The sequence below is a fragment of the Acinetobacter sp. NyZ410 genome (assembly GCF_022828975.1).
GTDB classification, from domain to species: Bacteria; Pseudomonadota; Gammaproteobacteria; order Pseudomonadales; family Moraxellaceae; genus Acinetobacter; species Acinetobacter guillouiae.
Genome location: NZ_CP094620.1, coordinates 3,976,060 through 4,206,745, shown reverse-complemented (window position 1 = coordinate 4,206,745; position 230,686 = coordinate 3,976,060). Strand labels below are relative to the sequence as shown.

At 38.7% G+C, this 230,686-nt stretch carries 207 protein-coding genes, 14 tRNA genes and 3 rRNA genes (1 of these 224 cut by a window edge); 155 read left to right on the top strand and 69 right to left on the bottom strand.

Going from position 1 to position 230,686, the window contains the following annotated elements; translation table 11 throughout:
- The 4 genes from MTO68_RS19845 to MTO68_RS19830 all read left to right on the top strand — a co-directional run.
- Nucleotides 1–703, top strand: the 3' portion of a protein-coding gene (locus MTO68_RS19845; protein WP_244014077.1) for an acyl-CoA dehydrogenase family protein. It extends 455 nt beyond the left edge of the window; only the last 703 of its 1,158 coding nucleotides appear in the window; the start codon falls outside the window, past its left edge; the stop codon is at nt 701–703.
- Between the two features lie 14 nt (nt 704–717).
- Nucleotides 718–1,551, top strand: a complete 834-nt coding sequence (locus MTO68_RS19840) for an enoyl-CoA hydratase-related protein (protein WP_244014075.1) — start codon at nt 718–720, stop codon at nt 1,549–1,551.
- Between the two features lie 94 nt (nt 1,552–1,645).
- Nucleotides 1,646–3,586 (top strand): acetyl/propionyl/methylcrotonyl-CoA carboxylase subunit alpha, encoded by a 1,941-nt coding sequence (locus MTO68_RS19835; protein WP_244014073.1) that lies wholly within the window; start codon nt 1,646–1,648, stop codon nt 3,584–3,586.
- Between the two features lie 157 nt (nt 3,587–3,743).
- A complete protein-coding gene (locus tag MTO68_RS19830; RefSeq protein ID WP_004724105.1) occupies nt 3,744–4,409 on the top strand; it encodes an RluA family pseudouridine synthase in 666 nt (221 codons plus the stop codon).
- A 57-nt stretch (nt 4,410–4,466) separates the two neighbouring features.
- Here MTO68_RS19830 and MTO68_RS19825 read toward each other — a convergent pair whose 3' ends face one another.
- Together MTO68_RS19825 and MTO68_RS19820 are read right to left on the bottom strand one after the other, a co-directional pair.
- Entirely contained in the window at nt 4,467–5,777 is a 1,311-nt protein-coding gene (locus tag MTO68_RS19825; protein WP_004817867.1) for an MFS transporter, read from the bottom strand.
- 137 nt (nt 5,778–5,914) lie between these two features.
- Nucleotides 5,915–6,559, bottom strand: coding sequence for a hemolysin III family protein (locus MTO68_RS19820; RefSeq protein WP_004817865.1), 645 nt, complete (start codon nt 6,557–6,559; stop codon nt 5,915–5,917).
- Between the two features lie 101 nt (nt 6,560–6,660).
- Here MTO68_RS19820 and MTO68_RS19815 point away from each other — a divergent pair, with 101 nt between their 5' ends.
- Entirely contained in the window at nt 6,661–7,911 is a 1,251-nt protein-coding gene (locus tag MTO68_RS19815; protein WP_034617071.1) for an SAM-dependent methyltransferase, read from the top strand.
- Nucleotides 7,912–7,976: 65 nt separating this feature from the next.
- On the opposite strand, the gene MTO68_RS19810 is transcribed toward MTO68_RS19815, so the two are convergent.
- Complete coding sequence (locus MTO68_RS19810; protein WP_244014071.1) at nt 7,977–8,663, bottom strand: hypothetical protein; 687 nt, start codon at nt 8,661–8,663, stop codon at nt 7,977–7,979.
- Between the two features lie 114 nt (nt 8,664–8,777).
- Between MTO68_RS19810 and MTO68_RS19805 the strand changes: the two genes are divergently transcribed.
- From MTO68_RS19805 to MTO68_RS19785, 5 genes are all read left to right on the top strand, one after another.
- Nucleotides 8,778–9,209: a GNAT family N-acetyltransferase gene (locus tag MTO68_RS19805; protein WP_244014069.1), complete on the top strand. Its 432-nt coding sequence runs from the start codon at nt 8,778–8,780 to the stop codon at nt 9,207–9,209.
- A 63-nt stretch (nt 9,210–9,272) separates the two neighbouring features.
- A complete protein-coding gene (locus MTO68_RS19800) occupies nt 9,273–10,181 on the top strand; it encodes a pyridoxal-phosphate dependent enzyme (protein ID WP_244014067.1) in 909 nt (302 codons plus the stop codon).
- Between the two features lie 76 nt (nt 10,182–10,257).
- Complete coding sequence (locus MTO68_RS19795) at nt 10,258–10,917, top strand: HAD family hydrolase (RefSeq protein WP_244014065.1); 660 nt, start codon at nt 10,258–10,260, stop codon at nt 10,915–10,917.
- Nucleotides 10,914–11,597 (top strand): hypothetical protein, encoded by a 684-nt coding sequence (locus MTO68_RS19790; RefSeq protein WP_244014063.1) that lies wholly within the window; start codon nt 10,914–10,916, stop codon nt 11,595–11,597. The genes MTO68_RS19795 and MTO68_RS19790 overlap by 4 nt, the downstream gene beginning before the upstream one ends.
- Entirely contained in the window at nt 11,598–11,975 is a 378-nt protein-coding gene (locus MTO68_RS19785; protein ID WP_004817850.1) for a hypothetical protein, read from the top strand.
- 19 nt (nt 11,976–11,994) lie between these two features.
- On the opposite strand, the gene MTO68_RS19780 is transcribed toward MTO68_RS19785, so the two are convergent.
- On the bottom strand, nt 11,995–12,858 hold the full coding sequence (locus MTO68_RS19780; protein WP_244016005.1) for a patatin family protein: 864 nt from the start codon (nt 12,856–12,858) through the stop codon (nt 11,995–11,997).
- A 7-nt stretch (nt 12,859–12,865) separates the two neighbouring features.
- The gene (locus MTO68_RS19775; RefSeq protein WP_004724087.1) at nt 12,866–13,132 is read right to left on the bottom strand and encodes a hypothetical protein; all 267 of its coding nucleotides are present in this window, start codon (nt 13,130–13,132) and stop codon (nt 12,866–12,868) included.
- Nucleotides 13,133–13,557: 425 nt separating this feature from the next.
- On the opposite strand from MTO68_RS19775, the gene MTO68_RS19770 reads away from it, so the two are divergent.
- The 8 genes from MTO68_RS19770 (at nt 13,558) to MTO68_RS19735 (ending at nt 21,590) form a co-directional block, all read left to right on the top strand.
- Complete coding sequence (locus tag MTO68_RS19770; protein WP_244014061.1) at nt 13,558–16,197, top strand: type VI secretion system Vgr family protein; 2,640 nt, start codon at nt 13,558–13,560, stop codon at nt 16,195–16,197.
- 1 nt (nt 16,198) lies between these two features.
- Nucleotides 16,199–16,747 carry a DUF4123 domain-containing protein gene (locus MTO68_RS19765; protein ID WP_244014059.1) on the top strand — a complete coding sequence of 183 codons (549 nt, stop codon included), beginning with the start codon at nt 16,199–16,201 and terminating at the stop codon, nt 16,745–16,747.
- Nucleotides 16,747–17,352, top strand: a complete 606-nt coding sequence (locus MTO68_RS19760; protein ID WP_034615742.1) for a hypothetical protein — start codon at nt 16,747–16,749, stop codon at nt 17,350–17,352. The genes MTO68_RS19765 and MTO68_RS19760 overlap by 1 nt, the downstream gene beginning before the upstream one ends.
- Nucleotide 17,353: 1 nt before the next feature.
- Nucleotides 17,354–18,796: a zinc-dependent metalloprotease gene (locus MTO68_RS19755; RefSeq protein ID WP_244014057.1), complete on the top strand. Its 1,443-nt coding sequence runs from the start codon at nt 17,354–17,356 to the stop codon at nt 18,794–18,796.
- On the top strand, nt 18,789–19,487 hold the full coding sequence (locus tag MTO68_RS19750; RefSeq protein WP_227504259.1) for a hypothetical protein: 699 nt from the start codon (nt 18,789–18,791) through the stop codon (nt 19,485–19,487). The genes MTO68_RS19755 and MTO68_RS19750 overlap by 8 nt, the downstream gene beginning before the upstream one ends.
- Nucleotides 19,488–19,553: 66 nt before the next feature.
- Nucleotides 19,554–20,261 carry a hypothetical protein gene (locus MTO68_RS19745; RefSeq protein ID WP_004817829.1) on the top strand — a complete coding sequence of 236 codons (708 nt, stop codon included), beginning with the start codon at nt 19,554–19,556 and terminating at the stop codon, nt 20,259–20,261.
- Entirely contained in the window at nt 20,239–20,946 is a 708-nt protein-coding gene (locus tag MTO68_RS19740; RefSeq protein WP_244014055.1) for a hypothetical protein, read from the top strand. Before MTO68_RS19745 ends, MTO68_RS19740 begins: the two co-directional genes overlap by 23 nt.
- A 284-nt stretch (nt 20,947–21,230) precedes the next feature.
- Nucleotides 21,231–21,590: an SseB family protein gene (locus MTO68_RS19735; RefSeq protein WP_239044897.1), complete on the top strand. Its 360-nt coding sequence runs from the start codon at nt 21,231–21,233 to the stop codon at nt 21,588–21,590.
- On the opposite strand, the gene MTO68_RS19730 is transcribed toward MTO68_RS19735, so the two are convergent.
- Complete coding sequence (locus tag MTO68_RS19730; protein ID WP_205622318.1) at nt 21,587–22,522, bottom strand: tRNA-dihydrouridine synthase; 936 nt, start codon at nt 22,520–22,522, stop codon at nt 21,587–21,589. The two genes, MTO68_RS19735 and MTO68_RS19730, sit on opposite strands and share 4 nt — an antisense overlap.
- Nucleotides 22,523–22,834: 312 nt before the next feature.
- Between MTO68_RS19730 and MTO68_RS19725 the strand changes: the two genes are divergently transcribed.
- The gene (locus MTO68_RS19725; RefSeq protein ID WP_227504258.1) at nt 22,835–23,524 is read left to right on the top strand and encodes a hypothetical protein; all 690 of its coding nucleotides are present in this window, start codon (nt 22,835–22,837) and stop codon (nt 23,522–23,524) included.
- A gap of 1 nt (nt 23,525) precedes the next feature.
- Nucleotides 23,526–23,726, top strand: a complete 201-nt coding sequence (locus MTO68_RS19720; RefSeq protein WP_034615735.1) for a hypothetical protein — start codon at nt 23,526–23,528, stop codon at nt 23,724–23,726.
- A 106-nt stretch (nt 23,727–23,832) separates the two neighbouring features.
- Here the strand turns inward: MTO68_RS19720 and ccsA are convergent, their stop codons facing one another.
- Nucleotides 23,833–24,642 carry a cytochrome c biogenesis protein CcsA gene (gene ccsA / locus MTO68_RS19715; RefSeq protein WP_004724062.1) on the bottom strand — a complete coding sequence of 270 codons (810 nt, stop codon included), beginning with the start codon at nt 24,640–24,642 and terminating at the stop codon, nt 23,833–23,835.
- A 144-nt stretch (nt 24,643–24,786) separates the two neighbouring features.
- Between ccsA and ffh the strand changes: the two genes are divergently transcribed.
- Complete coding sequence (ffh, locus tag MTO68_RS19710) at nt 24,787–26,193, top strand: signal recognition particle protein (protein WP_004817818.1); 1,407 nt, start codon at nt 24,787–24,789, stop codon at nt 26,191–26,193.
- Nucleotides 26,194–26,329: 136 nt separating this feature from the next.
- On the top strand, nt 26,330–26,935 hold the full coding sequence (locus MTO68_RS19705) for an alpha/beta hydrolase (RefSeq protein WP_004817816.1): 606 nt from the start codon (nt 26,330–26,332) through the stop codon (nt 26,933–26,935).
- Between the two features lie 7 nt (nt 26,936–26,942).
- Here the strand turns inward: MTO68_RS19705 and MTO68_RS19700 are convergent, their stop codons facing one another.
- The 3 genes from MTO68_RS19700 to MTO68_RS19690 form a co-directional block, all read right to left on the bottom strand.
- Nucleotides 26,943–27,614, bottom strand: coding sequence for a membrane-binding protein (locus MTO68_RS19700; protein WP_239044898.1), 672 nt, complete (start codon nt 27,612–27,614; stop codon nt 26,943–26,945).
- 86 nt (nt 27,615–27,700) lie between these two features.
- Nucleotides 27,701–28,432 (bottom strand): type III pantothenate kinase, encoded by a 732-nt coding sequence (locus MTO68_RS19695; protein ID WP_004724053.1) that lies wholly within the window; start codon nt 28,430–28,432, stop codon nt 27,701–27,703.
- Nucleotides 28,433–29,002: 570 nt separating this feature from the next.
- Entirely contained in the window at nt 29,003–29,758 is a 756-nt protein-coding gene (locus MTO68_RS19690; RefSeq protein WP_239044900.1) for a biotin--[acetyl-CoA-carboxylase] ligase, read from the bottom strand.
- Nucleotides 29,759–29,788: 30 nt separating this feature from the next.
- On the opposite strand from MTO68_RS19690, the gene MTO68_RS19685 reads away from it, so the two are divergent.
- The 6 genes from MTO68_RS19685 (at nt 29,789) to MTO68_RS19660 (ending at nt 40,511) form a co-directional block, all read left to right on the top strand.
- Nucleotides 29,789–30,592: a sulfite exporter TauE/SafE family protein gene (locus MTO68_RS19685; RefSeq protein ID WP_004724050.1), complete on the top strand. Its 804-nt coding sequence runs from the start codon at nt 29,789–29,791 to the stop codon at nt 30,590–30,592.
- Nucleotides 30,593–30,752: 160 nt separating this feature from the next.
- On the top strand, nt 30,753–31,448 hold the full coding sequence (locus MTO68_RS19680; protein ID WP_244014053.1) for a GntR family transcriptional regulator: 696 nt from the start codon (nt 30,753–30,755) through the stop codon (nt 31,446–31,448).
- Between the two features lie 13 nt (nt 31,449–31,461).
- Nucleotides 31,462–34,914, top strand: coding sequence for a chromosome segregation protein SMC (smc, locus tag MTO68_RS19675; RefSeq protein WP_244014051.1), 3,453 nt, complete (start codon nt 31,462–31,464; stop codon nt 34,912–34,914).
- Between the two features lies 1 nt (nt 34,915).
- A complete protein-coding gene (locus tag MTO68_RS19670) occupies nt 34,916–35,932 on the top strand; it encodes a cell division protein ZipA C-terminal FtsZ-binding domain-containing protein (RefSeq protein ID WP_244014049.1) in 1,017 nt (338 codons plus the stop codon).
- Between the two features lie 78 nt (nt 35,933–36,010).
- Entirely contained in the window at nt 36,011–38,041 is a 2,031-nt protein-coding gene (gene ligA, locus MTO68_RS19665; protein ID WP_035370689.1) for an NAD-dependent DNA ligase LigA, read from the top strand.
- A 322-nt stretch (nt 38,042–38,363) separates the two neighbouring features.
- Nucleotides 38,364–40,511 (top strand): TonB-dependent siderophore receptor, encoded by a 2,148-nt coding sequence (locus MTO68_RS19660; protein WP_244014047.1) that lies wholly within the window; start codon nt 38,364–38,366, stop codon nt 40,509–40,511.
- Nucleotides 40,512–40,600: 89 nt separating this feature from the next.
- On the opposite strand, the gene MTO68_RS19655 is transcribed toward MTO68_RS19660, so the two are convergent.
- Nucleotides 40,601–41,665: an aldehyde reductase gene (locus tag MTO68_RS19655; protein ID WP_244014045.1), complete on the bottom strand. Its 1,065-nt coding sequence runs from the start codon at nt 41,663–41,665 to the stop codon at nt 40,601–40,603.
- 387 nt (nt 41,666–42,052) lie between these two features.
- Here MTO68_RS19655 and bfr point away from each other — a divergent pair, with 387 nt between their 5' ends.
- Entirely contained in the window at nt 42,053–42,517 is a 465-nt protein-coding gene (gene bfr, locus MTO68_RS19650) for a bacterioferritin (RefSeq protein WP_004724037.1), read from the top strand.
- 90 nt (nt 42,518–42,607) lie between these two features.
- Here the strand turns inward: bfr and MTO68_RS19645 are convergent, their stop codons facing one another.
- Nucleotides 42,608–43,180 (bottom strand): peroxiredoxin, encoded by a 573-nt coding sequence (locus MTO68_RS19645; RefSeq protein WP_096735106.1) that lies wholly within the window; start codon nt 43,178–43,180, stop codon nt 42,608–42,610.
- A gap of 134 nt (nt 43,181–43,314) precedes the next feature.
- Here MTO68_RS19645 and MTO68_RS19640 point away from each other — a divergent pair, with 134 nt between their 5' ends.
- The 11 genes from MTO68_RS19640 to MTO68_RS19590 all read left to right on the top strand — a co-directional run bounded on the left by MTO68_RS19640 (nt 43,315) and on the right by MTO68_RS19590 (nt 52,599).
- On the top strand, nt 43,315–43,638 hold the full coding sequence (locus MTO68_RS19640) for a DUF6176 family protein (RefSeq protein WP_034614586.1): 324 nt from the start codon (nt 43,315–43,317) through the stop codon (nt 43,636–43,638).
- Nucleotides 43,639–43,711: 73 nt separating this feature from the next.
- On the top strand, nt 43,712–44,431 hold the full coding sequence (locus MTO68_RS19635) for a YqiA/YcfP family alpha/beta fold hydrolase (RefSeq protein ID WP_244014043.1): 720 nt from the start codon (nt 43,712–43,714) through the stop codon (nt 44,429–44,431).
- A 104-nt stretch (nt 44,432–44,535) separates the two neighbouring features.
- Complete coding sequence (bioA, locus tag MTO68_RS19630) at nt 44,536–45,870, top strand: adenosylmethionine--8-amino-7-oxononanoate transaminase (protein WP_244014042.1); 1,335 nt, start codon at nt 44,536–44,538, stop codon at nt 45,868–45,870.
- Complete coding sequence (locus MTO68_RS19625; protein ID WP_244014040.1) at nt 45,867–47,036, top strand: 8-amino-7-oxononanoate synthase; 1,170 nt, start codon at nt 45,867–45,869, stop codon at nt 47,034–47,036. Before bioA ends, MTO68_RS19625 begins: the two co-directional genes overlap by 4 nt.
- 7 nt (nt 47,037–47,043) lie before the next feature.
- Nucleotides 47,044–47,820, top strand: coding sequence for a malonyl-ACP O-methyltransferase BioC (bioC, locus tag MTO68_RS19620; protein WP_004817790.1), 777 nt, complete (start codon nt 47,044–47,046; stop codon nt 47,818–47,820).
- The gene (gene bioD / locus MTO68_RS19615) at nt 47,817–48,461 is read left to right on the top strand and encodes a dethiobiotin synthase (protein ID WP_244014038.1); all 645 of its coding nucleotides are present in this window, start codon (nt 47,817–47,819) and stop codon (nt 48,459–48,461) included. The genes bioC and bioD overlap by 4 nt, the downstream gene beginning before the upstream one ends.
- A gap of 121 nt (nt 48,462–48,582) precedes the next feature.
- Complete coding sequence (locus MTO68_RS19610; RefSeq protein WP_004817787.1) at nt 48,583–49,041, top strand: hypothetical protein; 459 nt, start codon at nt 48,583–48,585, stop codon at nt 49,039–49,041.
- Between the two features lie 254 nt (nt 49,042–49,295).
- Nucleotides 49,296–49,637: a YegP family protein gene (locus tag MTO68_RS19605; RefSeq protein ID WP_004817785.1), complete on the top strand. Its 342-nt coding sequence runs from the start codon at nt 49,296–49,298 to the stop codon at nt 49,635–49,637.
- A gap of 723 nt (nt 49,638–50,360) precedes the next feature.
- Entirely contained in the window at nt 50,361–50,825 is a 465-nt protein-coding gene (locus tag MTO68_RS19600) for a nuclear transport factor 2 family protein (RefSeq protein WP_004724016.1), read from the top strand.
- A 177-nt stretch (nt 50,826–51,002) separates the two neighbouring features.
- A complete protein-coding gene (locus tag MTO68_RS19595) occupies nt 51,003–52,172 on the top strand; it encodes a low temperature requirement protein A (protein ID WP_244014037.1) in 1,170 nt (389 codons plus the stop codon).
- Between the two features lie 22 nt (nt 52,173–52,194).
- Nucleotides 52,195–52,599, top strand: coding sequence for an NUDIX domain-containing protein (locus tag MTO68_RS19590; protein WP_004817781.1), 405 nt, complete (start codon nt 52,195–52,197; stop codon nt 52,597–52,599).
- Nucleotides 52,600–52,761: 162 nt separating this feature from the next.
- Here the strand turns inward: MTO68_RS19590 and MTO68_RS19585 are convergent, their stop codons facing one another.
- The 3 genes from MTO68_RS19585 to MTO68_RS19575 form a co-directional block, all read right to left on the bottom strand.
- Complete coding sequence (locus MTO68_RS19585) at nt 52,762–55,149, bottom strand: glucose/quinate/shikimate family membrane-bound PQQ-dependent dehydrogenase (protein WP_004817779.1); 2,388 nt, start codon at nt 55,147–55,149, stop codon at nt 52,762–52,764.
- Nucleotides 55,150–55,302: 153 nt separating this feature from the next.
- On the bottom strand, nt 55,303–56,556 hold the full coding sequence (locus tag MTO68_RS19580; RefSeq protein ID WP_239044905.1) for a carbohydrate porin: 1,254 nt from the start codon (nt 56,554–56,556) through the stop codon (nt 55,303–55,305).
- Nucleotides 56,557–56,934: 378 nt separating this feature from the next.
- Nucleotides 56,935–58,053, bottom strand: a complete 1,119-nt coding sequence (locus MTO68_RS19575) for a CaiB/BaiF CoA-transferase family protein (protein ID WP_034614632.1) — start codon at nt 58,051–58,053, stop codon at nt 56,935–56,937.
- 211 nt (nt 58,054–58,264) lie between these two features.
- Here MTO68_RS19575 and MTO68_RS19570 point away from each other — a divergent pair, with 211 nt between their 5' ends.
- From MTO68_RS19570 to MTO68_RS19545, 6 genes are all read left to right on the top strand, one after another.
- A complete protein-coding gene (locus tag MTO68_RS19570) occupies nt 58,265–59,275 on the top strand; it encodes an AraC family transcriptional regulator (protein ID WP_004724010.1) in 1,011 nt (336 codons plus the stop codon).
- A gap of 229 nt (nt 59,276–59,504) precedes the next feature.
- Nucleotides 59,505–60,011, top strand: coding sequence for a GNAT family N-acetyltransferase (locus MTO68_RS19565; protein WP_244014035.1), 507 nt, complete (start codon nt 59,505–59,507; stop codon nt 60,009–60,011).
- Between the two features lie 153 nt (nt 60,012–60,164).
- On the top strand, nt 60,165–61,370 hold the full coding sequence (locus MTO68_RS19560; protein WP_004817769.1) for an acetyl-CoA C-acetyltransferase: 1,206 nt from the start codon (nt 60,165–60,167) through the stop codon (nt 61,368–61,370).
- 11 nt (nt 61,371–61,381) lie between these two features.
- Entirely contained in the window at nt 61,382–63,514 is a 2,133-nt protein-coding gene (locus MTO68_RS19555; protein ID WP_244014033.1) for a 3-hydroxyacyl-CoA dehydrogenase NAD-binding domain-containing protein, read from the top strand.
- Between the two features lie 219 nt (nt 63,515–63,733).
- Nucleotides 63,734–64,111 carry a DUF805 domain-containing protein gene (locus MTO68_RS19550; protein ID WP_244014031.1) on the top strand — a complete coding sequence of 126 codons (378 nt, stop codon included), beginning with the start codon at nt 63,734–63,736 and terminating at the stop codon, nt 64,109–64,111.
- A gap of 214 nt (nt 64,112–64,325) precedes the next feature.
- A complete protein-coding gene (locus tag MTO68_RS19545; protein ID WP_244014029.1) occupies nt 64,326–65,321 on the top strand; it encodes a DUF2804 domain-containing protein in 996 nt (331 codons plus the stop codon).
- A gap of 28 nt (nt 65,322–65,349) precedes the next feature.
- On the opposite strand, the gene MTO68_RS19540 is transcribed toward MTO68_RS19545, so the two are convergent.
- Nucleotides 65,350–66,225: a metal-dependent hydrolase gene (locus tag MTO68_RS19540; RefSeq protein WP_056514002.1), complete on the bottom strand. Its 876-nt coding sequence runs from the start codon at nt 66,223–66,225 to the stop codon at nt 65,350–65,352.
- A gap of 71 nt (nt 66,226–66,296) precedes the next feature.
- Nucleotides 66,297–67,172, bottom strand: coding sequence for a metal-dependent hydrolase (locus MTO68_RS19535; protein ID WP_244014027.1), 876 nt, complete (start codon nt 67,170–67,172; stop codon nt 66,297–66,299).
- A gap of 154 nt (nt 67,173–67,326) precedes the next feature.
- Between MTO68_RS19535 and MTO68_RS19530 the strand changes: the two genes are divergently transcribed.
- Nucleotides 67,327–68,361 carry an AraC family transcriptional regulator gene (locus MTO68_RS19530; RefSeq protein WP_244014025.1) on the top strand — a complete coding sequence of 345 codons (1,035 nt, stop codon included), beginning with the start codon at nt 67,327–67,329 and terminating at the stop codon, nt 68,359–68,361.
- Between the two features lie 158 nt (nt 68,362–68,519).
- Here MTO68_RS19530 and MTO68_RS19525 read toward each other — a convergent pair whose 3' ends face one another.
- Nucleotides 68,520–69,851, bottom strand: coding sequence for a Na+/H+ antiporter NhaC family protein (locus MTO68_RS19525; protein ID WP_244014023.1), 1,332 nt, complete (start codon nt 69,849–69,851; stop codon nt 68,520–68,522).
- Between the two features lie 421 nt (nt 69,852–70,272).
- On the opposite strand from MTO68_RS19525, the gene trpA reads away from it, so the two are divergent.
- From trpA to MTO68_RS19505, 4 genes are read left to right on the top strand one after another with little or no spacing between them, the layout of a single operon-like run.
- Nucleotides 70,273–71,076, top strand: coding sequence for a tryptophan synthase subunit alpha (gene trpA / locus MTO68_RS19520; RefSeq protein WP_004723986.1), 804 nt, complete (start codon nt 70,273–70,275; stop codon nt 71,074–71,076).
- Nucleotides 71,073–71,969 (top strand): acetyl-CoA carboxylase, carboxyltransferase subunit beta, encoded by an 897-nt coding sequence (gene accD / locus MTO68_RS19515; protein WP_004723984.1) that lies wholly within the window; start codon nt 71,073–71,075, stop codon nt 71,967–71,969. Before trpA ends, accD begins: the two co-directional genes overlap by 4 nt.
- Nucleotides 71,966–73,255: a bifunctional tetrahydrofolate synthase/dihydrofolate synthase gene (gene folC, locus MTO68_RS19510; RefSeq protein ID WP_244014021.1), complete on the top strand. Its 1,290-nt coding sequence runs from the start codon at nt 71,966–71,968 to the stop codon at nt 73,253–73,255. The genes accD and folC overlap by 4 nt, the downstream gene beginning before the upstream one ends.
- Nucleotides 73,246–74,256 (top strand): SPOR domain-containing protein, encoded by a 1,011-nt coding sequence (locus tag MTO68_RS19505; protein ID WP_244014019.1) that lies wholly within the window; start codon nt 73,246–73,248, stop codon nt 74,254–74,256. Before folC ends, MTO68_RS19505 begins: the two co-directional genes overlap by 10 nt.
- Before the next feature lie 10 nt (nt 74,257–74,266).
- Here MTO68_RS19505 and MTO68_RS19500 read toward each other — a convergent pair whose 3' ends face one another.
- From MTO68_RS19500 to MTO68_RS19475, 6 genes are all read right to left on the bottom strand, one after another.
- Nucleotides 74,267–74,872: a dual specificity protein phosphatase family protein gene (locus tag MTO68_RS19500; RefSeq protein ID WP_244014017.1), complete on the bottom strand. Its 606-nt coding sequence runs from the start codon at nt 74,870–74,872 to the stop codon at nt 74,267–74,269.
- Nucleotides 74,865–75,683, bottom strand: coding sequence for an MBL fold metallo-hydrolase (locus tag MTO68_RS19495; RefSeq protein ID WP_244014015.1), 819 nt, complete (start codon nt 75,681–75,683; stop codon nt 74,865–74,867). Before MTO68_RS19495 ends, MTO68_RS19500 begins: the two co-directional genes overlap by 8 nt.
- A gap of 107 nt (nt 75,684–75,790) precedes the next feature.
- Complete coding sequence (locus MTO68_RS19490; RefSeq protein WP_244014014.1) at nt 75,791–76,246, bottom strand: hypothetical protein; 456 nt, start codon at nt 76,244–76,246, stop codon at nt 75,791–75,793.
- A gap of 23 nt (nt 76,247–76,269) precedes the next feature.
- Nucleotides 76,270–76,536, bottom strand: coding sequence for a hypothetical protein (locus MTO68_RS19485; protein WP_004817744.1), 267 nt, complete (start codon nt 76,534–76,536; stop codon nt 76,270–76,272).
- A 66-nt stretch (nt 76,537–76,602) separates the two neighbouring features.
- Nucleotides 76,603–77,220 carry an L-threonylcarbamoyladenylate synthase gene (locus MTO68_RS19480; protein ID WP_004817743.1) on the bottom strand — a complete coding sequence of 206 codons (618 nt, stop codon included), beginning with the start codon at nt 77,218–77,220 and terminating at the stop codon, nt 76,603–76,605.
- An 84-nt stretch (nt 77,221–77,304) separates the two neighbouring features.
- A complete protein-coding gene (locus tag MTO68_RS19475; RefSeq protein ID WP_244014012.1) occupies nt 77,305–77,967 on the bottom strand; it encodes an elongation factor P hydroxylase in 663 nt (220 codons plus the stop codon).
- Nucleotides 77,968–78,064: 97 nt separating this feature from the next.
- Between MTO68_RS19475 and MTO68_RS19470 the strand changes: the two genes are divergently transcribed.
- The 6 genes from MTO68_RS19470 (at nt 78,065) to lysM (ending at nt 81,869) form a co-directional block, all read left to right on the top strand.
- Nucleotides 78,065–78,628 (top strand): YceD family protein, encoded by a 564-nt coding sequence (locus MTO68_RS19470; RefSeq protein WP_004723966.1) that lies wholly within the window; start codon nt 78,065–78,067, stop codon nt 78,626–78,628.
- 74 nt (nt 78,629–78,702) lie between these two features.
- The gene (gene rpmF, locus MTO68_RS19465) at nt 78,703–78,888 is read left to right on the top strand and encodes a 50S ribosomal protein L32 (RefSeq protein WP_004723964.1); all 186 of its coding nucleotides are present in this window, start codon (nt 78,703–78,705) and stop codon (nt 78,886–78,888) included.
- Between the two features lie 166 nt (nt 78,889–79,054).
- Entirely contained in the window at nt 79,055–80,041 is a 987-nt protein-coding gene (gene fabD, locus MTO68_RS19460; protein ID WP_004723962.1) for an ACP S-malonyltransferase, read from the top strand.
- Nucleotides 80,038–80,772, top strand: coding sequence for a 3-oxoacyl-ACP reductase FabG (gene fabG, locus MTO68_RS19455; protein WP_244014010.1), 735 nt, complete (start codon nt 80,038–80,040; stop codon nt 80,770–80,772). The genes fabD and fabG overlap by 4 nt, the downstream gene beginning before the upstream one ends.
- Before the next feature lie 86 nt (nt 80,773–80,858).
- The gene (acpP, locus tag MTO68_RS19450) at nt 80,859–81,095 is read left to right on the top strand and encodes an acyl carrier protein (RefSeq protein ID WP_004723957.1); all 237 of its coding nucleotides are present in this window, start codon (nt 80,859–80,861) and stop codon (nt 81,093–81,095) included.
- A 300-nt stretch (nt 81,096–81,395) separates the two neighbouring features.
- Nucleotides 81,396–81,869, top strand: coding sequence for a peptidoglycan-binding protein LysM (lysM, locus tag MTO68_RS19445; RefSeq protein ID WP_004817740.1), 474 nt, complete (start codon nt 81,396–81,398; stop codon nt 81,867–81,869).
- Nucleotides 81,870–82,083: 214 nt separating this feature from the next.
- Here the strand turns inward: lysM and MTO68_RS19440 are convergent, their stop codons facing one another.
- Nucleotides 82,084–82,722, bottom strand: a complete 639-nt coding sequence (locus MTO68_RS19440) for a peroxiredoxin (RefSeq protein ID WP_096735080.1) — start codon at nt 82,720–82,722, stop codon at nt 82,084–82,086.
- Between the two features lie 336 nt (nt 82,723–83,058).
- Between MTO68_RS19440 and secA the strand changes: the two genes are divergently transcribed.
- The 8 genes from secA (at nt 83,059) to MTO68_RS19400 (ending at nt 89,463) form a co-directional block, all read left to right on the top strand.
- The gene (gene secA / locus MTO68_RS19435; RefSeq protein WP_004817738.1) at nt 83,059–85,776 is read left to right on the top strand and encodes a preprotein translocase subunit SecA; all 2,718 of its coding nucleotides are present in this window, start codon (nt 83,059–83,061) and stop codon (nt 85,774–85,776) included.
- 149 nt (nt 85,777–85,925) lie between these two features.
- A complete protein-coding gene (locus tag MTO68_RS19430) occupies nt 85,926–86,288 on the top strand; it encodes a hypothetical protein (protein WP_004817737.1) in 363 nt (120 codons plus the stop codon).
- 169 nt (nt 86,289–86,457) lie between these two features.
- Nucleotides 86,458–87,678 (top strand): bifunctional glutamate N-acetyltransferase/amino-acid acetyltransferase ArgJ, encoded by a 1,221-nt coding sequence (argJ, locus tag MTO68_RS19425; RefSeq protein ID WP_034614626.1) that lies wholly within the window; start codon nt 86,458–86,460, stop codon nt 87,676–87,678.
- Nucleotides 87,679–87,827: 149 nt separating this feature from the next.
- Entirely contained in the window at nt 87,828–88,895 is a 1,068-nt protein-coding gene (nadA, locus tag MTO68_RS19420; RefSeq protein ID WP_105714422.1) for a quinolinate synthase NadA, read from the top strand.
- 152 nt (nt 88,896–89,047) lie between these two features.
- Nucleotides 89,048–89,124 (top strand) — tRNA-Pro (locus tag MTO68_RS19415).
- 45 nt (nt 89,125–89,169) lie between these two features.
- Nucleotides 89,170–89,246, top strand: a tRNA-Arg gene (locus MTO68_RS19410).
- 41 nt (nt 89,247–89,287) lie between these two features.
- A tRNA-His gene (locus tag MTO68_RS19405) sits at nt 89,288–89,363 on the top strand.
- A 23-nt stretch (nt 89,364–89,386) separates the two neighbouring features.
- Nucleotides 89,387–89,463: transfer RNA gene (locus MTO68_RS19400), tRNA-Pro, on the top strand.
- Between the two features lie 144 nt (nt 89,464–89,607).
- On the opposite strand, the gene MTO68_RS19395 is transcribed toward MTO68_RS19400, so the two are convergent.
- The 3 genes from MTO68_RS19395 to MTO68_RS19385 are packed head-to-tail and all read right to left on the bottom strand — an operon-like array spanning nt 89,608 to nt 91,732.
- A complete protein-coding gene (locus tag MTO68_RS19395) occupies nt 89,608–90,087 on the bottom strand; it encodes an OmpA family protein (protein ID WP_004723848.1) in 480 nt (159 codons plus the stop codon).
- Nucleotides 90,088–90,102: 15 nt separating this feature from the next.
- Entirely contained in the window at nt 90,103–91,320 is a 1,218-nt protein-coding gene (locus MTO68_RS19390) for a sensor domain-containing diguanylate cyclase (protein WP_004723846.1), read from the bottom strand.
- Nucleotides 91,321–91,324: 4 nt separating this feature from the next.
- Nucleotides 91,325–91,732, bottom strand: coding sequence for a YfiR family protein (locus tag MTO68_RS19385; RefSeq protein ID WP_227504303.1), 408 nt, complete (start codon nt 91,730–91,732; stop codon nt 91,325–91,327).
- Between the two features lie 690 nt (nt 91,733–92,422).
- On the opposite strand from MTO68_RS19385, the gene MTO68_RS19380 reads away from it, so the two are divergent.
- The 5 genes from MTO68_RS19380 to rrf all read left to right on the top strand — a co-directional run bounded on the left by MTO68_RS19380 (nt 92,423) and on the right by rrf (nt 97,742).
- Nucleotides 92,423–93,961: ribosomal RNA gene (locus MTO68_RS19380) — 16S ribosomal RNA — on the top strand.
- Between the two features lie 59 nt (nt 93,962–94,020).
- Nucleotides 94,021–94,097 (top strand) — tRNA-Ile (locus tag MTO68_RS19375).
- Nucleotides 94,098–94,141: 44 nt separating this feature from the next.
- A tRNA-Ala gene (locus MTO68_RS19370) sits at nt 94,142–94,217 on the top strand.
- 337 nt (nt 94,218–94,554) lie between these two features.
- Nucleotides 94,555–97,445, top strand: a 23S ribosomal RNA gene (locus tag MTO68_RS19365).
- Nucleotides 97,446–97,627: 182 nt separating this feature from the next.
- Nucleotides 97,628–97,742, top strand: a 5S ribosomal RNA gene (gene rrf, locus MTO68_RS19360).
- The 16S, 23S and 5S rRNA genes sit together here with 2 tRNA genes alongside, the layout of an rRNA operon.
- Nucleotides 97,743–97,903: 161 nt before the next feature.
- Here rrf and MTO68_RS19355 read toward each other — a convergent pair.
- From MTO68_RS19355 to metG, 3 genes are all read right to left on the bottom strand, one after another.
- On the bottom strand, nt 97,904–98,881 hold the full coding sequence (locus MTO68_RS19355) for an MBL fold metallo-hydrolase (RefSeq protein WP_244014008.1): 978 nt from the start codon (nt 98,879–98,881) through the stop codon (nt 97,904–97,906).
- Nucleotides 98,882–99,023: 142 nt separating this feature from the next.
- The gene (locus MTO68_RS19350; RefSeq protein WP_244014006.1) at nt 99,024–99,497 is read right to left on the bottom strand and encodes a hypothetical protein; all 474 of its coding nucleotides are present in this window, start codon (nt 99,495–99,497) and stop codon (nt 99,024–99,026) included.
- Between the two features lie 123 nt (nt 99,498–99,620).
- Nucleotides 99,621–101,675, bottom strand: a complete 2,055-nt coding sequence (gene metG, locus MTO68_RS19345; protein ID WP_239044961.1) for a methionine--tRNA ligase — start codon at nt 101,673–101,675, stop codon at nt 99,621–99,623.
- Nucleotides 101,676–101,855: 180 nt separating this feature from the next.
- Between metG and MTO68_RS19340 the strand changes: the two genes are divergently transcribed.
- From MTO68_RS19340 to MTO68_RS19330, 3 genes are all read left to right on the top strand, one after another.
- Nucleotides 101,856–102,656 (top strand): hypothetical protein, encoded by an 801-nt coding sequence (locus MTO68_RS19340; RefSeq protein WP_244014004.1) that lies wholly within the window; start codon nt 101,856–101,858, stop codon nt 102,654–102,656.
- 102 nt (nt 102,657–102,758) lie between these two features.
- On the top strand, nt 102,759–103,253 hold the full coding sequence (locus MTO68_RS19335) for a hypothetical protein (RefSeq protein ID WP_034616005.1): 495 nt from the start codon (nt 102,759–102,761) through the stop codon (nt 103,251–103,253).
- 50 nt (nt 103,254–103,303) lie between these two features.
- Nucleotides 103,304–103,606, top strand: a complete 303-nt coding sequence (locus MTO68_RS19330; protein ID WP_056515254.1) for a putative quinol monooxygenase — start codon at nt 103,304–103,306, stop codon at nt 103,604–103,606.
- A gap of 4 nt (nt 103,607–103,610) precedes the next feature.
- On the opposite strand, the gene MTO68_RS19325 is transcribed toward MTO68_RS19330, so the two are convergent.
- Complete coding sequence (locus MTO68_RS19325; protein WP_004723831.1) at nt 103,611–103,829, bottom strand: DUF6500 family protein; 219 nt, start codon at nt 103,827–103,829, stop codon at nt 103,611–103,613.
- 193 nt (nt 103,830–104,022) lie between these two features.
- Between MTO68_RS19325 and MTO68_RS19320 the strand changes: the two genes are divergently transcribed.
- A complete protein-coding gene (locus MTO68_RS19320; protein ID WP_004723829.1) occupies nt 104,023–104,211 on the top strand; it encodes a hypothetical protein in 189 nt (62 codons plus the stop codon).
- 48 nt (nt 104,212–104,259) lie between these two features.
- Here the strand turns inward: MTO68_RS19320 and MTO68_RS19315 are convergent, their stop codons facing one another.
- On the bottom strand, nt 104,260–104,559 hold the full coding sequence (locus MTO68_RS19315) for a hypothetical protein (protein ID WP_244014002.1): 300 nt from the start codon (nt 104,557–104,559) through the stop codon (nt 104,260–104,262).
- A gap of 320 nt (nt 104,560–104,879) precedes the next feature.
- Between MTO68_RS19315 and apbC the strand changes: the two genes are divergently transcribed.
- The 3 genes from apbC (at nt 104,880) to MTO68_RS19300 (ending at nt 107,553) form a co-directional block, all read left to right on the top strand.
- The gene (gene apbC / locus MTO68_RS19310) at nt 104,880–106,130 is read left to right on the top strand and encodes an iron-sulfur cluster carrier protein ApbC (RefSeq protein ID WP_244014000.1); all 1,251 of its coding nucleotides are present in this window, start codon (nt 104,880–104,882) and stop codon (nt 106,128–106,130) included.
- 72 nt (nt 106,131–106,202) lie between these two features.
- A complete protein-coding gene (locus MTO68_RS19305) occupies nt 106,203–106,574 on the top strand; it encodes a hypothetical protein (protein WP_244013998.1) in 372 nt (123 codons plus the stop codon).
- 100 nt (nt 106,575–106,674) lie between these two features.
- A complete protein-coding gene (locus tag MTO68_RS19300; RefSeq protein WP_244013997.1) occupies nt 106,675–107,553 on the top strand; it encodes a 5'-methylthioadenosine/S-adenosylhomocysteine nucleosidase in 879 nt (292 codons plus the stop codon).
- Nucleotides 107,554–107,581: 28 nt separating this feature from the next.
- On the opposite strand, the gene MTO68_RS19295 is transcribed toward MTO68_RS19300, so the two are convergent.
- On the bottom strand, nt 107,582–108,133 hold the full coding sequence (locus MTO68_RS19295) for a DUF2062 domain-containing protein (RefSeq protein WP_056515239.1): 552 nt from the start codon (nt 108,131–108,133) through the stop codon (nt 107,582–107,584).
- Between the two features lie 456 nt (nt 108,134–108,589).
- Between MTO68_RS19295 and MTO68_RS19290 the strand changes: the two genes are divergently transcribed.
- The 3 genes from MTO68_RS19290 (at nt 108,590) to MTO68_RS19280 (ending at nt 111,595) form a co-directional block, all read left to right on the top strand.
- Entirely contained in the window at nt 108,590–109,183 is a 594-nt protein-coding gene (locus MTO68_RS19290) for a LysE family translocator (RefSeq protein WP_004723817.1), read from the top strand.
- A gap of 139 nt (nt 109,184–109,322) precedes the next feature.
- On the top strand, nt 109,323–109,892 hold the full coding sequence (gene dcd, locus MTO68_RS19285) for a dCTP deaminase (RefSeq protein WP_004723815.1): 570 nt from the start codon (nt 109,323–109,325) through the stop codon (nt 109,890–109,892).
- A gap of 335 nt (nt 109,893–110,227) precedes the next feature.
- Nucleotides 110,228–111,595, top strand: coding sequence for a hypothetical protein (locus MTO68_RS19280; RefSeq protein WP_035370681.1), 1,368 nt, complete (start codon nt 110,228–110,230; stop codon nt 111,593–111,595).
- Between the two features lie 104 nt (nt 111,596–111,699).
- On the opposite strand, the gene MTO68_RS19275 is transcribed toward MTO68_RS19280, so the two are convergent.
- A complete protein-coding gene (locus MTO68_RS19275) occupies nt 111,700–112,509 on the bottom strand; it encodes a DUF4882 family protein (RefSeq protein ID WP_244013995.1) in 810 nt (269 codons plus the stop codon).
- Nucleotides 112,510–112,971: 462 nt separating this feature from the next.
- On the opposite strand from MTO68_RS19275, the gene MTO68_RS19270 reads away from it, so the two are divergent.
- The 5 genes from MTO68_RS19270 (at nt 112,972) to MTO68_RS19250 (ending at nt 120,513) form a co-directional block, all read left to right on the top strand.
- Nucleotides 112,972–114,360 carry a hypothetical protein gene (locus MTO68_RS19270; RefSeq protein WP_244013993.1) on the top strand — a complete coding sequence of 463 codons (1,389 nt, stop codon included), beginning with the start codon at nt 112,972–112,974 and terminating at the stop codon, nt 114,358–114,360.
- Nucleotides 114,361–114,621: 261 nt separating this feature from the next.
- Complete coding sequence (locus MTO68_RS19265) at nt 114,622–116,178, top strand: hypothetical protein (protein ID WP_244013991.1); 1,557 nt, start codon at nt 114,622–114,624, stop codon at nt 116,176–116,178.
- Nucleotides 116,179–116,194: 16 nt separating this feature from the next.
- A complete protein-coding gene (locus MTO68_RS19260) occupies nt 116,195–116,947 on the top strand; it encodes a DUF6160 family protein (RefSeq protein WP_151801535.1) in 753 nt (250 codons plus the stop codon).
- 21 nt (nt 116,948–116,968) lie between these two features.
- The gene (locus tag MTO68_RS19255; RefSeq protein ID WP_244013989.1) at nt 116,969–119,458 is read left to right on the top strand and encodes a DUF6160 family protein; all 2,490 of its coding nucleotides are present in this window, start codon (nt 116,969–116,971) and stop codon (nt 119,456–119,458) included.
- A gap of 95 nt (nt 119,459–119,553) precedes the next feature.
- A complete protein-coding gene (locus MTO68_RS19250) occupies nt 119,554–120,513 on the top strand; it encodes a DUF6160 family protein (protein WP_004723806.1) in 960 nt (319 codons plus the stop codon).
- A gap of 97 nt (nt 120,514–120,610) precedes the next feature.
- Here the strand turns inward: MTO68_RS19250 and MTO68_RS19245 are convergent, their stop codons facing one another.
- Nucleotides 120,611–122,326 (bottom strand): proline--tRNA ligase, encoded by a 1,716-nt coding sequence (locus MTO68_RS19245; RefSeq protein ID WP_244013987.1) that lies wholly within the window; start codon nt 122,324–122,326, stop codon nt 120,611–120,613.
- 249 nt (nt 122,327–122,575) lie between these two features.
- Nucleotides 122,576–123,217: a hypothetical protein gene (locus MTO68_RS19240; protein ID WP_244013986.1), complete on the bottom strand. Its 642-nt coding sequence runs from the start codon at nt 123,215–123,217 to the stop codon at nt 122,576–122,578.
- A 284-nt stretch (nt 123,218–123,501) separates the two neighbouring features.
- On the opposite strand from MTO68_RS19240, the gene pilG reads away from it, so the two are divergent.
- The 6 genes from pilG to MTO68_RS19210 all read left to right on the top strand — a co-directional run bounded on the left by pilG (nt 123,502) and on the right by MTO68_RS19210 (nt 132,076).
- The gene (gene pilG, locus MTO68_RS19235; protein WP_004723803.1) at nt 123,502–123,885 is read left to right on the top strand and encodes a twitching motility response regulator PilG; all 384 of its coding nucleotides are present in this window, start codon (nt 123,502–123,504) and stop codon (nt 123,883–123,885) included.
- 25 nt (nt 123,886–123,910) lie between these two features.
- The gene (locus MTO68_RS19230; protein WP_004723801.1) at nt 123,911–124,279 is read left to right on the top strand and encodes a response regulator; all 369 of its coding nucleotides are present in this window, start codon (nt 123,911–123,913) and stop codon (nt 124,277–124,279) included.
- A gap of 3 nt (nt 124,280–124,282) precedes the next feature.
- Nucleotides 124,283–124,819 (top strand): chemotaxis protein CheW, encoded by a 537-nt coding sequence (locus MTO68_RS19225; RefSeq protein ID WP_004723799.1) that lies wholly within the window; start codon nt 124,283–124,285, stop codon nt 124,817–124,819.
- A 42-nt stretch (nt 124,820–124,861) separates the two neighbouring features.
- Nucleotides 124,862–126,931, top strand: a complete 2,070-nt coding sequence (locus tag MTO68_RS19220) for a methyl-accepting chemotaxis protein (protein WP_004817697.1) — start codon at nt 124,862–124,864, stop codon at nt 126,929–126,931.
- Between the two features lie 145 nt (nt 126,932–127,076).
- Nucleotides 127,077–131,603: an Hpt domain-containing protein gene (locus tag MTO68_RS19215; protein WP_244013984.1), complete on the top strand. Its 4,527-nt coding sequence runs from the start codon at nt 127,077–127,079 to the stop codon at nt 131,601–131,603.
- Between the two features lie 8 nt (nt 131,604–131,611).
- Complete coding sequence (locus MTO68_RS19210) at nt 131,612–132,076, top strand: hypothetical protein (protein ID WP_004723795.1); 465 nt, start codon at nt 131,612–131,614, stop codon at nt 132,074–132,076.
- A 76-nt stretch (nt 132,077–132,152) separates the two neighbouring features.
- Here the strand turns inward: MTO68_RS19210 and dapE are convergent, their stop codons facing one another.
- The 3 genes from dapE to MTO68_RS19195 form a co-directional block, all read right to left on the bottom strand.
- Complete coding sequence (gene dapE, locus MTO68_RS19205; RefSeq protein WP_004723792.1) at nt 132,153–133,286, bottom strand: succinyl-diaminopimelate desuccinylase; 1,134 nt, start codon at nt 133,284–133,286, stop codon at nt 132,153–132,155.
- Between the two features lie 156 nt (nt 133,287–133,442).
- Nucleotides 133,443–133,583, bottom strand: coding sequence for an entericidin A/B family lipoprotein (locus MTO68_RS19200; RefSeq protein WP_004723791.1), 141 nt, complete (start codon nt 133,581–133,583; stop codon nt 133,443–133,445).
- Nucleotides 133,584–133,698: 115 nt separating this feature from the next.
- Nucleotides 133,699–134,544: a DUF1853 family protein gene (locus MTO68_RS19195; RefSeq protein WP_244013982.1), complete on the bottom strand. Its 846-nt coding sequence runs from the start codon at nt 134,542–134,544 to the stop codon at nt 133,699–133,701.
- Nucleotides 134,545–134,771: 227 nt separating this feature from the next.
- On the opposite strand from MTO68_RS19195, the gene MTO68_RS19190 reads away from it, so the two are divergent.
- The 10 genes from MTO68_RS19190 to MTO68_RS19145 all read left to right on the top strand — a co-directional run bounded on the left by MTO68_RS19190 (nt 134,772) and on the right by MTO68_RS19145 (nt 137,320).
- On the top strand, nt 134,772–135,146 hold the full coding sequence (locus MTO68_RS19190; protein ID WP_244013980.1) for a YbaN family protein: 375 nt from the start codon (nt 134,772–134,774) through the stop codon (nt 135,144–135,146).
- Nucleotides 135,147–135,719: 573 nt separating this feature from the next.
- Nucleotides 135,720–135,795 (top strand) — tRNA-Val (locus tag MTO68_RS19185).
- Nucleotides 135,796–135,818: 23 nt separating this feature from the next.
- Nucleotides 135,819–135,895 (top strand) — tRNA-Asp (locus tag MTO68_RS19180).
- A 44-nt stretch (nt 135,896–135,939) separates the two neighbouring features.
- Nucleotides 135,940–136,016, top strand: a tRNA-Asp gene (locus MTO68_RS19175).
- A 72-nt stretch (nt 136,017–136,088) separates the two neighbouring features.
- Nucleotides 136,089–136,164, top strand: a tRNA-Val gene (locus tag MTO68_RS19170).
- Between the two features lie 8 nt (nt 136,165–136,172).
- A tRNA-Asp gene (locus MTO68_RS19165) sits at nt 136,173–136,249 on the top strand.
- A gap of 107 nt (nt 136,250–136,356) precedes the next feature.
- Nucleotides 136,357–136,432 (top strand) — tRNA-Val (locus MTO68_RS19160).
- Between the two features lie 8 nt (nt 136,433–136,440).
- A tRNA-Asp gene (locus MTO68_RS19155) sits at nt 136,441–136,517 on the top strand.
- A 184-nt stretch (nt 136,518–136,701) separates the two neighbouring features.
- Nucleotides 136,702–136,777 (top strand) — tRNA-Val (locus MTO68_RS19150).
- A gap of 75 nt (nt 136,778–136,852) precedes the next feature.
- Entirely contained in the window at nt 136,853–137,320 is a 468-nt protein-coding gene (locus MTO68_RS19145; protein ID WP_034613763.1) for a DUF2750 domain-containing protein, read from the top strand.
- A 33-nt stretch (nt 137,321–137,353) separates the two neighbouring features.
- On the opposite strand, the gene MTO68_RS19140 is transcribed toward MTO68_RS19145, so the two are convergent.
- The 4 genes from MTO68_RS19140 to yccS form a co-directional block, all read right to left on the bottom strand.
- Nucleotides 137,354–138,139: a YdcF family protein gene (locus MTO68_RS19140; RefSeq protein WP_244013978.1), complete on the bottom strand. Its 786-nt coding sequence runs from the start codon at nt 138,137–138,139 to the stop codon at nt 137,354–137,356.
- A gap of 124 nt (nt 138,140–138,263) precedes the next feature.
- Nucleotides 138,264–140,909, bottom strand: coding sequence for a PepSY domain-containing protein (locus MTO68_RS19135; RefSeq protein WP_244013976.1), 2,646 nt, complete (start codon nt 140,907–140,909; stop codon nt 138,264–138,266).
- Nucleotides 140,910–141,068: 159 nt separating this feature from the next.
- Nucleotides 141,069–141,629, bottom strand: a complete 561-nt coding sequence (locus MTO68_RS19130; RefSeq protein WP_004817689.1) for a YcxB family protein — start codon at nt 141,627–141,629, stop codon at nt 141,069–141,071.
- 99 nt (nt 141,630–141,728) lie between these two features.
- Entirely contained in the window at nt 141,729–143,903 is a 2,175-nt protein-coding gene (gene yccS, locus MTO68_RS19125; protein WP_081401510.1) for a YccS family putative transporter, read from the bottom strand.
- Nucleotides 143,904–144,049: 146 nt separating this feature from the next.
- On the opposite strand from yccS, the gene MTO68_RS19120 reads away from it, so the two are divergent.
- Together MTO68_RS19120 and MTO68_RS19115 are read left to right on the top strand one after the other, a co-directional pair.
- Nucleotides 144,050–145,261 (top strand): multidrug effflux MFS transporter, encoded by a 1,212-nt coding sequence (locus MTO68_RS19120; protein WP_004817686.1) that lies wholly within the window; start codon nt 144,050–144,052, stop codon nt 145,259–145,261.
- A gap of 478 nt (nt 145,262–145,739) precedes the next feature.
- On the top strand, nt 145,740–146,189 hold the full coding sequence (locus MTO68_RS19115; RefSeq protein WP_105714347.1) for an ABZJ_00895 family protein: 450 nt from the start codon (nt 145,740–145,742) through the stop codon (nt 146,187–146,189).
- Nucleotides 146,190–146,298: 109 nt separating this feature from the next.
- Here the strand turns inward: MTO68_RS19115 and MTO68_RS19110 are convergent, their stop codons facing one another.
- A complete protein-coding gene (locus MTO68_RS19110) occupies nt 146,299–146,721 on the bottom strand; it encodes a hypothetical protein (protein ID WP_004817681.1) in 423 nt (140 codons plus the stop codon).
- Between the two features lie 534 nt (nt 146,722–147,255).
- Here MTO68_RS19110 and MTO68_RS19100 point away from each other — a divergent pair.
- The 3 genes from MTO68_RS19100 to MTO68_RS19090 all read left to right on the top strand — a co-directional run bounded on the left by MTO68_RS19100 (nt 147,256) and on the right by MTO68_RS19090 (nt 149,424).
- Nucleotides 147,256–148,878 carry a mechanosensitive ion channel gene (locus MTO68_RS19100; protein ID WP_244013974.1) on the top strand — a complete coding sequence of 541 codons (1,623 nt, stop codon included), beginning with the start codon at nt 147,256–147,258 and terminating at the stop codon, nt 148,876–148,878.
- Nucleotides 148,879–148,961: 83 nt separating this feature from the next.
- Nucleotides 148,962–149,126, top strand: a complete 165-nt coding sequence (locus MTO68_RS19095) for a hypothetical protein (RefSeq protein ID WP_004723765.1) — start codon at nt 148,962–148,964, stop codon at nt 149,124–149,126.
- A gap of 145 nt (nt 149,127–149,271) precedes the next feature.
- Entirely contained in the window at nt 149,272–149,424 is a 153-nt protein-coding gene (locus MTO68_RS19090; protein WP_004723764.1) for a hypothetical protein, read from the top strand.
- A gap of 26 nt (nt 149,425–149,450) precedes the next feature.
- Here MTO68_RS19090 and MTO68_RS19085 read toward each other — a convergent pair whose 3' ends face one another.
- The 5 genes from MTO68_RS19085 to MTO68_RS19065 all read right to left on the bottom strand — a co-directional run bounded on the left by MTO68_RS19085 (nt 149,451) and on the right by MTO68_RS19065 (nt 155,171).
- On the bottom strand, nt 149,451–150,650 hold the full coding sequence (locus tag MTO68_RS19085) for an NAD(P)/FAD-dependent oxidoreductase (RefSeq protein WP_239044981.1): 1,200 nt from the start codon (nt 150,648–150,650) through the stop codon (nt 149,451–149,453).
- Between the two features lie 80 nt (nt 150,651–150,730).
- Nucleotides 150,731–151,594 (bottom strand): pyridoxal-phosphate dependent enzyme, encoded by an 864-nt coding sequence (locus tag MTO68_RS19080; protein ID WP_239044982.1) that lies wholly within the window; start codon nt 151,592–151,594, stop codon nt 150,731–150,733.
- A 161-nt stretch (nt 151,595–151,755) separates the two neighbouring features.
- Entirely contained in the window at nt 151,756–152,883 is a 1,128-nt protein-coding gene (locus tag MTO68_RS19075; protein ID WP_239044983.1) for an HlyD family secretion protein, read from the bottom strand.
- Nucleotides 152,884–152,958: 75 nt separating this feature from the next.
- Nucleotides 152,959–154,611: an MFS transporter gene (locus MTO68_RS19070; protein WP_244013972.1), complete on the bottom strand. Its 1,653-nt coding sequence runs from the start codon at nt 154,609–154,611 to the stop codon at nt 152,959–152,961.
- Between the two features lie 11 nt (nt 154,612–154,622).
- Nucleotides 154,623–155,171, bottom strand: a complete 549-nt coding sequence (locus MTO68_RS19065) for a TetR/AcrR family transcriptional regulator (protein WP_244013970.1) — start codon at nt 155,169–155,171, stop codon at nt 154,623–154,625.
- Nucleotides 155,172–155,380: 209 nt separating this feature from the next.
- Between MTO68_RS19065 and MTO68_RS19060 the strand changes: the two genes are divergently transcribed.
- The 5 genes from MTO68_RS19060 to MTO68_RS19040 all read left to right on the top strand — a co-directional run bounded on the left by MTO68_RS19060 (nt 155,381) and on the right by MTO68_RS19040 (nt 158,526).
- Nucleotides 155,381–156,052 carry a D-Ala-D-Ala carboxypeptidase family metallohydrolase gene (locus MTO68_RS19060; protein ID WP_244013968.1) on the top strand — a complete coding sequence of 224 codons (672 nt, stop codon included), beginning with the start codon at nt 155,381–155,383 and terminating at the stop codon, nt 156,050–156,052.
- A 70-nt stretch (nt 156,053–156,122) separates the two neighbouring features.
- Nucleotides 156,123–156,767, top strand: a complete 645-nt coding sequence (locus MTO68_RS19055; protein ID WP_056515159.1) for a hypothetical protein — start codon at nt 156,123–156,125, stop codon at nt 156,765–156,767.
- 99 nt (nt 156,768–156,866) lie between these two features.
- Complete coding sequence (locus tag MTO68_RS19050) at nt 156,867–157,628, top strand: class I SAM-dependent methyltransferase (protein WP_004817661.1); 762 nt, start codon at nt 156,867–156,869, stop codon at nt 157,626–157,628.
- A gap of 56 nt (nt 157,629–157,684) precedes the next feature.
- Nucleotides 157,685–158,248, top strand: coding sequence for a hypothetical protein (locus MTO68_RS19045; protein WP_347814815.1), 564 nt, complete (start codon nt 157,685–157,687; stop codon nt 158,246–158,248).
- Nucleotides 158,249–158,352: 104 nt separating this feature from the next.
- Entirely contained in the window at nt 158,353–158,526 is a 174-nt protein-coding gene (locus MTO68_RS19040) for an NF038215 family lipoprotein (RefSeq protein WP_004817658.1), read from the top strand.
- An 89-nt stretch (nt 158,527–158,615) separates the two neighbouring features.
- Here MTO68_RS19040 and MTO68_RS19035 read toward each other — a convergent pair whose 3' ends face one another.
- Nucleotides 158,616–160,235 carry an oleate hydratase gene (locus tag MTO68_RS19035; protein ID WP_244013964.1) on the bottom strand — a complete coding sequence of 540 codons (1,620 nt, stop codon included), beginning with the start codon at nt 160,233–160,235 and terminating at the stop codon, nt 158,616–158,618.
- A gap of 398 nt (nt 160,236–160,633) precedes the next feature.
- On the opposite strand from MTO68_RS19035, the gene MTO68_RS19030 reads away from it, so the two are divergent.
- The 4 genes from MTO68_RS19030 to MTO68_RS19015 all read left to right on the top strand — a co-directional run bounded on the left by MTO68_RS19030 (nt 160,634) and on the right by MTO68_RS19015 (nt 163,120).
- Nucleotides 160,634–161,257, top strand: coding sequence for a LysE family translocator (locus MTO68_RS19030; protein ID WP_034613803.1), 624 nt, complete (start codon nt 160,634–160,636; stop codon nt 161,255–161,257).
- 132 nt (nt 161,258–161,389) lie between these two features.
- Nucleotides 161,390–162,061, top strand: a complete 672-nt coding sequence (locus MTO68_RS19025) for a CsgG/HfaB family protein (RefSeq protein ID WP_244013962.1) — start codon at nt 161,390–161,392, stop codon at nt 162,059–162,061.
- Between the two features lie 10 nt (nt 162,062–162,071).
- Nucleotides 162,072–162,449 carry a DUF4810 domain-containing protein gene (locus MTO68_RS19020; protein ID WP_244013960.1) on the top strand — a complete coding sequence of 126 codons (378 nt, stop codon included), beginning with the start codon at nt 162,072–162,074 and terminating at the stop codon, nt 162,447–162,449.
- On the top strand, nt 162,446–163,120 hold the full coding sequence (locus MTO68_RS19015) for a DUF799 domain-containing protein (RefSeq protein ID WP_004817651.1): 675 nt from the start codon (nt 162,446–162,448) through the stop codon (nt 163,118–163,120). The genes MTO68_RS19020 and MTO68_RS19015 overlap by 4 nt, the downstream gene beginning before the upstream one ends.
- A gap of 79 nt (nt 163,121–163,199) precedes the next feature.
- Here MTO68_RS19015 and MTO68_RS19010 read toward each other — a convergent pair whose 3' ends face one another.
- The 4 genes from MTO68_RS19010 to MTO68_RS18995 all read right to left on the bottom strand — a co-directional run bounded on the left by MTO68_RS19010 (nt 163,200) and on the right by MTO68_RS18995 (nt 166,482).
- Complete coding sequence (locus tag MTO68_RS19010) at nt 163,200–163,943, bottom strand: amino acid ABC transporter ATP-binding protein (protein ID WP_004723740.1); 744 nt, start codon at nt 163,941–163,943, stop codon at nt 163,200–163,202.
- 13 nt (nt 163,944–163,956) lie between these two features.
- Complete coding sequence (locus MTO68_RS19005) at nt 163,957–164,634, bottom strand: amino acid ABC transporter permease (RefSeq protein ID WP_244013958.1); 678 nt, start codon at nt 164,632–164,634, stop codon at nt 163,957–163,959.
- Nucleotides 164,635–164,636: 2 nt separating this feature from the next.
- Nucleotides 164,637–165,479: an amino acid ABC transporter permease gene (locus MTO68_RS19000; protein ID WP_004817649.1), complete on the bottom strand. Its 843-nt coding sequence runs from the start codon at nt 165,477–165,479 to the stop codon at nt 164,637–164,639.
- Between the two features lie 91 nt (nt 165,480–165,570).
- On the bottom strand, nt 165,571–166,482 hold the full coding sequence (locus MTO68_RS18995; RefSeq protein WP_239044990.1) for an amino acid ABC transporter substrate-binding protein: 912 nt from the start codon (nt 166,480–166,482) through the stop codon (nt 165,571–165,573).
- Between the two features lie 523 nt (nt 166,483–167,005).
- On the opposite strand from MTO68_RS18995, the gene MTO68_RS18990 reads away from it, so the two are divergent.
- The 8 genes from MTO68_RS18990 to hisC all read left to right on the top strand — a co-directional run bounded on the left by MTO68_RS18990 (nt 167,006) and on the right by hisC (nt 174,795).
- Nucleotides 167,006–168,454, top strand: a complete 1,449-nt coding sequence (locus tag MTO68_RS18990; protein WP_244013956.1) for an RNA polymerase factor sigma-54 — start codon at nt 167,006–167,008, stop codon at nt 168,452–168,454.
- Between the two features lie 179 nt (nt 168,455–168,633).
- Entirely contained in the window at nt 168,634–168,975 is a 342-nt protein-coding gene (raiA, locus tag MTO68_RS18985) for a ribosome-associated translation inhibitor RaiA (RefSeq protein WP_004817646.1), read from the top strand.
- A gap of 135 nt (nt 168,976–169,110) precedes the next feature.
- A complete protein-coding gene (ibaG, locus tag MTO68_RS18980) occupies nt 169,111–169,362 on the top strand; it encodes a BolA family iron metabolism protein IbaG (protein WP_004723729.1) in 252 nt (83 codons plus the stop codon).
- Between the two features lie 6 nt (nt 169,363–169,368).
- Nucleotides 169,369–170,628, top strand: coding sequence for a UDP-N-acetylglucosamine 1-carboxyvinyltransferase (murA, locus tag MTO68_RS18975; protein ID WP_004817645.1), 1,260 nt, complete (start codon nt 169,369–169,371; stop codon nt 170,626–170,628).
- A 4-nt stretch (nt 170,629–170,632) separates the two neighbouring features.
- Entirely contained in the window at nt 170,633–171,328 is a 696-nt protein-coding gene (gene hisG / locus MTO68_RS18970; protein ID WP_056515646.1) for an ATP phosphoribosyltransferase, read from the top strand.
- 101 nt (nt 171,329–171,429) lie between these two features.
- Complete coding sequence (locus tag MTO68_RS18965; protein ID WP_244013955.1) at nt 171,430–172,092, top strand: DUF4272 domain-containing protein; 663 nt, start codon at nt 171,430–171,432, stop codon at nt 172,090–172,092.
- A gap of 128 nt (nt 172,093–172,220) precedes the next feature.
- On the top strand, nt 172,221–173,522 hold the full coding sequence (gene hisD, locus MTO68_RS18960; RefSeq protein ID WP_244013953.1) for a histidinol dehydrogenase: 1,302 nt from the start codon (nt 172,221–172,223) through the stop codon (nt 173,520–173,522).
- A gap of 175 nt (nt 173,523–173,697) precedes the next feature.
- Nucleotides 173,698–174,795: a histidinol-phosphate transaminase gene (gene hisC / locus MTO68_RS18955; protein ID WP_244013951.1), complete on the top strand. Its 1,098-nt coding sequence runs from the start codon at nt 173,698–173,700 to the stop codon at nt 174,793–174,795.
- On the opposite strand, the gene MTO68_RS18950 is transcribed toward hisC, so the two are convergent.
- The gene (locus MTO68_RS18950; protein ID WP_244013949.1) at nt 174,792–176,135 is read right to left on the bottom strand and encodes an anthranilate synthase component I family protein; all 1,344 of its coding nucleotides are present in this window, start codon (nt 176,133–176,135) and stop codon (nt 174,792–174,794) included. The genes hisC and MTO68_RS18950 overlap by 4 nt on opposite strands.
- A gap of 264 nt (nt 176,136–176,399) precedes the next feature.
- Between MTO68_RS18950 and MTO68_RS18945 the strand changes: the two genes are divergently transcribed.
- The 6 genes from MTO68_RS18945 to MTO68_RS18920 all read left to right on the top strand — a co-directional run bounded on the left by MTO68_RS18945 (nt 176,400) and on the right by MTO68_RS18920 (nt 184,574).
- Complete coding sequence (locus MTO68_RS18945; protein ID WP_244013947.1) at nt 176,400–177,326, top strand: DUF6160 family protein; 927 nt, start codon at nt 176,400–176,402, stop codon at nt 177,324–177,326.
- Between the two features lie 209 nt (nt 177,327–177,535).
- Nucleotides 177,536–178,369, top strand: a complete 834-nt coding sequence (locus MTO68_RS18940) for a C39 family peptidase (protein ID WP_034613839.1) — start codon at nt 177,536–177,538, stop codon at nt 178,367–178,369.
- Nucleotides 178,370–178,423: 54 nt separating this feature from the next.
- A complete protein-coding gene (locus MTO68_RS18935) occupies nt 178,424–179,650 on the top strand; it encodes a hypothetical protein (RefSeq protein ID WP_004723711.1) in 1,227 nt (408 codons plus the stop codon).
- Nucleotides 179,651–179,663: 13 nt separating this feature from the next.
- The gene (locus MTO68_RS18930; RefSeq protein WP_004817633.1) at nt 179,664–181,328 is read left to right on the top strand and encodes an outer membrane protein transport protein; all 1,665 of its coding nucleotides are present in this window, start codon (nt 179,664–179,666) and stop codon (nt 181,326–181,328) included.
- A complete protein-coding gene (gene filE / locus MTO68_RS18925; RefSeq protein ID WP_244013945.1) occupies nt 181,328–182,617 on the top strand; it encodes a putative pilus assembly protein FilE in 1,290 nt (429 codons plus the stop codon). Before MTO68_RS18930 ends, filE begins: the two co-directional genes overlap by 1 nt.
- Before the next feature lie 10 nt (nt 182,618–182,627).
- Nucleotides 182,628–184,574: a hypothetical protein gene (locus tag MTO68_RS18920; protein WP_244013944.1), complete on the top strand. Its 1,947-nt coding sequence runs from the start codon at nt 182,628–182,630 to the stop codon at nt 184,572–184,574.
- Nucleotides 184,575–184,680: 106 nt separating this feature from the next.
- On the opposite strand, the gene MTO68_RS18915 is transcribed toward MTO68_RS18920, so the two are convergent.
- Nucleotides 184,681–185,229: an NUDIX hydrolase gene (locus tag MTO68_RS18915; RefSeq protein ID WP_034613876.1), complete on the bottom strand. Its 549-nt coding sequence runs from the start codon at nt 185,227–185,229 to the stop codon at nt 184,681–184,683.
- A gap of 125 nt (nt 185,230–185,354) precedes the next feature.
- Between MTO68_RS18915 and MTO68_RS18910 the strand changes: the two genes are divergently transcribed.
- The 13 genes from MTO68_RS18910 to MTO68_RS18850 all read left to right on the top strand — a co-directional run bounded on the left by MTO68_RS18910 (nt 185,355) and on the right by MTO68_RS18850 (nt 198,822).
- Nucleotides 185,355–185,969, top strand: a complete 615-nt coding sequence (locus MTO68_RS18910; protein ID WP_004817626.1) for a CoA pyrophosphatase — start codon at nt 185,355–185,357, stop codon at nt 185,967–185,969.
- A 59-nt stretch (nt 185,970–186,028) separates the two neighbouring features.
- Nucleotides 186,029–186,562: a gamma carbonic anhydrase family protein gene (locus MTO68_RS18905; RefSeq protein ID WP_244013942.1), complete on the top strand. Its 534-nt coding sequence runs from the start codon at nt 186,029–186,031 to the stop codon at nt 186,560–186,562.
- 168 nt (nt 186,563–186,730) lie between these two features.
- Complete coding sequence (gene tsaB, locus MTO68_RS18900; protein ID WP_004817620.1) at nt 186,731–187,396, top strand: tRNA (adenosine(37)-N6)-threonylcarbamoyltransferase complex dimerization subunit type 1 TsaB; 666 nt, start codon at nt 186,731–186,733, stop codon at nt 187,394–187,396.
- A gap of 32 nt (nt 187,397–187,428) precedes the next feature.
- Complete coding sequence (locus MTO68_RS18895) at nt 187,429–188,253, top strand: undecaprenyl-diphosphate phosphatase (RefSeq protein ID WP_004817618.1); 825 nt, start codon at nt 187,429–187,431, stop codon at nt 188,251–188,253.
- 5 nt (nt 188,254–188,258) lie between these two features.
- Nucleotides 188,259–189,065 carry a class I SAM-dependent methyltransferase gene (locus MTO68_RS18890; protein WP_244016004.1) on the top strand — a complete coding sequence of 269 codons (807 nt, stop codon included), beginning with the start codon at nt 188,259–188,261 and terminating at the stop codon, nt 189,063–189,065.
- A 121-nt stretch (nt 189,066–189,186) separates the two neighbouring features.
- The gene (locus MTO68_RS18885; protein ID WP_244013940.1) at nt 189,187–190,605 is read left to right on the top strand and encodes a C13 family peptidase; all 1,419 of its coding nucleotides are present in this window, start codon (nt 189,187–189,189) and stop codon (nt 190,603–190,605) included.
- A 122-nt stretch (nt 190,606–190,727) separates the two neighbouring features.
- Nucleotides 190,728–191,564 carry an S-formylglutathione hydrolase gene (gene fghA, locus MTO68_RS18880; protein ID WP_244013939.1) on the top strand — a complete coding sequence of 279 codons (837 nt, stop codon included), beginning with the start codon at nt 190,728–190,730 and terminating at the stop codon, nt 191,562–191,564.
- A 159-nt stretch (nt 191,565–191,723) separates the two neighbouring features.
- Nucleotides 191,724–192,830, top strand: coding sequence for a YjgN family protein (locus MTO68_RS18875; protein WP_244013937.1), 1,107 nt, complete (start codon nt 191,724–191,726; stop codon nt 192,828–192,830).
- 20 nt (nt 192,831–192,850) lie between these two features.
- Complete coding sequence (locus tag MTO68_RS18870; RefSeq protein ID WP_034613855.1) at nt 192,851–193,975, top strand: M48 family metallopeptidase; 1,125 nt, start codon at nt 192,851–192,853, stop codon at nt 193,973–193,975.
- Nucleotides 193,976–194,250: 275 nt separating this feature from the next.
- On the top strand, nt 194,251–194,937 hold the full coding sequence (gene rpe / locus MTO68_RS18865) for a ribulose-phosphate 3-epimerase (protein WP_034613857.1): 687 nt from the start codon (nt 194,251–194,253) through the stop codon (nt 194,935–194,937).
- Nucleotides 194,938–195,346: 409 nt separating this feature from the next.
- On the top strand, nt 195,347–195,757 hold the full coding sequence (locus MTO68_RS18860) for a hypothetical protein (RefSeq protein ID WP_227504239.1): 411 nt from the start codon (nt 195,347–195,349) through the stop codon (nt 195,755–195,757).
- Between the two features lie 55 nt (nt 195,758–195,812).
- Entirely contained in the window at nt 195,813–197,909 is a 2,097-nt protein-coding gene (locus tag MTO68_RS18855; RefSeq protein ID WP_244013936.1) for a multicopper oxidase domain-containing protein, read from the top strand.
- On the top strand, nt 197,896–198,822 hold the full coding sequence (locus tag MTO68_RS18850) for a copper resistance protein B (RefSeq protein WP_034617604.1): 927 nt from the start codon (nt 197,896–197,898) through the stop codon (nt 198,820–198,822). The genes MTO68_RS18855 and MTO68_RS18850 overlap by 14 nt, the downstream gene beginning before the upstream one ends.
- A 50-nt stretch (nt 198,823–198,872) precedes the next feature.
- Here MTO68_RS18850 and MTO68_RS18845 read toward each other — a convergent pair whose 3' ends face one another.
- Nucleotides 198,873–199,364, bottom strand: a complete 492-nt coding sequence (locus MTO68_RS18845) for a hypothetical protein (protein ID WP_034617607.1) — start codon at nt 199,362–199,364, stop codon at nt 198,873–198,875.
- 218 nt (nt 199,365–199,582) lie between these two features.
- On the opposite strand from MTO68_RS18845, the gene MTO68_RS18840 reads away from it, so the two are divergent.
- The 4 genes from MTO68_RS18840 to MTO68_RS18825 all read left to right on the top strand — a co-directional run bounded on the left by MTO68_RS18840 (nt 199,583) and on the right by MTO68_RS18825 (nt 201,538).
- Nucleotides 199,583–199,900, top strand: a complete 318-nt coding sequence (locus MTO68_RS18840; RefSeq protein WP_004723678.1) for a multidrug efflux SMR transporter — start codon at nt 199,583–199,585, stop codon at nt 199,898–199,900.
- Between the two features lie 109 nt (nt 199,901–200,009).
- On the top strand, nt 200,010–200,327 hold the full coding sequence (gene sugE, locus MTO68_RS18835) for a quaternary ammonium compound efflux SMR transporter SugE (protein WP_034617609.1): 318 nt from the start codon (nt 200,010–200,012) through the stop codon (nt 200,325–200,327).
- A gap of 36 nt (nt 200,328–200,363) precedes the next feature.
- Nucleotides 200,364–200,846, top strand: a complete 483-nt coding sequence (locus MTO68_RS18830) for a methylated-DNA--[protein]-cysteine S-methyltransferase (protein ID WP_244013934.1) — start codon at nt 200,364–200,366, stop codon at nt 200,844–200,846.
- A gap of 35 nt (nt 200,847–200,881) precedes the next feature.
- A complete protein-coding gene (locus tag MTO68_RS18825) occupies nt 200,882–201,538 on the top strand; it encodes a nuclease-related domain-containing protein (protein ID WP_244013932.1) in 657 nt (218 codons plus the stop codon).
- A gap of 108 nt (nt 201,539–201,646) precedes the next feature.
- Here MTO68_RS18825 and MTO68_RS18820 read toward each other — a convergent pair whose 3' ends face one another.
- The gene (locus MTO68_RS18820; protein ID WP_244013930.1) at nt 201,647–202,192 is read right to left on the bottom strand and encodes a hypothetical protein; all 546 of its coding nucleotides are present in this window, start codon (nt 202,190–202,192) and stop codon (nt 201,647–201,649) included.
- A gap of 105 nt (nt 202,193–202,297) precedes the next feature.
- Complete coding sequence (locus tag MTO68_RS18815) at nt 202,298–203,065, bottom strand: hydroxymethylpyrimidine/phosphomethylpyrimidine kinase (RefSeq protein ID WP_244013928.1); 768 nt, start codon at nt 203,063–203,065, stop codon at nt 202,298–202,300.
- Nucleotides 203,066–203,170: 105 nt separating this feature from the next.
- On the opposite strand from MTO68_RS18815, the gene MTO68_RS18810 reads away from it, so the two are divergent.
- Nucleotides 203,171–203,815 (top strand): HAD-IA family hydrolase, encoded by a 645-nt coding sequence (locus MTO68_RS18810; protein WP_244013926.1) that lies wholly within the window; start codon nt 203,171–203,173, stop codon nt 203,813–203,815.
- 328 nt (nt 203,816–204,143) lie between these two features.
- On the opposite strand, the gene MTO68_RS18805 is transcribed toward MTO68_RS18810, so the two are convergent.
- Nucleotides 204,144–204,608 carry an Lrp/AsnC ligand binding domain-containing protein gene (locus tag MTO68_RS18805; RefSeq protein ID WP_004723670.1) on the bottom strand — a complete coding sequence of 155 codons (465 nt, stop codon included), beginning with the start codon at nt 204,606–204,608 and terminating at the stop codon, nt 204,144–204,146.
- Between the two features lie 139 nt (nt 204,609–204,747).
- Here MTO68_RS18805 and MTO68_RS18800 point away from each other — a divergent pair, with 139 nt between their 5' ends.
- The 6 genes from MTO68_RS18800 to MTO68_RS18775 all read left to right on the top strand — a co-directional run bounded on the left by MTO68_RS18800 (nt 204,748) and on the right by MTO68_RS18775 (nt 211,103).
- Nucleotides 204,748–206,007: a D-amino acid dehydrogenase gene (locus MTO68_RS18800; protein ID WP_004723669.1), complete on the top strand. Its 1,260-nt coding sequence runs from the start codon at nt 204,748–204,750 to the stop codon at nt 206,005–206,007.
- Nucleotides 206,008–206,091: 84 nt separating this feature from the next.
- The gene (alr, locus tag MTO68_RS18795) at nt 206,092–207,216 is read left to right on the top strand and encodes an alanine racemase (protein WP_244013925.1); all 1,125 of its coding nucleotides are present in this window, start codon (nt 206,092–206,094) and stop codon (nt 207,214–207,216) included.
- Between the two features lie 10 nt (nt 207,217–207,226).
- A complete protein-coding gene (locus MTO68_RS18790; RefSeq protein ID WP_004723667.1) occupies nt 207,227–207,598 on the top strand; it encodes a RidA family protein in 372 nt (123 codons plus the stop codon).
- Between the two features lie 185 nt (nt 207,599–207,783).
- A complete protein-coding gene (locus MTO68_RS18785; RefSeq protein ID WP_004723666.1) occupies nt 207,784–209,214 on the top strand; it encodes an amino acid permease in 1,431 nt (476 codons plus the stop codon).
- 252 nt (nt 209,215–209,466) lie between these two features.
- Nucleotides 209,467–210,576: an acyltransferase gene (locus MTO68_RS18780; protein ID WP_244013923.1), complete on the top strand. Its 1,110-nt coding sequence runs from the start codon at nt 209,467–209,469 to the stop codon at nt 210,574–210,576.
- 5 nt (nt 210,577–210,581) lie between these two features.
- The gene (locus MTO68_RS18775) at nt 210,582–211,103 is read left to right on the top strand and encodes an SMI1/KNR4 family protein (RefSeq protein ID WP_244013921.1); all 522 of its coding nucleotides are present in this window, start codon (nt 210,582–210,584) and stop codon (nt 211,101–211,103) included.
- Between the two features lie 34 nt (nt 211,104–211,137).
- Here MTO68_RS18775 and hemJ read toward each other — a convergent pair whose 3' ends face one another.
- The 8 genes from hemJ to MTO68_RS18735 all read right to left on the bottom strand — a co-directional run bounded on the left by hemJ (nt 211,138) and on the right by MTO68_RS18735 (nt 228,354).
- Complete coding sequence (gene hemJ, locus MTO68_RS18770; protein ID WP_004723664.1) at nt 211,138–211,590, bottom strand: protoporphyrinogen oxidase HemJ; 453 nt, start codon at nt 211,588–211,590, stop codon at nt 211,138–211,140.
- Nucleotides 211,591–211,671: 81 nt separating this feature from the next.
- On the bottom strand, nt 211,672–212,904 hold the full coding sequence (locus MTO68_RS18765) for a beta-ketoacyl synthase N-terminal-like domain-containing protein (RefSeq protein ID WP_004723663.1): 1,233 nt from the start codon (nt 212,902–212,904) through the stop codon (nt 211,672–211,674).
- 448 nt (nt 212,905–213,352) lie between these two features.
- The gene (locus MTO68_RS18760; protein WP_244013919.1) at nt 213,353–217,096 is read right to left on the bottom strand and encodes a DUF4132 domain-containing protein; all 3,744 of its coding nucleotides are present in this window, start codon (nt 217,094–217,096) and stop codon (nt 213,353–213,355) included.
- 209 nt (nt 217,097–217,305) lie between these two features.
- Nucleotides 217,306–221,148, bottom strand: a complete 3,843-nt coding sequence (locus MTO68_RS18755) for a DUF4132 domain-containing protein (protein ID WP_244013917.1) — start codon at nt 221,146–221,148, stop codon at nt 217,306–217,308.
- A 129-nt stretch (nt 221,149–221,277) separates the two neighbouring features.
- On the bottom strand, nt 221,278–223,431 hold the full coding sequence (locus tag MTO68_RS18750) for a hypothetical protein (RefSeq protein WP_244013915.1): 2,154 nt from the start codon (nt 223,429–223,431) through the stop codon (nt 221,278–221,280).
- Entirely contained in the window at nt 223,428–224,612 is a 1,185-nt protein-coding gene (locus MTO68_RS18745) for a VWA domain-containing protein (RefSeq protein ID WP_244013913.1), read from the bottom strand. Before MTO68_RS18745 ends, MTO68_RS18750 begins: the two co-directional genes overlap by 4 nt.
- Entirely contained in the window at nt 224,609–227,260 is a 2,652-nt protein-coding gene (locus MTO68_RS18740) for a DUF5682 family protein (RefSeq protein WP_244013911.1), read from the bottom strand. The genes MTO68_RS18745 and MTO68_RS18740 overlap by 4 nt, the downstream gene beginning before the upstream one ends.
- Nucleotides 227,261–227,262: 2 nt before the next feature.
- Nucleotides 227,263–228,354 carry an AAA family ATPase gene (locus MTO68_RS18735; protein ID WP_244013910.1) on the bottom strand — a complete coding sequence of 364 codons (1,092 nt, stop codon included), beginning with the start codon at nt 228,352–228,354 and terminating at the stop codon, nt 227,263–227,265.
- A gap of 313 nt (nt 228,355–228,667) precedes the next feature.
- Between MTO68_RS18735 and MTO68_RS18730 the strand changes: the two genes are divergently transcribed.
- Nucleotides 228,668–230,149 (top strand): EcsC family protein, encoded by a 1,482-nt coding sequence (locus MTO68_RS18730; RefSeq protein ID WP_244013908.1) that lies wholly within the window; start codon nt 228,668–228,670, stop codon nt 230,147–230,149.
- A gap of 147 nt (nt 230,150–230,296) precedes the next feature.
- Nucleotides 230,297–230,671, top strand: a complete 375-nt coding sequence (gene rpsL / locus MTO68_RS18725; protein WP_004648013.1) for a 30S ribosomal protein S12 — start codon at nt 230,297–230,299, stop codon at nt 230,669–230,671.
- Nucleotides 230,672–230,686: the final 15 nt, after the last annotated feature.

Sequence of the window (230,686 nt, the reverse complement as noted above, 5' to 3'; positions counted from 1 at the left end):
CAGCAAAATGTGGATTACCAACTCACTTCAAGCTGACTTTTTTTGCTTATTGGCCAATACCTCTGATGATAAACCGCATGTCAATAAGTCCATGATTATTGTTCCTGCAAAATCCGCTGGCATCTCTTTCTCTGAACCGCTTAATAAATTGGGAATGCGTTCAACCACGACAGCAGAAGTCTATTTTGACAATGTTCGTGTACCACAACGCTACTTGGTGGGTGCAGAAGGTATGGGCTTTATGATGCAAATGATGCAGTTCCAAGAAGAACGAATGTGGGCGGCTGCCAATGCAATTGGTGGTTTGGAAAATGTGATTCATCAAACCATTCAATATACCAAAGAACGAAGCACCTTTGGACAACCATTGATTAACAACCAATATGTACATTTTCGTTTTGCGGAGTTGATGACCGAAGTGGAAGCTTTACGTGCCTTAACCTATCGTGCTTGTGAAATCCACATTGACGGCGGAAACGCAACAGAAATTGCCTCTATGGCAAAACTTAAAGCAGGTCGTTTGACGCGAGAAGTTGCAGACAGTTGCTTACAGTTCTGGGGTGGAAATGGTTTTATGTGGGATAACCCCGCTTCTCAGCTGTACCGTGATGGCCGTTTAGGTTCGATTGGTGGCGGTGCAGATGAAATTATGCTTGGAATTATTTGTAAGTTGATGGATATTCTTCCATCTAAACGTCAATAACAAGGAGAATAAATATGGCACTTTCGCAATCTCTAACAATACAACAATTTGATCGCAGTATTGAGCTTGAGCAAGAGGGCAGCATTTTAACCCTATGGCTCAATCGACCTGAGAGTCGCAATGCCATGAGTTTGAATATGGTCAAAGCGATTCAACAGGTGTTTAAAACGATTCAAGATGACATCTCCATTCGTGCAGTCATTTTACGTGGCAAAGATGGACATTTTTGTGCAGGCGGTGACATTAAAGATATGGCCCAACTACGTGGCGAGGCTACCAGTGTTGGTTCTAATCAGCCTTATGTTGATTTCAATCGTCAATTTGGACATATGCTGGAGCAAGTGGATCAAGCGCCACAAACCGTTGTCGCTGTTTTAGAAGGTGCGGTATTGGGTGGTGGTTTTGGCTTGGCCTGTGTTTCAGATATTGCAATTAGTCTTGCCGATGCCAAATTTGGTTTACCTGAAACAGGATTAGGGGTTATTCCCGCCCAGATTGCCCCATTTGTGGTAAAGCGAATTGGCTTAACTCAAGCGCGCCGTTTGGCTTTACTTGGCGCACGTTTTGAGGGGCATACCGCATTGAAGGTTGGTGTTGTACATGAAGTGGTTGAGAATGAAAAAGCACTGGAAGTTTTATTGATCGAAACCATTCAGCAGATTAAACGTACTGCCCCACAAGCATCTCGTGTGACCAAAGCTTTATTGCACCGTACTTTAAATGAAGCTTTGACGCCTTTATTGGATGATGCCGCACAGCAATTTGCCAATGCTGTGGGGGGCGAAGAAGGCATAGAAGGCACAATGGCCTTTATCCAAAAGCGTCATCCAAATTGGTTTGATGTATAAGTTTGACAATGCGGATCACTGATCTTGATTGAGATTGGTGTGATTCAACCAAGATAATCAAGTGAATATAAAACCAAAAATAGGGAAAACGAGAATGGCATTTTCAAAAATATTGGTGGCGAATCGTGGTGAAATTGCTGTTCGCGTGATGAAAACAGCAAAAGCAATGGGCTATCAGACCGTGGCTGTCTATTCAGATGCAGATCGTTATGCACGTCATGTACAGCTTGCAGATGAGGCTGTATATATTGGTGCTTCAAAAGTTTCAGCATCCTATTTATCTATTCAAAATATTATCGACGCATGTAAAAAAACGGGGGCTGATGCTGTTCATCCCGGTTATGGTTTCCTTTCTGAAAATACCGATTTTGCAGCAGCTTGTGCGAAAAATGGAATTACCTTTATTGGCCCACCTGCACCCGCAATTGAATTGATGGGCAGTAAACGCCTGTCAAAAATTGCCATGATTCAGGCGGGTGTACCATGTGTGCCGGGCTATGAAGGTGATCAGCAAGATATAGATTATTTAGAACAACAAGCCAATAAAATTGGTTATCCACTGATGGTCAAAGCTTCAGCAGGTGGTGGTGGGCGCGGTATGCGTTTGGTACAGCAATCTGCTGAAATTGTTGAAGCCTTAAAAACAGCGCGTTCTGAAGCAGAAAATGCCTTTGGTTCAGGTGAGCTGATTCTTGAAAAAGCCGTGATTGCTCCACGCCATGTTGAGATACAGGTATTTGGCGATACCCACGGCAATTATGTGTATTTATTTGAGCGTGATTGTTCGATTCAGCGTCGTCATCAAAAAGTGGTTGAGGAAGCTCCATGCCCAGTAATGACTGAAAGCTTACGCCAACAAATGGGTGAGGCTGCTGTTGCAGCAGCAAAATCATGTGATTATGTCGGTGCAGGAACGGTTGAGTTTTTATTGGATCAATCAGGTGAGTTTTATTTCCTTGAAATGAATACACGTTTGCAAGTTGAGCATCCAGTAACAGAGCTGATCACGGGTTTAGACCTAGTGGAATGGCAACTGCGTGTGGCCAATGGTGAAACCTTGCCCTTACAACAATCTGAATTGACCTTGTCAGGGCATGCGATAGAAGTTCGCTTATATGCAGAAGACCCACGCCAAGACTTCTTGCCACAGACAGGTCAAATACAGCGCTGGCAAGCTGCTGATTTACCCAATGTTCGAATTGATCATGGTTTGTTGCAACAGGATGAAATTAGTCCGTTTTACGACCCAATGGTGGCAAAAGTCATTGCATATGGTCAAACCCGTCAGGATGCCATTCGGCTCTTGGCGCGTGCTGTAGATGATTGCGTATTGTTGGGGGTGAATAGTAATAAGCAGTTTTTAGTGAATTTGCTTAGACACCCTATTATTGTCAAAGGCGACACCAATACCGCTTTTATTCAGGAACATTTCCAAACAGATGCCAGTTTACATAAACAGGCTTTGGGCTTAGAACACCTAGCTGTTGCTGCGGCACTGTTGACCAATGCTTCCAGTCAAAGCAGTTGGAATACCGGAATTGCGTTATCTTTACCTTTAAAACTCAAACATGATGATCAGTTATTACAGCTTTTAGTGAAACGTGATCAAAACCAAGTGAGCGTTGAAATTTGTGGGCAGACACTTGGGATCAGCATTATTGAACAGCAAGCAGAAAAATTCATTTATGAGGTGGATGGTGTACGCCGTTCGATTGACTATGTCTTAGATGGAAATCAGCTGTATTTAGATGCGGTAAATGGCAATATCAGCATTGAAAATATCACCTATGCAGCACCTGAAACTTCCGATGTCGCAGGCGATGGTCACATTCGTGCACCAATGGATGGTGCGATTATCAATATCTTGGTAAATGCGGGTGATACGGTGACTAAAGGTCAAACTTTGTTGATTTTAGAAGCGATGAAGATTCAGCAACAGATTAAGTCTGATGTTGATGGAGTCGTGAATGAGATTATTGGGCAAGTTGGACAACAGGTAAAGAAACGTCAGTTGGTATTGAATATTCAGGCTTGATTGATCAGATTAAGCGTATTGTATAGGGACTTAAAAACTTCAATATTCTCGTGTATTGGAGTTTTTTTGATTGCTGAAAATAATAAAGCATGTACATGCTTGACAGCTTTTTAGTCTATTGTTATTTTTCGGCAATTCTTCTCAATATGCGATCCACATGCCGATTGATGATGGCTTTGTTTATCAGCCTCCTTTAGATCCACTTGACATTATTTTTGAAGATAATGACTTTGTTGCCATCAATAAACCCGCAGGGTTACTTTCAGTTCCGGGGCGTTTACCTGAACATCACGACAGCGCTTATTTTCGAGTATTAGCAATATATCCAAATGCCAAGATTACCCATCGTTTGGATATGGCAACCTCGGGCATTCTGTTGTTCGCCAAACATCGCGATGCAGAAGTTGCTGCAAGTAAAATGTTTCAGGCGAGAACTGTTAAAAAAAATTATATTGCTTTGGTGCAAGGGCAAATTAATAGCAATGGTCGTGTGGATGTGCCTTTGATTACCGATTGGGAAAATCGTCCACGCCAGATCGTGCATTTTGAGTTAGGCAAACCCGCTCAAACTTTATTTGAATCTGTAAGCTATGATGCTGAAAAGGATGTAAGTCGGGTGCTACTTACACCGATTACAGGACGTTCTCATCAATTACGGGTGCATATGCAATATATCGGGCATCCGATTATGCGCGATAAGCTTTATCATCCTACGCCGTTTAACACCGATTTAGCGCGTATGGCATTGCATGCAAGCTATTTGTCTTTTATGCAGCCTTTTAATAATTTACTGGTTGAGATTGTATCTGAGCCTGAGTTTTAGCATTTGGCTAAATCAAAAAAGCCTGCAAAATTGCAGGCTTTGCTCATAGAGAGGGGATTAAACTTGGTTGTTAACATCATCATGTTTTGTTTCACGAATGGCCAAGAATGCCAACAGTGAAAGAATGGATGCTGCTGTCAAGTAGTAACCCACCGCTTGTAAGCCATATTTGGTTGCAAGTTCAGTTGCGATCAGAGGTGCAAAAGATGCGCCCAAAATACCTGCCAAGTTAAAGGTTAATGCAGAGCCTGTATAACGCACAGAAATCGGGAAAATTTCAGACAAAACTGTACCAATTGGACCATATGTCATTCCCATCAATGCTAAACCTACACATAAGAACAAGAACACAATCACTGTGCTACCTGACTCAAGCATACTGGCAAATACTAAACCAAAAAGTGCAGAGGCAATACATACCCCAATAGAGGTTGCTTTACGCCCAAACTTCTCAGCAAATACAGCAGAAAGCGGAATAAAAGCAGCAAAACACAGTGTTGCGACCAGTTGCATCTCTAAGAATTCTGCACGTGAGTAACCCAGTTGTTTGGTTCCCCAGTTGAGTGCAAATACTGTTGTGAGATAGAACACCACGAATGTACATACCGCAGCAATTGTGCCGAGGAAGAGCATTTTATAATGTTTGGTCACAACTTCTTTAAATGGAACATTAACTTCTTTTTGTTTGTCTAATACTTTTTGGAACGCTGGGGTTTCATGCAATTTTAAGCGAATATATAAACCCACAATCACCAATGCAGCACTTGCAAGGAATGGAATACGCCAGCCCCATTGCATAAAGTCTGCTTCAGACATCAATGCGCCAAGACCAAGGAATGAACCTGTTGCCAAGATAAAACCGATCGGTGCGCCCAGTTGCGGGAACATCCCATACCAAGCACGTTTGCCTTCAGGCGCATTTTCAGTTGCAAGCAAGACTGCACCAGACCATTCACCACCGAGACCTAAGCCTTGACCTAAACGACAAAGTGCAAGTAATAGCGGTGCAACGATACCAATCTGTGCATAGGTTGGAAGTAGACCAATACATACTGTTGAAACACCCATGGTCAATAAAGCCGCGACGAGAGTTGCTTTACGACCAATACGATCACCTAAGTGACCAAAGATTGCTGCGCCAATAGGGCGGGCAATAAATGCGATGGCAAATGTTGCGAGTGATTGAATTGTTGCCGTCATCGGATCTGTACTTGCTGGGAAGAACAGATGTGGAAAAATGAGGACTGCAGCAGTTGCATAGATATAAAAATCGAAGAATTCGATTGTTGTACCTACAAGACTTGCGAAAAGAACACGAGTCTTTGAATTTGTTTGAATTTCTGGAGTAGCAGTAGATAATGACGCCATGGTGAACCTTACACTTTTAAAAGTAAAACGAGTCTTTAAAGCGTAATCTTTTTAAAAAAGGCGTAATTTCTTAAAAAAACAACGAGATCAACCCAAATTCACTCCATCAGGGTCACTGAATTTTGAGTGTCTATGAATTAAATGACGTAAAGATAGATTGCAAGGAAATGTGATCCTGCACCGACCAAAACAAATATATGCCAAATAGCATGAGTGTATCTTACTCTTTTTAAGGCATAAAACAATGCGCCTATTGTATATGCTAAACCACCAATGACCAATAATTTTAATGCTTCTGGTTTTAAAAACTGTTGCATATCATCCATTACAAGCACGGCAAGCCAACCCATGACCAAATAAGCAATCAGTGAAATTTTTTCAAAACGATGAATGAATATTAACTTGAATAGTGTTCCAATGGCTGCGATGACCCAAAGTGCAATCAATAAATAATGTGCTTTTGCTGTTGGGATGGCAATTGCCAAAAAGGGCGTATAGGTTCCCGCAATTAAATAATAAATCGCGGTATGATCCAGCTTCTTATACCATTGGCGTTTCTTTTCATCGACAGAAAAATGATAAATTGCTGAACTGGAAAACAGTAAAATCATGCTTAGACCATAGACAAGCAATCCAAAAAATTGCCATCCATGTAGATAGTTGCCTTTAATCAGCATCAAAACAGTCGCTATAGCAGCCAAAATTGCACCGAATGCATGACTCAACGCATTAATACGTTCTTCTTGTGGTGCATAGATGTGAATCAATTTATCTGTCGACATTGGATCTTATTATCCTAAAAATACAAATGTATAGTAATGGAGTTTTACCTTTAAAGTAAGACGTCTTAAAATAGGTAACTTAATTAATACGAGTTTTGATTATGTCCAATGTGGCAAGCTTATCTGTTCAGGAACAACAATTTTTTGATAGCGTACAGCAAGCTATTGATAATCAAAGCTTAGATCGTTTGATTTTAAGTCAGTATAAAGGAGAATTGGTTGATTTAGAGAAAATGACCTTTCGCGTCATTCAGCTACAGAATGAAACCGTTCTAAGCTGTCTATATCGTTATAAAACCAATGATATTACTAAAAACTATCCACTTACCCATGCTTTAACCACGATTCAGGGGCTGGCAGAGGATTGTAAACAAGCCAATTTATTTACCCATGAGGCCGAGACGCAGCTGAAGAAAAATAAAAAGAAAGCCTTGCTGACCGTCAGTAAAAATAAGCTGGATAAAACCACTAAAAACCAACAACAAGGGCATGATCGTACAAAACATCGTTTTGTCGACCAAGAAAGTTATTTTCTCCAACCGCTCGGCATTACCGATGCCAATGCACAGATTATTCCAAGCATGGCACGTAAGTGGAAGCAGATTAACAAATTTGTTGAAATCTTTTCAGGTGCTTTGGTGCATATTCAACAGCCAGAGATTTTAGCGCATGATGGAAAAACCAAAGAGCAGGCTTTAAAAATTGTCGATTTTGGTTCAGGAAAAGGCTATTTAACGTTTGCTTTATATGATTATTTGGCAAAACAACATCAAACTCCATTTGTAACGGGTGTTGAGCTGAATGACAAAATGGTGAAATTTTGCCAAGAGGTTGCGCAAAAGTCTGATTTTAATCAATTGGATTTTTTCCAAGGTGATGTGAGAACGTATCATCCATCCCATTTGGATATTATGATCGCCTTACATGCGTGTGATGTTGCAACAGATTTTGCGATACATACTGGTATTCGTTTAAACGCTCAAATGATTATGTGTGCACCTTGTTGCCATAAAGAATTACGCCCACAATTGAACAGTCCACAAGTGTTACAACCGATGTTGCAATTCGGTATTCATGCAGGACAACAAGCTGAAATGCTGACAGATACCATTCGAGCTCTGTTGCTGAAAGCGTATGGTTATGAAACCAAAGTCTTTGAATTTGTGGCATTAGAACATACCAGTAAAAACAAAATGATTTTGGCAACCAAGCGTAAAGATTTCACTGCACCTGATCAAACAGTCTTGGATCAAATTCGTGCTTTAAAAGAGATGTATGGGATTCAAAAACAATCCTTAGAATTATTATTGAATGATCAGTGGGACCAGCAAGACATTGGCGCTAAGTGCTAGCGCGTTGTGAGGAGAGAACGCAGGTTTAACTGCTTTCTCTCTTGCTACTATTTAGATAAATTATTTTATTGCTGATTCATTTCATCAAGCTCAGCTTCGCTTGAGCCCGTGGTTTTTTGAGAGATCGTATCTGGAAAATATTGAGGATCATCCATTTCTGGAATCAATTGTTCACCCATTTTATGAATCAAGATACTGGTTTTTAATGTTTCTGTTGGGGCTTTAATCAGTAGTTCTGTCAGAAAGTCTGTTGCTTTAGCTGCAAATTGCGCATCACTTTCTTTGTTACCACGTTCAGGCATTTGAACATTGTCTAAATTAAGCACAGGGACTTTACAGGTTAACGGTACTTGAAAACTTTGACTATTTTCAATAATTTTACCATCCTGTTTACAGCTCTGATATGCAGCACTTTGAGCTTTCATTTGGCGTTCAAATGCTGGCGCAACAATTTTAAAATCGTTGGCATTAAATTGTTCTTTAAGTATTTCCTTCATCTTTTCAGATGCAGTGGCTTGTTTTTCGCCACTTTCATCGCGGTTTTTTTTAGCTTCAGCTTCTGAGATACCTGCAATTGCGGCACTCATTTTTAAATTAAGCTGATCTTGATTTGGGTCTTGAGAAAATAATCCAATCATGCTTTTTGAGATAATGTTCACACGATCTAGCTCGGATGTTTTTGCATAAATACTTTGAGTCGTCAGTAAAATTGCGCTATAAATAAATACTTTAAATTTATGATTTAGAAACATAATTATTCTACAAGTTTAGTTAAGTTGGTGAAAGTGAACGCATTGTCACTGTGCATTACATTAGCATAATTGCAAGAATGAAGGATCAATTTCTCAACCATTAGGATTTAAATAATGAGCCAATTTGTCATTCAATCTGGGCCGTGGAGTCAGCTTCAACATGATGCGAAATTGATTCGAAGCATGGTTTTTATTGAAGAACAACACATCAGTGAAGCAGATGAATGGGATGAGCAGGATGCCATTTCATTACATTTTGTTGTATATGCGCAAGATCAACCCATTGCTACAGCGCGGTTATTGGAAAATAACAGTATTGGTCGAGTTGCTGTGTTGCAACAATATCGAGGTGAGGGGATAGGTAAACTGCTCATGGAACATATTATTCAAGTTGCAAAACAGCAAAATAGAGCATTTCTTCAATTATCCGCTCAAGTTTATGCAACGCGCTTCTATGAAAACTTAGGCTTTCAGGTAAAGGGTGAAGAATATTTAGATTGTGAGATTCCACATATCGATATGGGGTTAAGTTTAAAAAATGAATGAATTGAAATAAACCCACATTGAAATAAGCCAAGATTGAAATAAACCAAGAGAATCGATTTGCCCATGCTCAGTATAAAAACCCCGTTAATTCAATCTTTAGTTTTAAGCCAACTGAATCAATGTCAGGTGTGGTTAAAAATGGAAGCCTTACAACCGTCGGCATCATTTAAACAACGAGGTATTAGCCATGCCTGTCAAAAATATTTTGAGCAGGGTGCCCAGCGTTTTATCAGTTCATCAGGTGGCAATGCAGGTTTAGCTGTTGCTTATACAGGTCGACAACTGGGTGTTCCTGTGACCGTCGTGGTTCCAGAAACCACAGCACAACGCGCGAGAGAATTAATTGCCCAGCAAGGTGCAGAAGTTATTGTACATGGCGCTTCATGGACCGAAGCCAATGCTTTAGCGCAGTCCTTATTAACACAGCACGATGTATTTATTCATCCTTTTGATCATCCACTGTTATGGGAAGGCATTATCCCGATGATTGATGAAGTCATTGCAGATGGCGTTACTCCAGATGCGGTGGTCTTATCTGTGGGTGGCGGAAGTTTACTTTCAGGTGTTGCAGCAGGATTAAAAAAACATGGTTTAGCCCATATTCCAATTTATGCGATTGAAACCCAAGGTACAGCATCCTTACATGCTTCGATTGTGGCTCAACAACATGTTGAATTGGATCAAGTCAGTGGTATAGCAACAACACTTGCAGCAAAAAAAGTCTGTCAAAATGCATTTGAAGTGAGCCAAGCATTTGAGGTTCGTAGTTTGGTGGTTTCAGATCAAGACACTGTAGATGCCTGTTTAAAATTTATAGATGATCATCGTATTTTGGTTGAGCCAGCATGTGGTGCAACATTATCAGTGCTTTATGATCAGGCGATTCAATTTAAACCCACTGATCAGGTCTTGGTGATTGTATGTGGTGGCGCAGGGATTACCCTAGAAACACTACAAGCATTCAATGGATAGATCGGATTGAATAGACAATTAATGATCATAATCTATTGATCCTTTAGCAAGTCTTTTCGATTTAGAGGATGGTGAGATGATTCAAGTTGTACTTTTTGATTTAGATCAAACCTTACTTGATCGCACCTCCTCCCTAAAGGCTTTTTTAAATTGGCAGGTAAATTTCTTCGAGCTGGTTACGATTCAACAGAAACCACAATTTATTCAGCGTTTTATTGAGTTGGATAACAATGGTTCTGTATGGAAAGATCAGATATATGCTCAACTTATTCAAGAGTTTCAAATATCCAGCTATTCGACACAAGCGCTATTAAAGAATTATATTCAAGACTTTAATAAATTTTGTCGGAGCTTTAGCGATGTTGATCTGGTTATTTATAGCTTGTTTAAGGCAAATTTTTCTCTTGGATTAATCTCTAATGGAAAGACGCCTTTTCAGGAAGATAATTTTAAAGCCTTAGGTTTAAGTGAGTATTTTTCGAGTGTGATTGTTTCAGAAGCTGTTGGACTGCGAAAGCCTCATCCAGAAGTTTTCCAATTGGCATGTCAGCAGCTCGGTGTTATTCCTCAGCACTGCGTTTTTGTTGGCGATCATGAGATAGCAGACATTCGCGGTGCAAAAGCGTTGGGCATGAAAACGATCTTATTTGACCCTCAACAAAAAGTAACATCGACACAGGCCGATCATCGTGTAAAGTCTTTTCAAGACATACTTAGTATTTTAAAAATAAAATGAAAAGATTATATAAGCACGGTAGGGTACAATTTCAGGTTTTATTTTTATTTGGAGTTGTATCTCAATTCAGTGTATTTGCACAAGCCGAAACAGATAAACAACAACCGTTAGCCTATGAGCTGCAGGTGGAAACAAAGCCAAAAACTTATGATCCAGCGACACAGTCACGGATTCGGGTCTATCGAAAGGGTGCGACAAAAACTTTAATTCAACATTCATTTGATTGCGCAGGAAGAAAAGCTGGGATACGGGATTACTTAAGTGGAAATGGTGCATTATCTGCGCTAAAAGCGTATGCCAGAATTACCTTTAATATCGAAGAAGGGATGCCTCGTAGTGCGATTCAGAAAGAAGCTGAAAGCAATGCTATGCGAACTTACCAACTGATCTCTTATAAAGAGTTTATTTTAAATGCCGACCAACCTGTGAATTTATATGGTTTTGTATTTGGAGCAACAGATCCATCTCGGACAAAAGCACAAGTGATTGATCAATGTGTGGATGCTGTGGCTTCGTTCAGACCACAGGCTGGACACGATTATGAAATTTTAGGTAAATATCAAAATAACCAATGCCAATTTCAAGTATTTGATCTCAAAACCAATGATCAAATCCCTGTTTCTGACAAGCTTTATACTTGCCCTGAAAAGTCATGGAAGTTTTGGAAAAAGGATCAGTAAATGAAACGTGCAATACTCGGTATTTTTTTGATGATGGGGCTTATTGTACCCAATTTGACTTGGGCATCTTATGTCAATAAATGTCTCTTAACGGTTAAAGTCTTAGAAGAAACTTCAACCATGACGATGGCAATCAATGGGCCACAAGGTGAGTTTGAAAAAAGTAAATTGACGATGTATATCAAAATATTAAAAGCTGAAAAAAATGGAAGAGCTGATAGTGGATGTCAATCACTGGTCAATCAACGCATGCGAATTACGATTGAACAGCCACCTTTGACCAGTTTAGTCAAAGGGCAAGTTGTACAGGTAGAAAGCATCACTCAGGATGCTTTTCCACAAGAAGGATATGTCACGCAATACAAGTTAAAAAATTAGTCTGTTGGGAACTTCGCTTTTAGCCTTTGTGTGTGTTGCTCCAGTCTTCTATGGCTTTTTGTCCGCTTTCTAAGCCAACTTCATAGGTATATTGCAATTTGCGTTTATCTTTACATAAACGGCCTGCTAATTTTTTATTGTCAGGTGGGCAGACTTCCAAAATGCTTTGTTGCGTATTTTGGCGGATAAAATCGACAGTTTGGTTATAACGAGTACAACGCTTTTTAAGGCTATCTGCAAAGCCAGTATGTTGATTAAGCAAATATTTTGCCAAGAATTGATCGGCTTTACTGCTGGCTTTAAAGTAGTTTTGTGTACGGGTACGAATCACCAAGAGATTTTGAATATTTGCTTGTTGCGCTGCCCATTGAACAGGGAGGGCATCTGCGACACCGCCATCAAAATAAGGCTCTCCAAAAATTTCTACAGCCTGTCGTGTTAGATAGGGAATAGAACTAGAAGCACGTAATCCATCGATAATATTGTCTTTCCCAGCACGTAAATATTCAGGATAACCTGTACGAGCATGAGTCAACACCATATAAAAGTCAGGATTTTGACTAAATAAAGCTTGTTGATCTAGAGGATTCTCTTTCTCGACAATATCCCACATCCATTGCATATCCAGTAAATCCCCACCTTTAAAAAAGCGAGCATAACGAATAAATTCAGGTCGAAGTGAGTGGTCTAAATAGAGTTCGATATTACGACCTTGTTGTCGAGCAAGGTAATTGGCGAGGTTTGTTGAACCAGAAGACACTCCCACAAAAAGATCAAAAGGGTTAAAATTTTGTTGTAGGAAAGCGTCAAGTACACCGCAGGTAAAAGCCCCACGCATACCGCCACCTTCTACGACAAGCGCATTACGTGAATCATTGATCATAGATTGTTTAGTTTGCATGTTCTGGCTGAGCTGAGTTGTGTGGCATGTTTTTCATTTCATCATTCGACATTTGCTGCGTGTCATGTGGAGGTGCTGTATCGGTATTCTCCGTCTGAGGCGTCGCTATCTGCTTATTTTGCTGACTCGGCATATAATCTGGTTCATTGGTTACAGCCATATAGAAGAATACAAGGAATAAACAGCTAAAGATTGTTGCGAAAATTACTGCTTTAGATTTCCACAACGGTTTTTTGGGAGAGTTAACATCGTTCATAGGAAAATTCCTAAAAGAATGAAATGTGTAGCTATTTTATAACATAAAGCAGTAGTAAAGTTGGCATTGCTATAAAAGACATAAATTAAATGAGGCTTATGTATATAAACCCAACATGAATTGATCAGTATTGAATACATATCAGACATAACAAGCAGGCTGAGATTAAAATTGAAATCAAGCATATAAACAAGATTATTTTGAGCTTTATTTTAGATATTTGTGGAAATGAATAATGTTGATTTATTAGAAATATATGAATATTTAAACTACATTTTTAGTGAGATTATTTATTTAATTTTTCAACAATTAATCAAAAAATCTATTTGAATTTAAGTGTTTTTAGTAATGAAATTGTTTTTTTAAATAGAAAAATTTTAGAATTAATTTATAATAGAGGCAATTAAAACGAATAAATTATTAAAATGAACAGCTTAGTAAATAGCATTTATAAAATATTGGATCAGCTTGGACTAAACGCACAAAAACGAGCTTTGCATATCCAATTTAGCAATACAGACTTAAACAACCAAGTCTTCTTACAACGTATCGATGGACAACATGGTCTAAACCAAGGTGTGTCTATTGAACTGATTTGCCTTGCCACTTCGGCTGTGATTCCACTTAAACAATTTATCGGTAGCCAAGTGGCGATTGATCAAGTCACAGATCAGGGACAACTGTTTCGTAGCACAGGGGTGATTACTGAGGCTGCACAAGGGCAAAGTGATGGCGCACTAACGCTATATAAACTCAAACTCGAAGATGCCACTTCACTGTGGCATAAACGCCGTAACAGCCGAGTGTTTATGAATAAGTCGGTTGTGCAAGTCATAGAAACGCTGTTTAAAGAATGGCAAGACAAAAGCCCACTGTTTGCATCGAGTCTAAGTCTCGATAAAAGTGGTCTTAAAAAAGATTACGATATCCGACCATTTATCATGCAGAGTAATGAAAGCGACTATGCATTTTTAACCCGCTTGATGCGCAGTGAAGGGATCAACTGGTTGATTGATGAAGCGCAATTGATTGTGCCTAGTTCTGCGACTCAAATTCAGCCACAAAAACTGCGTTTGGTGGATGATAACAGTGAATACAAAGCACTAGAACGAAGAAAGATCCGCTTCCATCGTAGCAGTGCCACAGAACAACAAGACAGCATCACCAGCTTTATCGGGCAACGTAGCTTACAACCCACTGCTGTCCACGTACAACGCTGGCAAGCAGATGTGTTAGAACAAGAAGAGGGGGCAGGCAGTGTTCAAAGCAAACACCAACATAGTCAAAACCAAAACAATGCCAGTCTCGGTTTAGAACAAGCTTGGCATATTAGCCCAGCTTGGATTCAAGACCTGAATGGTGAAGATCAAGCAACTGCTTCAAATAACAATCAGATTGAAAAGATCAACCAAAACCTCAGCCATTATTACGATGCTCAATCCAAGCAATTTATAGCCAACTCCACTGTACGTGATGCACAAGTAGGTTACTGGTTTGAATTAAACGAACACCCAGAAATAGACCAACACAGTGGCTCAGACAAAGAATTTCTGATCACCTCAAAGACATTCTATAACCAGAACAACTTACCCAAAGATCTGAATGAACAAATCAATCGCTTGCTCCAACAGAGCAATTGGGTAAACGAAAATAAAGCAGATTCAAATAACCCAGAACGCCAAGCCAATCAATTGGTACTACAACGCCGTAATATCACCACTGTTCCTGAATACCACCCACTACAACATCGTCCAAGTACCCATCCACAACGTGCCAAAGTGGTTGGGCCAAGTGGAGAAGAAATTCATGTCGATGAATGGGGACGTATCAAAGTTCGCTTCCTGTTTACCCGCAATGAAGACCACAGTCATGATGGTGGTGCAGGGAGCAATGACAACGACACTGATTCTGCTTGGGTGGATGTACTGACCCCGTGGGCAGGTGAAGGATATGGTGCACGGTTCTTACCGAGGATTGGTCAGATTGTCGTGATAGATTTCTTTGATGGCAATATCGATCGACCATTTGTGGTGGGACGTATCCATGAAGCACAACGTAGCCCAACGAAATTTGATGACAAAGGCCAATTGCCTGATACCAAAAAACTGGCGGGGATCAAAAGTCGAGAAGTTAAAGGCAGTGGCTATGGCCAACTGAGATTTGACGATACCACAGAGCAAATCAGCAGCCAGCTACAAAGTAGTCACGGTGCGAGTCAACTTAACCTCGGTAACCTGAGCCATCCTAAAGAAACCGAGACCAGTGAAGGACGAGGCGAAGGTTTTGAACTAAGAACAGACCAATGGGGAGCGTTACGAGCAGGGCAAGGTCTATTGTTGAGTACCTATGCTCAAGACTCAGCTTCAGGTAACCATCTCGATGCAACCGCTGCGAAAAGTCAGTTAGAAAGCAGCCTAAATAATTCCAAAGCCTTAAGTGAAGTTGCTAAGAATCAGCAAACTGATCCACTGGATGTATTGGAAAATCTCAAGCAATTTCTTGATCAAATCGAAAAAGGTGAAAAGGACAAAGCGGATGCATTTAAACAAGCTTTGATGATTTTAGCTGCACCGAATTCAATCGCATTGGCAAGCAATGAAGACTTACATCTTTCTGCGGATAAACAAATCAGTTATACAGCAGGTGACAGTATCAACCTGAGTACGCAAAAGAATTTAGTTGCACATGCACAATCAAAGATTAGTCTTTTTGCGGCACAAGAAGGGGCAAGGTTATTTGCAGGGAAAGGTAAGGTTGAAATCCAAGCACAAGGCGATGGTGCTGATTTGATTGCGCGTAAAGGTATTCAAATCATTTCGACTGAGGAGATGATTGAGCTAAAGAGTCTCAAAGAAATTATTATCACCTCTGGTGGCTCTCAATTAAAGATTAATGGTTCAGGTGTATTTGTGACTACGGCTGCTAAGTTCGAAGTGAAGGCAGGGCAACATAGTTTTATTGGTGGAGCAAAAGTCGATTATTCACTTCCATCATTCTATGAAAATATTTGTAAGCCTTGTTTGTTGGATGCAGCAAAGTTTGGAATGGCATTTGTTGATAAATAAAATGAAAAGAGAAATTGTTCCATTTAAAAATATAAAAAGCTGTATCGAAGATGATCGACATGATTTGAACATGTATTTAATCTTGGATGCGGCGCAAGTTTCAGATCAAACTTTGCACTTTATCAATACATGGCGAAATGACGCAAGGCTAGAGTTTTATTCATTATTCTCAGGCACAACGGAGGGCAATGCACCTTTTGAAGTTGCCCCTGTACTCGTCTTAATCAATGATTTAGAGGTGCTCGAAGAAAAAGGATTTAGCTTTATTCATCAAACATGGAAAGATCAACAGGCTTTAAATCTGGTATTCAGTTCATTGGATTTGGCTCAGTTTGTTAAAAAAATGAAACGCTATCTCACAGTAGAATTTCCTGATGGTACACAAAAATTATTTAGATGGTTTGATCCAAGAATTGTCAAAAAAATTCATAAAATACTGACAGATCAACAAGAAGATGAGTTTTTTGAGGATATTACAAAATGGATCATTTCAATTCGAAATTATCAGGATGTAGATTCTAATCAATTAATGGTATTGGAGAATGCATAATGTTCATACTCAGCCAAGAAAAATTATATGAATTAGATGTTGAGCAAAATAAAGAATTTTTATATGACCTTGTCTATGAAATTATAAAAGAAAACCCAGCCCTTAAACTGAATGGGCAATTTGATCAGCTATTAGAACCGGTCCAAAGCCTGATCAATCTATATATTGAAAAAGGCATCAATCAAATTTATACACTCAAATATATGGTGAAGAGCCATGTTTATTTGGGAATAGATTATGCAAATGATCCGCAATATCTTTGGCTCCAAAATGAAATGCAGCATTACAATATTGCGGAGCAAGTGTCCTATGTAGATGCTTTTTATAAACTTTTGGAAAGCTATAAAAGTGTGGTTTTAGGGCATGATTTTAAATTTGTTTTTAAAGCAATAGACCAGTTAAATCAGAGTTTTAGTCATTCCAATCTTCAAGAAAATCTTTCAATTATTTATCCAGAAAAAATAGAGTTTTTAAAACAAAAAGATTTATTGGGTTCACTTCAAGAAAATTATTCCAATGATATCCAATCATATAAAGAGTATGTATTGGGAAAAGAATTTCATCATAACGTTTTTATAAAAAATTTGATTAATTTGGAGGTTTAAGATGGGTGTTGGTGGTGCAAGTCCTGCAGCGGGCACTTCATGTGCAACGTGTTTAAGGAAGTTTACGGTTCATTTTCGGAGACCCTATAATTTTCAAAAAAGAACAAAAGAATATAAGGGAGAGTTTGGGTTTGATTGGTTAAGAGATGAGTACATATTTCCTGTTTTTGAAATAAATAGAAAAATGCAGCCTGCGTTAATTAATAAAAATTACATTAGTGGTTTAAAGAAAGTATATATAGATGGTACACGGAAAATAACCCCTTGGGGTATAGAGTACATCCCATCTCATTTAGCAATTTTTGCAACTAAGGTAAAAGATAAAAATGCAAGTTCTAAAATTAATGTAGATGGTGCACTATTATCTATTGAACTTCACCAAGTTGTCGGGGATGATGAAGTACCTCTACAAGATGATGGTACAAAAATAATATTTGAAACTAATGAAAAATGTATAAAAATTTCTACATCAACTGGTAATGAAAAAAGTAATCGTCTGGAGTTACCAATTTCTTTTTTCATAAAAAATAGGAAAAAAACAGATTTGGTAGATCAGTCTAGGTGGAGTTACAGTACTAAAAATGCAATTAGAATATCTTGTGAAGGAGCAACAACTAAAGGTGCTCTAATTAGTGTAAAAGCAATAAAAGGGAATAATATTTTTGAAGTTGGGCAAATGAGCGTTTTTGCAAATGATAAAGTTCCAATAGCTAAAATATGCTTTGTTGATGTTAGTTTTAATCAAAATAAAGTTCAACGGCCTACAGGTACAGGATTGGAATATAGTTTAAAATATGAATCTTTTAATCAAGCACTTATACGACCTAAAATAGTAAGAGATACAATTTTTAATATAAAGGACATGTTAGATAAAAATAAAACATGGGACTTGGAAGGATTTTATAATAAATATTATGTAAATCAAACGAAAAACAGTTTAGGTAATAGTATAATTAGCAATACTTTAGATGATGAATTTAAGCACGATTTAATCTTTTTATTTCAGAAATATGCAAAAGTTAATGGTTTAATAAATTCTGATTCTAATGATGTTACATATGTTTTTTTTACAAATACACAATGTTCATATACCAAAAATGGTCAAATTTTTAATAGAAAAGGTAGTGCTATTTTTGCACCTGAAGCAGGATCTAATTGGAAAAAAGTATGGGGGAACTCAGTTGTTATTTATCATCATGGAGCAACTGAATTGGAGACTGTCGTCCATGAAATAGTTCATAGCTTTGGGTTATCCCATGTATTTCAAAATGAGAAAGATATACCATATTGTTTTCATAAAGGTTTTACCGATAATTTTATGGATTATGAGGATACTGATGAAGATCCACCTAAAAAATCGCTTTATAAAGGTAATCAAATAGCTTTATTTAGGCATCAATGGTTACTTATGCGTAACGATAGAAGCTTAGATTACAATGGATAAAGATATTATGAAATTTTTGATTTTATTAGTAGTAATTTTAAGTCTGTCTGCTTGCTCATTTGACTCAAATAAGGACAATTGTAGTTTAAAAAATAGTGAAAATATAAAAAATGAAAATGGCTATGATGTTCGAGTAGCTAGAGATATATCATCATTTGTTGAAAATAATAAAATTTATTTAAATTATGATCAAAATGAAATTATTAAAAGATATTTTGAGTTAAATAGTCAATATTTAGTATTGAAAGTTCTAGATAGTCTTTCTCCTGAAGTAGGTTTTAGTGATGGTACTGTTAATAATAATGTGAAGAAGAATTTTGATTACATTTCCCGTCTTTCAGCTAATAGTAATTTAAAGGGTAATCATATGTTTTTTAGTAGTGATAACTATGTTCCTTATAGTGAGCAATTAGAAGAAGAAATTGTATCTATGGTTAAAGATCAGATTTATGTGGTAAGTGGTGATAAAGTGGGTGGGGTAGATTTGAATAGTAAAGTTAGTACTTTTATAAAAAAACTAAAATGTAGTAATTCAAATGAGCCTGAAGTAGAAGAATGGAATGTAAATGATATGCACATTGTTTTGGAAGCTGATGGAAAACAAATTAAAAATAGGAAATATAATAGTTTGAATTTTTTTATTTATTTTACAAAGAAAACGGATAAAAAATATGAGACATCAATATATTAGTGTTTTACATCTATGATATTGAAAATCATATAAAAATTTTATATCTTTGATAAGGCTTAATGAGTTATGAGGAAAATTTTAACTATTTTTATATATTCTTTTTTTCTATTTGCATGTGCTCCTAATGAGCCATTAGATCATCTATGCCAGATAAATAAAAAAACTAAGAAAAGCGATACTCAAAGTGACTTAAAGGACATGTCGAGAGATATTAATTTATTTGTTGTTAATCATGATTTGTATTTGGACTATAATTTTAAAAAAATATATAGCAAATATAAGGAAATGAATTCAAATTATTTGAAGTTAAAAGTTATAGATCGATTATCTGCTACTCAAGGTTTTGATAATGGAATAGTTCACAATGAAAATTTTGAAGATAATTATCATCATATGTCTACATTAGAAGTACGAACTACAGGACAAGGTCCAAATACAAATTATTATGCTAGTGATAATTTCGTTCCATTTGATGAAAATATCCATAAAAATATCTATCTATCAATTTATGATCAAATTTTTTTAATAAATTCAGCAGCTTTAGATAAAAGTAGTCTTGATAACTTCATAGAAAATTTTTTAACTAAAGGGCGATGTCAAGGTGGGGATCAGTACGGAAAGGTTATTTCTGAAAAGAATTTTAATGGTGTACATATTATCTTGGAATCTGAACCTGAATGGTTTGTAGGGAAAGGCCAAGTCAATAGTTTTGCTTATACTGTATACTATACAAAAATGACAGATAAAAATTATGAAAAATCATTATATTATTAAACTTAAAACTGTATTCCTGATAAGTTTTTCTATGACATCCTATAGCTTTGGAGCGAATGTAGAAAATCGAATTTTTAATTTTGAAGATAAAGAAATATCGGCTTTATCTTCTGAAATAAATTATTCAAGATTTGCACCAGTAAACCAGCTTAATTTAAAAGCAATGTCTGTAGATTTAGGTGAAATAATAAAGAACCTTGAAAAAAAAGGTTATATCAATAGGGATACAGTCTCGAATAGTAAACGCTATGAAGTGTTAGCCTATGGATTGACGACCAAGAAAATTTATTTTTTTAATAATAGCAGTCGAACACCTGATCTCTTTTCTGAGATTTATGCAGCGAACTCTAAATTTAATCAACTCAAAAGTATTCGTCTAGGGTTAAGTGTTGAATACAATGGGAAAAGATTTAAAAAAATGAATACAGATCCGATTGTTCCCACAAGTTTTATTTCTGCTTTGAATGTGATTGATGAGAGGAAATCAAAAGAGGTGTATGTTTCACTCATGAAGCAACATATTTTAAATATAAAAAATAATGTGAATGAATATTGTGAATTTTTAGTGACGACGAGAGTAAATGTTAAGGATTATTGGTTAGAATTAAATACTGAACTCACAAAGAATAATACTTATTTCAATATTTACCAAAGCAAAGGAATTCCTCAAAAATGCAATTTGTGAAATTCTTTGTTTGGATTTTTTGCTTAGTCCCTTTTCCGGCATTCTGTGGTGATTATAGAAAAACTAATGGTGATGTTGATTTCGTATCCCCTCAGCAGTAGATGCTTTATGAATATAGTTTCCTAAACGAGATTAAAGCTTTTATAATAATTTAAATTCAATAACTTAAATCTTGATAATTTAAAATTCGAGGCTTTAGGATATCCAATTGAGCACTCAGATCAATTCCATATCTACCATGAATAAGCTATATTAATGGTACCAAAAAATAGACAATCAACAACATGCAAAATTTACAACAACTCTTTATCAACACTCAAGAAAACTATGAATTGATCCCTGATTTTATCGATCTGCTTTTAGCATCGGATATTTATTGTTTAGGAGCACAAGATCAGCATAAAAAAATTCAATTCCGTATTTTAGAAACACCAGAAGGTGATCAAGCAATACCATTCTTCATAGAACTAGAAACCATTCAAAATGATATTGGAGTCGATGCTGAATATATCACTTTAAATACACGGCAGTTTTTTGAAATGACTCAGGGGGCAACATTGGTATTGAATCCAACTTCTGAATTATCAAAAGAATTTCAACCTGAAGAAATTAAAGCAATTTTAGAGATTGATGAAGCAATTTAAAAATGTGCAGGATTCAATTTCTCCAGCACTTCATCAATTTTTTTTAATCGTTTGATTTCATCCCATAAGGCTTTGGCTTCAGGGTAATGCTTAGACATCATCCCAATCCATTGTTTATAACGGCCGACCATGTTCAGCTCTTTTTTATATGGGCCATTTAAAAAACGAATTTGTAAATTTAATAGTTCAGACCAAGTGATAAGTGGTTCATCCGTATTTTTACGAATGCACTGTGTGAGATCTGGTGTAGTCACAGCACCACGACCAATCATCAAATCTTGACAGCCTGATTCAAGTTGGCATTGCTTCGCATCAGCATTGGTCCAGATTTCACCATTGGCAATCACATTGATCTTGAGTGCTTCACGAATCGGCTGTAGCTGATCCCAAAATGCTGGTGGGGTGTACCCATCAGCTTTGGTCCGAGCATGGACTGTGACCCAAGCTGCGCCAGCATCTTCAATGGCATGCGCATTTTCAAGGGTAAAATTTCGATCCATATAACCTAAACGCATTTTTGCAGATACAGGGATGTGATTGGGTACAGCATCACGTACAGCCTTGACCAACTCATGTACAACCTCAGGCTCATCGAGAAGTACTGAACCGCCTCTATGACGGTTTACTGTTTTGGCAGGGCAACCAAAATTCATATCGATTGCAGGAGCACCTAATTCAGCAGCGCGTACCGCATTGGCTGCGAGCATTTCAGGATTATTTCCTAAAAACTGAACATGTACTGGTGTGCCAGCAGCTGTCTTGCCTTGATTGTTTAATTCTGGACAATAACTATGATAAACATGGTCAGGTAAGACCGAATCCGTTACACGGATAAACTCAGTCACGCACCAGTCAAAGCTACCGACATGTGTGAGAACGTCACGCATGATAGGGTCGGTTAAGCCTTCCATTGGGGCGAGTATAAGTTTCACAGTTGTTACCTGATGAAGTAAAAAAAGCGTTATACGGTTTTTTTAATTAGATGTCTAGTAAATTAATTAAAGTATAATGGATTAAGTTAATGAAAAATATTTTTTTCTACATTTAGAACTTGTTCGCTATAAATAAGAAAATACTATAATAGTAAAGTTTTTTGAAATTTTTTGTTAAAAATAACTTTATTTTTAATGTTTATATTTAAAAAATAAATTTTAAAATGTAATTAAATAATAAAAAAGGAGGTCAGTAGTTAAAATAATTTTTAAAAGCGTATTTATATAATGAAGTAATAAGAAGGGATTATTATGAAGTATTTAATATATTTATGTGGATTTTTTTTTCTAACAGGATGTACTAACTTAGTGACTCAAAAAAGAGCTTTAGTTGTAACTGATACAAAGAATCCTAATGTTAAAACGATGAGTATTCCGATAGATATACGTTTGTCACGTAGTATTACAGCTTCAGACGGAAAAATTTATACTTGTGACCAGCCTATGCCAGATGTCGCTAGATCAGATTCTTTTGGGTCAAAAGGAAATCTAACTGCAAAGCTGGCTGATTCAGGAGGAGTATTGAAACAAGATATAGGAGGAGAAGGTAACATTAATTCATCAACAGCTGTTCTACAATTGAATGGCCGATCTTCCGCAGTGTTATTAGCTCGCGATTTAATGTATCAAGTATGTTTAAGTTCAGCAAATGGTACTTTTACTGCTCAGGAAGAATTTTTTAAAGGCATTTTAAATATTGTGGATAAGGTCGCCGATAAGGAGAAAGCAACAGCAGAAGCAAATCAGTTAGCAACTCAGGCCTTAGTTTTGAGACCAGAAATTGTTGAAAATAATAGAAAATCTTTACTTGGAGTAAGCTTAGTTGGTATAGCAAAAAACTATCATACATGTTCAGTTGATGCGGAGAAAAATAAAGATCAGCCGAATAATTGTGATAATGAGTTAAATAAGGAAATTAAGCTAAAAATAGAGGGGAAATAAAATGAAAGCAGAAGCCTTAACAAATGAACTGTTAGATTATTTAATGACGCCTCCAAAAACTTTTTTATATTGGCGTATTAAAGATACCTATCTAATTGTTGCAATTATTGAAGAATGGGATAAAACGACAATCACATTAAAAACTGAAGAAGGAATGGTTTCTAAAGAAAAACGTGTAGATGTTAAAATAATGGTTCCTTAACACTTATGCCTTATTTTCTTTATAATAAAAGAAAATAAGGCTGATTTTATTCAAGTTACTTATTACAAATAAATTTAGAAAGCATTCAGTAAAATTAGTAAATAATTTAGCGATGTAAAATCATTTCCAAAACAAATTTAGAGCCAATAAAGCCAACTGCCAATAAAAAGAATCCAATCATGGTAAAGCGAATGGCTTTTTGACCACGCCAGCCAAACTTATAGTGACCAATTAACAACGCACCGTAAACAAACCAAGACACAATACTAAACACGGTCTTATGTGCTAGGTGCTGTGCAAAGAAGTCATCAATGGTAAAGAAACCAAAACATAGGGCGACAGTTAATAAAACAAAACCAGTAATGAGCATATCAAAAAGTAAGGATTCCATGGCTTGATATGACGGTAAGAAGTTGACCCAAATACGTTTTTTTTGTTTCTTTTTGAGTTCGCGGTTTTGAAACCAAATCAAAACAGCTTGTATGGTTGCCATGAGTAAAACGGCATAAGCAGATAAAGACAGAATGATATGGATGTCTAAACCGATAGAATGCTGTTCAATAAATTGATCTGGTTTACTAAAACAAAAACCGAGAATCAAACCAAAGGCGGCAACAGGAATTCCAATCAAATTTAGTGAAAGAACAGGACGATAGGTACTGTAAAGCATACTTAGAACCAACATTAACGCAGAGGTAAAAGACATCAAGTTAAAGACGTCGTAATTAATCCCTAGTGGTGTAAGTATGTCGTTATGCAGTACACTTGCATGTAATATCAGCCCTAAACCTGACATGATGCCAATAAACCAAGGGTTTGCGGAACGTTTAGCCATTAAGTGCATGAACAAATACCAAAATGAAGAGGTATAGGCAATTAATGCTAAAATCGTATAAACCAAGGGTAGGCTAATCATGTCAAACCTTTTTCAGGATGATGAATATTCATGTTATAAGATATAAATTCCATGTGAACTACAGTATCCTATAGCATCTTGAGCATAAATTTTCTATTTTAAGAAAGATTTTTTTGCTACTAGCTATTTTAAGCGGATTTTGCAATGTTTGATACCTTAACAGAACGACTCACGCAGAGTCTCAGAAATGTTACTGGCTCTGGGCAGCTAACCGAAGATAATATTAAAGATACCTTACGTGAAGTGCGTATGGCACTTCTTGAAGCCGATGTTGCTTTGCCTGTAACTCGTGAGTTTATTGCGAAAGTTAAGGAAGAAGCATTGGGTCAAGAAGTCATGACTCAGCTTTCACCAGGTCAAGCTTTCGTTAAAATTGTGTATGACGAACTCACCAAAATGATGGGTGAGGCAAACGAAAGCCTAGACTTAGCTGCAAAACCACCTGTTGTGATTCTTCTCGCAGGTTTACAAGGTGCCGGTAAAACCACGACAGCTGCAAAACTTGGACGTTTCTTAAAAGAACGTCAAAAGAAAAAAGTGGCGATGGTTTCTGCCGATGTTTACCGTCCAGCTGCGATCAAGCAACTACAAACAGTTGCTGCTGAAGTGGGTGTTGATTTTATTGAATCGGACGCTTCTGAAGATCCGATTAAAATTGCACAACGTGCAATTGGTCAAGCCAAAATTAACTTTAACGATGTCTTGATTGTCGATACGGCAGGTCGTTTGCATGTCGATGATGACATGATGGACGAAATTAAAGCATTACACGCTGCAATTGGCCCAACAGAAACCCTATTTGTCGTTGATGCAATGACAGGTCAGGATGCGGCAAATACTGCCAAAGCTTTCAATGATGCATTACCATTAACGGGTGTTATCCTCACCAAAACCGATGGTGATGCACGTGGTGGTGCGGCGCTTTCGGTACGTGCGATTACTGGTAAGCCAATTAAATTCTTAGGTATGGGTGAAAAACTCGATGCCTTAGAGCCATTCCATCCTGAGCGTGTTGCACAACGTATCTTAGGTATGGGTGACGTACTTTCTTTAGTCGAAGAAGTTGAACGTAAAATCGACAAAGAAAAAGCCGAAAAAATGGCGAAAAAATTGCAGAAAGGCGGGAGCTTCAACTTTGAAGACATGCTGATGCAATTTGAACAGATGAACAAAATGGGCGGTATGATGGGCTTCTTGGATAAGTTGCCTGGCATGAGCAATTCAGGCATTCAAGATGCGATTGCACAAGCAAATCCTGAAAAGCAAGTGAAAAAGATGGAAGCGATTATTCAATCGATGACCATTAAAGAACGTCGTAACCCAGACTTAATGAATCCGAGCCGTAAAAAGCGTATTGCAGCAGGCTGTGGTATGGATGTGGTTGAAGTCAATAAACTGATCAAACAACATGCGCAAATGGCGAAAATGATGAAGAAGTTTGCTAATCCATCGGGTATGGCAAAAATGATGCGCTCATTGGGCGGAATGCAAAAACAGTTTGGCGGTGGTGGCGGTATGGGACCATTGTTTGGTAATAATGATAAAAAATAAGTCTCATTTTTTTTATAAAAAGCGCCTTAGGGCGCTTTTTTGTTAAATAAAAATAACATACTTTTGTTGGCTGTTTAGATATTCTGAGCCCATTATTTGAATATGATTTAAACAATAATTGATAAGAAGTTGATTTATGAAAAAAGTATTTATCGTACACGGTTATAAAGACTCCCCTGAACATCATTGGTATCCGTGGCTAAAGCAACAAGTATTGTCTACAGGGCATGCATGTGAAGTGATTGATCTAGAACATCCAGAGCAGCCCCAATATGAGCTGTGGAAGCATAATATTACGCAGCAAATTAAGTCACTCAATGACGATACCATCATTGTGGCACATGGCTTAGGAGGGATTGCCAGTCTGGATTTTCTTTCAAGTGAATTATTGGGGCGAAAATTAGGTGCTTTGTTTTTGGTTGCGGGATTCAGTAAAAACTTAGCCGTTTTACCTGAACTTAATTTATTTTTACAACACGCTCGGGTCGATGATGCGCTGCTCAGAATGAATATTCTGAATCGCTTTATCTTTTTCTCCAACAATGATCCTTTTGTGCCAGCGCCTGTCAGTATTCAATTGGGTTATTCGCTGAATTCACAAATGATTGAAGTGAAAGGTGCAGGGCATTTTATGGCAACAGAGGGCTATACCAGCTTAACTGTACTTTGGGAAAAGTTAGCAGTTTTATTACAACCTGAATCTCAAACTGGTACTCAGGCTGCATATTCGATTTTATCGTGATGCTGTTTTATTGATTGAGCTTTTGATAAAGCTCGTCAAGAATCTCCTGAGCGTGTTGCTCATCTTGAATCAAATTGCCTTGTTGATCCCAAACTTTACTGTCCAGAATCGAATAATCTTCACTTGGGCTTAATTTTAGTTCAGCTGCAGGTTTGCCATCTTCATACCATACCTTTTGAACGATGGGCTGATCATCTGAATATTCTTCCTGTAGCCCAAGTTGACCATTTGAATAGTATGTTTCAGTTTTTCCAACTGATCTCTGGTCTTGGCTGGTCGATTTAAAGCTGACTTTTCCATTTTCAAAATAGCCCACAACTTCACCGTCGACATATTTACTATCAAAGCTATTTAAGCCTTGAGGGGCTTTAATCCAAAATGGGTCAGATTGTTTTTTACGACTATTTTGATAGAAGTCCTGAACTAAGAAACGGCCATCTTTATCACGACCTAATAATTTTCTGAAATATCCATTTTCTACAGGTGTGAGTGAATAACCCTGATCCATGACTAAGCCGCACCCACAGGCTTCTTCACCTGCATCTGGAGCAAAGTAAGCAATAACAGGTTCAGTTGTTGCCATGGTTGTTGAAGGTGAGTGCGTGGTTTGTAAACTGGTACAACCCACCATTGTGAAGCTCATTAAACAGGCACTAAGCAGTAAGGGTATCGTTTTCATAATGATTGCTCTTTTATCGTGTTTATGGTTGTGTTTATTTATTAAAAATGGAAGATTGCTGATCTTCCATTAAATTGTATTTAGGTTTAAGCGGTTTGTCGATCTATATAGAACTGTAAGCCTTTGAGTAATAAATCTGATTCAATTCTTGGTTGATATTTCTCTAGAAATTGTGCAAATAGATTGGCATCACCACCTGTTAAAATAAGCTTGCGTGGTTGTTGCTCAAGCACTTTTTCAATGGTGCTTAACAGACCCAAGAAAATGCCATGATGTACTGCATCTATGGTGTTCCGACCAGGACTTAGCTCTGAAAAAGCCGCATCTGGAATTTTAATACCTTTGGTTTTTTGAATTAAAGAATCACGTTGTAAATAGAGGTTAGGCAGAATATAACCGCCTAAATGTTGTAAACCTTGGGTTAAATCAATTGTTAAAGCTGTGCCGCAGCTAATCACACACAAGTCATCATCAGCTTTCGCCACTGCCAAAACTTGTAACCAACGATCGATCCCAAGTTGTTCTATATGGTCATAGCCACAACGTAATCCTGCATATTCAGCATGCACTTTGGCAAAAGTTACCGGAATATCGAGTAATTTTAAAATCTGGACAATGCGTTCGTTGTTCTTTTTATCTTGGACTGAGGAAATTCCAATTTTGTCTAAGCCTAAACCACGGAAATGTTGAATTAAACCCAGTAGCAGATCCGCAGGGGATTGGAGATGTAATTCTGCTGCCTGTTGGATAATTTGATTATTTTCAGTAATCCAATATTTTAGACGGGTATTTCCAATATCTAACCAAAGTGCTTTCATGATTTTGCCTAATTGAAACTGAACACAATCTGCATAATTATTTTATTTGAAAATATTGAACGACTTAGAGAACATCTCAATCTGATCAATCAAATAGGGCAAATAACCTGCGGTTCATTTTGCTGAACGTTGTTCCGTACTGTTAGTAACTGTTTGCTATGATCTTTGGATCAATACGATTACTGCGCAATATATAGCGAAATGTATAGCGAAAAAAGCCCTGTTTTAAATAGGGTCTGTTGATAATTCGTCTATGTTTGCGACTACGTGTGTTTTTTAGGCGATACTAGGCGCGAAATACGAAATTTAGTTATTCTAAATCAGTAGTTCGTAACAACGTAGCGGCAAAAAACACGCTAGTCCCGAAGGGTTGTGGCTAAAATTATCTCAGCCTACGTTATGAAACTCGAAAATAGTCTCGCTATTCTCTTCGTTTCATGCCTTGCCTGCTCAATTTTAACCTACAACGCAAGCCATTTATGAAATGTCAACAGCCCCTAATTGCCGATCACTTTTTCACGATACATCTGATCAATCCATCTCATTTTAGACAATAGATCACATCGTTATTTATGCTTCAGCTAAGCGTAAACGCCCTTGATAGACATTGACTAAGCCTTGAGCTGTCAATAAATTCAGTGCGCCATCATCAGAAATTCCTTTGAAAATACCTTCAATTGAATTTTGAATTTGTTCAAAATGAACCTGTTGATCCATAAAGGCAGCATAGTGATTAAATCGTGCTGCAAGGTTATAACAACCATGATCAAACCATTGTCCAGCTTGTTGAATTGCCAAATACATTTCTGCAATGATTTGGATTCGATTTGGAAATTGTAGGCCTAATTGCATTACTGAGGTGGCTTGTTGGGTCACATTTTCTTTGGGGATCGGAAATAAGTTGATCCCGATTCCAACAATGGCTTGATGTGGTGAAATGGGCTCAACCAAAATTCCGCCCCACTTTCCTTGAGGGCTATATAGGTCATTGGGCCATTTAATTTGTAATGCTGGTAAATTCTTAAGTGTTGGCATTTGTAAGATATTTAAAGCAATTTCCAATGCTAAACGCCCATCTAAGGCTGTTCGAGTTTCAAGCAATGTGCTTAAATAAATGTTACCAATTGGCGAAACCCATTCCCGTTGGTGCTGACCTCGTCCTTGAGTCTGAGTTTCACTACAGACCAAAACTGTCTTGACGCCGCTGAGCGCAATTTCACGCACATCATCATTGGTCGATGCTGTCGTCTGCTTTAAAAGCAGCACTTCAGGGAGTTCATTTGCTTGTGTAAGAAGTTGTCTAAGATGACGAGTCTCTAAATCCATGTTGAATCTGAGAAGAGTGAAGGAACATTTATGGAGTTAATCATATATTTAGGTATTGGTGCAATCGCAGGATTTGCTGCTGGGCTATTTGGTGTTGGTGGTGGCTTAATTATTGTACCAATTCTCTATGTGGTCTTTACCAAAATGGGCTATGATCCTTCGGTCATTATGCACATGGCATTGGGAACTTCACTTGCAACAATTATTGTAACTTCAATTAGTTCCGTAACAGCGCATCATAAAAAAGGTGCAGTACTTTGGAATGTTTTTAAAAACTTAGCCCCAGGTTTGGTGATTGGCTCATTTATTGGTGCTGGCATTGCAGATATTTTATCAGGTCAGCATTTACAGCTGATTATTGGTGCTTTTGCAATTTGGGTGGCATTTAAAATGTTTAAGGGAGCCAATGTCAAAGTCGATGAATCTAAACAATTACCAACTGCACCTATGCAAATGCTGGCTGGTGGGGGAATTGGAGTTGCATCGGCAATTTTTGGTATTGGTGGCGGAAGTCTGACCGTTCCCTATCTCAACAAAAATGGTGTGGTGATGCAAAAAGCCGTTGCAACATCAGCAGCTTGTGGTCTACCGATCGCAATTGCGGGTGCGCTCGGTTTTATGTTCTTTGGTGCACAAGAACCAACCGAAATTAAAAATTCAATTGGTTATGTGCATATCTATGCCTTTATTGGGATCAGTGTAATGAGTTTTATCACTGCCAAATTTGGCGCAAAGGTGGCGCACGCACTTTCTCCAGCGATGTTGAAAAAATGCTTTGCATGCTTACTTACAGTGGTCGGTCTTTATTTTATTTATCAAGGTATTACTAAGTAGATTCCGATCAATGGTACTTTTTCTAAACACTGAGTTGACTTAAAATACATTAAAATTGTCGGACAATGTCATGGTTTCAATTGAATTAAATCAGGTACAACTAAAATAATGACAATTGACATTGTCCAAGTAAAGAATAATAAACCAAGATAGGAATTATATGCATTCGGAAGAAGTGGATAGCCTTTCAGAACAGATTGCCAAACATATTAGTGAACAAATTATTAGTGGCGAGTTGGTTGAAGGGGAAAGAATACAAGAACTACGTATTGCCAAAGAACTGGATGTCAGTCGTGGCTCGGTACGTGAAGCCCTTTTGCTTTTAGAAAGAACCCATCTGATTGAAATTTATCCTCGTCGTGGTGCAATTGTCTCAGAAATGTCAGCACAACAAGTCCGTGCATTGTTCGATACCAGCGCATTGTTATTAGGTCAAATCGTGCAACGTATGAGTGAAACATGGCGCAATCATGAAGCTGAAGCGATTCAGCAGATGATGAATCATTTGGTTGAGCAGGTGAAGCAAGGCAATACTGAAAAGTTTTATGATGGCATATTTCAATTTTTATCAGCGCAACAGGACATGGTTGGGAATCCCTACCTGATGAAATTTTATAAAGAGTTGTTACCATCCCTACGAAGAAGTTATTTTTTAACCTTAAATACTTCAAGACGCGAGCTTCAAGAAGCTTTAGAATTGCTTAAGTTGGTGATTGACGCAATTTTAATCCGAAAATCACAACAAGCTACTTTATTTATGGAAGATTTTTGTCGACACTTACGTAATCTGGTGTTGGAATCTCTGACACGGATGAAACAAATCGAACTCGCTTGGGCGCGGAGATCGCGTCGGTAATTACTAGGACATTATGCGTTTAAGCAGCTTAAAACTTTCAGGCTTCAAATCTTTTGCCGATAGTACAACACTACAATTCAAAGATAACCGTACAGCGGTGGTAGGTCCTAATGGTTGTGGTAAATCCAATGTGATTGACGCGATCCGTTGGGTGATGGGGGAATCCAGTGCGCGCCAGCTCCGTGGTGGCAGTATGCAGGATGTTATTTTTACAGGAACGGCAAAACGTAAACCTGTAGGTATGGCAAGTGTAGAACTGCGCTTTGAGAACACCTATGGCAAATTAGGTGGGGCTTATAACGCGTATACTGAACTTGCTGTTCGCCGTCAGGTGAATCGTGATGGAAAATCTGAATACTTTCTCAATGGGACGAAGTGCCGACGTCGTGATATTACTGACATTTTCTTGGGTACAGGTTTAGGTCCTCGTTCCTATGCAATCATCGAACAGGGAATGATTAACCGCTTGGTTGATGCCAAACCTGAAGAAATGCGTATTTTTCTTGAAGAGGCTGCTGGAGTTTCTCGTTATCAGGCTCGTCGTCGTGAAACACTACAACACTTAGAACATACCACGCAGAACTTAGACCGTCTCGAAGATATTGCTTCAGAACTCAAATCACAGCTTAAAACTTTAAAACGCCAGTCTGAAACTGCGGTTCAATATAAGACTTTAGAAACTGAAATTCGTACGTTAAAGATTGAAATTCTATCTTTCCAGTGTGATCGTAGTTCTCGTTTACAAGAACAATATACGGTTGAAATGAACGAATTGGGAGAGCACTTCAAACTGGTGCGCTCTGACATGAGTACTTTGGAACATGATCTGACTTCAACCAATGAGTTGTTCCAACGTTTGATTCAACAGTCCACGCCTTTGCAAAATGAGTGGCAACAAGCTGAGAAAAAACTCTCTGAGTTGAAAATGACTTTGGAACAGAAACAAAGTTTATTTCAACAGAACTCAGAAGCTTTGGGAAATTTTGAACAGCAAAAAGCTCAAACCAAAGAAAAGATTCAGTTGATGGAATTGCAATTGGAAACCTTGCACGGTCAATTGGAGCAGCAGACTGAACATTTACAACACGCTGAGTCTGAAACACAACAACGTAGCCAGGCCTTTACCGATTTAAAAGCGCAGCAATTGCAAGCACAACAACAGTATGAACAGGTCAAAGTTCAAGTTGAAAAGCAACAGCAGCAAAAAGCACAAATGCAGGCGCAAATTGAACAACTTGCAAAAAATGTAGCGCGTATTGAACAGCAGAAAGACACCTTAAAAACCCAAGCTGTTCAGGTTCAAAGTCAATTTCAAACTGAAGATGTTCAACAACTTGAGCAAGATAAAATAGCAATCCAAGCTGCGATTGTTGAATTAGAACAAAAAATTAATCAAGCAAAGCAGCAGTTTGAACAACTACAGGAAAGCATTAATCAGCAAAAAACTCAGATTTCAGCTTTAAAATCTGATGTACAAGTGTTGCAATCTGAACAGAAAAACCTCACCCAATTAATGGCGAAAAGTGCTGTAAATAGCAAGGCTGATACGGTGCAATTGATGCAGGTATTAACGCTGAATGCACAAGGCAAAGCACATGCACCGCTGGTTGAAAAGTTTTTAGCCAAATGGTTGTCAGCCCATATTGTTGATCAAGATGCTGATTTTGCTGAAAGTGTGGCACGCCAGCTTAAAGCAACAAGCTCGCAAGATAAAATTCAATTGAATGGATTGGCATGTTTAGCAGATTGGATTGAATCTCCACAGTATTCATTGTGGAATCAAGTCGCTGTAATTGAAAACCTCGCTCAAGCTTTAGCGGTACAAGCACAGTTAAAAGCAGGACAAAGCATATTGACGCTGGATGGTTATCATGTTGGTCAAGATTGGGTGATTGGTCTATTCTTTGATGAGTCGAGCCAAGCCGCACAGGGTGCACTCAGTCATCGTATTCGCCTTGAAGAAATTGAAACACAACTTGCACAGCTACAACCACAGTTGATTGAAGCTGAAACTGTATTGCCAAATTTAAATCAGCAATTGCTGGACCTGCAAAAACAGATCCAAACAGAGCAAGACACGTTAAAACATCAGCAAAAACAGCTACAACAGTTTGATGTGCAAATTGCTAAGCAACAAAGTGCTTCACAAGCATTTGAGTTACAGAAAGTTCAGCTGAATAGTCAATTGCAACAGTTAGATGAGCAACTTGAAGAAGATGCAATGCAGAAAGATGATCTTGAAATCGATATGCACTCAGTCATCCTCAAGCTTGAACAAAATCTTCCTGAATTTAAAACCTTGCAATTCAAGTTGGATGAGCTCAATGAGCAGGTTGAAGAACAGCAACAGCAATTACAGCTTAAGCAGCAAGATTCTGAAACTACACGTCGTCTAGCTGAACAAAATAAACAGCAAATTGAATTATTAGACAAAGACCTATCCTTTTCTAAAACGCAATATCAACAAATTATTGCGCAAATGGAGCAAGCCAAGAAGTTTGTAGATCCAATTCAATTGGAATTACCAAGTCTAGAATCGCAATATGCTGAGCAGGCACAACAAACTGAAAAACTGCAAAAAACTTGGAGTGAGTGGCAAGTTGAATTGAATAATATTCAATCCAAACAGCAACAACTTACAGAAATGCGCCATTTGCATCAGCAAAATGATGAGCAATTGCGTACAAAACTAGAAGAGCGACGTTTGGCTTGGCAATCGGCAAAATCAGATTTACAGCATTATTCCGATCAACTTAAAGAGATGAATGCTGAAGTTAAGCAAGGCGTGTTGATTGATTTACCTGTACATCAAGAAAAATTTGAGAAAGCACAGCGTCAGTTTGAAAAATTAGGCGCGGTCAATTTAGCCGCTTCAGCAGAATATGAAGAAGTTTCTAAGCGCTTTGAAGATCTAACCCATCAAATGCAAGACTTGGAAAATACGGTTGGGCAATTGAAAGATGCCATGAAGACCATTGACCAAGAAACTAAAAAATTATTTATGGGGACTTTTGATCAGGTTAATGCTGAATTAAAAGTATTATTTCCAAAAGTCTTTAATGGTGGTGAAGCCAGTTTAAGTCTTGAAGATGACTGGCAGTCTGGCGTGAAGCTGATGGCACGCCCACCCGGCAAGAAAAATAGTTCATTGGCTTTGTTATCTGGTGGTGAAAAAGCATTAACGGCATTGGCTTTGGTATTTGCTATTTTCCGTTTGAATCCTGCACCTTTCTGTGTTTTGGATGAAGTTGATGCACCTTTAGACGATGCTAACGTTGGTCGTTTTTGTAATTTAGTAAAAGAGCTTTCTGATCAAGTCCAATTCATTTACATTACACATAATAAAGTTGCAATGACGATGGCAACCGATTTGCTGGGTGTGACGATGCCTGAACCAGGCACATCAAAGCTCGTCACTGTGAATTTGGAAGAGGCAAGAGAATACGGTTTAGCCGCGGAGTCGTAGTATGGAAGTCACCACAATTATTGGAATTGTTGTTGCAGTAATCATCATTCTGGTGGGTTTAAGGATGGTGCTACGAAAGCCCAATGATGCCGCACCTTCTTTAGAGTCTGAATTGCATATCAATGAAGACTGTAAACAACCGGTAATTCCTCGTCATGTACGAGATCAATTGCGAACAGACCGTGAGTCTCAAGAGCAAGTGCGTGTTGAACCGAATTTAACTGCTTTAGACTCGGTCGAAGTTGCAGATGAAAAACAGCAAAAGATTGAGGATGTAGCAGCGGAGTCGAATGTTGTTCAGTCAACTGAGCTTGAGCATGCCGCAATTACACAACAAACTGAAAAGACGGAAACAGTGGCAAGCACTGAATCCGCAACAGAGTCTGTAAAAGCACTTGATGTGCAAACACAACCGACGACTCAAACTAACGATTCTGCCAAAGCCGTAGTCAGTCAGGACAAAGAGGAAGCGTTTCAGTTTAATGCCAATGTTGAAACAGCTGAAATCAAAGAGTTTGATGAGGAAAGTAGTATTTTAGATGTTCATTTAAATGAGCAACAAAAATATGATGATGAAAGCGTATTGTCTACGGCTGAAACCATTATTGCGCTGAATGTTTATCCGAATCCACGTAAAGCACTTTCTGGGGATAAAACCTTAAAAATGTTGCTCAAATATGGTTTACGTTTTGGTGAACTCTCTTGCTTCCATCGTTATGAGAATCCAGAGGAAGAAAGCCATTTACTGTTTTCTGTATTACGTGTCACCGACAATGGTCCAGATGGTTTTGATTTAGAAACCTTATCGACTGAACAAGTTCAAGGTTTGGCTTTCTTCTTGGCACTTCCTCATTCAGATGTGCAAAAAGGCTTTGATACCATGGTCAGTATTGCTGGCTTAATTGCCCGTGAAATAGACGGTACGGTCTATGATGAAAACAATCTTGAATTTACCCCACAACTGAAAGAGCATTGGCGCCATAAAGCGATCGATTATCGTTCAGGACATGACGCTTAGCATAACGTCATATTTACTTTATAATTGGTATTCAGAATTTTAGGCGGAGTATTCCGCCTTTTTATGGTGAAAAAATTTATGGAAAATAATCCTGTCGTGACGCAAATGCGTCAATTGATTCAACTCATTGCAAAACATAATCACGCTTATTATGTGATGGATCAGCCGAGTATTGAAGACAGTGAATATGATCAGTTATTTCACCAACTCAAAGCTCTAGAGCAACAGCACCCAGAATTGGTTCAGGCAGATAGTCCAATCAATAAAGTAGGTGGAAAACCACTGTCTAAATTTGAAACCATTACCCATACTGTACCGATGCTGTCCTTGGGCAATGTATTTAATCAGGACGAGTTATTTGCCTTTGCCCGCCGTATCGAAGAACGATTGCCCAATCAAAAGATTCAATATGATGTCGAGCTAAAATTTGACGGATTGGCGATTTCGCTCTGGTATGAAAATGGTGTATTGACACGTGGCGTAACCCGTGGCGATGGTGAAACAGGCGAAGTGATTACGCAAAATGTAAAAACCATTCGTAATTTACCGAAAGTCTTGTCTTCGGATAAAGTGGCAGTGCCACGCTTGTTGGAAGTTCGTGGTGAAGTATTGATGCCAAAAGCAGGCTTCGAACGACTCAATGCTGAAAATGAAGCGAAGGGTGAGAAGACCTTTGCCAATCCTCGAAATGCTGCGGCAGGTAGTTTACGTCAACTTGATCCAAGTATTGCAGCATCTCGCCCTTTGGCATTCTATGCTTATGGTATTGCACAATGTGAGCCGCATCATGGCATTGAGTCGATGTCAGCGAGTCTTGAATGGTTGACTAACTTTGGCTTTGCTGTGGGTGAACGTCATTTTATTTGTGAAAGTATTCAAGAAGTACAAGAAAAATATCAGCAAATCAACCAAGAGCGCCCGAATTTAGCGGTTGAAATTGATGGCATGGTGATCAAAGTTGATGATCTTCAACAACAACAAAAGCTGGGCTTTTTAAGTCGTGAACCGCGTTGGGCAACGGCGTATAAGTTTCCCGCAGTTGCAGCCTTAACAACGGTTGAAAATATTGATTGGCAAGTTGGACGTACTGGGACTTTAACCCCTGTAGCACGCTTAAATCCTGTGGCTGTGGGTGGTGTAACGGTTTCTAATGTGACTTTGCACAATATTGGTGAAATTCACCGTCTGGACGTTCGTATTGGCGATACGGTCAGTGTCTATCGTAGCGGTGATGTGATTCCCAAAGTTGAAAAAGTATGGTTAGAATTCCGTCCAAATGACGTGACAGAAGTACATTTACCTGAAAATTGTCCAGTATGTTCTTCTCCTGTCGTAATGCCAGAAGGTGAGGCTTTGGCACGTTGTTCGGGGGGGTTATATTGTTCTGCACAACGTATTGAAGCCATTCGCCACTTTGTTTCACGTAAAGCGATGGATATTGAAGGTCTCGGTGATCGTTGGGTAGAGTCACTGTTACATCTTGATCTGTTAAAAGATGTCGCGGATATTTACCATTTACATGAGCATCGTGAACAGTTACTGACCATTGAAAAAATGGGTGAAAAATCTGTCCAAAATTTATTGGATGCGATTGAGAACAGTAAGAAAACCACACTTGCTGCATTTATTTATGCCTTGGGTATTCGTGGTGTAGGCGAGACGACTGCACGTATGCTCGCCAACACTTTCCAGACGCTGGATGCGATTCGTCATGCTGATCTTGAAGCATTGAAGAAAACTCCAGATGTTGGTGATATTACCGCTGAGTGGATTGTTGATTTTTTCCAAGCCCCACATAACCTTGAAGTGATTGATCGTTTGCTTGCAGCTGGGATCCATTGGGATGCACCAGTTGCACCCACCCGTCAGCCTTTAAATGGTGAGAGTTGGGTGATCACAGGTACATTGGCAACCATGGGGCGTGATGATGCGACCCAAATGCTACAAGCACTTGGTGCGCGTGTCAGTGGCAGTGTATCGAGCAAAACCAAATGTGTGGTTGCGGGTGAAAAAGCGGGTTCTAAGCTTGAAAAAGCAGAGAAACTGGGTGTCGCTGTACTGAATGAGCAGGAGTTTTTAGCATTAATGGCTGAGTATGGACAGGCATAGATTCGTTTAAATTAACTCTAAAATTACTGTAAAGATACAGTTGTTGTATCTTTACAGTTTTCAAAAATTAAAATCATCATTTCAAGATTGATGCGATAGCAAATCAACAAGTCGTCATTTTTTAATAGAATTTTTCGCACTGTATTTTAGCGATTGTATTTCACAAGGTTGCTTGCTCTATCATTAGTACGCTATATGATAATAATTCTTATTTATTAGAATTTTCCATTAAACTTAACTTTAGATGAGAAATTACAATTCTTAACAATAGTGAAAGTCTATATAATAATCATTATCATTTGAAAAGTGTCTTATTATTTATATGAAAAATTTTTCTCAAACATTTCTAGTCAATTCTATTTCTATCGTGCTTTTTGGTGGGGGACTTACACAAACAATTTGGGCAAATGATGAAATTACTGCTTTGCCTACGATTAAAGTCGCTGCTGAAAAAGAACAAGAAAAACCAACATTTGCCAACGGTGCTTTGCAAAAAAATACAGATTTAGGGCCATTGGGAAATAAGAAAATTATAGATACGCCGTTTAGTATCACCTCTTATTCAGCACAATTGATTGAAAATCAACAAGCAAACACGGCGGGGGAGGTGTTAAAAAATGATGCCAGTATTCGAACCACAACCAATCAAGGGCATTTAAATGAAAACTTTAAAATCCGTGGTTTCGATGTCAATCATGAGGATCTAAATTATAACGGCTTTTATGGTGTTGCACCTTATGGTCGGATGCCTACGGAATTTTTAGAGTCAGTGACTGTGCTTAAAGGTCCAAATGCATTGGTTGCAGGTGTTGCTCCTACAGGCAGTGTGGGCGGGATTGTGATGGGGCATTCTAAACGGGCAGATCAAGAACTCACCCGAGTTTCTGCATCGTTTCAAGATGAAGGATATTATCAATCAGGCTTTGATGTATCTCGTCGTTTTGGTGAGAACAAAGAGTTTGGTGTACGTGTGAATGGCGCTTATGCAGATGGCGAACATATCATTGATGGAATGAATGATCGTCAAGCTCTAGGGGCAATTGCTGCGGATTACACCACGGATAAACTAAAGATTAATTTAGATGCTTATGCGGTCAAAGGAAATCGTAAAGGCGGTTCACCTGCAATGGTCGCCATGGGTGGCAAGGGCAGTGTTAATTATGTACTTGCAGCACCTAAAGGGGATTTAAACTACTTTTCAAACTTAGAAGGCAATACCAACAGCCAATTTGTAGGCTTATCCAGTGAATATAAATTTACCCCTGATTTAAAAGCATTTGCAGGCGTTGGATATGTAGAAAAATCATATGATGGTCACCTTTTTGGCACACGTATGATTGTCAATAATTTAAATGGAAATGCAACCTCACAATATTATCGAGTGGGATCAAAAGAACATAATACTGCTGCTAATGCAGGCTTTGAAGCAAAATTTGATACAGGTGCGATCAAGCATACTTTGGGATTGCGTACTGACTATTTAACCCGCAAATATTCACAACATAAATCCGCAACCAGTTCGGGGTTTACGACCAATTTATATGATCCATCAAATACAGGAACAATGCCAACAACCTATCCAGAAATTGTTCCTTATGGTGATAATGAGTATGTGAGTTATACCTTAACGGATCAGCTTTCAATGTTGGATGATAAATTACAACTGATTTTAGGTGGACGTTATCAAGATATCGATACTAAGAATCTTGTCAAAAAATCAGCTTATAGTGCAGATAAGCTATCACCAAGTTTGGGGATTGTTGTCAAACCAATTGGTGAGGATTTATCTTTTTATGCAAGCTATGTCGAGGGCTTAGCTGAAGGGATTACTGTCTCAGAAACGACCTATCCAACTGCGATAAATAGAGGTGAGACACTTGCACCTTATCAAACCAAGCAATATGAGTTAGGTGCAAAATATCAGTTGGGTTCGTGGTTAAATACTTTGGCACTTTATCAGATTAAAAAGCCTGAGGCTTATCTGGACAGCATAAGTAATAAAGTCAATGATGATGCTGAAACGCGCGCTCGTGGGGTGGAATGGTCATTCTCTGGCAATGTTACAGATACTTTATCTGTGATGGGGAATTTGGCCTATATCGATGCTGAATATGTGAAATCAGCGAAGGTCGCTTTCGAAGGTAATAAAATATATGGTGTACCCGATTTTACAGCTTCTTTAGGGCTTGATTATGCCATTCCTAAGGTTGAGGGGCTGCATGTCAATACCCGTGTAAGTTATGTGAGTGAGCAATATTTGAATGAAGAGAATACGCTAGAACTACCAGACTATACGATTGTTGACTTAGGCGCTCGCTATAAAACCAAACTTGGTGGGGTAAATACCACATTCCTTGCCAATGTTGATAATGTTGCCAATAAAAAATATTGGGAAGGTGTATTTAATTCAAACTATGCTTTAGTCGGTGGTGCAAGAACTTATAAAGTCGGTGTGACTTTTGATTTCTAAGCCTTAGCTGATGTTGAACGCTATAAGCCAAAAAGCCTTTTTCATATTTGAAAAAGGCTTTTTGGCTTTAAGAATTAGTTGAGCTGTTATTAAATATATTTCTTCACCACACCGTCATCAAGAAGCTGCTGGAAATGCTCGACTAAACTGGTTTCAATATTACGATAACTCATCCCCAATTCCTGTTTACTTTTATCAGCATTAAAAAAGATAGGGTAGCCCATATTCTTTTCAATAAAATCACGCGAATAGCCAAATGCAGGTCCAATGAATTTAAATGCTTTTTTCGGGACTTGGTTACGCGGAAAAGGAAATTTTTGTCCAAAATTTTGACGTAAAATTTTACCCATTTCCAAAAGGCTGAGTGAGCCACCACTAATAATGTAACGTCCAGATGCATTTTCCTTGAATGCTGCCAAAATATGCGCATCAGCAACATCACGAACATCCACAATACCATTCCACATCGGTGGGACACCGAGTAAGGTCATGCCGTTGGCAAATTGCTCTAAGACTTCTACGCTCCCTGACTGTGTATTTGCGGTCAGTGATGGGCCAAGTACCAATGCAGGGTTAACACAGACCAGCGTCCAACGATTTTGTGCTTCCGCCATTTCCCATGCTTTACGCTCTGCCATAACTTTTGAATACGGGTACGGTTGGTGCGTGGTTGAGCTGGTGGTATTCCAGTGAGATTCATCAAACTGATTATGCTGTGTTTTTAAAATATCAATTGCATCACCATAAGTAGACGCGATACTTGAAGTCACAATGACTCGTTTGACAGACTCTGTTTTATTGACACTATTTAAGACATTTTCCGTGCCTAAAATTGCAGGTTCAATAATATCTTTAACAGCATCTTTATAATTGGTCACAACAAATGGCGAAGCCATATGTAACACAACTTCACAGCCCTGCATGGCTTCATCAAAAGAACCATTTTCTAAAAGGTTGGCTTTAAATAGTTTTAGTGTGCCAGAGCTGGCTTGTGCGATTTTCTCTAAATGTGCAAAGCTTTGTTTCTTATTAAGATCACGTACAGTGGCATGAACGGTATAACCTTGCTCAAGTAATTTTTGAATCACCCAACTGGCGATATAGCCTGTTGCACCTGTAACTAGAATCGGCGCTGATGTGTTTCCCTGAGACATTATTTTTTTCCTGCTAATTGTTAATATTCAATATCATAAATATTAAAGTTAAAATTGTCTTGAAATATTAGCATTAAAAAAAGCCAAGAAGATAAAGTGAGGGTTCTGTCATTGAAAATGAACAGAAAATGGAATAATGAGGGTGAATAAGAAGCATTTTTAATGGTTACAAAATAAATCATTTTGAATTTTGATGAAAAATCACCAATAAACCATCAATGAAATTTTGTAAGCGGTTATTTTTTATATGAAAAAATACTTATTCAAATTGCAAATGCGTATGTTTATCATTTTAATTTTATAAAAATCATAAACTTACACATTTTGTCTTTTGCAAAACTGGTAAAATTTGTCCATACTATTGCAAAAGAATGTGGAGTAATTGAAATGCGTGGCAATCCAGAAGTCATAGACTATCTAAATATGTTGATCGGTGGCGAACTGGCTGCTCGTGATCAGTATCTTATTCATTCGCGTATGTATGAAGATTGGGGCTTAAGCAAAATTTATGAACGTATTGATCATGAAATGCAAGAAGAAGCTTCACATGCAGACGCTTTAATTCGCCGTGTACTTTTCCTTGAAGGTACCCCGAACATGAAGCGTGACGATATTGTTACAGGTGAAGATGTTGTAACCTGTTTAAAAGCCGATTTGGCATTGGAATATCATGTACGTGAAAAATTGGCACAAGGCGTAAAGCTATGTGAAGAAAAAGGCGATTACGTGACCCGTGATATGCTGCGTCAACAAATGAACGATACTGAAGAAGATCATACTTACTGGCTTGAAAAACAATTAGGTTTGATCGAATTAATTGGTTTACAGAATTATATTCAATCTCAAATGTAAGACACACTAAGCTTCTTGCTTAAGGTGAGATGTTTTAGATTAAAAAAGCCTTTAGACATTCATCTAAAGGCTTTTTTAATGCTTCAGTCGTTATTTTTTTGAAAACTTCTGAATATCCGCTAAGACTTGATCGGCATGTGTTTGGGTATTTACACTGCTATAGTGATACACAATCGTTCCTTGTGGATCAATCAAAAAAGTTTCTCGTTTTGCTATTTTAGCGATGCCCAAGTTTCGGATGATTCCAAATTGGTCTGCGAGTTGATGATTGCTATCGGCAAGAATTGGGAAATTTAGTCCCAGCTTTTCAGAGAACTTTTGATGTGATTGCACATCATCCAAACTGACACCAAGCACCACCGCATTATTTTTTATAAATTGTGGGTAGAGTGATTTAAATTGATTGGCCTCTTGTGTACAGCCAGGTGAATCATCTTTTGGGTAAAAGTAGAGAACAACCCATTTACCTTTATATTGACTCAGTTCGTGCCATTTTGAATTTTGATCTTGTAGTTTAAAACTTGGTGCAGGCTTACCTACCCATTGCTTTTGGTTGGAATCCAGTTTGGAGAGAATAGAGCTTTCCGCATGGCTGGCCGTGTTCAATATGCATAAAGCTGAAACGGAAAGTAAGCTAATACTGAACAGTCGTGATAATTTCATGACAAACACTTTCCTAAATTGATCCTGATTTGATCTTAGCAAATTTTAAGGTTTTGGCGGTATGTAAAATGTTTGCAATTGTTCACATGCCATTTATGATAAAAGACCGTTTAAAATAAATAGAACGTAAAATTATGGACGTTGGTGCAGTATTGATTCAACTAAAAGTAGCCATGATGGACGATGTTGTCGCATGGCAAAATCAATTGAATAGGCGTAAGCATGAGGCAATTGAAACACTTCAGGCTGAAGGTGTGCATGTTGAATCATGGTTCCATGTGGAACTGGATGGACTAGATTATTTGATTGCTTATACACGGGCAGATGATATTGCAAAAGCACATGAAATTTCGAGAAAAAGTCAGTTTGCAATCGATCAAGTACATCAGCAATTTAAACGCACTTGGCAAAAAGTGATTCCAGCCAGCTTATTGGTCGATTTACACCATCAGAAATAGTTAGAAGTCCGATTGTCGTTCAATTTTAAGCATGATCTAATAAAACATCGTTATTGTTTTATAGTGGCTTAAATTGAATCAACGTATTTTGCTGATCACAGGTTGGGGCGGTGGAACCAAACTACTCAAGGCTTTACAACAGGCTTTACAACAACAAGGCCATGAAGTTGTATTGATCAATATCTTTAATGCGCTGGATCAAAGTGTTTTACAACAGCAGGTGAAGCAAGCCAAAGATTTTGATGTGATTTGTGGTTGGTCTTTAGGTGGGCAATTGGCAAGCTTGCTGGTCGAGCAAATTGAACAGCAATACCAACAACAAAAAGTCTTGATTACACTGGCTTCAAATCCTTGTTTTGTGGCAAATGCTGAGTGGCAAACGGCAATGAGCCAAACAACCTTTCACAACTTTAAACAGTCCTTTGAACATGATGCGATTGCGACATTAAAGAAATTTGGTTTTATGGTTTGTCAGGGCACCGCAACCACGCGAGAAGATTTTGTACATTTGCAAAGTTTGATTCAGCCGCAAAATTTAGAATTGTTAAAACAAGGATTGGTGTGTCTTGAGCAATTAAATAATGTCGCGATCTTAAATAACTATGCTGGCAAACAGTATCATATATTTGCTCAACAGGATTTCTTAGTTAGTGGCAAAGTCTATGAGAAATTTCAAAATTTCACAGCAAAGTTTTTAGATGTTGAGCTGGTAAATGGTTCACATGGCGTTCCAGTTTTTGATTTTTTAAGTCTAAGTGACAAAATCTGCCAATATTTACAAAAAATAGAATAAATCTATGGATCAGTGGTGAATCTCGCAATTTATTTTTATTGCGTGCAGGTTTAACATCGCTAAACTGTTTTTTGCTGTAATTGTAATGCACATGGAGTGAACGGATGACCGATTTAAATAATGGGTTTGATGATGTCGATCTTGAACAATCAAAGTTAGATGATCTGGACTTTGATCGGCAACATATTTGGCATCCATATACTTCTATGACCAATCCCTTACCGACCTTTAAGGTTAAAAAAGCCTATGGTGTAACCATTGAACTTGAAGATGGGCGCCAATTGATAGATGGGATGTCTTCGTGGTGGTGTGTGATTCACGGTTATAATCATCCTGAGTTGAATCAAGCAGTGACAGATCAGTTACAGGATATGTCACATATCATGTTTGGTGGATTTACCCATGATCCTGCGATCCAGCTTGGAAAATTACTGGTTCAACTGACCCCGCCTAATTTAGATAAAGTGTTCTTTGCCGATTCTGGTTCTGTCGCTGTAGAAGTGGCATTGAAGATGGCTGTACAGTTTTGGTCTTCGCAGGGCTATACAGAGAAAACTAATTTTGTTACCCCACGATCTGGCTATCATGGCGATACTTGGAATGCGATGTCTGTTTGTGACCCTGTAACGGGCATGCATCAAATTTTTGGTTCAAGTTTGCCCAATCGCTTATTTGTTCCAGCCCCTCAAGTCGGATTTTATGAGCAATGGGATCAAAGTGACATTGCTGAACTTGAGAAAACTTTGGCTGAACAGCATGCAACGATTGCAGGTTTAATTCTTGAGCCAATTGTACAAGGTGCGGGAGGGATGCGTTTTTACCATCCTGAATATTTGCGTCAAGCCAAATTGCTTTGCGAAAAATACAATGTTTTGCTGATTTTTGATGAAATCGCTACGGGTTTTGGGCGTACAGGAAAACTATTTGCATGGGAGCATGCACAAGTTGAACCTGACATTATGTGTATTGGTAAAGGCCTAACGGGTGGCTATATGACGCTTTCTGCGACATTAACCACCAAGCATATTGCTGAAACGATAAGTCAGGGTGAAGCGGGTGTGTTTATGCATGGCCCAACCTTTATGGCAAATCCCTTGGCATGCGCCGTTGCTGTCAAAAGTACACAATTATTAATTTCTCAAGATTGGCAGAGCAATATTCAAAGAATTGAAGCTCAGCTTAGAGATGCCTTACAGCCTTTACAGTCCCTTAATCATGTTGATGATGTGCGAGTTCTTGGTGCGATAGGGGTGGTTGAATTGACTGTGAATGTCGATATGAAAACTTTACAACAGGAATTTGTACGTCGTGGTATCTGGATACGACCATTTGGTAAATTGGTCTATGTCATGCCTCCATATGTCATCACAGCACAAGAATTAAAAACTTTGCTGGAACAATTGGTCGAAGTGGTCAAAGGTATGGAGCAAAGCACATGAGCTTGATCAATACCCATCTTGAACATTTTTCACAGCAGCTTGATGTGCTTAAACAGCAAGGCAATTTACGCCAATTTCGTTCGAATGTTCAACAAGGTCGTTATATTCGCCTTGATCAGCATCAAATGCTCAATTTGGCTTCAAATGATTATCTAGGATTGGCATCTGATCTCACATTACGTGAACAGTTTTTTGATGAAACACCCAATGATCAACGACGAATGAGTTCTTCGTCTTCACGCTTGTTGACTGGACATTTTTCAGAATATGAACTGCTTGAAAATAGTTTAACTCAGGCTTTTCATGGTCGGGCGGCATTGTTATTTAACAGCGGCTATCATATGAATATTGGTATTTTACCTGCACTTGCAGACAGTAAAACGCTGATTCTGGCAGATAAATTGATTCATGCCAGTATGATTGATGGGATCCGTTTATCCTCAGCCAAATATGTACGTTATCGTCATAATGATTTAAATCATTTGACTCAGCTTTTACAAAAATATCATGCAGATGAGGCTTTCGAGCGCATTATTGTCGTGACTGAGTCGATTTTTAGTATGGATGGTGATGAAACGGACTTAGCAGCATTGGTGAGTATTAAGCAACAGTTTTGCAAAGTCATGCTCTATGTAGACGAAGCACATGCAATTGGAGTACGTGGTGAGCAGGGCTTAGGTTGTGCTGAACAATATGCGGTGATTGATGATATTGATCTACTCGTGGGAACTTTTGGTAAGGCAATCGCTTCAGTTGGTGGTTATTTAATTTGTCATGCGGTGATTCGCGATTATTTGATTAATGCGATGCGCCCTTTGATTTTCAGTACTGCACAACCGCCAATATGTATGGCATGGACAAACTTTGTTTTTCAGAAAGTTTTAGGCTTAGATCAGCGCCGCCAATATTTGCAATCTGCAAGTCAGTATCTACAACAGGCTGTTCAAAGCAAAGGTTTTGAGTGCCCATCAACATCACATATTGTTCCGGTCATTGTAGGTGACTCGATTAAAACGGTTGAAAAGGCCAAAGCATTACAAGATGCAGGATTTTATATTATGCCTGTACGTCCCCCGACTGTACCTCAACACAGCTCACGGTTACGTATCTGTTTAACTGCTCAAATCACCCAAGCTGATCTAGATCAGCTAATTCCGTTGTTGTGAGTTGAATGTGAAACATCCAGAAATTGATAAATCACAGATTGCCTTGCGTTTTGCTCAGGCAGGGCAGAGCTATACTGAACATGCGGTCGTACAAAAAAATATTGCACAACAACTGTTTAATTTAATAAGCGAATATTGCCCAGCACACTATGAAAATGTGTTTGAAATCGGTTGTGGTTCTGGAAACTTAACTGAGCTTTTACTGCAAAATTTGCAAATTAAACATTTGATTTTAAATGATCTATACCCCGAAGTTCAGCAGCATTTCCCTGCGGATAAACCGATTGAATATCGGATTGGCGATATAGAACAGCTTGAATTTCCAAAACATTTAGACTTAATTAGCTCAAGTTCCGTTTTACAATGGATGAGTGATTTAAATGGTATTTTTCAACAGGCCTTTCATCATTTAAATCCTAATGCGTATTTTTGTTTTTCAACTTTTGGACAGCATAATTTACAGGAAATTAAAAGCTTAACAGGGCAAGGTCTGAATTACCTATCCCTTGACGATCTGCAACAACAATTAAAGCGAAATGGTTTTGAAATTCTACATATTTCAGAGCAAATTGAGCATCTCAATTTTTCTCATCCCAAATATATTTTGCAGCATTTAAAAGCCACAGGAGTGACTGCGACAGCATCTGGCTTTAGATGGACAAAGCAGAGTCTCGCCGATTTTTATCATCACTATCAACAGTTTTCACAGGCTGATCAGTCAGGAAATATACGCTACTCACTGACTTATCATCCTATTTATTGTATTTTGCGGAGAATGTCATGACTGGATCAGTTTACTTTATCAGTGGAATAGATACTGGAATTGGCAAAACCTATACCACCGGATATTTAGCCAAATTATGGAATGAGCGAGGTCAAAAAACCATTACGCAGAAATTAATCCAAACGGGTAATACCGATATTTCAGAAGATATCGAACAACATCGTGAGATTATGGGAATGGGCTGGTTTCCAGAGGATGAAACCAAGCTCACCATGCCTGAAATCTTTAGCTATCCTGCATCGCCTCATTTAGCCAGCAAAATTGATGGGCGTGAGATTGATTTTGAAAAAATTGCAGATGCTACTCAACAACTGGCAGAAACGTATGATGTTGTTTTGTTAGAGGGTGCAGGTGGATTGATGGTACCCCTAACTACCAGCTTACTTTCAATTGATTATGTGGCCCAGAAAAAGCTTCCTGTGATTTTAGTCAGCTCAGGGCGTTTGGGCAGTATTAATCATACGATTTTAAGTTTAGAGGCTTTAAAAAGTCGAGGGCTTGAGCTTTATGCACTTGCTTATAATTTAAATGATGAATCTCAAGATGAACTGATTTCAAAAGATACCGCAGAATTTTTAAAGCATTATTTGGTGAAACATTTTCCGAACAGTGCATGGATTGATATTCCAGTAATCTGTTAGTTTGTTCATCGAATTGAGTGCTGAAACAGCTGATTCATAGTGTTCCGAGTCTGCTGTTTTCTTGTCGCTTTTAAAAAATCTGAATGCTTTAAATAAGCGATGTGTATAAAAGGTAATCCTGATGAGTTTTAAAATTCGAATTGAGTTATTTAAAGAGCTTGAAATAACTTCTCTTGATTTTGAAAGTAATGCCGCAACGCAAATTTTAAGTCGTTTTGATCAGATTGATTGGATGCAACAAGTCGTCTGGGGATACATGGAGGAGCACCACGGTGATTTTCCATTTTTTCAAATTGAGCATATTCAAACTGGACGTAAGTTCGGCGGACTATTTGTGGTTTATAGTCGCAATCAATATAACTTTAATGCACATGCTGAACTCTATCAAAAACAACAAAAATCGCATTTTTTTGGTTTGTTTAAATCTGAAGAGATGCCCAGTTTTGATAACGATGACCTTCCTTTTGCGGTATTTCGGGATTGTTTGGAAAGTTTTTTACGTGGCAATGATTCGGAAATTGAGCGTTTAATGAAAACAGTCTATCCAGGTTATACCAGCACAGGTTTTTTTGATCGTTGATTGTTAATGGCTAAATGCAGAATCTAAGTTTAAAGTCATTTTTTTAATGGCTTTAAACTTTATTGTGACTTAATAATAAAAGCATTGTGCTAATTTGAGCGATGTCACTCTGCAGCGTTACATAAACAATAAAGTTATAACAAATTAATCTTTTTTTAACATGAAAAGTCATTTATATTTCATATCAGTAGCGTAATTTATGTCCAACAAGCGCTGTGAAATAAAATAAACCGAAAATAATGAAGAGGTGAACCATGTCAGGATGGTATGAAATTAGTCAAGCTAAAGATGGTCAATATCGCTTTGTATTAAAAGCAGGAAATGGCGAAATTATTCTCACCAGTGAGCTCTATAAAGCAAAAGCTTCTGCACAAAATGGTATTGCCTCTGTGCAAAAAAATAGCCCAGATGATGCACGTTATGATCGTTTAGAAGCGAAAAATGGTAAGCCTTATTTCAACTTAAAAGCGGCGAATCATCAAATTATCGGAACAAGTCAATTCTATTCAGGTGATGCTGCTCGCGATAATGGGATTGAGTCTGTGAAGAAAAATGGCCCTTCAGACAAAATAAAAGATTTAACAGAACAAGCCTAAATCAAGCAAAACAATTCAAACCAAACAGCAAAAGCATGTCATTGCAATGACATGCTTTTTTTTGAATCTAAAAAACAAATGATAAAAAATAAGTATTTATTTATGGTAATAAAATTCTAATATTTGAATGCTTGCAAAGGGTTTTAAAACATAGAAATTAAACCATAAAAATATATATTATTAAGTTGTATAGAATAATCATTCCAAGCGCAATATATAAACTTGAGTTGGATATCAGTTTAGATTATCTATTTATATCTTCAGTTTTGAGTTTCTTCTTATATTGGAAGGGTAGTATGATTTTTTCTCATAGTCATTTATGATTTTTTTAAAGATTTTTTAAAGTTTAAATATGTTAGGCTAACTTCAATATTAAATAAAAGGAGAATGATTATTTAATAACAGCTTCAACATTAATTAAAAAGATTATTAAATTTGGTTAATAAATTATTGAAGAATTATTAACTAAATTAAGAATAAGCTTTTTATGCTGAAGTACAAATTTTTTATATCTATTTGTATTATTGAGTGATTTATTTTTGTGAAAGGTTTTGGTTAATATCTAAGCAGAATACGGTTGGTTTTATAAACTGCTTAAATCAGATTAATGAACAGTGATTATTTTGATTTAAATTGATTAGATATGAAAAAATAAACAAAACACTTCACATAATACTTATTAAGTGTTAAATTCATCACAAATAAGAATAATGAGGTTTTATGATGAAAATAGCAATCGATGGTAATGTGAAAATTGCCGACGAGATAATATCTCAAATTGAATTATGGGATGCTGCTGTTCTTGGTAATAAAATTGATCATCTATTAGATCAATGTGCGGATGATATCAATATGTTTGATGTGAGTATACAATTAGACGGTATCGATGCGTACAAGAAAGAATGGGAGAAGTTCAGTCCATATTTTAGTGAGAATGTGCAAATTGTGCGTCGCAATATGAAAATCTATGCGTCAAACGATTTAGCTGTATTGCATTGCCATTCAAAAGTGGAAAATTCTGTGCTTAAAGATAAGCTGCAGATGCCATGGTGTCGAACAACATTGTGCCTGAAAAAGAAAGGTGATCAATGGTTAGTCGTACATCAACATATTTCGATGCCGATTGATATGAGCACGGGTAAAGCGATCGTGATCAAGGATATTGCTAAATTGAAATTAGTGGTTTAGCAAGCTAGATTTGTTTGTTATTAAGCCCTTTGATTGGGCTTTTTATTTGTGTATTTTTAAATTTGCGAGATCGATGTTAGATCATTAACAAAATTGTCAAAAGAACTCAGTTTTTTACTTGAATGAAAGATGGAGTTTTGAAAAAATCATGATAATAATCTCAATAATGTGAAAATAATGCCAAATTCATTATTTGTAAAATACGGGTGGTTAAAGCCACTTGCACCACGAAATCCGCACGAACCACATCGCGCCGCAACCTCATTAGAATTGTTATTTGATTTGATTTTTGTGGTCGCCATTGCGACCGCAGGACAACAATTACACCATAGTATTATCGAAAATCATTTATCACATGGCTTAACACTTTATTTCATGGTGTTCTTTGCATTGTGGTGGGCATGGATGAACTTTAGCTGGTTTGCATCTGCCTATGACAATGATGATGTATTTTATCGAATCATGACCTTTGTGCAGATTATTGGTTCACTTGTGATTGCAGCAGGGATCCCGTTTGCGTTTCAGCAACAAGATTTTGACGTGATCATTATTGGTTATGTCATCATGCGTTTGGGACTCGTTACACAATGGTTTCGTGTTGCCAAAAATGATCCTGAGCGTAAACAAACAGCGATGAGATATGCGGCTGGTATTATCATCGTACAGATTGGCTGGTTACTTTTTCACTTTACCCCGATTAATTTCACCATTTATTTATTTCTACTCTTGGTTATCGCTGAACTGAGTGTGCCGATCTTTGCGGAAGCACATAACATGACGCCGTGGCATCCACATCATATTTCTGAGCGTTATGCCTTACTCACCATCATTGTCCTTGGTGAATCGATCATTGGAAGTTTTGCTGCAATTTCTGATGCATTAAACAATCAGTTGTTAAGCCAAGAATTAATCTTTTTGACCATTGGTGGCTTATTGATTATGTTTACCATGTGGTGGGCATATTTTGATCATGATGTGGCTGAACGACTCAATAGTCGTAAACGTGCATTTTCATGGGGCTATGGTCACTTTTTTATTTTCGTGAGTATTGCCGCCCTTGGTGCAGGTTTAGCTGCTGCGGTGGATGTGGTGACGCATAAGGCTGAGATCTCGGCTGACATCGTCAGTTATTTTGTTGCAATCTCTTTGATTGTCTATACTGCGAGCCTTTGGTTACTACAGGAAATTCACCATCTTTCAGGGATTAAGAAATGGTTTTATCCAATTACAGCCGCCATCGTACTCTGTATTCCGATGATCTTTACCCAAGTGGGTTATGCTGTTTTTGTTATGGCAATTGTTTATGCGCTACGTTTAATTTTTTCAAAATGTTATTTGGCAAGATAATCAATTAAGTGGGTTTTGAGCAATGGGATTTCATGATTTTTATCGTTTGAGTTCGCACGCTGTGATTTTTAATGAAAATAGACAAGTCTTGTTATTGAAAGCGACTTATGCTGATTGTGCATGGGGTTTACCGGGTGGTGGATTGGATCAAGGTGAAACAGTGCATGAGGCGCTGATTCGTGAGTGCCAAGAAGAATTAGGCTGCGAAGTTTTGATCGAATATTTATCAGGGGTTTATTATCATTCTGCAGTAAATTCCCACGCATTTATGTTTAGGTGTACATTGCAGAACGATCAGCCAATCAATTTAAGTGATGAGCATTCTGAGTATCGATGGTTTGACTTTGAGCAACTTTCAGCTGTGCAAAAAATTCGTATAGAAGATTGTTTTCATTTTGATGGTCAGGTAAAGAGCAGGGCATTTTAAGGATTGGTTATCGCACGGTGATATGGATATCGCGATCAAACGGGGGATAGAACATCCGTCTCATCCAAAAAGCAGATTCACTTTTATACAAGGGTATGGGTTTAGATAAAGCAATAAAAAACAGGTCATCAAGACCTGTTTTTTATTTACCTCAATTTAAAATTATTTATCTGGTAATGCATAAGCAACGATTGAGTCACCCATTTTGGTACCAAATGAACCGTGACCACCCGCCATGATCACAACGTATTGTTTACCATTGCTTTCATAGGTCATCGGTGTTGCTTGCCCACCCGCAGGTAGACGACCTTTCCACAGCTCATCACCATTGCTGACATTGATTGCTCGGATGTAATCATCTTGAGTCGCACCAATGAACATCACATTACCCGCAGTTGAGATCGAACCACCTAACATTGGCACACCCATTTTAAATGGTGGCAATGGAATACCCGGCATACTGTCACGAATTGTACCAATACGACGTTTCCAAGCAACATCATGCGTTTTCAAATCTACACCAGCAACATAACCCCATGCAGGTTGTTTACATGGTAAGCCAAATGGTGAAAGGAATGCACTGATTTCAACACCGTAAGGAACGCCATACATAGGTTGAACACCCGCTTCTGTACCTGCACCTTTGGCTGTTTGTTTACGGTTCGGATCAGCAGGAATCAATCGACTGACAAAAGGTAGGCCAATTGGATTCATAACTGCGATTTGACGATCAGGGTTAAGTGATAAACCACCCCATTCAAATACACCCAAGTTACCAGGGAAAACTAAAGTTCCGTTTTCTGAAGGTGGGGTATAAATACCGTCATAATTTAACTTGTGGAATGACACACGACAAATTAACTGGTCAAACATGGTTGCGCCCCACATTTGTTTATCCGTTAATTTTTCTTGAGGTGCTAAGTTAAAGTCTGAGAACGGCTGTGTTGGAGAATAGAATTCACCTTTAGTTTGCGGACCACGCTTTACACTTTGTGGTACTGGACGTTCGTTAATCGGTACAATTGCTTTACCGTTACGGCGGTCTAAAACAAAGGCATTACCTGTTTTAGTCAATACATAGATTGCTGGAACAGTTTGCCCAGTTTTATCTTTGATATCCGCTAAGGTTGGTTGTGATGGTACATCCATATCCCATAAATCATGGTGAGTTGTTTGGAAGTTCCAGATCAATTTACCCGTTGTTGCATTGATTGCTAACATTGAGTTTGCATAACGTTCATGCAGTTTTGTGCGGTTACCCCCCCAAATATCTGGCGTACCTACACCTGTTGGTACATAAACGATATCGAGTTTTGCATCATATGCAAGTGGAGCCCATGCATTCGGTGAGTTTTGGACATATTTCTGACCAGGACCCGGAATCTGATTTGGATTTTCAGCACCTGTGTCAAATACCCAAAGCAATGCACCTGTATTTACATCATAACCACGGATAACACCAGAAGGCTCTTGAGTAGAATAGTTATCTGTCGTTGAACCACCAATGATAATTGTGGTGCCTGTGACAACAGGTGGTGATGTTGGAATATAACCACCCGGATAAGGGAATGGCATGTCCTTTTGTAAATCAACTTCACCGTTATGACCGAAGTCAGAACATGCTTTACCTGTTTCAGCATTTACCGCAACGATACGACCATCATTGACTGGTAAAATAACTTTACGCGGGCATTCGGTAGACGAAGATTTTTTCGCTTGTAAACTTGCTGCGAAACCAACGGTATTATCTGCATCGTAATAAGAAACACCACGACAAGTTAAATGTTGGAAGGTATTATCAGCTTTGAGTTTTGGATCAAATACCCATTTCTCTTTACCAGTAGAAGGATCAAGAGAAACCAATTTTTGATGGGTGGTACACAGGTACATGTTATTCCCGATTTTAATCGGTGTGACCTGATTGGTTGTTTCGCCTGAATCATTTTCAGTCTTGAATTCACCTGTACGATAGGTCCAAGCAACTTTAAGATCTTTAACGTTCTCTGAGTTGATTTGGTTCAACGGAGAATAACGTAAACCGGATTGAGTCCGACCATAAGCCGGCCAGTCTGCATCCGCAATACCGTCAATCGCTGCTGGCGTTGGCTGTTTACTGGTTAAAGTCCCACGAATTTCTTGTGGATCATTAAAGATAGAATAAGCCATAACCGCAATGGTGATCGCCAATGTACCTGAAAGTGCAATTTTAGCACCTTTGGCATCGAAACCACGTGTTACTGCTGGAATGAGTAGCCATAAGCCAAACACACCTAAAATATCTAAACGCGGTGCAAGCGCGAAGAAGTCTGAACCGACTTCCCATAGTCCCCAGACAACTGTGCCGAGTACTAATGCTGCATAAACGTATAAAGCAGAACTATTTAATTTGCGTAATAAGATTGCTGTTGCAATGAAAAGTATCCCGGCAATGATGTAGTACCAAGACCCACCCAGTACTGCCAGCCATACTCCGCCGCCTAATAGAACTACACCGAAAACAATTGCAATCACAACTGTTAGGGTTCTGAGTCCTGAAGATGGAGTTTGCATATTGACCACCTATCTATTTGATTAATTTTTTACGCTTTACCTTTCCATTGAGGATTGATGAAGCACATTGTTTAAATTTTTAGATTTTAAATATTTCGATGCGAGGGGAGAGAAAGGGTTAAAATGGCATCGAAATATTTATGATCTATAACACTAGAATGCAGTTTGGAATTTAATACCGCCAACCCATGCATTTTCACCATCTTTATATGCACCAACATGGCGAATATATTGCACATTTGGACGGATCGTCAGCCAATTTGTTGCATGTACACCGTAGTAAATTTCAGTGTTGTACTCTTCATCTTGTTGACGAATTTGAGTGTTGTTCACATCATTGTTGATGCTGATACGAGAAAAACCAATGGCGACATCATCTTGAGGACGCGCATCGAAAGGACCTTTATAGACCAATCCAATATTTTGCATATTGTCGACAGTGTTTGTGTCTGAGTCATGAAGGGTTAAATTAATGAAACCCGTTAAGCCACGACGTGCATCACCGTGATGTGCTGTAAGTTGCTGCTTGGCAACCAGCCATCCACCTTGTTTATGATCTGTTTCATTCGGATTTTTAATGCGTTGTGCATCGACAGTACTGTAGTAATAGCCCAAACGATATTCGCCTGGTAATTTTGCAGCACTGAGTTTTGGTTGCCAAACCACTTCCGCAGGAATAATTGCACCACGTGAACCGTCTGTACTTAAGTTAAACCCCTTGCCACGTTCTAAGTTTTCAGGATTGTATTCATAAGCACCGACTTGAGCATATAAATCAGGTTGGATGTTATATTTAACCCGCGCAGCCCATTGGCTAACAGGCCAGTTATACCATTGGTCGCCTACCCAGTTACCCACTTGAGAGCCACAAAGTGCAAGGTTTTGAAAATCACAGTCAAAGCTGTTAAAATCCTCGCCTTCGCCAAAACGGCCCACTTTAATATCTAGTTTTTGATCAAAGAATTTTTTCTTAATCCAAAAATCAGTTAAGCGCCAAGTTTGACCACGGCCCCAAACTTCTTGGGTTGAACTGAGTTGTCCTGCAAGGGCATCAGAGGTTTGCGACAATGAACGACCATTACGTTCAGTGATGGTGATTTGGGCTTCAGTGTCTTTCCATCCAAGCACTTTTTCCAAGTCTATATGACTACCAATCGCAAACTGATCTGCATACTCAGTGCCATGGCTCGAATGGTTTTTTGAATCTAATAAGGTGGCTAATTCGCCGGTATAGCCGAAGCTGAAGTCATAACCTTTTTGTTGGAGCTCGGTTCTTTTTCCGTTCCAATCACCAAACATCCATGGGCTTTCTGCATTAAATGCTTGAGCTGCATGAGCACTTTGAAAAGAACTACATAAAGATAATAAGCTGATAGCCCAATAAAAGTGACCTTTAGATTTATTCATATTTGGTGACCTTGATAACACTTTGTAACTAATTATTTATAATACTCTCATATTTGTATAAAAATCTATTATTTTTGACTTTTAATTGTAATTAATGTGAGTATTTTATCTCATGGTGATAATTTTTTAATAAATGAATATTTGCTTTATGGCTGTTTTTGGTCAATTTAATCTATTGTTTTTAAACCACTAAATTTTATTTAAAAATTAATTAAAAAACCATGGATTAAAATTGATCTGAAAAGATCAGCTTACCTGTGTAACCTATTTAGAATTAAGATTACACAGGATGCTGAGGTTACAAATTATACAAATTGTAAAGAAGATGACAGAATTGTAATTTTATTTAACTTGAATTGTGTTGTATTAAATGGGCAATTACCATGTCCCTTCACCCAGTTGTTGGCCAATATAGTGATATTGCATTTGTGATCTTGAAAACTTAATTGGACAGGCTAACTGAGGTTCAGTTTGATCAGAATTAGGCTTCAATGGCACATTGACCACCCAATTACGTTGTTGAGAAATTTGGGATTGCAGTGCTTCATCTAAACTCAGTACCGGTTCTACGCAAACGTCCAGTTGTTCAAACAGTTGATTCCATTCAGCCAGATTTTTACTTTTAATTTTATCTCGAATCGCTTGCTTGACCATTTGACGATCTTCAGTATCGAAAGAAGCACCTTTTTGTAGAAGGATTGGCAATTCTAACGCGCTTGCCAGTCCAGTCATAAATTGTGGCTCTAAGCTACCAATAGATAAGTAACGAGCATCGGCCGTTTCATAATAATCATAAAAGGTCCCGCCATTAAGTTGTTCTGATTCACGTTGCTGCTGTTGACCACCAGCCAAACTGGCTGCGGCTGCCATATTATTGAGTCCAACCACACAATCGGTCATGGAAATATCAATATATTGTCCCAGACCACTATTTTGGCGTTCAACTACAGCAGCAAGAATACCGATGACAGCATGTAAGGAACCACCTGCCACATCTGCGATTTGAATCCCCATCGGCGGTGGTCCACTGTCTTGGCGACCACAGTGTCCCGCGATACCAGACAGGGCAATATAGTTAATATCATGTCCAGCTTTATCTTTATATGAGCCTGTTTGGCCATAACCCGTAATTGAACAGTAAATTAAACGTGGGTTAATTTCAGCCAATGTTTGATAATCCAAACCCAAACGTTGCATTACCCCCGGACGAAATTGTTCAACGACAATATCAAACTCAGAAATCTTCTGTTTAACTTGTTCAATGCTGGCAGGATCTTTTAAATCTAAAGTGACGGATTGTTTATTTCGGTTGAGATAACTGTGTGAAGTCGCTTGTCCATTGGCATAAGGCGGGAACAAGCGCACCAGATCTGGACGCGTTGGCGATTCAATATGGATCACTTCTGCACCTAGGTCTGCAAGGTATAAAGTTGCAAATGGACCGGGTAATAAAGTGGAAAAATCGAGTACTTTCAATCCCTTTAAAGCAGTTGTCATAATTGTTTTTACCAATACTGTCTTGATTTTACACCCATAATAGAAATATAAAATTAACAAAACAATGTCATGTTCAGCCATTTACCTTGATCATTTCGGCAATTTATGATGTAAAAAGGTGATCTGCACTGTTGTAAATCGCCAATAAAACATTTTTTAGCGTCATTTAGGTCAATTGTTAGTGAACATCAAAGAGAGTGAAGGATTTACCATGAGTCGTGATACGATCAGTATCCATTTTGTGAATGCCGCCTTAACAGGTGTGAAGCGTCTAGGAATGGACGTTGACACCTTACTTTCACATGTTGGCATAGAAGCAGAATTACTTCGCCAACCTAAAGCACGTATTTCACCAGAGCAATATACACGTTTTGTGAAAATGCTGTGGATGGTGACCCAAGATGAACATGTTGGCTTTGATATCCAACCTCGTCGTTTGGGATCTTTTGCCATCATGTGCCAATTGATTATCCACGCTAAAACTTTGGGTGATGCTTTAGAGTTATCATCACAATTTTATAAATTATTTGGGGACGAATGGTCGGTCGCGGTTGAACGTGATAAACATGAAGCGCGTTTAGTGCCATTGATTCCAAAAACTATGGATCCTGATCATTTTATTACTGAAAGTATGTTGATGATTTGGCATGGTTTAGCTTCATGGTTAATTGAACGACGTATTCCTTTAGAACGGGTACATTTTGGTTACCCGCGTCCAAATCATGCAGATGAGTATGATGCGCTGTTCTTTGCACCTGTGATGCAATTTGATATGCCACGTACTGAAATTACTTTTGCCGCAGACTATTTGGATTTACCGATTCGTCAGGATGAAGCAAGTTTAGAAGAGTTTTTAAAAGCTGCGCCTGCTCAGCTTTTGGTGAAATTCAAAAATACCAATTCTTTAACTTCGCGTATTCGTGAAGTCTTAAAGAGTCAAATTGGTGAAGAAATGCCAACCTTAAATGATGTGGCCTCAATGTTGTATTTATCACCACAAACCTTGCGCCGCCGTTTAGCTGCAGAAGGTAAGAGTTACCAAGGTGTTAAAGATGCCTTACGTCGAGATGCTGCAATTCATTTGTTATTAAATCCAGATTTAACCTTGGAAGATGTAGCACAACAAGTGGGCTTTAGTGAAACCAGTACCTTCCATCGCGCATTTAAAAAATGGACAGGGGTTACCCCAGGGCTTTATCGTCAATTGCATGGTTATCATTAATTCGACATAGATGAATTTAAAAGTATTTTTGCTGATCCTAAGCCCAAGTGATACTTGGGCTTTTTTATGCCTGATCATTTCAGCTAAAATTTCTTGTAAGATATAAGCGATAAAGCGTAAGCGAGTTATTTGATAGTGTACCTGCCTAATTCTGATCTGATTTAAACAGTGAGTTTGATTTAAATAAATAGACAGATGCTATTTAAAATATTTTTGACTGGATATATAGATGACATGTTTGATTAGAAAAATTGATCCCTCAGATATAGCGCAACTGATCGAAATAGAAAAATCTGCTACACAAGCATTTTCAAGTATTCCCGAGTTATCTTGGCTTGTCGAAAGCCCCGTATTGTCAGCACAAGATCACTTACAATTGATTTCTTCTGCTTATGCATTTGTCGCGATTAATCAAAAGAATCAAGCTACAGGTTTTTTATATGCAGAAAGACAAGCGCTTGATTTATATATTATCGAGTTAGATGTGAGTGGCGCATTTCAAAAACAAGGGATTGGTCGGCAATTGATTGAATATGTGATTGCTACTGCTCAGGGAGAGGGCTGTGATGCTGTGACCTTAACCACCTTTCATGATGTGATTTGGAATCGACCATTTTATGAAAAATTAGGCTTTGAAAAGATCAATGCGCTTGAGATGCCTCTCTATCTTGAGCATGAAGTTGCATGTGGTTTTTCTCGTAACAGCAGATGTGCAATGAGATTGGCACTTAATTGAAATACGTGATTTGTTTTCGTTTTGCCATTCAGAACGAACCAGCCAATTGACAAAAAATATCAATTGACTATTTCGTTCTCGTCATTGAACTCTCAACTTTATAACGTACACTCAAAGCAGATAACAACCTAGAAGTCATAAGAAGGAACAGCTATGAGCGAGGCTTACATCATTGATGCCATTCGCACACCACGCGGAAAAGGAAAAAAAGATGGTTCACTGTATGAAGTGAAACCAATTACATTATTAACCACATTGCTCAATGAATTGAAAGATCGTCATCAGCTTGATACTTCAAAAGTAGACGATATCGTACTGGGTTGTGTAACACCAATTGCCGATCAAGGCGGTGATATTGCTAAAACTGCTGCAATTGCGGCAGGTTGGGACAATGATGTTGCCGGTGTGCAAATCAACCGTTTCTGTGCTTCAGGTCTTGAAGCTGTCAATATGGCTGCACAAAAAGTACGTTCAGGCTGGGAAGATATTGTTGTTGCTGGTGGCGTAGAGTCTATGTCACGTATTCCAATGGGTTCTGATGGTGGGCCTTGGGCACTGGATCCTGAAACAAATTTAAAATCACATTTTGTTCCTCAAGGGATTGGCGCGGACTTAATTGCTACGCTCGACGGTTATAGTCGTACAGATGTGGATGAGTTTGCTGCCAACTCACAACGTAAAGCTGCTGCTGCACAGGCAGCGGGACGCTTTGATCAGTCCGTGGTTGCAGTGAAAGATAAAGCTGGTGTTACGATTCTTGAAAAAGATGAATTCATTAAACCAAGTACAACTGCTGAAGGCTTGGCAAAACTTAATCCAAGTTTTGAAATGATGGGTGGAATGGGCTTTGATGCGATTGCATTACAACAATATCCAGAAGCACAAAAAATTAACCATGTACATCATGCTGGAAACTCATCAGGCATCGTAGATGGTGCTGCCGTAGTACTCATTGCTTCTGAAAAAGCAGTCAAAGAGCAAGGTTTAAAACCTCGTGCAAAAGTGTTAGCAACAGCATTGGTTGGAACAGATCCAACCATTATGCTCACAGGCCCTGCACCTGCTGCGCGTAAAGCACTGGCAAAAGCAGGTCTCAGCATAGATGATATTGATCTCTTTGAAGTAAATGAAGCCTTTGCATCTGTGGTGATGCGTTTTATGACTGAACTTAAAGTTCCAGCTGAAAAAGTCAATGTAAATGGGGGCGCGATTGCAATGGGGCACCCATTGGGCGCAACAGGGGCAATGATTCTTGGTACGCTGCTTGATGAATTAGAACGTCAGGGTAAAAAACGTGGTCTAGCAACATTGTGTGTAGGTGGTGGCATGGGTATTGCGACCATTATTGAGTTGGTATAAGGAGAATAATAATGAGTGCAATTCAATATGAAAAAAATGCGGATGGCATTGTTATTTTAACGATGGATTCTCCAAACCAGTCTGCAAATACCATGAATGCTGATTTTCGTGTGGCTTTAGAAAATGTTGTGTCCAAGCTTAAATCTGAAACAGATTTAAAAGGTGTGATTTATCGTTCTGCGAAAAAAACTTTTTTTGCCGGCGGTGATCTGGATGAGCTGATTGAGGCAACGCCAGAACATGCCACTGAATTCTTTAATATGACTGCCAAGCTAAAAGGTGATCTTCGTACGATTGATACTTTAGGTGTTCCTGTGGTTGCGGCGATTAATGGTACAGCGCTAGGTGGTGGTTGGGAAATTGCTTTAAGTTGCCATTATCGTATTGCTTTAAATGATCCTAAAACCAAATTAGGTTTACCAGAAGTAACACTGGGCTTACTTCCCGGTGGCGGTGGTGTGGTGCGTATGGTGCGCCTGCTGGGTTTACAAAATGCATTCCCATTCCTTATGGAAGGTAAGCAATTTGGGGTAGATAAAGCCAAGTCTCTAGGTTTAGTCAATGAGCTTGCGGATAGCGAGCAAGACATGCTGAACAAAGCGATTGCTTGGATCAAAGCCAATCCAAAATCTCAACAGCCTTATGATGTGAAAGGTTATAAAATTCCGGGTGGCGATCCTAAAACACCTGCGGTTGCTCAGATTCTGGCAATTGCACCTGCAATGTTGCGTGATAAAACCAAGGGCTGTTATCCAGCGCCTGAAGCGATCATGGCCGCTGCAGTTGAAGGTGCCCAAGTTGATGTAGATACCGCTTTCCGTATAGAGGGGCGTTACTTTACTTATCTTGCAACAGGGCAAGTTGCCAAGAATATGATTGGAACATTCTGGCATGGTTTGAATGCAATTAAAGCAGGTGCAAGTCGTCCTAAAAATATTGCCAAGTGGCAAGCGACCAAAGTGGGCGTACTTGGTGCAGGCATGATGGGCGCGGGTATTGCATATTCGACAGCAATCAAAGGCATTCAAGTTGTGCTAAAAGATGTCTCTGTGGAAAATGCTGAAAAGGGTAAAGCCTATAGCCAAAAACTATTGGATAAACGTGTTTCGCAAGGTCGTATGAGCGCGGAAAAGCGTGATCAAGTTTTAAGTTTAATTACTGCAACAGCATCTGCAGAAGACTTAAAAGGCTGTGATTTGATTATCGAAGCTGTATTTGAAAATCAAGAATTAAAAGCCAAAGTGACTCAAGAAGCGGAACAATTTCTTGCCAATAATGGTGTCATGGCGTCAAATACATCAACATTACCAATCACGGGTTTAGCCAAAGCCTCTAAAGATGATAGGCATTTTATTGGTCTACATTTCTTTAGTCCTGTCGATAAAATGCAACTGGTTGAAATCATCAAAGGTAAAAATACCTCTGCTGAAACCTTAGCAAAAGCCTATGACTATGTGCAACAAATTGGCAAAACGCCAATTGTGGTCAATGATAGCCGTGGTTTCTTCACTAGCCGTGTGTTTGGTACATTTGTGCAAGAAGGTCTACGCTTATTGCACGAGGGTGTACATCCTGCACGTATTGAGATGGCAGCACTAAAAGCAGGTATGCCTGTTGGCCCATTGGCGATTCAAGATGAAGTGGCATTAACGCTTTCTGAGCATGTGGCCAAAGAAACTCGTAAAGCCCTTCAGGCTGAAGGTAAGGATTTACCGCTTTCAGGTGCTGATGATGTTATTGAAACCATGATTCACACCTTTGAACGTAAAGGCAAGGCTGCGGGTGCTGGTTTCTATGAGTATCCTGAAGGTGGCAAAAAGCATCTTTGGGATGGCTTGAGCCACTGGAAGAAAGATGTTGATATTTCTGAACAAGAAATGATTGACCGTTTCCTATTTGTTCAGGCTTTAGATACCTTACGTTGTTATGAAGAACATGTCTTGGAATCTGTGATTGATGCCAATATCGGTTCAATTTTTGGTATTGGCTTTGCACCGTGGACGGGTGGTGCGATTCAATTCTTAAATCAGTATGGTTTAGAAAAAGCTTTGCTTCGAGCGAACTCGCTTGAAGCAAAATATGGCGAACGTTTTAAAGCACCGCAAAAGTTAATTGATCAAATTCCGCATGGAAAGATTATCTGATTTTTATATATTGCTTTAAAAATTGTAGATGAATGTCTCAAGCATAGATTAGACAATGATTTGCACAGAAAGAGGTCAAGGACCTCTTTCTTTTTTCGAATAGATTTTGCTTTTTACAGAATAAAAGTGTATGAAAAATATGCAAAACCAGTTAATATCTGGCTACAGCTTTAGTACAAAAAATGTCAGTAACACTTATAAAATAAAGAGAGAAAAGCAATGTCACAAAATAAAACCGAAGATCAATATAATGCGATTGATTGGTTTAAAAAATGTTTAAGTAATTATGCCAATTTTTCTAGGCGTGCTCGCCGTAAAGAATATTGGTTCTTTGTATTGGTACAGTTTGCTGTGCTGATCATTGCAGCAATTATTGACTCAATCATTTTTAAGAAACCATCTGTATTGTATTTTATTAGTGCATTAGCGCTGATCGTGCCTTCAATTTCAGCTGCTGCTCGACGTTTACATGATACGGGAAGAACAGGTTGGTGGTACTTGATTGCTTTTGTTCCTTTTGGTGCTTTTGTTTTAATTTACTGGTTAGCTTCAGATACCAAACCTGAAACAAATCAGTGGGGTGGTCCTGCAAAGTGATTTTTGCAGATTAAAAAAATAGGGCATTCGCCCTATTTTTTATGAATTAAATCAAGGTTATATTTTATCTATCGAACGAATGCGCTAAAGGTTAGATCATGATAAAAGTGGATTGATTTGGTGTGTGATGGTGTTGCTAAATTTGAAAAAATAGCAATAATCGAAGGACCGACTAAAGTCTAATACTTCCCTTATAAAAGGATTGGGAATTCACATGGATTTAATACAAAGCAATGGTCAACCCCGTTATGGGCGTTTTAAAGATGTGCCGAGTAAGATTAATGTTAATCAATATATCTACAAAACCCCGTATGGCAAAGTATTAACAGGTTGGCGTAAACATTTAAAATATAAAAAGTTTAAATTTTGTGGTATCCAGCATGAACACTATTCTATCGGTATCGCAATTGCCGATATTGGTTGGGCAGGACATGGCTTTATTTATGTCTATGACCATTCAACGAATGAAGTTTTAGAATGGAATGCCAATACGATCTTAGGGCGAGGGACAAGCTTAGATGAGCAGCCTTTGTATAGCCAAAGTCACTTTAATAAATCACCTTTTGAATTTGAAATGCAACATGCCAATGGTGTGCGTTATATACGGGCAACTCGAAATGGTGAAGAGCAGTTAAAAGCCCGCATTTTTTGTGCAGGAACGGAACCTTTAAGCTTATGCAGTCCCAATGGTATTAATGGTTGGACTTATACGCAAAAGAAAACCACCTTGGCTGTAGAAGGCTTTTTTATCAGTAAAGACAAAGCACGTATAGATTTTAATGAAAAAACTTTGGCATCTCTCGATGACACCTGTGGATTTCTAAGACCCGAAACAGCATGGTTTTGGTTATCGTGTAACTTTTGGGATACGCAAGGAAACCGTATAGGCTTAAACCTCGCTTCGGGTGTAAATGAGAGTTTTGGCAATGAAAATTGTCTTTGGGTCAATGGTGTTCTATATGCAGTTGCCGATGTACTGTTTGAAAAGTTAGATGCAAACCTGTGGTCAATTCGCTCTTTAGACCAGAAATTAAATCTGACAGTAGAAACCGGCTGGCGGAGATTTGAAAACTTAAATTTACGTTTGGTGGGGAGTCAGTTTAGCCAATGGCAATCACGCATTAGTGGTACGGTCGAATCTGAAGTGGGTGAGTGTATTCAGTTAGATCAAGCCTATGGCTTGTTGGAACAGCATTACGCGAAATGGTAAGGCTGTTCTTATTTAAAGCTTTTTAACCTTATAAAGCAGCCTTCCAAAATGCTTCACCTGCTTGAATCGGATCATTGGTTTCGGCCAAAACATCGACCCAAACCTGATATTGTCGAATCACAGGGTGTTGGCTCGGATGAAAATCAGGCTTAAACCAATCTAAGTATTGTTCACGCATTGCTGATAATTTACCGTGTTTGCCAAAAAACCATGGAATACCTTTGAGTGCAAATTGAGCACGTTGCAAACGACTGAATCCATCGTATTTAAGCATGACATTGGCACGGTAAAAGGTAAATCCAAACATTTGTAAAGTGACAAAGGCAAGCGCAAATTTACGTAAGTTTTCAGGAACTTCTCCAACCTCTTTCATGACATCAAAAGCGACATCTCGATGTTCCATTTCTTCGATTGAATGCCAAGCAAATAGAGCACGAACAAAAGGATGGACCTCCGCTAAAGTCTCTTGTTTACTGTAAAAAGTTTCTGCCATTAATGCGGTAAGATGTTCTGCTGCGGCAGTCATGGCAATGTTGTACTGTTTGGAACGATGTTTCAGTATATGTTCGAAATGTGCACCCATAAATTTTACAAACTGATCAACAGGCATGCCTTGGTGCAGCATTTCTTCATTCATTTTGTCATGTGCAATACCGTGCTGTGCTTCCTGTCGAATAAAATCCGTGACACGTTGCTGTAAATCTGGATCGGTGATTTTGTCACGCAGTGCCCGAACACTTTGAATGAAATATCTTTCACCTACAGGAAAGGTCAAACTCAGCGCATCAAACATACGGGTACGAAAAGGGTCATTATCAAACCAAAAGCGTGGAACTTCATTCAATCTAAAATCTAAATTGCTGCGAACCACAGGATCAACTTGGTGTTTTACATATGCATTCATTGTTTTATTTCTCGCATTATTCAGTTCAAATCCCTATTCAGGATAGAACTGATCGGTTTATATCAAGACAGCTATAGTCCAGCCTGCCAAAATGCTTCACCTGCTTGAATAGGATCATTGGTTTCAGCCATCGTATCGACCCAAACTTGATATTGTCGAATTACAGGGTGTTGGCTCGGATGAAAATCTTTTTTAAACCAGTCTAAATATTCATTTTTCATTGCAGATAAAATCCCTTTTTTACCGAAGAACCAAGGCAATCCTTGCGTTGCCATTTTTAAACGTTCTATACGGCTGAATCCATCATGTTTAAGCATGATATTGGCACGGTAGAGGGTAAAGTTGAACATCATTATGGTGGTAAAGGCTAAAGCAAATCGACGTAAGTTGTCAGGGACCTCACCGACTTGTTGCATCACATCAAAGGCCACATCTCGATGTTCCATTTCTTCAATAGAATGCCACGCCAGTAAGGCCCGGACATAAGGGTGTGCTTCAGATAAGGTTGCTTTATGGCGGTAAAATGTTTCTGCCATCAAAGCGGTGAGATGTTCAGCAGCAGCTGTCATCGCAATATTGTATTGAGGCGAGCGTTGGCTCAATTCAAATTTAAAAATCTTACTTAAAAGTTGGATAAATTGATTGACAGGCATGCCTTGATCTTTCATAACCTGATTCATTTTGTCATGCGCAATACCATGTTGGGCTTCTTGACGAATAAAATCAGCAACACGTTGTTGTAAATCTGGATCGGTGATTTTGTCACGGAAGAGTCGGACACTTTCTATGAAATAGCGTTCACCATCTGGGAAGGTCAGACTGAGTGCGTCAAATAGTCGTGTGCGGAATGGATCTCCACCAAACCAGAAGCGCGGTACTTCCTCAAGTTTAAAGTTGAGCTTGGTTCGAACCACTGGATCGACCTGATATGTAACTAATGCATTCATTTTATTTTACTTGCATCACTGTTGATGATTTCAGTATGTCGGGATTTTGCAAGTTTGTTTTGACAGATATTGCCATTTTTTATACATTTTACGACAAAATGAAAATTTGCAATGTCAATTTTCTAAGTTAAAGGATTAAAAAGAGTGCAAGACGATGCAGGAATTACAGATCCCAAATGGTTATTTTCATCTCTGGCAGATGTATCTGTCTGAACGAGGGATTGATCTTGCGACGCTTGATTTCTTACAAGCGGATGAAAAAAAACATTTAATTGGAATTTTGTCACAGCCGATTGATACACAATCTTCCTATTTCTTCTTTCATCAACTGATTGAAAAAACCAAACAAGTGCTAGATTGCCCTCAGATCGTTTTTGAAATGGCAGAATATGTGCGACCTGAGCATTTTGGTGTTTTGGGCTATATGGCATCACGAAGTACAACCGTGGCAGAAGCTTTACAAAATATTATGCGCTTTAGCCGTTTGGTGATTGATGGTGACGAAGTTATTCCAATGCAAATGCAGCTCAAGGGAGAATATGTACATTTAATTTGGCCCTTTCATCATGAAAAATATATTCTTATTAATGAATTTACCAATGCGTTAATGATGCATCTCGCGCGTAAAATTGTACCGCCAAATCAATTTCCATTGCATGCGGTGCATTTTGCTCATGCACCACAGATGGCAATCTATCATTATCAAAAGTTCTACGGCTGTGAAGTCTCTTTCCATCAACCGCAATACAGTTTTGTCTTAGCCTCAGCAGGTTTAAATTTAAAAATCCAACAGGCAGATCCATCCTTAATGCAGCTTTTGGTTAAGCAGGCAGAGGAAGCTATTGCGTCTAAACCTCGCTATGAAACCATTGCTCAGCGTTTACATTTGATTGTGGCAGAATATTTAAAGTTAAAACAACACGCACCAAAAATCGAAGAACTTACTCAAGAACTTCATATATCCACACGGACTTTACAACGACAGTTAAGTGACTTACAGACATCGTTTAAAAAAATTGTAGAGATTGAAAGGATGAAGCGTTGTGAGTTTTTATTGGAAAGCCACATGCCGTTCAGTGAAATAGCGATGCAGTTAGGTTATTCAGATCAGTCAGCTTTAACCAGAGCATATAAGGCCTTTAGTGGGCAAACCCTGCTCGAGAAAAAACAACAGTTGAAGTCATCGTGAAAAACAGTGTAAAGAAAGTATACTTTAAAAACCAAATACTTAGATAGTATCGCTGCTATCTAAGTATTTGGTATGATTGTGATTTTTTAATTTATGCTCAAAACACAGGTTGATCTGATTGTTGAATTGGTTTTTTAAAACCATGATTCAGCATGATTTCAAGTTGTCTTTAACTTGGGAAATCTAAATACGATTGCCAAGACTGCAAATATTGCCAATACCCAACAATAGTAAATCGAACCAATCAGCTCAACAGGGGACAGTTTGGCAATTGAGCATGCAAGTAATAGTTGTGCACCGTATGGAATCAAGCCCTGAACCACACAAGAGAAAATATCCATAAATGCGGCTGCACGTTTGGGATCAACAGCATATTCTTTGGCAACTTCTCGTGCCATGTCTCCAGATAAGATGATGGCAACCGTATTATTTGCGACAAACACATTTGAGAAAACCACAAGGAAGCTAATTCCAATTTCTCCCGAACGTTGTTGACCGATTTTAAATCGACGGGTTAAGGCGTAAATACGTTGAATTAACCATTCTAAACCGCCTTCTTTTTGCATAATGGCAGATAAACCACCTAAGAACATAGAAAGTAAGGCAACCTCAAACATACCCACAAAGCCATCATAAATAGCGGCATTGTATTTAAGTAGGGTAAATTCAGGATTTTCAATGATGCCAAGACAACCTGAAAGTACTATTCCGATGGTCAGTACTGCAAGTACATGTAAACGTGTAAATGCTAAAAAGAACACGATTACATAAGGCAAAATAAGCCATAAGTTATAACTTTTATATTCAATAGTTTGCGCATGATGACTGGTCAAAATGTAAATCAATATGGTGATAATCGCAGCAGGCAGTGCAATCCAGATATTCACTCGAAATTTGTCACGCAGTTCTACATTTAGACTTCGAGTTGCTGCAATGGTGGTGTCTGAAATCATTGATAAGTTATCACCAAACATTGCCCCACTGACCACAGCACCAATTGCATAAATGGGCTGAATATCCGTTGCTTGAGAAAAACCAAAAGCAATCGGCGCACATGCAGCAATGGTTCCCATCGATGTTCCCATTGCCGTGGCAATAAAGGCGGAAATGATGAAAAGCATCGGCAGGACAAATTCGGAGGGAATAATCGATAAACCAAATTGAACAGTGGAGTCCACACTACCGATTGCACTGGTTACGCTGGCAAAGGCACCTGCAAGCATAAAGACCATAAACATCAAAATTAAATTGGGATGGCTTGCACCATGCAAAAATGTTTCTATAGCGGCATTGATTTTCCCTCTATATAGCAGGATGGCTAAAATAATTGCAGGAAGAGCAGCAATAGGGGCTTTCACTTGATAAAAAGCAAACTCAGTACCAATGATCGTGTGATAAATACCACTGCCTAAAAAAATGGCTAAAAAAACAATAAGCGGCAAGAGCGCAAGCACGCTGGCTTGCACTTTAGCCTGAGAATGTGTGGTCATAAGAGGAGATAAAAAATCAGAATCCTGACTAGTATAAACAGCTTTTGCAATTTCTGAAAAATAATTAAGTGATGTAGGTGATAGGGTGTTTGGCTGTAGGGTGATGATTTAACTTTATTTTTTACTCATAATGATATTTTTTTACAAGCTTGAAAATAGGTAGCTTTGATCATTGTCCTCAACTTGAAAATAGCGCTAAATGTATCCATGGGTTGTTTTATTATTTGTGATATAAAACAAGATACGCGAGAGCGACTATGTGACTCTATCCTTTGAGTAAAAAATAGCGTTACAATGCAGTGTCTTGTATTTATACATTTGGATGATTAAACCGTAAATAAATCCATTTTGAATTTATTTACTGGTGTTTAATGATCTAAAAACTCCTCAAGTTTGAACAATTCAAGGAATGTACAATCCTATGTCACGTTTAGCCACTCGTTTTGCACAGCTTAAATCTCAACAGCGTAAGGCTTTGGTTTCTTATGTTATGGCGGGTGATCCTCAACCACATGTAACCGTACCATTGTTACATCAAATGGTTGCAGCAGGCGTAGACGTAGTTGAACTTGGATTGCCATTTTCCGATCCTATGGCAGATGGTCCAGTGATTGCACTTGCAGCAGAGCGCGCTTTAGCTGCGGGTACCAATACCTTTGATGCCTTGAATATGGTTAAAGAATTTCGCCAAAAAGACACAACAACGCCAGTTGTTTTAATGGGGTATTTAAACCCTGTTGAAGTGATTGGTTATGAAAAGTTTGTGGCTTATGCGAATGACTGTGGTGTTGATGGTGTACTTCTTGTGGATTTACCACCTGAAGAAGCACAAGATTTAGATGAAGTATTGCAAAAGTACAATATGGATCAAATCTTCTTGCTTGCACCAACCTCTACCGATGAACGTATTCAGCATGTAGTGAAACAAGCAAGTGGCTTTATTTACTATGTGTCTCTAAAAGGCGTAACGGGTGCAGCAACATTGGATACAACGGAAGTTGCAGCACGTATTGAAAAAATCAAAACCTTTACCGATATTCCAGTTGGGGTAGGTTTTGGGATTAGTGATGCCGCTTCTGCAAAAGCCGTAGGTCAAGTTGCTGATGCAGTGATTGTCGGAAGTGCTTTTGTCAAACCATTTGCAAATCTTGCACCAGAACAAGCTGTTGAAGCAGCAGTGAATAAAGTCAAGGAGCTTCGAGCCGCGCTCGATGAGTTAGTATGAATCAAGAAGTGAAATCAGGGAAAATCCTCAGCGCAACAACGCCGTGGACAGATCGTACAGTTCCAGGCATTCATATGCCTGACCAACAACAAACACTCAAAGCGACGTTTACAGAACCAACCATTGAGTGCCCTGAATGTCATGCACTCGTGACTCGTACTGCAATGTCTTTCAATGCCTATGTTTGTCCATCATGCGATGAACATTTGAAAATGAAAGCACGTGATCGTTTAAATTGGTTTTTTGATAATGTGACCACTGAACTTGGTCAAGAATTTGCTGCAAAAGATCCTTTACATTTTGTAGACAGCAAGCCTTATCCAGAGCGTATTAAAGAAGCGCAGGAAAAAACAGGTGAAACTGAAGCCCTTGTAGTGATGCAAGGTCAAGTTAAAAATATTGCAATGGTTGCATGCGCATTTGAATTCGACTTTATGGCTGGATCAATGGGTACTGTGGTCGGTGACCGTTTTGTACAAGCTGCTGAAAAAGCGATTAAAGACAAGCAACCACTGATTTGTTTTGCTGCTTCAGGCGGTGCTCGTATGCAGGAAGGCATGTTGTCTTTGATGCAAATGGCGCGTACCTCTGCGGCGATTCAAAAAATCAAAGATGCACATCTTCCGTATATCGTGGTATTAACCCATCCAGTGTATGGTGGTGTAACAGCATCATTGGCGATGTTAGGTGATGTACATATTGCTGAACCTAAAGCGATGATCGGTTTCGCGGGTAAACGTGTGATTGAACAAACAGTACGTGAGAAGCTTGAAGAACCGTTCCAACGTGCGGAATTTTTGCTTGATCATGGTGTAATCGATCAAATTGTTCATCGTCACGCATTACGTGATACTGTATATCGTATTGTAGCGAAACTGATGAATTTGCCTTGAACAACCAAACAGCACCTTTAAATACTGATGATTTACAAACATGGCTCGATTATTGGAGCCATGTTCACGTTACAGGGATTGATTTAGGCTTAGAGCGCGTGATTCCTGTGGCAGAACAACTCGGGGTGATTAACCCTAAAGCCAAAGTGATTACCGTTGCTGGAACAAATGGCAAAGGTTCAACCACAACAACTCTCGCTGCGATTTTGAATGCGCAAGGGTTGAATGTTGGTTTATACCAGTCTCCACATATTTATCGTTTTAATGAACGGGTTAAGCTGGCTGGACAAGAAGTTAATGATCAAACTTTGATTGATGCTTTTGTTGCGGTTGATCAAGCCCGCCGTATTTGTAACTTATCTTTATCTTTTTTTGAAGCCACGACTTTGGCTGCATTTGTTATTTTTAAACAAAAACAATGTGATGTTTGGGTACTTGAAGTCGGTCTTGGTGGTCGTTTGGATGTGGTCAATGTGATTGATCCAGATGTGGCTGTGATTACCAATATTGGTTTAGATCATACCGATTGGCTGGGCGATACAATTGAAAAAATTGCTTATGAAAAAGCCGGTATTATCCGAGCAAATATTCCTGTTATTTTTGCCGGCGCACAAGATATACCACAAGCGATACAACATAAAGTACAAGAAACCAATGCTACGCTATATGCGTTAAACCATGATTATTTTTACGATAACTCAGAAGATGGCCAATCTTGGAATTTTGCAAGCTCAGGAACGACTTTAAAACTTCCTTTGGGGCACTTGGCACTGGAAAATATTTCTGCGGCTGTTGCTGCAATTTTGGTAAGCGGTTTAACGGTTTCACAACAGGCAATTTCGCAAGGTATTCAGAACGCACAATTGTCAGGGCGCTTTGAAATTAGAAAAATACACGATAAAACAGTAATTTTTGATGCGGGACACAATCCGCATGGTGTAGAATTTTTGTTAAAGCAATTGCGAAAATTCCTAGAATACAATAAACAGTACACAGAAGTTGTCTCTGTTTTTTCAATGTTGTCCGACAAAGATGTAGATTCTGTGGTCAAGTTGTTGAAAAATACTGTATTAAAGTGGAAAATTGCACCGTTAACTGTGCCTCGTGCGGCATCATTGGAACAATTACAAACTGCTTTACAGCATGAGACAGTTGAACAGTTTGATTGTGTACAAGCAGCATTTCAATCAGCGCTTGCAGAAACCAATAATAATCAGCTGATTTTGGTGTGTGGTTCATTCCATACCTTAGAAGCGGTCTGGGAGTATTTAGACGAATGTCAATGAATAACAAACAACGCTGGATGGGTGGTGTTGTTTTATTAAGTGGTGGTGTTCTATTGGCGGCATTACTTCTAAAAGGTAAAGAAGAAATCCACCAAAGCCAAGTAGAGACTCAGCCGACAAGCCAAACTCAGCAAAATAAAGCGACACCTGCTGGTGAGCCTGTACAATTGCAGCCGTTGACTGTTGATGTTGCGACTGAAAAACGTCTGTTAGAAGAGCAGAAGCGTGCCCGTGAAAAAGCGGTTGCTGAACAAGAAGCAAAAGCAGCAGATTTTTTACGTACGCAACAACAGGCAGAAGCAGATGCTGCACGTAAAGCAGCTGAAGAGTATGCCGCTGCAAATGCAAGACGTGGTGCAGCTGCTGCGGCAGCACAGGAAGGGGCTGATATTCCTCCTGAGCTGGTACAGGATGAAAAAGCCAAAGCACAACAGAAAGCAGCAGAGCAGAAAAAACTTGAACAGCAAAATGCTCAATTAAAGCAAAAAGCTGATGCTGAAAAAAAGTTAGCTGAGCAGAAGCGTCAAGCTACCGCAGAAGCAGATAAAAAAGTCGCTGAAGAAAAGAAACGTAAATTAGAAGAACAACAAAAAGCAGATGAAAAACGTAAGCTAGATGCTGAAAAGAAAGCTGCTGCTGAGAAAAAGCAAGCGGAAGACAAGAAAGCAGAAGCGGATAAAAAACACAAAGCACAAGAAGAAGCAAAGAAAAAAGCGGAAGCTGAAAAAGCACGTGATTTGCTTGAAAATGGTGATAAGCAATGGATGGTACAAGTTGCGCTTGCCGCCAATGAAGCCAATGCAGATGCTGTCGCTGCTAAACTACGTGCCAAGGGCTACAAAGTGACTAAGAGTCCAACCTCAAAAGGTATTCGTATTATGGTTGGACCATCGAAAGATCGAGAGACTGCGGATTCAGCACGTAAGAAGATCAATTCTGATGCGAGTCTAGGCATGAAGTCGGCTTGGGTAATCGAGTGGGTACCTCTAGATCGACGTTAAACGCTATGAGTTAGGTATTTGTGGTTAAAGATGGATTCACGAGCTGCTCACGGATCCATTTTATATTTTCAGGGGTAAAAAGTTTTTCAATATTGCCCCAGATTGGATGAAAGCCATAGCCGCCATGCTTCATTTCATTTAAAGCATCATCCACAGACCAGTTCTCAAAAATAATTCGGTACATTGCAACACTTGCCCCAGTACGATCAGAACCGTGATAGCAATGGATTAAAACCTTCTGGTTGTGGGCTTTTGCGATTTGAATTGTTTTCATGACATTGAGTAGATCATGACGATCAATTGCCCAAGTATTGATCGGGATATGAACCAATTGAAAGTTTTGTTTTGAAAAGACGGTTTTATCTTTATTGCGACTTCTTAAATTAATTACGACATCAATATGATTGGTTTTTAACTCAGGAATAAGTTCAGCACTGGGTTGTTCACTACGAAAAACGGTGTCACTGATCCGATAAAAATTATACTGTGGAGCAACGATAGTTCCCCATTGTTTTGGGCGCTCATGATCTGGAAGTGCAGCAGTTGTCATACAGGCTGAAAGCTGTACGCTGAGTGCGAAGATAGTGGTATAACGTAATAATTGAGATTTAAGCATGTTTTAAATATTGGTCTAGTTCAACAGGATCGTGGGCACAGATAATTTCAATTTTTGCTTCATTCTGTGCAAGCTGTTGCAGTTGTGATAATGTTTTTAAGCGCAATGTATTATCTTCCGCTAGGAGATATTCAATTTTGTCGAGCGCGCGTAATTTATTCTTAGGGTTGAGTTCTAGATGATTAAAATAAGCATCGCCACAGAACAATAACCATCTATCTTGTTGTTTGATCGCTATACCGCAATGCCCTACAGTATGACCGACTAAAGGAATCAATAAAATTTCATCATTGAAAATATTAAAACCTTGAACTTTTTGGAAGTTAAACCATGCTTCGCCATTTTTAGGTTCAAGAAAATTCCAGTAACGATGATTTTTAAATTGTTGTGGTCGATAACGCAATTTATTCATGACTGAAAGTTTTTGTGCTGCATTAAACTCACTGGATAAGATGTGCACCGTGGCATTGGGAAAGTCTGAAATACCACCTGCATGATCTAAGTCTAAATGACTGACCAAAATATGTTGAACATCGGATGGTTTAAAACCCAATTGTTGAATTTGAGAAATGGCTGTGAGATTGAAATCAGCTTGTATGCCACTGATTTTAGTAAAAGCTTTACCTAAACGGGTTTGTGGATGTAGGTAGTCTTGCATCCCAAAACCGGTATCGACCAATACAAGACCTTTGTCTGTTTCAATCAATAGGCAATGGCACACCATTTTGCCATACAGACCTTTTTGTCCGTATAGTGGTGCACACATCGGACACATGGTTCCACAATGTAAATGATGTACCTTATAAATCATAATTAAGCATTTGTTTTTAGGATTGTGCTTTGTTTATAAACTGAATTGAGAAAAATACCAATCTAAAAATGCAATTGTTGTGTAATTGATAGATCTCAAATCACAGCTCATGGAATGGTGATTTTTAAGCGTTTACGTGTTGAAAAACCAGAGCCGTTGTTTCCCCAGACTGAAACAATATAAGTTTCATTTTTTAATAAACACGGTTTTGCTGTGGGGTGTTGGAATGCACTTCCCCAAATACTCAGTTCATCATTGATCCCTTTTTTGAGCCTGATCTGTTGCTTATTATTTGCTTGATGAATGCTTACTTGATGAGTATTAACCTGTTGCCGATCTTCAGGGTGAGGCATGTGGGAGTGTTCAATTTCACAAATAAGGGTATGATTTTGTATAGATTGAATTTTTAGCTTATTGAAACCTAAATAATATTCACCTAAGAAATTGTTTTCTAAAATGATTTCATGCTGTTCACGATAAATATGAACATTAGGTGATTTAATAAAGGGATAACTGATAACTAGCCCAAGAATAATGACCAAGACATAAAGAATTTTTTTCATATTTAATCTAAGTTTTAAAGATGTTAAATAATTTTATTTTTTTCAAGGGCATGTTCGATAATTAAATAGCACATCTCTCTTAAACAAACATTTCGAGTTTCAAACTGCAAGACCAAGCGTTTTAGTTCATTGACTGCTAAAAAGAACTGAAAATTTTTTGCTAAGGGATTTTTAACGAAAGAGACATGTAACACAGTAACTTGTGATTCCGGTGTCCAAGGCTTTTCAACAAATAAAATTTGATCATTTTGTACATTATTAATATTTAATAATGTGGTGAATAAATCCATCGCATCTTACTTCTATCAAGCCTTGATTCTTTAATCACTCATCAATGATTAAATGCAGTTCGGTGCTTATTCAAAAGCGCTTACATCACCTACACCACGACGGATAATTTCAGGGTTCGCTCCTGATAAATCAACGATACTGGTGGTGGTTAAGGTACCTAAACCACTGTCAATAAACACATCAATACGTTTTTCCAATAATTGTTCAATATCGTAGGGATCATCCATTGGTGCATCTTGACCAGGTAAAATCAAAGTACTGGTCAGTAACGGTTCTCCCAACTCTTTTAATAGCATCTGACAGACGGGATTACTTGGAACACGTAAGCCGATGGTTTTTTTCTTGGGATGCATCAAGCGTCGCGGAACTTCACTGGTTGCGGGTAAAATATATGTGGTTACGGCTGGGGTATTGGCTTTAAGTAGACGATACATTGCATTGTCTACTTTGGCATAGGTTGCAATATCAGATAAATCTGCACAGATAATCGCGTATTGATGCTTTGCCCCTAGACCACGGATCTGAGCAATACGCTCCATTGCACTTTTATTTCCAATCTGACAGCCGATTGCATAAGCCGCATCAGTTGGGTAAACCACAACATCACCTGCTCGAATTCTTTCGACTGCTTGGCTGATTAAACGTGGTTGAGGATTGTCAGGATGTACTCTTAAATGCAGCATATTTATTCTCCTGATTTATTGTTAATTCAATTATTACTTGGGAAAGTAAATCGTTGCAATCAATGTTTTAAAAAAATTACGGGTTTAATCAAGATCGTTACGATTAAATTCAGTGCTTTGTAATGTTTTGCCACCTCGAGTACATAGACAAATACACTGAATGAAGTGTTTTGCATCGCGTGGAAGTTTGGCTTTACCTGAAAAAAAATCCTGAACTTGTGCATAAACACTGTCTTTAAATGTCGAGCCGTCACCACCTTCACCAGTCAGATTATCCAGCGAAACTCGAAATTTTCGTCCAAATGCTTTGGAAAATAACCATTCAATGGCTTGAGGCTTGATTTCAACCTGCTCAAATAAGGCTTGTTGTTCAGCTGTACGACCATCGGGTGCATACCAATAACCGAGATCAGGCAATAAACGGCGTTGTTCTCCGGCAATGCTCCAATGACTGATTTCATGAAGAGCGCTGTTGAAAAAACCATGTGCAAACTGAATACGGGCAGGGTTGTGTTCGCTAGCAGGGAAATACTCTGGTTCAAAATCACCACGAACAAGCGTCACATTTAGGTGGGAAAACCAGTGATTAAAGTGTAAGATAAGCCAATCAACGTGTTGCACTTCTGTTTGTAAGTTAGCCCATGATAAGCGTTGCACATCGGCGGCTTGCAATGTGTTTTCAGAAGTTGAATGCGTATTGAATTGTAATGAAGTAGTGACTTCAGGTTGCGGCTGCAACTGATGCATGGCTTGTATTACTCAAGAGATCTGTCTAAATAAGTACAAAATTGTATCTTAATCTTTGACAGAGTACCTATGAATTTGTAGAATTGCCGCCTTAATTATGTCAGCAAATACCTTTCCGGCACAGATAGAGCCGTTTAAATGGGCTGAACAAGGCTTTACATGGTCAGGTACCCTGCCATTGTCTCGCTTTGTTCGTATTTCCCGTGAAGCTGTTGGATCAATTGATGATCAATTGATCAATATAGACTGTAAGCTATCAATGGATGCGTATCATCGTATTGTTTGGCTAGATGGTCATGTAGATACTAAAGTTCCAATGGAATGTCAGCGTTGTCTGGATTCTGTTGAAATTACACTAGTTTCTGACTTCCATTTGGCTTTAATAGATGATGAGTCACTGATAGAGCGCTTGGATGAGGATGCTGATTTCATCGTACTAGGTGAAAGTGAAGCAACAATTAAAGGGGATTATTTAACCAATACTCCTTCGACTGTTGATTTACTTGCACTTTTAGAAGATGAATTGTTATTGTTGATGCCTCTGTCTCCTAAGCATGACGCTTGTGAACATAAGCATCAACCAGCCGTTCAGGACACTGTTGAAGAAAAACGGGATAATCCGTTTGAAGTTTTGGCAGGTTTGAAGGGTAAACTTAACTAAATTTTGTGTTATACTGTTAAGTTAAGACAACCGAATTTGTTCTGATCCATTTTTTCGATTTGTAAGGAGCCATCATGGCCGTTCAGCAAAACCGTAAAAGTCGCTCTCGCCGTGACATGCGCCGTTCACATGACGCTTTAACCGAGAATGCATTAACTGTAGACCAAACTACTGGTGAAACTCACCGTCGTCACCACGTGACTAAAGATGGTTTCTACCGTGGTCGTCAATTATTCGCTAAAGCAGCTGATGCTGAATAATTGGTGAACTATTAAGCGCAAGCTTAGTAAAAAAATGGGAGCGAAAGCTCCCTTTTTTTGTTTTCAATGACTGGGTTTTTTGTTGTATTTCGCAATTAAATAAATTTTTTTTTAATGTAAAATTGCGCCATCGGAAACGATCAAGATTAAATAAGGGACTTTTTATATGTCTGCCAAACGACTCGAACAAGCAGCTCAAGCAACAAAAACTGCATTTTTGTTTCCAGGTCAAGGTTCACAAAAAGTGGGTATGCTTGCTGAACTTGCAGAACAGTTTAGTGGTGTACAAGAAACCTTTACTGAAGCATCAGATGCCATCGGTTTTGATTTATGGCACATTGCACAAAGCGGTGAAGGTTTAGATCAAACTGAAAATACTCAACCTGTTTTATTGACAGCAAGTATTGCTTTATGGCGTGTATGGTTAGATCTTGGTGGTGTTGTACCAAAATACCTCGCAGGTCATTCATTAGGCGAATACAGTGCTTTAGTTGCTGCAGAGTCGATGACTTTGGCAGATGCAGTCAAGTTGGTAAATTTACGCGGTAAATTAATGCAAAGTGCTGTGCCTCAGGGGCAAGGCGCGATGGCGGCTATTCTCGGTCTAGATGACGCGAAAGTACTTGAACTGTGCGAGCAAGCCAATGTTCAAGGCCGTGGTTCTGTTGAAGCTGCAAACTATAATGCACAAGGCCAAGTTGTTATCGCAGGTGATAAAACTCTAGTCGAAGCTGTCATGACCGTTGCCAAAGAAAACGGCGGTAAAGCAATTGCATTACCTGTATCTGTACCATCACATTGTTCTCTAATGAAACCTGCTGCCGAACAGTTTGCAGAAGCTTTGGAACAAACTGCCATTGAGCTACCAAGCATTCCTGTAATACAAAATGTCAATGCTGGAATCGCGACAGATACAAGCCAATTACGCTTAGCATTAACAGCGCAATTGTATCAGTCAGTACAGTGGACTAAAACCATGCAATTCATCCAAGACCAAGGTATTCAGTATGTTGCTGAATGTGGTCCAGGTAATGTATTGGCGAATTTAGCAAAACGTTTACCAAATATCGAAAAAGCATTTCCACTCGATACACAAAGTCGTATGGAAGATGCACTGAATGCTATCTTAGTGGCTGAAGGGAAAATTGCATGACACAAGAACGCAAAGTCGCATTAGTGACAGGCGCGAGCCGAGGGATTGGTGCTGCCATCGCTCAGCAATTGATTCAAGACGGTTATTTTGTTGTAGGTACGGCAACATCAGCAACGGCCGCAGAAAAACTTTCAACAGTTTTTGCTGAAAATGGTGCAGGTGCATTACTTGATGTACGTGATGGTGCTGCAATTGATGCATTGGTATCTGACATTGAACAAAAATATGGTTCAGTGATGATACTTGTGAACAATGCAGGGATTACCAAAGACAATTTATTGTTACGTATGTCTGAAGATGATTGGGACGATATTCTCAATATTCATCTTAAAGCTGTATTCCGCTTATCTAAACGTGTATTGAAAGGCATGACCAAAGCGCGCTTTGGACGCATTATCAATATCAGTTCTGTTGTTGCGCATTTTGCTAACCCAGGACAAGCCAACTATTCTGCTGCAAAAGCAGGGATTGAAGCTTTCAGTCGCAGTCTTGCAAAAGAAATGGGAAGCCGTCAGATTACAGTCAACTGTATTGCGCCTGGTTTTATCGCAACAGAAATGACTGAGCAGTTAAGTGAAGATATTCGCAAAAAAATGAGTGATCAAGTTGCGTTAAACCGATTTGGTCAACCAGAAGATATTGCAAATGCAGTAAGTTTTTTGGCTTCTGACAAAGCCAGTTACATTACAGGCACAGTATTACACGTAAATGGTGGTTTATACATGGCGTAATGCGATGTATAAACTTTGAAAAAAGTAAATATTCAATTAAACTATCAGGCAATTAAAAGCCGCCACAAGCAATGAGGAGAATTCCTGTGAGCGATATCGAACAACGCATTAAACAAGCTGTTGCAGAACAATTAGGTATCAAAGCTGAAGAAATCAAAAACGAAGCATCTTTCATGGATGATTTGGGTGCTGATTCTCTAGACCTAGTAGAACTTGTTATGTCTTTCGAAAATGACTTCGACATCACTATTCCAGATGAAGATTCTAACGAAATCACAACTGTTCAATCAGCTATCGACTATGTAACTAAAAAACTTGGTTAATGTGTTGATTGTATAGCACGTTGTTGTTATACGTAAAAAGACCACCTTTAGGTGGTTTTTTTATGCCTGAATTTAGCTGTGTTGAGTGCGTGCATGCTTGGCGATCCTTAACCTAAAAAAGCAATTAAATAAGTTTAAAATCAAAAGCATTGGTTACATACCGTTACCTTTTTATCACCAATGACAACGCACACCCTGATGCTTTTTCGCTATAAAAATAGAGTTCTTAAATTTGTATAACAGTTCACAGTAATACATTCTCAGTAAAACAATTTTCAATAATGATATGGAGTACGACATATGGGTCTTTTTGATTTTATTAAAGGAATTGGCAAGAAAAATACTGCACCAGCTGAGCCACAAGCGGCACCAGCAACGCCAGCAGAACCATCTGCACAAGAAATTGCCAATAAGTTGTTGGGGCACATTAAAGCGTTAGGCTTGCCAGTAACAGGGCTTTCTGTAAGTTATAATAGTACTTCTGATTTGGCCACGATTCACGGTCAGGTACAAACTCAGGCTGATAAAGAGAAAATCATTCTTGCTGTGGGGAATATTGACCATGTGGCGCAAGTTGATGATCAAATGACAGTGGCAGCACCTGAGCCTGAAAGTAAGTTCTATACGGTTAAATCAGGCGATAATTTGTCTAAAATTTCAAAAGAATTTTATGGTGATGCCAACCAATATAATAAAATTTTTGAAGCGAACCGCCCATTGTTAAAAAATGCGGATGATATTTTCCCAGGACAAGTTTTACGTATTCCTGCATAACATTTGTTCACTGATCTTTGATCATAAAAGGCACTTCGGTGCCTTTTCTATTTTTAAATGATTTTGTTTTTATTTTAGTATTTTATTATTTGACGTGTTTTGAAGGGGAAAAGAATTCCGTTGCAATCAGTGGATCTTAAAAAAGACCACATCAAGCTTGGATGTGATCTTTTGGAGTTAGTTAGCTCTAATCTAAAAAATTCAATATTGCATATTATTTATTGGGTTGTGGGGTAAGACGAAGATAAGGCTTAACCGCCGTATAACCTTTTGGGAAGCGTTCTTTAAGCTCCGCTTCATCTTTGATCGACGGGACGATGACAACATCTTCACCATCTTGCCAGTTTGCAGGTGTGGCAACTTTATAATTGTCAGTTAGTTGTAATGAATCAATCACACGGAGAATTTCTTTAAAATTACGTCCAGTTGATGCAGGGTAGGTAATGATTAAGCGAACTTTCTTATTGGGATCAATAATAACTAAAGAACGTACGGTGAGGGTTTCGCTGGCATTTGGATGAATGAAATCATACAGCGTCGATACCTTACGATCTTTGTCTGCAATGATTGGAAAGTTTACAGTGGTATTTTGTGTTTCATTGATGTCATTGATCCAACCTTTATGTGATTCAACATCATCGACTGAAAGGGCAATGGCTTTTACCCCACGCTGTTCAAACTCATCTTTTAATTTTGCGGTATAGCCCAACTCAGTGGTACATACTGGCGTATAGTCGGCAGGGTGTGAGAATAAAACACCCCAACTGTCACCCAAGTAATCATAAAACTTAATTGGACCTTCACTAGATTCCTGAGTGAAATCTGGTGCAATGTCACCTAATCGTAAAGTCATTTTGAAACCTCAATATCTAAAAATGTTGTTTGTTATTTGGCTCGTCCAAACTACTATTACCCAGTTTTTTTATAATTAAAAATAGTGTTTTTGTATTTCTTTATGAAGAAAATAGATATTAATAAAAGAAGCATATGAAAAAAAACATAGAATTGATCTCTACCTCACTGCAAATATCGGTTAAATTTGCTACATTAATGCGCCTTAGCTGATACGTGCTAGAACTAATCGTCAGATTTTTTTGATTGGATTTGTGCAAAACCCTTGTACTTCAAATTTCTACCACCATAATATCGTCTGAGAAAAATTTATTTCACAAAGATTTAGAGAGTTTATATGTTGGCAAGTCTGATCGGAGGAATCTTCGGTACTAAAAACGAGCGCGAACTAAAACGTATGCGTAAAATTGTCGATAAGATCAATGCGCTCGAGCCGACGACATCTGCACTCAGCGATGCAGACTTATCTGCAAAAACTGAAGAATTCAAACAAAGATATAAGAAAGGTGAAAGCCTAGATAAATTAATGCCAGAAGCGTTTGCGGTGTGTCGTGAAGCAGCAAAACGTGTCATGGGTATGCGTCATTATGATGTGCAGCTCATTGGTGGTATTACTTTGCATGAAGGAAAAATTGCAGAAATGCGTACAGGTGAAGGTAAAACCCTGATGGGTACTTTGGCTGTATATTTAAATGCAATTAGTGAACAAGGTGTTCATGTCATCACGGTCAACGATTACTTGGCACAACGTGATGCTGAATTAAACCGTCCGCTTTATGAGTTCTTGGGTTTAAGCGTTGGTGTAATCTATTCGATGCAATCACCAATAGAGAAAGCTGAGGCATATCGTTCAGATATTACTTACGGTACCAATAATGAATTTGGTTTCGATTATCTGCGCGATAACATGGTTTTCTCTATGGCAGAGAAAAAGCAACGTGGTTTGATTTATGCGATTATCGATGAGGTCGATTCGATCTTGATCGATGAAGCACGTACACCGTTGATTATTTCGGGTCAAAGTGATGATTCATCACAGCTTTATGTTGCAATCAATAGTATTCCACCGAAGTTGCATGCTCAAAAAGAAGAAAAAGTCGCAGATGGCGGTCATTTCTGGATTGATGAAAAGCAACGCCAAGTTGAAATGACTGAAGTCGGTTATGAAACTGTTGAAGATGAACTGATTAAAATGGGCTTGTTGGCTGAAGGCGAAAGCTTATATTCACCATCAAATCTAAATTTGGTTCATCATGTGTCTGCTGCAATTCGTGCACATTTCCTTTATCAACGCAATGTTCACTACATCGTACATGATGGTGAAGTAATCATTGTCGATGAGAATACTGGTCGTACCATGCCAGGTCGTCGTTGGTCTGAAGGTTTGCACCAAGCTGTTGAAGCTAAAGAAGCGTTAGACGTTCAACCTGAAAACCAAACTTTAGCAACAACAACATTCCAGAACTATTTCCGTTTATACAAAAAGCTTTCAGGTATGACAGGTACTGCTGATACTGAAGCTGCGGAAATGAAAGAAATTTATGGTTTGGATGTGGTGCTTATTCCAACCCATCGTCCGATGATTCGTAATGACCAAAACGATTTAATTTATTTAAACCGTAATGGTAAATACAACGCAATTATTGAAGAAATTCAGAAAATTCATGAAGCAGGTGTTGCACCTATCTTGATTGGTACTGCAACCATTGAGGCTTCAGAAATTTTATCTGATAAGTTACGAGATGCGGGTATTACCCATGAAGTCTTGAACGCTAAACAACATGAGCGTGAAGCAGACATTATTGCTCAAGCGGGTTCACCGCGTGCTGTGACCATTGCAACCAATATGGCAGGTCGTGGTACCGATATTTTGCTTGGTGGTAACTGGAAAGCAAAACTTGCCAAAATTGAAAACCATACTGCGGAAGATGAAGCTCGTCTTAAAGCGGAATGGGAACAAAACAATGAAATGGTGTTAAGTTCAGGTGGTTTACACATCATCGGTTCTGAACGTCATGAATCACGTCGTATTGATAACCAGTTGCGTGGTCGTTCTGGTCGTCAAGGTGACCCAGGTGTTTCACGGTTCTTCTTGTCATTAGAAGATGATTTGATGCGTATTTTCGCGGGTGATCGCGTTGTTGCAATGATGCGTGCGATGGGACTACAAGAGAATGAAGCCATTGAGCATAAAATGGTATCGCGTTCTATTGAAAATGCACAGCGCAAAGTTGAAGCACGTAACTTCGATATTCGTAAAAACTTATTGAAATACGATGATGTAAATAACGAACAACGTAAAATTATTTACTCTCAACGTGATGAAATTTTAGAAGAAAGCTCACTTCAAGATTATATTGAAGAAATGCATCGTGAAGTCGTAAAAGGCTTAATCGAAACCTATATTCCACCTGAATCAATCCATGATCAATGGGATATTCAAGGGCTTGAAAATGCATTGAATGAAGACTTAGGTATTAATCTTCCTGTAAATCAATGGTTGGAAGAAGATCGTCGTCTTGATGAAGAAGCCTTGGTTGAACGTATTTCTGATGAGATTGTCACGCGTTACCGTAATCGTCGTGAACAAATGGGCGATGATACTGCTGCGACACTTGAACGTCACTTCATGCTGGGTTCTTTAGATCGCCATTGGAAAGACCATTTGGCTGCGATGGATTATTTGCGTCAAGGGATTCACTTACGTGGTTATGCACAAAAGAACCCTGAACAAGAATATAAGAAGGAAGCCTTCAATTTATTCGTCAATATGCTGGGTGTGATTAAGTCTGACGTGGTTACTGATATTTCTCGTGTGCATATCCCAACACCTGAAGAGCTTGCTGAAATGGAAGCTCAACAACAGGCTCAAGCTGAATCTATGCGTCTTAACTTTGCACATGATGAAGTGGATGGCTTAAGCGGTACGGTTAGTAATGAGATTGTTGATGCACAATTCACGGATAGTGATGAGATTGCAGCACCAGAAAGCCGTAATGCACCTTGTCCTTGTGGTTCAGGTTTGAAATACAAACAATGTCACGGCAAAATCTAATTGAGTGAATAGACCCTGAAAGTGTTACAAAAAAGCAGAACAATTGTTCTGCTTTTTTTACAAGTTATTACCATGCGTTAATTTTTATTGCAGGAAATGTGATTAAGTGGTATTAAGTTGCTCAATTGGAAAAGATCTTTGGGAAGATAATGAAAAAATTATTAAAACCTTTATTTGTTGCAACTTTAGCAGTTCCAGCATTGGCATTTGCAGATACGGCACCACAAACGACGACAGTGGAAAAAGTACAAGCTGCTACAGGAGCAGTGACAGCCCAAGCAGAAGTAAAAAATGAAACCACGACTGTAATCAGTCCACGTACTGGTATTCGTTATACTTTAGGTAATACAGGCGGACGCCCAATTATTTTAAAAACTGCGGCGATTGCAGCGGTAACACCTGCTACGGTTAATCGCGTTGTTGCTTCAAATCCAGCATTGTCAGTATCTAGTCAAGAAAAAGTAAAGCAAGCATTATTGGCTGCGGATACCACGACTGCTGTTCAACAGTAATACGTTGCTGATGTAATGAAAGCCAGTATATTTACTGGCTTTTTTATTTTATATTCAAATGAATAAGCTTTTCTTATAGTAAAAATAAATAAGCATTTTAATAAGCTCGATTTTTATAGAGAATTCTAATAAGCTGTGTTTTCATTCTAATTCATGTGGACATTTGAAAATGGCTGTTGGTGACGTGTCTATGCCGCATATGCATGTGGTACAAGGTGTAAAAATTGGCTCTGCTGAGGCGTATGTCCGTTATCCAAATCGACGAGATTTAGTTATTTTTGAATTTGCACAAGGTACCAATGTTGCAGGGGTATTTACCCAAAATGCATTTTGCGCAGCGCCAGTTCATGTGTCGAAAGCGCATTTAGCACAAGCTAATCCACGCTACTTGGTCATCAATACTGGGAATGCTAATGCAGGTACAGGAAAATTGGGTATGCAAAATGCACAATTGACCTGTTTAAAGCTTGCTGAGTTAGCGCAGGTAGAAGAATTTGAAGTATTGCCATTCTCTACAGGGGTCATTGGCGAACAACTGCCGATTGAGCGTTTAACGCAAGGTTTACAGCCTGCACTAAATAGTTTGAATGACGCTTCATGGACGGACGCTGCGACTGGGATCATGACCACGGATACCACACCAAAAGGCGCCTCAGAACAGTTCGAGCTTGATGGTATAACGTATACAATGACTGGGATTTCTAAAGGTGCAGGCATGATTCGCCCCAATATGGCGACCATGCTGAGTTTTGTTGCAACCGATGCGCCAATTGCACGAAATCTTGTGCAAAAAATGTTAAAAATTAGCGCAGACCAATCATTTAATCGGATTACTGTGGATGGTGATACTTCTACCAATGATTCATGCATCTTTGCTGCAACCGGAATGGCTGGTGGTGTAGAAATTAGCAGTGAAGATGATGCACGTTATACTGTGGTTTTGGATGTTTTATCGCGTGTGATGAAGCGTTTGGCGCAACTGATTATTCGTGATGGGGAAGGGGCGACCAAATTCATTACTATCACGGTTGACGGTGGAAACGACACACAAGAATGCTGCGATATTGCTTATAGCATTGCTCATTCACCATTGGTTAAAACGGCAATTTTTGCGTCTGATCCAAACTGGGGGCGTATCCTTGCTGCGATTGGTTATGCTGGCGTGAAAGATTTGGATGTTGAAAAAATTCAAGTCTGGTTAGACGACGTGCAAATTTGTAAAGATGGTGGTGCTGCTGAAGACTATACCGAAGAAGCTGGTGCACGGGTAATGTCACAGACAGAAATGACCATTCATGTAAACCTTGGTCGAGGGCAGGCCAAAGATACGGTCTATACCTGTGACCTATCCTATGATTATGTGAAAATTAATGCGGACTATCGTTCTTAACTACTGATTTTTTAAGGAGCCTCATTCGTGAGGCTTTTTTATAACAAAACATTTTTCGTGGTGAATTTATGTGCGCTAAACCGTACAATCAATTCACAAGTGTATAAACGCTAGCATGATGCCAGCGACAAGGAAAGAGAAGACCTCTTATGAATGATGCGAATAATTTAATTGCCAACGAAGCAAAATCGGTTGTGCAAGCGCATTTAGATCGTTTAGGTGAACCTAAGGACAATAGTCTGAGTCCAGCGGTAAAACAGCAGAAGTTTGCGCAAATTAAAGCTGAGTTGCAAAAGAACAATGCTGTTTTGGTGGCACATTATTATTGTGATCCAGATGTACAAGAACTTGCGGAAGCGACAGGTGGTTGTGTTTCTGATTCTTTAGAAATGGCACGTTTTGGACGTGATCATGAGGCATCTACTCTGGTGGTCGCTGGGGTTAAATTTATGGGAGAAACCTCAAAAATTCTTTCTCCTGAAAAAACAGTCCTTATGCCAACTTTGGAAGCAACCTGTTCGCTTGATCTCGGTTGTCCTGTAGATGAATTTACCGCATTTTGTGATGCGCATCCTGAGCATACTGTTGTGGTCTATGCCAATACCTCAGCAGCAGTTAAAGCACGTGCAGATTGGGTGGTGACTTCAAGTTGTGCTGTAGAGATCATTGAACACTTAGACAGTTTGGGCGAGAAAATTATTTGGGCACCAGATCAACATTTAGGCCGTTATATTCAAAAGAAAACCGGTGCTGATATGTTGCTTTGGGATGGTGCTTGTATCGTGCATGAAGAGTTTCGTGCCCGTGGTATTGAAAAGATGAAAGCGCTGTATCCGAATGCAGCTGTATTGGTGCATCCTGAGTCACCAGAATCCGTGATTGATATTGCGGATGCGGTGGGAAGTACTTCACAATTGATCAAAGCAGCCCAAACATTGCCACAAGACACTCTAATTGTGGCTACAGACCGTGGTATTTTCTATAAAATGCAACAAGCTGTACCGCATAAGACCTTGATTGAAGCACCTACAGCAGGTGAGGGTGCAACTTGTCGTTCTTGTGCGCATTGCCCGTGGATGGCAATGAATGAATTAGATGGTATTTTGTCAGTTTTGCAAAAGGCCGATCAAGAAATATTCGTAGATGCTGCTTTGGCTGAACGTGCTAAATTACCTTTAGATCGTATGTTGAACTTTAGTGCTCAATTAAAACGATAGAAATTGTATAAAAAACATCTGAAATGTTTGATTAATATACATTTGACGTGTTTTTTTAACTTTTTTTCAAGATAGGTGTTGACGTCTTGTGGCGTCACGCCTAGAATGCACACCGTACCGCACGATGTGCGATACACAAAAGCTGAGATGAACGGAGCATAGCACAGCCTGGTAGTGCACCTGGTTTGGGACCAGGGGGTCGTAGGTTCGAATCCTACTGCTCCGACCAATTCTTCAAGGCAAGTTAATCTGTGATATTAGTATCATTGGTCATGCGCCTGTAGCTCAGTTGGATAGAGCATCCGCCTTCTAAGCGGATGGTCACAGGTTCGAATCCTGTCAGGCGCACCATATGTTGCTTGATACTATAGATCCTAAAACTTAATGTGACGGTGGATGTAGCTCAGTTGGTAGAGCCCCGGATTGTGATTCCGGTTGTCGTGGGTTCGAGCCCCATCATTCACCCCAATTCCTTAAGTTTGTTGCAAATTCGGAGCATAGCACAGCCTGGTAGTGCACCTGGTTTGGGACCAGGGGGTCGTAGGTTCGAATCCTACTGCTCCGACCATTTAAGCATCAGCTTAAATATAAATTATCCGCTTAAAGGCGGTTTTTTTATGCCTGAAATTTGTGTTTGTCAACGAAGCGTCAAATTCTATAGATCTAAAAAAAGATCTCCGTAGAGATCTTTTTTTTAATAAAGAGAAGATTATCAAGGAATAATAATCACCGCAACACGACGGTTTTCAGCTTTATTCTCTTCTGAATCATTTGATTTAAGTGGCTGGTCAGCCCCTTTTCCAATCACTTGGATATTTTGTGGATTAAATTTTTGCTCAATGAATATATTTGAAACATTTTGAGCACGTTCTTTGGATAATTTTAAATTGTATTCAGGATTTCCGATATTATCGGTATGACCTACAATTTTAAGCTTATCGAGATGATATTTATTTAATTGCGTGGCTAAACGAACCAATTCAGTTTGACGTTCGGTATTAATATTCGATTCATTAAAACCAAACAATAAACGTTCTGGTAGACCTAGACTCCAACCTTCATCTGTTAATACAAAACCTTCTTTCTTAAGTACACGAGCTTGTTTATAGCTCAACCCACCTAGATTCATACAACCTGTAAGTGCTAGGCAGAGTATTGCAAGAATAGAAAGTTGTACGTTTTTTAAAGTCATAAAAACCCCCTAATATTATGAATGGTAAATAAACCAATGATGCTGTAAAGATTTTGCTTTGTACATGGCTTGATCTGCTTGAGAAATTAAGTCTTCTGGGCTTGAGGCCTGGCTAGAGATAGCAATACCAATACTAAAGCTAAAAGAAATCGATTGTCCTTTATAGATTAAAGGATCGTCACAACATTTAATCAGATTTTCCGCAATAGAGATGAGGTGTTCAATTTTAGAAATGGAACGTAAAATAATTGCAAACTCATCTCCTGCAAGACGCGCGACAAAATCATCTTGGCGAATATGGCGTCTTAATCGTGAAGCCATTTCTTTTAAAACTTCATCACCGACCAAATGTCCATATTGATCATTAATAGCTTTAAAATTATTATTATCAATAAATAATAAAGCTAAATTTTCACGTTGATTGGTGTCTTCATATAAATTACATAACACTTGATAAAAATAATTACGATTAGGTAATTCGGTTAAATGATCATGTTGAACTTGATAAGAAAGTTCACTATTCTCATTTTGAAGATGGGTATGCCAAGATTGAATTTCATCTAAGAGTTGGTTGAACACACTGTTTAAGTCTTGAAATTCTTTTACATCACTTTTTGGAAACCTTAAGTTATACGCCTTTTGATTTCTTAAGAGTTGTGCAATTTGTATAATTGGTAAAAATGAACCCATAATATGGCGATAGGTTAAGTTTACTGACCACCATACAGCAAAAACCATAAAGAGCATGCCAAATGCTAAGCCGGTAAAAATTTTAAAAATAAACATTAAAATTTCATTGGAACTTCCATACAGCACAACTTGACCGACCAGCTTCCCTTGATGTTGGACGTTTAACTTGATGGAATCTTTTAAAAAGATATGATCAAAAAAGTTTTGAATATAAGAATAGTGTTCAACATTTTTTAGGCTTTCAGCAACTTTATGACCTTGATTATCATAAACCTCAATCAGGCGTACTGAATGTTGGAATGTGTATTCATTGATAATCTGCGAAATCGCGATTCTATCAGAGAACACCAGTGCAGGTTGAACACGTTCAGACACGGTGCGGCTGATTAATAATAGGTTTTGTTTCGCATAAGATTCAACGGTAAATACTGAAATCGTGACAAAAGTAGACGTACTAATAAATAAAGTGATTGCAAAGGTCGTAAATTGAGATTTACGAAACAATGTTTGTAAGGAACTCGATTTAAAAAATTTATTCATCATTATTTTAATCCGAATTCTTTGCCAGTAATAAAACACGTGGGTCAACATGTATTTTAGACTGAGCTAAACTATCAAGATTCACTTTAAAAATAGTATTTCCTGTTTTGTTGGTGGATAAGCAAAAAACGCTGCCAATTTCACATTCAGAATTACTTGAGCTAAACGATAAAATAGATGAATTTAATGATTTCCCAATAAGGGCCTGTTCGGTTTGTGCTGAAGTATTGGAAAAAAATACCGCATCACAATGACGATTTTTTAGATCGGCGGAATGTATCGCACTTATATTAAAAGGAGACTTATTTGATTTGATATAAGCAGAAAATTGGTTTGCATAAGATGCATTATCAACGACGCATAATTCTGGATTCGGAGTGTTCCATTTTGCATAACTTAATATCGACAATGTCATCATGAAAATATTATGTGACGAATTGGCTGAGGAATAGTTGCAGCAAAAGAGCAAAATTCCTAAACAGAAGCTTCTTCTATTTATAAAACGGGCCATATTCGACTTAATTTATTAAATGATAAAATTATTTCAAATAGTTTAAAGAAAAAAAACAAATATAAATAGCTTAAAATTTAAATAAAAACATGTTCTGCTTTATTAGTATGAGAAAAAATGGTGCAAAAAATAGCTAAAAATGGACTTTTTTTGCTATTTTGGTCGAAAAAATGTCCAGTTGATGAAAAAGTTTAAAAAAAGGGGTTGTGTTGGTTTGTGAATGCTGTAGAATGCACATCCATCGGCGGTGATGTTAAATAAAACTTCTGATAAATCAGGCACTTGATTAAGTTGTTAAGATTTCGAATTGAGATTTTAAGATGAGGTTAAGGTTGGGTTTGTTAGAAAAAATAATTAACATTATTGATTGACTTTTTAGAGATAGAGAGTAGTATAGCCGACCTAGCTTGATGCTGACGAAGCATTGAGAAGATCATTAAGAGAATATGAAGAACAACTTGTGTGGATTTTTACTGATTGATTGATCGAAATATTATCATTGATTGATTGGTTTAAATTACTCGAAGTTTATTTGAGAGAATTTGTCAGTACATTGATGAGCCAGAATTGTGACCTTAAGTCACTAATGATTTTTAACTGAAGAGTTTGATCATGGCTCAGATTGAACGCTGGCGGCAGGCTTAACACATGCAAGTCGAGCGGGGGAGGTTGCTTCGGTAACTGACCTAGCGGCGGACGGGTGAGTAATACTTAGGAATCTGCCTATTAATGGGGGACAACATCTCGAAAGGGATGCTAATACCGCATACGCCCTACGGGGGAAAGCAGGGGATCACTTGTGACCTTGCGTTAATAGATGAGCCTAAGTCGGATTAGCTAGTTGGTGGGGTAAAGGCCTACCAAGGCGACGATCTGTAGCGGGTCTGAGAGGATGATCCGCCACACTGGGACTGAGACACGGCCCAGACTCCTACGGGAGGCAGCAGTGGGGAATATTGGACAATGGGGGGAACCCTGATCCAGCCATGCCGCGTGTGTGAAGAAGGCCTTATGGTTGTAAAGCACTTTAAGCGAGGAGGAGGCTCTCTTGGTTAATACCCAAGAAGAGTGGACGTTACTCGCAGAATAAGCACCGGCTAACTCTGTGCCAGCAGCCGCGGTAATACAGAGGGTGCGAGCGTTAATCGGATTTACTGGGCGTAAAGCGTGCGTAGGCGGCTTTTTAAGTCGGATGTGAAATCCCCGAGCTTAACTTGGGAATTGCATTCGATACTGGGAAGCTAGAGTATGGGAGAGGATGGTAGAATTCCAGGTGTAGCGGTGAAATGCGTAGAGATCTGGAGGAATACCGATGGCGAAGGCAGCCATCTGGCCTAATACTGACGCTGAGGTACGAAAGCATGGGGAGCAAACAGGATTAGATACCCTGGTAGTCCATGCCGTAAACGATGTCTACTAGCCGTTGGGGCCTTTGAGGCTTTAGTGGCGCAGCTAACGCGATAAGTAGACCGCCTGGGGAGTACGGTCGCAAGACTAAAACTCAAATGAATTGACGGGGGCCCGCACAAGCGGTGGAGCATGTGGTTTAATTCGATGCAACGCGAAGAACCTTACCTGGTCTTGACATAGTAAGAACTTTCCAGAGATGGATTGGTGCCTTCGGGAACTTACATACAGGTGCTGCATGGCTGTCGTCAGCTCGTGTCGTGAGATGTTGGGTTAAGTCCCGCAACGAGCGCAACCCTTTTCCTTATTTGCCAGCACTTCGGGTGGGAACTTTAAGGATACTGCCAGTGACAAACTGGAGGAAGGCGGGGACGACGTCAAGTCATCATGGCCCTTACGACCAGGGCTACACACGTGCTACAATGGTCGGTACAAAGGGTTGCTACCTAGCGATAGGATGCTAATCTCAAAAAGCCGATCGTAGTCCGGATTGGAGTCTGCAACTCGACTCCATGAAGTCGGAATCGCTAGTAATCGCGGATCAGAATGCCGCGGTGAATACGTTCCCGGGCCTTGTACACACCGCCCGTCACACCATGGGAGTTTGTTGCACCAGAAGTAGGTAGTCTAACCGTAAGGAGGACGCTTACCACGGTGTGGCCGATGACTGGGGTGAAGTCGTAACAAGGTAGCCGTAGGGGAACCTGCGGCTGGATCACCTCCTTAACGAAAGATTGACGATTGGTAAGAATCCACAACAAGTTGTTCTTCATTGATGTATCTGAGGGTCTGTAGCTCAGTTGGTTAGAGCACACGCTTGATAAGCGTGGGGTCACAAGTTCAAGTCTTGTCAGACCCACCAAGTCTACTGAACACAGAAGAGCAGATATATTAAGATCTTAAGCTGGGGACTTAGCTTAGTTGGTAGAGCGCCTGCTTTGCACGCAGGAGGTCAACGGTTCGACTCCGTTAGTCTCCACCACTAATTAAAGACTAAGTGATTACAGAACTTAGTAAGCCGATAGCTTATTAAGTTCTGTGATTTATCACAGTTAACTACTCGCTGACGAGGCGGTAGTGAATCATTAACAGAATATATTTGAGTTGAAATAATTGTTTAAACTCGTTTTAGTTGATGTTAGCAAGTAATTGTTAATGTTGAATGAAATGAGCACTAGCGATAAAACTGAATCAAGCGTTTTGGTATATGAATTAAATTGAAGCTGTATGGTGATTAAGTTCACAGGCAACAAATAGAAGTGATTAAGTTCACATTGTTGATCCTCCTTGTAGGGATTAACGACTGTTTGGGGTTGTATAGTCAAGTAATTAAGTGCATGTGGTGGATGCCTTGGCAGTCAGAGGCGATGAAAGACGTAATAGCCTGCGATAAGCTTCGGGGAGGCGGCAAATATCCTGTGATCCGGAGATTTCTGAATGGGGAAACCCACTTACCATAAGGTAGGTATCGCATGATGAATACATAGTCATGCGAGGCGAACGAGGGGAAGTGAAACATCTCAGTACCCTTAGGAAAAGAAATCAATTGAGATTCCCTCAGTAGCGGCGAGCGAACGGGGATCAGCCCATTAAGTTATATGTGTTTTAGCGGAAAGCTCTGGGAAGTGCTACCGTAGAGGGTGATAGTCCCGTACACGAAAGGGCACATATAATGATGACGAGTAGGGCGAGGCACGTGAAACCTTGTCTGAATATGGGGGGACCATCCTCCAAGGCTAAATACTCCTGACTGACCGATAGTGAACCAGTACCGTGAGGGAAAGGCGAAAAGAACCCCTGTGAGGGGAGTGAAATAGATCCTGAAACCGCATGCATACAAGCAGTGGGAGCCAACTTGTTTGGTGACTGCGTACCTTTTGTATAATGGGTCAGCGACTTATATTCAGTAGCAAGGTTAACCGCATAGGGGAGCCGTAGAGAAATCGAGTCTTAATAGGGCGTTTAGTTGCTGGGTATAGACCCGAAACCGGGTGATCTATCCATGAGCAGGTTGAAGGTTGGGTAACACTAACTGGAGGACCGAACCCACTGTCGTTGAAAAGCCAGGGGATGACTTGTGGATAGGGGTGAAAGGCTAATCAAACTCGGTGATAGCTGGTTCTCCCCGAAAGCTATTTAGGTAGCGCCTCGGACGAATACCATAGGGGGTAGAGCACTGTTTCGGCTAGGGGGTCATCCCGACTTACCAAACCGATGCAAACTCCGAATACCTATGAGTACTATCCGGGAGACAGACTGCGGGTGCTAACGTCCGTAGTCAAGAGGAAAACAATCCAGACCGCCAGCTAAGGCCCCCAAATTATAGTTAAGTGGGAAACGATGTGGGAAGGCATAGACAGCTAGGAGGTTGGCTTAGAAGCAGCCACCCTTTAAAGAAAGCGTAATAGCTCACTAGTCGAGTCGGCCTGCGCGGAAGATGTAACGGGGCTAAAACTATATGCCGAAGCTGCGGATGTATACTATGTATACGTGGTAGGGGAGCGTTCTGTAAGCCGATGAAGGTGTATTGAGAAGTATGCTGGAGGTATCAGAAGTGCGAATGCTGACGTGAGTAACGACAAAACGGGTGAAAAACCCGTTCGCTGAAAGACCAAGGGTTCCAGTCCAACGTTAATCGGGGCTGGGTGAGTCGACCCCTAAGGCGAGGCCGAGAGGCGTAGTCGATGGGAAATTGGTTAATATTCCAATACTTCTGTGTAATGCGATGAGAGGACGGAGAAAGTTAAGTCAGCCTGGCGTTGGTTGTCCAGGTGAAAGGCAGTAGGCATGCATCTTAGGCAAATCCGGGGTGCTCTATGCTGAGAGCTGATAGCAAGCTAGTTTACTAGCGAAGTGGCTGATACTATGCTTCCAGGAAAAGTCTCTAAGCTTCAGTTACACAGGAATCGTACCCTAAACCGACACAGGTGGTCAGGTCGAGTAGACCAAAGCGCTTGAGAGAACTCTGCTGAAGGAACTAGGCAAAATGGTACCGTAACTTCGGGAGAAGGTACGCTGCTGACGGTGATAGGACTTGCTCCTTGAGCTATTGGCAGCCACAGAAACCAGGCCCCTGCAACTGTTTATTAAAAACATAGCACTCTGCAAACACGAAAGTGGACGTATAGGGTGTGATGCCTGCCCGGTGCTGGAAGGTTAATTGATGGGGTTAGCGTAAGCGAAGCTCTTGATCGAAGCCCCAGTAAACGGCGGCCGTAACTATAACGGTCCTAAGGTAGCGAAATTCCTTGTCGGGTAAGTTCCGACCTGCACGAATGGCATAATGATGGGGGCGCTGTCTCCAGCAGAGGCTCAGTGAAATCGAAATCGCCGTGAAGATGCGGTGTACCCGCGGCTAGACGGAAAGACCCCGTGAACCTTTACTGCAGCTTGACATTGAACTTTGATCTTACTTGTGTAGGATAGGTGGGAGGCTTTGAAGTAGTGACGCCAGTTGCTATGGAGCCATCCTTGAAATACCACCCTGGTAATATTGAGGTTCTAACTCTGTCCCGTTATCCGGGACGAGGACCATGTCTGGTGGGTAGTTTGACTGGGGCGGTCTCCTCCTAAAGAGTAACGGAGGAGTACGAAGGTGCGCTCAGCGTGGTCGGAAATCACGCGTAGAGTATAAAGGCAAAAGCGCGCTTAACTGCGAGACCCACAAGTCGAGCAGGTACGAAAGTAGGTCTTAGTGATCCGGTGGTTCTGTATGGAAGGGCCATCGCTCAACGGATAAAAGGTACTCTGGGGATAACAGGCTGATACCGCCCAAGAGTTCATATCGACGGCGGTGTTTGGCACCTCGATGTCGGCTCATCTCATCCTGGGGCTGAAGCAGGTCCCAAGGGTATGGCTGTTCGCCATTTAAAGAGGTACGCGAGCTGGGTTTAGAACGTCGTGAGACAGTTCGGTCCCTATCTACCGTGGGCGTTGGAAATTTGAGAGGATCTGCTCCTAGTACGAGAGGACCAGAGTGGACGAACCTCTGGTGTACCGGTTGTGACGCCAGTCGCATCGCCGGGTAGCTATGTTCGGAAGGGATAACCGCTGAAAGCATCTAAGCGGGAAGCCTACCTCAAGATAAGATTTCCCTAGGACTTTATGTCCTCTAAAGAGCCGTTGAAGACTACGACGTTGATAGGTTGGATGTGGAAGTGCGGTGACGCATGAAGCTGACCAATACTAATTGCTCGTGAGGCTTGACTATACAACACCCAAGCAGTTGTATACGAACTTCGAAAGAAGTGAGCATCATTTGATTCATAAAAGATCAAACATACTTGATTTAGTTGTAAAGCTAGTTAAACTATTCAACTCAAATGTTCTGTTAAACTCATTTGGTACGAAGTAAGGCATTTAAATAAGACCCGAATAAGTCCATAACAGTTTGCTGGCGACAATAGCAAGAGTGAACCACCTGATCCCTTCCCGAACTCAGAAGTGAAACCTCTTAGCGCTGATGGTAGTGTGGGGTTACCCATGTGAGAGTAAGTCATCGCCAGCTTTTAAATCTAAAACACCCCGTTCTCTAGCGAGAACGGGGTGTTTTTTTATGTGTGGTGTTTATCGGGAAGAACGAAGTTTAAAATGGAATATTAAAAAGCGCTAGCCTTAGCAGGAGCTTTTAAAAATCATTAGAAAGATTCTACTTAAACAATAAAATCATTAATCTTTAAAATGAACAGGAATCCATTGATAGCTTTTCCCATCTGCTGAGTAAATATGTCCAATGCCCGGGAATGGTAAATGAGGTGCTGCGATGGTTTGCCCATGTTTTGCATAATCAGCAAACTGCTTTAATCGAGTTTGAACAGCTGTTTTCGGGTCAATATCATATTCTATTGCTGTTTCTGGTTTATCGAATTGTACTGTATGAGAGTGGACAATATCTCCAATAAAAACAATATCTTCACCCGTTGTTTTTAGTTTATAACTAAAATGCCCTGGGGTATGACCAGCAGTACTGATCACTTCAAATCCGCTGATGTTGTCACCCAGTTTAAATGTTTTAAACTGTTTTTTAACTTGATAGGGTGCAAGGGCGGCTTTGATCTTTTCTACAGTTGCTAAGTAATTGGCACGTTTATCTTGTGCTATTTTTTCAGCTTGTTTTGGATTTAGCCAATAATTTGCTTCATCTTCAGAGACATAGATGGTGGCATTTGGGTAGTTTGCTATGCCATTTTTACTGACACCACAGGAATGATCAGGGTGTAAATGTGTCAGTAAAATCGTATTGACTTGTTCAGGTTGATGACCTGAAGCTTTGAGATTTTTTAATACAGAGCCTAGATGCGCACCGAAACAATCTGCAGTACCGCTATCCACCAAAACCAATGATTTTCCTGTGTTAACTAAAAATGCATTCACCGATGTTTGCACACCTTTGGCTTGATCTGCATGATATTTCTTTAAAATTTCTTGAACCTTATCCTGTAAAATATCCTTAAATAGTGTGGGAGACATAAAGTTGGTGCCATCTAGCAAGGCGGTAATTTGTGTATTGCCCAACTGATGTTGGTAAAACCCTGCTACTTGCGCTTGTTGTTCAATGATCGGTAATGTTTTGGTGACTTCTGCTTGTGATGTAAGAGGGAATAAGCCGAATAAAAGGACTGATAATGATAGGGCAGTTTTTTTCATTGGAGTTGATCAGAATTAATTTAACGAATTATTTTTTAACATGGATTGGTTCATCACGGCGCTTTTTATATATGAAAAAAAATCGACTTTTGTAAGCGAATTTTTTATTAATATACACAATGATCGAATCAGCTATGTGAGGTCATTCATTGATATCCTGACGATTTCTGGCTCTTTTCCACTCAATAAAAGTACAAATCAGCGCTGTTGGTAGTATAAGGACAAACTGGAGGTAAAGAAAAGTGAATAAAGGGAAAGGCGTGACTATAGCAATGATAAGAATAAAAGGGGCTAGCATAAAGCCTAAAAGACACCCATAGATTAAACTATAACGCCAAGAGGCTAACGCTAATTTACTTGCAAAAAAGTGATTAAATAAGAGATTGGTAATGATGGCTGGAATGCATCCTAAGAGATAACCAATTGGAGTAATCAAGATGGATGCAGCAATCATTGGAAATATAATAGATGGTGTAATGAGTCCTTTTAAAAACCGCATTGGATCATAAAAAAATAATCCGCTGTGAAATGTGATCGTGATAATAAATGTACCAATGAGTGGACCACAGAGGATAAATGCAGATATTTTTCCTTGGTTATTCTTTGATATATCCATATTGAGGCGAGCCCCTTTTTTTTCATTTTTATAATGTGAATGTAGTAAAACAGTAGCATAAAAAAAGACTTCCGAAGAAGCCTTTTAGTGATTTATGATCGTCTCGGATGAGATAATCAATAATTAAGAAACTTTATCACCTGGTTTCGCACCAGATTCAGGTGAAATCACCCAAACACCATCACCATTCCCAGCAGCAAGCACCATACCATTTGAAATACCAAAACGCATTTTACGCGGCGCAAGGTTTGCAACCATAACCACCAATTTGCCAGTTAAGTCTTCAGGTTTGTAGAACTCACGGATCCCACTGAATACATTACGTGGTTCAGCTTCGCCGACATTTAGAGTCAATTGAAGCAGTTTATCAGAACCTTCTACTGTTGCTGCTTCTAAGACTTCAGCAACACGCAAGTCGATTTTGATAAAGTCATCGATCGTAATGATTTCTGCTTCACCCACTTTGGCTTCAGGCTTTTTCTCTTTGGTTTTTTCAGTTTTCTTTTCTGCTTTTGCTGGTGTTGCAGCAGCTAAAGATTCTTTTGATGCATCGACCATTGCAGCAACTGCTTTTGGATCAACACGTTGCATCAATGGTTGGAATTGAGCAATTTCATGCGCAACTAGAACCGTTTTTCCTGAAGCAAAATCAAAACTTTCAAGTTTTAAGAAGTCTTGAACTTGTGTTGCTAAAGTTGGTAGTACAGGTGCTAAGTAAACAGCCAATTGGCGGAATAGGTTGATGCCAACAGAGCAGACATCATGAACTTGTTGTTCCTGACCTTCTTGTTTTGCCAAAGCCCATGGTTTTTTCTCATCAATATACTGATTTGCACGATCAGCAAGTGCCATGATTTCACGTATAGCGGTTGAAAACTCACGCGCTTCATAAGATTGAGCAATCGAAGCACCCGCATCAATGAAACTTTGAACCAGCTCAGGTTCAGCACATGTTGCAGACAAGCTATTGTTAAAATTGCTGTTAATGAATTTTGCACAACGACTGGCAATATTCACAACTTTTCCTACTAAATCTGAATTTACTTTTTGCACAAAGTCATCAAGATTTAAATCAGAATCTTCAACTTTATCAGAAAGTTTAGAAGCAAAGTAATAACGTAAATACTCAGGATTTAAGTGCTGTAAATAGGTTTCAGCTTTAATAAATGTGCCGCGCGATTTTGACATTTTTTGACCATTTACAGTCAAGAAACCATTTACGAATAGACCTGTAGGGGTGCGGTAATTTGCACCTTCTAACATTGCAGGCCAGAACAACGCATGGAAATATACAATGTCTTTACCAATGAAGTGATAGACCTCATTTTTAGAATCTTTTTTCCAGTAGTCGTCAAAGCTTAATTCTGGGCGTTTCGTTTTGATGTAATTTTCAAAACTTGACATATAGCCAATCGGGGCATCAACCCAAACATAGAAATATTTATTTGGTGCATCTGGAATTTCAAAGCCGAAATAAGGCGCATCACGAGAGATATCCCAATCGTTTAAACCATTTTCAAACCATTCATCTAACTTATTGGCGATCGAAACAGGTAAACGACCTTCGTCACGCGTCCATTTTTGCAAGTATTCGGCAAAGTTTGGGAGTTTAAAGAAATAATGATCTGATGATTTTTCAACAGGTGTCGCACCACTTAATGTTGAGCGTGGATTTAATAACTCTGTTGCATTATAGGTCGTACCACATACTTCGCATGAGTCGCCATACTGATCTTCCGCTTTACATTTTGGACAAGTCCCTTTAATGAAACGGTCTGACAAGAACATGCTTTTTTCAGGATCAAACAACTGAGTAACAGGACGAATCGCAATATTGCCTGCCTCACGGTTTTTAATATAGATTTCCTCAGAACGGGCTTTATTTTCATCGCTATTGGTTGAATCATAGTGATCGAAATGTACGCCAAAGCCATCAAAATCACGGATATGCTCTTTTTGCACATTGGCAATTTGCGCCTCTGGACTAATCCCATTTGCTTCTGCACGGAGCATGATTGCTGTACCGTGTGCATCATCCGCGCAGACATAAGTCACGTCATGACCCATTGCACGCATGGCACGAACCCAGATATCTGCTTGGATGTAGCCGAGTAGGTGACCCATATGAATAGGACCATTTGCGTATGGAAGGGCGTTAGTGACTAAAATATTTCGCACGGATATAACTCTCTTTCTCAAAGTTAATGCAAGGGCATTGATTTTAGCGTAATTGCTATGAAGATGCACAACAGAATAGGTGAATTCTTTTCAAATGTAGATTTTTATGCATATTCTTATATCTGCCAATTCATTATTATAGAATGGTGTATTCGTGTATTTCCCAAGAGCAATAAATCTATGATTGATGATGAATATTTTGATGATGACCAGCCTGTAACCCGTATTCCACAAAATCAAAATAGTAAAAATCTGATTGAAAAAAATATTCTGAAACAAGCTGAACGCTATTTTGCAGATATTTCTGAAGATGAACATCAGTATCTTATTGAAACACTCAATGGGTTTGCTCAAGAAGAGCCTTATTTTGAAGTTTTAGCCAATCAATTGGATCAGCCTGTAGGGGCTAAAATTGCCAATGATGCTCTCAATCTATTGCATTTTTGGCAATTGATACATGAAGCTGAAGATATTGCTCAGTTTAATCTTTTAGATGTGATCAACAGTGCGTTTTTTCAGTCTGAGATGTTTAAAGCTTTTGATCAAGTAGCGCTGGGTGAGCAGAAGCCACAATACCAAGCTGTGTTAGAACAAAGCTTTAAACTCTATCAATTAGAGTTGTATGCGGGATGTATTCCATTGCTTTATGCTCAATTGGAAGGTTTGTTAACGGCTGTTTTAGTTCAAAATGGTTATTTAAAACAACAGGACACTAAGTTTATTGATGTCTATAAAATCGTTCCTGGGTTAAAAGGTCATGAGATTAAAAGTTTGTGGCATAAAGCTAAAATTGCCAATGAATTGAATCATTATTTTTTAGAGTTGGCTGCTTATAAGATGGATAGTAGTTCAACGGTGAGTATGACACGGCATAACATTCTACATGGTACGGATTTGAATCATTTTAATCAGGGTCGCAGTTTCGTATTGTTTATTTGGCTATTTGCGGCAGTCAGTTTTATGGGAAATGTCCGATCATAAAGTTCCAATCGTGATGATTCTTCACCTAAACTTCACATCCTAATCAAACACGCTACATTTTAATTTTAGAAACTAACACCAAGATCGAAGAAGGAGAAAATCATGCGGTCTTGGTATGTATTTGTTGCTTCAGCATTTGCAAGTTTAGCGGCTGTTCTCAGTTTAGTTGTGCCATTTTGTCTTTTTCTATATTTTTATCAGGGCGATTTATTTATTTCAGCTTCTGAACGAACTTCAAGCCGAGGCATGGAAGTCGTATTGTATTTAACTCCATTTTTACTACTGGTCGGGTTTTTTAGTTACACAGTTATTTTTAAAGTATTTAAAGTACCTCAAAAAATCATCGAAACAACACAGATTATAAAATCTATAACTTTGATCTTTATCATGATGCTAAGTTTTTTATTCTTAGTTTTATGTTTAGATGGTGCTCTATCTAGTTTTATCGAGGCATTGAGTTATTTAATCTTCGTTTATTTACTGTTATTGCTCCCGTTTTGTATCGGTCTAGTTCTCGGAAATGCAGTTTACTTCATTTTATGCAGAAAATTTAATGCGCAGAATATGTTTAGAAAACAAGTACATCATTGGGTTTAAATTTGCGTTTCATGTTATGTTCGAACTTCGATATCAATAAGAAATTACTTATGCTTAAACTGATTGCCGAAGACTTTATCCAAGTGGATAAAATTGATTTAGTTTTACCTTTATATCAACAATTAGTTGAGCAAACTAAACGAGAAGCGGGCTGTATTGCCTATGATTTATACCATGATTTACGCAATACAGGGCATTTTGTATTTATTGAGGAATGGGTGGATCGAGCTGCTTTAGATGCCCATGTTCAATCCTCCCATTTTCAGGATTTAGTCCCGCAAATTGATCAACATAGAAGACAAGACGGAATTTTTACCCATATGCAGCATTATGATGAATTGTTTAAAAAATGAATATTTAGCATTCATCTTCAATCATTTTCTTAATTTTGATTGCCTTTTCAAAATGATCAAGCTGATGGGTTTTAATCCACCATTCTGCTACTTGCATTAAGGTTTCTGGGTCATCATTTTTATTGGCAAAGAATGCATAAAAAGATAAACCAACATCATCTCCCTTTTTAGCAATTTTATCATTACAGACTCGGATAATTTTTTCTTTCATTAAGTGTTGCATTCGATAAGACTCAGTGTTTGTTTTAATTCAATGATTTTCAATCAATCAGAAGAGGCTATTTTATTCATTTTGAAACAAAAAAACACATCGCTACAAACTGTGTATGAATTGTTAAAGAAATGCATCTTTTTACATTTTATGGAGTTTCAGTTGTTATAACTAGGGTGAGACTTAATTAAATAGGAAGAAAATCATGACAAATTTAGACGATTTAAAAAACAAAGCTTCTGAAGTAATTGATGATGTGAAGTTAAAAGCCAAAGAAGCAAAATTAGGTGCTGAAAAGGTTGCAGATGACCTCAAACATAAAGCAAAAGAAACACTGCTTAAAGGTGAGCAAGCTGTAAATGATTTGAAGCACAAAAAAGATGATGAAAAGTAATTTGAACAATCACTGAACAGCGCCACGCTGTTCAGTGATACTTTTTATTTAAGGTTCTTTACGAATCCACTCGATTTCACGAATCTGATTATTCACCACCGTAAAAGTATAAGTTACATTCTCAATCTCATAGATATAGTTGGATACGGTAACCGTCGTTTTACCTTCTTTACGTTCATAAGTGTTCATTGAAATTGGAGATTGACCAATCCGTGTCGACATTTCCGTCAAACTATCACCTACAGAAACCAGTTGTCCTGAAGATGTCCGCACCGCAGTTGTAGAGGTTCCAGCAACAGCTGAACTCGAAATGATTAAAGTAAAAACTAAAAATAATAGAGACTTCATAGACCTACCTTATTATTGTCAAAAATTACACAAAGTTGTTATGACCCAATCTGACTATAGCTATTTTTTATCCAGTATTTGTATGGGAATTATTAAGACAGCGTTTGTCATAGCAAACTAAATCGCAAAAACTAAAAGTTCATTCTGAACAATGAGATAAAATGATTGAATGGATTATTTTGGATGCTAAACCAACTAAATCAGTAGGATTAATAACAACATTCAAAAAGCTGAATAGAAGTTTGCTTAACCTCAGGTCAATTTACAGTTAAACTATCTGTTCTCAGTATTTATTGTATTTGCAAATTTGGAGCAAATCTATGTCGTGGCTTTCTTCGCTTAAATCAGTTTTTTCTCCTGCGCAGGAGGTGAAAGAGGAAGAAGTCCAATCTGTTTTGCAAAACTATATTTTGCCAAATTCAAATGTCTTAAAAGATCGTATTACTCAAGTGAATGTTGTAGGCCGAGTATTACAACTGACAATTAATACTTATCCAGAAGAGGCAGATCATTTACAAAAAATTCATGATGATCTCGCAGATGCATTGGAGAAGTGCGGTATTCAAGAGTTGAATCTGCATGTGATCCAACAAAAAATTCAACATGATTCGAGTTGTGGCAGTGACCAACATGGAAAAGCAGGGCATAGTTGCGCTTCAAAGCCCAAAGAGCAACATCCTAATCTTCCTCCAGTTGTCGATGCTTCTGCTAAAATGGCAAATACACAAGAAGATCCTAATAATCCACCGATTCAAAAAGCAGCACCACAACAACGAGATATTCCGAAACACCCTCGAATTCAAAATGTGATCCTTATATCATCGGGTAAAGGTGGTGTGGGTAAATCAACTACCACAGTAAATATCGCATTGGCTTTGCACAAACTAGGCTTAAAAGTCGGGGTTTTGGATGCTGATATCTATGGTCCAAGTATTCCAACAATGCTGGGGAATGCAGGGCAAACACCTAAAATAGAAGGTGAAAATTTTGTACCATTAGAAGCTTATGGTATGGCGGTACTTTCGATCGGTCATTTGATTGGAAAAGAAAATACACCAGTTGCTTGGCGTGGTGCAAAAGCCACAGGTGCATTGATGCAGCTGTTTAATCAAGCGTTATGGCCTGATTTAGATGTTCTAGTTATCGATATGCCACCTGGTACTGGTGATATTCAATTAACCCTTGCCCAGCGTATTCCTGTAACAGGTGCTGTGATTGTGACAACACCTCAGAATGTAGCCTTGATGGATGCGGTTAAAGGAATTGAACTGTTTAATAAAGTACATATTCCAGTTATGGGGGTGGTGGAAAATATGTCGACGCATATTTGCTCAAACTGTGGTCATGAAGAACAAATTTTTGGTACAGGTGGCGGCGATCAATTGTCTGAGCAATATAATATTCCGTTGTTGGGACGATTACCTCTAAATGTTCAAATTCGTGAAAATGCTGATGCTGGTAAACCTTCTGTGGTAGCAGGAGACGTTGCTGCAGAAAACTATATGGCTATTGCTGAAAAAATTGCACAAGCTTTACCTAAAGCCGAAAAAGATCCGCATAGAATTTTCTAAGAATCGACCTCTAAAGCTTCCTCTCTTTATTTTAACCATTGAATTAAGGAGAGGATAATTGAGAATGAATCAATGAAATATTTAAACTTACTCGATAATAAGGTTTTTATTAGTCTTGCCAATACTGCCAATGGTGATGTTAATAGTGCTACACGTTTTTATTATTCCCAAAAGGGGCTGATGATTACTGCAAAATACGAGGGTGGGATGATACAAATTGGTTCTATCGTTGGAAAGATGCTTTCAGATTTTGAATTCGAAATATATTATCAACATTTAACTGTGACGAACGAACTTAGAATTGGACAATGTAAAACAAAAATTGAACTATTGGATAATGATGTGATTAAGCTGATTGAAGATTGGCAGTGGTTGAATGGGGATTTATCAACAGGTCATTCTGAGTTAATTGAAGTTATTCCCAACTCAAAAAATAAAATTTAAATCGCCTTCTCTTAACTATCTGTATAAAAATATAGAAAATTGATCAACTGGTATATTCATTGCTTAGGTATAATTTCTAATTTAAACCATTGAGTAGACCATGCTATTAAAAAAAATCTTATGTGCTTTAGGAATCTGTAGTTCGATGTTCTTGACTGCATGTAATGATAGTGATTCAGATAAAACCAATTCTAATTCAACGACACAGAAATCATTGCAACCCATCATTATTCAAGGTGCATTACCTGTAGAATCTGAGCAAATGGCCTCAAAACTAAGCAATTCTACAGTCGAAACGTTCGGTGGTTGGACGTTTTGGAAAGGAACCTATCAAGGTTATCCGGTGATTATCTCTAAAACAAGAATGGGAATGAGCAACTCTGCTGCCGCAACAGCAATTGCGATTGAACGTTATAAACCCATTGCGATTATTAACCAAGGAACATCAGGTGGACATGATCCAGATCTTAATGTCTATGATATTGTTTTAGGTCGTTACACCACCAATATTGGTGCATTTAGAACACCTAAAAAAGCAGTTGGAGAAGGTTCAAATTCTCTTGAATGGACAGAAGCTTTTGATGTGCTGCCTACTGATGAGTCTGATCCTGAACCGATTGCGATTCGTAAATTTGAAGCAGATAAAGATCTGTTATTGGCAGCGCAGCGTGCAAAAACCAATTATAGCAAGGGCCGTGTGGTTGAAGGTACTATTGGTTCAGCAGATGTTTGGAACAATGAATTGGATCGAATTGCATTTTTCCATAAAAACTATGGCACTTCTGTAGAGGAAATGGAGGCGGCATCTGTGGCACAAATTGCCAGCCAATATAAAGTACCATTCCTTGGTGTTCGTATTTTATCGAACAATATTACCAACGGGGGCGCATATGACCCAGGTACTGGAGAAGCATGCCAGCATTATGTTTTAGATGTGGTTGTTGAATATATGGAAGCTAAACAAGCCGCTTTAAAGTAATTTTTTATCAAAATAAATTGGAGTTTGCTTAGAGAGTTTTTGGCTGTTTTTTACGGCTATTCCACTTTTTAATCACGCTCCAACGCCAGTAAATACGTGTCGCAATAAAGAGTAGCGATGCAAATACAAATGCTTCAATAAACAAACCGGTTGCAAGAATTTTGGCTAGGCTAAAATCAATATGCCCATGACCAAAGTTTTTGATCCAATGAATGATTTGATGGAAAACACCGAGTAACATTTCCTTATTAATCATATGCACATGATAAATTTTGGAACCAATCCAAAAGGCAAAAATCAAAATTGGCACAATGGTTAAGGGATTCATGATCCAGGCTAAAATTAAACCAATCGGTAAATTAGCTTCAAAGAATAATACTGAAAAAATAATTAATAAGGTGTGGAATGGAATAGGCAAGATGCCCCAAAAGGTACCAATAAACATTGCCTTAGAAATTGATTTTCGATTGACATACCAAAGCTGAGGACTTAAGGCTTTATCGCCAAAAATCTTCATGAATTTCAAATTGTTGACTCGCTCTGGACTAGGGAGCCAAGACTGAAAAAAATGCTTTGCCATAAAAGTAGAAAATGCAAGAAAGGTAACTATTGTGCATCAATGTAGATAAAAACGACAACCTTTCTGACAAAAAACCTAATGAGTAAGAGAGAAATATGGATAAAGAATAGTCAATAAAACTGAAAATTTACTTAAAAAGCCTTTGATTCGTACCAAAGATGGCCTTTAACGGAACTACTTGGTATTTTATCGCTAATCAGTGTGCTATTTGGGAATAAACTTACTGATTTAAAAGGTATTATTATTGATTTTAAAGTTTGATTTTGGACATAAAAACAGCATTTCTTCGATCAGTGACTTTGCAGTTTTTATCTGATTTTAAGTTTTCAAAGTATTGAAAATAAAATATATTTTCATTTAGGGTAATGTTCTTCAATAAGTTCTCTTACAATTAATTTTTTGCCAATTCAATTTAAAAGATTTAATCTGCGATCAATCCATTGATGAGGTCATTTAATGATTTCATGGTTTTTTATTGGCTTGGTGGTGACGATTCTTTTGACACCAGGACCAACCAATACGCTTTTAGCATCTTCTGGAATTCAAGTTGGAATTCGAAAATCTCTTGCATTAATTCCAGCGGAAGCGCTTGGCTATCTTATCTCCATTACCATTTGGGGATTAATTATTGGATCTGTGTCTAAACAGTTTCCAAGTGTGCCCGTTATTCTTAAATTATTTAGCGCAGGTTATATTTTATTCCTGGCTTTAAAATTATGGCGTACAGCAAATCGAGATGAAAACTTTAATCATGCGACAATTCGGGCGCGTGAGTTATTTTTTGCAACCCTTTTAAACCCGAAAGCACTTCTTTTTGCTTCTGCAATTTTTCCAACACATGTATGGCAAAATGCGTCTGCTTATACTTCACATATGTTGGTGTTTTTATTATTAATCGTACCGATTGCATTTTTTTGGACATTTATTGGTTCTGTGATTTGCAGTAATAAAGTGACTTGGCTCAATCAGCGTAATATGCAAAGAACTGCGTCTTTAGTTTTAGTGAGTTTTACTGTACCACTGAGCTACTCAGCACTTTTAAGCCTTTAACAATCGATTATAGTTAAACTTAAGTTTGTACGTTTACTTACAGACTTGGGTTGCTCTATTTCGTCATAAACATTCCTTTCAAAAGCAATTTCAGTTAAAGTACAGCGCAGTAAATAGCACAGTTTTGGGATAGAGATAAATGGCAATTAAGTCTGATCGTTGGATTCGTGAAATGAGCGAAAAGCACGGTATGATTGAACCGTATGCAGAAAACCAAGTGCGTTATGATGAACATGGTGAAAAGCTAATTTCTTATGGCGTATCTAGCTATGGTTATGACGTACGTTGTGCGCGTGAGTTTAAAGTCTTTACCAATGTTCACTCTGCCATTGTCGACCCTAAAAATTTCGATGAACGTAGTTTTATCGACATTGAATCTGATGTTTGTATCATCCCTCCAAACTCATTTGCGTTAGCACGCACTGTTGAATATTTCCGTATTCCACGTAATGTTTTGACGATCTGCCTAGGTAAATCGACTTATGCACGTTGCGGTATCATTGTAAATGTAACGCCACTTGAACCTGAATGGGAAGGTCATGTGACATTAGAGTTTTCAAATACGACGAATTTACCTGCGCGTATTTATGCCGGTGAAGGTGTTGCTCAAATGCTGTTTTTTGAATCTGATGAAGTTTGTGAAACCTCTTATAAAGATCGTGGTGGTAAATACCAAGGTCAGGTTGGGGTAACCTTACCTAAAGCTTAAATTAAAAATGAGCTGAAAGAAGCAAGTGTAAATCACTTGCTTTTTTTTATGTATTGATCATGAGAAAAATATGATTTATATACTATTTTTATTAGAATGAGTGCTGCCGTTAAACTTATCATTAAGTATATCTAATAGGGAATATTAAATAATTGTTTTTTTATCGGAAAATTTAAAATTTATTCGGTATGAATTTTAATCTATGGTATAAATAAAATTACGTTTATGTTAAATAAAAATGTGATTTATATCGTTTTATTTATTCAGAATTTGAATAGTACTTTAGCATCGGTATAAAAAATAAGGTCAAGCTTTGCTAAGGATGGAAGCGTACGATGTTCGAAAGAAAATATCTAAGTGTTGTATTACTGGTACTGAGTGGTTTAGGCGTAAATACTGCTCATGCTTCTACATTACAAAGACTGACTGATGAACAATTATCAGAAACGACGGGTCAAGCACTCATGAGTTTAAGTTATACATCACCAACAGATGCAAGTAATTTAGAGTCAAAACGTGATGGCAGTGCCAAAAATATAGGTTTTTACAAATTAGGCTTGGAAGCTGATTTAGAATTAAATGCAAATATAAAGAAATTACAATTAGGCTGTGGTGGAGTTAATAATTCTGTCCGTAGTGGGGTTTGTGATATTGATATCGACAATATTAGTTTGAGTGGTTTAGGTAATTCTGCATCTTCAAATACGGATAGTGATTCTGATCGAGCTGCCCGGGTTGGGTCAAGTGCGGTATTAACCAATCCTTTTATTCAATTTGCGATAAAAAATCCAGATAGTGCATCCACGCGTGAGGTGGTAGGAATTAATTTAAGTTCAGAAAAAGCTATGGGCTTGATTACTTTTGGAAATGAAAATAGTGATACAAAAAATGGTATTAATTCATTAAGTGGATTTATGCAGATTGCGAAAGCAGGGGGATATGCTTCTGTAAATTCAATGACAGGTGTTTGTTATGACACAAGTGCAAGTGGCTGTAATATTGGAACTGGTGTAGATATTGTAGGAAAAGCGACAGGAACTTTATGTTGTGATATTGGAATTGGTTCTAAAAAGTATAATTTAAATATTAGTGTACCCAATAGTGGTGTGTTGAGCTTGCCTGTTCAACCTATTACTGGTAAACGGATTTCATCAGCAAGTTTATATGGTACTGCAACAATAGATGGTATTAAATTATCAGGAACAATTAATCCTAGATTGACAGGTTTAGGGAACCTTGAGTTGGGGAATAAAAACCTGATCGGAACACTGAATAATTTAGTAGTAAATGTGACCATAGATGAAGATCTTGGTTATTTTCATAAAGCCAGCTTAAATGGAACACCTGTTTCGTTATCTTTACAGTCACAAGATCTGCAGTGGACAGGAGGGGTATCGGTTGCGCAAAAGGGTTGGTGGTTAGAGTTTTCGAATCCTATTGATATCGGAGATGTAACACCAGCGAAACCCGTGGATATTGCGGCAAATACTTTAAGTGCGACCCTTCGGAAAGTAAGTGATTATTTAACCGACAAACCGATACAATGCGGCTTAACAGTATTGAATTGTGCATTTAGTGGTACGATTGATACCAAGACCATGACGCTTGGAAACGATGCTGCTGTTTCAATGCCTTTAAGTAATCTGAAATTAGTTAATCAGACTTTTACACCCAATTGTTATGGTAGCTTGAAATTTTGTTAATTTTTATTGATTTATAAAATACTCAAGGTCAAAAAATTAATACTCATCATGAATCAACTTTCCATCTTAAAATTTTAAAACCCACCTAAGTGGGTTTTAATGACTTAAATTGTATTCCCACAGATGTCTTTGGTGTTGGAAGAATAGTTTAAAGTCATTCGGCTACGCTCAAAGATAAGCGTTTCTGTTGGTTGATAAGTGCCTAATAGCGATGTTGGATAACCACCTACAAGACCAAACATTTGGAAACTGATTTGAGTGGCTGAGTCTGATAATGGCGTATTGTTAATATAGCCTTTATCTATACCATTTAAATTTATTCCAATTTGTTTTGAATCTTGATCTAAATAAAGGCCAATTTTATAATTATTTGCAGAGCTGTAAGCTATATCAAATTCTTTCTCATAATTAATGCCTGCACCCAAATCAGAAAAACTAACGTAGACTTTTTTAGTTTTCGTATCATCTGAATTTGTAAGCCATACGAAGCCTCCATACTTCAGGTTTCCATTTTTGATACCATAAAAATTATATCCTAAAGTATATACACCACTCTGATTTCCAGAATAAGATCCTATAGGGATATCTGCAAAGTTATCAATTTTTAGCTCAACTGCATACTTTCCTGTGCTTGATAAATTCTTATCGCCTAGAATTGTGTTGTTTGTTCCATTTATATAGTTTTTATAAGATTGCGCAAATGCAGACGTGCTTGCATGATATTGATATGATGAGCTCTCAAGTAGAAAACTAGCAGTTGCTCCATTTAAATATGGAAATTTTTTTGCAGGCGGAATAGGATTTCCAATCATCTGTTGGATTTCAGCAGTTGTTGCATCAAAATCATAACTACATGCAGCCCAACTGCTTATACAGATTGAATTTATCATTAAACCCAATATCATTCTTTTCATGGTGTATTCCTTTTTATTTTGAGATTTTACTATAAAGTTAAAATGGAATAGATTTGAAAATATCCGATAAAAAGGTTTAAAAAATTTAAATATTAAATACTTGATTTAAGTGGATTCATTTTAATTAAAATGTTTGAACTATTTTTATATCTATCTTTGATTTTTTATTTATATTTGAATTTAAAAAGTTTTTATTCTTGAAAATTTCTATAGAATTTTTTTCATGTGTTTTGATGCTATTTGGTTTACTAACAAAAATTACAGTCATTTTGTCGGAAATTTAACCTATATTTAAAAACATTATGATAGATTAATCACATTATATTTCTCTATTGAAAACTAAAATACATTTTCATAACAGTAAGAGCCTAAATTTTATGAAGTTTATCTAAGATTAGGTTTGATTATTGGAACAATAGAGTTTCACAATTTTGAACATAATCTAAGGATAAGGAGATGTTCATGCTTAAAATAAAGGCTTTGTGTGCAACACTTTTTTCATTCAGTGTTGTTGCAATATCTGCTGTATATGCACAGTCTACAACTTTAAAAAGTATGTCTGATGAGCAACTCTCTGAAACGACAGGTCAAGCCTTAATGAGTTTGACTTATGTTGCACCTACAGATTCAGCAAATATGGAAGCAAAACGAACAGGTGGAGATAAAAGTATTGGATTTTATAAATTAGGTTTAGAAGCTGAACTTGAATTAAATGCCAATATTAAAAAATTACAGTTAGGTTGCGGTGGTGTAAATGGCGCAGGGAACTGCGACATTGATATTGATAATTTAGGTCTAAGTGGCTTAGGAAATTCTGCAACATCAAATACAGATAGTACTTCTGACCGAGCTGCCCGTGTAGGGTCAAGTGCTGTTTTAACCAACCCTTTTATTCAATTTGCCATTAAAAATCCAGGAAGCGCTTCTACACGACAAGTCGTGGGAATAAATTTAAGTTCAGAAAAAGCAGTGGGTTTGCTGACGTTTGGTACAGAAAATAGCGGTACAAAAAATGGAATTAACTCCTTAAGTGGGTATATGAAAGTCGCCGCAACTACGGGGACTGCTTTGGTCAATGGTTTTGGTTCAAGTTTAGTCTCGGGAGAAACTGCCAGAAGACAGTTGATACAGTCAGATGGTTATAATGCAATTAATGGCCAAGCATGTTGTGCTCTTTTTTTTATCCCTATTGGTTTTACGACAACCGCATATAATTTAAATTTACGAGATAAGGCAACGGGCAGTAATATTTTAAAAGGTGATTTGTCTTTACTGGAACAAGAGATTACAGGAAAACGTATCAATAGTGCGACTTTAAAAGCCAGTGCATTGGTACGAGATATTGATTTAAGTGGTAATATTATTGCAAGAGCACTTGGTGTTATTAACTTGGATAAAGAAACCAGTGGCACAATTCAAAACTTGAATGTGGATGTGACTATTAATGAAGATTTGGGTTATTTTCATAAAGCCAGTTTAAATGGAACACCCGCATCATTGTCATTGCAAGGACAAGATATTCAATGGACTGGAAATAAATCAGTTGCACAAAAAGGTTGGTGGTTAGAATTTTCCAATCCGATTGATATTGGCAAGATTGATCCAACTGATCGGGTCGATATTCCTAAAGCCACGTTAAATGAAGTGATGAATCAGGTGAGTACTTATTTAAATGATAAACCAGTACAGTGTGGTAGTTTAGCCTTGGAAAATTGTCTTTTTGGGAGTGCAATCCCTCTAAAAGAAGTGGATTTGAAAGATGCGACTAGACCGAGTATGACATTAACGAACTTGCAACTAGCTAAACAGGATTTTACTCCAAACTGCTATGGCTCATTAAAGTTCTGTTAATCAAATGCTTATTATGCTTTGGCAGTAACTGTGTTAAAACTTATGATGAGTTTATTGCTTAAAAAGATTCATTTGTCGGAAATGATAGATTTTAACCAAAAAAACTTTGTCATAATTAAAAAAATTACATAGTATGAAGTGTGATAGACATAACAAAACTGTATAAACAAGGATATGTGTTTTTGTGCAGTTTGAAGTCGGAAATTTAAGAAATAAAATAAAATATGGTGCGGAGCATCGTATAACACAGGAAGGTCGTGGATGACTACACTCAATTATACGGTAAAATTTCATAAAACCGTTTTGGTGAGTTTCATTGGTTTATGTTTAAGCCAATCTTGCTTCGCACTCGAAGAAATGTCTGATGAAAAGTTAAGTGATACTACAGGCGAAGGTATTGCCTTATTGCCTAGAGACACTTATATGGTTTTTCAGGGCGCTGGAATTAACCAAACTCAAGATACTGTGCTTACAAATCGTAGTTTAGACACCGGCTATATCTATTATGTTCCTGTGGGACCATTGTCATCAATCGTTCAAGATACCAATAAAGATGGTGTTGTGAATGCCAGTGATCATTCAGTCGGGAAAGCTGATTTATATCTATATGGTTTGGCGTTGTCTAAAAATGCCAGCAATAATGCCAACCTTAGATTGGATGCAGGATCAACCAATGGCGTAGCGAACGCTGCGATTAAAAGCTGGGGAACTGCAACCAACCCATGGATATTCAATGTAAAAACAGACCTTAATGTACCTGACTTTGGTGCAGGTGCGGGTTCTGTGACATATTTAAATTTTGAAGCGCCGTTATATGAAAATTTATATTCATTTGCTGCCGATAAGAAAACAGTGACCACTAGTGCTTTTGTCAATGATGTCGGTGGGGAAGATGCATATAACCTTAAACTTGCATTTTGGGCAGATGGTTTTGTACGCGATCAAAGTAAGGCAGACAAAGATCCAAATCAATTTAATTTAGGTGAGGGATTTAGTACCACTGCAACAGGGCGAGCAAATCGTATTCGCTTGCAAGGTATCTTTAACGGTTTTGGATTAAATGGCAGTAAAATTCAATTATTCCAAACGCTCGGTGGTGCTACAAATACGGGTGGTATGAGTGCTTTTTATAACAATACTCTAGGTTTGGCTGGTGTTATACGATTAAATAGTGGTGATGGTTCAAAATTATTGGGAACATCTACAGCAAACTCATGGACTGCTCCAGCGAATTTGATGAGCCATGTTTTTAGGATTAGCACTCAAGAATGTGGAGTTGGTAACTTGAATGGTTGTACCACTCCAGCAGCGCAAGACATCTTATCGACTCCAGCAATTAATGGCGGAACAGCACCGACTTTTTCAGATAAAGAAGGTATTTATATCTATAATTTGAATACCAATTTGGTGCTCGGTTCATTATATCAGCCTTTGATTCTCGGATCTGATGGAACAAACTTTAGTATAGAGCTGGCTAGGATCCCAAATAAAGAATCAATTTATAAGAAGATCTATACGGATTATACAGGGGCGGATACTTCATATACAGGCTCTACTTGTAATGTTTATAACTGTGGCACAAGTTCAATTGCGGGTTATCAAGGCAGTTCAGCAACACACAGTAGTATCAGTATAGGGACTGTTTATAGTATGGATGCAGGGAAGACTTTACTTGCAGATAAATCAGCAGGGGCTGTAGGGGTTTCATTTAATCAATTAAATAATGCCACCAGTTCAAATGCACAGAATAACTTAGGATCTGCCTTGATTGATGGAATGCTGATTCAGCATATGAAAATAACCACCAAAGGCCTATAGGATAGGAAGAAATATAATGAAAAAAACAGTACTTCTTATTTTAACCAGTTTGGTGAGTTTTCATTTGGCAGCGATGGAGGCTTTAACTGATTCAGACATGCAGCAAGTTGAAGGGCAAGCAGGTGCCGATTTATCTTTAAAATTGGTACTGAATCAAATTAATGCAAGTGATTCATATTACACCACAAATAATGCTTATAAGTTCGATAATGGTACTGGCGGTATTTGTGAGAAATTACAATTTTGCCATTTGGCATTGTCTGTCAATAATCGCTATGTTGATGCAAATGGGTTAGCCAGTAGTACTGAAGGGAATAAACTTTGGGTGGTCTTTAAAGGTGTACAAGGGACAATTAATATTCAGAAATTGGGTTTGGATGGTGTTGATTTGGTCTATAAAAATACCACTGCTATGCAGATGATCAAGCCCGCAATTCAGTTATCTTTTGATGCGAATCAACCGATTCAAATTCGTAATTTTGGCTTCAACTCTCTTTCTATCGAAAAAGATGATTTCACCAGTAAGACCAATCCAGATGGAACAGTTACAGAAAATTCATCGGGTGCAACGGAAGGCCAGTATGGTTATTTAAAAGCCAATAAATATGTAGCAAAACCTCAAACAACCGGTTTTAATGGCTCTACCGCAAATAATTATGATGTCGGTCGAGAAACCGGTTTTATGGGGGTACAAATGAACGGTAATCTTGTGCTGCAGGGCAAGCTGATGATGTTTAGTTGTGATTCTACAATGAATAAGCGTTGCTAAAATAAATCTGAGGGTTTAGGGATGAACATTAAAAAACAACAACATGGAAAAAGATTTATTTTAAATACATTGGCTTTGAGTTTGTTGGCTATGCATGCACCTGTTTATGCATTACAAGCTTTGGATGATAGCGATTTAAGAAACGTAAATGGTCAGGATGGCGTACATATAGAGGCAAGCTTAAAAGAAGCCAATATCAAAACATTATACTGGACAGATCAGGCGGGTCGCGCAGAAGCAGATGCAACCAGTCAAGCGCTCGTTGCAACTGCAGATACGGTTAAAATACAACAGAGCAATACTTCTACAGATCCATTAAAAGCAGATATCAAGCTTAATATGGGAACTGCTGCGGGCAAAACTGGAGTGAATTTAGATTTATCACTCTCTCCTATGCTGATGACTGTCGATTCATTTCGTGTTTGTGATAGTGATCCAAGTGGAGCGCGTTGTAGTGCAAAGTTGGGTAATTTAGCGGTGCAGACGGCTTCAAATACCAGTATTGGATTAAAAACAAGCAATGGGCTTTTAAGTAAAACAGATCAAGTCGAGCTAACTTTAGGGCTTCAAAATGCCAACATCTATTTAGGCCAAAGCAGTGCCACAAATCAATTAAATCAACTGATTTTAAAGAACTTTAACTTTAACTTTAAAGGAAAAGGTTTTGCGTTTATCGATGCAGCTGAAGGCTTTAAATTACAAACGAATTCTGGAAGTAATATTGCGGGTGCAAATCAGGCACCAGATACGAACTATGGTTATGTGGATTTAACCCGTGTGGTTGATCCAGCTTCATTAAAGGCGGGTTTTATAAACACAGGCAGTTATGGAAATGGAACTTCCACAACCAATGCGGGTTTAAATCTTGAAATTATGGTGAATAATAAAGGCATCAATCCTACATCGCTTTATGATGTCGATAGTTATAATACCCCAACAGGTGCTAAAGGGCTGATTCGCGTAGGTGCCAGTGGGCGTATGGTGAATGGTTCATTGCAATTTCGTGGTGTACAGAATGCCAGTAGTTTAATTGGTTCTGCTGTTAATTCGAGTGGTGCAGACACTGGAAAAGATATTGTTGGTGGTTCAGGTATCGCATTTCGTATGAAGACGGATTTCACCAAAGAAGGTGACACCATGCTTGCTGGTGGTGGCGATGCAACAACTTTGGAAATTGGTGGTGCAGGATTAAATAGTTACGGTTTTGAGTTTGGTAATTTAACCGGTTTACAAAAGGGAACGCGTGCTTCTTTTGACACAGGAAATGTTTTTTTAAATCTTACCGACTCTAAGCAAGTTACGATACCGGTAAACACAACCTTCCAAAATTCAAGTTTTGGTAATGGTCAGGCTTTAACCAATTTAAGTGATTATAAACAAGATATTTATACGACCCTATCAGCGGGTAATCGCCCTTATGCTGTGGTCGCTTCAATTCGTGGTGGGGAATTCCAAGCCATCTCTAGACGAGGGCGATTTACCACTGCCGCTGGTGTTGCTGCTGGTAATTTATTTACCGAGAGTGGTTTAAATAATCAGTGGGGGTTGGCTTTACCTTTTTATAACTTAAATGCCAATTTAGCCATGTATGGCACAACAGTTGATGCTGATAAAGCTTATTACTATTCAGCAGATGGTACGAAAAGCAGTGTTGCAGCTACAGCGGGTACACAAACCTCTAGACTCGGTTTTTCTTTAGGTTTAAGTACAGAGGGGGTGGATAAAAGTGGTACAACTAAGCTTGGCAATAAAACAACCTCGATTTTGGTGATTGATGGTGGTCAGGTAAAAAATGATGCAGGTGTTCCGATTGCCGGTACCTCTAAAGACTATTATTTAGGTTTAAGAAACATCGATATGTTGCTGAAAGGCAATGGCAGTATCGGGGTGGAAAACGGAAGTTTAAATTTAAGTTTAAAAAATATGTTGGTGGTGATGGCAGCTGAAGTTGCGGCAGGTTATTTACCTGGTACAACCTATGCATCATGTGCAGGTGGTATTGCAACAGCAAGCGTTGCTTGTGGCAACAAGGGAGCATCTGATTCCAATAATTTCGCCAAAAGTGATGATGTGTTGTTTGGTCTAAAACTTCGCTTTGGTGGGGATATGGATTTGTCACTTATTCCAAATAGTGAAATGAAAGCGGATGGCACAGGCAATCGTTTAACAGTTGTGGGTGATTTAAAATTAGCAGCTACAAATAACACCATCCAGATTAGTGATCCTGTCAATGGTTCTATACTTGGTTTAGATAACTTGACGGGTGATATTCGCTTTAACAATGCTATTGTGCTCAGTAAAAACTCAACGAGTGGGACTGGTCAGGTTGGATTTAATGCAAGTTTACAATTTAATCCAACACAGTCAGTCGGCGGTGTATTTAGAGCGAGAGATTTAAACTTCTATCCTCCATCTATGAATGGGGCTTTAGTTTCGGGTGCACGCTTAGGTGAAATTGCGTTGACAGGAGGTCGGTTGACCAGTGAATTTAACATTGTTCCTCGGAATTAATGCGTTATTGGTCGGCTAGTGCTTTTATCGTACAGAATTTCTGATTAGACTGTGATGTGGTAGGCAGTATATAAATTTTCCTAAGGATTAGGATAATGAAAAAAAATAGAAACCTAGGATGTATATCATTATTGATACTGAGTCCAATTGCGCTGGCAATGGAACCTATGGATGATCAAAGTCTTTCCCAAACAACGGGGCAAGATGGGATAAATGTTGGTATAAATTTGAGTAAAGTTCAACTCAATCAAATTTCAATTATTGATCGTGATGGGTTAGGCTCAACTGTGAATGATGCAAATAAAGCATCGTTGGTTCTTGCTGGTAAAAGTGCTGGTACGGTTGCTGACCAAACTGTTGATATCACTTTTCTAGGCGCTTCAAATACCCCAACGATGAACATAGTCATGGATACCGATGGGGGCGCTACAGGTGGAGCAAGTGGTAAACCTTTTGCCAATATCGGAATGAGCTTTGCAAGTAATATTACCGGGATTAAAGTTTCACCATTTGCGCTTTACTTGGCTGGAGCGAGTTCATCTTCAGGGCCTGCTGGATATCAATCTATTTTTACAGGTACCAGTGAAAAATCCGATGTCATTAAATTTTTAAAACTGAATGATGGTTTTGATATCAACTTTGCTGCTGCCAAACCCACCATTAATTTACAGTTAGGTAATGCACCTCAAGGGCGTATGATTGCTTTTGGTGGGGCAATTCAATCGATTTGTGGTACGGGTTCAGGCTGTGCTATTGCACTTTTATCTGATGATAGCGATATTGGTGCAAATTTTAACTTCCAATTAACTGGAACAGATAAGGTTAATGGTTTTTCATTAAACGGTTTCTATGCTGGCGTTGAACCAACAGGTTTTGTCTTTGGTAATACGGGTGAATCGAGTAAGTTTGATCTGGGTATCAATCAGATGATTATGGGAACGAGTGGGGCAAGTGCGGCAGGGACTTTTAATGGTCTGCAAAATGGCTCGATGGGGAACTTTGGGGCAATCGGAACATCAGTTACAGATTTAAAAGTCAAAATTAATGGTCTGTAATGCTGGTCTATAAAATATCAAAGCATAAAAAACCCTATAAGTTGTGTGACTTATAGGGTTTAGTTTATTTCATGGCTTTTTTAATGCGATTGAAAAGTTACTTCACTAATTTAGCCAATAACTCATCTTTGCTTAAATTTACAGATTCGGCATCTCTACGCCCTTTGTATTCAAAAGTACCTGCATCTAAGCCTTTTTCACCAATGACAATACGGTGAGGAATACCTGTTAATTCCAAGTCAGAGAATTTAACACCAGGACGCTCATTACGATCATCCAGTAATACATCATAACCTGCGGCTTGTAATTCAGCATAAAGTGCTTCAGCTGCTTCAAGCGTACGTGGAGATTTTTGTGCATTCATTGGAACAATTGCAACTTCGAAAGGGGCAATTGCAGATGGCCAAATAATACCTTTCTCATCAAAGTTTTGTTCGATCGCGGAAGCAACTACACGGGTTACACCAATTCCATAACAGCCCATTGTCACCACTAATGGTTTGCCGTCATCACCCAAAACTTTACAGCCGAGTGCTTCTGAGTATTTGGTACCCAATTGGAAAATATGACCGACTTCAATACCACGTTTAATTAAAATCGTGCCTTGACCATCTGGAGATGGGTCACCTTCAACCACATTACGTAAGTCAAAAACTTCTGTAAATGTTGCATCACGGTCCCAGTTGATACCAGTGGCATGTTTATCGACTTCATTGGCACCCGCAACAAAATCTGAAAGCACAGAGGCTGCACGGTCAACAATCACAGTTAAGCCTTTCTCAACCAGTCCTTGTGGTCCGCAGAATCCTGCAGTTAAACCAAGAGCATTGAGTTGAACATCTGTTGCAAATGTTAAAGGTGCTGCAATCAGTGGATGCTTTTCAGCTTTAATTTCATTGAGCTCATGGTCGCCACGCAGGAATAACGCGATTACAGGAATATGACCCTTTTCATCAGCAATACCTTGTACAAGTAAGGCTTTTACCGATTGCGCTGGATCTGTATTTAAAAATGCAGAAACATCAGCAATGGTTTTTTGATTTGGTGTGTCTACAATTTTTAGATCTTGGCTAGGTGCTGCACGCTCACCAGTCAATACTGCTTCAGCCATTTCAACATTGGCTGCATAGTCAGATTCGGTTGAGAAAGCGATATCGTCTTCACCACTTGATGCAAGTACGTGAAACTCATGTGAACCTGAACCACCAATCGATCCTGTATCTGCTTGAACAGGGCGGAAATTTAAACCTAAGCGGGTGAAAATTCGGCAATAGGTGTCGTACATAACATCATAAGTTTCTTGTAATGACGCTTGATCGACATGAAAAGAATAAGCATCTTTCATAATAAATTCACGCGAACGCATCACACCGAAACGTGGACGAATTTCATCACGGAACTTAGTTTGAATTTGATAAAAATTCATTGGAAGTTGTTTATAACTTTTTAATTCATTGCGAGCCAAATCCGTAATGACTTCTTCATGTGTCGGACCAAGAACAAAGTCATTGCTATGGCGGTCTTTAAAACGCAACAGTTCTGGACCGTATTGTACATAACGACCAGATTCTTCCCATAGTGAAGCCGGCTGCGTCACGGGCATTAATGTTTCCAAAGAACCTGCACGATTCATTTCCTCACGAACAATCGCTTCAACTTTATTGAGCACACGTACACCCATCGGCAACCAAGTGTATAAACCTGAAGCCAATTTACGGATCATCCCAGCACGTAACATGAGCTGATGTGAAATGACTTCAGCATCGTTTGGGGTTTCTCTTAACGTTGCAAATAAAAAGCGACTCGCGCGCATGGAAACTGTCCTAAAATTTTTAGATTTAAAGGAATGATTATACGATAAAAAAATACGATAAAAAAATAAGCTGAACATTTTTAATGATTGTTTAAATTGAAAACTTTATATTCTTATACTGACGATACGATCAGAGCTCGGTTTTAACTTGAAATTAGCCGATATCGTGAAAGGTTGTTTAAATCATTTATATTGTTTTGTTAAGTTCTTATCAATAATAGAGCCAAGGAATTCCGAATTAAAAGGTGATTATTCAAGTTTTTTAAGGCGGTTAATAATATCATCATAGTAGGTTTGTGTCTTGCGGTAGTTGTCTTGTAGGCTTCCAATATAATTCTTAGTTTTATCTATGTTTTCAGAATTGTATTTGATCCGATCTTTGAGTGTAACAGGAACAGAGTTACCTTTGCGGTAGTATTCCATTTCTTGTCTTTTAAGTATAATACGATCACTTTGAAGTTGTTTAAGTGTTTGGTTTTGTAGTGTTATTTGTTGTTTTATATTGCTTAGAAGTTCATTTCTTTTGTTGACAGCGACAGATGAGTTGCCATAGGCACGCTTTAATCGCGCATCTTGTTCTAATTTACGCATTTCAGATGCGCGTGACGTCGATTGTTGTAAATCTTTTTCGACATTATAAGCATGATTACGTTTGATCACTTGCATGTTGCGATCAAGCGCTTCATAACCATTTTTTATGTGTTCTGGTGTAACCGAGGAGCTGATATTGGCCACCCCATTTTTATCATAATATCGATACCATACCGCTTTAGCCTGAGGCGTATCAGCATAGACCGATAAAGTACAGATGAGTAAGCTGACTGAAAGGGCGGTATTGCATATTTTTTTTGTTTTTGACGCTATATTTTGGTAATAGATTATTCTATCCATTTAAAGTCTACCATCCCCAAAAAATCAATGTAAGTTATATGATTTTGAAACTATCTTTGCTCATTTTATGTGGTTACAAAATTTTAATAAACAATTAACTTCTAAAAAAAAGCAGAATATTTTTTTTTATGTGAGCTTTACTGTGTTTTACTGTTTGAAGTGAGATTTCCGACAAGAAATGTTCATTGATAAAGTGAGTTAATATATGTTAAAAAAACATGATTAATTGTAAAAATAAATCTGTACAGCACAATTCATTCCAAGCTTACGGAAAGGGGCATTAAATGGACGATAAATTTCAAAATCTAAAAGTCATGGTGATCGATGATTCTAAAACCATTCGTCGTACTGCTGAAACATTATTACAAAGAGAAGGTTGTGAAGTTGTCACTGCTGTAGACGGTTTTGAAGCCTTATCTAAAATTGCTGAAGCAAATCCAGATATTGTTTTTGTCGATATTATGATGCCTCGTCTGGATGGCTATCAAACCTGCGCTTTGATTAAAAACTCCCAAAATTATCAAAATATTCCAGTCATCATGTTATCCAGTAAAGATGGCTTATTTGATCAAGCAAAAGGTCGTGTTGTCGGTTCAGATGAATATTTAACAAAACCATTTAGTAAAGATGAACTATTAAATGCTATTCGCAATCATGTGACTGCTTAAATGAACGGTTAATTTGGGGGAAATAATGACAAAAATTTTAATAGTTGATGATTCACCAACAGAAATGTTTAGATTTAAAGAAATTCTAGCTAAGCATGGATTTGAAGTGATTGAAGCAACCAATGGTGCAGATGGTATTACACTGGCGCAAGCTGAATTGCCGGATCTTGTGTTAATGGATGTTGTTATGCCTGGTGTAAATGGTTTCCAAGCGACTCGTCAGATCGCACGTGGTGCAGCCACCAAGCATATTCCAATTGTGATTGTAAGTACTAAAGATCAAGAAACCGACCGCGTTTGGGGAAAACGTCAAGGGGCTTGTGACTACTTAACCAAACCGATTGATGAGAATCAGCTGATCAGTACGATTAAGCAACATCTACAAGCAGGATAATGTATGGCAGCAAATGGATTTATCGAATTACTTCGATTGTCTAAGCGAGGAAATAAAAATTACGCTGACAATGAAAATGAAGTAAACCGATGGTCAGGCATTGCATTTGAAATGATGGGGCAATATTTTGTTGCGCCTTTGGGTGAGGTTTCAGAAGTTATTTATCCGCCAAAATACACACCCGTTCCCAATGTTCAGGGATGGGTGAGAGGTTTAGCGAATATTCGCGGACGGTTATTGTCAGTTTCTGATTTGGCTTTTTATTTAACGGGGCAAAGAAGCCAATTTCTACCTACTCAAAAAGTCTTATGTATTAGTCATAATGACCACTATGTTGGTCTGATCGTAGATCAGGTTTTGGGGATTCAACATTTTAATAAAAAAGGCTTTTTTTCTAAAAACAATCAATTAGAAGAAAACCTTCAAACCTATTGTCAGGGATATTTTCAGCAGCATAATCAGGCTTGGAATATATTCTTGTTTAGTCGTTTGTTAAATGATCCTCAATACATGAATGCATCAGAAAAATTTATAAACTAGCTTTGACGCCTAATGAGAGTTAAGCGAATCGGGAGAAGCTGAATGGGCTTTAAACTAAAGAAGAAAAATACAGGGGATACTGCTCAAAAAAGTAGTTCAGGCGTATTAACCAAAACCAAATCAAAAATTGATGAATTTGCTAAGTTGTTTGGGGAAAGCGACAAATCAAAGCCATTTATTCAAATGGCAATTGCCAGCATCATCGTTGCGATTATTTTGCTTTTGGTTCTATTCTATACAGTTCCTCGAAATAACGACTTAACTCGTAGCTTGGGTGAATTAAAACTTTTATCACAGACCTTATCACGTCAAGCAACTGAAGCCACCGCATCGGGTTCGAAAGACTCAATTGATGCTTTAGTTGCATCGCAAAAGAAATTTAAAGAAAACTTAGATGTCGTCAAAGATATTCATGCGTCTTCAAAACAAGTGGAAGGCGTTGAAAAAACTTGGAAACAAGTTTCTGCTGATATCGACATGATTGCGACACACCAAAAAATCATTAACCAATTATATGACACCAACATTGCTGTTGCGGATGTGATCCCGGGCATGCAGGCGGAATATAACGCAATGGTTGATCAAATGGCACGTGACAACATGTCAAGTACTCAGGTTGTTATCGCGAAAAACCAAGTATTCCTTGCAGAACGTATTTTACGTTCTATTGGTTCAGTATTAAGTGGTTCGGATAATACCCGTGCTTCAGCAGACGACTTTAATGCGGATACTGAAACATTTGGTACGTATTTAAATGCGCAACTCAATGGGAGTGCCGATTTAGGTGTAACACGTATTGATAAACCTGAACTACGTGAGTCTTTAGAAAGTATTAAAGCGGATTACAATGAAATTGTGCAATTGGCATCAACTTCTGTACTAAAGAACTCTGATCAGATTTTTAAAGTACGTCAGGCATCGTCAGACATCTTTGCGCAATCGGATAATTTATTAAAAGGTTTGGATCGACTTTCGGTAAATACTGGTGTGGGTACGATTTTACCTGCATTGATTTTACTTCTTGCGCTCGGCGCATTCTTATTTGCTGTATTTAAACTTCTTGGTTTACGTAGTGAGTCAGATAAAGTTCGTGTAACACGTTTACAAGACGAGTATGACCGTAACCAGAATGCGATTTTACGTTTACTTGATGAAATTGCTGATTTGGCAGATGGTGATTTAAGTTCGTATGCAACGGTATCGGAAGACTTCACTGGTGCAATTGCCGATTCGATTAACTTTGCGATTGACCAATTACGTGACCTAGTATCTCGAATTAATGACACTTCTCAAGAAGTTGCACAATATACGCAGAATACCCAACAGATTACTAACCAGTTGGCTGAAGCTTCTGAGCATCAGGCGCAAGAGATTGCAGGGGCATCAACAGCGATTAATGAAATTGCACAGTCGATTGACCACGTATCTGCAAATGCTGCTGAATCAGCAGAGGTAGCACAGCGTTCCGTACAAATTGCATCAAATGGTGCAGATGTAGTAAACCGTTCAATCGAAGGTATGGATACAATTCGTGAGCAGATTCAAGAAACTTCTAAGCGTATTAAACGTTTAGGTGAGTCTTCTCAAGAGATTGGTAACATCGTATCGCTGATTAATGATATTGCCGATCAAACCAACATCTTGGCATTAAACGCAGCAATTCAGGCATCTATGGCAGGTGAAGCGGGTCGTGGTTTTGCCGTGGTTGCGGACGAGGTACAGCGTCTTGCTGAACGTTCAGCATCTGCAACCAAACAGATTGAAACACTGGTTAAAACCATTCAGACCGATACCAACGAAGCCGTAATTTCAATGGAACAAACCACCTCGGAAGTTGTGCGTGGTGCGAACCTTGCAAAAGATGCGGGTGTTGCCTTGGGTGAGATTCAAACAGTATCAAGTAACTTGGCTGGTTTGATTGAAAGTATTTCTGAGTCGGCGAAATTGCAGTCTGCTTCAGCAGGTCATATTGCAAATACGATGAATGTCGTACAAGAAATTACTTCACAAACCACTGGTGCAACATTTGATACAGCCCGTTCGGTTTCTGAATTGGCAAGTATGGCGGATTCATTACGTCAATCAGTTTCAGACTTTAAACTGCCTGACTAAAACGATTGATACTTTATATATGTGCAATATCGACTGTAACAAGTGGTTATTGCACAGAATGGAACGCCTTCTAAAGCCATTCAGCTTGACTGTATTTTGAAAGGTTTTAGTCCCAAAGACGGGAACTAACATAGAAGCCTGAGCTATGAAAGAAATATTAAAACATTTAGTGGAACACGTTACTTTACCTGAAGATGCGTATCTTGGTCAGGATGAGGAAATTTTAGAAATTTTTGTAGAAGAACTTGAAGAAATTTTTGAACAGCTACAAACCTCTCTTGATCGATGGCAACTCGAAGAGTTTAAAGATACCGAATTGGTCAATATTCGCCGTTATTTTCATACGCTTAAGGGGTCTGGGCGTATGGTGGGGGCTAAACGTTCTGGTGAACTTGCTTGGACCGTTGAAGATACATTAAATCGTATTATTACGAAAAATCTGGAACTTACTTCCGAGATTCAACACTATGTAAGTGCAGTATTTAATATTTATAAGTTCAAACTCTACTCAGAGTTTTTAAATCGAAAACCGCATCATTTAGATTTAGCACCTTTGGTGTATTTGGGGCAGCAGCTACAACAGAAACAAAGCTTAGAACCTGCTTTAGACGAGTTATTGGCATTATCAAATACACTGGATAATGAAAATGTCATTACTGGTTTGGAGATTGGTGAAGATACTGCAACAGCAGAAGTAACCTCTGTGACCACTCCGCATGTGGTTGATCACGTTGCAGATGGCTCTACAGATACGACTGAAGAAGAAGTGGCAGTTGAATCGACTGTTGCAGATGATAGTTTAACCTCTGAAACCTTGGAAATCTTTGTTGAAGAGTCAGAGGAGCATCTGGCGGCAATTAAAGACTTTTTGCACTTAGAAGAACATACGCCTGATCAATATAATCGCTTGATTCGTGCCTTGCATACTTTGCGTGGCAGTTCTTCAATGGCGCACGTCAATGAGGTCTTTGAAGCAAGTGGTAAGGTCGAGCATTTATTTAAAGTATTGGTTCAAGAAGATACCGAGTCCTCAAAAAATGAAAATGCGCTACTGACTTACTATGCTGAATTTGTCAGTGATTATCTCTATGTTTTAAAGCTGAAAGGTAATCAAGCTGTTGAGCTACAAACCATTTATCAAAAATTTAATGATGCTTGGGAACGCTACGATTTCCAACACCAATATCAACATTCACAAACGGGTTTAGTCACACAATTGGTTGATCTAGAGATCGATCTATTGCTTGATGCCGAGTTTGAGTTTGATAAGCGTGCCCAAGTTGAATATCCAGCATATTTCCAACAACTGGCTCAACAAGCGCAGATGTTGATAGATCATACCAATAATCGTGCTGCACAAGGCATTCATGATTTTAGTCTTGCTTTAAAAGATGGTTATGAACAAGTTATTCGCAAGCCTGATTTATTAAATACTGATTATGCTTTTGAAATGTTTTCTAAGGCCCATCAGGAATTTATTCATTTATTCGATACTTTGGCCTCAGGACAAAGAGTCAGCCTTAATGAATCAACACAAGCGATTTTGGCTGAGTTACATGACTATTTACACCAAGAAATAGACACTGGTGTTGCTGGTCAAATTGTTGAAACAAGGACTGCGCTAGATACTGAACAGCAGCCAGATACAGTCTCAATTGCAGCGAACCCTGTTGAATCAGTAGGGAACTATGTACTGACGCAAATTAATCTGGATAAACAGAATATTGACTCAGAACATAGTCAACGTGAATTTGATGCTGATGTTCTCGACATTTTTATTGAAGAAGCCGACGAATTGTTGGTTGGAATGGACCATGACTTAAATACGTGGTCAAGCCATCCTGATGACACAACCGCATTAAACAATTTGATGCGTTATTTGCATACCTTAAAGGGTGGTGCAAATATGGTGCAAGCCACCCATATTGGTTTGATTGCACACGAGTTGGAAACCATTTATGAACGCGTGATTAAAGGTCAACTCAAAGCAGAACCACACATTATTCAAGCGATTCGTTTAATTCAAGATGATGTGGCAGACCGTATTCAATTGATTCGCGAAAAATCAATTGATTATCCAGCTACTCATATTCTCAGTGTTTTACACAATATCGATCAGCAAGGTCCGATTGAAGCTGTTCAAGCATCAACTGCGGTTGAGCCACAATTTAGTCATGATGCAGTAGATTTGCATGAACTTGAATATGTTGCAGATGATATCGTTTTAGCGATTGTTGAAACTCCAGAACTGCTTGAAACTGAACTGTTGGATCAAGATCAACAACCTGCAATTGATGATGCTCAATTATTTATAGATGCAAATCAAGATGCAGGTTTAGATCCTGTTGAAGTTGTTGCTCGAGAAACCTTTATTGAAGAAGCACGAGAGCTGATTGATGATGGTTTGAGCATTTTATCTCAATGGTTTGATCAGCGTAGCAACCGTAGTTTCCTACTCCAATTACAACGTATTGCACACAGCTTAAAAGGCGGTGCAAAAATGGTGAAATTGGAAGAAGTGGCTGATATTGCATATGAATTAGAAAATGCATTTGAGCAATTTGGTTTACATAATTTTAATTCGAATGTTTATGATGGTTTATTGGAAAAAACCTTTCATTGGCTAGATGCTGCAATCTTTAAACATCACTATGATAATTTTGAAGGCTTAAAATCGAGCTTACATAGTATTGAATATGTTGATGTATCCGCACAGCTTCCAGAAAAACTATCTCGAACAAACTTAATCTTTGAGCAATCGATCAGTGAGTTTGTTCAGGGGGATGGTACAGAGCCACCGTCAATGTTGGGTGAATGGGATCTGTCACAAAAAACTGAATCTAACAATGAGATGATTCGTATCTCTGCCGATTTGGTTGAAAAAATGATCGACCTTTCTGGTGAAAACGCGATCAACCGTTCACGTATTGAGATGGATTTAGGGCAGTTAGGGAATACCTTGACTGATATGGAGTTGGCTATTCAACGTTTGGCAGATCAGCTACGCCGTATGGAAGGCGAGTTAGAAAGCCAAATTATTGCAAAACATGGTGATTTAAGCGCTCGTTATGCTGATTTTGACCCTTTAGAAATGGACCAATATTCATCTCTAAACCAGTTATCAAAATCGTTGGCTGAATCGGCATCTGACTTGGTTGATTTTAAAACCACGTTGGCTGAAAAGATTCGTGATACTGAAGGTTTATTACTTCAGCAATCTCGTATTCAAGCTGAAATTCAGGAAAGCTTGATGCGTACTCGTCTGGTACCATTCTCAAGACTGTTGCCTCGATTACAGCGCTTGGTTCGCCAGACCTCTTCAACCGTGAATAAACCCACTGAGCTTTTAGTCAATAATACTGAAGGAGAGTTGGATCGTAATATTCTGGAAAAATTAGTTTCACCGTTAGAGCATATGTTGCGGAATGCGATTGACCACGGGATTGAAGATGCGGAACAGCGTCAGAAATCGGGCAAAGCGTTGACTGGTCGAATTGATTTGAATATTAGTCGTCAAGGTACGGATGTACTTGTCTCGTTTAAAGATGATGGTAAAGGAATTGATCCAAAAGTTATTCGTGATAAAGCAATCGAAAAAGGCTTAATCAAAACGGATCAACAGCTAGAGCCTGAGGAAATCCTACAGTTTATTTTCCATCCTGGTTTTAGTACAGCACAGCAAGTGACACAAATCTCTGGTCGTGGTGTTGGCTTGGATGTTGTGCAAAGTGAAATTAAATCACTTGGTGGACAAGTGAGTGTCAGTTCTGAGTTGGGGTATGGTTCAACCTTTACGATTACCGTACCTACAACAGTTGCGGTCAGCGATGCCTTGATGGTGAAAGTCGGTGATCAGCAATTTGCAGTCCCATTATCGCAAATTGATCGTATTGTTCGAATTTCACCAGCTGCTTTGGAAGAATATTTTGAAACTCAAAATGACTATTTTGATATCGATTTCCAAAGCTATAAGCTACGTTATTTGGGTGAGTTTACCTCGAATCAAGTCACTCCACGGTTACATGGGCTTGCACATTCATTACCAGTGTTGTTGATCAAGGGAAGTTTGGGGCAATCGATTGCCATTCTGGTTGATCAGTTAATTGGTTCGCGTTCACAAATTGTGGTTAAACCGATTGGTAAGCAGTTTGCTACCATCAATGCAATTGCGGGTGCAACTATTCTGGGTGATGGTCAGGTGTGTTTGATTCTGGATGGGCAAAATATTGCACGACAAGTTCAAGCATCTACCCGTGGTAGTGCTGAACATCTTCAACATGATAAACAACGTCATCGTGATCAACGCCGTTTGATTATGATCGTGGATGACTCAGTTACCGTTCGTAAGGTCACTTCACGTTTGCTTGAACGCCAAGGTTTCGATGTGATTACTGCGAAAGATGGTGTGGATGCGATTGAGCAACTTGAAAATGTCAAACCAGACTTGATGTTGCTGGATATTGAAATGCCACGAATGGATGGTTTTGAAGTCACCAACTTGGTTCGCCACCACGAAATTCACCGCGATTTGCCAATCATCATGATTACGTCAAGAACAGGTGAAAAACATCGTGAACGGGCATTTAGCTTAGGTGTGACAAATTATATGGGTAAACCATTCCAAGAAGCTGATTTATTGGAAAATATTGAAGCTTTGTTGACGGTTAAATAGGAACGCTCATGACAAAGAATATTGAAAAATCTGCAATTGATAAAATTAGCACACGGGAATTACAGCATTTAATTACGGTGTCTACTGGGTTTATTGATGCATATATTATTGATTGTTATGATAAAGCACCAATGTTATTACCCCAAAATGTGGTGCTTTCTGCTCAGAATAGTCCAACCTATGTCAATGTCGTGGAATGGCATGAAAAGAAGTTGCCGACTTTTAGTGTCAGTGATCCTAAAAAGACCTTGGGTGTCGCACTGATCATTGAAGGGGAAGATGCAGACGAGCGTTTTGCCTTAATGTGCAATGAAATGCCAAGTTCGATACGGCTACGGATTTCAGAAGTGGTCGACGCAGAGGATAGCATCAAAGATAAGACGATTTTACAATATGTGAAAATTGGCGATAAGACTTATCATGTGCCGGATTTGGATCAAATCCAGTTACAGATTGGGATAAAGAAGACTTGATCTGTAATGCTTTCAAAGCTTATCTGTAAAAAAGGACGCATTTGCGTCCTTTTTTACTCAGTGAGAATCGCTCAGCTTAAGCGAGTAATTCGACTAAGATTTGTTCGTAGATTTCAGCCAAAGGCTCTAATTCAGCAATATTCACATGCTCATTAATTTGATGAATCGTTGCGTTTAAAACACCTAACTCAAGCACTTGAGCGCCTGTCGGAGCAATAAAACGACCATCAGAAGTCCCACCACTGGTTGAAAGTTCGGTCTCTGTTCCTGTCACATTTTTAATTGCAGTTCGTGCAGCATTGACCAATTCACCGACTGGGGTTAAGAAGGGCAAACCTGATAACGTCCACTCAATATCATAATCAACATGATGACGATCTAAAATCTCAAGAACACGTAATTTGAGTTGATCTGCAGTTACTTCAGTTGAGTAACGGAAGTTAAAGGTAACGGTCATCGTACCGGGTACAACATTGGTTGCGCCTGTACCTGCTTGAATATTGGAAACTTGGAATGAAGTCGCAGGGAAGTATTCATTGCCATTGTCCCATACCGTATCACAGAGTTCAGCTAAAGCTTTTGACGCGGTATGAATGGGGTTGATGGCTAAATGTGGGTAGGCAACATGGCCTTGTTTCCCTTTTACTGTTAACACTGCATTTAATGAACCACGACGGCCATTTTTTACGATATCGCCCAGCGTATCTGTACTTGAAGGCTCACCGACAAGGCACCATGTCATTTTTTCATTACGTGCTTCTAAGGTTTCGACAACTTTAACCGTACCATTGATAGAAGGGCCTTCTTCATCAGAGGTGATTAAAAAAGCAATAGAACCTTTATGGTTGGGATGATTCTTTACAAAACGTTCAGATGCAACCACCATTGCAGCCAATGCTGTTTTCATATCAGCACTACCACGACCATAGAGTTTGCCATCACGAATTTCAGGAAGGAATGGATCAGACTCCCATGCATCAAGATGACCTGTAGGCACAACATCGGTATGACCTGCAAAACAGAAAACTGGAGATGCCGTTCCGCGTCTTGCCCAAAGATTATCAACATCTTCAAAACGCATATTTTCAATATTAAAGCCAATAGCAGACAGACGATCTGCCATGATGGTTTGGCAGGTATGGTCTATAGGTGTCACAGAAGGCTGGCGAAGAAGTTGTAAACTCAGTTCTAAGGTATCCGAATGATTCATGGACATTGATCAAGTAAGTAAATTGAACAATATAATAGAGGAAGATAAAACCGAATGAAAACCTTAAAGCTTGAGAAAGGATAAAACTATTTAAATTGGCATTAAAAAAGCCTTATCTATTGAGATAAGGCTTATGTTGTAGAATGAAGTTGATACTTACAATTTATTTTCAACTTTTTCTGCAGAATTCGTAACAGCATCCCCCGCTTTAGATACATCCTTACCAACACCTTTAAATGTGTTGCAACCAGCTAAAACAAAAGCGAATAACATTGAAACTGCTAAAATTTTTTTCATTACTATCTCCGTGTTTCACGCGTTAATTAGAATTTTAGTATACGAGCATCGGGTTAATATATCGTTATGTTTTTATGAGTGGATTGGTTAATCCATGTATAAGAAACGTGAATAATTAAGCATTTATGTCAAAGAAAAGCGCCAGAGGAGCTTGGCGGTACATATAAAATTGCAGGCTATTTTTATTATGATATAAACCATTACACCAAAATTGGGCAGCAGCTGAGCTTTGCTTTAGATCTGGGCAAATCCATTCATGCCGTTGTAGACGGTAAAAATCTTGTGCAATGTGATGTCCCCATTGACCCAATCGACGTTGCGTGTTGATCCATGAGGGCGGTGCAACATCGTTTTTATTGTTAGGCAGATAAAGCTGTCCTTTCATCACAGCCAGTTTCTTTTCAATTTTAAGATCTAAAGCCTGAGTAAATTGAAATTGTTTTTCTGAGAAATGATTCAGTTTTCGTAAAAGGGTGTCGCTACGATTTAGACCATACCAATGCTTTAAGTGTAAGTTTGATTCGCCTAAATAGTACTTTAAAGCAACTTCCCAATGCTCGATCTGTTTTGTGGCCTGATTACGAACAAGGAAATCAATTTCGCCTAATGTATTCTTTGCTTCAATGATTTGGATACTATGCTGAATTAGTTGATAGTGTTGATTGGCTTCATCTTGTAACCAGAACCAAAATAAATATTCAAAACGTAAACCTAAACGTGTGCTTTTAAGCTGTTGTACAAATTCAATGAGTGGGGTGGGGTCATGATCGAGTTGATCTAAGCGTGTTTGAAAATCTATATATTGTTGTTGCCAAAACGCCGTGTCGTGTACTTCAAAACGATTTTTAATTTCTAATTCATCAGGCAGATGTTGCATAATATTGGGACTGGCAATGCAAAAAGCCAATTGACGAACAATAGGGTGTTTGTACTTTAACCAAGGTTCAAAGTAGGCTGTCATTGTATGCTGTCCTAAACTGAAGACTCACTCAGTTTATTTTTAAAGAAAAGGTCTTTAGCGTGTTGAGATTCAAGCAAATAAGTGAATCAACATGCAAGCTCAATTTTGATTGTATTGGAAATGATGAACACCGTGATTTTAAAATACAATGATTTCAATTGATTTAAAATATACTGGCAAAATCATTTGGGCGGTATACTAGTCGAATGGGCAGATTGAGTTAATCTATGAAAGTTTTGTTTTGGCGAACATTGGTGATTGTTTTTATTGTACTCGGGTTTATTGGGGCAATATTACCGGGAATGCCAACGACAGTTTTCCTCATCTTGGCCGCTTGGGCGGCATCAAAAGGTTGGCCACAGGTTGATGCTTGGTTACTCAATCATCCAAAATATGGTGCAACGCTTCGTGCTTGGCGTGAAAATGGGACTGTGCCACGTAAAGCAAAGTGGATCGCCAGTATTATGATGTTGATCAGTGGGGTGATCATGTTATTCACCAATGCGCCACTGGCTGTGAAGATTTTTACCGATGTGACCATGTTGATTGTGGCTATCTGGCTTTGGTTGCGCCCTGAACCAAAACCTATTGTAAAAATCTGAATGAAATGGATAAATCCGAATAGCCTTCATTTGATATGTTTGATCATTAGGGGCTGTTGACAATTCGTCTACGTTTGCGACTACGTGTGTTTTTTAGGCGATAGTAGGCGCGAAATACGAAATTTAGTCATTCTAAATGAGTAGTTCGTAACGACGTAGCGACAAAAAACACGCTAGTCCCGAAGGGTTGTGGTTAAAATTATCTCAGCCTTCGTTATGAAACTCGAAAATAGTCTCGCTATTATCTTCGTTTCCTGCCTTGCCTGCTCAATTTTAACCTACAACGCAAGCCATTTATGAAATGTCAACAGACCCTAAGTACTGAATATTTTATTAAGCTTATAGCAAATAGATAATAGGGTTAAAATATTGATTAAATGATCTACTCAATTTAATTAAAATATGGGTTTAAATATTTTATAAATAGATAAATAATAAACAAAAAACACCAATTTAAACTAAAATGATCTATTTTTTAATCACTCAAACCTAAAATAGGTAAAACATCGAGAAAAGCGTTTGACACTCAGTAAAGATTCTCTATAATGCACCTCACAAACGATGAAGTCGTTAGGGCGCTTAGCTCAGTTGGTAGAGCGTCTGCCTTACAAGCAGAATGTCGGCGGTTCGATCCCGTCAGCGCCCACCAAGCTTTAACGTTGAATTTTTAGTGCAGCGGTAGTTCAGTTGGTTAGAATATCGGCCTGTCACGCCGAGGGTCGCGGGTTCGAGTCCCGTCCGCTGCGCCACTTAAATTCAATCATCGTATGTATAGCAATTCATTTGTTAAAGTGCAGCGGTAGTTCAGTTGGTTAGAATATCGGCCTGTCACGCCGAGGGTCGCGGGTTCGAGTCCCGTCCGCTGCGCCACTTTAGAATGATTTTGCAGTGACATGTAATACTGAATTAGAGTCTAAATAGTTTTTTATTTATTCTAGTTTAGGGCGCTTAGCTCAGTTGGTAGAGCGTCTGCCTTACAAGCAGAATGTCGGCGGTTCGATCCCGTCAGCGCCCACCATATACAATGCAGCGGTAGTTCAGTTGGTTAGAATATCGGCCTGTCACGCCGAGGGTCGCGGGTTCGAGTCCCGTCCGCTGCGCCATTTATCTTATTTCCTGAGATCAAGATATTTGGATGTATAAGAATTTGAAAGGGAATATTGTTTTCTTTTATGTTCTGATAAAGTAATATTGTGATGATCCACACTCAGGGCGCTTAGCTCAGTTGGTAGAGCGTCTGCCTTACAAGCAGAATGTCGGCGGTTCGATCCCGTCAGCGCCCACCATATACAACGCAGCGGTAGTTCAGTTGGTTAGAATATCGGCCTGTCACGCCGAGGGTCGCGGGTTCGAGTCCCGTCCGCTGCGCCATTTATCTTATTTCCTGAGATCAAGATATTTGGAATGGTAAGAATTTGAAGTTTTTGATTTTTAAAGATCAAACATTATAGACTTCATATCGCTTACTCCCCATCTTTAGGATAGAACTTAAGATTAAATCATCGATTTTCTTATAGGTTCAAACAGAGTAAATAACTTTGTTTATCCACACTCAGGGCGCTTAGCTCAGTTGGTAGAGCGTCTGCCTTACAAGCAGAATGTCGGCGGTTCGATCCCGTCAGCGCCCACCACATTTTCCAATCTAGTTATTTGTTTAGAACTTCTGTATAATATATAAGCATAAGTATTTTAAAAATAAATTTTCTATGCGAAATCCATATCAACGTAAAGCTGCTTCTTCAACTCAAAAAAACTCAGTCCAAACCCTAGACCAATACAAACATTTTGTCGAAATGATTGTTTCACAAACCAAGGTTTTTGTTCTTTATGATGATGGCTGGGCTTTGTGCGCATCACCGACAGGGCAACAGTCTTTAGCTGTTTGGCAAAGTAAAAATTTGGCACAACTTCTGATTAAAGATAACTGGAGCCGTTATGCAGTTCAAGAAGTTGAACTCATTGTTTTTATTGAACAGATGATTCCTTTTATCAAACAAAATAATACCGCAATTTCTATAAATTTAACCCCTGAAGGGCGGAATATTTTAGTTTCGACAAATAAATTTTTACTCGATATCAAAAATTATTTATATCAGATGTATACGACTCAACCTGAGTTATTTCAAAACAATAAACGCTTACCCTTACCACGTAAAATTCGCTTACATCAGTAACGCTGTACAAACAATGATATGGCATTCTGTGCCTTAATATTCACCGAGCACCCAACCGCTACTATAAGCAAAGTACTCTCTTAACCATGCGTTATAGCGTGTCGTGAGTGGAGTTTCAGCACCTACAGTAATGAAGTTATGATAGCCTTGCTTTCTGGCGATTGCTGCGGCACGTAAGGTGTGAAAATCACTGGTCACAATCGCAATTTTAGAGTCTAAAGTTAAACCATGCGCTTTTAAAATCGCTTGGCTATTTTTTAGATTTAAGTCAGTACTGGTACTTTTATTTTCTTGTAGGATTCTACTGGCTTGGATTTGCATCTGCTCTTGTAAATATTGCGACATAATTTCTGCTTCAGGTTTTTCTTCACCAAAATCTAAACCACCACTGACAATGATCAAAGCTTGTGATTGTTGTTTTGCAATTTCACCGGCTTGATCTAAACGTTTTGCGAGGGTCGGTGAGGCTTTTCCTTGGGTAATGCCACTGCCTAACACAATAATGGCTTGTAGATTATTTTCTGCTGTATTTTGTTGGGATTTTAAGTGGATATAACCAAAGAAGCCGATTAAGCTGACTGACCAAAGTGTAAATAGAACCCATCCTAAGCGCCAGATTTTCTTTAACTTTAAGTGTTGGGCCAAATACTGCTGAATGTGTTGGCTCCATAGCGCTGTAGTGATAAAGACTAAGCCAATCAGCAAAGGGAGTATTGTTCCTAAGTGGATTTTTTTATATAAAATTAAAATAAATCCATCGAGGAATAAGACAAATCCCAGCAAAAAAAAGACAATGCGGAAGAGTTTATTGTTATACATGGGTGAAAACAAATCATTAAAAATTAATCTAATTCTAAACGAAATCTGTGCATTTATTATATATGAATCAAAAAAAACCGAGCAATTGAGCTCGGTTTTGGTGGGTAAATTTATTCAATAGACCCTAATAAACATCACGACGATAACGACCATCTAAACGTAATTGTTCAACGGTGTCTTCTCCAAGGATATCAATTAAAGCGAGATCAACATCAGTTGCCATACCATTGATACTGCCACAGACATAGATTACCGCATCATTGGCCACCCATTTTTTCAGTTCTTCGGCATGATCACGCAGTTTATGATGTACATAAATTTTTTCAGCTTGATCACGAGAGAATGCTAAATCAATACGTTTTAGCATCGCTGTATTTTGCCAAGCTTGAATTGTATCTTTAAAGAAATAATCGTTTGCTTGTTGGCGTTCACCAAAAATCAACCAGTTTTCAGTATAGTCCATACGAACACGGGCATGAATCAAACTCATTAATCCCGCAATCCCGGTACCATTTCCGATACAGATAATCGGGCGGTTATCGGTAATTAAATGGAAAGATTCATTATTACGAATTCTTAACGCAATTTTATCACGCAATTGCACATGTTCTGTCAGCCAACCAGAACCGAGACCAAGCTCACCTTGAGGATTTTGTTGCTGACGAACCACCAAACGCAACACTTGCTGACTTGGAATACTGGCAATCGAATACTCACGAGTTGGTAGCGTAGGGAGTTGCTCGAGTAAGTGTTCCATATTGGCAAAAGGTTCAATAGCAACAGTTAAATCGCGATTCCAAAGCGCTTCTTGAATGCTTTGTTCGAGTGAATCCACTTTTGTCTCTGCATGAACTTGATATTTATCCAAGAACAATTGAATACGTTCTGGACTATTTCCCGTTTGAATTTCAGCAATATCACCTGCTTGCCAAGCTGTATCATAGCTGGCTTGTAATTCAAGATTAAATGCGGGTGCACCTAAGCTGTTTGGATTGAGTAATTCTCGTTTTGTTAGACGCCATTGATCAAAAACTTTATCAATAGACATTGTTTGTAGATCGAGTTTTGTGGCTTTTGCTAAAGCATCATTCCAATGTTGGATATCTGCATTATTGCCATTGTTGACTTCAAGCGTAGCAAACAATTGTTGCGCGCCAGAATGTTTTAACCATGCATCTATGCGATGCCCAAAGCTACAATAGGTCTCAGGATAGTCTTGTGAACCCAATGCTAGAACCGCATATTTTAAATGTGAAAGATCCAATGATGTAGCCATAAGCTTTTTCTCAAAGTGCGAGGCTAAGTCAGGTGCTTCACCTGTACCATAGGTACTTGCAATCAAGAGAATCTGTTTGGCTTGCTTGAGGTCATCTTCAGAGAGTTGTTGTACAGCTTTTACCGTTGTTGGCTGATGGGCTTCTTGCAGACTGGTTGAGGTGCGCCATGCCAATTGCTCAGACATTCCTGTTTGAGAGGCATAAGCAATTAACCAAGGTGTTGCGTTTGGATCAATTTGAATTGCTGAACCCGCTTGTTTTGCAGCAAGGGTGAGTCGCTTTTGCTTACGACGTTTTAAATACAGCATCCATCCAGTAACAAAAAATAATGGCATTGCCAATGCCGCAAGCATTGCGATGAATTGAAAAACTGGGCCAAAGAAACTACCACGGTGCACAGGGAGCATACTTCCCATGATTTTTTCATTGAGTGGTTTGCTTTCGTATAAGTCTAATTTTTCAATTTGTGCAGTTTGATAGTTATAGGTTGCTTTATTTCGTGCACGCTCATGTTGTGGAATAGCATCAACAAAGGTGAGTTCAACTTTACCATCTGGCTTTTTAGGGATCGAAACAGTCAGTGTCGAATAGTCACGTTTAATTTGAGCATTAAACCCATTCCATGTTTGAGTAAGTACATGTTGAATTTGTTCTGGTTTTAAACCTTCTTTATTCTCATGCTTATTTTCACGGTCTGGTTGTTGATGACCAGTCGTTGGATTTTGCTTTTCGCCACGTTGTTGTGGTTGTTGAGGATTGCCAGAAGTCCCTTGACGTCCTTGACCTTCTCCACCACGTGCTGCTTGCATTTCAGGCTGAGGTCGTTCAACCCCCATTACTTTAAACATACCATTACGCCACCAGTCATATGACCAATACAGCCCTGTACATGCTAAAAGTAAATAAAAGATCACCACCCACGTTCCGACTACAGCATGTAGGTCCCAAAGAAAATTACGACCTTTGAGTTTAGGCTTAATGGCAAACCATTGTTTAAAAGAATGCTTTTTCGGCCAGCGTAAATAGAGGCCACTGAGTACAAAGAAAATTAACATCAAGGTACTGGCGCCAGTAATTTGTTTACCGACTTCACCCACAGTTAAGTTACGATGCAGTTGCTGTATAAATTGAAAAAAATCTTTGCCTTTCACTTCTGGAAGAACTTCGGCTGTGTAAGGGTTTACCATCATGGTATAACCTCTACGTGCGCCTTCTTTGACAATATTAATGTTTGAAGCTTCTTCAGCGGCTTTCGCGACAGTAATACTGTTGATCTTCATTTCAGGGTTTTGGGTTTGGAAATGTTGATAAATTTCAGCAGGCGTGAGTTTTGCCTGATTTTCAACTTTTACCGTGTAGCTGTCTGGATTTAACCATCTTTGAATAGGTTGTTCATAAGAATAGATTGCACCAGTCACTCCCATAATTGAGAGAATTAAACCAGCAGTAATCCCTAGAAACCAGTGAATTTGAAAAAAAATCTTTTTAAACATGGCAATGCAAAGGGCAGAATATTTTTGATAGCAAATTATAGCTGAATAAATCGGAGAGATAATGAATTTTGCAGATAATATTTATTCTCATTATCATTTTTATTAAAATAGCGAAGTACAAAAAAACCTCCAAAAATGGAGGCCTTTTAAAATTTTAAATTAAAGTGTCTTGGGTTCACCAACAACTTCTTTTAAATGTTTACGCAGTGTTTCAAAGGGAAAATTCTTGCTATCCATACGTTTAGGTAGAATATATGCGCCTTGTTGGCCTTTCACTTTAAAGTTTACCAGTAAGAATTCAGGGGTGTTGTACCATTCATAAATGTCTTTCCAAGCCACGGTTCCAACACCTTCTTGTACACCCATTTGTTGACGCATCACAATGCCACTTGGCTGTACACCTAATTTTACACCTTTGATTTCCTGAACTGGAAATTCATTCATCTTGCGTTTTACATACCATTCAAGACCGAATTTGCGAACCAAAAGATAGATGGCAACCGCAGCAAGAACCACCCAAAAAATAATGGTTGAATAGTTTTTAATTAAAGCGATGCCAAGTAATGAGAGTATGACTGCTACACCCATGATTGCCCAAGCTTTAATCCCAATTTTATTGGTACTACGCCAAATTGCAAGTTGAGCGCCGCGTTGTTCGGCTTCCGAAACTTCGTACGGAACAGGTTGTAAGGTATAAGCGTAAATATTCTTGGCAGTCATAGTGTCAGTAATGTATGTAAATCTAGTCAGAGTTTAGCACTAAATCTCAAGATTTAGTGCACCTATTGTACCAAATAACGATGCAATTTTGATGCAGATTTATAAAGAAGCCAATTCAGTAGATTGATCATCTCGTTCATGGCTTAAATTCTGTTTCAAGCTACTCAGTTGCTTTAAAATACTGAACATTAATGACAATTGTTGAAGAATAATGAGTGATTTAGAGTCTTCTGACTCGGATTGGCTTAAACGGGTACGAATAGCTTTCAACATATTATGCGCGGTTAAATCAGGCATTTCATCCCGTAATAAAGCCCCAGAGATATCATCTAAAGCTTGATCCAATAGATTAAGCACCTGTTGGTCTTTCACTTGCTCACGATGTGCACCGAGTGCTGCGATATAGCTAAGAAAGGTATGATTTAAACATAAGAACTCAAAAGCTAAGCTTTTTTGACTTGGGTCAAAATCTGGTTCAGTGGCAAGGGTTGAAATCAGTGAGGCAACATCTGCATCTCGATTATGTGCAGCACGACGAACAATTCGATACTCTAAACTATTATTGCGTCCCTGATGATATTGAGCGACTACATTGGCCAAATAATTGCATTGAGCTTCCAGTGAACGTTGAATGGTGCGGGGTAAACGACGGAACTTCCAGTCAGGGAAAATAAAGCTGACACCGAACCAGGCGAGGGCACAGCCAATCACTGTATCAATCATACGAGGTAGCGCTGCCTCATAGCCAAGCCCATCCAAGTTAAAATTGATCAGCGCCATGATGGTAATAAAGGCAGTGGCTTGGGCATATTGTTTACTGCGTAAATCAAAAAACAATACACCACTAAGCACGAGTAATAAGAGTTGTCCTTCAATAGAGGGCACAAAATACAAAATTGCATAACCTAAAATAATGCCGCCTAAGGTTCCAATAATCCGTAATCTCAAACGTCGTTTGGTCGCATTAAAGTTCGGCTGGCTGACAAACAGCGCGGTTAATAAAATCCAGTAACCGTATTCAATATTGGTGAGTTGCACAAAAACATAGCCAATAAACAAAACAATCGAAACGCGAATTGCATGTCTAAAAAGTACAGACTCAGGGGTTAAATTTTGTTTGATTCGAATGACAATATCATCCCAACCTTTGAGGTCATCATCTTTAAGTTGGTTTTCGAAATTTTTACTTTGATCGTATTTTATATGTCGTTCAGTTTCGAGATTTTGTAATTGGGCATCAATCGACTTTAAGTTTTGATAAAGCGCAAACAGTGAATTGACCCAAATTAAGTCATAATTTTCTTCTTTTTTGAGTTTATCCAGCGAGTATCTGAGGTTTTTAAAAGCATGCTCAAAACGGACATTATGCTGGTAGGTGGTGCGGTGTAAGATACTATCACTCAAATCCTTACAGGCTTTACCTTGCAGCGCTAAAATACGTTGGAAACGAAATAACACATCGCTATGTTCAAACATTTTGGCCAGCTTTTGATAATCAATATGTGCTGAATCGGCCCGTTCATGAATATCTTGTGCAACAAAGTAATATTGTAAACTACGACGCGTATCACGTTGTCCTCGGTCACCTTTTAAACGCGTCAACAAGGCGGTACGCATATCATTAAAAATGCTGATGAGCTGTCCATTTTCCATAGACAAACTAATCATACTGTCTTGATAGCTGGTCGGTGTCATATCGACATCAAACAAATTAGATTTGGAAAACAGAAAATTACCTAATGATGAAAAACATTGAGACAATTTGTCTTGAACTTGCCGGACCGGGAACAGTAAAAAACTGATGGTTGAAATAAGCCCATACCAAATTGCACCAATCACCAATAGACTTGGCTGGATATACCATTGATCAAATAAATGCACCCCAAGCATGGAATACACAGAGACCACCAAACAGCCATAAGAAATGGTGGCATAGCGACGTCCCAAAGAACCCAATAAAATCCAACCAATACAAGAAACAATCAAACCTAAGGCAAACAGAATAGGGTATGGAAAGAGCAGGCTCACTGAGGCAGCGGTGATAAAGAATCCGATATAGGTATAGATCAAATTCATGATACGTACAGAGAATCGATCGTCTATATCACTGAGACCTGCTGCAACCACTCCTAAGGTCAGTGGAATGGTCATTAACTGCTGTCCCAACAGATAAGGTACAAATGCAGTCCCTGTGAAGGCAATGATCATTCTCAAGTTATACATGAAACTTGTGTTGTAGGTTGCTTTTCTGAGTTTTAACAGCCAAGTGTTCAAAGGAAATCCTTGTTAAATCAATAGGGTGTTATGTACTTGGGCAATGCGATTTGGCTTATATGGCTTTTCACTTATCTTTGTGACAAATCATACAATGGACAGTGTAAACTTGTCTGCAACATTCCTTATCAAATTATAAACCATCTATGTCTGAAAAAAACGTGGGTCAGCAGTATTCAACGGGCTGGATTATGCTTTTGGCTTTATTTACCTCTTTGGGTCCCTTATCCATTGATATGTATTTGCCAGCATTGCCACAAATGGCGCAAGACTTTAATGTGACAACCCAGCAGATCGCCAATACCTTGCCTGCATATTTTTTTGGTCTTGCTGTTGGTCAATTGATTTATGGTCCAATCAGTGACCGTATTGGGCGTAAAAAACCGCTTTATTTTGGTATGACCCTGTTTGCTTTTGCCAGCTTGCTGTGTGTTTTAGCACCTGATCATTGGTCGTTGATTGCCGCACGCGTTTTACAAGCCTTAGGGGGCTGTGTGGGGGTGGTGATGGCACGGGCTGCAATTCGAGATCGTTTAGATGTACAAGGTTCAGCGCAAGCTTTTTCCAGTATGATGATTGTGATGGGGATTGCCCCGATTCTTGCTCCAACTTTGGGTGCCGCCATTCTACAATTCTTTAGTTGGCAAGGCGTCTTTATCGCCTTGTTTGTGATTGGTCTGTTCTGCTTGTTTTGTGTACACTTTTTATTTAAGGAAACACTCGCACCAGAACGCAGGCTGCATCTCAACTTTAAACAAGTGTTTATTTTATATGCTTGTATTTTTAAAGATCGAAGCTTTCGCTTTCCAATGTTGGCAGGTTGTTTTACTGGTGCAGCACTATTTTGTTATATCAGTTCCGCGGCAGCAGTGTTGATGGATGGTTATCATTTAACTCAGCAACAGTTTGCTATTGCCTTTGGTTTTAATGCTTTTGGTATCATTTTACTGTCTTCTATCAATAAGCGTTTAGCCAACAAACTCTCAGTGATCCTGCGCTTGAAAATTGGTGGTTTGATCCAGGTCACAGGTGCATTGATTATTGTCAGCGCAGGTTTCATGTCTGATGCACCATTGGTGATTGTCATGTTGGGTTTATTTTTCTCTGTTTCAGGGATTGGTTTTACTGGACCGAATGCGATGGCACTGGCGATGTCTGAACAAGGCTCAAGAGCAGGAACTGCAAGTGCAATTATGGGCAGTATGCAATTTGCGTGTGGCTTATTGGGTGGTGTGGTATTGAATTTTCTTGTATGGAATCATTTATTCAATATGGGAATTTTGATGTTGGCTTTTACTGTGGCTGGATTTATGGCAATTTTAAAAGTGGCTCAACAGTTCAAGATGAAACAAATTTAAGCTTATACCAATACTGAACATGAGATCGTCTTGTTGATTTACAAGACAAAAGTGAATTTTGATTTATTGAATCAAAGACGATCTGTATTTTTTATTCAAGTATGAGGAAATTGACAGGTTCTAAGAGATCGTATTGTTAGAACAAGTAGGCGATAAGCATGCATACGGTCAAAGCAGAAACGATAAAAACAAAAATACCAGAAAAACAAAAGCCGACGATTCGAGTGATGAGTAAATCGTCGGCCAAAATACTTCGTTATAAAGATTCAGGCTGCTAAGTTGAATCTTAAGAAGCATAAGTTTTTAGTTTCTCTGAGAGAAGGTCTCCAAATTTCTTTGCGGATGCCGTGCAATCAATTTGGTTGCTGCAGACCTTATACTTATATAACGACAACAGTTTCAAATTGGTTGACAAGAAAATGAAAAAAAGTTGAAAAAAAATTATAATATTGTTCTTTATGCAATCTAGGCTGTCGTCATGGTGTCTTTAAACAAATATTTTTTGTGGTTTTTGCTGCTTTGTTTAGTCTTGACCATGGTTGCAGGTGTATTGGCTGCATTATTGCCCAATGAAATTGCTGGCGTGTTAACCGCAATACCTTATTTGATTGCGATGATTATCGTGTTATATCGTTTTCTCAAGCAACAACGCCGTGCGCCTACAGACCAAGAGCGTAAAAAACTGACTCTTGGTTATACCGCAATATTTTGGGGCTATAATTTACTTGGGGTATTTGCGGGTGTTTGGTTTTTTTCTCAGAATGATCCAGAAGTGTGGAAAACTTTTGTGATGTATCTGCAAAATACTCAATTTTTGCTCACTGCATTGATCATGTTGCTGATGTTGGCAATCCCTTTATATTTAATTACCTATTGGTTTTATGGAAAGCAAGCGCAGCGTATGGCAGCTAAAATGTTTGGTCAATGATCTATTTAAATTGTTGATTTTACCTTGAGAAATCAAAGTCATTGATGAAATCTCCGTCAATACAAATAAGCAAAAAATAAATCTTATTTTTTAAGCTATGGATATGCTGTTAGTGTACGAACATATCCATAAATTCGCGTAATTCTTGAATGGCAATTTCAATGTCTGTGGTTAACCACGTTGGTTCAAAGATCCCTGCATAATGTTCTAAACGATCTTGAGGCACAACAAGCCGTATCGGGCAGTCTTCTTCAAGTAAGCGCCATGGCACGATTGGAACTTCGTTATCCAGAAATGGCACAATATTGCGAATATCAATAATCATCGCATTGATACATTCTGGGAAAGGCATAACGGATAATTCATCTGTACGGCGACGGAAATACTCTAAATCGCCCCATTTTAGAATATAACTAGGCTTATTAAATTCAATAATTCCAATGAGATGGTCATCTCTTGAGGTATGTGTGAAGCATTGATGCGTGACATCAGTGTCCAAGTCCAACTCGACACTTTGTCGTTGATAAGCCATATCTACAATAGCCAAAAAATGGGGTACATATTATAGCTCATTTATCTTTCAAGAACTGCTCGAATTAAAATTTACTTTTGCTTAAAATATTTTTACACACAGATCATAAATAGCCTGTTAGTATAAAAATACATCAATTCGATGGAGGTGGACGTCATGAAACACGATTTCAATAAACCATCTTATGTAACAAGTACTGAAGATATAACGCATAAGAATCGCTTACCCATTTATATGCTTATTCTTGTGGGGTTATTTCTTGTTTCCTTGCTTGTTTACATGATCGCCGACTGGGTTTAATCCCATAATCATCTATAAAGATTATATTGATCAGACAAACTCTAGCTGCAAAGCTGGAGTTTTTCATTTTTGCATGCTTTTGTTGTATTTATGCAGTTAAATTTGCTCGTTATATAAGCAATAGATAAAGTAGAAGAGTAATTCATCAAGTATCCAATTCAAATAAAGAATGTTGCTTAAAGTCATTTGAGCACGCTCAGATTGTTATAAATCTATAACTTGAGGAAATAAAAAATGAATGAAATTTTACAAACAAGGGGGAGATTTGATGCCATGTATTATTGGGATCAATTTCACCCGATTCTCGCCGCTGTTGCCATCCTTATTGTGGGATGGATTATTGCACTGATTGTTGCAGCAGGAATTAAAAAAATCCTAGAAAAACTAGGTACAAATACAAAATTGTCTTCAGCAACAGGTCATCGTTCAAATATTGAAAGTATTGTTTCTCGAATTGTTTTTTGGGTGGTGATGGTGATCGCGGTGATTGGTGCATTAAATGTGCTGAATCTTACCAGCGTAAGCAGCCCATTTAGTTTGATGATTCAGCAATTCTTATTGTTTATTCCACAATTACTGGCTGCCGTCGCCATTGGGTTTATTGGCTGGATTGTGGCAAATCTGGTTAAAGTCGGCTTGAAAAAAGCCTTGGATCGGACTCAACTTGATGAGAAATTAAGTGCCGATGTTGGGGTCAGTCCGATCAGTCAGAATATCGCTGATATTGTGTATTGGCTAATTTTATTGCTGTTCCTACCAATTGTATTATCAATTTTAGGTTTGCAAGGCTTATTGCTTCCAGTGCAGAACATGCTGAATGAAGCAGTCTCTTATATACCAAATATTTTCATTGCGGGTGTCATCGTTTTTGTCGGTTATATCTTGGCAAAAATCCTGCGCGGGATTGTTGAGGGTTTAATCAACAGTCTAAATTTACAAACTCAAATTGAAAAAGTAGGGCTATTTAAAAACTCAAACCAAGGTTTAGCGAAGTTTTTAGGCTCTTTTGTTTTTGCCGTTGTCATGATTACTGCGTTAATTGTGGCTTTTGAAGCACTTGGTATACAAGCTATTTCACAACCAGCAACCGCAATGCTGGGTGAAATCATGTATGCAATTCCACATATTATTGCAGCCGGATTAATTTTAATTGTGGCCTATGTGGTGTCTCGTTTTGTGGGGCGTTTGGTTTCAGAAGTTGTTGCTGGAACGGGTGTTGATGAAATTCCTGCAAAATTAGATTTGCAACGCTTTTTAGGTGACACGAAAGTTTCTTGTATCATTGGTTATCTGATTGTTTTCTTTACCATGTTATTTGCTGTTTCCGAAGCGGCAAATCGACTGGGCTTTGAACAAGTTAGTCATTTGATTTCAATGTTTATTTACTTTGGTGCCAACATTTTGTTAGGCGCAGTGATTTTGGTGATCGGTTTCTGGTTGGCCAATATCGTGGCGAATGTGGTGCAACGTGGTGAGTATAATAGCTCAAGATGGTTAGGCAACTTGGTTCGTGTTTTGATCATGGGGCTGGTGATTGCAATGGGTTTAAAAGCCATGGGAATTGCCGATTCGATCGTTAATCTTGCTTTTGGCTTAACATTGGGTTCTGTGGCAGTTGCTTTTGCATTGGCTTTTGGTCTAGGTGGACGTCAACCTGCAGAACGCGTTTTAACGGATTTAATCGATAAAGCCAAGAAAGAGGCAAGTCAACCGAATCCTTTAAAGCAAGAAAATACTTATTCATCACAGCCAAGTGGTACAGACGCTACGCAAGTAACCGCAGATACCCCTGCGATTGAAAATGAGTATAAGTCACTTACTGATTCATTGAAACAGGACAAAGATGACCCGAATTAACATTTAAATTCTTTTAAAGATCGATCAGGATTGATGCTTGATCGATCTTTTTATTTTTAGGTCAAAAGTGAGAGGGAATAGAGATGTCTAAGAAAAAGCCAAATAATTTCATTGCACCCATTGTGATTGCAGGAATCACTGTGGGTTTTTTAGCAAGTGCTTATAAATTTGTGTTTGCAAAACCGAAAAAGCAACCGTCCGAAATTGTTAAGCAACAACATGAATCTCAAAACAAATCTCAAGAGTGATTGTGTTTACAAAGCATGAATTTTATCGGTTTTTTTATAGAAAATAGATAGACATCAGATGATTTATTGTCTAGATTGAATGGGTGAATATGTAGGCAATATAAAACTCACTCATCTGATAAATATCATTTTCAAAGGAATTGAAATGAAGATCATCTATTTTTTACACAAAATTCATCAGTCGTTATTTGCAAAAAACCATGATCTAAAGTCGATGGATTTGGCGATTCAACGTGTGACCCAGAAGCAGCAAATCCAAAATCAACTTATTTTATTTAAAACAGATTATCTGGAATAAGCTTTCTATCTATTAATCAGTTTAGATTATACATATTCTGAAGCGGCATGTGCTGAAGCCCATGCCCACTGAAAATTAAACCCGCCTAAATGACCAGTTACATCTAAGATCTCACCTATAAAAAATAAACCTTTTTGTTTTTTACTTTCCATGGTTTTTGATGAAACTTCAGTGGTGTCAACACCGCCTAAAGTGACTTCTGCAGTCCGATAGCCTTCAGTACCAGAGGGTTTGACTTCAAATTGCTGTAGTTTATTGGCAATCGTTTCAAGTTTTTCATCACTTAATTGCCCAATCGCCGTTTCAGCCCACTCGGACCAAATGAGATTTTGTAGTTCAATCACCACACTTTTCGGTAAAAGTTCAGTCAGTAAGGTTCTGATTAACACCTTGGGCTGGCTTTGCTTTTTGCGCTTTAAAAAATCAAACAGCTCAAGACTTGGTAAAAAGTTAATATGGAATGCTTGTCCTGCATTCCAATAATTTGAAAGTTGTAATGAGCTTGGACCACTTAAACCACGATGTGTAAACAACAATGCTTCAGTAAATGCAATCAGTTCGTTAGATAGTGTTGCTTCAACCGCATTGCCGCTTAAACGAGTGGTAACTTCTTTAAATTGATCTGAAAAAGTGAAGGGAACTAAACCTGCGCGTGTAGGATAGATGTGGTGACCAAATTGTTTGGCAATTTCATAGCCGATGCCAGAGCCACCCAATGTTGGAATAGATAAGCCACCTGATGCAACAACAACAGATTCAGCCTGAAAATAGCCTAAATTGGTGGCAACTTGAAAAGTCTGATCGTCAAGCGTGTTAATCGCTTTGACTTCACAACTGGTTTTAATCTCAACATGATGTGTTTTTTCACATTCGTTGAGCAGCATGCTTAAGATTTCTTTTGCGCCATTTAAGGTAAACAGTTGTCCATGTTTGCGTTCTTCATAGTCAATGCCATATTCACAGACCATCCCAATAAAGTCCCAATTGGTATAACGCGTCAGGGCAGAGATGACAAAATGTGGGTTATGTGAAATAAAATTCTCAGGCTCAACATAAAGATTGGTGAAGTTACATTTACCACCACCTGACATGAGGATTTTTTTACCAATTTTATTGGCTTTCTCAACCACTAAGACTTTACGACCACGGGCAGCTGCTTTTGCCGCAAGCATTAAACCTGAAGCACCTGCGCCGAGGACAATCACATCATATTGGTTAGAAGACATATCACACTCATGGAAACTTTGAGCAGGGGATTATAGACAAATTTAAAGTAATTTTCAGGACAATTATAAATAGGTAGGGTTTAGCTACGTCCTTGCAAGCCACCACTATGCAGGATCAAGATTTTTGCATTTTCTTTAAAGTAACCTTTTGAAATTAAATCAAAAATCCCATAAAACATTTTCCCAGTATAAATCTGTTCAAGCGGAATGCGATATTGCTGCTCAAAGTTGTTTATAAAGCTAAGTAATTCAGCAGTGGTTTTGGCATAGCCTCCAAAACAATAATCATCCAGTATTTTCCAATTGCTTTTATGGGTGAGTTGACTGACATCTTGTTGTAAAAAATCACCTTTAAGTGCTGAAAAACCTAAAATTTCCTGCTGTGGTGAACTGGCGTTTATCAGCCCAGTGATTGTGCCACCTGTTCCTACCGCACAGCAAATTACATCATAATAATTTAAATCTTCTGGCGTTAAAATTTCCTGACAACCTTGTATAGCAAGCTCATTGGTTCCGCCTTCAGGAATAATATAAGTGTTTGGATAATGTTGTGTTAATTCATCGATCCAGTCATGATTATTTTTTTGTCTATATTTTTCACGTGAAACAAAAACTAGCTGCATGCCCAACTGCTGTGCTGTCGTTAGAGTAGGGTTGAGCGGTTTATGCGCTAACTCCTCGCCCCGAATGATCCCGATGCTTTTAAATCCAAATAACTGTGCTGCATAGGCTGTGGCAGCGATATGATTGGAATACGCACCACCGAAAGTCAGCATCTGTTTTAGGCCAAGCTGACGTGCTTCAATCAAATTATATTTGAGTTTAAAAAATTTATTGCCAGAAATTTGTGGATGGATTAGATCAAGCCGTTTAACTGTAAGTTGAACAGATCCAGCAAAATCTAAACTTTGGTAGGGAATAGTTTGGGCAATATGATCAAACATGCTGATTTTTTAACTGAATGGGTGTGTGTGAGTAGCTTTGAATTAAGCCTGTTCAAGATATTCTAATCAAACCTGTAAAACAAGACAGGTTTGATTGAGTTTCATGTCTATTATTGGGGATAAATTTCTAGGTTTTAACTCAAGCTTTTCACTTAGGCGGATCATTGAGTGCTGGTATCGACGGAAGTCACCACAGACATCCCCGGTCGTAAGAATTCTAAACCTTTTTGATTGGGATCAATAGCAATCCGCACAGAAATACGCTGTACGACCTTGGTAAAATTACCTGTGGTGTTGTCAGGCTTAAGCACACTAAACTCAGCACCAGCAGCAGGTGAAATCTGTTCAATACGGCCAGTAAATTTTTGATGTTTCATAGCATCTACCGTAAATGTTGCTTTTTGCCCGATGTGCATATCAGCAATTTGTGTTTCTTTGAAATTGGCAATCACCCAGGTTTGTTGCGGAATTAGATACATTAACTGGGTGCCAGCTGCAACATATTGTCCCACACGAGGAGTGACTTCGCCCAACTGTCCATCCATCGGTGCTGCAATCACGCTATAGTCTTTTGTCGTTACCGCTTGATCAAATTGTGCCTTGGCATTGGTGACTTGTGCTTTTAAGCCCGATTGAGCCACTTGAGCTGTTTTTAACGCTTCTTGAGCAACCAATACATTGGCTTCCGCTTGTTTGAGTAAGGCTAAATTATTTTTTACATCCGCAGCCGCTTTGTCTTGTTCTGTTTTAGAGGTTGCGCCAGTATTTCCTAATTGTTGATAACGATTGAGTTGTGCTGTTGAAAGTTCATAACTTGCTTTGGCTTGTTCAACTTTGGCTTGTGCAGCCACAATATCTGCTTTGCGTTGTTCAATCGCTTGGGTTTGATTGGCTAAAGTAGTATTGGCCTGATCAACACCTGCTTCAGCCTGAGTCACTTTCTGATCATAGGTTGTGGTATCAATATGCATTAATGGCTGACCCTTTTTGACATGGTCAAAATCAGTCACCAATACATCTTTGACATAACCATTGATTTGAGAAGATAAAACTGTGGTTCTGCCTTTGATATAACTATTGTCGGTGGATTCTATGCTGCTATCAAAAGGGCCAATTTTCCATGCGCGCATAATCACAGCAATCCCCACCAACAAGACCAAGAGCATCAACAGCAATGTTCTTTTCGCTGTTGGAATAAGCTTACTGGATGGTGATGGCGCTGCTGCTGTTGCAGGTGCTTGTGGTGGTGTAACTGCTGCTTGCTCTGTTGGTTTTTGATCTTGCGACATAAGAATTCTCAAATATTTTTTAATACATAGCGTGACATCATGGATCATCTGATTTCGGAATAGCCTGAGATCTGTCTAACTGCTATTGAGGACCTGTTGCTGTTTTTTGAGTTGATAGCGTGTCCAAGCAATATTAAAACTACTCCAAATCAACAGTAAAATGGCGAAAATTCCATTTAATGCAATCACATCATTATAGGCACGCACTTGCGCTTCTCGTGTCACAATCTGGTTTAAATTGCGATAAGCTTGGTTCTGTTCAAGTGACGCATCTAAAGTATATTTATTGGCTGCTTGCTGATAGGCTGCAAGTCGTTGCACTACCAATGGATCAGTTGGTGACAAGTCACTGACAATTTCAGCCCGATAATTTTGGGTGCGTAATTGTTGATAGGTTGAAAAGAATGAATTTCCAATTAAACCACCAAAGCTTTGTGTTGCAGAGAACAACACCACAAAAGTGACCATGTGTGATGGGCCTTTTTGTAAGGCATTAATAATCCCTGTCAGCAACAATGGTCCGATAAACATACCGCTGGCAAAGCCAACAATAAATTGGCTGCGGTAAAAATTCTCAGGTCGAACATCACTGGTGAGGTGATAGTCTAAAGCGCAAGCAATAAGAACCAAGACCACAGCACCGATCAAGTGCCATGAGATGCGTTCTCTTTTAAAGGTCATGGCGCTAAAAACGGTGCCGAGCACAATGCCAAGAAAAATCACGCTATACAAGGTAACGAACTGATCAGGTCCCATGCCCATGGTCTTTAAAAAGTTAACGGCTGCGTAACTTTGCTCAGACATAAGCAAACGAATCGCCAACGCACCAAACACAAATTTAAGTGTGGTGGCTGAACCTAGCCAACGGGTAATGATAAGCGGATTGACACGGTAATGTTCATAAGTCAGTCCGATAACAATAAGACTGAAGCCAGCAATTAAGGCATACCCTAACCATTTGACTTCAAACCACCAAAGGATAGGGCCTTGGGTCAGGACGATACATAGCAGGGCAAAGCCGGGTGCAAGCAAAGCAAAAGTGAAGAAATCCTGTTTTTCAAAGACTTCGATTCTTAAGCTACGTGGTAGTTTTAAAGAAACCACCATAGCCAAACAACATATCGCTAAACCCAGCTCAAAGGTATAGAGCACAATCCAGTCATTTACATCAACCAGAGATGGGGAAATGATCCATGCTAGTGGAATACCCAATTGTTGAAAGCCCAGCGCGAGATAAATTCCTCGCCCAAAGTTTTCTCGTTTAAAGGCCTGCATGATGTAGTACATGCCTAAAGAACTCAGGGGGGCGGCAACCAAACCGCTGATCACACGGACAAACAATGCCATTTCAAAGGTGTGCACAAAGATATGCAGCAGCAATACACAAATAAAAAGCACTAAACCAATTTCAGAAAAAAGCCGTAACCCATATTGTTGCCGAGCTTTAAACAGAATCATGTTGGAACTAATATTTGCCATTACATAAGCTGCGGGAATCCATGCAGCTTCTGAAGGCGTTAGCGAGTATTCACCCTGAATAAGTGGTAAATTTGCAGTAATAAAACCATTACTTAAACTGCCTGAGATCGCAACAAACAGGCCAATAAAAAAATAAATCAGCTTTTTATGTGTTGGATGTGCAATAGCCGCAGGCGAGCCTGGTAAGGTTGGACGCTCTTCAGGTGTCCAATCTGGGGCAGGTTCAAGTAAACGTGGCGATTTATCCATAAGTGCCTCAATTACGCCTTGATGCCATCAATCAGTAAGTCAACTGCACGTGTGGCCAGTTGAACTTGTTCTTCGTCGGTTAGCCCTTGAAAGGAAGCTCTTAGAATACCGGTAATTAGCGCATAATCTTTTGGGGTAAGATCTGGTCGGCAAATTCGATGGGCAATGGCTTGATCAATCAGCGGTTGAAGAATTGCGTCACGCCGTTGATAAATATCCACCATACTTGAGTCATTACGATCAATCACACGCCAATATTCCATCAAGGCGGTGAGATAAGGCAGATTCTCGACATGATTGCGAATTAACCGAATCAAACCATCAGGATATTCTGAAAAGCTTTTTGCCCGTTCATCTAGACGAGTTAATGCTTGTTCCATCAAGGCGATGACCAACTCACGGCGATCTTGAAAATTACGATAAAAGGTTGCTCGTCCAACGCCAGCTTCATCAATCACAAGCTGTAATGGCGCACGAATCCCTTGTTTACGGAATATTTTCAGTGCAGCATTGAGCAAATCTTCGCGATTTTGTGCCGCTTGTTTTTGACGTATACGCATAGGGAAAATTGCATTAAATTTTATTCTGATATTTAACGGACATTTTTGTCCGTTGTAAATTACTAACTCTGTGGATTTTTGTAAATTGCAGCTTTAAAGTTGATTAGATTGGTTAGAATGACTTAGGTCAATGATTAATAAATCCTATAAATAGGTTTAGATTTCTAAATATTTACCCTTTAAAATAAAACAATAAGTGTGCTGAAATTGTGAAAATTTTTAAAAATATTGTTATTTCGATCTGCTGCATCGGTGTATTGGCGTTAAATGCCTGTACGCCATCTGAGAAAAAAGCAGATCCGGCCGCATCTTCAAGAAAATCATCAGATCAACTGATTGAACAACAATTCAAGCTTTGGAAGGCGCAACAAGACCCCCAATTATTGGCGGATTATTATCAGTTTATGTCGCAGTATTTAAAACATCCACCTAGTCTGATGGAGCTGACAACCAGCCGAAACTATATGCCGGAGCAGTGTTACTCAAAACGTTTTGCTATTCCACCTAAAGCCTTTTGGAAAAATGTAGTGAGTAGTTTGCAACTGGTGGAAAAGTTAAATCGAAATGAATATTTTAAAACATATACGATTTCAGCAATCTATCGTGCCCCTGAATTAAATAAATGCATAGGTGGGGCGGAAAAAAGTAAACATTTAAGTAATTATGCAGTTGATTTTCATGTGCTATCACCCAAAGAATCCATTAAAAAAGATCGCGAATTATTAGTTAAAAAAATGTGTCATTTTTGGCAAGTGGAAGGCAAAAGTTATAAAATGGGTTTAGGCGTTTATGGTAATAATCGCTATCATATCGATACCCAAGGATATCGTACTTGGGGTAAGGACTTTAAATCGAAAAGTTCGCCGTGTGTAAAAAATTAAAATTGTATTTTTGAGCAAGAATTGAACTTGAATCTATATTAAAAAATGCTGAGAGATTGGAACGTTATTTATGAAATGTCTACAGACCCTAATAAAGGGTTGTTTATTTGCTCTGCCTTTTTTCAGTAGCTATTCTGCTTTTGCGCAAGCTGATGCTGCCGTCGAAGTTGACCCTGAATACGAGGTATTGGGGCGTGCAGGGAAACTGAAAATTCAAAAAGAGTCTTGCACTCAGCATGGTTCTAGTTGTGACTATGTACTCTATGATGCTAAAGGAAAGAAGCAGGTATTAATGGAAAAATGGAGTAAAACTGCAAATGTTTATCAATTTAATCCAAATTTAATGGGTTTTTTGTTGGGGCTAACAGGAAGTGAGTATAATCTCACTGTGATTAATGATAAAAACCAACAAAAAGATTATGGCAGTTTTCTTGCGATGAATGGGCAGCAAAGTTGTTTTGTCACTTTTGAATCGAATTTAAAAAATATGCCGAATTCATTGGTATTTTATAGCATTCCTGATTTTCGGGTACGTTTAGTGCTCAACAACAAAGTGCCGCAATTTAAAAAGCTGAACTATCCTGCAACGGCAAATTTTGAGGATAATGGTGATTTTTCATTTAACTATAATATTAAGGTCGGAAACGAGATGGGGGTACAGGATGTTATCATTCAAAACCCTTGTCAGTCTGATTATCGGGTAATTATGAGTTAACATAAATAAAATAAAGTTATTAATTTTATTAAAATTCATCATTTTTATTTTTTAATTAAGTTGTCTATTGTCGTTTTATTCAACAACAAGGACACGACAATGACCACTCAACAGCAAGTTAATCAGGCACAATATCAAAATAAATCAGAAGCATACTTAAATAGCCAAGTACATGCACAAGGCATTGAGTTTGAAAAAATGCAAAATTTAATCCAACAACATCAATTCAAGCGAGTTTTGGATCTAGGCTGCGGTGGTGGGCATGTCACGTATCAGATTGCTGCATTCACTGAGCAAGTAATTGCCTATGATATTACGCCTGAAATGGTCAATCTTGTGACCACGCAATCTCAACAAAAGGGATTCGATCATGTCATAGGGAAGGTTGGTGCGGCAGAGCAATTGGATTTTCCTGTTGAGCATTTTGATTGTGTGATCAGTCGTTATTCTGCGCATCATTGGCAAAGTATCACTCAAGCGATTGATGAAATTTATCGTGTATTACGTGCTGATGGCAAAGTGATCCTATTTGATATTATTGGCAATTCTAATCCAATTTTAGACACCTTTATTCAGACCATAGAAACCATTCGTGATCCAAGCCATGTTCGAAATTATAGTTTGGCGGAATGGGTAAAAATCGTAGAACAAGCAGGTTTTAAGGTAGAAACCATTGAAAAGCAAAGTTTACAGTTAAATTTTCAAAGTTGGGTGGAGCGTATGCAAACACCAGTAGAGGGTATCCATACCATTCGCTATTTGCAGTCCAAAGCCGCTGATCAAGTACAACAGTATTATCAGATTCAGCAAGATGGCACATTTACCAGTGAAGCTGTATATTTGGTATTGAGTAAAACTTGATTAGAAATCTGATGTCAAAAAAAATAATCAATACAATAGTTCCGATATTATTTAGCATGATGGCTTATTCCAGTAGTGGTTATGCCGAGCAGATTCATCGCACAGTGGCCAAGATAGGGCAATTTTCAGTCATTCAGCAAACATGTGATGAAGATGCAAATGATCATTGTGATTTTGTACTCTATGAAGGCGATGACTATAGATTACCTTTGGTCATGGACTGGGAGCGTGGTTTAAATGTTGAAAACCAAACCGAGGATTTCTTGCATTTAAGCTATGGCTATACCTTTAATGTTCATCATAGTCTTTTCATCTCGAAGGCGGGGATCGTTCAGGCTTTAGACAACGTTGTTGCTGTGGATGAAAACACTGGGTGTATCGCTCGATTTGAATTAAAAGATTCGCCTACGATTATTTTCCAAAAAGCATTTACCGCGAAAATTTTAAACAAAATTCAACTTCAGCTAGAGCAATACCCTAAAATTGAGTCTGTAAGCCTAGATGCTTTTCAATATTTTAGTGACATGGAATTTGATGGAAATAGTGGCTTTCACTACCGTTACAAAAATAAAAATGGTGAAGATCAAGCTGTTTTAATGATACATGCTTGTGACGTATAGCCACTTTCTATAGATAGACACCTTTTGAAATAAAAAATAGCTGTATTTTTAATCAGAACTGTTATGCTCGAACTATAAATAAAACAAAAAATGGAGGAGATGCCATGAAAAAGCTATCCATCAGTTTGAGTGTAATACTTGCAGTATTTTTGGCTGGGTGTGAAAAGAAACCACCTACACCAACAAAGACTGAAGTTCGTTCAATCCATATCGCAGGTATGCCTGTGTATGAAAAAGATTATCGTCTCAGTGCTCGTTCAGTGGATTCACAACCCTGATTTTTATTCAAAATATAAAAACGAGTGCATCAAGAGAGGATGCACTCGTTTGGTTTTAATTCAATTTAACTCAGTTGATTTTAAATGAATTAATGAAAAACTGTTTCTAACGCTTTTAATCCGACTTTAGGATCAAGTAATCCATTATAGATCTCAGGAATTTCACGTTCTACGCCAAAGAACTCATAAATTGCAATCATGGCACCACGAACAGAATATTCAACAGTAAAAACCACATCATCTTCAATTTCAACAAATTGCCCCAAGAATGCGAAGTTTTTTGCACCTTGTGGAATAACCTGTGGGCGGTCACCAGGCTTACGGCAAGCAAATAAAGCCGATGCATAAGGCATCATAGCTGTTGTTACAATGGTGTTTGCTAGAACATGCTCAAGAATGTCATCAAAGCCGAGTTGTAGAATCAGTTCAGTGAGTATTTCGTTGCCTGTTGCTTGTGACATCGGTTTTTTGATGTAATCACCTGTTTGATCAATTTGGAAACCATAGCCCCAGAGGGTAAAGGTGCCTTCTGGTAAATTTGCAAAATGCGGTTGAGCAGGCACCACAATCGATAAATGCCAGCCAGATTCAAACCAAGTCATCAGTGCCCCAGTACCTGGCTGGTTGCCTGTGTAATCAATGATGCGATTTAACAGAACATCATCTGTCATAGTGAGTGTAAAAGACTCCCATTTATGTTCATCAATGTTGCCATAAAAGGTCATTGGTCGGCCAAAGTCAGGTGCTTTTTGCGCAAGGGTTTCCCATAAGGTCCAACCATGATCAAGTCGATCACGAATAAGCGCTGGAACATCATCATTTCCAGCATAACGGGAATCTGCTGTAATTGAACCTAAAGTAAATATGGCAAGATCATTTTCTTGAAGGTTGATTTGCTCAGTACCTTCAGGAAGGTTGACATACAAGCGTGTTGCACGACGTTCTAGGGTTGCTTCATCGGTTTGAAAGTCTGCATCTGTTACATAATTGCCAAAACGAACATCTACGCCTTGTTCAAGCAACCAACGTTGTAGCGGCAAAATCATGGAATCATATTGGTTGTATTTGGTTCTTTTTACCCCAGCAAGGGTATGAATACGTGGTAACTCTTGGATAAAACGTAAGAAATAGCGACGAAGTTCTGCTGCACTGTGCCATTTTTGGAAGGCAAATGTCGTACGCCACATACGCCAAAAGTTCGTTTCAAAGAAGGTCTCATCGAAAAATTCATCAATACGGCGGCTGCCAATTTTTTCTTCTTTCGCTGCCAATAAGCGTAACATTTGCGCGCGATGGCGTGTATTTAAACCCAGTTTAGCGGCATCTGAAATCATATGCTGCGCATCAATTAAACGGGCTTGTGCATGGGTTTTGACTTGTTCATTGAACTCACGACATTCTTCACGAACAGAAACTTCAGGATTTTCTAAGGATGGAATACTCGAAAATAAGTCCCAAAGACATAAATATGTTTCATCTGTCAGCATCCGCCCGCCACGGGTAACCCATGCTTGTGCAGCATGTGGCGTATGGCCGCCATCCATTGAACCACCTGAGACGTCTAACTCTTCGAGAATGTGAATATTTATAGCTGGTACTTTGGCATCACGTATGGCAAATGCGGCAGCTGCCATTCCGGCAATTCCACCGCCAATGATCCATAAATGTGCTTGGCTTGCATCTAAGCGGTTGGTTTTGTTGTTGTGCATTTTTTACCCCTGAGTATAAATATTGATTTTGGATAATTTAAAACCATAGTTTTATTATGGTTTTTTATAGCCTATAAATACATGAAAATGGAAGTTAATTTTTGTGATTAATGTGGTCTATTTTATGTTTTTTAGGATGTTTTATATACGTGAATGATTTTATTGATATAATTAAAATATTGAAAAATAAATTTTTTATCGAGTTTTTACTCTAAAAATATTTGTTTACTCTGTTTGTGATGATAATACACAAGTGTATTTAAATTTATGGTTGAAATTTTGATGAATTTGCATTGAATAAAAGTGTAATCGCGAAATAATAAAGATTTTTATATCTTCAAAAATCGGTTGTAGCGTAAAATATCTATTCTTAAAAATAGTCTGGGTCGGGGTGTCTCTTGGAATCATTATTGATTTTAGGTTCAATTGCATTGGCATTAATGCTAGGCGCAATTAGCCCTGGTCCTACATTTGTTTATGTGGCTAAAAATTCAATTGCGATTTCTCGTAAACATGGTCTGTTTACCGCTTTAGGGACAGGCACGGGCGCAGCTTTATTTGGTTTTTTAGCTGTAATGGGATTACAAGCAATCTTATTGGCTGTACCTTCTGCATATTTAGCTTTAAAAATTTGTGGTGGTCTGTATTTACTTTGGCTGGCTTATAAAATTATTAAACATGCTAAAGATCCAATGGCACAGGCATCTGACTCATCCACGGTGATGAGTTATCAACAAGCGTTTCGTTTAGGTTTAATTACCCAGTTAAGTAATCCTAAAATTGCGATTATTTTAGCCAGTATTTTTACTGCGCTTTTACCCAAAGACATTCCAACGTATTTTTATTTTGTTTTGCCTATCTTGTGCTTCTTTATCGATGCAGGCTGGTATTCACTGGTTGCTGTTGCGCTTTCAGCGGAAAAGCCGCGCCGTGTTTATTTGAAGTTTAAAAAAGTCTTCGATCGAGTCGCGGGCGGTGTTATGACATTACTTGGTTTAAAGCTAATTTTTGGTATGAAATGATTGTTTTTACGAGCAAAAATGGTCATGGATTTTATCAGTAGATCTTGTTTGTTAAAAACTAATTAACAGTATGTTTAGTTTGTGTTATATATTTATTCATTATAATGGTTTAGACCTTAGAGAGATGTAATTTTGAAAAAAATATTATTGATTGCTACCTTAAATGGATTGGTACTTACTGCTTGTTCTACCACTGAAAGCTCTAAAACCATCCAAGCCCCTCAAGTGGCTGCAGTGACTTCAGCGGTTAAGTATTCAGGTGCGAAAACAGCAGTTTCGATTGGTAAGTTTGATAACCGCTCAAGTTATATGCGCGGAATCTTCTCTGATAATGTCGATCGTTTAGGCGGTCAAGCAAAAACGATTTTAGAAACGCACTTGCAACAAACCGGATATTTTTCAGTCTTAAATCGAGACAATTTATCTGAGCTGCAACAAGAGGCTGGTTTTGGTAAAGCAGCTCAATCCATTAAGGGTGCACGTTATGTGCTCACTGGGGATGTATCTGAATTTGGGCGCAAAGAAGTGGGTGATCATCAATTGTTTGGGCTACTAGGGCGTGGTAAAACTCAAATTGCCTATGCAAAAGTCAATATTAATGTTGTTGATGTAAAAACAGCAGAAGTTGTCCATTCTGTGCAGGGTGCAGGTGAATACGCGCTCAGTGAACGCGAAATTTTAGGTTTTGGTTCTACAGCATCTTATGACTCAACCTTAAATGGTAAGGTTTTAGATCTGGCTGTACGCGAAGCGGTTAATCACCTTGTCACAGATATTCAAACAAATAAGTGGTCCGTACAATAGGTTTGAATAAATGAAACGGGTTTTATTATTTTTAAGTTTTTTTACAACGTTAACTTTGCTTGGGTGTGCATCTGGACCACAGTCTTTATATACCTGGGGCGGATATCCACAACAAACCTATTTAATGCTGGCGGTTCCAGAAAAAACTTCGCCTCAGCAACAAATTTTAGCGCTTGAAAAAGATGTTGAGAAAGCAAAAGCAAAGAATGCCGCAGTGCCGCCAGGTTTATATGCGCATTTGGGCTTGTTAAATCTTAATATTCAAAATGGCCCACGTGCAATTGAATATTTTGAGTTAGAGCGCCAAATTTATCCTGAGTCAACCGTATTGATGGATCGTTTATTGAAGAAAATGACCACTCAATCGACTGAGGTAAATCCCAAATGAAAAATATGAAACAATTATTGGTACTTGGTTTACTGATGATGCTTTTCACCGGTTGTGCGGTATCACCTAAACAAAATCGTGATTTAGCAGCATATCGTGAGCATATCCCTAAGTCGATTTTGGTACTTCCTCCAATCAATGAGTCTCCTGATACGCGTGCAACCTATGGGTATTGGTCAACAGTAACATTGCCTGTGGCTGAGGCTGGTTATTATGTATTTCCAATTTCTGTTGTTGACACCATGTTTAAAGAGAATGGGGTCACCAATGGATTTGATGCCCAAGCAATCCCACCGCAAAAGTTAAAAGAGATTTTCGGAGCGGACGCTGCGTTATATATTAAAGTTAAAGAGTATGGTTCTAAATATCAGGTGATTCAATCTGTAGCAGCAGTTGCAGTAGAAGCCAAACTTGTAGATTTACAAACTGGTACATTACTTTGGCAAGGTGAACAGCGACTTCAGCAAGCCAATGATAATAGCAATGCGGGTTTGATTGGCGCGTTGGTTGGTGCTTTAGTTGATCAAATATCCAATCATCTGTCAGACAAAGCCTATACTTTATCCAGTGCTGTAAGCTCGCAATTATATTCACCGAGTATAAATCAGCAAAAAGGTCTGTTATATGGACCACGTTCGCCAAACTTTAGCCAAAATGCGGTGAAACCTTAAGCACCGGTATTATTTGTCAGCATCAAATAAAAACCCCAATTTAAAAATTGGGGTTTTTATGTTGAACGCATATTGCTGATTAGTGCACCATAGAAATCTTGTCTAAGAAGAATTTGGTTCTTTCATGACGCTCATCAGGCTTATTAAAGAAGTCATCTGTTGCACAGTCTTCCAAAATCTTGCCTTGATCCATGAAAATAACTCGACTTGAGACTTTACGAGCAAAGCCCATCTCATGAGTTACACACATCATGGTCATGCCTTCTTTTGCCAATTGACTCATGACTTCAAGCACTTCACCCACCATTTCAGGGTCTAATGCCGAAGTAGGTTCATCAAATAACATGCACACTGGATCCATACATAGACCGCGGGCAATCGCAACACGCTGTTGCTGACCACCAGACAGTTGCCCTGGAAACTTATTTTTGTGAGCTGCCAGACCAACACGATCTAAATATTGCAACGCTTTTTTCTCAGCCTCTGCTTTAGAACGATTTAAAACCTTAAGTTGCCCAATGGTTAAATTATCCAAAACAGTCATATGTGGGAACAATTCAAAGTGCTGGAATACCATTCCCACACGAGAACGGAATTTTGCCAGATCAGTTTTTGAATCTTTTAAGGCTGTTCCATCCACAACAATATTGCCTTCTTGGAATGGTTCTAATGCATTTACAGTTTTAATCAGTGTGGATTTACCAGAACCAGAAGGTCCACACACCACCACAACTTCACCTTTTTCAATTGAAGTGGTGCAATCTGTAAGAACTTGAAAATCTCCATACCATTTTGAGATATGTTGTATTTCTATCATTGGCATATTGATTCTCCAATTATCGAATTATTGCTATTTTTTGATGTAAACGCTTCACAAGTTGTGAAAGCGCAAAGGAGATACAGAAGTAAACAACGGCTACAATCAGGTAGAAAGTTGCTTTGGTTTCAGCACCGTAGGTATTTGCTAAGGTATTGGCATTGCCCAAGAAGTCTGGCGCACTAATCACGTAAACTAATGATACGTCTTGGAAAAGTACGATAGATTGAGTCAAAATGACAGGTAGCATGTTTCTAAAAGCCTGTGGTAACACCACATTGGACATGGTTTGTCCATAGGTGAAACCAAGTGCATAACCTGCATTGACCTGACCTTTAGAAACAGACTGAATCCCTGAACGGACAATTTCTGAAAAGAATGCAGCTTCAAAAATTGCAAAGGTCACCACACTTGAAAACAGTGGGCCATAATAGGTATCTGACTGAAACTCAAAAATCTTTGGCAATAAGAAATAGAAAATGAAGATCACTTGAATCAGTGGTACACCACGGAAGAAATCGACATAAACTTTAGCAAAATTACTGGCAACTTTATTGTTGGATAAACGCATCATGGCCAAAGGTGTGCCAATCAGAATCCCGCCAATAATTGATAAAATCGTCACCGTAACGGTAAATTTAAACCCTGCGATCAGCGTTTGAATAACATCTTGATTTTGTAAAATACTAAAATCCATGACTATTTACCCCCCGAGCCTAGACCAGGAACAGCCATACGTTTTTCAATCCAAGCCATGATCAACTTAATGGTATAGGTAATGACTAAGTAAACTGGTGTCGAAAGAATAAGAATAACAATATCTTGCGATGTTTCTTCACGCATGGTTTTGGTATAAGCAAAGAAGTTCAAAACACTCAGCGCATACAGTACAGCAGAGTTTTTGAAAATATTCATTGCTTCAGAAGTGAGCGTTGGCCAAACAATACGATAAGCGACAGGGAGAATGACATAGCGATAGCTTTGGCTTTGATTTAAACCAATTGCAAAAGCCGCATTTTTTTGTCCATTTGAAACCGTATTAATGCCTGAGCGCACTTGTTCAGCAATACGTGCTGCGGTATATAGACCGAGTGCAAACACCCCAACCACTGCGGGATTATCATTGAGAATATTTTGCCACCAACCACCATTAACCATCTCTCCACTACCAGTACTTAAGCTGAGTGGTAATAATTGCGGGAATACGAATGCCCAGAAAAATAGTTGTACGATCAGCGGGATATTTCGGAAAAGTTCGACGTAACAAGTACCAATAAATGAAAGTGGTTTATTGGGTAGTGTACGTAAAATCCCGATCAGAGAACCAAGAAGAAATGCAATGAAAAATGCAGCAATCGCGGTCCAGACCATAGTCCAAACACCTGAGCCTAGGAGTTGTAGCCAGGTTGGTGCATCTGCAACAGGGGAATAACTTTCACCACCAATTGCTTTACAGACAGATTCAGCCCATGCAGCTTTATCAAGACTATATTCATTCGAGGGGAGACAATATGCTGTCCAGTTAAGTGAGCCTACGGACATGTGTGCTCCTTGTATTTTTAATTTTATAAAAATTTATAGACCAGACTTTAAACCTAATCTGATCTATAAACCGTTGTTTTAAACTACGTTATTAGTTGATACCAGCATCCGTAGGATTGGCTTTAAGTTTTAAATATGATGAGCTCATTGGCATATTTAAATTGACATTTTTAGGTGCGATTGGTGACTGGAACCATTTTTTATATAGCGCCGCCATTTGACCATTTTTCCACATTGTTGTTACTGTTTTATCCGCGATTGCTTTATATGCTGCATCGCCTTTCGGTAACATAATGCCGTACGGCTCAGAAGAAAGTACTGGACCTACAATTTTAAAGTCTTTTGGATTTGATGATTTTGCAATTAACCCTGCAAGAATATTGTCATCCATCACAAATGCTGCAGCACGGCCAGAAGCGACCATGGCAAATGAGTCTGAGTGGTCTTTACCGTAAACGTTGTTTACGTTGACTTTTTCGCCTTTCTCACCCATTTTGATGTATTTGTCAGATGTAGTCCCTTGGGTGGTCACAACTGCTTTACCATTTAAATCGGCAATTGTTTTAATTGGCGCATTGGCTTTAACTGCCATGCGTACTTCTGTTGCATAATAGTTGGTTGAGAAGCTCACTTGTTGTTGGCGTTGAACAGAGTTTGTCGTTGTACCACACTCCATATCGATATTACCTGCCAACATTTCTGGAATACGCGTAGAAGAGGTAACCGCTTTATATTCAACTTTAAGATTTGGCATCTTAAGCGTTTTTTTCAGCTCATTGGCAAAGTTATTACAAATATCGACAGCATATCCCATTGGTTTACCACCAACCACATAGGAAATCGGATCAGATGACTCACGGTAACCAATGATCACTTTCCCTGATTGTTTGATCTTTGCTAATGTATCTGCTGCTTGAACCTGTGAAAAAGCACCGCCAGCCATAAGTACACCAAGCGCTGTGGTTAAAACTTTTTTTGATAGTGTTTTTGTAGATAGTGTCATTTGAGTTCTCCATTACATGATTTTTTTGGCAGTTTAAGCCGCTCGTTTCTAAAATTAAGCAGTTATCGTGCCAAACCTTTTCCTTGAAACTACGATTCATCATATTTCTTTATATCATTATTTTTATACTCACTATTCCAATAAGTAAAGGATAAAAATAATAAATTTCACAAAGTAGAAATGTGACTGGTCTCACAAAGTGGAACCTATTTTATTTAAATATTTTGAAATAAATAGCCCTAAAGCCATTTATTTTTGCTTATAGGTTTTAAATCTCTATTTATATAATTGATGACTATTTCAACAGATCTGGATCAGAGGTCTTTTTAGAAAATTGAATAAAAAAACGACATAATTAAAATTTATCTTTAATTGATAAATAACAAACATTTTTATCTAAGGTATTCATTTTTTTTACTGGTCCTAATCCATTTCCTGTGATATAAAAAATCAGTAGGCATGAATTTTGCATTGCTTATTCACATAAGATGAAATGAAATAATACAGTGTGGGAATTATGGGTATGAAGTTATCGGTTGGATTAAAAGTTGCAAATTCGTTGTCGCTTACGCCACAACTGCAACAAGCCATTCGATTACTGCAATTATCGAGTTTGGAACTTGAACAAGAAATTCAAATTCAACTTGATAGTAATCCTTTGCTTGAAAAAGTTGAAGAAGAGACACATGAAAGCCCTGAAAATGTAAAACAAGAGCAACATGAATATGAGCTTTCAGATTCTTTAAATGCCAACCACTTACCCGATGAGCTGCCTGTAGATACAGATTGGGATGATGTCTATACCCATCAATCAACTGCAATGGAGCGCCCTGAGTTTGAGGATCGTGAAGACAATCGTCATTCAGAAGCATCATTAAAAGAACATATGTTGGGGCAAGTCAATTTATTGCATTTTTCTCCAGTGGATAAGTTAATTGCGTATTGCATTGTCGATGCTTTAGATGAAAAAGGATTTTTGGCTGCCGATATTGAAGAAATTGTCAGCTCAGTACAGCATCTACTACAACAAATGGATTATGACATTGAGGTTGAAGAGGATGAGGTTCTGGTTGTTTTAAAACATATCCAACGCTTAGAACCGATTGGTATTGGTGCTCGTAGTCTTGCAGAATGTCTTTTTGTGCAAATTGAGGCTTTAGCTACCACCACACTGTTTAGGAAAGAAGCGCTAATGTTGTTGAAACATTATGAGCTTTTGGTCAGTAATGACTTAAATAAACTGATTAAGCAAACGGGTTTAAATGCCGAGTTATTAAAGTCAGCAATTGATTTATTGAAAACCCTTAAACCTTATCCAGGTGCTGAATTTGAGCAAAAAGAATCAGATTATCAAATTCCAGATGTGGTGGTGTCCAAGAAAAATGACCATTGGTATGTTCAACTGAACCCAGATATTTTACCAAAACTTCGAATTAACTCATTTTATTCAGGCATGATTAAACGTGCTGATCAAAGTGATGATAACCAATATTTACGCAATCAAATGCTTGAAGCGAAAAACTTTATTAAAAGTGTCGATGAGCGTCATAAAACTTTATTAAAAGTCGCAAGTTGCATTGTGCAACATCAACGTGAGTTTTTAGAAATCGGTGCTGAAGGAATGAAACCTTTGGTTTTGCGAGATGTTGCAGAAGAAGTTGAATTACATGAGTCAACAGTTTCTCGTGTCACCACCAATAAGTTTTTACTGACACCTCGTGGTCTATTTGAGCTGAAATATTTCTTTTCGAGTCATGTGGGAACAACTTCTGGAGGAGAAGCATCGTCGACAGCCATCCGAGCAAAAATCAAAAAGCTTGTTGCAGATGAAAACCCACGTAAGCCGTTGTCAGACAATACAATTGCCAATTTATTAAAAGAAGAGGGGATTGATGTGGCACGACGGACAGTCGCAAAATATCGTGAATCGTTACATATTCCGTCTTCATCTGACCGAAAAGTGTTGATCTAAATTTTAAAGTGTGGCTATTCTAATTGTTCATTATGACGAAATAATGAATCGCTTTTTGTCTTTTGGAGTAACTTAAATGATTGCATGATATTGAGCACAGTTTTTTCCTTGGTGAATGCTGTCATGAGATCGTTTGGGTTATGACTTTCATATTCCTATATAAGGAGAGGGATAAAGCTATGCAAATTACAATCCGTGGACATCACTTAAGTATTACACCAGCAATAGAAGAAAATATTCGAGATCGATTTGCCCAGATGACCAAGCATATTGATCAGGTCAATAGTATGCAGGTCAAGCTGAGTAAAGATCATCAATTGGATAAAAGATCAAAAAAAGGCAGTGCAAATCATATTGCTGAGGCAATTGTTCGTTTGCCGGGGATAGAGCTTTTTGCCCAAGCGAGCGCTGATGATATGTATAATGCGATTACAAAATTGACAGATAAATTAAAAAGGCAATTAGATAAGCATCGGAAAATGCAGTTGGATTATCAACCAATGGAAATTTTAGCGACATAAAATTGATATTTTAAAAGAGGTTGAAAAGACCTCTTTTTTTTATCTATATTTTTTGTACAAGTTAATGAATTATTTCGGTGAGTTATAGTAAAATATCCCGTTTTTACACTGTCAGTCCTATAAGAGGTCGATGCAATGAATAGTGAACAGCTCACTGAAATCTTAAAAGCAGCTTTTCCTGATGCTGAAGTTGCTGTCAGTGGACAAGCAGGTAAATTTGACCTTCGTATTGTCGATAATCAGTTTGAAGGGAAACGTCCTGTTCCTCGTCAACAAGCTGTTTACGCGCCACTTAATTCTTATATTGCCAGTGGTGAGGTACATGCGGTAACTATTCGTGCAATGACTAAAGAAGAATGGCGCAAAGCCAGTATGTTTGGAGCTTAAGCGTCAATGGATAAATTTGTCATTCAAGGTGGTGTAAAACTCGAAGGTGAAGTTCGTATTTCTGGTGCGAAAAATGCGGCTTTACCTTTATTGGCTGCAATGATTCTTGCAGATACACCGATTACATTAAAAAATGTTCCAGATCTAAAAGACGTTCGCACTTTAGTTAAGTTGATTGGTGGTTTAGGTATCACCATGAGTTATGAGGGCGAAACGGTTATCGCAGATACCTCTACACTGGATAATCAATTTGCGCCTTATGAACTGGTTAAAACTATGCGCGCATCTATTTTGGTGCTTGGTCCGCTGTTGGCGCGCTATGGTAGTGCAAAAGTTTCACTTCCTGGTGGGTGTGCAATTGGTTCACGCCCTGTTGATCAGCATTTAAAAGCCTTAGAAGCTTTGGGTGCACAAATTGAGGTCGAAGCAGGTTATGTTCACGCTAAAGTGGATGGACGTTTAAAAGGTGGTGAAGTCATCTTTGATATGGTGACTGTCGGTGGAACGGAAAATATTTTAACTGCAGCAGTATTGGCAGAGGGTGTTACAACAATTCGTAATGCTGCGCGCGAACCTGAAATTACAGACCTTGCACTAATGCTGATTAAAATGGGTGCAAAAATTGAAGGTTTAGATACAGATACCTTGGTGGTCACTGGTGTTGAAAGTCTACATGGCTGTGAATATTCAGTGGTTGCTGACCGTATTGAAACTGGTTCATATTTAGCAGCGGCGGCTATAACTGGCGGTAAGGTCAAAACCACACATACTGATCCAAATCTTCTTGAATCTGTTTTAGATAAATTTGAAGAAATGGGTGCAGAAGTCACACGCGGTGAAGACTGGATCGAATTGGACATGTTGGGGAAACGTCCGAAAGCTGTCAGCTTCCGTACCTTGCCACATCCAGAATTCCCAACAGATATGCAAGCACAGATCATGGCGGTAAATGCCATTGGGCGTGGTTTTGCAACAATTTCTGAAACGATTTTTGAAAATCGTTTTATGCATGTACCTGAATTAGCACGTATGGGCGCAAATATTCAGGTTGAAGGCAATGATGCTGTAGTTACAGGTGTGGAAAAATTATCTGCTGCACCTGTTATGGCAACTGACCTACGTGCTTCATTTTCTTTAGTTTTGGCTGCTTTAGCTGCTGAAGGGGAAACCATCATCGATCGTATTTATCATATTGATCGTGGTTATGAAGATATCGAAGCAAAGTTACAAGGTCTAGGTGCCCAAATTAAGCGAGTGAGCGAGTAAGTTAATGAGCGATATGAGAAACGATGATCCAAACTTTGACGTAATGGGCAATTTTGATCATGGTTTAACTTTGGCATTGAGTAAAGGACGTATTTTAAAAGAAACGTTACCTTTACTTGAAACTGCTGGAATTAACTTATTGGAAGATCCTGATAAATCTCGTAAGTTAATTTTCCCAACCACACACAAATCCGTTCGTATTTTAATTTTGCGGGCTTCTGATGTGCCAACCTATGTGGAAAATGGCGCAGCGGATATTGGTGTAGCGGGTAAAGATGTGTTGATGGAACATGGCGCTCAAAATGTCTATGAACCATTGGATTTAAAAATTGCTAACTGTAAATTAATGACAGCTGGTAAAGTCGGTATGGTTCGCCCTAAAGGACGTTTAAAAATTGCCACCAAGTATGTAAATTTAACCCGTCAATATTATGCGAGCTTAGGCGAGCAAGTTGATGTGATTAAACTTTACGGCTCAATGGAATTAGCGCCATTGGTTGGTTTGGGTGATTATATTGTCGATGTGGTGGATACAGGGAATACTTTGCGTGCTAATGGTCTAGAGCCTTTGGAAGAAATCTGTAAAGTATCTTCACGTTTAATTGTCAATAAAGCCAGCTTTAAGCGTAAGCAAACATTATTAAACCCGATTCTTACTCAGCTTGAAAAAGCAGTAGAAGAACGTCAAAAGAACAATTAGTTCATTCATGTTTGTTCGATAAAGATACCGTCTAATTTTAGGCGGTTTTTTTATGCAATTTATGTTAAAAAATAACCATCCATGATTTAAAAAAAGAGTTTATGAAAACACCTCAACAACGTAAAGAACAGTCTATTTTAAAACTTAAAAAGTATTCAATTCCTTATATTGACTGGTTACCTGTGATCGAAGCTGCTGAAGATGTTCAAGCACGCAGTGCAGAACAGATTGCAAAACGCGCGATTGCTTGTTTATGGGTGATTCAAGTCGCTTGTGATCTGAATAATGATCAATATGATGATGAAACACAGCTATTTGTATTTGATATTTTGAAGAAAATGCAGGTGCTAGATGCTTTAACCGAGAAAGAACAGGCAATTTTAAAGCGTGAGGCTTCAGCACAAGATATCATCAATATGGTGTGGAAATATGAGGCCTATTGGGTATTGTTATGGGCTTTGGGGATTGTGGATGAGTTGAGTTATCCAGCAGATATCGTTGATTGTGATTTTGCCATTCAAGCTGTATCGTCGTGTGATACCTATGCAGAATTTATGGCCAAAGTACAGTTACGGGATAGCGAAGAAATTTTAGATCAGGCTGATTTAATTTATCGTTATGATTGGGCATGTGTAAATGCGCGTTTAAAGCAACAGGATGCACCTGAAAATTTAAATTCATCTATTGTTGTGGAACGGCATGGTGCATTGAACTGGTTGATTCAGGCGGATAGTGATTGGGATCACCCAGATGTGAGCACCTAAATAAAAGTTTGCTATGCCAAAAGTGATTTGCAATCAAACTTTCCTATTAAAGTAAGTTGAAATGTTGCGGTGATGTTGCCCACAAGATACTCAAAACAAGGTAAACTAAATCTTTCCTAAACAACCTTGTGGGTAAATTGATGCGACGTTTATCGACTCAAGAGCAGAACTTTAAACAAGTCTTTGCTGACTTGTTAGCTTTTGAAACAGTGAGTGATCCTGAGCTTTTAAAAACAGTAGACCAAATTATTGCAGATGTACGCCAACATGGCGATGCACATGTACTTAAACTCACTCAACAGTTCGATCGACATCCAGCGCATCAATTTTCAGATTTAGAACTGACACAAGAACAACTTAAAGTTGCATTTGAGGGGTTAACCGTAGAAGTACGTGAAGCTTTGGAATTGGCGGCCAATCGGGTTCGCTCATTCCATCAGGTGCAAAAACAAGACGGTTGGTCTTATGTGGATGAATTAGGAAATACTCTGGGTCAAAAAGTTACTCCTTTAGACCGTGTTGGTATTTACGTTCCAGGTGGTTTAGCTTCTTATCCGTCCTCTGTGCTGATGAATGCTTTACCTGCGCATGTGGCTGGGGTAGCAGAAATTATTATGGTGGTACCTGCGCCAAATGGTGATTTAAATCCTTTGGTATTGGCAGCTGCTTATTTAGCAGGCGTAAGTCGTGTGTTTACGATTGGCGGTGCGCAAGCAGTTGCCGCGCTGGCTTATGGAACAGAAACAATTCCAGCAGTGGATAAAATTACAGGACCAGGTAACCGTTTCGTTGCTGCGGCAAAACGTGCTGTTTTTGGTCAAGTCGGTATTGACATGATTGCAGGGCCTTCAGAAATTTTGGTTTATGCAGAAGGTCATAATGACCCGAAATGGTTAGCGATGGATGTTTTGTCACAAGCTGAACATGATACGGTTGCACAAGCGATTTTTATTACGCCTGATGAACAGCTGTTAAATGATGTCGAGCAAGCCATTGAGGAACATTTGGCTGCACTACCCAAAGCTGAAATTGCACGAACTTCGATTGCAAATCGTGGTGCTTTGGTCTTGGTTAAAGATCGCCAAGAAGCCATTGATTTGATTAATCAAGTTGCGCCTGAGCATTTGGAATTGTGCTTAGATGACGCTGAGCAGATGTCAGAAAGTATTCGCCATGCAGGTGCAATCTTTATGGGGCGCTATACACCAGAAGCGATTGGTGATTATTGTGCAGGGCCTAATCATGTCTTACCTACTTCTGGTACAGCACGCTTTTCGTCACCTTTGGGTGTTTATGATTTTCAAAAACGTTCAAGTTTGATTATGTGTTCTGAGCAAGGGGTAAAATCGCTTGCCAAGGCCGCAGATATTCTTGCACAACAAGAAAATTTAGATGCGCATGCCCGATCAGCAAGATATCGTTATCAGTAATTCACCAATGGCCCAATATCCGTAAAAAATCCTTCTCCCTTAGGGAGAGGGTGTGGATGAGGGTGTAAAAATTTAACTGACTTAGTTTGGGGATTCTATTGAAATACCCAAACCCTCTCCTAGAGTGAGAGCGCTTATATAAAGTAAGTCAAGTGAGAAAAAATACGAGATAAAAATGCCAAATATTAGCCCTGAGCAAATGCGTTTTTGGAGTCCTGAAGTACGTGAATTAGAACCGTATGTCCCAGGTGAGCAGCCTAAAATCCAAAACTTATTAAAACTGAATACCAATGAAAACCCATATCCGCCATCGCCAAAAGTGGTTGCAGCGGTTCAGTCTGTACTTATAGATTCAGCAGATGTATTGCGACTTTATCCAGATCCAGATGCATCGGCACTCAAACAAGCGATTGCGAAACAACAACATGTAGATGTCGCAAATGTCTTTGTTGGTAATGGTTCGGATGAGGTTTTAGCCCATATTTTTAAAGCATTTTTTGTTCAAGATAAACCGATTCTATACCCAGATATTACCTATAGCTTTTATCCTGTTTATAGTCAGTTTTTTGGAATTTCAACCCAAACTAAAATCTTGCCGTTAAATGATGCTTTTGAAATTGACGTGGCTGATTATAAACAGCCGAATGGTGGGATTATCATTACCAACCCCAATGCGCCAACCAGTATTGCATTGGGGCTGTCGGCAATTGAACAGGTCTTGCAAGCCAACCCTGATTCGGTGGTTGTGATTGATGAAGCATATGTAGATTTTGGTGCTGAATCAGCTGTAAGTCTGGTTGAAAAGTACGAAAACTTAGTGGTTTGCCAAACGACTTCAAAATCTCGTTCTTTGGCGGGTTTACGCGTTGGTTTTGCAATTGCACAGCCACATTTGATTGCCGCATTGGAAGCTGTTAAAAATAGTTTTAACTCCTATCCAATTGATCGTTTTGCAATAGCTGCAGCTGTCGCATCATTTGAAGATCAAGAATACTTTGTAACACAATGTCAAAAAGTCATTGTGAGTCGTGACAAACTGGTGGCAGATTTAGCGGCGCTTGGGTTTAAAGTATTACCATCTTCAGCCAACTTTATTTTTGCGTGCTTACCCTCAAAAGATGCTGGTGAATTGGCGAAAGCGTTGCGTGAACGTGGCATTATTGTTCGATACTTTAATAAACCACGTATTGATCAATTCTTACGTATTACTATTGGTACAGATGAACAAAATCAACGCCTTGTTGATACGTTAAAACATGAGATTTTAGTCTAGGATTCATGTTGAGGTTGATGCCATGTATTGAGTAAATCAAGCATGGCAGCAACTTTATCAAAACATTCCTGATATTCTGCATCACAATCTGAAGCAATAGTAATTCCACCGCCTGCCCACAATGACACTTCATCTTGATATTTTTGAATTGAACGAATCAAAATGTTCCAAGAGCCGGTTCCATCAAAATTAAAATAGCCCATTGAACCACAATAAGCACCTCTTGGTGCACTTTCGAGTTCTTTAATAATTTGCATCGCACGAATTTTGGGTGCACCAGTAATTGAACCACCCGGCAATGCTGTAAATAAGACCTCAAATGGATTGACATCTGGTTTTAGGGTGGCAGTCACCTCACTCACCATATGGTGTACTTGGTTAAAAGATTCAATATTAAACAATTTTGGGGTTTTTACTGAGCCAGTTTCAGCATAGACACTGAGATCATTGCGTAATAAGTCCACAATCATGACATTCTCTGCTTGATCTTTTTTAGACTGAATCAAAGCATTTTTTGATTGTGCATCTAAAGTTGGATCGTCATAACGCGGCATTGTCCCTTTAATGGGTTTGGTGATAATTTTATGCTCAGCTTCGAAATCAATAAATAACTCAGGTGAGCAACTCAGTAATTCAAAATCATTGATTTTTAAATAACCCGAATAGGGAGCATCTGTGAGTGTCCAAAACTTTTCGGCAGTATCTAAAAGTAAACCGTGAGCTTTTGCAGTGAATTCCTGAGTTAAATTAATTTGATAGCAGTCACCCGCTTTAATATATTCTTGAACTTGTGTAAATGCATGATCATATTGTGGTTTTGTCCACGTCGCAGTACAGCTTGATAAAAGTTTAAAGCGTTGATACTGAGTGACGGGTGTGGTTAATAAATCTTGTATAAAGTTGAAAAACTCTTCTGCACAGACTTCTAAACTATAAAAAAAGAATTGTTCATTTTCTCGTTTGATAAATGTTTTATAAATACCCATGTAAAAATTGGGCTGAGATTTGGTTTGAGCATCAACATATTGCTGACTGGCATAGTTATAGTCAATAAAACCCATATATCCACCCTGAAAACTGTGCTGTTTCGGAGCCGATTGAGCGGTGAAGTTAAAGAAGTGTTTTAAATGAGGATCGCTTTTATCTTTTTGATAATGGGTAAAATGATTTCTGGTATAACGATAAAGTTGTTGCTGGGTTGAGATACAGTATTGTTCAGGTGAAAAAGCAACAATGTCTTCACCCGCGTTTTTTAAATAGATACAACCGAATAATGAGTCAAGACGGTGTAATAAATCTGCAGTGCTATTTGATGGAAAATCTAATAACTTCCGAAACATAGGGAGGTTTAACTCAAGCGCAAAAAGGGTTTGTAAGGCACTATTCTACCTGAAAATAGCACTTATAAAAGTGTTTACCGTTTATCGGTTTAATTGGGTTTTTGATAAACAGCAGTTGAACAAAAAGTAACATACCGTTAATTTAAAAGGGCAAAACGGACTACTCAAGGATTGGTGTTCTAGGTTGTAAAACAACTAAAAACAACAGGGAACTATGGAGAGTGGTTAAAAATGAAAAAAAATGCTCTTGGGAGAGTACAGATTATGAAATTATTTACTAAACTTGCTTTAGTTTCCGCAGTGGCTATGAGTTCAAACGCAATGGCAATGCAAGCAATGGATGATGCTGCGCTAAGTGCTACGACTGGTCAGGATGGTATCAGTATTGGTATCGATGCAGATAAAATTGAAATTGCAAAACTACATGTTTTTGATGGTGATGGTTTAGCTGCTACAGGTACTCCTGGTGTTACTGCTGGTTCTGGTGGTTCAGGCAAAGCAGGTGCAATTACTTTAAATAATGTGGTTGTAACTAAAACCGGTACAGGTAATTTAGCTGATTTGGTTATTGATACTGATGGTAGTGCTACCGCCGGTGCTACTGGTACACCATTCTTAAATGTCGCTGCTGCAATTAATGCATTAAAAATTGAGTTAGGCAAATTTGAAGTGAATAATGTTACAGGTTCAGCAGGTGCATATAAACCTGATGCTGGATCAGCTGAAATTTTAAGTGGCTTGACTGTGAATGTAGGTTCTACTACTGCAAATATTCAATTGGGTAATACACCTCAAGGTGCAATGATTAAACTGAATGGTTCGATGATTGGTGGTTTATCAATCAGTAACTTGGCCTTGAAAGATGCTTCTGGAGCAGGTGGTGGTTATATCGTACTGGGTGGCATAAAAGTGACTGACAGTGGTTCAGCTAATTTGGCTTTAGATGCTGATGTTGCGGTTACAACGAAAGGTTTGGCTGTAACTGCAATGAAAAGTACAACAGGTACAGATATTTACCTTACTAAAGTTGTATTGGGTGGTGGTAATGGCTTTGTTCCAGGTACGCCTGGAACCGCTGGTACAGGAACTGGTTCGGGTTCGATTGGTGATGTTGCGATTACAGGCATGAAATTCTTTAATGGCGGTTCAGCAACAGCAAATGGTGTAAAACTGTCGATTTCTGGTCACTAAGCCTAGAATTAAAATCTTAAAAAAGACGCATGCAAAGCATGCGTCTTTTTTTTACAAAAAAGCTGAGAAAAAGCGACAAAAGTTGAAAAAAAGACTGTTTTTTTTTTCAAAAACCGTTATCTTCATAATCACAGGGACGTAGAGTGTTCACTCTAAAAATAAAATCAGCACTTTAGGCAAAATACTGCCGACACTTGATAGTTAAAATTATGATAGAAATTACTTTAGGTTCGGCATTAATGTATTATTTTGCCAACCACGCCTTAGATGTGAAGCCCAAGCCAAAGGATGCGATTTACTACACTGAGCTTGCGGATTCCAGAGATAAATCATTTACACGTAATCATCGTGAAATGGTGCATGTTAAACCCGCCTTAGAAAACCAATTCCGTGGCATCGTACGTCAAGGATATGACTATAGTTGCGGTTCTGCTGCGTTAACAACATTGTTAAATGGCTATGTTGGGACAAATTTAACTGAGCAGCAAACCATGGAAGGCTTATTACGGTTTGGAGAATACAACCGCATTATTGAGCGGCGAAGTTTTTCATTGTTGGATATGAAGCGTTTTGTTGCTGCAATTGGATATGAAAGCGGTGGTTATAGAGGTGAGTTCACAGACCTAATCAATCAAAATCAACCGGTGATTGTGCCAATTTCTTATGCGGGTTTTAAACATTTTGTTGTGTTTAAAGCTTATAAAGATGGGCGTGTTTATGTGGCAGATCCAGCCTTGGGGAATATCAGTTTTGATCAAGAGCGATTTAAGCAAATTTGGGAAAATAACACCTTATTTGTGATCAATGCGCCAAAAGATCAACAACGTAACTTGTTGGCACTACAAGATGCAGATATGCGTCATGTCGATGATGCAACAATCAATCGTTATGCTTTAGTTGAAGCGCAATATTCAACAGATTATACCAATAAATTAGCAGATAAGGCTTCGACAATGCGTAAGGTGATTGACCAAGATACCAAGTCTGCAACATACAATCAGCCAATTACATCTTATATGCGACTCTATTATAAACGTAAGTAAAAGATGGATTAAAAAATTACATAACTGAATTGGAATTTTTGGAATAGGAAGAATATGAATAATCAATGGATGAAACGGACTTTACTTGCAGTGAGTATTCAGTTTGCAATTGGAAGTTTATATGCAGCTGAAACAGAGGCAAGTGCGGATGTCGTAGCAGATCAGGCTGCGAGTACAGACAATGCCAGTTCTGCAACCAGCAGTCAAACAGCTCCAGTTGCAGATGTTGCACAGGCTACAGAAGATGTCAAAATTAATAAAGATGAAACAAAATCTTTAGCACCTAAACCAGGTACACAAGCTGCAGAAGCATTGCAGAAGAAAGAAGGTGATGCTTCTCAAGAAACCAATTTACAAGAAGTTTTTACATCCAATGAACGTCAATACTCTTTAATTAAAAAGGGTGAGTTCTCAACTTTTTATGATTTAGATTATTCTTACTATCGTGATTCGCAATTAAATTTAGGAATTAACGAAGGCACAGCTTATCAACTTCGTGTTGATGAAGATGCAAGTCATACCATTAGTAATACTTTTACTGCACAGTACGGGATACGTGATAATTTAACCTTTACCGCATCTATTCCATTTATTGCTAAATCAGATAGCTTAAAAGATGCCACGGCTGCGGGCTTAGGGGATATTAACTTTGGTGCACGTTGGGAACCGTTCCCGCTGAAAGCAGGGCGTTTACCACTTATTTTATTTGGTAGCTTATCTACCAAGACAGGTGATAGTCCATATGAGATAAACCCAGAAAAAGACCTTTCAACAGGTAAAGGCTATTATTCTGTAGGTGTTGGCGCAAGTACCCGTAAATATATTGATCCTGTTGTATTGTTTGCATCGGTCTCTGCCAATTATGGATTTAAAGAAACTGGCTTAAATCAAGTGCGTGGTGGGGGCAATGCCAATGGTCAAGGTGGTGATCAGACCTATCAACGCGTTTTAGAAGAATTTGATCCTGGTATGACCGGTGGTTTCTCTTTTGGTTTTGCTTATTCATTTAACTATGATGTTTCGATGACCATGTCATACCAACAATCATTTAATATGAATACTTCGTTTAAGTATAGACCTACAGCGGGACTTGCAGATTCATATAAAGCAGCTGACCAATCTAGCGGGATGTTTTCCATTGCTCTAGGGGTGCGTGTCAATCCAGATACGATTGTCAATGGTACATTGGGGATCGGCTTAACTGAAGACTCACCAGATATTTCGCTTGGTCTATCTTTCCCATTGGATATTTTAGGCTTTGGTAAGAAGAAAGCGAACTAAAGGAGTGTAAAGTATGAAAAACATACGTTTGCGCCCATTAGTTACAGCGATTTTATTAACAGGGTGTTCAACTCAAGTATTTGCGGCGTTAGGACTTAACCTATCGGTTGATATACGCTCACTAACCATGGGGAATGCAGTAACTGCAGACCCACCTGGAATTAGTGCGATTCATTTTAACCCCGCAGCATTAACTAAACTCAAAGGCTTACAAACTGACGTACAAGGGATTGTTGCAAACTTTGATATACAACGTGAATTTTCTGCGCCACCAGGTTATAACGTATTTGGTTATTCTGATGATCCACTGATCTGTAATGATGCACCAGATAATCCTTCGGGCCTTTGTACAGATTATAAAGATTCAGTTCGTGGCGATGTAGAGTATGCAAGTTTATATATTCCCATTCTAAAGAAAGTCGTGGATTTGGGACCTGGCTGGCCAGTGTTAGCGCCAACGGGAGGGATTTCTTATAATCCTCCAGGCTCAAAATTGACCTATGCAACTGCTGTATATGCACCAATGGTGGCAGGTTTTGGCTCAGAAGATGGTAACCCAGGTAACTATATGGGGCAGCAAGTTGCCATTGAGCGTATAACCTATTTGTCTCCATCTATTGCATATCAAGTCAGCGATGAATTGTCTATTGGTGCTTCGATCGGGATGTCATATAACGCAATGGCATTAAAAACTGATCTGCGATTTCCAAATGAAATGATCGGTGTTCTACGATTGATTGATGAGTCTGTTTGTGGGCCTTTCCGAAATAACTCGAATGTGATTACTGACCTTATATTATTTGGTATTTGTAATGCAGATGAGGGCATGAACCCATTTGGTCAATTCGGCAAAATGCAGGTGAGTCTTGAGCAGAGTTTAAGCCCAAGTTATAACTTAGGTTTAATGTGGGAACCTACAGAAAACTTCGGTTTTGGTATGGTCTATCAAAGTTCCGCCAAAATGCGTATGAAAGGTAAATATTTTATCGACAATGCCAACGCACCACGCGAGCTTATAAAAGGCTTGAACTCTTCAGCAACAGGTCAAATTCTTGCGGCGATTTTAGGTTTTCCAGGCTATATTCCACCGACCGAATCAGGTTTGATTTCAATGGATTTGGAATATCCTGCTCATTTTCAAACCGGTATAAAATATAAAATTTTACCTGATTTACAGGTGAATTTTGATGTGGGCTGGACCGACTTTAAAGCATGGGAAAAGTTTCAGTTTGAATTTGATCGACAAATTTCAGCATTAAAAATTGCTAAATTATTATCCAATCAAGTCACAGATACCTCACTGGCTTTTCCACTCGGCTTTCAATCACCGTGGAGCTGGGGAATTGGTATTGAGTATTCAGCAAATGATCGTCTAAAACTTCGTGCTGGTTATGAACCTCGTGCTAGTGCGATCCCCGATGATAAACGGAATACCATGGTGCCGATTAACAATGCGCAATTATTTGGTTTAGGTTTAGGTTATCGTTTTGATGAAGATAGTGATATTGACTTATCGATCGGTTTCTTGCGTAGCCGAGATAATATTCCAGCAAACAGCAGTAGTTTGGCCAATAAAACAGGGGTGGATAACTTGTTACTCAACCCATATGCTGGTTTAAATGTAAAGACCAATACAAAAGTTACAATTCTAGGGCTTAACTACAGAACGAGATGGTAATGCGTTTGAATGTTGGAAAAAAAACAGTCGTAACTTCTTTGTGGCTAGCTTTAAGTTTTAGTCTAGCCACATCAATTTCTTATGCTGCCAATTTTTATACAATTATTGGCCCTGATGGACATCCAATGATTGTTCAGAAACCTGAAGCAGCTCCAAAAGTAGATGTAAAGCAAAAAAATAAACCAGTACAAGACGTTAAACCAATACAAGAAGTCAAACAAATACAAGAGACTCAAGCTGCCAAGCCTAATGTACCAGTAATAGAAGCTCCAGCCATCGTTAAACAAAGTCAAAAAGAGAGGGCGCCTAAAAATACGCCATCAGCGGTTACTACTGCTCAGCCTGCACGGCAATCCGCTTTAATGGAGCATAAAGCTAAAATTCAAAGCCCTGTTCAGATACCAGATCAGCCTTTAGCACCAGCGTCACAGACGATAGTACCTCAGCTTGTTGTGGAAAAACCGCCACAGCAGCCCGCTGATATTACTCAACAAACCAATAAGGTTGAGAAACTAGAGAAAATAACGCCAGTAGACCAATCTGCGGTCAAGACCAATAAAGAAGTTGCCCCGAAAAGTACTCAAACGATAGAAGATCAGCATTTCACAGTTATTGATGGTGAACAATATGTCAATAATGAGTATTTAGAAGATCGTGAATTCAATTTAGAAGGTAAAAAAAGATTTTATATGACGCCTGAGATCGGCGCAGTGCATGGTCGTTATGAAACCATCGAACGGCAAAAAGGTTTAAGTAAGAGCCTTTTAAATAGTATTCGTGGCAATTCAGAATCGAAAGAAAAAAAGCCAGTTGTTTTATCATCAAGCTACTTTCGTTTACCTAAAGATGAGGTTGTTCATAATTTAGAACAAGCGTGTTTTTCTGGTAAAAAAATAACTAAAGCAAAAGATTTATCCATAAAAAATCAAGAAGTTGGCTTGTGGCCAGTTGCACCAATCAAAGAGACTTTTGCTTATGAAGTCGTGAAATTAGATTCTCAAGTGCAAAATATTTTATTAACATCCTATGCATCTTCTTCAAAGCTTCAAAGTTATTATTGGCCTTTGGTGGTATTTTTAGATGGACAAGGTTGTGTCCTCGAAGGTGTAAGTGGTTTTAAAAATGAAGAATCCCACGACAATAATTTACAATATGCGGCTATGGAAGGCGTTTTAAGAAAACCTGATCAAGCTGTATATCTATTTTTAACACCACTATCCTCAGCATTAGATGTGGAAAATAAGCAATTAACAAATCATGGACAAATTAAGCTGAGTGTAATTCAGTAAGGATGAAGATATGAAAAAAAGATTATTCGCCCCTTTAGTTTTAACAAGTTTAGGCCTAGCACTCGCAGGGTGCGGTGGTGAAAGTGCAACAGTCAATGAAGACCCAAATAAAGGTATTCCAACCTATTCAAATGGTTGTGATGCAGATTCTACAGAAAAATGTTTAGGTTTTTATGTTGACTATCCAGTGGATGGTTTAAATTTTGATTGTAGTACAGATACCAGAAATCATTATGCGACTAAACTAGAAGGTGGTTTGGCACTTGGTGGCTGTTTAATTGGCGATAAAGCAAAATTTTATATAAAAGGTTCTCAATCGGAAAGAAAAATTGTTTTAGGTGATGTTGACTTAGCAAAAGTACGCCCTTTAAAAGTGCGTGGTCAACCTGCTGCAATTGGTTTGATTGATATTGCAACTGCTATGACTGGTAAAGAACCAACCAGTATGACCATGAGTGATGAGACATTTAAAGTAATGGTTGGATTGGTTCGCGTTTTCCAAGCGATTGGGTTGGAGCAGGATGCCAATCAGGTTGGCGATGTACAACCCCTTGAGTTAACAGATAATATTAAAAATAATTTAACAACAGTCAATACAGATGTTGGGGTGGCTGATTTTATCAATGGTAGCTATGTTGAAAAATTAAAACCGTGGGTCAATATTGAAGCGGTTGATGAAGCTTCTGCAGTCGCGACTGCGCAACGCTTGGTTCAACAATCATTGGTAAATATTTATTCAACAAACTTCCTTATTTTCAGTGGTGCAAATGTTGATATTCAGGGCTTTACAGGTAAAAGTGAATTAAGCACCAAGAATGAATCTATCGCCAATATGTATTTAGTCACTGACCGTCAAGGTTATACCTCAGGTTATGCAATGCAATGGGTTGGTGTACCTCAAAAAGTAGAAGGCAGTACAATTGCTGACTCACTGTTAAAGTTTTTATTGCTCAATCAGGTTGTTCCACAAAAACTCAATGTAAATGGTCAACAAGGTTGGATCAATCCACTCACCCGTAAAATTACCTCTCCACTTGTATTTAAAAAAGATCAAAGTTCAACGGATAAACTTGAAATTTTTCAGGGTGCTTTGCTGAATAATACCAATGTCGCTGGTACTGAATATATGTATAAGCGAACAACGGGTGCAACTACGGCACCTGCGGATCCAACGATATATGGGAAATGGCGTCAAACTTTAAATGCTGATCAGCTTTCTGGTGGAATCGATATTTATAAAACCAATCCTGCCAATTATTTAGACCGAAAAGTTTTCCTCACTAAAAATACAGTAAAAGCTGGTGAAAAATACTATTTCCCACTGTATGCGAATATTACATTTGCTTTTGATAACAAAGAAGTTAATCCAAATACCCAAACACTCGGTATTGTGATTGATGAAAATGGAGATATCCGCACCAATTTAGGTAAAAATAGTGCGTTAAATTCAGATACATGTGCTGATGTAGATCCAAACACTTATATTGATAAAGAAACAGGGGTACAACAATATCGTATTGGTACTACGGGTACAGCTTATATAAATGGTAATGTTGAAAAGTCGATTACACTTCGTATGATTTTGGCCAATCCTGTATTTGGTAGTCTTGATGGTGCATTAGCCGGTTTAAATGAAACATTAGTTGTTCGACCAACCAGTGGTACATCTGCAGAAGAAATAGCCAATGCTTCAGTTTCCTCTGGCGGTATACGCTTAAACCTACAACGATTAATCAATGAGCAAAATACAAATAATGGTGTCAATATTACCAGTTGGGATGGGGATAAGACGATTACTGCAACATGGGTAAATTTGCATGCATTTTATCAGTCAGTTTATAACAATATAGAGGCCAATAAGGATAAGACCACTCCTGAGCAAAAAGAGCTAGCAAAGCGTTTATCAGGGACTTTAACTGTAAGCTTACCGCAGTGTTATACCATTAAAACCAAGTAATTTATCTTAATTAAAAAAGCCTCAATTCAAGTGATTTGAATTGAGGCTTTTTTTGTGCTCATATTTTTAATGCTCAACCATTGGTCGAAGCAATATCTATTTGTGATTATCCTGTCTGATCTAATCGGGTGCCTAATGTTTCAAGATGCATTGGAAAGGTATTGGTTTTACGGTCTTCAAAATAATGTCTTAATGTGCGTTCTACACTTGGGAAAGCTAAATCGTTCCAAGGAATCTCATGTTCTTCAAATAAACGACTTTCTATGGTTTCTTCACCAGCACCAAATACACCATCTTTTATTTGTGTTTTAAACAAAACATAAACTTGCCCAATACGTGGAATATTATACATGCAGTAAAGTTGTTCAATTTCAACCTCAGCTTCAGATTCTTCACGTGTTTCGCGTGCTGCACCTTGTTCCATGGTTTCAAAAAGTTCCATATAACCAGCAGGTAAGGTCCATAGTCCATAACGTGGTTCTATTGCACGGCGACAAAGCAAAACTTTATTTTCCCAGATCGCCAAAGCGCCACAAATCACTTTAGGGTTAACATAATGAATGGTGCCGCAGTGTGTACAAACTTTACGGATTTTTTGATCACCTAAAGGAATTTTTTCTATGGTTGGATGACCACAAGCACTGCAAAAACTCATAAGCTTCATTAAAAATGTGAGATAACTCAGCATAACTGAAAAATTCTACTTTCGCATCATTTATAGCCTTATCGATAAAATTTCCTATATGATAGAACGAGAACAAAAAAGATAGAGTGAGATCAATGAAGGATGATGAGCTAACCCAAGTATTGCAAAATCGATTACGTTTTGGCAAAAGAACCTATCCGGCCAATGCCGCAGTACTGATTGCAATTACTCAAGAAGCTGATCCTAAAATTTTACTGACGAGACGCTCTGCCTACTTATCAAATCATGCTGGAGAAGTTTCCTTTCCAGGTGGAAAACGTGATCCAAATGATACCAGTAATATCGTTGTGGCTTTGCGAGAAGCATGGGAAGAAACCGCACTCAATCCCTTTGATGTCAAGCTGATTGGTGATTTACCCATGGAACGGGCGAAAAGTGGATTGACAGTAAAACCTGTAGTTGGATTAATTCCTCCAGATATTCAGTTGATTGCTCAGCCGAGTGAAATTGATCGTATATTCTATGCCCCGATTAAAAAAATGATGGAATCACAGCCTATTCCTTATGAAGTACGTTTGGCACATCAATCGGTGTATTTTCCCAGTCTAAGAATTGAAAATGAAATCATTTGGGGGCTAACCGCCAGAATTTTGATTTCGTTATTTAAATATGGTTTGGATTATCAAAAAAATTGGCCATTTTTATTGAACTCGCCATCTTTTAAATCACAGATATTCAATAAAAAATAATGCTGAAAAGCTATGATCAAAACCAATGCTCTTAAAATATCTCAAAGGAATGTAATACCATGATGTATAAATTTAAAGGTTTTGTGCCAAAAGCATTGCATGCACCTTTTGATGGTTGGATTGCGGATAATGCGACAGTGATTGGTCAGGTTGAACTGGGGCAACAAGTCAGTGTCTGGTTTGGTGCAGTCATTCGTGCTGACAATGCCAAAATTCATATTGGGAATTTTAGTAATGTTCAAGAAAATGCCGTTTTACATACAGATACTGGGATTGAATTAACCGTTGGTGATTATGTAACCATTGGGCATCAAGCCATGTTGCATGGTTGTACGATAGGCGATAACAGTCTAATTGGTATTAACGCCGTGGTTTTAAATCATACTGTAATTGGTAAAAATTGTATCATCGGTGCAAATAGTTTGATTCCAGAAGGTAAAGTTATTCCCGATAATTCCTTGGTCGTGGGTTCACCGGGTAAAGTCGTGCGAACTTTGGATGAGAATGCGGAGAATTTATTAAAAATGAGTGCCTTGCACTATGCTGCCCATTACAAGAATTTTATTGATTTAGAAGAATTTAAATTTGATTAAAGTCGTGGTTTTAAAATTATCACTTAAATGCCAAGCACAATGTCTTGGCATTTTTATGGATTATTTTGATCTAATGGATTTTATCTAGCAGGCTTTATCTCTAAGCCCTCGCGCTATTGAAATGAGTGGAGTATCATAGGCAGCATTTTTAACACAGTAAGGTTGTGCATGAAATTGCTGGCATTGGAAACTGCCAATGAGCAGTGTTCCGTTTCGATTGTTGATGAAACTCAAACACTCTATTTTCAACTTGATACGCGAGCAAAAGCACAAACTCAAACCATTTTGCCGATGATTGAGCAAGGTTTTGAGCAAAATCAAATCTCCAGTAAAGACTTGACTGCAATTGCATTTAGCCGTGGACCAGGTTCATTTAGTGGTGTACGTATCAATGCCGCAGTGACTCAAGCTTTAGCCTGGGCAAATGATATTCCTGTGATTCCAGTTTCAACCTTGCAAGCGTTGGCGCAAGCTGCTTATCAGCAAGCCCAATTGACTGAAGTCACCGCAGTTTTAGATGCACGTATGCAAGAAGTTTATATGGCAAGTTTTAAGCTTGACCAAAATAACATTATGCAACTTGTAGACGAAGAAAAATTATTAGACTATCAACACGCTGCAGAATATCAAAAATATACCTTGATCGGTTCAGGTTCAGCTTTGGTGAATGTAGAGGCAATCGCGTTTCAGCAGATTACTGCTTCTGCCAATGATATCGCCACAATTGCGCGTCAAAATGCACTGCAAAAGCAATGGTTCAGTGCAGAACAAGCTTTACCTGTATATTTACGTGATAATGCATGGAAGAAAATTCCAGAACAAGGTAAACCATAATCGTTTTTCGCTTTAATTTTTAGGATTTCACAATGGATCTTTTACTGCTACTCAAAGCAGCCATTATGGGTATTGTTGAAGGTATTACCGAATTCTTACCTATCTCAAGTACAGGGCATTTAATTCTTGCATCTGAGCTCATGAATTTCTGGACCAAAGAAAAGAGTGACTTATTTGTCGTTGCTATTCAAATGGGCGCAATCGCTGCGGTGATTTATGAGTATTGGGGCAAGCTTTGGGGCGCAGCAATCGGTCTATTTTCAGGTGAGCCGAAAGGGCGTCATCTTGGAGTCAGTATTATTGCAGCTTCTATTCCAATTATGCTGGTTGGCTTAACCTTTGGAGATATCGTAAAAGAGTTGTTGTTTAATGATATTTCTGTGGCGATTGGTTTAATCGTCGGTGGTTTAATCATTTGGTGGGTTGAAAAAAATCCACCAAAAGTCAATGCGGTTGAAGTGGAAAATATCTCGATTAAAGAAGCAATTTATATTGGTTTAATTCAGGTATTGGCGCTTATTCCAGGGACTTCACGTTCAGGTGCAACCATTATTGGTGGCATGATGCTGGGTGTATCGCGTAAGGCTGCAACCGAATTTTCGTTCTTCCTCGGTATACCTGTTATTGTTGGTGCAGGCTTATTAGATCTTTTTAAAAATTACCATATTTATGAAACAACGCAAGATTGGACCGTATTCTTTGTGGGGCTAATTGTTTCTTTTGTTTCTGCTTTAATTTTGATCCGTGTTTTGGTGGCTTATGTTTCTAAGCGTGATTTCATGGTCTTTGCTTGGTATCGTATTGCTTCAGGTTTGTTGATTTTATTGTTTGCATTAACAGGTTGGAAATTATGGTAAGCGAAATTCGCTTATTTACTGAATCCACATTTTTTGAGAAAGCACAGTCCTACCAAACTGTGCTTTCTTTACGTGGTGTCGTGGTAAACATTGCAACGATTGAAAAACTCAATGCACGGTTTTTAAGACTGAATCCTGAACTTGCCTTGTGTGTTGATGAACAAGGGTTAAGCCTGTGTGCCAATGGCATGAAAATGCAGCCTGATTGGAAAGCTGAGATCCCACGTTTAAAACGTGCAACTTTAAAATCTGAAATGATTGCACGGGCATGTAATATTTCAGAAAAACCCAATTTAATTGATGCAACTGCTGGTCTAGGGCATGACGCATTATTGATGGCACACTTAGGGGCGAAAGTAACCCTGATTGAACGTCATCCAATTTTATTTACCTTACTGGAAGATTCAAAAAAACAGCTGGAAAACGATCCGTTTTTAGCCAAAGTTGTTGAACGTATTGATTTGGTTTTTTCTGATTCAGCTGAATATTTACAACAATTGATCATCACGCATCAAACTGTCGATGTTGTTTATTTAGATCCGATGTTTCCGCAGCGGGATCAAAATCAGCAAGCCATTAAAAAACAGGCACAAGTGAAAAAGCAAATGCAGCTCTTACACATGCTTTTACCTGAAGATGGTGAAATGGATTTAGGCGATCATCTTTTAGTCTTAGCGCGGCAAATTGCCAAGCGAGTTGTGGTAAAACGTCCTAGACTGGCTGTATTTTTAAATGATCAGGTAACCGATCATCAATGGCAAGGTGATGCTTGTCGTTTTGATGCCTATTTTAACAGCAATCTTATTGAGTAATTTGGTAACTGTTTCAATAATAGTCGAATTATTGATATATAGTTATATCAAACATTGATAATTTTTTAGCCAAGCCTAAACTAGATAGGCTGATTGAAGCCACTGCCTTAACAGAATCTTTATGATAGATCTTAAACCCTCGATTAACTTTTGGCATGATTTGAAAAGTAACCAACGTGCAGGGATTTGGTTATTCTTAGGTTCGCGAAAGTCTTTACAAATTGTTCGTCCATCGATTCTTCAATTGATTTTTTGGGGACTGTTGGGTGCAGGTGCAAATACACTATTTAGCTGGTTAGTTGCTGGTGATGGTGGTGTTTTTAATCGACAAGGTCTAGTCAGCTACGCATTGTGGCCTTTTATTGCCTTGATTGTGGGGATTTTCCTATCACAACGGACCAATAATCCGCGTTTGATGTTGGTTCCAGCACTGTTATGGCTGGTGCTTGATACGCACATCATGTTGTTTCAATGTTTGCTGCAATATTTAGGCAATCAAGATCTGCTGCCTTATTTCACTTATGATGTGATCCCACTGCTGTTTTTTGCTTTGTTTATTTGGCAAAGCCTTGCTGTGGTGTGGGTATTTTCAAGAGAATTACAATGGCCATGGTGGGAACGTGCCTTGATCATGTTTGCGACTGTAGCCACTTTGTTTACTTGGCAGGTTTCGATTAAGGAACAGCCGATTTGGAAAGTAGAAGACGTTCCTCCAAGTATTAGCGAAAGTGCTTTTTATGCACAAAGTCATTTACTCAATAAAGCCTTGGAACAGGTGCAGTTTGGCGAGTTTGCACAAACGCATTGGTATTTTTTAGGCGTTGCTGGTGCAAGTTATCAAGACGTGTTTAAATTTGAAATTGATCGAATTAAAGAACAATTTGATACCCGTTTTGGAACCTTTGGACGTTCTGTTGAGTTGGTCAATAACCCACAAAGTATTAAAGACACTCCTATTGCATCTAAAACCAGTATAGATCTGGCTTTACGCCGTATTGGCCAACAAATGAATCGCGAAAGTGATGTATTGTTTCTTTATATGACTTCTCATGGCTTGCCTAATCGTTTTGAACTCGAAAATGAACCGATTAATTTGGATGATGTTGACCCAAAATGGTTAAGAGAAACCCTCGATAAATCAGGTATTCGTTGGAAAGTGATCGTAATTTCAGCCTGTTATTCAGGTAGCTTTGTTTCAGCACTCCAATCACCAGATACCTTGATTATTACTGCTTCTGCAGCAGATCGCGCCTCATTTGGTTGTTCAAATGAAGCTGATTATACTTATTTTGGCCGTGCTTTCTTTGATCAGGCAATGCGTGAACAAAGTTCTCTCAAAGCTGCATTTAAAGAAGCGACTGAAACAGTTGCGAAATGGGAAAATGCACAAGGCTTTGATCCATCTGAACCGCAATGGGTGATTGGGAAAAATATGGAAATGATGTTACCGCAGTTAGAACAACATTTATTTCCACAACAAGGCGTTATTACTACTGCGCAAACCCAAAATGTAAAACTGGATACACAACAAAAGCCATGATAAATAACGGCGCTTTAAATGCGAAAGCAAAAGCGCTTTAATTTATATTGAGTTGAATCTGTTGATGTTATAAGACGGTAGCCCTAAACAATTTAAAGATCAAAATGTGGAGCGATGCGCTGATGGAACTTTTAAGTAAAAATATCTGTTTTGATGGTGAACAAAGAATTTATCAAATTCAGTCAAATTATTTAAAAGGGGCAACGAAGTTTGCGACATATCTTCCGCCTCAAGCACTAAAAGGGCAGAAATGTCCTGCATTATTCTATTTAGCGGGACTGACCTGTACGGAAGAAACCTTTATTATCAAAGCGCATGCACAGCGCTTAGCATCTCAGCTTGGTCTAATTTTGATCGCACCAGATACATCACCTCGTGGTGAACAGGTTGCACAAGGCGATTCATGGGATTTGGGGCAGGGTGCGGGATTCTATCTCAATGCAACTCAAGCACCTTGGGCTGAACATTTTCAGATGGAAAGTTATATTGTAGATGAACTTTATCCATTGCTAATAAAAAATTTACCAATTCAATCGGAAGCTGTGGGAATCTTTGGTCATAGTATGGGCGGGCATGGCGCATTAACACTGGCTTGGAAATATCCAAATTATTTTAAATCAGTATCAGCATTTGCACCGATTTGTGCACCGACAGAATGCCCTTGGGGTGAAAAAGCCTTTTCACATTATTTAGGCGCTGATCAGTCTGAATGGGCAAAGCATGATGCGACCCAATTACTGCTTTCTAAAGGTCAGTTATTTGACGAAGTGCTTATCGATCAAGGTATAAAAGATCAGTTTTATAGTCAATTGAACCCTGAGAAATACCAACAAGCCTGTCATAAAGTTGGGCAAAAACTCACATTAAGATTTCATGAAGGTTATGATCACGGTTATTATTTCATTCAAAGTTTTATTGATGACCATTTACAATTTCATGCCTTGCAACTACAAAAATAATTGAATCGTCTAACAAAAATTGGATTTTGAGTAAAAGTAAATCGTTGTTTGCTTTTACTCTATTTCTTTCAGCGCAGAAAAAATATAAACTGCTTTTTGAGGTTTTTTATTTCATATCATTTTAGATTGTCATCAAATAATTTGAATAAAGAGAAGAATATGCAAGAACAAATACCGCCTCCATTTCCGAGTCATTTGAGTTTGGAAAAAGGCGCTACACCACCAGAAATACAGCAGCCCGCAGACCAGCAATATCCTAGAATTCATCGTTTTAAATTTCACGGTGATGCGATGGAATATTTTGGTATATGGATTGTGAATATCTTATTGACCATCATTACCTTAAGTTTGTACGCGCCTTGGGCGAAAGTACGTCGTTTACGTTATTTTTATGGCAATACTGAATTCTTTAAAAGACGTTTTGACTTTACTGGTATCCCCACCAAGATTTTAGTTGGACGTTTGATTGCATTGGGTATTTATGCCGCCTTTTCAATCTCCTCACAATATTCCATGATTGCGACGGTGGTTGGTTTAGTGGTGCTGTATGCAGCAGTACCATGGCTGATTCGGGCAACAATGCGCTTTACCGCAAGAAACAGTAAATTCGGCAACAGTCGCTTTTATTTTGCGGGAACCACAAAAGAATCCTATAAAGTCTTTTTTTTCAGTATCTTAATTTATATTTTTAGTTTAGGGATATTTGCTCCTGTTGCGATCTGGTTGTATAAAAAATACTACATCGATCATTTATATGCAGGGCAGTTGGATTTTAAATTGAATGCTGATTGGTCAGCTTATATGGCGGCAGTTTACATTCCAATTTTTATGTCTTTTGGAATCATGCTGGCATTTGGCATTATCTATTTCGGTATTATCGGTTTTATTGCAGGGTATACGCCAAACTTTTTTATCTTTGGTGTCTTTGCGATGTACGCTGTGGCAGGGTTGTTTATTTATCCATTGATTGCGGCACGTATTTTTATTACCACATGGAACAATACAACGGTTGGAAGCAGTCAATTTAAAACAGATTGTAATCAATGGCGTTATGCATGGATTGTGGCATCAAATTGGCTGGTTAAAATTCTAAGCATTGGTTTAATGTCTGCATGGGCAGCAATTCGTATTCACAAATATCAAGTTGATTCGATGAGTTTAATTTTGCATGATGATCCAGATCAAATGATGAATCTTGCACAGCAAGAGCAAAGTGCTTTAGCTGAAGAAATTAGTGACATCTTCGACATTGATGTTTCTTTATAATGATATGAGTTGAATAATTTATGTCACGACCAATAGAAGTCATTTTCTATGATGGTGTGGTGTCTAAACCACACCATGCCCAACTTTTCGCTCAATCTGAGTCCGAGGTGCTGATTCAGTATGGTGAACGTTTAGAACATCAACGCCGTTATGCATATCGCGATATGGAATTAATTGGCGCACTGGGGCAATTAAATCCTGCGATTGAGCTTAAAGATGACGCTAGGATTGAGTTTCAGGGGGCTTTACCAGAATGGTTTAATTTTGGGACTAAAAATGTTCAGCATTCGATCTGGAAATTAGAACGTTCTCCAAGTTTAATTGTATTCAGTATCATCTTTGTGGTGGCTTTTGTTTTTGCTTTAGTGAAATGGGGTGTTCCAGCAGCATCACATTATGTTGCTTTTCAGCTGCCTGAAAATAGTTTGAATAAATTAGGCGATGAAGCAGAAAAATATGTATTGAACAATTGGACTAATCCTAGTCATTTGGCACAAGGTCAAAAAGATCAAATTTCCAAGCAATATCTAAGTACTATCGCTGAAGGCAGACCAGCAAAATTGGTCTTCCGTGAAGGTGGGCGATTGGGCGCTAATGCAGTGGCTTTACCTAACAATACGATTATTATCACCGATGAACTGATTGAAATGGCGCATAGTGATCAAGAGATTTTAGGTGTATTGGCACATGAGCAAGGGCATTTGGTGGAACGGCATAGCTTACAACAAGGCTTGACCAGTTTGGGGTTGAGTGTGTTGTATATTGCCATGACGGGAGACAGCTCAGACCTATTGACCTCGTTACCTGCCGCGATGATTGGTGCAAATTATTCACGCAAATTTGAAGCTGAGGCGGATATGTATGCGCTGAAATTGATGGATCGTAAAGGCATTGAAGTGTCTCATTTTGCGAATTTCTTACAACGCTTAAGTGATGAAACTGCACTGGAAGAAAAACCAAAGCAGGCAGGCAAAACGGCTGAAGCTGATAAAAAAGCTGACCCAAATAAAAAACAACCTCAAAATGAGTCTAGTGAAAAAGAGAGCTCTTTAGAGATTTTTGATGCCTTGTCTTCACATCCTGCAACTGAAGAACGCATTAAAATGGTTCGTGATTTTGAGAAAAAACAACAGGCTAAACCTTAAACAGTATAGATAAGCGATGTTTATCTATAGATTGTGCAAGGTGGCGGTGACTGGATCTAGGGCTTTATGAAGCCCTTTATTTTTGTATTGTTCTCAAAAGATCAGATTATTCGTTAAAACCCATATCATCAAGTAATAGACAGTCGTTGATTCAACCAGATGATTGCTATGACCTGATAAATGAGCAAGATAAGTAAAACTGTTGCTTTTTGAAACAACCCAATAGGGTAAGTTTGTTATAATGGGAAAAATTTTTATCTTTGCCAGGTTGTTTCATGTCCAAGCCATATCTGATTGCACCTTCAATTTTATCTGCTGATTTTGCCCGTCTGGGGGAAGATGTGGAAAATGTATTGGCAGCTGGTGCAGATGTTGTCCACTTTGATGTCATGGATAACCACTATGTGCCAAACCTAACTTTTGGTGCGGGTATATGTAAGGCATTAAAGAAATATGGGATCAAAGCCCCGATTGATGTGCATCTTATGGTTTCACCTGTTGATCGTATGATTGGTGATTTCTTAGAAGCAGGCGCAGATATTATTACTTTTCATCCTGAAGCAACGCATCATATCGACCGTTCATTGCAATTGATTAAAGATGGTGGTGCTAAAGCAGGTTTGGTGTTTAATCCAGCAACACCTTTGCATTATCTCGACTATGTTTTAGATAAAGTAGATCAAGTGCTTTTAATGAGTGTAAACCCTGGCTTTGGCGGTCAAAAATTTATTCCTACCACTTTGGATAAATTACGTGAGGCGCGTAAAATTATTGATGCTTCAGGTCGTGACATTCGTTTAGAAATTGATGGCGGTGTTGGCCCAGCAAATATCCGTGAAATTGCTGAAGCAGGAGCTGATATGTTTGTTGCTGGTTCGGCGATTTTTAGTAAACCTGATTATCAAGCTGTGATTAACGAAATGCGTGCTGAGTTAGCAAAAGTGGGACAAGTTTCGGCTTAAACTTTTCCACAAATGTATTGTGTGAATTGTGGATAACTTTGATGATAACTATATGGATAACCATGTTGATAAGCATATGGATAAGCTGGGTATAGATTAATCAAAGGGTGATCAATCGTTTATCATACATGCAATTTCTGTTTAAAAAGAGCCCAAATGGGCTCTTTTGTTATAAAAATCATCCGCTATTCATCGATTTAATTATTCATTTTTTATTCAAAGTGCAGTTGATGCAAAATTATTCAGTGATATTGGCAATCTTTCCGCACGATATTTGCCAAACTCGTCATTATTGGCTATGCTCTTAGCTTCATCATAGATTAAAACATAGGTTTTAGTTTTGTTTAGACAACTGCACAAACAGCTTTGGTTTGTTTGTCTTATGGTTTTTGCCATAGGCTGGAGCAGTGTGTCTATTGCATCTGTAAATGTGATGCAACATGAGCAAATGATGAATTCATCACTTTTAGATGAACATCAATCGATGATGAAAAACAGTGCTGTACAAGAAATGAAACAGCATTGTGCCGATATACAACAAAAACAAAATGATCAAAACTCGCACCTCAATCATGAGCAACAGCTACAAAATCTAAAAGATTGCCATAATCAACAGGTTCAATCTCCAGATACGCAGCAGAGCAAATGCCCAGATTGTGCTGCATTCTCATGCCAATCTTCAGTGGTTTGGTTCAATCCTGATATTCCCAAATTGATTGCACCCGATCATCTGCACAATACTCAAGCCTATCAAATTAATTACCAAGCTCAGCACCTCGCAGGGCATTGGCAAGAAATCTTACGTCCTCCAAAAGCTTAATCTGATTTTAGACACTTTTTTATTCAAAGTTGCTTGTTAAAATTTAGGTTAAGTTATGTTTATTCAGTTATCTCAAAAGCGATTAGCTCAAAGCTTAGTTGCGACATTGTGCTTGGTTTCCTCAACTTGGGGAATTGCCGCAATCAAAGAATATCAACTCAGCATTGATGAAGGAATCGTCAATGTAACAGGTAAACCTGTAAAACGAATTACTGTAAATGGCCAGTTTCCCGCACCACTTTTAGAATTTGAAGAAGGTGATGAAGCGGTGATTCGTGTTAAAAATAATTTAAAGAATCAGGATTCATCGATCCATTGGCATGGTCTATTATTGCCCGGCATTATGGATGGTGTACCTGGCTTTAATGGTTATAACGGGATCAAACCCAACGAAGAATTTGTCTATAAGTTCAAAGTTCGTCAGAGTGGAACCTATTGGTATCATGCCCATTCGAAAGGCCAAGAACAGGATGGTTTATATGGTTCTTTAGTGATTTATCCAAAGAATAAAAAACCGCTGGCAGCGCATGAACGCACAGATCGTGATTATGTGGTGATGTTGTCGGATTTTCATGAGCAAACCAGTGACCAGATCCAAAAAAATCTAAAGGTTTCCGCAGAATATTATCAAAATCGACGTGAAACACTAGGGGATGTTTGGAAACAGTTACAACGTGATGGTCTAAAAGCAACGTGGTCTGATCGCAAAATGTGGAATCAGATGCGTATGCTAAAAACAGATATGTCTGATGTGACGGGTTATACCTTTCTTGTAAACGGAAAAACCCCTGAACAAAATTGGACGGGTCTGTTTAAGCCAAATGAAAAAGTTCGACTGCGCTTTGTGAATGCATCGGCAATGTCGTTCTTTGATGTACGTATACCTCAGCTAAAAATGACAGTGGTCAGTGCCGATGGGCAGCCTGTAAAGCCAGTGGCTGTGGATGAATTTCGTATAGGTACTGCTGAAACCTATGATGTGATTGTTGAACCTAAAACCAGTCATTATCAGATTGAAGCAGAATCTATTGATCGTTCAGGATTTGCGATTGGAACACTTCACAATGAATTAACAGCAAAAAGTGCTGCTATTCATATGCCTGCTGCTCGTCCACGTGCTGTGCTAACTATGGAAGATATGGGAGGTCATGGTGGCGGAGGTATGGATCACTCCAAGATGAGTATGGGTGATATGTCAGGCATGGACCATTCAAAAATGAATGCCAACGATATGCAGGGTATGGACCATTCAAAAATGAATGCCAACGATATGCAGGGTATGGACCATTCAAAAATGAATGCGAATGATATGCAGGCTATGGATCATTCAAAAATGAATACGAATGATATGCAGGCTATGGATCATTCAAAAATGAATACGAATGATATGCAGGGTATGGACCACTCAAAAATGAATGCCAACGATATGCAAGGTATGGATCATTCAAAAATGAATGCCAACGATATGCAGGGTATGGACCACTCAAAAATGAATGCTGACGATATGCAGGGTATGGATCATTCAAAAATGAATGCGAATGATACCCAAGCTATGGATCATTCACAGCATCGCAATTCATCGGCAGCGCAAAAAAATGATCAAGTGGTTTATGGTTGGGCAAATGCCTCGACACCGCAAGGAGATAAAGCACTGCAATACAGTGATTTAAAATCACTAACCCCACAACCTGATACTCGGGATGCCACCAGTGAATTGGTGATTCGTTTAGGCGGAACCATGGAACGCTACGTTTGGACGATTAATGGTAAAAAATTCAGTGATGCTGAACCACTCAAAGTGAAATATGGCGAACGTATCCGAATTAAATTTATCAATGACAGTATGATGGCGCATCCAATGCATTTACACGGCATGTTTATGCAATTGGAAAATGGTCAGCCTGCTGTGGATATGCCCAATAAACACACCATTGTTGTACCACCTGCAAAAACAGTTACAGCATTATTAACCGCTGATGAATTGGGTGAATGGGCAATCCATTGTCATTTGCTCTACCACATGAGTGCAGGGATGATGAATAAATTGATTGTTGCCAATGTGAGTGATGGCAAAGTGTCCACCCAGCCAGTTCAAACAACAAATACCACTCAAAAGGCTGAAGTGAAAGGAGACGAACATGCAAATCATTAATCTTTTTTCTAAATCAGTTCTGGCAAGTTCATTACTTATGCTGAGTGGTTTGGCTTTGGCCCATGAAGGGCATCAGATGCAAAGTGATGCGAGTATTGCGACTAAATCAACTGTAGTGACTGATCATTCAAGCATGGATCATTCAAAAATGAATCAGTTGGATGAGCAAAGCAATCCTGTAGATCATACACAGCATCAAGCGCCTACAACCACTACGGGAGAGGGAAGCATAGCTTCACATAGTACCCATGATCATCGTAAAGAACATGGTGCGCAGGTTTATCAGCGAGTGACTATTGATAATGCTTGGATGCTGGATGAAGATGGAAAAGGTACTTTAGATTCATCTTTAGAGTTACGCATAGGTACTGATGAAAATAAGTTATTCATTAAAGGGAGCTCCAGTAAGGCTGAATCAGACAAAATAGAATATGATCTAAGTGCCCTCTATAGCCGTAACATTGCTGATTTTTGGGATGTACAGGCGGGTGTGCGTTACAGTGATAATCCTGAACGAACCACTGATCAGGAACGTGTAGATGCTGCTTTGGGTTTACACGGCTTGGCGCAGTACTTTTTTGAAACAGATGCTTATCTGTATTTCGGACAGGACAGTCGGGTTGCATTTAGCCTAGAAACTGAACGTGATTTACTATTGACACAAAAGCTGATTTTAAAGCCTTATTTAGATTTAAATGTGGTGTTTAGCGATGATTCACGCTATGCCCAAAAAACAGGTCTAAACAGTATTAAAACAGGTTTAGAAACCCGTTATGAAATCACAAAAAAGGTGATGCCTTATGTAAGTGTGGCCTATGCATATTCTAAAGGTAACAAAGAGACAGCATGGCAAACTGCAACCGACTCCGAATCAGGTTGGTTATATGGTGCAGGTCTGCGTTTTAGATTCTAAGCTTTCGTTTTTCATATAAAGCAAAAGGTCACTTCTTTGGGAGTGACCTTTTACGTTTCTGCAATGCCAGCAACACGTTCAAGCTGGTTATTTACAAATTTAAATTCCATTCCATGCTCTGTATCTAAATCATAGTGAATAGAGAGGGTTAAGGTATCGGGTGCACTCACACGCAAATTTAACATGGTCTGTATATAAGGATTATGAGATTCCACATCCTGAATATTCAATGCAGCCTCACCTGATTTTTCTGGATTTTCATAATAATGTGCATAAAGCTTTTGATAGCGTTCAAAAGCATGTTGCTGAATGGTCTGAATATGTTGTTCAATACTATTGATAAATAATTGGTAGGTTTTTGCAAAAGCGTTGAGTTGATCAAGATTGGGCGCTTCTTCGATTTCATCGCCATCTTCATCAAACTCTTCCCCTAAGAAAATCTCCCGATCAGCATTTTGATTAAAAAAACAATGTGAAAAAAATGTTTCTGAACTAAACCCAGCCCAGCTCGGGTGGATATCACCCCAATAATCATGTTTCATGGTTTTGATTCCTGATTTTTATATTTAGCATGCTTGATCATAAAGTAAGCCTCATGAAAAAAAATTATTCGAAATGTAAAAAAGGTCAAATTTTGTAAATTTTAATAAATTCCTCAACATGAGTTGATATAATTAGCGTTCTTCAGGAGGAACGACCTCCCTCAATTTGAGAAAAATCGTCAGGACGGCCTGATTCTAATTTAAATTTGGAGCTGGTCATGGCTTGGGTTTTTCTTATTTTCGCAGGTATCTTTGAAATCGTTTGGGCATATAGTATGAAATTGTCCGAAGGTTTTACAAAGCTTACACCAAGTATTGTCACCTTATTTTTCATGATTTTAAGCTTTGGTCTATTGGCATATGCGATGCGTACTTTGCCATTGGGAACTGCTTATACCATTTGGACTGGGATTGGAGCGATAGGCTCATTCTTGGTTGGTATTTTTATTTTGGGTGAACCTGCAACAGCAATGCGTATGTTCGCTGCTGTACTGATTGTTTCTGGCTTAGTTTTAATGAAACTTTCTTCGTCTTAATTTATTGAAATGTTTAAGTGCTATTTCTGTAGGAGGTAGCACTTTTTTTATGTGTAGTTCATGGTGTAATCAATAGTGGAAACACCCAATAGAAAATGGTGAATGTGTAATGGCATGGGTTTTATTGGCAGTTGCGGGTGTGCTTGAGGTGGTTTGGGCATATTTTATGAAGGTGTCTGATGGGTTTACCAAGCTGACACCGAGTATCTTGACCATCATCTTTATGATTGCAAGTTTTGCATTACTTTCTTATGCAATGAAAACATTACCACTTGGAACAGCTTATACCGTGTGGACAGGGATTGGTGCGATTGGTTCTTTTGCCGTCGGAATTTTCTTTTTAGGTGAAGCAGCTTCAGCGATGCGGATGTTGGCTGCTGTATTGATTATTTCAGGTCTTATTTTGATGAAATTATCTTCAAGCTAAGTTAAGCTGTTGCTGAGTTGGAAAGGGAATAAGGACATGCAACTTTCATTTATGGAAATGAGCTCCCCAGTCGGGATATTAAAATTAGTCGCCCACGATCATGCCTTGGTTGCAGTACTTTGGGAAAATGAAAATCCTAAACGGGTTCGTTTGGCTGAATTAATTAAAAACAATACACATCCAGTTTTGTTGGAGACGGCGAAACAATTGAATGAATATTTTCAAGGAAAAAGAACCCAGTTTGATTTACCGCTAGATTTTGCGGGGAGTGAGTTTCAGCAGAAAGTTTGGCAAGCTTTATTGACGATTCCATTTGGTGAAACGCGGAGCTATAAAGAGATCGCAGAACAGATTGGAAATGTCAAAGCAGTTCGGGCAGTGGGCGCAGCGAATGGTAAAAATCCGATCTCTATTATTGCGCCATGTCATCGTGTGGTCGGGGCTGATGGTAAATTAGTGGGTTTTGCGGGTGGGTTGGATAATAAGGATATTCTTTTAAAAATTGAACAAGTGCCATAGACTCAACGCTATTCATTATTACATTACAATTTAAAATGCTTGCACAAATTTTTGCACCATTGTTATCAAATCTAGGTTGGATCGTTTTACTTTTGGTTGCGATTACGCTGGTTAAATTATTTAAGCCCTTTTTAAAAGGGAAAATAGGTGAATTTACTGTCAGCACCCATGTAAAACTCTATTTAGACAAAGAAAATTATATTTTATTGAATGATTGTACGCTGCCTGATGAGCAAAATCAGACCACCCAAATAGATCATATTTTATTAAGTCCTTATGGTATTTTTGTCATTGAAACAAAGAATTATAAAGGTTGGATATTTGGTGGCGAGCGTCAAAGGATTTGGACACAAAAGATTTATAAAAAGAGCTATAAGTTCCAAAATCCATTACATCAAAATTATAAGCACCAAAAATTTTTAGAAAGTGTGCTCACAGATATTGTTGATTCAACTCAGATCCATTCAATCGTGGTTTTTATGCCTGATTGCGAATTTAAAACCCAAATGCCAAACAATGTCTTTCATGGTGCAGGTTGGACAGATTATGTCAAACAATTTAAGCAAATCAACATTCCTCCAATGAAATTAAAACGTATTCAGTATCGTCTAGAGAAAGAAATTTTAGAAAAGTCGTGGAAAACCAATCGCCAACATATACAAAGCCTTAAATATAAATATACTAAAAAATGAACATATTACTCATAATCAACATCGTCCAGATTACATTATATTTTTTGTTTGATTGGGTTCTTATGCTGTATCAGTGGCATTAAGATCAGCAAAGGATGAAGAGAAAAATCACTCATCCGCAGTTTTAGACTTTAACCATTTCCATTGCCCATTTTTAAATTGATAAGTGTCGATCCACCATCTTGCACCACCTCGACATGAGCTGGTCATTTGTTTCTTCTGGGTAATCAGTTTGAGATCCGTCAATCCAGAACACTGTGCATGGCTAAAATCAATTTTTTCTTGGTCCAACACTTGATAATCTTTACTTTTAGGTCGATAGAGAAAAATATCAAAAATAGAATAAACCCCCATTCCCATGTCAGGTGTAGACACAGCAATATCGGTATATCCATCAAAATTATAGTCTTGAAAATGAATCTGTCGTTTTCGTTCAAATGGTAATTCTGCAAGATCAAATGCTTGCTGTTTAGCCAGTGTTTGAATGATGAGTTGACCTGATTCGTCATCGCCATCTTTAAAAATAAAATGGGTTTTTTGCCCATTCACTACATCGTTAATATTGCGATTTACAGTTTGTTGTTGAGGTTGGGCAAATGCGAATGGGGTTAAAAGTAAACTTGATAGCATTGTTGTCGTGAGTGTTTTGTACATTATTATTCTCATTGTCTTTTCCATTGTTTTAGGGGAATTTCCAAGTTTCAGTTGTTTAGTGAAACTTGGATGCTATTTTCAAAAGTGCAGAGCAATATTCAACATTTAAAAGCGCTTTGGAATTTTTTGGCCACCTTCAATCGGCGTTTCGGCATTTTTCAATACACCAAATAACCATGTTTCAGCATGTTGTACCGCGATTTTAAGCGGATCTCCTAGTGCTAAACGTCCTGCAATAAAGCTTGCCAATGAACAACCTGAACCATGGTATTCACCTACCAAACGGGGACATTTAGATTCAGCGATCATTTCACCATTCACATACAAGGCGTTGCGAATATAGTCTGGGGTATCTTCATGACCACCTTTTACCAGAACAGCTTGTGCGCCCATTTCAAACAGTTTGGCTGTGGCTTTTTCTATGTCTTGTTCTGCTGTTAAGGCGCGTAATTCCACAGTATTTGGGGTAATGATTGTTGCCAGAGGAATCAGTTCGATAAAGGCTTTAACCAAAGTCTCTTGATTACCCAGTGAACCACCACTATTTGCCACTAAAACAGGATCAAGTACATATAGATAATCTGGATGTTCACGTAAAAACTCAGCCAGTGCAGCAATATTATCTGTGGTTCCTAACATCCCCGATTTGATGGCTTTAATGGGTAAATCACCGACAACTGCATTGGCCTGAGCAAGCAGTAGTTCTTTGGAGCTGGCTTCAAAACCAAAAACTTGTTGAGAGTTTTGAATAGTTAATGCTGTACAAGCAATTGCCGCATGTGCGCCACTTTGACCAATCGCTTCAATATCAGCCTGTATACCAGCACCACCAGAAGGGTCTAGACCTGAAAAACAAAGTACAGTAGGGCGCACGATGATGTCCTTAATTCACAAATTTACGTTAGTATAGGCAAGTTTACGAGAACACTCGATAGTAATTTGATAATTGTTTCAAACACAGATTTAAAGGATTGGATGGTGATAAAGAATATTTTAATTGATCTCGATGGCACATTAACCGACCCAAAAGTAGGCATTACGACATCTGCACGTTATGGACTTGCAAAGGTTGGACATCCGATTCCTGACAGTGAAAATATCGACTGGATTATTGGCCCACCGTTAAAGGCATCATTGGCAAAGCTACTCAATGTTGAAGCAAATGATATTTTAGCTGAACAAGCTTTATTGGGTTATCGTGAACGTTTTGCTGTAACTGGCCTATTTGAAAACCATGTTTTTGATGATGTTGCACAAACCTTGGAAGCCTTAAAAAGTAAGGGCTATCGACTGTTTTTAGCCACTGCAAAACCTGAAGTTTATGCACGTCAAATCTTAGATCATTTTGATTTATTAAAATATTTTGATTATCCCTATGGCAGTGAGTTAAATGGCGAACGCACCAATAAAGGCGAGTTGATCACTTATATCCTTGAAAAAGAAAAGTTAAATCCTGAAGAGTGTTTGATGGTGGGAGATCGGGAACATGATATTTTTGGTGCACGTAAAAATGCGATTGAAACCATTGCTGTAGAGTATGGATATGGCTCAAAACAAGAATTGGACGAAGCAGCGCCGAAAGCAAAAATTGCAAAGTTCTCTGAATTGTTAAACCTGCTCTAAATCTGCTTTTAGTTCAGACTTTTGAGATAATTCCAATTCACCTTAATTATCCCCAGCATAGAGAAACCATACTCTGAGTTGGGGGTTTACTCGCAATCACATCGTTAGTAGTAATCACACATTTAAACAGGGACTAAATCCCCAGTAATCTTTTAATGTCATTCACTCAAGTGGGTAGAGATATTGCATGATGTGGAAGCATTAAACGCTTAAATCCATCACCGCTCAATTTACGATCCACTTGCAGTAAAACTTGGCTTTAAGGTGGAGAGATATTTAAATCTGCAATGCATCCCCAGTCAGTCCGTCTAAAGGTAAAATGATGGAATTAACGCACATCCAAATACAATGATTCCTTAATTTCCTCCATCACAATATAGCTATGTGAAGAGGCTGAAGATGGAAGTTTTTTAAGTAAATCACCAAGTAAGCGTCGATAAGCACTCATTTCTTTTAATCGGGCTTTGACTAAATAATCAAAATCTCCCGAAATGAGATGGCACTCTTGTACTTCTGGTATTTCCATTAAGTCCTTAGCCACTTGTTCAAACACATCACCAGACTTTGCAGATAAACTAATTTCTAGAAAAACCAATAAGTTGCGATCAAGGTGTTTCGGGTTTAGACGTGCATGATAGCCCATAATAATACCATCTCGCTCTAAACGTTTGACGCGTTCAGAACAGGGTGTGGTCGATAAACTGACCCGTGAGGCCAACTCGCTGATGGCAATTCGACCCTCATTTTGAAGAATATCTAAAATCATTCGATCTATACGGTCTAATTTACGCATCAATTATTCCCTTTTTTTTAATCATTTTTCACGACAAAAAATTAAAACACCTAAATTTTAGCATTAAAAATAGTGAAATAAACTATTGAACCAAAAATATACTAGTGAAATAAACTAGTAAATGCATAAAGGATAAGAAATGCGTGTAATAGTATTAGGTAGTGGTGTGATTGGCGTAGCAAGTGCATATTACCTCGCGCAGCAAGGAGCACAAGTAACAGTTTTAGACCGTCAAGCAGGTCCAGCTGAAGAAACCAGCTTTGGTAATGCAGGTCAAATTTCTCCAGGATATTCGACACCGTGGGCTGCACCCGGTATTCCATTTAAAGCGGTTAAGTGGATGTTTCAACATCATGCACCACTCGCGATTAATATCGATGGCAGTATGTGGCAGTTGCAGTGGATGGCGCAAATGCTTAAAAACTGCAACTCAGAAAGTTATGCAATTAACAAAGAACGCATGACCCGTGTTGCAGAATATAGCCGTGACTGTTTAAGAGAACTGCGTAAAGATACTGGGATTGAATACGAAAACCGTTCAAAAGGCACGTTGCAAGTTTTCCGTAATGAAGCTCAATTAGAAATGGTTCAGCGTGATATTGCTGTACTCAAAGAATGTGGTGTTCCACATGAGTTATTGCTTAAAGATGATCTTGCTAAAGTAGAACCAGCATTAGAACATGCCAAAGATAAATTGGTCGGTGGTTTACATCTTCCAAATGATGAAACAGGCGACTGCTATTTATTTACCAATGCTTTAGCCAATTTAGCCAAAGGTTTAGGTGTCGAGTTTAAATTCAACCAAAATGTTGAAAGATTGGTGGTTGAAGGTGATGAAATCAAAGGTGTAGTGGTTAATGGTGAAGTGTTAACTGCTGATCGCTATGTATTGGCTTTTGGTAGCTATTCACGTGATTTCTTAAAGCCGCTGGAATTGAATTTACCTGTTTACCCAGTGAAGGGTTATTCTTTAACTATTCCAATTGTTGATCCAACATTTGCACCACAATCTACAGTTTTGGATGAAACCTATAAAATCGCGATTACTCGTTTTGATCAACGTATTCGTGTTGGTGGAATGGCAGAATTAAGCGGTTTTAATCATGGTTTAAATGCGGATCGCCGTGGCACATTGGAAATGGTGACCCAAGATTTATTCCCGGGTGGTGATTTGGCACAAGCGTCATTTTGGACCGGTCTTCGCCCAATGACCCCAGACAGCACACCAATTATTGGCGCAACACGTTTTAAAAACTTATTCCTCAATACTGGACATGGCACTTTAGGCTGGACGATGGCATGTGGTTCAGGAAAATTGATTAGTGATTTGGTGCTTAATCATCAAACCGATATCAGTACCGAAGGTTTATCTATTCAGCGTTATCCACACGCTGCTTAAGTGCCACTTTGTTAAAACAGTGATAAATAAATTGTTTAGCGATAAATAATTTACAACGCCAATCCATATTCAGGGATGAATAAAATGCCTAGACCAATTACTGCCGTCATTCATCAGGATGCTTTGTTGCATAACCTGAATGTCGCCCGTCAATTTATGCCACAAAGTAAAGTTTTTACCGTGGTCAAGGCCAATGCTTATGGACACGGTATTGAACGTGTCTATGATGCATTCAAATCCGCAGATGGTTTTGCTTTGTTGGATATCGATGAAGCAAAACGCCTAAGAACATCGGGATGGACAGGTCCAATTCTGCTCTTAGAAGGCATTTTTTCAGCAGATGATTTATTGGATTGTGAAAAATATCAATTAAGTTTTAGCCTGCATAATGAAGATCAAGTGAATTGGCTAGAACAATTTCAAAGCCAACATCACAAAGACAATCCAGCACAGACGCAATTCGATGTATTTTTAAAAATGAATACAGGAATGAATCGCCTTGGTTTTAAATCTGATGCCTATCGGGCAATGTGGCAAAGATTAAAGCAATTTGATGTGGTGAAATCTATCACGCATATGATGCATTTTTCAGATGCAGATGGTGAGCGTTTGGGGCAATCTGGGATTGCCTACCAGCAGGCTATTTTTGAACAAACCATTCAAGATTTAGACGGAGAGCGTTCAGTTTCAAATAGTGCGGCCATTCTCCGACATTCACAAGATTTACGTTCAGATTATATTCGTAGCGGGATTATGCTGTACGGCAGTTCTCCAGACTATCCAACACATTCAATTCAAGATTGGAATCTTAAACCAAGCATGAGTTTACGCAGTGAAATCATTGCAATTCAAGATTTACAGCCGAGTGAAACAGTGGGTTATGGATCTAAATTCACGGCAACCCAAGCCATGAAAATCGGTATTGTGGCATGTGGTTATGCAGATGGTTACCAACGTATTTCTATGGATGCACCAGTATTGGTTAATTCTGTACGAACCCAAACTATTGGTCGTGTCAGCATGGACATGTTAGCGGTTGATTTAACCCATATCCCCGATGCTCGTGTTGGAAGTGAAGTGGTACTTTGGGGACAGTCTTCAAATGGAACTGTACTGCCGATTGATGAAGTTGCAGCAAGTTCTGGAACCGTAGGTTATGAGCTCATGTGTGGTGTAACTGCACGGGTAAATTTTAAAATTTCAAAATAAGGACATCAACATGTCAAACAACGTTCAACACGCAGACATTCAAAAACTCAACAGCAATCAAGTGATGAGTGCAGTCACCATTTTCAATAAAGTGGTTTATTTGTCAGGCCAAGTTCCTAAAAACACCCAACAGGATATTATTGGTCAAACTCAAGAAATCTTGGCAACAATTGACCAGTTATTGCTTGAGGCAAATACTGATAAATCACGTTTATTGTCTGCTCATGTCTACATCAAAAATTTAGATGATTTTGCGACGTTCAACACCATTTGGATTGATTGGTTAGAAGGCTGTGTTGCACCATCTCGCGCAACGATTCAAGCGGATTTGGTTAATCCAGATTGGTTGATTGAGATCGCAGTTATTGCGGCGCAGGCATAAATTCACCTCTTGTCATAAAGTAGAATTGATTATTGTCAATAATTAAAGCAGTATTTGCCCCGAATTAAAGCTGGTCACATGTAAACCATGTGGCCCAGTTCGCGTTAGGTAGAACAATAGAACGGGAATGTTCTTATGCCACAAGCGGGTTTTACCTCCAAAAAATTGTCAAAAAGGATATTTTTATGACAACTTCAAGCCATTCAGATGACGTACCATCGTCGCCAAATGAGCTACAACGGAAATTATCCAATCGTCACCTACAATTAATTGCGATTGGTGGTGCAATTGGTACAGGCTTATTTATGGGTTCAGGGAAAACCATTTCCCTTGCAGGCCCTTCAATTCTGATCATTTATATGATCATTGGTGCAATGTTCTTTTTCCTGATGCGCGCATTGGGTGAAATTTTACTTTCAAATCTGCACTATAAATCCTTTATTGATATGGCACATGACTTAATTGGTCCGGGTGCTGGCTATTATATTGGCTGGTCATACTGGCTCGGTTGGATCTTAGTGGGTATTGCGGATTTGGCTGCAATTATCAATTATCTTAATTTTTGGCTTCCTGACGGAACCGCCTTTACCCCCATGGGACAAGCCTTAATTAGTGCTGGATGCGTACTCTTGGTATTGGGGATTAATCTCCTCACGGTAAAGTTGTTTGGTGAAATTGAGTTTTGGTTTGCTTTGATCAAAATTTTAGCCATTGTCGGATTGATTCTTATTGGTGGCTATATGGTGTTGAGCCATTTCCAAGCACCAACAGGTTCAGTTGCAAGCTTTAGCAATGTCTGGTCGCATGGTGGCATGTTCCCGAAAGGCGCAAGTGGCTTTTTAGCAGGTTTCCAAATTGCCTTGTTTGCTTTTGTCGGTGTCGAGCTGATCGGTACTATGGCAGCAGAAACCAAAGATCCTGAAAAGAACTTACCTAAAGCGGTCAATGCGATTCCGACCCGTATTATTTTGTTCTATGTATTGGCACTCTTTATCGTGATGTCGGTAACCCCCTGGAATGAAATTCCTGCGGATCAAAGTCCATTTGTCACATTGTTCCTACATGCTGGTATTGGTGCAGCTGCTGTGATTATGAACTTGGTGGTTTTATCCTCGGTAATGTCATCGATGAACAGTGGTGTATTTTCAACCAGTCGTATGTTGTTTGGATTGGCCAAAGAAGGGCAAGCACCGACTAAGTTGGCTGAGCTGTCTAAACGCGCCGTTCCTGCAAAAGGTTTATTGTTCTCTTGTGGCTTTATTATGGCAGGTGCAGCACTACAATATTTTGTTCCAAATACCGTTGAAGCATTTACTTTAGCCAGTTCTTTATGTGTGATTTTATTCATTAGTATCTGGAGTATTATTATGGTGTGTTATATACGCTACCGTAAATTACGCCCAGAATTGCATGAGAAATCAAACTTTAAAATGCCGGGTGGTGTATGGATGTCTTATCTTGTTTTGATCTTCCTTGCCTTTACTTTGGTGATTTTAAGTCTTGAGCCTGATACGTTAAAAGCTTTAATCATCAGCCCATTGTGGGTGATTATTTTAGCGGTGACCTATCAAATGATGTATAAACCGCGTATGAAAAAGCGTAATCAACAGCTTTAATGTTGAATATTCAATTGATCAGGAGATGGTGTTAGATCATCTCCTGAATAACTATGATATGAAAGATTTTGATATAAATTAAATTTAAAAATTAAATGCTTAGATTATATATAAGATACTTAATTTTTTGGTTTTCCCCGTGATTGATTGCATAGATTCAATGTAAAATTTAACAAATTATTCAAAATAAAATACTGAAATAAAAATAAAAAACACGTTTAATAGCATCATTTACGCTAAACAACAGCATATATGCGCAATAACAAGATCGATCTCTTACGTGGAATTTCAATTTTATTGGTACTTCTCCACCATTTTAATATTCCTTATAAACTGCATGACACATTTCTCGGTATACAAATCTTTGGCGAAAGCTTAAGTACTTTAATTGCTCGCAATGGTAATTATGGTGTGACCTTATTTTTTGTGATTTCAGGTTTTTTAATCACCCAGCATACTTTACAAAGAAGTGGCACACTCGCGCAGATTAAACTCAAAGATTTCTATATTCGCCGTATTGCCCGAATTATGCCTTGTTTGGTGCTACTGGTGGTGCTGGTGACGGCACTGGGTGCAATGGGGCTAAAACCCTTTATCAACCAAGCGCCAAACGGTATTGAAGTTTCTTATGGCTTAACTGTATTTTCTGCTTTTACCTTTTGGATGAATATTCTGATCATTGAAAATGGCTGGGTGAATTATGCACTTGGTGTGCTGTGGTCCTTATCTGTTGAGGAAGTCTTTTATTTAGTATTTCCGATTTTGTGTGTTGTATTAGGCCGTGGTAAAGGCTTTATTATATTTTTATTGGCAATCATCATTTATGCACCTTATTTCCGTTCATTGCATTTTGCTGAGGAAAGCGGGGCTTATCTTTATCATTACTTCTCAAGTTTTGACGGAATTGCGATGGGTTGCTTAACTGCTTTAATGACTCAGCGGATGGGACAAAAAATACAGGTTTCAAAAATCGTGGTTCCAATCATTGTTTTGTTGATGGCCGCTGTTTATTTATATGCACCAATCAAAGAGGTTAGTACGTGGGGAATCAGCATTTTTGCCATATTGTCAGCAATGTTGATCTTCTGTTTTGCTCAGAACCCATATACTGAATCTCGCTCTATATTGTCAAAAGGTGTAGCGTGGATTGGACAACATAGTTATGAAATGTACTTGTTTCATTTGATTATCTTGGGTTTATTTAAAGTTTTTTATTTTCCCAAAGAAACCTTAGCTGTTGAAAAATTAATGCTATTACCAATTTATTTTATTGCTGTTTTTGTATTGAGTTGGGCCATTGAAAAGTACTATTCAACACCGATGAACAGAAAAATACGCCAAGTTTTACTTAAAAATGGGTAATAAAAATGGAAATATTGCAGTTAATAGAAACCATAAAACAAGATCCAAGCTGTAAGGTGTATCCTGCACAGTTAGCACAAAATTTTCCACAAAATATTCCTGATGATGTGAAGATCTTTTATCGTGAAACCAATGGAATAAAATTTTTTCCACAAGAAGCTTATTCAATTGAAATCGTCGCAAGTCATCAATTTATACCGATTAATACTTATTTATTCTCAGACGAATCAACCGATTTGGAATTGGAAAATGATGATATCAGTCATGACTGGTTTTTAATCGCAAAGGTAGATGAAATGAGTCAATACATCAGTATTGATACGGCGCAAGCTAGACGAGGTCAATGTTATGATAGCTTTTTTGAAACCCATGCAACGATTGGTGATTCACCTATTATTGCCCAGAACTTTACTGCACTTTTACATCAGTTATATTTGAATAAAGGGCAATACTGGTATTGGTTACAAGATGATTTTCAATATTTAGGTGATGCTTATGATCCGCCTTTACCCAATCGAGATGTATAAAAAAACCTCCATTTAGGAGGTTTCTATCTACAAGTTAAAATGTCGGTTTAACGACCACTAAAATCACCACTGCAAATAAAATCAGGGTTGGCATCTCATTGAAAAACCGCCAAAACTTATGCGATTTATAATGTGCATTGCCAATCAGTTTTTTACGGTAATAGCCACAAACAAAGTGGTAAATCACCAAAAGACCAACTAAACCGACTTTTAGATAAAACCATAAAGCTTCATGGTAATGACGTGTTGCATCACCCCAGTCTACGAGAAAATGTGCAGTGATTAATGTTGCGATCATCGAAGGCCACATAATGCCCCGATATAATTTACGCTCCATGATCTCGAAACGCTGATGACTTAGATTGTCATCGCTCATGGCATGGTAGACAAACAAACGCGGGAGATAAAACAGTGCTGCAAACCAACACACGACTGCAATGATATGTAAAGCTTTTACCCAAAGGAAAGCTTCTGAAGGAGCATCCATCAATTTACCCTTTTAAGGGCAGTGTGCGAGATGTTGATCATCCAAACTTATTTTAAATTTGAATGATCAACAATTCTTTGTTTAGCCTTCCCATTTTTTAAAAATGAGACAAGCATTGACACCGCCAAAACCGAAACTGTTACTCATCACAGTATTCAATTTTGTATCGCGTTTTTCAAGTACGATGTCATAACCTTTTGTGCCTTCATCAAGTTCAGTGACATTGATGTTTGGCGCGATAAAGTCATTTTGCATCATCAATACAGAATAAATGGCTTCTTGAACACCAGCAGCACCCAGACTGTGACCTGTCATAGACTTGGTTGAGCTTAATGGTGGAACATTACCTTCACCAAATGCACGACCCATCGCAAGAAGTTCAGTTACGTCACCAGCAGGTGTTGAAGTACCATGGGTATTGACATAGTCAACCTTATCCACGCCATGTTGTTTAGCTTCTTCTAAAGCCATCAAAATACAACGGGTCGCACCTTCACCTGATGGTGCAACCATATCCGCACCATCCGAATTTGCAGCATAAGCAACCACTTCTGCAAGAATATTTGCACCACGTGCTTGAGCATGTTCAAGTGATTCAAGTACAACGAAACCACCACCACCCGCAATCACAAAACCGTCACGGTCAGCTGAGTATGGGCGTGAAGCTGTTTCTGGAGCATCATTATATTTAGAACATAGTGCGCCCATTGCATCAAACAATAAGCTTTGTGACCAGTGATCTTCTTCACCGCCACCGGCCAACATTAAATCTTGTTTACCCAATTGAATCAGGTTGTAAGCATAGCCAATCGCATCAGCTGAAGTTGCACAAGCACTGGTGATTGAATGAGCAACACCTTGTAATTTAAATGCAACACCGACATTGGCAGTAATGGTGTTTGACATATTACGTGGTACGAAGAACGGGCCAATTTTACGCGCACCTTTTTCTTCTAAAAGTTTAACCATCTCTGTAACAGACGCAGTTGAGTTACCACCTGAACCCCCTGCAATACCGTAACGAGGATTACCGCCCAATTGCTCTGGCGTTAAGCCTGCATGTTCAACAGCTGCAAGCGCAGAATTGTAGGCATACATTGCACATACGCCCATGAAGCGCTTGAGTTTACGGTCAATACCATCAAAATCTTGTTCTGCTGCGGCACTGACATGACTTTTAAAATTAAGTTCTTCGTAAGTTGAATTATGACGTGTCCCTGAAATACCATTTTCCAAAGAGTGCTTAACAGCTTCCAATGTATTACCGATACATGAGTTAATGCCCATACCAGTGATGACAACACGACGGTTCATGCAAAGTCCTTTATTTTAGAATACAGAATGAATGTTTACATTTAAACGCGTTTACTTTTTTAGTTCAATGGCGAAAGATATTGATTCTTGTGCATCATTTAAAACAATATATTGTATGCTTAAAAGTTAATTAAATAGCTGAAAATAAATATATTTATAATTTTTATAATAATATGAATTCATGATGGATATTTACATCAATTAGGCAAAACCATCCATAAGCAGGGCTTACCTGAGATGGTTTGAAGCACTAATTTTTGAAATAAATTTTAAATTGCTGGGATAAGCATGGTGTTTTATCCCTATTGTAGAACAAGGCTTCTCTTTACCTGCTGAGTTGAATTATCCATATAACCGATATGATGGCCATCAAGACCAATCATATCGGTTGCAATACAACTGTTATAGCCTGTAGCAAGCTTAAATAAAATTTATTTGTCTTTATGAATTACCAAGGCGTTTTCTTTTCCCACTCTGGATCAAAACCTGATGTCGATGCAGCAACTTTTAAATAGTCTGCATAGCTCTCAGCCAATAAAATTGGTGGAATCTGTTTAAGTGGAAGTTCATTGTTGTTCCAAGAGCGGCTGGCTTTTTTGCTAAAGGTCAGTTCATAAAGGACAGCAGGAATATTTTCCTCTGGTACATAACTTCCACTAAATGTAATTTCTACATCAATACCCAACTGTTTATAGGGCTTAGTATAGCGGTCAAATGAGCCACCATCTTCGATACTGGCACGTTGATAGCCCAATTTGGTTACAACACCACGTAGGGTAAAGGTATCTGTAAGCCAGCCATTATGATCCTTAATTTCAGTGACATTATCATCTTCAAGCTTTGGTAGGTGATGAGTCATCTGTTCAAATAAGAATTTCACTTTATAGTCTTTAAAGTGTGTAATCCAATCTTTTGCTTCCTTTTCACCGACCAAAACAGCATGAGAAATTTGAATTTTACTATCTGCACTAAGTTCAACTTCATCATCATCTAAATTCAGTAATGCACCATCATCACTTGGTCTAAAACTGATTTTTTCGCCATTGGTTTTGATCTCAAGCCAAATCAGCTTTTGGATTAAGCGTCTCATAATCGGATGGGCAAAGATATACTCTTGCCATTCAGCAACATTCCACTGACGTTCGCTACACATCGCCTCATACAAACGACCTGTTTGCATATCAACGACTTGTTTAAACTCTTTTTTACTGGTGCTAAACAGTGCTTTGGCTTCTTTGATTAGGCTTTCATCATCATTTTGGCGGGCCGCGGGTAGCGCTTTAACTTCTTTACCTTCTTCATTTTTAAGAATGAATTTATCTTTATCATCGATAATGGCGCTAAAGTTACGTGAGCCATATTGTAGCTGTAACACAGCATTTTCATCTAAACCTGCTGTTGGAATAGTACGGTCAGCCAGTTCATCACTTGTCCATTGATTACGTTCAGCAATCTCAGCAACCAATGTGTTTGCAAGTGTTTGTACCGAAGCAGTCCGGTAACGACGTGAAAGTGAAAGCAACAGTTGGGTGATAGAAGGGTTATCGCTAATGGATAATGCACTAATCATGGCTTCTAATTGAGCTCGGCGCGTATAGTGCTGTTTGATAAAATCTTGTATTTGTTTGACGGCAAAACTTCCTTGAGCTGCAAATGCCAGTGCTAAGAAACCTTTACTTTTGATTGCTGAACCTAAAATACAAGAAAGCTGAATGTTTTTGATTTCTGTAATGACTTCTTCAAGTGTAATCGTCCCATAGTATGCATAATAAGTGTCATTTTTCGCCCAAGCCTGATAAGCATTGCGATACTGTTGTAAACGTTGTGGCGCATTTTTAACAGCATATTCTGTTGCTTCATCCAATCTAGGGCCACGAGTATCTTCAGTAATAAAGCTCTGTAGGGCGAAATTTGCAAGTTCTTGTTGGCTTTTTTCACTCAATAATCCTACATAACGTTGTAGCAATTGATTGGCTTTTGGTTCCTTCAATTTTTCTGCCAAAATCGCCCACCATTGTATAATTTTGGGGTCAACATCTGTGTTATTTTGCCATTTCACTTTTGGTAAAGTTTCAAAATCAAACCATTTAAAACTCACTGATAATTTACCTTTTAGCCCAACTTCTGCTTCTTTAAGCAGTACTTCTGGCTTGAGATAAGCATTAATATCCTGTCCGAGCTTTTCCAATGCCGTTAAAAGTGCAGCTCGAACGATTTCTTTTTTCTCTTTATTCAGCAAAGTATTCAGTGGTTTTACTGCATCTTGATTTTGCAAACGCGTCAACCACTCAATTGCAGAAATTCTTACTTCTTGCTTACCAGATTCAAGTGCTGTGATGGCTTGTAGATGGATGTCTGGAATTTTTGCCAAAGCCTGTTGTGCATCAAAGCGTAAGCTCTTATTTTCACCAAGTGCTAATTCTAATAATTTGGGAATAAACTCACTTGGCACTTGTGGAAAATATCTTAAAACATTGATTGCTTTTTGGGGATTAAATTGCTGCCAACTGTCTTTGAAAAGAGAAGGTGTTAAGCCTAAAGCTTCTGTTAAAAATGCTTGATGATCGGCAAAAAATGGCCAAATTTTTTCAGGGTCAACGATATAATGAGACAACATATTGTACTCATCCATTAACATACCTTGAGCAATTAAACGATCAGCTTGACTGAATTTGGTCCGATGCATGGCATCAGCAAGTTGTTTTAAATCGAGTGTTGCTGTCTGTTCTGTTGTTAATATATCAAATAAATCTTCCCAGTATAGATTTCCACGTTCAGAGTGGAATGAACGAAGTGCATGGAAGATCGTATAATTATTTTGTTCTTTTATGCGGTTTTTATAATGAATAATTTCAAAATCATAAGCAAATGATTTACGTTCTATTTCACCATTTAACTGTTGTACAACTGATTCTAAATTGGTTTTTTTGACATATGTCCGATTTTTAAAGTAGTTTTGAAAATGTCGAGATTGATAATCTGAGGTTTTATTTTCCTCAATTTCCAATAATGCTTTTCGCTCTGCTTTAGTTAAAATTTCTTGATAATTTTCCAATATGATTTCAGTAAAAGATTCAGGAAGTTTTTTCTCGACCAACGCTACAAAGTCAGGCAGTTTGACTTGTTCAAGCTGAGTTTTTTCACTTGGTTTTAATCTTTGTAATGCCATTTGTATGGCTTGTTGTACTGACTTTTGTTTTTCTTCATTTAGGGCTTTTTCTAAAAGTTGAGCATGATCTTGCCCTAAACGTGCAAAAAGTTCCGCTGCCGCAGAGCGTTCTTGGCTATTCCCTGAAAATAAGAAATAACGCATATGTTCTTGAACGCTATTTTGATCGATGATGCTCAATAATGGCGAAGCTTTATCACTGATGGCTTTGGTTTTATGCAATGAAAGTCGTACGATGAGTTTGCTAAGTTTATCGTATAAATCGCCATGTTTTTGCAAGAAATCTAAGAATATATGAATTCCGTTGCTGGTTAAATTGGGGATTTTTTCAATTAATTCATTTGCATATTGTGCTAAAAAAGATTCTGTGTCTTTCAAATTGAAAAGCAAATTTAAGCGATCAAAATCGTGACTTCTCAGATTCTTACGTTCAAATAAGGCCAATAATAAATGTTGTTCGAAACCTTCTTGTTCACTTTCGAGCAATTCAAAGAGTTTTTGTAAGGTCCAATGAGATTTGATATTTTGTGACTGTCCTAAAGCTTTAAAACCAACACCATAAGTTGTGTTTAATGCATCGACGATAAAATATAAAAACCAAACAGGTGCTTGTTCATAAAAATTAATAAAATTAAGTCGTTTGGTTGTTGCTTCTAACACTTTTGCAAAACGTACAATCTGCGCATGATCAAGCTCATCAAAAATTACGCCATATAACTTTTGACGTGCATTTTGCGAATGATAAGCCATGTGCTCTTGCTGACGATTAATATGAAAATTGGGTCTATACCAATTGTACGTGCCAGGATTACCCAGTAGGGCAGTGGCTTGATCATCAGGGAATTTTTGAAAAACAAGTAATATTTCTGGATTTTCACCAGTGATTACAAATTTTAAGGTTTGGGCTGGTAAATCAGCATCAATATCGACTAAAGGTTTAAAAATATCTTGTAAATTTTGAGCTGTATCTAGGCTAAATGATGCAAATAATTCATTTATTTGCATATATGTCATATCTTGCATTTGGCACCTTATTATTAAATTTCATTTTTGGATCTCATTGAATTTTAATCTAAATTTTTTATGGATGATATCGTGCTTAGTTTTATGACGAGATGATGTGTCTTTGTGAATATTAATATTCCATTTTCACAATAAAATATCAAACAGCCAGTTTTGAAAAACTGGCTGTTATCCCTTTTTTAGCGATTATTTATACATTTTGATCCAGATTACCAAGGCGTTTTCTTTTCCCACTCTGGATCAAAACCTGATGTAGATGCAGCAACTTTTAAATAATCTGCATAACTCTCAGCCAATAAAATTGGTGGAATCTGTTTAAGTGGAAGTTCATTGTTATTCCAAGAGCGGCTGGCTTTCTTGCTAAAGGTGAGTTCATAAAGTACAGCTGGAATATTTTCCTCTGGTACATAACTTCCGCTAAATGTAATTTCTACATCAATACCCAACTGTTTATACGGCTTGGTATAGCGGTCAAATGAACCACCATCTTCGATACTGGCACGTTGATAGCCTAATTTGGTCACTACGCCACGGAGGGTAAAGGTGTCTGTAAGCCAGCCGTTATGATCCTTAATTTCAGTGACATTATCATCCTCAAGCTTCGGCAGGTGATGAGTCATCTGTTCAAATAAGAATTTCACTTTATAGTCTTTAAAGTGTGCAATCCAATCTTTCGCTTCCTTTTCACCGACCAAAACCGCATGAGAAATTTGAATTTTACTGTCTGTGCTAAGCTCGATTTCATCATCATCTAAATTCAGTAATGCACCATCATCACTTGGTCTAAAACTGATTTTTTCACCATTGGTTTTGATTTCAAGCCAAATCAGTTTTTGGATTAAGCGTCTCATGATTGGATGGGCAAAGATATACTCTTGCCACTCTGCAACATTCCACTGACGTTCGCTACACATCGCCTCATACAAACGACCTGTTTGCATATCCACGACTTGTTTAAACTCTTTTTTACTGGTACTAAACAGTGCTTTGGCTTCTTTGATCAGGCTTTCATCATCATTTTGGCGGGCCGCGGGTAGCGCTTTAACTTCTTTACCTTCTTCATTTTTAAGAATGAATTTATCTTTATCATCGATAATGGCGCTAAAGTTACGTGAGCCATATTGTAGCTGTAACACAGCATTTTCATCTAAACCTGCTGTTGGAATAGTACGGTCAGCCAGTTCATCACTTGTCCATTGATTACGTTCAGCAATCTCAGCAACCAATGTGTTTGCAAGTGTTTGTACCGAAGCAGTCCGGTAACGACGTGAAAGTGAAAGCAACAATTGGATGATTAATGGGTCATTACTGATCGATAATGCACTAATCATGGCTTCAATTTGTGAGCGACGAGGGTAGTGTTGTTTCATATAGTTCTGCAATTGTTTTACTGCAAAACTTCCTTGTGCATTGGCGGTGAGTGAAAGCATACCTTTACTTTTGATCGCGGAACCCAGATAAAGTCCTAAACGTTCGCGTTTAATCTCTTCAATCACTTCCTCTAAGGTGATGGTGCCATATTTGGCATAATATTCAGGGTATTTTTCACCATAACGTTTGTATGAATCCCGATAAGAACTTAGACGGCTAGGCGCTTCTGTAGTTGCATATTGCGTTGCTTCATCCAATGGTGTTTGTAAGGTATCTTGATGAATAAAACTGTGTAATAAATGATTGGCAAGTTGTACCTGATCTTTTTGATCGAGTAAGTCACTATAGCGTTGTAATAAGGCATTGGCTCTAGGCTCTTTCAGTTTTTCAGCCAATATCACCCACCATTTAATAATTCTAGGGTCAACCTCTTTACCATTCTGCCATTTCACTTTTGGTAATGTGTCAAAATCAAACCATGTAAAACTGCTTGAAAGTTTGCCTTTTAAACCGTCTTCTGCTTCTTTTAGCAACACTTCTGGTTTGAGATAAGCACTAATATCCTGTCCAAGCTTTTCCAATGCTGTTAGAAGAGCAGCTCGAACGATTTCTTTCTTCTCTTTTTTAAGTAAAGCATTCAGCGGTTTTACTGCATCCTGATTTTGTAGACGTGCTAGCCATTCAATTGCAGTGATTCGAATGTCTTGTTTACCCGAATCTAGAGCTTCAATGGCACGTTGATGAATGTCTGGAAGGTGTTGTAAGGTTTCTTGCGCTTCATAACGCAAACGCTTATTTTCACCCAATGCAAATTCGAGTAAGCGCGGAATAAATTGTACTGGTAAGGATGGGAAACATTTAAGTACAAAGATGGCATCGGATGGGTTAAAGCTTTGATATTCATTTTTTTCTAAAGATGGAGAAAGCCCCAACGCTTCAGTTAAATATTCTTGATTTTCCGCAAAAAATGGCCAAATTTTATCTTTTTCATAAATATGATCTTGTAAACTTTGATAATAGGATGATCCCGCTAGAATCCCTTGAGCCACTCTACGTTTTGGATCATTAAATTTAGCCGCATCAAGAGCCTGAACAATATGGCGAAGTTCATAATTGGCATATTCTTCAGGTTTAAGCATTTCAAATAAATTAGGCCAATAGATCCAATTTCGATTGCGTATCGCAATGATTCTCATAGCATGATTAATGGAAAATTCAGGATATTTTTTATATTTATTTTTATGGGTAATAATATTTTCAACTTGGTGGATATTTTTAAAAGATGCATCACCGTTCAGTTGGTCAACAATTGACGTTAAGGTTTGATGATTAATTTTTTTAAGCTGCTTTAAATGATCTTGAGCCCAAGTTCTTCTATAACTTGCTGTTTTATTCTCTTCAATTTCATCGGCCGCATTCTGTTCAGCTTTAGCCAAAATTTCTTGATAATTTTCTAAAATAACTTCGGTAAAACTTGCCGGAATTTTTTGTTCAACAAACGGTTGAAAAGTAGGTGCTTCAAAATCTTGCTGTAATTGTGCAGTATCAACAGATCTTAAGCGCTGAATCGCCATTTGTAAGATTTGTTGTACAGATTTTTGTTTTTCCTGTGCAAATGCTTGTTCTAGTACAGTCAGATTGTCAGCACCTAAACGTGCCAATAGATCTGCAGAAAAGCCACGTTCCTGACTTGAACCTTCCAATAGATTTTGATTTAAATATTTTTGGCTATCTTCTGGATTTAAATTCGTCAATAAACTGGTGGCTTTAGTACGAATGGTTTTAGATTTCCCTACAGAAAGTTTTACAATCAAGTCGGGGATTTGTTTGATCAATGCTGTTTGTTTGGCGATATAGTCTAAAAAGTTTTCTTGTCCAATGATGCTCAGTGTTGGAATAAGTTTTCTGAGTTGATCTAATCGGGCTGAAATGAAATCTTGGGTGTCCTTGAGTAATAATATTTTATCTAATTTACTAGAATGATAACTGTCGATATTTTGGCGTTCAAATAAATAAGGCAACAGTTCATCGCCTAAACCCTGTTGATCACTTTCAAGCAAATCAAATAGTTTCTGTTGGGTCCAATTTTGCTTTAACAATTTATTCGGATCTGCTTCACTAAACTGCTGACTATCAAACGCGGTAATAAATGTATCTACCGTGAGATAAATAAACCAAGCGGGCACTTTTTCATAAATATTGGTAAAATTTTTCTGTTGTGTTGCCGCTTCAAGCACTTTGGCAAAACGAATGATTTGTTCAAATTCTAATTCTTCAAAGATCTCACCATAATAACGTCGGCGTAGTTTTAGTGCTGCTTCAGCAAGCTTATTTTCTTTTTTATCCAGTGATTGATTGTTTTGAGGCCAATACCAGCTATAGGTACCTGGCTTTCCCAGTAAAAGCAGTGCTTTTTCATGCGGGTATTGCTGTAATTTAAGTAATATTTCTGGATTTTCTCCATCCAAAATAAACAAAACCACATTTTGATCAAGTTGGTCTTCAATGACGGCCAAAGGCTGGAAAATATGGTAGAGTTTTTCAACTTTATTTTTTAGATCTTCATTATGTTTTTGAATGTGGTCATGATCAGCGGTTGAGTTTGCTTGTTGCGTTTTCACTGCCTTGTCCTCAGGCTTTAAAAACATCGACTCAATTTTTGAAAAAAGTTTATTTAACATCTGTATTCCTTTTGAGCAACTCGCTGTTGCTTTTCTATAGGCGCTAATACTTTAGGCTTTAATACTGTGCTTGGTAGTCCACTAAAATTATAGAAAAATATCATCAATTTAAATAGCAAGCTTAATTTATCACGACGTAACTTGTCCTTCTAAAGCGATTCTATGATTTAGGCGTTGTAGTTGTAATAAAACATGTCGCCATTTTAAAAGCTGACTGGCTAAATTGTGCTGTGTGGAATCTGATTTGAGTGAGTTTTGAATAAAGCTTAAACCCAAATCTGCAAACTTTTCAGCAAAATCATCCAGTTTAACCAGATCATCCATATCCAGTTTTGAACGACCTGTATTTGCATAGAATTCAAACAAGGCTTGTGATTCCAAGATCAAAAGGTCTAATGCAGATAAATGTTGCTGATGTTTCCATTGTTTTTTTTGTTCGAGCAATTTTTCAATTCGACCAGTAATCAGCTCAACCAAGCTACTTTTCTTCTGTACAGGATGATCATAATCCAGACTGAATATTTTTAAACCTTTTGGCGTTGTTAAAAACACACTACATGGAATGAATTGAATCTGTTGCTGTGTTGCTTCGATACGCACCAATGTTGCGATAATTTTTTCATTATGAATCAGTTGGGTGAGATGTTTAATTCGTGCACGGTATTCTGGTTCTATCGGAATGACCAGCTTGAGTGCTCTATTTTCATCGTCAGTAATACGGTATTCAAAATATTGCTCTAGTTCGTTGAGTTCAGGCGCTGTGATACTTTTATGGCGAAGCAGTACATAACGTGACTTAAGCTGTTCTAGGCTTGAATGCGGAACAAGCATTTCCTGTAAAGATTGCCATGTTGAAATGCCAATATTCATCTGTTCTAAATCGGATTGGCTGAGTGCATTGAACAAGCCTTTTGGTAAAAAACGAGTATCTGTACTGGCACTGAGTTGTGTCTCTGAACTGGATTTTGCATGGGTTAATTCAAGTTGATGCTGGAGTAAAAAGCTGAGAGAACTTCCCCAAATCCCCGTATTGGCTGCACTGTGCATATCAAAGGTCCGGTCTAAATGATTGGCACGTGCCTGAGTCACTTCTTTGAGTTGTTGCTCTTTTGCATCCCAGAAGCACACTGTTAGACCATGTGCACCACTCTCTGTATTCCACCATTCACAACCAAGCGGGATCAGATGCGCTATGCTTTCTTGTTGATAGTCACGTTGTACAGCACCACGAAGTTGTCGCAATGCTTCGGCTTGAACATCTGGATCTAAATGCTCAATTTCTGACAGTGCAGCCAAATAGGCATACAAATGTGCCAATTGATTAAAAATCTGCTGCTCATCTACCTGTACATCTGCTTCTAAAAACTGCTTCATTGAGCCATGTAAGGCACGCAATAAGCTCCCTAGACGTGGTAAGTTTTGTGCACGTGCTTGCATATTTAAAATATGCAGTGACATGACCATTTCTTTGGCCAGATGTGACAAACCTTGCTGAATAAAGTTTTGACAAATGAGTTTAAGTTCTTGGATCAATACCTGATCATCAGGCGAAAGTTGCTGCGTAGAATTGTGTTGTTGCGCTGTTGTATCAATGGACCATTGCCATTTTTCAGGGGCATTTTTCAGAAATAAATAAGCAATACATGCCAAATGCCCCGCAACTTTTTGTTTGTCTGCAATTTCTGACAACATGCCTTCAAACCCTGTTGCAGGGTAGAGAACAACTGGATTGGGACTTAAATCGGTTTGAAAAGTGATTTTATGTTCTTGAATATCAATTTGACAGGATTCAGGTTGCAGCAACCAATTTTGTACAAATTCATAGGCCAAACGAATATTGGCTTTGCCTGCTTGTTTTTGGATTTTGCTTGGATCAAATTCTAAAACAGTTTCAAGGGCTGACGTTGTGGCTTGCTCAGATATTTTACCGTGTTGAGATGTTTCCTGTTGAGTTAGTGATACTGCATTTTCTAGATTATTGTTAGGGCTATTTTCACTTGGGCTATTTGCGGTAGCCAGTAGTGTTTCATGTTCCTGAACCCATAAAATACTGCTGAGAATATGTTTACAACAGCCTTGTGCTGAACAATTACACAGTGCTTTGGTGATGCCCTCAAGGGGCAGTTTAACTTCACATTCTTCGACTTTAAATACCAGTTGATCGTGCTCTTGTTGTAGTAGTTCAACAGCATCTAAGGCTTTACGGGCACGACGTAGAAGACCAGCATTACTGTGCATGGTTAGGCTGTCTTCATCGTATTGGGTATAAATATGCCAACTCATTGCATCACCTCTGCAAACCATGTCGCCAAATGTTCAGGGGTCATTGCTGCGATTTGCATACCACGTTCTTGGAGTTTTTGTGCCATATTGATGTCATAAACAGGATTGGCTGCTTGATCCAGCGCCGCAAGCCCAAGCAGTTTGCAGCCTTGTTGGTTGAGTTGACTGGTGGTGTTGAGCATTTGTTGAACGGATGCACCTTCTTCGAAGTCACTGATCAAGACTAAAATACTGCGGTTGGGTTGTTTAATCTTCTTTTGACAGTATTGTAAAGCTTGACCAATATTGGTTCCGCCACCGAGTTGAATGGTCAGTAAGACTTCAACTGGGTCATGCGCTAAATGGCTTAAATCAACAATTTGAGTGTCAAACAGGACCAGACTAATATTGACTGCAGGGAGAGCTGCCAAAATACTGGCACATACTGCTGCATACATGATCGAATCCATCATTGAGCCACTTTGGTCGACACACAGTACAATTTCCCACGGCAAATGTTTCTGTACACGGGCATTAAAATAAGGGGTTTGGATAATCAGTTTTTGTAAATCAGGCTGATAATTTTTTAGATTGGCTTGAATGGTCCGTTTCCAATCAAAGTTTTGTGCCTGTTTAAGATGTGAACGCTTAAAACGATTACGACGACCTTGTAGCGCTTTTAAAAATTGTGTACGGATTTTTTGTAAGAGTTCTTCCACGACTTTTTGAATTAATTCTCGAATCGCATCCTTCATCTCATTGCTTAAACGACCACGCATACTCAACAAAGCTTTAGCCACCGCAGGGTTGGGTTCAAGTTGTCTTACATGCTCTGGGTTTTTAAATAACTCAGTTAACTCATAACGCTCTATGGCTTGTTTTTGCATACGTTCAAAGGTCGATTTTGGGAACAGTTTTCGACTTTGGTTGAGCCAGTTAATCGCGTTAAGCTGCGAGGCTTCCAAACCGCCATGGCGATTTTTCCCTTGTTGGATGCCACGACGCTTATATTCATTTTGGTAGAGATAATCAAGATTGCGCTCAAGTTTTAGTTGATCGCCTGACAATGCCGCTGCTGATAAATTCTGGTCGGCATAGCGACCGAGCATCAAGCGCCAACGGCGTGCTTGATCCATTGCATCAAGAGTAGCAGGGGTATCTGAGTTTTCATCAAGATTTGGTTCAGGAGGTAATTGGCTCATTTATTCACTCCTTGTTGTTCTGATTGCGGTTCAAGCTGTTGTTTTGGGTTGAGTTGTTCTGAGCGATTGCTTGCCCAGCGATCTAAGTGATCATATTCAAATATTTTTTGCAGTTGCTGGTTAAGTTGTATGCCTTGGAATACATCCTGTTCCCCAATATGACTGAGCACCTGATCGAGAATGACATGCTCTCCAAGTCCTGTGGTTTTTGCGATAATTTTAGATATTTTGGTGCTTTGCTTTGGGGTAAGCTGACTAAAGATATAGCGTAAATCAGGTAAAATCCGAATAAAGGTGTCTTCCGTCCAATGACTGACCAATTGGTGAAGTGCATCAATTGCAACCTTGGATTGCACAAAGATTTCAGGCGCAATAAAAAACATGCCATGTAGGTATTGCACAGCATCTTCAGGATCACTTCCCACTGCAAAAGCCAGTTGTAATTGTTGTTGAAGCTGATTTTGCTCAATTTGATGATCTAAAAACTGTAAAGTATGCAGCGCACCTTTGAGTGAACTAAGATGAAACTCATCAATTTTTGCCAGATCAATTTGGCTATACATCAGTTCCAGTAAATCTACATCTTGTGCATTTACGACTGCATGCTGTAGTGAAAGATTTCGTTGCTTGATATTTAAAATCAGTTCATGCAAGGTTTTTAAGTTGCTTAGATTTTGTTGAATTTTTTCTTCGTGGGTATCGTAAATTTGATCAAGTAAAAAACAGGCCTGATAGACGGCAAAACTTAAACTTTGTATCACGATGTTTTCGGGTAAATTTAACAGCTTGTGACCATGCCACAAATAATACAATTGCTGTGCTGCACCAATCACCGAGGCAAGGTTTTGATCGCTTTCTAAAAAAGTATCGAGTTGTTGACTAAGCAATTCTAAATGTTGTTTTAATCCTAAGCGACATGCCAAAGCCAGCAATTTGGCAGTTTCAAAGGCAGATTGCCCGACACCTTTTGCTTCATTTTCTTGCTGTAGTTTAATAATTTTAAGCAGTGCAATTTGTTCGAGTTGATTACCCATTTCTGCCAGTTCAATCAAACGTGCTTCAACACTAGGTGTCCATGCATAACGCCATTCCTCAAACAACAAATCCAGACTGGCGCCCTGTACAAAATCTGGGCCTGAAATACGTTGGGCAAAATTACAGCCGACAAATTCCAGTAAATGCAAATATTGGCTAATGCCCTGATGTAAAGGTTTACGATAAATATCGAGTTTTCGATTGCGTAAGATGGTGTCATTTAAATTAAAACGATAGGCTTTAATCTGTTGATAGGTATTTTGTAATAATGCAGGGCTGTGCTGATTTTGAGCAACCTTACCAAGCTGTTGCCCACTGAAAAACTGAAAAATCAGGGTAAATAAATGCTGTTGTCCATCATCCATTTCCCCTTTGATTAAGGCGGATTGTAAGGCATCGAGGAGGTCATAGCGGCTCGGTTGATAATGCCCTCGAAGGCAAGCCAATTGCCAAGCAAGTTCAGCGGTATTTTTTAGTGCGATATAAGGCGTTACATCCAGTGCATTTTCTTGGTTTAAAAAATGGCATAACTCATTTAAATATTGAAAAAATTGCAGTTGCGTCTGTTCAACCGTTGGGTTGTTTGCAGATTTTAAATTTTGCCAATGTTGTTGATAATATGCAGGAGAGGGCATACCTGAAGCATAGCCATTTAAAGCATCTAAACGATCGAAACTATAGCGAATCAGCCAAGCTTGCTCTTGCCAGTTTTGCTTTTGATCTTGGACAGTAAAACGTTCTGCTTGCTGTGGGGCTGCTAGATTTTCAATTAAGGCAAGACTATGAAAACCGCCCGTGATCACCAAAAGTTTATGTTTGGGATCAATACTGTCTTGGATGCAATTCCACATCACATCTTCACGATGTAATGAAGCATCTTGTAAGAGTACCTCACGCTCATAATCCAGACGTGCCAATGAACACCAAGCAAAAACATCATCAAAAAAAGTTTGAGCATGTTGCAGTTGTTCAACATTTTGCAGCTCGAATAAATGATCCCAAAGTTCATCGTGATTTCGGCAATGCATGGTTTCAGCAAGTTTTTGGATATATTGGCTATGCGCAAAATAACGTTCAGACAGCAAACTTTTTTGTTGCCAGTCCAAATCGGACTGTTGTGTTTTTAAGGCACTTTGTTTTGCCCAATCCAAGTCAATAAATTTAACGTCTGCTTGAATGAGTTTTGCCTGTTGGATGGCGACCCATTCAGGTGAGTATTCACAAAAAGGGAAGTAGGCAGAAAAGATTTCTGGTTGAACCTCGTCATCACTTTCATGTTCTTCGCCAGCACTCTCTTTATTTGCAGCGCCTTTTTTGGGTGAGGTTTTATTTGAAGAGCGTTGTGCTTGTGCAAATATAGCCACAGGAGGCTGAGTGGCTTGGTTCTGTAAGCTTTCAATTAAGAATTCAAAACTTGTTGGTGCTTCGATTAAAATGTGTGTGGGCTTCAGTTCATCGATATATTGTTTTAACGCGTATGCACAAGCGGGGCTATGATGGCGGATTGGCGCAAAAAAAACGTTTTGCTCTGCCATTTGCTGTTTCAGTTGAAATGCCTGTTTTAAGCGTTCAGGCATTTCACCTCTCTCTATATTGCGATCCAACAGCTGCATGATTAAAACTCTCGGCTGGCGTCATAGAAACTTTTCCAGTCGGCATCTTTACGTGCACGCTCTTTCACCACAGTATCCAGATAGTAACGTAGGCGTTTAGCGTCATCTGGATTATCTTTAAACACAACTCCAATCAATTGTTGTGCGAGGTGTTCTGCTTTTAATTTTCCATCACTGAGATAAATGGCTTGTAGACCTGCCGCATGGGCAATATTGACTGCTTCAGCAGTAGACATAACAGCATCAGGTGTTTTAAGTGTTGCGCCTTGCAGACTTTGCCCTGTTCTGAGCTCATTGAAAATGGTCACCAAGAGTTCGATAACTTCTGGGCGAACTTGGATTTCACTGTATAAATCAGCAAGCTGGTTCTTAAGTTGTAATCCCACCAGTTCGATTTCAAATTTTTGATCACGAATTGGTTTTACTGTTTCAAAGTTAAAACGGCGCTTTAATGCTGCTGACATTTCATGTACGCCACGGTCACGCAAGTTTGCTGTTGCGATGATGTTAAATCCTTGTGTCGCTTGCAAACTAAAATCTTGTCCCATTTCAGGGATCATCATTTGCTTCTCAGACAGTAAAGACACCAACACATCCTGAATTTCAGGTGGGCAACGGGTGATTTCTTCAAAGCGGGCAATTTGTCCGTTTTTCATGGCATAGAAGAGCGGGGAGGGAATCAGTGATTTATCTGTTGGTCCTTCTGACAAAAGGAGCGCGTAGTTCCAAGAATATTTAATATGGTCTTCGGTTGTCCCTGCTGTCCCTTGAATTGTGAGCTGAGAGTTGGCTGAAATGGCAGCACTAAATAGCTCTGAAAGCATCGATTTTGCTGTACCTGGTTCACCCACCAGCATCAAACCTTGATTGCCCATCAACGTAACCAAGGCACGGTCAACTAAGGCATCATCACCATAAAACTTTTTTTGAATATCCAGTTTGGCATCACCCAAGATAAATGAGCGAACAGCGTAAGCAGAAAGTTGCCAACCCACTGGCTTTCTATGTTGATCTTGTTCTTTTAAGCGTTCTAGTTCCGCTTGGTATTTTTGTTCTGAACTGTGCTTAATTTGATTTTGAAAATTTTGCTTCATAATGATTCTATATATATTTTATCCAATGAATCTATCATAACTGGCAAAGGCTGAGATGACCACTGGTACATAAGTTGTTCGCGACAAATTGTGACATCTGTTTGTTATGAAAAGTATTTTTAAGTAAATTGAGTGCTGCAATTGCAAGTGAACTAGGGTTAGATTGTTTATAATTGTATAGTATGATGATCTGTATTGAAATTTTGTGAAATAGTGATTGTATTGATTCGTAAATCAGTACATTAATGTAAGCGTTGAGAAACTATTTAATACAAGCTTTAGTGTTTGAAAAACCACAGTTACGAGGGTGCACATGGCAAATTCTAATAAAAAACAATCAGGCGGATTTATTTCAAACGCTTTTGGCATGGCCAAAAAGTTAAGCGAAACAGGCTTAAGTGTGATCAATCATGTTGCTCCTGGTACGGTGAGTAAATTGAGCCACAGTCCTAAAGATGAATCCGTTGTACAAGGCACTGCTCAAGAAAAAAGTGCTTTTGAACGTAAACAATATGAAAATCCTCAACAAATGCTACGGGAACATCTACCCAATGTAACTGGGCAGCTTTTGGGGAAACATTATAAAAAAATCAATAATGTCGCTTCGTTTATTTCACCAGATTTAAACGATAAATTGTCTGATTTTATTTTTGATAAGCTGAATGAGTTTGTTTCAGAACTGACTTCTGTAGAAGCTGTTCTAAAAGAAGTGGGTGCAAAAAGTTTGGCAGAATTGGCCAAGGATCCTGAACGTTCACAACGGATCAGTACTGCGCTGGCGAATCAGAATAAAATTATTGCTGCAATTCAAGGTACAGTGACAGGTGCGTTTGGCGGCTTAGGCGCAATTCTTGATGTACCTAGTTCACTGGCTTTGGCACTCCGAAGTGTTTATCACACTGGGCGAGCGCATGGTTTTGAGTTGAATGCAAAAGATCATGCTGTTGTTGAATACATTTTTAAACAAATTGATCTAGGCACTGTTGCTGAAAAACACGCATTGATGGCGGCAATACGAACTTTTGCAGGGGTGTTGCAAACCCACAATGTGAGCCAATTGCAACAACTGTTAGGTTCAAGCAATGATATAGAGCTGTTAAAAAAATGGGTGGCAAATGAGGATGGTACATTTAAGTTGCCATGGATGAATAATCTTCCACATTTTAGCCTGTTGACACGACTTACCCCCTTAGCCACGATGGGCATCAGTGCTGCATATAGCTGGAAACTGGTCGATGATGCTACCGATAAAGCTCAAATCGTATTTTCTGGCGCAAGACAATATCTGCTACAGCATTCTGATGAAAAAATTGATGTATTAGATGCTTATGAAAAATTTAGTCAATTGATCTCAGACGCGCATCCGTTGCTTTTAGAAGACAGCAAAGTAGAAACGCTTGCAGAGAAAGTCGAGCCTCAGGTTGAAAATGAAGCAATTACCCATATTGAAGTGAAGGAAAAAACCAGTGAAACTGTTGATGAACCCAATGCTGAGCAAAAAGTTGAGCAGGGGATTCAAAAACTAGCTGAAACGCACATCGAAGATAAACATGCGACTCAGCAGCAAGACAAAGCGATACCCGTAAAACCTCGACGTACCGCGCAAAAGAAAGTCGCAGCAGTGGATACCACTACAGCGAAAGTAACTGATGTGGCGAAAACATCGACAACTGCAAAAACTGTAACAAAAAAGCGCACCCCGGCAAAAGCCAAAGCGGCTCCTGAAAATACGGTAAAAGCGTCTGAAAAAACGCAAGAAGCTACTGAAACAAAATCAGAAAGTAAGCCTGAGTAAGTTGAATCATTGATTTAGCCAAAGCTTGAAATGGTCAATATTTGACACCATGTTGAATGTTGACCATTTTTACTTCTTGGCTTACAATTGCATGCCCTCAAAAAGTGGTAATTTTTTGAGGCTTTTTATTAACGGGAGAATTGCCATATGGCAACAACAAATCAGTTGATCCGTAAGGGTCGCACAACTTTGATTGAAAAATCAAAAGTTCCTGCGTTGAAGGCTTGTCCACAACGTCGTGGTGTTTGTACACGTGTTTATACAACTACACCTAAAAAACCTAACTCAGCAATGCGTAAAGTTTGCCGTGTTCGCTTAACTTCAGGTTTCGAAGTTTCTAGCTATATCGGTGGTGAAGGCCATAACCTACAAGAGCACAGTGTTGTTCTTATCCGTGGTGGTCGTGTTAAAGACTTACCAGGTGTACGTTACCATACCGTTCGTGGTTCTTTGGACTGTGCTGGTGTTAAAGATCGTAACCAGTCTCGTTCAAAATACGGTACTAAACGTCCTAAGAAATAATCTTTTAAAGATTAG

Excerpts from the sequence above, each read along its gene's own strand:
- MTO68_RS19840 (WP_244014075.1), top strand. The coding sequence starts at position 718 with ATGGCACTTTCGCAATCTCTAACAATACAACAATTTGATCGCAGTATT.
- MTO68_RS19835 (WP_244014073.1), top strand. The coding sequence starts at position 1,646 with ATGGCATTTTCAAAAATATTGGTGGCGAATCGTGGTGAAATTGCTGTT.
- MTO68_RS19830 (WP_004724105.1), top strand. The coding sequence starts at position 3,744 with ATGCCGATTGATGATGGCTTTGTTTATCAGCCTCCTTTAGATCCACTT.
- MTO68_RS19825 (WP_004817867.1), bottom strand. The coding sequence starts at position 5,777 with ATGGCGTCATTATCTACTGCTACTCCAGAAATTCAAACAAATTCAAAG.
- MTO68_RS19820 (WP_004817865.1), bottom strand. The coding sequence starts at position 6,559 with ATGTCGACAGATAAATTGATTCACATCTATGCACCACAAGAAGAACGT.
- MTO68_RS19815 (WP_034617071.1), top strand. The coding sequence starts at position 6,661 with ATGTCCAATGTGGCAAGCTTATCTGTTCAGGAACAACAATTTTTTGAT.
- MTO68_RS19810 (WP_244014071.1), bottom strand. The coding sequence starts at position 8,663 with ATGTTTCTAAATCATAAATTTAAAGTATTTATTTATAGCGCAATTTTA.
- MTO68_RS19805 (WP_244014069.1), top strand. The coding sequence starts at position 8,778 with ATGAGCCAATTTGTCATTCAATCTGGGCCGTGGAGTCAGCTTCAACAT.
- MTO68_RS19800 (WP_244014067.1), top strand. The coding sequence starts at position 9,273 with ATGCTCAGTATAAAAACCCCGTTAATTCAATCTTTAGTTTTAAGCCAA.
- MTO68_RS19795 (WP_244014065.1), top strand. The coding sequence starts at position 10,258 with ATGATTCAAGTTGTACTTTTTGATTTAGATCAAACCTTACTTGATCGC.
- MTO68_RS19790 (WP_244014063.1), top strand. The coding sequence starts at position 10,914 with ATGAAAAGATTATATAAGCACGGTAGGGTACAATTTCAGGTTTTATTT.
- MTO68_RS19785 (WP_004817850.1), top strand. The coding sequence starts at position 11,598 with ATGAAACGTGCAATACTCGGTATTTTTTTGATGATGGGGCTTATTGTA.
- MTO68_RS19780 (WP_244016005.1), bottom strand. The coding sequence starts at position 12,858 with ATGATCAATGATTCACGTAATGCGCTTGTCGTAGAAGGTGGCGGTATG.
- MTO68_RS19775 (WP_004724087.1), bottom strand. The coding sequence starts at position 13,132 with ATGAACGATGTTAACTCTCCCAAAAAACCGTTGTGGAAATCTAAAGCA.
- MTO68_RS19770 (WP_244014061.1), top strand. The coding sequence starts at position 13,558 with ATGAACAGCTTAGTAAATAGCATTTATAAAATATTGGATCAGCTTGGA.
- MTO68_RS19765 (WP_244014059.1), top strand. The coding sequence starts at position 16,199 with ATGAAAAGAGAAATTGTTCCATTTAAAAATATAAAAAGCTGTATCGAA.
- MTO68_RS19760 (WP_034615742.1), top strand. The coding sequence starts at position 16,747 with ATGTTCATACTCAGCCAAGAAAAATTATATGAATTAGATGTTGAGCAA.
- MTO68_RS19755 (WP_244014057.1), top strand. The coding sequence starts at position 17,354 with ATGGGTGTTGGTGGTGCAAGTCCTGCAGCGGGCACTTCATGTGCAACG.
- MTO68_RS19750 (WP_227504259.1), top strand. The coding sequence starts at position 18,789 with ATGGATAAAGATATTATGAAATTTTTGATTTTATTAGTAGTAATTTTA.
- MTO68_RS19745 (WP_004817829.1), top strand. The coding sequence starts at position 19,554 with ATGAGGAAAATTTTAACTATTTTTATATATTCTTTTTTTCTATTTGCA.
- MTO68_RS19740 (WP_244014055.1), top strand. The coding sequence starts at position 20,239 with ATGAAAAATCATTATATTATTAAACTTAAAACTGTATTCCTGATAAGT.
- MTO68_RS19735 (WP_239044897.1), top strand. The coding sequence starts at position 21,231 with ATGCAAAATTTACAACAACTCTTTATCAACACTCAAGAAAACTATGAA.
- MTO68_RS19725 (WP_227504258.1), top strand. The coding sequence starts at position 22,835 with ATGAAGTATTTAATATATTTATGTGGATTTTTTTTTCTAACAGGATGT.
- MTO68_RS19720 (WP_034615735.1), top strand. The coding sequence starts at position 23,526 with ATGAAAGCAGAAGCCTTAACAAATGAACTGTTAGATTATTTAATGACG.
- ccsA (WP_004724062.1), bottom strand. The coding sequence starts at position 24,642 with ATGATTAGCCTACCCTTGGTTTATACGATTTTAGCATTAATTGCCTAT.
- ffh (WP_004817818.1), top strand. The coding sequence starts at position 24,787 with ATGTTTGATACCTTAACAGAACGACTCACGCAGAGTCTCAGAAATGTT.
- MTO68_RS19705 (WP_004817816.1), top strand. The coding sequence starts at position 26,330 with ATGAAAAAAGTATTTATCGTACACGGTTATAAAGACTCCCCTGAACAT.
- MTO68_RS19700 (WP_239044898.1), bottom strand. The coding sequence starts at position 27,614 with ATGAAAACGATACCCTTACTGCTTAGTGCCTGTTTAATGAGCTTCACA.
- MTO68_RS19695 (WP_004724053.1), bottom strand. The coding sequence starts at position 28,432 with ATGAAAGCACTTTGGTTAGATATTGGAAATACCCGTCTAAAATATTGG.
- MTO68_RS19690 (WP_239044900.1), bottom strand. The coding sequence starts at position 29,758 with ATGGATTTAGAGACTCGTCATCTTAGACAACTTCTTACACAAGCAAAT.
- MTO68_RS19685 (WP_004724050.1), top strand. The coding sequence starts at position 29,789 with ATGGAGTTAATCATATATTTAGGTATTGGTGCAATCGCAGGATTTGCT.
- MTO68_RS19680 (WP_244014053.1), top strand. The coding sequence starts at position 30,753 with ATGCATTCGGAAGAAGTGGATAGCCTTTCAGAACAGATTGCCAAACAT.
- smc (WP_244014051.1), top strand. The coding sequence starts at position 31,462 with ATGCGTTTAAGCAGCTTAAAACTTTCAGGCTTCAAATCTTTTGCCGAT.
- MTO68_RS19670 (WP_244014049.1), top strand. The coding sequence starts at position 34,916 with ATGGAAGTCACCACAATTATTGGAATTGTTGTTGCAGTAATCATCATT.
- ligA (WP_035370689.1), top strand. The coding sequence starts at position 36,011 with ATGGAAAATAATCCTGTCGTGACGCAAATGCGTCAATTGATTCAACTC.
- MTO68_RS19660 (WP_244014047.1), top strand. The coding sequence starts at position 38,364 with ATGAAAAATTTTTCTCAAACATTTCTAGTCAATTCTATTTCTATCGTG.
- MTO68_RS19655 (WP_244014045.1), bottom strand. The coding sequence starts at position 41,665 with ATGTCTCAGGGAAACACATCAGCGCCGATTCTAGTTACAGGTGCAACA.
- bfr (WP_004724037.1), top strand. The coding sequence starts at position 42,053 with ATGCGTGGCAATCCAGAAGTCATAGACTATCTAAATATGTTGATCGGT.
- MTO68_RS19645 (WP_096735106.1), bottom strand. The coding sequence starts at position 43,180 with ATGAAATTATCACGACTGTTCAGTATTAGCTTACTTTCCGTTTCAGCT.
- MTO68_RS19640 (WP_034614586.1), top strand. The coding sequence starts at position 43,315 with ATGGACGTTGGTGCAGTATTGATTCAACTAAAAGTAGCCATGATGGAC.
- bioA (WP_244014042.1), top strand. The coding sequence starts at position 44,536 with ATGACCGATTTAAATAATGGGTTTGATGATGTCGATCTTGAACAATCA.
- MTO68_RS19625 (WP_244014040.1), top strand. The coding sequence starts at position 45,867 with ATGAGCTTGATCAATACCCATCTTGAACATTTTTCACAGCAGCTTGAT.
- bioD (WP_244014038.1), top strand. The coding sequence starts at position 47,817 with ATGACTGGATCAGTTTACTTTATCAGTGGAATAGATACTGGAATTGGC.
- MTO68_RS19610 (WP_004817787.1), top strand. The coding sequence starts at position 48,583 with ATGAGTTTTAAAATTCGAATTGAGTTATTTAAAGAGCTTGAAATAACT.
- MTO68_RS19605 (WP_004817785.1), top strand. The coding sequence starts at position 49,296 with ATGTCAGGATGGTATGAAATTAGTCAAGCTAAAGATGGTCAATATCGC.
- MTO68_RS19600 (WP_004724016.1), top strand. The coding sequence starts at position 50,361 with ATGAAAATAGCAATCGATGGTAATGTGAAAATTGCCGACGAGATAATA.
- MTO68_RS19595 (WP_244014037.1), top strand. The coding sequence starts at position 51,003 with ATGCCAAATTCATTATTTGTAAAATACGGGTGGTTAAAGCCACTTGCA.
- MTO68_RS19590 (WP_004817781.1), top strand. The coding sequence starts at position 52,195 with ATGGGATTTCATGATTTTTATCGTTTGAGTTCGCACGCTGTGATTTTT.
- MTO68_RS19585 (WP_004817779.1), bottom strand. The coding sequence starts at position 55,149 with ATGCAAACTCCATCTTCAGGACTCAGAACCCTAACAGTTGTGATTGCA.
- MTO68_RS19580 (WP_239044905.1), bottom strand. The coding sequence starts at position 56,556 with ATGAATAAATCTAAAGGTCACTTTTATTGGGCTATCAGCTTATTATCT.
- MTO68_RS19575 (WP_034614632.1), bottom strand. The coding sequence starts at position 58,053 with ATGACAACTGCTTTAAAGGGATTGAAAGTACTCGATTTTTCCACTTTA.
- MTO68_RS19570 (WP_004724010.1), top strand. The coding sequence starts at position 58,265 with ATGAGTCGTGATACGATCAGTATCCATTTTGTGAATGCCGCCTTAACA.
- MTO68_RS19565 (WP_244014035.1), top strand. The coding sequence starts at position 59,505 with ATGACATGTTTGATTAGAAAAATTGATCCCTCAGATATAGCGCAACTG.
- MTO68_RS19560 (WP_004817769.1), top strand. The coding sequence starts at position 60,165 with ATGAGCGAGGCTTACATCATTGATGCCATTCGCACACCACGCGGAAAA.
- MTO68_RS19555 (WP_244014033.1), top strand. The coding sequence starts at position 61,382 with ATGAGTGCAATTCAATATGAAAAAAATGCGGATGGCATTGTTATTTTA.
- MTO68_RS19550 (WP_244014031.1), top strand. The coding sequence starts at position 63,734 with ATGTCACAAAATAAAACCGAAGATCAATATAATGCGATTGATTGGTTT.
- MTO68_RS19545 (WP_244014029.1), top strand. The coding sequence starts at position 64,326 with ATGGATTTAATACAAAGCAATGGTCAACCCCGTTATGGGCGTTTTAAA.
- MTO68_RS19540 (WP_056514002.1), bottom strand. The coding sequence starts at position 66,225 with ATGAATGCATATGTAAAACACCAAGTTGATCCTGTGGTTCGCAGCAAT.
- MTO68_RS19535 (WP_244014027.1), bottom strand. The coding sequence starts at position 67,172 with ATGAATGCATTAGTTACATATCAGGTCGATCCAGTGGTTCGAACCAAG.
- MTO68_RS19530 (WP_244014025.1), top strand. The coding sequence starts at position 67,327 with ATGCAGGAATTACAGATCCCAAATGGTTATTTTCATCTCTGGCAGATG.
- MTO68_RS19525 (WP_244014023.1), bottom strand. The coding sequence starts at position 69,851 with ATGACCACACATTCTCAGGCTAAAGTGCAAGCCAGCGTGCTTGCGCTC.
- trpA (WP_004723986.1), top strand. The coding sequence starts at position 70,273 with ATGTCACGTTTAGCCACTCGTTTTGCACAGCTTAAATCTCAACAGCGT.
- accD (WP_004723984.1), top strand. The coding sequence starts at position 71,073 with ATGAATCAAGAAGTGAAATCAGGGAAAATCCTCAGCGCAACAACGCCG.
- MTO68_RS19505 (WP_244014019.1), top strand. The coding sequence starts at position 73,246 with ATGTCAATGAATAACAAACAACGCTGGATGGGTGGTGTTGTTTTATTA.
- MTO68_RS19500 (WP_244014017.1), bottom strand. The coding sequence starts at position 74,872 with ATGCTTAAATCTCAATTATTACGTTATACCACTATCTTCGCACTCAGC.
- MTO68_RS19495 (WP_244014015.1), bottom strand. The coding sequence starts at position 75,683 with ATGATTTATAAGGTACATCATTTACATTGTGGAACCATGTGTCCGATG.
- MTO68_RS19490 (WP_244014014.1), bottom strand. The coding sequence starts at position 76,246 with ATGAAAAAAATTCTTTATGTCTTGGTCATTATTCTTGGGCTAGTTATC.
- MTO68_RS19485 (WP_004817744.1), bottom strand. The coding sequence starts at position 76,536 with ATGGATTTATTCACCACATTATTAAATATTAATAATGTACAAAATGAT.
- MTO68_RS19480 (WP_004817743.1), bottom strand. The coding sequence starts at position 77,220 with ATGCTGCATTTAAGAGTACATCCTGACAATCCTCAACCACGTTTAATC.
- MTO68_RS19475 (WP_244014012.1), bottom strand. The coding sequence starts at position 77,967 with ATGCATCAGTTGCAGCCGCAACCTGAAGTCACTACTTCATTACAATTC.
- MTO68_RS19470 (WP_004723966.1), top strand. The coding sequence starts at position 78,065 with ATGTCAGCAAATACCTTTCCGGCACAGATAGAGCCGTTTAAATGGGCT.
- rpmF (WP_004723964.1), top strand. The coding sequence starts at position 78,703 with ATGGCCGTTCAGCAAAACCGTAAAAGTCGCTCTCGCCGTGACATGCGC.
- fabD (WP_004723962.1), top strand. The coding sequence starts at position 79,055 with ATGTCTGCCAAACGACTCGAACAAGCAGCTCAAGCAACAAAAACTGCA.
- fabG (WP_244014010.1), top strand. The coding sequence starts at position 80,038 with ATGACACAAGAACGCAAAGTCGCATTAGTGACAGGCGCGAGCCGAGGG.
- lysM (WP_004817740.1), top strand. The coding sequence starts at position 81,396 with ATGGGTCTTTTTGATTTTATTAAAGGAATTGGCAAGAAAAATACTGCA.
- MTO68_RS19440 (WP_096735080.1), bottom strand. The coding sequence starts at position 82,722 with ATGACTTTACGATTAGGTGACATTGCACCAGATTTCACTCAGGAATCT.
- secA (WP_004817738.1), top strand. The coding sequence starts at position 83,059 with ATGTTGGCAAGTCTGATCGGAGGAATCTTCGGTACTAAAAACGAGCGC.
- MTO68_RS19430 (WP_004817737.1), top strand. The coding sequence starts at position 85,926 with ATGAAAAAATTATTAAAACCTTTATTTGTTGCAACTTTAGCAGTTCCA.
- argJ (WP_034614626.1), top strand. The coding sequence starts at position 86,458 with ATGGCTGTTGGTGACGTGTCTATGCCGCATATGCATGTGGTACAAGGT.
- nadA (WP_105714422.1), top strand. The coding sequence starts at position 87,828 with ATGAATGATGCGAATAATTTAATTGCCAACGAAGCAAAATCGGTTGTG.
- MTO68_RS19395 (WP_004723848.1), bottom strand. The coding sequence starts at position 90,087 with ATGACTTTAAAAAACGTACAACTTTCTATTCTTGCAATACTCTGCCTA.
- MTO68_RS19390 (WP_004723846.1), bottom strand. The coding sequence starts at position 91,320 with ATGATGAATAAATTTTTTAAATCGAGTTCCTTACAAACATTGTTTCGT.
- MTO68_RS19385 (WP_227504303.1), bottom strand. The coding sequence starts at position 91,732 with ATGACATTGTCGATATTAAGTTATGCAAAATGGAACACTCCGAATCCA.
- MTO68_RS19355 (WP_244014008.1), bottom strand. The coding sequence starts at position 98,881 with ATGAAAAAAACTGCCCTATCATTATCAGTCCTTTTATTCGGCTTATTC.
- MTO68_RS19350 (WP_244014006.1), bottom strand. The coding sequence starts at position 99,497 with ATGGATATATCAAAGAATAACCAAGGAAAAATATCTGCATTTATCCTC.
- MTO68_RS19340 (WP_244014004.1), top strand. The coding sequence starts at position 101,856 with ATGATTGATGATGAATATTTTGATGATGACCAGCCTGTAACCCGTATT.
- MTO68_RS19335 (WP_034616005.1), top strand. The coding sequence starts at position 102,759 with ATGCGGTCTTGGTATGTATTTGTTGCTTCAGCATTTGCAAGTTTAGCG.
- MTO68_RS19330 (WP_056515254.1), top strand. The coding sequence starts at position 103,304 with ATGCTTAAACTGATTGCCGAAGACTTTATCCAAGTGGATAAAATTGAT.
- MTO68_RS19325 (WP_004723831.1), bottom strand. The coding sequence starts at position 103,829 with ATGCAACACTTAATGAAAGAAAAAATTATCCGAGTCTGTAATGATAAA.
- MTO68_RS19320 (WP_004723829.1), top strand. The coding sequence starts at position 104,023 with ATGACAAATTTAGACGATTTAAAAAACAAAGCTTCTGAAGTAATTGAT.
- MTO68_RS19315 (WP_244014002.1), bottom strand. The coding sequence starts at position 104,559 with ATGAAGTCTCTATTATTTTTAGTTTTTACTTTAATCATTTCGAGTTCA.
- apbC (WP_244014000.1), top strand. The coding sequence starts at position 104,880 with ATGTCGTGGCTTTCTTCGCTTAAATCAGTTTTTTCTCCTGCGCAGGAG.
- MTO68_RS19305 (WP_244013998.1), top strand. The coding sequence starts at position 106,203 with ATGAAATATTTAAACTTACTCGATAATAAGGTTTTTATTAGTCTTGCC.
- MTO68_RS19300 (WP_244013997.1), top strand. The coding sequence starts at position 106,675 with ATGCTATTAAAAAAAATCTTATGTGCTTTAGGAATCTGTAGTTCGATG.
- MTO68_RS19295 (WP_056515239.1), bottom strand. The coding sequence starts at position 108,133 with ATGGCAAAGCATTTTTTTCAGTCTTGGCTCCCTAGTCCAGAGCGAGTC.
- MTO68_RS19290 (WP_004723817.1), top strand. The coding sequence starts at position 108,590 with ATGATTTCATGGTTTTTTATTGGCTTGGTGGTGACGATTCTTTTGACA.
- dcd (WP_004723815.1), top strand. The coding sequence starts at position 109,323 with ATGGCAATTAAGTCTGATCGTTGGATTCGTGAAATGAGCGAAAAGCAC.
- MTO68_RS19280 (WP_035370681.1), top strand. The coding sequence starts at position 110,228 with ATGTTCGAAAGAAAATATCTAAGTGTTGTATTACTGGTACTGAGTGGT.
- MTO68_RS19275 (WP_244013995.1), bottom strand. The coding sequence starts at position 112,509 with ATGAAAAGAATGATATTGGGTTTAATGATAAATTCAATCTGTATAAGC.
- MTO68_RS19270 (WP_244013993.1), top strand. The coding sequence starts at position 112,972 with ATGCTTAAAATAAAGGCTTTGTGTGCAACACTTTTTTCATTCAGTGTT.
- MTO68_RS19265 (WP_244013991.1), top strand. The coding sequence starts at position 114,622 with ATGACTACACTCAATTATACGGTAAAATTTCATAAAACCGTTTTGGTG.
- MTO68_RS19260 (WP_151801535.1), top strand. The coding sequence starts at position 116,195 with ATGAAAAAAACAGTACTTCTTATTTTAACCAGTTTGGTGAGTTTTCAT.
- MTO68_RS19255 (WP_244013989.1), top strand. The coding sequence starts at position 116,969 with ATGAACATTAAAAAACAACAACATGGAAAAAGATTTATTTTAAATACA.
- MTO68_RS19250 (WP_004723806.1), top strand. The coding sequence starts at position 119,554 with ATGAAAAAAAATAGAAACCTAGGATGTATATCATTATTGATACTGAGT.
- MTO68_RS19245 (WP_244013987.1), bottom strand. The coding sequence starts at position 122,326 with ATGCGCGCGAGTCGCTTTTTATTTGCAACGTTAAGAGAAACCCCAAAC.
- MTO68_RS19240 (WP_244013986.1), bottom strand. The coding sequence starts at position 123,217 with ATGGATAGAATAATCTATTACCAAAATATAGCGTCAAAAACAAAAAAA.
- pilG (WP_004723803.1), top strand. The coding sequence starts at position 123,502 with ATGGACGATAAATTTCAAAATCTAAAAGTCATGGTGATCGATGATTCT.
- MTO68_RS19230 (WP_004723801.1), top strand. The coding sequence starts at position 123,911 with ATGACAAAAATTTTAATAGTTGATGATTCACCAACAGAAATGTTTAGA.
- MTO68_RS19225 (WP_004723799.1), top strand. The coding sequence starts at position 124,283 with ATGGCAGCAAATGGATTTATCGAATTACTTCGATTGTCTAAGCGAGGA.
- MTO68_RS19220 (WP_004817697.1), top strand. The coding sequence starts at position 124,862 with ATGGGCTTTAAACTAAAGAAGAAAAATACAGGGGATACTGCTCAAAAA.
- MTO68_RS19215 (WP_244013984.1), top strand. The coding sequence starts at position 127,077 with ATGAAAGAAATATTAAAACATTTAGTGGAACACGTTACTTTACCTGAA.
- MTO68_RS19210 (WP_004723795.1), top strand. The coding sequence starts at position 131,612 with ATGACAAAGAATATTGAAAAATCTGCAATTGATAAAATTAGCACACGG.
- dapE (WP_004723792.1), bottom strand. The coding sequence starts at position 133,286 with ATGAATCATTCGGATACCTTAGAACTGAGTTTACAACTTCTTCGCCAG.
- MTO68_RS19200 (WP_004723791.1), bottom strand. The coding sequence starts at position 133,583 with ATGAAAAAAATTTTAGCAGTTTCAATGTTATTCGCTTTTGTTTTAGCT.
- MTO68_RS19195 (WP_244013982.1), bottom strand. The coding sequence starts at position 134,544 with ATGACAGCCTACTTTGAACCTTGGTTAAAGTACAAACACCCTATTGTT.
- MTO68_RS19190 (WP_244013980.1), top strand. The coding sequence starts at position 134,772 with ATGAAAGTTTTGTTTTGGCGAACATTGGTGATTGTTTTTATTGTACTC.
- MTO68_RS19145 (WP_034613763.1), top strand. The coding sequence starts at position 136,853 with ATGCGAAATCCATATCAACGTAAAGCTGCTTCTTCAACTCAAAAAAAC.
- MTO68_RS19140 (WP_244013978.1), bottom strand. The coding sequence starts at position 138,139 with ATGTATAACAATAAACTCTTCCGCATTGTCTTTTTTTTGCTGGGATTT.
- MTO68_RS19135 (WP_244013976.1), bottom strand. The coding sequence starts at position 140,909 with ATGTTTAAAAAGATTTTTTTTCAAATTCACTGGTTTCTAGGGATTACT.
- MTO68_RS19130 (WP_004817689.1), bottom strand. The coding sequence starts at position 141,629 with ATGACTGCCAAGAATATTTACGCTTATACCTTACAACCTGTTCCGTAC.
- MTO68_RS19120 (WP_004817686.1), top strand. The coding sequence starts at position 144,050 with ATGTCTGAAAAAAACGTGGGTCAGCAGTATTCAACGGGCTGGATTATG.
- MTO68_RS19115 (WP_105714347.1), top strand. The coding sequence starts at position 145,740 with ATGGTGTCTTTAAACAAATATTTTTTGTGGTTTTTGCTGCTTTGTTTA.
- MTO68_RS19110 (WP_004817681.1), bottom strand. The coding sequence starts at position 146,721 with ATGGCTTATCAACGACAAAGTGTCGAGTTGGACTTGGACACTGATGTC.
- MTO68_RS19100 (WP_244013974.1), top strand. The coding sequence starts at position 147,256 with ATGAATGAAATTTTACAAACAAGGGGGAGATTTGATGCCATGTATTAT.
- MTO68_RS19095 (WP_004723765.1), top strand. The coding sequence starts at position 148,962 with ATGTCTAAGAAAAAGCCAAATAATTTCATTGCACCCATTGTGATTGCA.
- MTO68_RS19090 (WP_004723764.1), top strand. The coding sequence starts at position 149,272 with ATGAAGATCATCTATTTTTTACACAAAATTCATCAGTCGTTATTTGCA.
- MTO68_RS19085 (WP_239044981.1), bottom strand. The coding sequence starts at position 150,650 with ATGTCTTCTAACCAATATGATGTGATTGTCCTCGGCGCAGGTGCTTCA.
- MTO68_RS19080 (WP_239044982.1), bottom strand. The coding sequence starts at position 151,594 with ATGTTTGATCATATTGCCCAAACTATTCCCTACCAAAGTTTAGATTTT.
- MTO68_RS19075 (WP_239044983.1), bottom strand. The coding sequence starts at position 152,883 with ATGTCGCAAGATCAAAAACCAACAGAGCAAGCAGCAGTTACACCACCA.
- MTO68_RS19070 (WP_244013972.1), bottom strand. The coding sequence starts at position 154,611 with ATGGATAAATCGCCACGTTTACTTGAACCTGCCCCAGATTGGACACCT.
- MTO68_RS19065 (WP_244013970.1), bottom strand. The coding sequence starts at position 155,171 with ATGCGTATACGTCAAAAACAAGCGGCACAAAATCGCGAAGATTTGCTC.
- MTO68_RS19055 (WP_056515159.1), top strand. The coding sequence starts at position 156,123 with ATGAAATGTCTACAGACCCTAATAAAGGGTTGTTTATTTGCTCTGCCT.
- MTO68_RS19050 (WP_004817661.1), top strand. The coding sequence starts at position 156,867 with ATGACCACTCAACAGCAAGTTAATCAGGCACAATATCAAAATAAATCA.
- MTO68_RS19045 (WP_347814815.1), top strand. The coding sequence starts at position 157,685 with ATGATGGCTTATTCCAGTAGTGGTTATGCCGAGCAGATTCATCGCACA.
- MTO68_RS19040 (WP_004817658.1), top strand. The coding sequence starts at position 158,353 with ATGAAAAAGCTATCCATCAGTTTGAGTGTAATACTTGCAGTATTTTTG.
- MTO68_RS19035 (WP_244013964.1), bottom strand. The coding sequence starts at position 160,235 with ATGCACAACAACAAAACCAACCGCTTAGATGCAAGCCAAGCACATTTA.
- MTO68_RS19020 (WP_244013960.1), top strand. The coding sequence starts at position 162,072 with ATGAAACGGGTTTTATTATTTTTAAGTTTTTTTACAACGTTAACTTTG.
- MTO68_RS19015 (WP_004817651.1), top strand. The coding sequence starts at position 162,446 with ATGAAAAATATGAAACAATTATTGGTACTTGGTTTACTGATGATGCTT.
- MTO68_RS19010 (WP_004723740.1), bottom strand. The coding sequence starts at position 163,943 with ATGCCAATGATAGAAATACAACATATCTCAAAATGGTATGGAGATTTT.
- MTO68_RS19005 (WP_244013958.1), bottom strand. The coding sequence starts at position 164,634 with ATGGATTTTAGTATTTTACAAAATCAAGATGTTATTCAAACGCTGATC.
- MTO68_RS19000 (WP_004817649.1), bottom strand. The coding sequence starts at position 165,479 with ATGTCCGTAGGCTCACTTAACTGGACAGCATATTGTCTCCCCTCGAAT.
- MTO68_RS18995 (WP_239044990.1), bottom strand. The coding sequence starts at position 166,482 with ATGACACTATCTACAAAAACACTATCAAAAAAAGTTTTAACCACAGCG.
- MTO68_RS18990 (WP_244013956.1), top strand. The coding sequence starts at position 167,006 with ATGAAGTTATCGGTTGGATTAAAAGTTGCAAATTCGTTGTCGCTTACG.
- raiA (WP_004817646.1), top strand. The coding sequence starts at position 168,634 with ATGCAAATTACAATCCGTGGACATCACTTAAGTATTACACCAGCAATA.
- ibaG (WP_004723729.1), top strand. The coding sequence starts at position 169,111 with ATGAATAGTGAACAGCTCACTGAAATCTTAAAAGCAGCTTTTCCTGAT.
- murA (WP_004817645.1), top strand. The coding sequence starts at position 169,369 with ATGGATAAATTTGTCATTCAAGGTGGTGTAAAACTCGAAGGTGAAGTT.
- hisG (WP_056515646.1), top strand. The coding sequence starts at position 170,633 with ATGAGCGATATGAGAAACGATGATCCAAACTTTGACGTAATGGGCAAT.
- MTO68_RS18965 (WP_244013955.1), top strand. The coding sequence starts at position 171,430 with ATGAAAACACCTCAACAACGTAAAGAACAGTCTATTTTAAAACTTAAA.
- hisC (WP_244013951.1), top strand. The coding sequence starts at position 173,698 with ATGCCAAATATTAGCCCTGAGCAAATGCGTTTTTGGAGTCCTGAAGTA.
- MTO68_RS18950 (WP_244013949.1), bottom strand. The coding sequence starts at position 176,135 with ATGTTTCGGAAGTTATTAGATTTTCCATCAAATAGCACTGCAGATTTA.
- MTO68_RS18945 (WP_244013947.1), top strand. The coding sequence starts at position 176,400 with ATGAAATTATTTACTAAACTTGCTTTAGTTTCCGCAGTGGCTATGAGT.
- MTO68_RS18940 (WP_034613839.1), top strand. The coding sequence starts at position 177,536 with ATGATAGAAATTACTTTAGGTTCGGCATTAATGTATTATTTTGCCAAC.
- MTO68_RS18935 (WP_004723711.1), top strand. The coding sequence starts at position 178,424 with ATGAATAATCAATGGATGAAACGGACTTTACTTGCAGTGAGTATTCAG.
- MTO68_RS18930 (WP_004817633.1), top strand. The coding sequence starts at position 179,664 with ATGAAAAACATACGTTTGCGCCCATTAGTTACAGCGATTTTATTAACA.
- filE (WP_244013945.1), top strand. The coding sequence starts at position 181,328 with ATGCGTTTGAATGTTGGAAAAAAAACAGTCGTAACTTCTTTGTGGCTA.
- MTO68_RS18920 (WP_244013944.1), top strand. The coding sequence starts at position 182,628 with ATGAAAAAAAGATTATTCGCCCCTTTAGTTTTAACAAGTTTAGGCCTA.
- MTO68_RS18915 (WP_034613876.1), bottom strand. The coding sequence starts at position 185,229 with ATGAGTTTTTGCAGTGCTTGTGGTCATCCAACCATAGAAAAAATTCCT.
- MTO68_RS18910 (WP_004817626.1), top strand. The coding sequence starts at position 185,355 with ATGAAGGATGATGAGCTAACCCAAGTATTGCAAAATCGATTACGTTTT.
- MTO68_RS18905 (WP_244013942.1), top strand. The coding sequence starts at position 186,029 with ATGATGTATAAATTTAAAGGTTTTGTGCCAAAAGCATTGCATGCACCT.
- tsaB (WP_004817620.1), top strand. The coding sequence starts at position 186,731 with ATGAAATTGCTGGCATTGGAAACTGCCAATGAGCAGTGTTCCGTTTCG.
- MTO68_RS18895 (WP_004817618.1), top strand. The coding sequence starts at position 187,429 with ATGGATCTTTTACTGCTACTCAAAGCAGCCATTATGGGTATTGTTGAA.
- MTO68_RS18885 (WP_244013940.1), top strand. The coding sequence starts at position 189,187 with ATGATAGATCTTAAACCCTCGATTAACTTTTGGCATGATTTGAAAAGT.
- fghA (WP_244013939.1), top strand. The coding sequence starts at position 190,728 with ATGGAACTTTTAAGTAAAAATATCTGTTTTGATGGTGAACAAAGAATT.
- MTO68_RS18875 (WP_244013937.1), top strand. The coding sequence starts at position 191,724 with ATGCAAGAACAAATACCGCCTCCATTTCCGAGTCATTTGAGTTTGGAA.
- MTO68_RS18870 (WP_034613855.1), top strand. The coding sequence starts at position 192,851 with ATGTCACGACCAATAGAAGTCATTTTCTATGATGGTGTGGTGTCTAAA.
- rpe (WP_034613857.1), top strand. The coding sequence starts at position 194,251 with ATGTCCAAGCCATATCTGATTGCACCTTCAATTTTATCTGCTGATTTT.
- MTO68_RS18855 (WP_244013936.1), top strand. The coding sequence starts at position 195,813 with ATGTTTATTCAGTTATCTCAAAAGCGATTAGCTCAAAGCTTAGTTGCG.
- MTO68_RS18850 (WP_034617604.1), top strand. The coding sequence starts at position 197,896 with ATGCAAATCATTAATCTTTTTTCTAAATCAGTTCTGGCAAGTTCATTA.
- MTO68_RS18845 (WP_034617607.1), bottom strand. The coding sequence starts at position 199,364 with ATGAAACATGATTATTGGGGTGATATCCACCCGAGCTGGGCTGGGTTT.
- MTO68_RS18840 (WP_004723678.1), top strand. The coding sequence starts at position 199,583 with ATGGCTTGGGTTTTTCTTATTTTCGCAGGTATCTTTGAAATCGTTTGG.
- sugE (WP_034617609.1), top strand. The coding sequence starts at position 200,010 with ATGGCATGGGTTTTATTGGCAGTTGCGGGTGTGCTTGAGGTGGTTTGG.
- MTO68_RS18830 (WP_244013934.1), top strand. The coding sequence starts at position 200,364 with ATGCAACTTTCATTTATGGAAATGAGCTCCCCAGTCGGGATATTAAAA.
- MTO68_RS18825 (WP_244013932.1), top strand. The coding sequence starts at position 200,882 with ATGCTTGCACAAATTTTTGCACCATTGTTATCAAATCTAGGTTGGATC.
- MTO68_RS18820 (WP_244013930.1), bottom strand. The coding sequence starts at position 202,192 with ATGTACAAAACACTCACGACAACAATGCTATCAAGTTTACTTTTAACC.
- MTO68_RS18805 (WP_004723670.1), bottom strand. The coding sequence starts at position 204,608 with ATGCGTAAATTAGACCGTATAGATCGAATGATTTTAGATATTCTTCAA.
- MTO68_RS18800 (WP_004723669.1), top strand. The coding sequence starts at position 204,748 with ATGCGTGTAATAGTATTAGGTAGTGGTGTGATTGGCGTAGCAAGTGCA.
- alr (WP_244013925.1), top strand. The coding sequence starts at position 206,092 with ATGCCTAGACCAATTACTGCCGTCATTCATCAGGATGCTTTGTTGCAT.
- MTO68_RS18790 (WP_004723667.1), top strand. The coding sequence starts at position 207,227 with ATGTCAAACAACGTTCAACACGCAGACATTCAAAAACTCAACAGCAAT.
- MTO68_RS18785 (WP_004723666.1), top strand. The coding sequence starts at position 207,784 with ATGACAACTTCAAGCCATTCAGATGACGTACCATCGTCGCCAAATGAG.
- MTO68_RS18780 (WP_244013923.1), top strand. The coding sequence starts at position 209,467 with ATGCGCAATAACAAGATCGATCTCTTACGTGGAATTTCAATTTTATTG.
- MTO68_RS18775 (WP_244013921.1), top strand. The coding sequence starts at position 210,582 with ATGGAAATATTGCAGTTAATAGAAACCATAAAACAAGATCCAAGCTGT.
- hemJ (WP_004723664.1), bottom strand. The coding sequence starts at position 211,590 with ATGGATGCTCCTTCAGAAGCTTTCCTTTGGGTAAAAGCTTTACATATC.
- MTO68_RS18765 (WP_004723663.1), bottom strand. The coding sequence starts at position 212,904 with ATGAACCGTCGTGTTGTCATCACTGGTATGGGCATTAACTCATGTATC.
- MTO68_RS18760 (WP_244013919.1), bottom strand. The coding sequence starts at position 217,096 with ATGCAAGATATGACATATATGCAAATAAATGAATTATTTGCATCATTT.
- MTO68_RS18755 (WP_244013917.1), bottom strand. The coding sequence starts at position 221,148 with ATGTTAAATAAACTTTTTTCAAAAATTGAGTCGATGTTTTTAAAGCCT.
- MTO68_RS18750 (WP_244013915.1), bottom strand. The coding sequence starts at position 223,431 with ATGAGTTGGCATATTTATACCCAATACGATGAAGACAGCCTAACCATG.
- MTO68_RS18745 (WP_244013913.1), bottom strand. The coding sequence starts at position 224,612 with ATGAGCCAATTACCTCCTGAACCAAATCTTGATGAAAACTCAGATACC.
- MTO68_RS18740 (WP_244013911.1), bottom strand. The coding sequence starts at position 227,260 with ATGCAGCTGTTGGATCGCAATATAGAGAGAGGTGAAATGCCTGAACGC.
- MTO68_RS18735 (WP_244013910.1), bottom strand. The coding sequence starts at position 228,354 with ATGAAGCAAAATTTTCAAAATCAAATTAAGCACAGTTCAGAACAAAAA.
- MTO68_RS18730 (WP_244013908.1), top strand. The coding sequence starts at position 228,668 with ATGGCAAATTCTAATAAAAAACAATCAGGCGGATTTATTTCAAACGCT.
- rpsL (WP_004648013.1), top strand. The coding sequence starts at position 230,297 with ATGGCAACAACAAATCAGTTGATCCGTAAGGGTCGCACAACTTTGATT.